The sequence below is a fragment of the Bacillus sp. JHAA genome, assembly GCF_036961585.1.
GTDB lineage: Bacteria > Bacillota > Bacilli > Bacillales > Bacillaceae > Bacillus > Bacillus velezensis.
The window spans coordinates 114584-345269 of sequence record NZ_JBAMDE010000005.1 but is presented as its reverse complement, the minus strand read 5'-3'; the positions used below and the strand labels follow the sequence as shown (position 1 = coordinate 345269).

Genomic DNA, 230686 nt, shown 5'->3' with positions numbered 1-230686 from the left:
ATTCTTTTACGATAGATAGCGATTGTGAGATTGAGCATACAGAAGAATTAAGCAGACAGATTGAGACTGAATTTTTACAGCCGCGGGCCAAAAGCGTCAGTGAATGCTGCTACAGGCTGAATCGCCGTTATGTGCCGTTTCTGAAGCAGGGTATGAATGTTTCGGCGGCGCCTGAGCTTTCCTATTCGTCTGATGATGTGCTGTTAATAACGGGCGGATCGCGCGGGATCGGCGCAATTGCGGCGGAGCATGCCGTTTCACGCGGCTGCAGGAAACTGGTCATCATGGGGCGGGAGCAGCTTCCCGATTCCTCAGAGTGGGCAGACATGAAAAAGGACGGCATTCTCCCGGAAAAAGCCGAGCGGATGCAGAGGTTAGCCGAGCGGGGCGCGGAGATCCGTTATTACAGCGTTTCTCTTACGGATCAAAAGGGGCTCCGGAAAATGACGGACAGCATCAGCGGCACGATGGGGCCGATTACCGGCGTTTTTCATTGCGCGGGCGCAATGGGAGAACACCCCGCTTTTTATAACAAAACCGAAACTGAAATCGAAAGCGTTTGCACACCGAAAGTAACAGGGCTTCGCGGTCTCTATGAAGCTGTTCAGAATGAGCCGCTGTCGTTTTTTATTTTGTTCTCATCCGTTTCGGGTCTGATCCCTTCGCTTGCTGCGGGGCAAAGTGACTACGCGATGGCTAATTCATTTATGGACTCTTTTGCAAATCATCAAGCAGGTAAAGGAAACGTGTTTGTTAAAGCCGTTCAATGGCCCGTCTGGAAAGAAACCGGCATGGCTGAAGGCCTGCCGGAAACACCTGCTTATCAAAAATCAGGACTTTCCAGGCTGTCTGCCGAAGACGGACTGAAGTTTTTAGATTACATCATCTTAAACGGACAAAGCTGCGGAATTCCTTGTGTTCCCGAAGACAGTGAGCCTGATTTTGGTGATCTTCTGAAGGTGAAGAAATCTGAAGCTCCCGTGAAAAAAAGCACTGCCGGTGACCAAAAGGTGAAGGATATGATTCGTCAATGGGTGCGCACCGTTTTCAGCGAAGAACTGAAAATGACGGATGAGCAGATAAAAGATGATATGCCGTTTGATGAATACGGGATTGACTCAATACTCTTTGCGGAATTGGTTCAATCATTGCAAAAACGGATCAGCATAAAGTTAACACCGTCCTTAATGCTTCAATATCAAACGATTACAGAAATGGTTGACTATTTCGCAGCGCATCATGAAGCCGATTTTGTGACAAAAGAAAATGGTTTCGTTCAAGACAGGGACGTAGAGCCTGATTTAATCGCTGACGCTGAAGAGAGAACATTCATGGAGCCGAAAGCGGATACTGAAGACGATATTGCCGTCGTCGGCATGTCCTGCCGTTTTCCGGGGGCGGGCGGAACGGATGCTTTTTGGGAGCTGCTGATGAAAGGAAACACCGCCATCCGGCCTGTCCCCGCAACGCGCTGGCATGCAACAGCAAATGCAAAGGATTATGCGGGGTGGATTGATGATATCGACATGTTTGATGCGGGCTTTTTCGGCATCTCTGAAAAAGACGCGGCAATTATGGACCCGCAGGCGCGGATCATATTAGAAGAAGCGGTTCATTCCGTTTATGATGCCGGGTACGGCCAAAAGGATTTATCGGGCCGGAAAGTCGGCGTGTACATCGGCGGCAGGGCGCAGCCTTCAGCCGGTATGGAACATATCCTGCAGGCGCCTAACCCGATTTTGGGGGCGGGGCAAAACTATTTAGCGGCCAACATTTCACGATTTTTGAATGTCACAGGGCCGAGCCTTGTCGTGGATACAGCATGTTCCTCAGGGCTGATCGGGCTGTCCTTTGCAAAAGACGCCCTTTTGGCCGGAAGGATTGACGCGGCCTTAGTCGGTTCGGTGAGTCTGCTCTTATCTCCGTCCGCGCACCGGTTATTCGGAGCGCGCCATATTTTAAATGAGAACGGCGTGTTTCATATATTCGACCGTGAATCAGCGGGAGAAGTGCTCGGAGAAGGAGCGGGGGCGGTTTTTATCAAACGATTGAGCGATGCGGTGCGGGACGGAGACCGTATTTACGGCGTCATAAAAGCCGTCTCGGTAAACAATGACGGCCGGACGCTCGGTCCCGGTTCACCGAATATAAGAGCGCAGAGAGACGCCGTTCAAACTGCGCTTGACATGGCGGAAAAGTCGCCCGAAGACATTGGATATATAGAAGTGAACGGAGGCGGTTCCCCAATCGTTGATTCGGTGGAAATCAAGGCGCTCTCAGATGTCTATCAGCTGAACCGGAAAACGCTTCTGCCCTGCCGGATCGGATCGGTGAAACCGAATGTGGGGCATTTGCTTCTGTCTTCAGGTCTTGCGGGCTTCATCCGATGTGTGCTGAGCGTCTATCATAAGCGGATTCCGCCTTTCTTATCAGCGCGTGAGCCATTTGAACATTATGACTTTGAAGCGTCGCGTATTCATTTTAATCGTGAACCCATTGATTGGCATTCAGAGAAGAAACCCCGCGTCGCAGCTCAGAGTTCATTTCCTGACGGCGGGACAAATGCTCATATCCTCGTTGAAGAATACAGAGGTGAAAGGCAGGGGGAACATCACCTGGCGCCTCAGCCGCCGGAATTCAGAAAAAAACACTACCCGCTTTTGGGCGGCTGGAACAGCACGGAGAATGAAGCGGAAAAAACAAGTAATGAAAAAACAGACATTGCGGATCTTTTAAAGAAATATGAGAAAAAAGCAGAGACAAGCACTGCACCTGCAGACTCGTTTTGGCAGGTGACAACGTGACGTTTTTAAAAGGGGACTAACCATGAAAAAAACAGTGAATCTGCGCCTGACGGCAGAACATCCCATTATGAAAAACCATCTTGTTCACGGAGAATCTGTCATGCCCGGTCTGGCCTATATTGATATGCTGTATCAGCTGGCAAAGCAAAGCCTTGATCTTTCATTCCGTTCCATCTGTCTGAAACGGGTGACCATTTATCATCCTTTATCAGTGAAGCGGTCAGAGCGGCTTGATGTGAGTGTCATATTCAGTAAAGAAAAGGAGTTCTGGACTGCCTCGATTTGCGGGGCGGATTCCGGGACGGTTTTCTTATCAGCGGAGGTGCATGAAGGGGTTTTCTCATCAGATAAGCGCCTTGACGCGGAAGAGAAAAAACAAGTTGCGCTTCCATCAGTCTCCTTGCATACGGTTTACGAAGGCGCGAGAAGCCGCGGACTGTTGCATGACGGGCTGATGAAGCCGGAGGGAGAGATCTATGCAAATGAAGAGGAATGTTTCCTTGATATTCGGCAGTCTGATTCATGCCAGGAAAATCTCCCCGGCGCTCTCTTTCATCCCGCGCTGATGGACGGTGCCGCCATGGCCTCCGGCGTATTGCAGACAGCTGCAGGCGCCGGTTTGTTTTTACCGATTTATTATGATTCGTTTAGTGCCGCTGAAACCGTTACGGAGCGCTGTTACGCGGTGATTTTGAAAAAATCCGGCACGCCTTCTGAAATGGTGAAAATGGATATTGACTTTTACAACCTCAGCGGTGCGCATATTGCTTCACTGCTCGGCCTGACAGCCAAAAAGGTGCGGACAGACCGGCAGCTGATACCAGGCGTTCAGCAGATGGAGGAAACCTTATACCGCATTTTCTCAACATACGTAGGCCGTCCTGTCACAAGAAATGATGCGCACACCGTATTTTTTGAATTAGGCCTTGAATCGTCACAGCTTCTGGCCATTATTAAAGACATCGAAGGGGCGTTTGATCTGCGGCTGAATCCGACTCTTTTATTTGAGTGCAGCAGCATATCCGAACTGCTTGAAGACATAAAAACAAAAGGAACAGGTGAATCTTCCGGCCTTGTCGCGGATGCAGCACCGGTCTCTGAAACGCAATCAGTCAGTCAGACATTTACTTTCTATGAACATGAAGCATTCCTTAAGGATCATCTGGTTTTCGGCAAACCGGCACTGATGGGTGTAGTGTATCCGTGTCTGGTGCTTGAAGCATCCGGAGCGTCTCATTCCGGCACGTATCCCGCCGAGCTGAAAGATATCCGCTTTACGGGCGGGCCCGTCACGCTGGAGCCGGGAGAGGCCGCACAGATTGACATTTCATTTGCGGCAGAAAAGAGTGCCGAACGCTTTACCGCAAGCTGCACTGTCTCCGGTAAAGAAAGCCGGAAGACGTGTGCCGAAGGAGAAATAAGCAGAGGTATAGAGGCACCCGTAAAAAAATCGTATGACGTTGAACAAATGAAGGCGCATGCACAAAAGGTAGCGCCGGATGTTATTTCCCGTCTGTACGATTCGGTTGCCGGCTTCACGATAGGCCCGATGCTGAAAACGGCAACGGCGGGATACAAAATGAGTGAGAGCTCCTTTTTATTGCAGCTGGACTTATCAGGAAAAAAAGAAAAAGGCGATCTGCGTCACTTTGCATTTGACCCGCTTATATTGAATTCTTGTTATATGTCGCTCGGTGAAGAAGAATTGCAGCTGAAAAAGCGGATTCACGTCCCGCTCATGATTGAGAGGCTGACGCTTTACGGACCAGTCATGTCTGATACCGCCTATGTGGTGAATACAATCAAACATAAAAAAGACGGGTTTCTCTCATTTGATGCCGCAGTCCTCAGTCATACCGGGGAACAGCTGGCGGAATTGAAAAACGCGTCTGTGAAAGAAGTGCTTCAGCCAAATCGGCTTGAAAATGCGTCTTTTGCCCCGTCCGGGAATCAAAACCGTCCGAAAACGAAAGGAAAACCGCTGGATATTGCCATTGTCGGGATTTCCGGCAAGTATCCGCAGGCCGATGATATCAATGCGTTTTGGGAAAATCTCAAACAAGGAAAGGATTGTATTACCGAAATTCCGAAAGACCGCTGGAAATGGGAACATTACTTTTCCGAGGACCGGACGGCGCCGGGAGCGATCTACAGCAAATGGGGCGGATTCATTGACGGGATCGCCGATTTTGATCCTGAGTTCTTTAAGATTTCCCCCCGTGAAGCGGAACACCTTGATCCTCAGGAACGGCTGTTTTTAATGCATGCGTGGATGGCCATGGAGGATGCGGGATATACGAGGACATCACCTGAACTTGGCCGTCAGGTAGGTGTGTATGCCGGTGTCATGTATCAGGAATACCCGCTATTCGCGGCTGAAGCGGGAGTGAAAGGACGGCATATCGGGCTCCCCGGCGGGATTTCATCCATTGCTAACCGTGTCTCCTATTTTTGTGATTTTCAAGGGCCGAGCATTTCGGTCGATACGATGTGTTCGGGTTCGCTGACTTCATTGTACATGGCGTGCCGGGATCTGCGGGATCATCGGATTCGCGCGGCGCTTGCCGGCGGAGTGAATCTCACCGTTCATCCTAACAAGTACTTCATGCTGAGCCAGGGGCAGTTCATCTCATCTAAAGGACACTGCGGGAGTTTCGGCGCCGGGGGTGACGGCTATATTCCGGCAGAAGGGGTCGGGGTGCTGCTTCTTAAACGTTTAGAAGACGCCGTACAAGACGGAGATCGTATTTACGGCGTCATTAAGGGAGCTGCCATTAATCACGGCGGAAGAGCGAGCGGTTACACCGTACCGAACCCCAAGGCGCAAAGCGAAGTCATTTCTCAAGCTTTACAGGAGGCGGGGGTATCTCCGGGCCAGATCAGCTATGTGGAAGCGCACGGGACAGGGACGAAATTAGGCGATCCGATTGAAATCCGGGCTTTAACCGATGCATTCGGTGATGTTCCTGAAACATGTCTCATCGGGTCTGTCAAATCAAATATCGGACATGGGGAATCTGCAGCGGGCATCGCCGCTGTCACAAAAGTGCTGCTGCAGATGAAGCACAAACAAATCGCCCCATCTTTGCATGCGGATGTTTTAAATCCGAATATCCAATTTGATGAAGGGCCGTTTTCCGTCTGCCGGGAATTAACAGATTGGAAACGGATTTCAGCAGACGGAGCAGAACAGCCGCTCAGGGCGGGGATCAGCAGCTTTGGTGCGGGCGGTTCTAACGCGCATATCATTATTGAAGAATATGAGGCTCCTGTCAAACAAGCAATCAGCAGCCAAGAGCCGGCTGTCATTCTGCTGTCTGCGAAAAATGGGGAGCGTCTGACAGAATATGCGGAGCGCCTCCTTGCTTTTCTTCAAAAGAAGCATACGGATAAGCCGGACTTATTTGATGTCGCATACACTTTACAAGCGGGGCGGGAAGCGATGGATGAGCGGCTGGCTCTCATTGCGGACTCTCTTAAGGAGCTGGAGGACAAGCTCAGATCGTACTTGGAAAATGAAAACGCACCGCATCTTTACAGGGGGCGGGCGAAGCGAAATCATGAGACAGTGGCTGTGTTTGAATCTGATGAAGATTTGCAGGAAGCCATGGTCAAATGGCTGAAAAAGAGAAAGTACGGTCATTTGCTGAACATGTGGGTGCAGGGAGTCGATGTGGACTGGAACTTGTTATATTCGGGACAAAAACCCCGGAGAATCAGCCTTCCCGCCTATCCGTTTGCAAAGGTCAGATGCTGGATTCAAGATGAAGCCGAGGCGGTTTCAAAACGGAATGACGGCAAAACGGTGATCCATCCGCTGCTTCATGAAAACACATCCGATCTGTGGGAGCTGAAATTCACCTCTGTTTTTACCGGACGGGAATTCTTTTTCACTGACCACACAGTCAATGGGGAGAAGGTGCTCCCGGGAGCCGCTGTGATCGAAATGGCCAGGGCGGCCGTTGAGCGTGCCGCATACGCTGTGGCGGACGGACGTATAGGACTGTATTTGAAAGATCTCATATGGATGAGGCCTGTCGTTCATAAGGGGACGGATGTAGAAGTCCATATCAGCCTTATCCTTAAGGGAAATGAAGACATTGAATTTACGATTTACAGCCTATCGGAAGAACCCGGGGGAGAACGGATTATATACAGTAAAGGCACCGCGGTATCAGGAGAGATAGCAGCGGTTCCGTCAGTTCACTTAGAGGGCTGGCTGTCCGGCTGCAGCCAATCGGTTATGACGTCTGATGAGGTTTATCAGGCTTTCCGGCATGCGGGTATGATATACGGGCCGAGCCATCAAGGAATTGATCAGCTGATGATCGGAGAGAGGGGTGCTGCAGCCCGGCTGTCGCTGCCGGAAACGGCAGACAGTACCGCCGATCAGTTTGTCATCCATCCGAGTCTTTTAGATGCCGCGTTTCAGGCGTCACTGGGTGCCGGTTCAGATACTGCCGGAGACACTCCGATGCTGCCGTTTTCCCTGCGGCAGGCAGAAATATTTCAGCCGACTCAGAAAACGATGTGGGCGCTTGTCCGCAAACAGAGCGATCGGTCAGATAATGGAGCGCTGACGCTGGATATTGATTTATGTGATGAAAACGGCGCTGTTTGTATGAGGTTAACAGGCTTCTCCTGCCGGGCTGTCCGGCAGACAAACCAAACCGAAAGCAAACGGCAGGAAGTTCAGACGGCGATGCTTGCCCCTATTTGGGATAAAACTTTCTTTTCTCTGGAAGAAAATCGAGCGGTTGATCAAGAACAAATGCTGATCATCGGAAAGCCGGGAAATACAATAAAGGCTGCGGCAAAAATGTGGCCCCGCGCCCATCTGGCGGAGACGCCGGATCATTCAAGCGAGCAAACATTACGTGAATTGACAGCCGGGTATCAGGATATCCGCCATTTCTTATGGATTGCGCCGGATCGTTTCGCACCCGCATCCGTCAGTCAGGAAATGCTTGATGAGCAGGAGAATGGGGTGATTCAATGTTTCCGTTTCATCAAAGCGCTGCTGTCACTCGGGTATGGAAACCGAAACATCAGCTTTACGGCGGTGACCCGGCAGACACAGTCCGTGTATCCGGGTGATCTGCCGCAGCCTGAGCATGCAGGCGTACACGGTTTGATCGGTTCATTGGCAAAAGAATATCCGAACTGGGACATCAGGCTGATTGATGCGGAAGAAGGCAGTGATTCGTCTGAGATGAAAAACATCTGGCGCCTTCCTCCAGATCCGGACGGAAATGCTGCCGCGTACCGTAACGGAGCTTGGCACAAGCAAAAAACAGTCCGGGTGCTGACAAGTTCCGCTCCGCGTATGTCGTACAGAGAAGGCGGCGTTTATGCTGTCATCGGCGGAGCGGGCGGCATCGGAGAAGCATGGAGCAAATACATGATCACCCGTTACAAGGCACGGATGATATGGATCGGCAGGCGGCCTAAGGATCAGGAGATTCAGAGCAAAATAGACAGGCTGGCGCTATCAGGCCCCGCGCCGCATTATATACAGGCTGATGCTCAAGATGCCGCAGCGCTTAAAGCGGCCGTCCGTTCCGTAAGAGAGCAATACGGCAATATAACGGGAGTCATCCATTCCGCGATAACGCTTGCCGACAAAAGTATGGCGAATATGGATGAAGCTTCTTTCAGAAACGCTTATTCAGCTAAGGTGAATACGAGCGTCCGAATGATCGAAGCTTTTAAGGGAGAACCGCTTGATTTTGTGCTGTTTTTCTCATCCGTTAATTCTTTCACAAAAAATGCCGGGCAAAGCAACTATGCGGCAGGGTGTACATTTCAAGACGCCTTTGCCCGCCATATCGCTTCCTTGCTTGATTGTGAAGTGAAAGTCATGAATTGGGGATATTGGGGCAGTCTGGGTGTTGTATCAGACCCGTCTTACAGAAAACGGATGGAGGCGTCAGGGATCGGTTCTATTGAACCCGATGAAGCAATGGAGGCGCTGGAAGTCTTACTATCAGAACCGTTCAGCCAAGCGGTATTCATCAAAGCTGCTCCGCACGGCTTAGCCGCGCTGACGGATCAAGATGCAATATCGGTTGTATCCGGCCCGAAGCCTTCATTTATGGAAAGCGTCAAGCGGCAAAATCCGGATCGGAATGACCGGCTTGAGACTTTAAAACGAGAAATGGAGTTGCGCATATGAACAGCCTTCTTTGCAAACTGCTCTTTTACCAATTACAGTCAATCGGGTTTTTCAGCGAGCCTGTCACCACACCTGCAGCATCCATGCGGAGCGCCGGCGTGATCGGCACATACGGCAGATGGCTGGAAGAAAGCTTGAATCTATTAAAAGAAAACGGATATATCGCGTATGACGGATACACGATCACTCTTCTCACGGATCAGCGCCCGGACGGCCGCACAGTCTGGAATGAGTGGAATGCCCATAAACGCCTGCTTCCCAATGGGGAGCTTGCGCAAGCTGAATTGGCCGAGGCGACGATAAAAGCGATGCCTTCCATTTTAAAAGGAGAACGTCCGGCTACGGATATCGTATTTCCCGATTCATCAATGCGGCTCGTTGAAGGTGTTTATAAGCATAATCCTGTCGCGGATTATTTTAATGAAGTGTTAGCAGATTCCGCGGCCGCTTACCTGAAAGCCTATCTTACAGAACACCCCGATGCCCGTATCAGGCTGATAGAAGTAGGGGCCGGGACGGGCGGAACGAGCGCCATGCTGTTTACAAAACTGAAACCATTTGCAAAACAGATTGCGGAATATTGTTATACGGACGTTTCTAAAGCTTTTTTAATGCATGCCGAACAGGAATACGGACCTGATGTGCCGTATTTGACAACAGCCTTGTTTAATGCGGAGGAGCCTTGCGAATCACAAAATATCAAAACGGGTGTTTACGATATTGTCATCGCCGCCAATGTGCTTCACGCCACAAGAAATATCGGTTTGACACTGCGCCGTCTGAAAGCGCTCCTGAAATACAACGGGATGATTTTGATAAACGAAATCAGCGATCGTTCTGTTTTTACCCATTTAACCTTCGGGCTGCTTGACGGCTGGTGGTCCTATGAGGATGCTGAGCTTCGGATTCCGGGAAGTCCCGGCTTATATCCAAAATCGTGGGAGCGTGTGCTGCATTCGGAAGGATACAGAGCGGTCTGCTTCCCTGCTGAAACGGCTCATGATTTAGGCCAGCAGATTATCGCAGCTGAGAGTGACGGACTCGTCCGGATGCAAGGGATCAGAGACGGCAGAAAGCCATACGCCGCCCCGGCCGAAGTTTTCCGAAAGCCCGCGCAGCCTGTTTCCCGCAGCCGCACGCCAGAGGAGCATCAAGCTGTTAAGGCTGATGGGGAATCGGTCGCTTCCCATGTCCGCTCAGTCATCAAAACAAGTATTGCCGATGTATTAAAAATGAAAGAAGAGGATATTCAGGAAGAACTGAATTTCTCTGAATACGGCATTGATTCCATTCTGGCCGTCAATGTGATTAACGAGATTAATAAGCGATTGAATCTTACACTGCAGACAACGATTTTATTTGATTACTATCATGTGAAACTGCTGACCCGTTATATCTCGGAAGAATACGAAACCATCATAGCCTCGTCTCTGAAGGCCGAAAGAGCGAAAATCCGCCCGGCGCTTCAGGAAGAACGGCCTGCTGAAAAACCTCTGCAGACGGAAAGAAAGGAAAACGGTTATCAGAAACCGAAACAAGAACGTATGCCGCCTTCTTTCGCAAAGTCCGATGACTCGGGAATGTTCCGGGTTGTGATTGACCGTCCGGGCGGCATTGAAGATCTGACGATTGCCCGCAGTGAAGTGCCCGAGACAAAAGATGACGAGGTTCAAATAGCCGTCCGCGCCTTTTCTTTAAACTTCGGAGACTTGCTTTGTGTCAGAGGGCTGTACCCGACGATGCCGCCTTATCCGTTCACACCGGGATTTGAAGCAAGCGGCGTCGTGATCAAGACAGGGAGGCATGTAACATCCGTCATTCCAGGTGATGAAGTGATTGTCGGCATGGGAGAGGAATTTGGATCTCAGGCGAATCTCATCACATGTAAAGAACATCAAGTCTATCATAAACCGGCCCGGCTGACCTTTGAAGAAGCATGCGCTCTTCCCACCGTGGCGGTGACAATGATAGACGCCTTCCGGAAAGCCGGACTTAAAAAAGGCGAAAAAATATTAATTCAGACCGCGACGGGAGGAACGGGGCTGATCGCGGTGCAAATGGCCCGGCATATCGGCGCGGAAATATATGCCACGGCCGGATCACAGAGAAAAATTGAGTATTTGCATTCGCTCGGGGTCCGCAATACCATTTGCTATTTAGAAGAAGATTTTGAAACGGAAATCATGCGAATGACCGGCGGCCGGGGGGTGGATGTTGTCATTAATACCCTGGCCGGTGATGCCTTGCAAAAAGGAATGAATTGCCTGGCGCCGGGCGGAAGATATATCGAAATTGCCATGACTGCGCTGAAATCCGCTAAATCAGTCGACTTGTCCGTCCTTCATAACAATCAATCGTTTCACAGCGTGGATTTGCGGAAGCTGTCCCTTCAAAATCCGGATCAGGTCAAGGACTATCAATTGGAACTGCAGCGGCTGGCGGAAGAGGGAGTCATTCAGCCTGTCATCTCAAAAATCTTTTCCTTTGAAGACATAAAAGAAGCGTATCACTGTCTGGATGACCGCGGAAATATCGGGAAAATCGTCATCAGCGTTTCTGAACCGTATCAAATGACGTACCGCCCCGAACAAAAGGATCCGGCCGATACAGTAAAATCAGCAGCTGTGTTACCTGAAAAAGAACCGATCGCGATTATCGGGATGAGCGGGCGGTTTGCTGAATCGGAGAATCTCCATGAGTTTTGGGAACACTTAGCCGCCGGACGGGATCTGATTAAAAAAGCAGACAGATGGGATATCTCTTACAGCCAATGCCAGTATGGCAGTTTTATAGAGGACATTGAATGTTTTGACCCCGTTTTCTTTCATATATCGGGACGTGAAGCGACCTATATGGACCCTCAGCAGAGGCTGTTTTTGGAAGAATCATGGAAAGCGCTTGAAGATGCGGGATATGCGGGAGACTCGGTAAGAGGCCGGGAATGCGGCGTGTATGCCGGCTCCTGCGGCGGAGATTACCAGGCCATTTTTAAACAGCAGGGGCCCGCGCAGGCGTTTTGGGGCAATCATAATTCCGTCACTCCGGCAAGGATCGCCTATCACCTTAATTTACAAGGGCCGGCGATCACTGTTGATACGGCATGTTCCAGTTCGCTGACAGCCATTCATTTGGCATGTCAGGGGCTCTGGACGAAAGAAACGGAAATGGCGGTGGCGGGCGGGGTTTTCATTCAATCCACTCCCGCTTTTTATCAGTCGTCAAATAAGGCGAATATGCTGTCACCGACCGGACGCTGCCATACGTTTGATCAAAGCGCGGACGGGTTCGTGCCTGGTGAAGGCGTGGGAGCGGTGGTGCTGAAACGTCTTAGCGACGCCGTTAGTGACGGAGATCATGTGTACGGCGTCATAAAAGGATCTGCAATGAATCAGGACGGCGCTACAAACGGAATCACCGCTCCAAGCGCGCTTTCTCAAGAACGATTGGAACGTCATGTCTATGATACTTTTCACATTGATCCGGAAACCATTCAAATGGTGGAAGCTCACGGAACGGGCACTGCACTGGGCGACCCGATCGAATTCGGCGCCTTAACGCGCGCTTTCCGCCGCTATACGGATAAAAAAGGATATTGCGCCATCGGCTCTGTGAAAACCAATCTCGGACATGCCGCTGCGGCCGCGGGGATGGCCGGACTGTTTAAAATCCTGCTGTCGCTGAAGCATCGGCAGATTCCGGCTTCCCTGCATTTTCATCAAGCCAATCAGCATATTCAATTTGCGGACAGCCCGTTTTTTGTGAATGAAAAGCTGATACCGTGGGAACGGAATCCGGATGCACCGCGCAGAGCCGCCATCAGTTCATTCGGATTCAGCGGAACAAATGCCCATCTTGTGATTGAAGAGGCGCCGCAAACCGTGCGCCGGTCGCCGGCAAAACCAGCCTGCCTCATTCCTTTATCTGCGCGGACGGAGCGTCAGCTGGAAATTCAGGCAGAACGCCTGCTGGATTCACTCAGCAAGAACAAAGACAGCGATCTGGGAAATATAAGTTATACGCTCCTGCTCGGCAGAAAGCATTTACATCACCGGTTTGCCTGTATCGTCAGCAGTGCGGACGAACTGAAGCGGGTATTATCGGAGTGGCTTGTAAAAAGAGAGCTTCCGGGTGTGTTTGTGTCCAATTTGAAGGATCAGAAGCCGGCAGAAGAAGCCGGAATGAAAACATTCGGAATGGAATGCATTGAACAGTGCCGCTCGGCGGCTTCGCCCGCACAGTACAGAGAAAACCTGGCACATATCGCTGACCTTTTTTGCAGAGGGTATGATCTTCCTTTTACACGGCTTTTTGACGGAGGACAATATTATAAAACGCCGCTGCCTGCCTACCCGTTTTTAAAAGAAAGGTATTGGGCGGCTGATGTAAACAGTTCTTTACCAGGACAGACCATGAAAAAGTCTGAAACGCAAACCGTTCTCCCGTCTTCGCCACAGCCTGAACATGAAGGGCTGATTTCTCTGAGTCCTTTAACTGAGATCGAAATGACAGCGTTTGAACCGGAGACATTGCAAAAGCCAATCGTGTTACAGCCTTTGGATTGTACTGTTTCTGTCCAGCAGCCAGAAAAAGCCGTTTCCGAAGACAATAGAACATTGCTTGAAGAATTGAGGATAAGCCTGGCAGATATTTTATTTTTGTCACCGGAAGATATTGATGCTGATGAGCCTTTCATCGACATGGGTCTTGACTCCATTATCGGGGTTGAATGGATACAAACAGTAAATAAAACGTACCACACTGAGATTACTGCCAATAAGGTGTATGAACACCCGACGCTTGAAGAGCTTGCGGAATATATAGCGGGACAAATAAAGAAACCCGAGTATGCTGAAGCGGAGGAAACAGCGGTACGTCCGCAAATCCCGGAAGCAGAAACTCCCCTTGCCGGCATCTCTGACGGCACTTTGCGCAAAGAGCTCAAAGAAAGCCTTGCGGACATCCTGTTTCTGAAGCCGGAAGATATTGATGAGCATGAGGCATTCATTGAGATGGGGCTGGATTCTATTATCGGTGTGGAATGGGTTCAGTCCATTAATAAAACCTATCAAGCGTCTATTACGGCAAATCTGGTCTATGAATATCCGACAATCGCAACATTAGCCGGGTATCTGACCGGTTCTGTCCAAAAAGACACCGAGGAAGTACATGGGGAACATACGAAACAAAACGATATATCAGAAGAGACAGATGATCAAGAACCGCCCGAGCTGATCTGTCTTAACCCGGGTGGAAAGGGAAGACCGATTTTCTGGTTTCATTCCGCGCTGGGGGCAGTGGAGCTGTACCAGCCTGTTGCCGAACGGACCGGGCGTCCTTTTTACGGAATTCAGGCAAGAGGGTGGATGACAGACCGGGAACCGATCCGCGGCATTAAAAACATGGCCGAATATTACGTTAAGCTCATACGTACCGTGCAGCCCCGGGGTCCTTACGATGTAGGCGGCTATTCATTAGGGGGCATGCTCGCTTATGAAGTCACCCGGCAATTGCAGCTGGCTGGAGAAACCGTTGAGTCAATCGTCATGCTCGACTCCTTTGACTCAGCGGGTGCGCGGGAAATAAACATTCCTGATGAATTATTTGATAAAAATATGATGCTGCAGACGGTGAACATGGCTTTATTTGCACCAATCTATCAACATCCGGAACGCATTTCTGAAACCTTGATTCATCGTGATGAACTGAATGCCGATCTTCATGAAGACATATTTTTAGAGCAATTAATCGCAAAAGCCAAACAGCGGGGGTTAACGAAGACGGACGCGTTGGTGAAAAATCTGATCAGGCAGAATATAAACGTTCAGGACGCTTACGAAATCACTGATTACGAACTCCTGCCGCTTCCGGATCCGAACGGGGTGACATGCTATTATTTCCGAAATAAAAACGGTATTTTCTTGGGTGAGCTTGATCCGTATTTTACGATCAGGGCTGATATTTTATCCGCTGATTTCGTCAACTATTGGAGCCAGTGGGAAGAGCATATGACAAACATCGCCATCATGGATGTGGCGGTATCCAACCATATGACGTTATTGGCAGAAGACAGCACAGCCGAAACGATTTCTGAATTTTGCGGCGTTTTATATTCGGCAGACGGAATGACAGAATACAGCTTTCTGCAGCTGCAGGAAAAGATACTGAATGTGCATGGTGAGATGCTGAAGCAGCCCGCCAAAACAAGACCGTAATTTCACATATCCGCCCGCCGGGTTACTCGTAAGCTTCGGCGGGTCATTTCAAATCTTGATCACATCTTGGAGGAATGAAAATGACCAGTTTAACAAAAATCAGACAGCAGCAGCCGTACAAGTGGTACCAAACGATGAGAGAAACCTCTCCCGTTCATTACAATGAAAAGGAAGATTGCTGGGAAATCTTCACCTATGATGAAGTGAAGCGGGTGATTTCTGACTACAGTCATTTTTCTTCCGATCATAAATACTTAAGTGCGGACAAACAGGAAAAAATGATTCGGCATATTAACAAAGACAGCCTTTTGAAAATGGACCCGCCTGAACACACCGTCTTCAGAAAATTGGTCAATCAGCCGTTCATGCCGAAATCGGTTGAGACTCTTGCACCGCGTATAGCCGCTATCGCTGATGACCTGCTTCAGGCCGTCCGTTCAAAAGACAGGATGGACATTATTGAAGATTACGCATTTCCGCTTCCGATTATCGTGATCGCAGAGCTTTTAGGATTTCCTCCGAAAGACAGAGATATCTTTAAAGGCTGGGTCGACCAAAGCCAGAATGTAAAAGATGAAAAGAAAATGAATGAAGTGCAAAAGCAGATGATCGGATACTTCATGCAGTTTATTTTACAGCGGAGAAAACAGCCGCAAAATGATTTAATCAGCCATTTAATTTCAGCTGATTTAGACGGAGAGCCGCTGTCAGACAAGCAATTAATCGGTTTTTGCGGCTTGTTGATCGTCGCGGGGCACGTAACGACGGAAAATGTGATCGGAAATTCATTTCTCAGTCTCAAGGAGTTCCCGCACATTCTGCCCCGGCTGCTTGAAAACAAGGCGCTCCTTCCTGACTTTATTGAGGAAGTCATCCGCCTCAGACCTTCCATTCAGCGGGTAACCCGCTACACCGCGGTTGAGAGCGAGATTGGCGGAAAAACGATTCCGGCCGGAGAAAAAGTGTATGCGTGGATTGGATCGGCGAACAGAGATGAAAAGAAGTTTGAAAATGCCGATCAAATTGACTTGGGACGAAAGCCGAATCAGCATCTGTCATTCGGTCAGGGCAGCCATTATTGTTTAGGAGCGCCGCTGGCCCGGCTTGAAGCGAAAATCGCGCTTTCCCACTTTTTTGAACAGGTGCCCGCATGGCGTTTTACTGAGGATCAAGAGCCGAATCTGGTTCCGAGCCCTGTATTTCACGGCGTTGACAGGCTGCTTGTTGAGTTTTGAGCGAAAAAATAAAAGAGGCTTCCACAGGAAGCCTCTTTACTCTGGGGGCTTGGAGAAATGAATGTAGGAATCGAAGCAATGAACGTGTTTGGCGGAACAGCGTATGTAGACGTCATGGAGCTTGCGGAACATCGGAACCTGGATAAAAAAAGGTTTGAGAACCTGCTGATGAAAGAAAAAGTGGTGGCGCTTCCGTTTGAAGATCCGATTACGTTCGCCGTAAATGCCGCAAAACCAATTATCGACTCTCTGTCAGAAGAGGAACGGAATCAGATTGAAATGGTCATCACCTGTACGGAATCCGGGATTGATTTTGGCAAATCCATCAGTACATACGTCCATGATTATTTGCAGCTGAAGCGGAATTGCCGGTTATTTGAGGTGAAACAGGCTTGCTATTCTTTAACGGCCGGATTTCAAATGGGCGTGAATTTCATCTTATCGCAAACATCGCCGGGAGCGAAAGCGCTCATCATCGGAACGGATATTTCCCGCTTTTTAGTGGCTGAAGGCGGTGACGCGTTGACGGAGGAATGGTCCTATGCCGAACCGAGTGCGGGGGCGGGAGCTGTGGCGCTTTTAGTCAGCAGCACCCCTCATGTCTTTTTGCTTGATCAAGGCGCAAGCGGGTATTACGGGTATGAAGTCATGGATACGTGCCGCCCGATCCCGGATAGTGAAGCGGGGGATGCTGATCTGTCGCTCATGTCTTATTTGGACTGCTGTGAAAAATCATTTCAGGAATACAGAAAGCGTGTAAGCGGGGCGGATTATAAGAATACATTTCAATACCTTTCTTTTCATACTCCGTTTGGCGGAATGGTAAAAGGAGCGCATCGGACGATGATGAGAAAATTGGCAAAGGCTAAGCCGCAAGACATTGAAGCGGATTTTCAGCAACGCGTGCTGCCTGGGATTCAATACTGTCAGCGCGTCGGCAACATCATGGGGGCCACCGTATTTTTATCTCTTGCCAGCACGATTGATAACGGCTCTTTTGAAACGCCGAAACGCGTCGGCTGTTTTTCATACGGTTCGGGCTGCTGCTCTGAATTTTACAGCGGTGTCGTTATGCCGCAAAGCCGTACGCGGCAGAATCAATTTCAGATCAGCCGGCATTTGGATGAACGCGTCCGTTTATCGATGGCTGATTACGACCGGCTGCTCCAAGACAGCGGTATCGTAAAATTCGGCACAAGAAATGCCGCGCCCGCAGCAGACATCCCGAATGCGCATCAAGGAAAAACGCGATTGGTGCTGACTGAAATAAAAGAGTTTCACAGAAAGTATGAATGGACGACCTAGTGTCAGAAACACTCAGAGCCGGAAAGGCTTGAGTATTTTTAAAGAAACGGAGAATAAACATGAATCCAATGATTGATGTACAGGAAACAGAACCGGGCATTGTGCAGGTCACAATGCAGGATACGGCCGGGAAAAACGGGCTGTCAGAAGAGTTTGTCAGAGAGCTGCACCGGGTATTCCAAGACATCAATGCCCATCCGTCCTATAAAACCGTCCTTCTGACGGGTTACGGAAATTATTTCTGCACGGGAGGAACGCAGGAGGGGCTTTTGACCATTCAGAGCGGAAAGCTCCAATTTACAGATTTAAAGCTTCACAGTCTTTTATTGGATTGCAGGATCCCTGTGATTTCCGCCATGCAGGGGCATGCGATCGGAGCCGGCTTTACGATCGGTCTGAGCTCGGATTTTGTGATTTTAAGCAGAGAGAGTTTTTATTCTTGTAATTATATGAAGTACGGATTTACACCGGGAATGGGCGCGACGTATATTGTGCCTGAAAAACTGGGAATTGTCCTCGGGGAAGAAATGCTGTTTACTGCCGCGAATTTCAGCGGCGCCGCTCTGGAAAAACGGGGAGTTCCGTTTGAAGTGCTGCCGAAAAAAGATGTCCTTCAAAGAGGCCGCGAATTGGCCCGGCTGCTGGCGGATAAACCAAGAGCCTCACTGGTTGCGCTGAAAACCAATGTGACCGCACGGATCAAACGAGAGCTGACAAAAGCGGTTGAGGAAGAGGTGAACATGCACGAAGCCACATTCCATCTTCCTGAAGTAAAAGAGAGAATCAGCCGCTTATACGGCAGTTAAACAGAATGAAAAAAGCATGGGAAGCCCCATGCTTTATCACTGGTCCGTCTTTTGCAGAACGGAGCCTGCGAATTGTTCTTTAATTTCGGCGCTCCGGGCTGCGGTTTCTGCGATGCAGTGCATGATGGCTTCTTCAAAGCGGCGCTCTTCTAATGCGCGAAGGCCTGCTTCAGTCGTGCCGCCCGGGCTTGTGATTTCCTTGCGCAGGCGTTCAGGCCGTTTGCTGCTTGTTCTAAGCATTTCCGTCGCCCCGGCCATGGTTTGTAAAATCAGCTCTTTTGCCGTTTCTTCCGGCAGGCCGGCTTGAAGGGCGGCCTTTTCCATTGCTTCGACATACCGGTACACATAGGCGGGACCGCTTCCGGCAATGGCTGTGACGGCATCAAGGTGTTTTTCTTCAAAGCGCGTCGCTTCTCCGATTGTTTCCAGAAGCTCTTTTGCCGTCCGGATTTCAGCTTCACTCGCCTCGGAGCTTGCGGAAAAACCGGTCGCCGATTGCTGAATGGCCGCGGATGTATTCGGCATCGCCCGGATGATGGTGAGCTTTCTGCCGAAATATTGCTGAATCGTGTGAATCGTCAGCCCTGCGATGACAGAAATCACAAGCTGATCTTTCACGTATTCGCGAATGTTCTCAATGCTTTCTGCCGCATCTTTCGGTTTAAAGGCGAGAACGATAATGTCGGTATTGCTGAAAAACTCTTCTTTATCCCGGCACGGTTTCACTCCGTACGTTTTTTGGAGCTCTTCAAGCCGGCTGTCATTTGACCGGTTTGTCATATATATATGTCCGGGGGCTGTCATCCCGCTTTGCAGCAGTCCGTTCACCATTGCTTCCGCCATTGATCCGGCCCCGATAAAACCGATTTTCTTCATATAAATCCTCCTTCTTCTCAAAACACAAAAAAACCTTCCCGTCAAAAAGGACGAAAAGGTTTCGCGGTACCACCTTACATTAGCACGAATCAGCCGTGCTCAGCTCAAATCCCGTAACGAGGGGATACGTTTAGGTTTTCCTAACCGCTCTGAGGGCAGGTTCTGTAAACAAGAGGGCCGCAATGTCTTTCAGCCGGGGACATTGCTCTCTGCTGCCGTTGTTTATATACTAGTTCCTCGTCATCGCGTTCCGTGTTTTCTAGTTTGTTGTTCATTATGCTATGCGCAAGAGCGGGATGTCAATCTTTTTTTCCGATATGCGGCAATAATGACACAGTGAAAAGAAAACGCTAAAATATGATTATTCAGGAATGAAAAGAACGAAGGAGCGTAAACATGGCAGCGAGAAAGATCATTCCGATACGTGTGCCGACTCCGTTTGCAGTCGGCGACGTTATCGTTTATTTAGTAAAAGATGAAGCCCTAACCCTTATTGATTGCGGCCCGAATACAAAGGAAGCGGCTGAATCGCTCTCATTTCAGCTTAAGGAACACGGGGTTTCTGCGGCGGATATAGAACAGGTGGTGCTCACTCATCATCACGCAGATCATTCAGGTCTGCTGCACCTTTTTTCCGATGATGCGGAAGTAATAGGGCACTCGCTGAATGACAGGTACATTACTCAGGACCAGTCGTATATCGCCCGGCAGGAGGACTTTTTTCTGTCGCTTATGACTGAAATGGGCGTTCCTCTGACGCCTGAAGACATACATAAAACAGTTAAGCTGTCATACTTATTTTCTGCAAACCGTCCGTTAACGAAAACAGTGAGGGAAGGCGGAAAAATTGACGGGCTTAACGGCTGGACGGTGCTCGAAATCCCGGGTCATGCCGCTTCTCACATTGCGCTCTACCATGAAAAAAGCGGTGAAATGTTCAGCGGCGATCTGCTTTTGTCCAACAGCTCCACCAATCCGATTCTGGAAGCTCCGGAAAAGGGGGGCGTGCGCGCGGCCCCGATGCTCGACTACTTGAACTCAATGAAGCGGCTGTATGACGTAAACCCGTCCTTTTTATATCCGGGACACGGCGATCTGCTGACAGACGTAAAGCCTGCTTTTGACAGGCGGCTTGAAAAACAGAGAAATCGGTCGGAATATGTGCTGCGCCTGTTGTCAGAGGAAACACTGACGGCTTTCCAGGTATGCCGTCGGCTGTTTCCGGCTGTGTATGAAAATGAATTGTTTTTAACGATGTCAGAAACGATCGGCCATCTTGACGTGCTGGCCGCCGAAGGGAAGGCTGTATCCTTTCAGTCGGGGAACACTCTGAAGTTTAAAGCTGTGAAGGGGTGAAGGAAATGAGCAGATTAACGGATAAGCGGATTTGGATCACCGGAGCATCCGGCGGACTCGGAGAACGGCTTGCATATTCTTGCGCGGCAGAAGGGGCTCATGTTTTTTTATCCGCCAGGCGGGAGGACCGCTTGCAGGAAGTGAAAAAGACGATTACCGCGCGCGGCGGACAGTGTGATGTCGTTCCGTTTGACGTCCGGTATGCAGAAGAGGCTGAAAACGTAAGGCGTTTGATCGGTCATGTTGACGTATTAATCAACAACGCCGGCTTCGGCATTTTTGAAACGGCCGCTGATTCATCTTTGGATGATATGAAGGCAATGTTTGAAGTCAACGTCTTCGGATTAATCGCCTGTACGAAGGCCTGTCTTCCTGTGATGCTTCATGCGAAAAGCGGCCATATTATCAATATCGCTTCACAGGCCGGCAAATTGGCGACGCCGAAATCAAGCCTTTATTCTGCAACGAAGCACGCCGTGTTAGGGTATTCCAATGCGCTGCGGCTTGAGCTGGCCGGTACGGGTGTAGCCGTGACAACGGTTAATCCCGGTCCGATCAAAACAGACTTCTTTACAATTGCAGATAAAGAGGGCGGTTATGTGAAAAGCGTCGGCAGATGGATGCTTGATGCCGACCATGTGGCAGAGCGCATTACATCCGTGATTCTGACGGATAAACGGGAAATGAATCTTCCGCGATGGATGAGCCTCGGGACGAAGCTGTATCAGCTTTTCCCATCGTTTACAGAAAAACTGGCCGGCCGCGCATTAAAGAAAAAGTAACAAGGGGGAAAAAGGAATGTCCGACCGGGATATACACAAGGCATTGATGGCAGAGCCTCTAGTCAGGCAAATGGCGGAGGCGCGTGAAGTATTTTGGATCAATCCGCATAAAACCGATGATCCAGTAAAGCATGGCGCTGAATGGAAAAAGGAGATTGCCGAAGCGGGAGAAAGGCTGCGCCGGTTTGCGCCTTATATCGCGTCGGCTTTTCCGGAGACGGAAGCGGAGGGAGGCCTCATTGAATCTCCGCTTGTCTTGGTTAATGAAATGAAAAAGCGTCTGGAACACAGCGCCGCTCAGGCTTTCCCCGGGCGTCTGCTTTTGAAATGCGACGACGAACTTCCGATTTCCGGTTCCATTAAAGCGCGCGGCGGGATTTACGAAGTGCTGAAGCATGCCGAAGATCTCGCGGTAAAAGCGGGAATGCTCTCAGCAGACGACGATTACAGCATATTGACTGAAGAACGGTTTACCGCTTTTTTCTCAAAATACTCTATAGCCGTCGGCTCTACGGGCAATTTAGGTCTGAGTATCGGCATAATCGGCGCGAAGCTCGGCTTTTGTGTGACCGTTCATATGTCCAGTGACGCAAAGCAGTGGAAAAAGGAGCTGCTCCGGGAAAAGGGGGTTCGCGTCATCGAATATGAAGCAGACTACAGTCTGGCTGTCAAAGAGGGGCGCATGCAGGCGAAGCAGGACCCTTATTGTTATTTTATTGATGACGAGCATTCCCGGGATCTGTTTTTGGGGTATGCCGTTGCGGGAAGCCGTGTGAAAAAGCAGCTCGATCAAATGAACATAAAGCCTGATGCAGATGAACCGCTTTTCGTTTATTTGCCATGCGGGGTCGGAGGAGGCCCGGGCGGCGTCGCGCTTGCGCTAAAGCTGATCTATGGCGAGCATGTCCATATTTTTTTCGGTGAGCCGACGCATTCACCGTGTATGCTGTTAGGACTGTTTTCCGGCTTGCATGACGGAATCAGCGTGCAGGATATCGGTCTTGATAATCAAACGGCCGCCGACGGACTCGCGGTGGGAAGGCCGTCCGGACTGGCCGGCCCTCTGATGGAACCTATACTCAGCGGCTGTTATACCGCCGATGACGGCACGCTTTTTTCGCTGCTTTATCAATTAAGGGCGGCCGAGAATAAGAGCCTTGAACCCTCTGCACTCGCCGGACTGGCCGGGGCCGTCAAGGTCGTTCAGACCGAAGCCGGAAACCGTTATATAAAAGAGCGGGGGCTTGAGATGGAAAATGCCGTGCACCTTGTGTGGAGCACCGGCGGAAGCATGGTTCCGGAGGAGGAAATGGAAGAGTACAGCCGGATCGGTTCCTCATTTTTGAAAAAAATGGGCAGACAGTGAAGCGGTTTTCCGTTACAATCTTTGTAAGCGTTTGTTTTTTTATCGGAAAGCCATACAGAGAGATTGGTGTGAATTGTGAAAAGTAAAGAATTGAACTTACATACATTGTATACGCAGCACAGCCGCGAGTCGTGGGCCGGATTCGGCGGCCATCTTTCCATTGCCGTTTCAGAGGAAGAAGCCAAGGCCGTAGAGGGGCTGAATGACTACCTGTCGGTGGAAGAAGTGGAAACGATTTACATTCCGCTTGTGCGCCTGCTCCATCTTCATGTCACGTCTGCCGCAAGACGGAATCAGCATGTCAATGTGTTTCTGAAGCATCCGCATTCAGCGAAAATCCCGTTTATCATCGGAATCGCGGGCAGCGTCGCCGTCGGCAAAAGCACGACGGCGAGAATTTTGCAAAAGCTTCTTTCCCGTCTGCCTGACAGGCCGAAGGTGAGCCTGGTGACAACCGACGGTTTCTTGTATCCGACGGCGGAATTAAAAAGGAAAAACCTTCTGTCCAGAAAGGGATTCCCGGAAAGCTACGACGTGAAAGCGCTGCTTGAATTTCTGAACGATATAAAGTCAGGGAAAGAGAGAGTGGAGGCGCCCGTATATTCCCATCTTACGTATGACAGGGAAGAGGGCGCCGTCGAGGTTGTCGAAGGTGCGGATATCGTTATTATCGAAGGAATCAATGTCCTGCAGTCGCCGACCTTAGAGGACGACAGGGAAGATCCGCGGATTTTTGTATCGGATTTCTTTGATTTTTCGATCTATGTGGATGCCGAAGAAAGCCGGATTTTCACGTGGTATTTGGAGCGTTTCCGCCTCTTAAGAGAAACCGCTTTTCAGGATCCGGCTTCTTATTTTCATAAATTTAAGGATTTGTCTGATGCAGAAGCGGATACCATGGCCGCCTCCATTTGGGAGAGCGTCAACCGTCCGAATCTGTATGAAAATATCCTGCCGACAAAATTCAGATCGGATTTGATTTTGAGAAAAGGTGATGGCCATAAAGTTGAAGAGGTGCTGGTAAGGCGGGTGTGATGTGAGGAGGAAGCGAATATTATGATGCATCATATTGAGTTGTATGTATCTGACTTGAAAGCCTCCGCCCGGTTTTGGGGATGGTTTTTAGGTGAGCTCGGTTATAGGGAATTTCAAAATTGGGACTCCGGCATCAGCTGGAAAAACGCAGGATTTTATGTTGTGCTTGTACAGACAGAGGAGCGTTTTTTAACACCGGAGTACCACAGATGCCGGGTCGGGCTGAACCATCTGGCTTTTCATGCTGCATCAAGAGAGCAGGTTGACGAGATGACAGAAAAGCTGCTTGCCAGAGGATGCCCCGTGCTTTACAGGGACCGCCATCCATATGCAGGCGGAAGCACGCATTACGCCGTATACACGGAGGACCCGGATCGGATAAAAGTGGAGCTCGTTGCGCCTGCTTCTGAATGAACTATAACTTTTCGTTTTTTTCTTCGCGCAGCGCGTCGAGTTTCTTTTCGATTCTGTCTAATTGTATGCGGCGCTTGTTCAAGCTTTTGAATACGTATATCACGGCAAACAGGAAAAATGCGGCTGCAATAAATGAAATCAATTGAAAAATGACATCACCGATGTTCATCTTTTTTACCTCCGTGTGCGGCGGGCTTCTTCAGCCCGCCGTTTTTTCATTTTGACCGATGTGAAGACATGGGGGATGAATCATTTCTCTCCTAGCTTTGTTTTTTTTCTGAGAATGAATAGTTTCTGCATGTGGCTTATGACCACTTTTGCGGCCGCATATCCCGGAATGGCCAGAAGCATCCCGGCAATTCCTGAGAATTTGCCGGCGGCAAGCAGAAGAAAAATAATGGTCAGCGGGTGAATGTCCAGCTTCCGTCCCATAATTTGCGGGGAAATCAGCTGGCTTTCAAGCTGCTGGACAATGACGACGACCGTAATCACCAGCACCGCCTCGGTCGGTGAATCGAACAATCCGACAATGACTCCGGGAAATGTGCCGATCCAAGGCCCGATAAACGGAATCAGGTTTGTCACCATGGCGAACGCGCCCAGAACGAGCGGATAATCGAGCCCGATTATAAAATAGCCGATTGTGACGAGAACGCCGACACAGAAACTGACGAGCAGCTGTCCTTGTATGTATGAACTGAGAGCTTCATCCATGTCCCGAAGGATTTGTTTTCCTTCTTTTTGATGTTTTTCCGGAAGAAGCCGCAGCAGTCGCCGGGGGGCTTTGTTTCCTTCTTTTAACATGTAATACAGCGCAAACGGAATAATGGCTGCGGTGATGGCGGCATTGGCAGCCGTACCGGCCAGGCTGCTGAGAGAATCAGCGATTGAACCGGAATAATTTGCGGCTTTGTCTGCTAATTTTTTAAAGGAATCCCCATGCTGAAGCCGGGAAAACCATTTGCTGTCCTGGAGATGCCCGATCCAATTTTCAGCTTTTGCGGAAAGCTCCGGAATATGATCTGTGAAGGCTGTAAACTGTTTTTGAACGGCAGGGCCCGCCGTATAAAGGAAGAGGACAAAAAGGCCGGCTGTTCCCGCATAAATCGCTAAAATCGCGATTCCTTCGGGCAACTTTAATTTCGCATGCAGCAGTCTGACGAGCGGGCGGCACAAATAATAAAGGACGCCCGATAATACAATGGGCGGAAATAAGGTTTTAACCGTAATCACAACAGGCTGGAACAAAAAGTCTATTAATGTTCCGAGATAAATGATGAGAAATAACAGAAGAACGGCATAGCCGATCCTGAAATAAGGCCCGACAGGCATATCCTGCACCACGCAATCTTTAAGGGTTTACTCTCGGACATTTCCCTTATCGCCCGGTGCATAAACGTCGTGTCAGGAAAACTGCCCCTGATTGGTGACGTAATCGTAGATAATATCTTCTACATGGGCATGGAGATCCTCATCGGGTTCTTCATTCCTTCTTTCTTCTAAAGCTTTTTTTAAACTCTGTTTTTCATAGGGGCTCAGCGGATCTGTCGACACATTCCGTCCATACTGGCGGAGGGCTTGTCCCAGCATTTTTTCTATAAATTGATCCATCATATATTCTCCTATTCTTGTCATTCATCTTTATTCTACTAAATATCATGTGATCCTCCCACTCTTCTATCATATTTTCTGTCGGACGATTTAGGCTTTTATTCCAGTTCAGCCGAGAGAATACGATGAAACGGCAGCGTTAACGCATCTTCATCGTTTATGATTTTTAAACGCTTTTCGTCATGCCTCACTTGTTTTACCCAGCCCCAAAACCGGCGGGGGCCGTGTGCTGAAGCGTAGGTGACCGAGATGGCCCTGTCTTCTTCAATCGACGCCGCAATGATGCGGTTCATGTCGTTCAGTTGCTCTTCGCTCAGTTCCGGAGGCCGGAATTCCCGTTCTTTTTGTTTTTTCGCAAGCAGCTGTTCCCGATGTTCGGGCAGCATCATCCGGCTTGATTCCCACATGACATTATACCCGGGTGTTAATTTGTTCGGATTCATGTATATCACCTCAAATTATTTGTAATGCCCGCCGATTTTTTCAGCCCGGTGAAAGGCTTGGCCGGCCTCTGTCAGTGAAGCGGCATGGAGGAGCGACGCAGGGCCGTACCGCTCATGAATATCATCCAATACTTTGCCGAGACTGATCTTTTTTTCCTGGGCATCGAACAGGCTCAGCTGAACATAATCACAAGGCTCCAGCTGGGAAAGGGAGACGCCGGCACTGCGGACGGGCTCACCGTTCCAATGCTCTTTGAAGAGCTTGACCGCCGCTTTAAAAATATCCATTCCGAAATTAGTCGGAGACACCAGCTTTCTCTGTCTGTGAAAACCTGAAGGGAATTCAAAATCAGCGCCTCTGATGCTGACCGAAACCGTATGGCCGATGTATTGTTTGAAACGGGCGCGGCGGGCCACTTCTTCGCTTAACTCCAGCAGCACGACTTTGATATCCTCAAAGCGGCTGTAGTCTCTCGGGAGGGTCATGTTATGGCCGATCGCTTTTTGCCGGCTGTGCGTGTTGACGGTGACCGGAGAGGGATCGATGCCGCGGGCTGTCCGCTGAAGCAATTCGCCGTTAATGCCCCAGCGTTTTTTCAGCAATTCGGCGGGGTGTCCGGCAAGCCCGCCGATTGTGCTGATGCCCATCCGTCTTAAATGATGCTCCATCCGTTTTCCGATGCCGAATAATTTTCCGACCGGCAGCGGCCACAGATCCTGCCTGATATTTGACATATCCAATCTGTGGATGCCGGATGCGTTTTTTTTGGCAAAATGGTCGCAAGCCATTTTCGCGAGCGTCTTATTCGGCCCGATGCCGACACGGGCATAAATGCCGAATTCACGCATAATCGCTTGCTGAATGCTTTTGGCAATTGTAAAAGGATCACCGAACAGCCGCCTGCTTCCGGTCACGTCGAGAAACTGCTCATCGATGGAGTAGGGTTCTACAAGATCGGTATACCGTTCAAACAGTTCGGTAATCATGACGGATACATCAATATACCGCTGCATCCGCGGACGGACAATAACGGCATCGGGACATTTGGCCTGCGCTTCCCACAGCCGTTCGGCATTTTTTACGCCGTATCGTTTGGCGAGCGGACAAGCCGCAAGCACGACGCCGCTGCGTCTTTCGGGATCTCCCGAGACAATCACGGGCCGGCTTTTGAGATGAGGCGCTTCCGCTTTTTCCACAGACGCATAAAACGATTGCATATCTACAAGAAGAATATCAGCCATAAAAAAACCTCCGGGAACATTTGTTCTGTTTTTCATTGTACCCGAACAATGATCACGTTTATACTGGTAAATCATTCCCCGGCTGGAAGACGTGCTGATTCGTTTGCTTGAAAAGAAATCATTTACAATTGCAAACAACCCACATATAATTTTTTATATTCCAATGAGAAGAGCTGACATTCATTTTGCCGGACGAAAAGGAGAGTCAATCGATAATGGATATTCGAACAATTACCTCTGAAGACTATGAAATGGTTACGTCTGTTTTGAATGAATGGTGGGGCGGCAGGCAGATGAAAGACAAACTGCCGCGCTTGTTTTTTGAACATTTTCAGGACACAAGCTTTATCACGTACGGGCCGGAGGGAATGACCGGTTTTTTAATCGGTTTTCAGTCACAATCAGACCCTGAGACAGCCTACATTCATTTTTCCGGTGTGCATCCGGATTTCAGAAAAATGCAAATTGGAAAACAGCTCTACGACCGATTTATGGAGACGGTGAAGAAAAGGGGTTGCACAAAAGTCAATTGCGTGACGGCGCCTGTCAATAAAGTATCAATCGCTTATCATACAAAATTAGGATTTGAAGCTGAAAAAGGAACCAAAACCGTAAACGGAATCCCTGTTTTTGCGAATTATGACGGTCCGGGAGAAGACCGGATTCTGTTTGTGAAATATATGTAGAGGGGGTTGAATATGGGTTTTTTAGCTGACACGCCCAAACCGCCCTATTATGCGGTCATTTTTTCATCAATAAAGGGAAAATATGATGAGGAATATGAACATACGGCAGAGCGCATGATGAATTTGGCAGGCGGACAGCCGGGCTTTTTAGGCGCGGAAAGCGTTCGGGAGGAAAACGGCTGCGGCATCACGGTTTCCTACTGGGACAGCCTGGAGGCGATTAAAAGGTGGAAAGATCATACTGACCACCAGGCGGCAAAACAAAAAGGAAAAACCGCCTGGTATGAAGCGTACGCGGTCCGCATTACGAAGACGGAGTCACAGCGGATGTTTGCGTCAAAAGGGGCGGAAGATTGATTACATTTTTACAGCATACACAAGAACAGACCGCGCGGGAAATTGCGGCGGTTCAGCGCTGCGCTTATCAAAAAGAAGCAGAGCTGATCGGCTTTTTCGGCATTCCCGCCCTGCATGAAACACCCGATGATATACAGCGGTCACGGGAGACGTTTGCCGGTTTCAAGGAAAAAGATCAGCTTGCAGGCGTCATTTCGTATGAAAAAAAGGGATATGACCTTGTCATATGCAGGCTGACGGTGCACCCGTCCGGCTTTCGGAAAGGAATCGGACGGGCGCTTCTTCAATTTGTGATAGATCAAAATCGGGACGCCCAAAAAATAGAGGCGGCTACCGCCAGCCAAAACGTTCCGGCAGTCTCTCTCTATTTAAAAACAGGTTTCACAGAAGCCGGACAGATAGAGACGCCGGAAGGGCTGACCCTCTCGTTTTTTCATCTTTATCCGAAGAGGAAAGCGGAAGTTGTTCCGTACAAGCCGGAATGGAAAGAAATATTTGAAAGAGAGAAGACGGACTTGATCCGAATCTTCGGCCCAGCACTTCATTCTGTCAGCCACATCGGCAGCACCTCTATCCCAGGGATGGCCGCCAAACCCGTCATCGATATACTGGCGGAGGTTAAAGATATTTCGGACGCTGACCGATTCAGTCCGCAACTGGAAGCACTCGGCTATGAGGCGAAAGGGGAAAACGGGATAGAGGGCCGGCGTTTCTTTCAAAAAGGCGGCAACAAGCGCACACACCACGTTCACATATACGAAACAGGCCATCCGGACGTGAAGCGTCATCTGCTGTTCCGGGATTACCTCACCGCAAAGCCTGAAAAAGCGGCTCAATACATGGAACTGAAACGGCACCTCGCTAAGACGTACCCATACGATATGGCAAAGTATAGTGAAGGGAAAAATGACTGGATCAAGGCGGCTGAACAAGAGGCAAAGGTCTGGGAGAGCGGGCTGCTGTAAAGAAAGCAGAAACAATGCATACAGCGGCTCGGTATGCTACAATGGCGAAAATGAAAAACGGAGGATCATCTATGCAAATACATGTGACGGATGCGGCGAAACACACACTTCAGCAGGCGATGGACGCCAACCCGGGGAAAAAAGCGCAGCTCCGCTATGACGCAGAAGGCTGCGGGTGCGCGGTGAGCGGCGTGCCGACCATCTGGCTGGCGGACGAATTAACGGGACAATGCGAAGCCATTGAAACCAACGGACTTCCGCTTTACATCCAGACCTCACAAAAAGTGTTTTTTGACGAGGAAATGACAATCGATTACAATGAAAAGGCAAAAACGCTCGTCTTAAAAAGCCCGGCAGAGATGCTGAGCCCGAGAATGAGCATATTAGTAAAGCAGGGAGAAACGGAAAGTGAATCAAAAGCTGAAAGCCATTAAACAGACGGCACAGCATAAAACGTGGGTATCCTTTCTGAACAACAACCACCCGTACAGTCTGCTGCACTGGTCCATCGGAGGCGCTGAATCCGTTCAGAAGGATGTCTGGCTGCTTCAAGATGAGATGACCTTCAAAGCGCAGGAGTTTACGACAATCGACCTCGCCATTGACTGGATCGGAGAAAATATGGACGGGATTACCGACGTTTTATGACGGGAAAGCGAAAGAACCAGCATACGTTCTTTCGCTTTTTTACGTTTGCGTCATGGTATCTAAAAAGGTTTGAACGGCTTTACGGTAGCTCTCCGGATTTTTGGTGTACGACATGGCATGCCCGCCCGATTCGGCCAGATAGAGCATCTTAGGGCCGCGTTTTCTGCGGTGCAGCAATTCGGAACAAGCGGAGGGTATATAATCATCTTCCTTACTGTGAATAAACAGCACGGGCTGCCGGATGCGGCTGATAACCGATAGAGGAGATACATCACGGATACGGTAGCCTTCTCTCATCCGCAAAAAGAAATCAGCCAAAGGCAGAAGCGGCCACGGAGGCAGCCGGAACTCCCGTTTCAGCCTGTAGGCGAGCTGATCGCGAAAGCTTGCGAACGGACAGTCCGCAATATAAAAATCAGCGCCGTTTTCATCCTGATGCCCGCCCGCGTATAATAAGGCCGTCACCGCCCCCATCGATTCCCCGTGGATGCCGATTTGACCGCCGTCTCCGGTTTTGTGTCTCACCCAATTCACGGCTTCTTCCAAATCATCTTTTTCAAAATAGCCGTAGCTCGTCGTTCTGCCGCCGCTTTTTCCGTGCCTGCGGTGGTCATATACGAGCACATTCCAGCCTAAATCTAAAAATAAATCCATGTATTTCAATGAATTGAACGAATTTACGGTAACGCCGTGACAAATAATCATGGTGTTTGCCGTATGATGCGGGGCGATGTAAAAGCCTTTGATCTCATACCCGTGGCGTGACAGGATGACGGCCTCTTCTTTTTCCATGGCCTGAAAGGAATCAAATCTATCATGCCCGTCCGCCGTTTCTTTTTTCATGATATCTTCATCCGTCTTTTTCTTCATAAACATAATCAGATTCGTAAAAGCGAATCCGGCAGCCAAAAAGACTGCGCAAGCCGAACCGAACACCGCCAGCCATTTTTTCACACAGGCACCCTCCTTTCATATGAAAAATCCTTCCTCCGGCTATTCAGGACCGTGAACGTTGCCGGCCTCCGGCGCTCCGTGGTACACTTGCTTCACCATATTCAGATACGGGGGGCGTAATGATGAAAAAGCAGCTGCCTAAAGAAAAACACAGCTTAAAAGACGATCTGGAGGAAGATCTGAAGGCCAGGCTTTTGCAAATGAAAAGTGAGCTGAAGGAAGAAGACGAGAAAAAACAGGCGCAGCAAAAGGCGGAACAAATCAGAAAACGAAAAGAAAAAGAAAAACATAAAAGCTTTGAAGAGCTGCTGAATGAAAGCAGTCTCGATTGGCACAAATATAAATAAACCGGCATCCGAAAAGGTGCCGGTTTTATTGTTTAAGAACGATGGGCTTCGTATACGTCCCGTTTTGTATGGTATTGCAGGGCTTTGATTTCCTGGCTGCTTAAACGCCTGGCCTCTGCAGCCGAACAGTTTTCTCTCAGCTGCTCAAGTGAGCTGGCTCCGGTGATGACAGAAGCGACGGCCGGCTGTGACAGCAAGTATTGAAGAGAAAGCTCCGTCATGCTCAAGTCAGGTGCGGCAGCGCTGATCGCTTTTTTGGTTTCTGCCAGTTCTGCAAAAGAATATGTTAAATAGCCGTTCTCTTTTACGCTTGCGGCCGCTTGATCAAGCGGTTTTTCCGTAAGAAGCCCTTTAGCGACAGGCCCTCTTGCGACTACGCTGATTCCGTTCTCCTCTAAAAGGGGAAGCCACTCCTCGGGACGCCGGTCCAGCAGGCTGTATTGCATCATAACGCTGGTGATATTTGATTTTTTCACATATTCTTTAATAACATTCGGACGAATCGAGGAAATGCCGTAATACCGGATGACACCTTCCTGTTTTAAGTCCTCAAATGCTTCGATCGTTTCGTCAATATGGTCTTCCATCGTGCCGCCATGCAGCTGATAAAGGTCGATATAGTCCGTTTTCAGCCGGCGCAGGCTGTTTTTGACCGCTTCTTTTATGTATCCTTTGGAAGCGTCCCAATGCCAGCCGTCTTTATCATCATTCCAGCGGTTTCCGGCTTTCGTGGCTAAAATGATGTCGTGCCTGCGGTTTTTGACGGCCTCCCCGACAATTTCCTCATTTCTGCCGAAATCATAAAGATCAGCGGTATCTAAATAATTGATTCCAAGCTCGATCGCTTCATCCAAAATAGACAGCGCTTTAGCTTTATCCGTGCCCAGCGACATACAGCCGAGCCCGATTTCGCTTATTTCTAAATCAGAATGTCCCAGTGTGCGTTTTCTCATCGTTTCGCTCCTTTTTATAGTCTTTTATTGACCGTAATATAAAGGCGCGAAGTTTTCAACTGTTAAGGCCCGGTGATCCAATCTCCGACATAGCGGAATGTCCGTCCGTATTCTTTCAGTTTAGCCCGCACTTCCCACGCCTTTCCGACCAATACGATACTCTTATCCTTCCGGTACACCTTCAATCGAAAAGCACCTCCCTCTCATGCATGTATGATAAAATATATGAGGCATAATAGAGAGACAGAACGGGAGATGACATGATGAAACATTTAGAAGAAAAAACACTTGCGAAAAAAAAGCTGTATGACGGGAAAGTCATAGATCTTTACTTAGAGGACGTAGAGCTCCCGAACGGAAAAACAAGCAAGCGGGAAATCGTCAAACATCCGGGAGCGGTGGCCGTACTTGCGGTAACCGAAGAAGGAAAAATCATTTTGGTGAACCAGTTCAGAAAGCCGCTGGAACGGACAATCGTTGAAATTCCGGCCGGGAAGCTTGAAAAGGGGGAAGAGCCGGAACATACGGCGTTAAGAGAGCTCGAGGAAGAAACGGGATATACGGCGGAAACCTTGACGAAAATCACCGCTTTTTATACATCACCCGGGTTTGCTGATGAAATCGTGCATCTCTTTCTTGCGGAAGGGCTTTCGCCGCTGGAAGAAAAACGAGAGCTGGATGAGGATGAATTTGTCGAAGTCATGCAGGTCACGCTTGAAGAGGCCGTGAAGCTGATTGAATCCCGCAGGGTGTATGACGCAAAAACGGCTTACGCGATTCAGTATCTCCAGCTGAAAGAAGCGCTGAAGGAAAAATGATGAAAACCATCTATGCGGATCTGCATATTCATATCGGCCGCACCTATACGGGAAAACCGGTCAAAATCACCGGGGCCAAAACGTTGACGCTGCACCGGATTTTAGAAGAAGCCAGTGAGGGGAAGGGAATTGAACTATTGGGCATCATCGACTGCCATTCCCCGGAAGTCATAGAAGAAATCGAGCGCGGAATTGATGAAGGCAGATACCGTGAGCTGAAAGAAGGCGGCATCCGGTATCGGAATACGACGCTTCTGTTGGGCAGTGAGCTTGAAATCTATGATCACACATGCCGCGGGCCGATTCACGTTCTCGTCTTTATGCCGTCTCTTGCCGAAATGAAGATGTTTTCTGAGTGGCTTGCAAAAAGGCTTAAAAATATCCATCTCAGTTCCCAGCGCATTTATGAAACCGGTTTGAATCTTCAAAGGAAAACAAAGGAATTGGGCGGGCTGTTTATTCCCGCCCATATGTTCACCCCGCATAAAAGCCTGTACGGAAAAGGGGTCAGATCTTCTTTGACAGAGGTTTTCGACCCGTCGCTCATTGACGCGGCGGAACTCGGGTTAAGCTGTGACACCGACATGGCTTCGCGGGTAACAGAACTTGATCCGTATACATTTTTAACAAATTCTGATGCGCATTCCTTAGGAAAAATCGGCAGAGAATATAATGAAATGCTTCTTAAAGAAGCGAATTTCACGGAATTTTCGCTGGCTTTAAAAGGGAAGGACGGAAGAAAAATCACGGCGAATTACGGGCTGAACCCGAAGCTCGGGAAGTATTACCGGACGGCTTGCGACCGCTGCGGCAGCCCGGTTGAAAAAGGAGCTTCCGCATGTCCGGAGTGCGGGGGGAAAACAATGACAAAAGGGGTCAGTGAACGGCTGGAGGAACTGAGCGGCCCGAAAAAAAGCCGCGTGCCGCGGCCGCCGTATATTCATCAAATCCCGCTGCAGTTCATTCCCGGGGTCGGGCCGAAAACGTTAGAAAAACTGAAGCGGGCTTTCGGGACGGAGATGGCGATTCTTCATCAGGCGCAAGAAGAGGAATTGGCGCGTGTCGTCCAGCCTAAAATAGCGGCTGTCATTCATAAAGCGCGCACCGGGCAGCTTGTCCTTGAGGCCGGGGGCGGAGGGACGTACGGCAGAATCAAGCCGTAAAAGCCGGTTTTTAACGGAGCTCCTCCTGCACCTTCTTTTTCGTGCGGACAAACGCAATCAATTCGATGATTTCATCCTGATTCAGCGGCTGTCCGTCAACGGTCAGTGTGCCGCGGCCTTGTGCGGCGTTTGTTAATTCGATGGTCTGGGCAAACGGCTCCGCCTTTTTTTCAGTGCGCCCGAGTAAATCGTCGCACGTCGTGTCAAACAGATCGGCAAGCGTGCCCAGCGCCTCGAATGACGGACGCCGGTATCCTGATTCATACCCGGCGTACGTGCTTTTGGCGATGCCGAGACGGTCAGCCGTATATTGAAGAGACCAATTTTTCTTTTTTCTCAGTTCAGTTAAACGATCTAAATTCATATTCAAAACCGCTCCTTTTCACTTGAGCAAATTATATCATATCGATATGCAAAAGTGTACGCGAATTGAATAATAATCACTTGATTAATTTCATTCGTCTGTCTATAATTTGATTAAAAGTATGCGAAAAGCGAATGCTTAACACATCTTGAGAAATGGATGAAGAGGTGCAGGGTATGAAAAAATTATTGCTGTTAACAACCGGAGGAACAATCGCCTCAGTCGAAGGAGAAAACGGGCTTGCACCCGGGGTGAAAGCAGACGAATTGTTAACCTACGTATCAAAACTTGATAACGATTACACGATGGAAACCCATTCGTTAATGAACATCGACAGCACAAATATGCAGCCTGAATACTGGGCCGAAATCGCAAATGCTGTCAAAGAAAAATATGACGCATATGACGGGTTCGTCATTACGCACGGAACAGACACAATGGCCTATACATCAGCGGCACTGTCTTATATGCTTCAGCATGCTGATAAACCGATCGTCATTACGGGTTCGCAAATCCCGATTACATTTCAAAAAACCGATGCCAAAAAAAATATCACGGACGCGATCCGCTTCGCATGTGAAGGGGTGGGCGGCGTATACGTCGTATTTGACGGCAGAGTCATTCAAGGCACACGCGCCATTAAATTAAGAACGAAAAGCTATGATGCATTTGAGAGCATTAACTATCCGTATATCGCGTTTATTACCGAAAACGGAATTGAATACAACAAACAAGTGCACATGCCAAAAGACGATGCTTTTACGGTCAATACTTCACTTTGCACGGACGTGTGCCTGCTCAAGCTACACCCGGGGCTGAAACCGGAAATGTTTGACGCATTAAAGGGCATGTACAAAGGAATCGTCATTGAAAGCTACGGCAGCGGCGGCGTGCCGTTTGAAGGAAGAGACATTCTCGCCAAAGTCAATGAAATGATTGAAAGCGGCATTGTCGTCGTCATTACGACACAATGTCTTGAAGAAGGAGAGGACATGAGCGTCTATGAAGTCGGCCGAAGAGTCAATCAAGATCTCATTATCCGCTCCAGAAATATGAACACGGAAGCCATCGTGCCGAAATTAATGTGGGCGCTCGGCCAGTCTCACAACTTGGCTGAAGTCAAAAACATTATGGAGACACCGATCGCAGACGACGTTGTACTGTAAAAACATGACTACCACAAAGAGAAAGTAGGGTTTTAGCATGACAAACGCGCAAAAAGAATATCGTCAGGAAAAAGATTTCCTCGGAGAAAAACAAATTGAAGCTGATGTGTATTACGGAATACAAACGCTGCGCGCGAAAGAAAACTTTCCGATTACCGGCTACCGCATCCACGAAGAAATGATTAATGCGCTCGCCATCGTCAAAAAAGCGGCGGCGCTTGCCAACATGGATGTAAAACGGCTGTATGAAGGAATCGGAAATGCGATTGTACAGGCCGCAGATGAAATTCTTGAGGGAAAATGGCATGACCAATTTATCGTCGATCCGATCCAAGGGGGAGCCGGAACGTCCATGAACATGAATGCCAACGAAGTAATCGGCAACAGGGCTCTTGAAATCATGGGGCATAAAAAAGGTGAATACATTCACCTCAGCCCGAACACACACGTCAACATGTCACAATCGACGAACGACGTGTTTCCGACGGCAATCCATATTTCAACCTTGAAACTTTTGGATAAGCTCCTTGATACGATGGCGCATATGCTCAGTGTCTTTAAAGATAAAGCGAAACAATTTGATTCTGTCATTAAAATGGGGCGCACACACCTTCAGGACGCTGTGCCGATCCGTCTCGGACAGGAATTTGAAGCATACAGCCGCGTGCTTGAGCGTGACATAAAGCGAATTAAACAATCCCGCCAGCATCTGTATGAAGTAAACATGGGGGCAACGGCCGTAGGTACGGGACTTAACGCCGATCCGCGCTACATAGAACAGGTTGTGAAGCACCTGGCTGACATCAGCGGACTGCCGCTTGTCGGCGCCGGCCATTTGGTTGACGCCACACAAAACACTGATGCGTATACGGAAGTTTCAGCCGCGTTGAAAGTATGCATGATGAACATGTCTAAAATCGCCAACGATCTGCGCTTAATGGCTTCGGGTCCGCGCGCGGGACTTGCGGAAATTTCACTGCCCGCCCGTCAGCCGGGATCATCCATTATGCCTGGGAAAGTCAACCCTGTAATGGCAGAGCTGATCAACCAAATCGCCTTCCAGGTCATCGGGAATGACAATACGATCTGCCTCGCTTCAGAAGCGGGCCAGCTGGAGCTTAACGTAATGGAGCCGGTACTCGTATTTAACCTGCTTCAATCCATCAGCATCATGAATAACGGGTTCCGTTCATTTACCGATCATTGTCTGGCGGGAATTGAAGCCAACGAAAAACGCCTGAAGCAATACGTGGAAAAAAGCGTCGGCGTCATTACAGCGGTCAATCCGCACCTCGGGTATGAAGCGGCTGCGCGAATTGCACGTGAAGCAATCATGACGGGGCAATCTGTAAGAGATCTTTGCCTTCAAAATGATGTACTGACAGAAGAAGAATTGGATATCATTTTGAATCCATATGAAATGACAAAACCGGGGATTGCCGGAAAAGATCTATTAGAAAAATAAATTTTAAAGCAATAACAGCCGCCTTTTCACGTTTTTTAGTGAATAGGCGGTTGCCATACAAAGGGATGAGGCAGTATAGTATAATTTGTTATATCATTTGATGAAAGCGTTTTAGCTTTTTTCTTCTAGGGGGATTTTCTTGTGAAAGAGGCCAGATTGCCAAATTTATTGGAAATTATTATCTTATTATTCGGGTTTTTAGCACTTGTCTTATCGTTCACAGTGTTTTTAGACCTGCCGATCCAGCTAGCTCTATTAATATCCTGGTTTTTCGCTATTATTCTCGGAGTCAGGCTGGGATATTCATATAAAGACTTGCAGGCTTCGATTGTCACCGGGATATCAAACGGTCTTGAAGCGGTATTGATTCTCGTTTCGGTCGGTGCGCTCATCGGGACATGGATTGCCGGCGGCGTTGTGCCGACGTTAATTTATTATGGTTTAGAGTTTATTAATCCTCATATTTTCCTTCTGGCCACACTGGTTATTTGTTCCGTTATGTCCGTTGCGACCGGAACGTCGTGGGGAACCGTGGGAACCGCAGGGATCGCCATGATTGCCATCGGGGAGGGAATGGGTATACCGCTTCCGATCGTAGCGGGAGCCGTTTTGTCCGGCGCTTACTTCGGAGACAAGCTTTCACCGCTGTCTGACAGTACGGTGCTTGCCTCCACGCTTTCTAAGGTGGATGTGCTGTCACACGTCAGAGCGATGATGTATCTGTCAATTCCGTCCTATATTATTACGGCCATTCTGTTTACCGTAACGGGATTTATATACGGCGGAAAAAATATTGATCTCGGCAAAGTGGAATTTTTAAAATCTTCATTGCAGAAAACGTTTGACATTCATATATGGATGCTCATTCCGGCTGTTGTCGTCGTTGTCCTTCTGATTTTGAAAAAGCCGTCTATGCCCGTTATCGTCATCGGTGCTTTGCTTGGCGCAATCTGGGCTTCCGTCTTTCAGGGAATGAATTTTGCCAGTGCCATCGCGACTGCTTATAATGGTTTTTCTATTAAAACGGACGTCGAATTTTTAAACGGCCTGTTAAACCGCGGAGGCATTACCGGTATGCTGGATACGTTAGTCGTTATCCTGTTCGGTCTCGGTTTTGGAGGAATTCTTGAGAAGCTCGGCGTATTAAAAGTGATTGTCTCAACTTTTGAGAAAAAGCTGACCACACCGGGAAATGTGACGCTTTCGACATTGATCGTCGCCCTTTTAGGAAACATTTTCGGCTGTGCGATGTACGTGTCATTGATTCTGACGCCGAAAATCATGGAGAACAGTTATGATAAACTGAAACTTGACAGAAGAGTTTTATCCCGGAACGCAGAGGTGGGCGGCACGCTTACTTCAGGGATGGTGCCGTGGTCTGATAACGGCATCTATATGGCCGGCATTCTCGGCGTATCCACATTTTCTTATCTGCCGTTCATGTGGCTCAGTTTTGTATCTATCGGACTGGCAATATTGTACGGGTACACGGGGAAATTCATTTGGTACACGAAAGAAAAATCCTTGCAATCTCAAAAATTGGGTTAGGAGGTTCATTTCATGATTACAAAGCATATGATTCGGACGTTAATGATTGAAACGCCGACTGTTCCCGGAAATCTCGGAAAAGTGGCAACCGCCATCGGAGTGATGGGCGGAGATATCGGGGAAGTTGAAACTGTTAAAGTCGGCCCGAACTACACAATGCGCAACATCACGGTGCAGGCCGAAAATGAAGAGCAGCTGCAGGAAATCATTCAAGCCATTGAAGCTCTCGGTGAAGGCATCCGGCTTCATACAGTCTCAGATGAAGTGCTCTCTGCTCATGAAGGCGGCAAAATTCAGATGAAAAGCAAAATGCCGATCCGGACACTGGCTGAGCTTGGGCGTGTTTATACGCCGGGTGTCGCCGATGTGTGCAGACTGATTGAAAACGAGCCTGAAAAAGCGTCCATCTATACGACAATCAGCAATTCTGTCGCCATTGTCACCGACGGAACGGCGATTCTCGGCCTCGGCAATATCGGCTCTGTCGCCGGAATGCCCGTAATGGAAGGGAAAGCCGCGCTTTTTGACCAGCTGGCGGGTATCAGCGGAATTCCGATTTTGCTCGATACCTCTGATCCGGAAGAAATCATTCGCACGGTAAAACATATTTCTCCGGGGTTCAGCGGAATTCTGCTTGAAGATATCGGTTCGCCCCACTGCTTTGACATTGAAGACCGCCTGAAAGAAGAACTGGACATTCCGGTTATGCACGATGACCAGCACGGCACGGCGGTCGTCACGCTCGCCGCCGCCATTTCCGCTTGTAAAAGCGCCGGTCTTGATTTAAAAGAAGCGAAGGTCGGTCAGATCGGTCTCGGCGCGGCAGGCGTCGCCATCTGCCGCATGTTTATGGCATACGGAGTCAAAGCGGTCTGCGGAACGGACAAGTCAGAAGACGCAATGAACCGCCTCGCTCAGTACGGAGGTCAGCCGCTTGGAAGCATCAAAGAATTAATGGACACGTGTGACATTGTGATCAGCACCACAGGAGTTCCGGGTCTCATTAAAAAAGAGGATGTCAGAAAAGGACACGTCATTCTGGCTTTATCTAATCCGAAGCCGGAGATTGAACCGGAAGAGGCATTACAAGCCGGAGCCGCTTATGCAGCTGACGGCCGTTCGGTCAATAATGTTCTCGGCTTCCCGGGGATTTTCCGCGGCGCGCTGAACGCCAAAAGCAAGAAAATCGACCATGAAATGCTTGTGGCGGCCGCAGAAGCCATCGCCTCTTGCACGAAACACGGCGATCTCGTGCCTCAGCCTTTGGATGCGGACGTGCATCAAGCCGTATCAGCAGCCGTAGAACGGGCCGCGGCAGGGAAATAAACAACTCTTACAGTACCGGACATGTGCCGGTGCTGTTTTTTTATCATGAATAGGAAGCGGAATTCTTAGGCAGGCTAACAGATAGCAAAAGACGGAATAAAGAGGTGTCGATGTGGATTATTTTCCGCTGATCCATACAAATATTTGGGATGCTGTGATCGGCGTGCCGGTCGTCTTATGTGTCACACAGCTGATCAAAGTGTTCTGCCGGGTTCCGGGCATATTCGTTCCCACGATTGCCCTTGCTGCCGGAAATGTTGTGTCTATCGTTTTCGGTCATCATGAACACGTGTATGCGGGGATTTTTATGGGTTTTTTTTACGGATACGCCGCAATGGGGAGCTATTCATCTGCCAAAACGTCTCTGCGCGCTTACCGGTCGAAACATGAGCCGTATTCATGAACACATCCGGATTTTTTTGTTATGATAAAGAAAAGGGAAAAAGGAGCGGTTGGCACATGGCGAAGAGCAAAACGAAAAAAATGCGGGAGCATCTCAAAAGAAACGGGATGCGTGACGCAGTCCTGTCAAGGGGGACGGCGCCGTCTTTCAGCACCCATGAAAGAGTGACGAAAACCAAAAAAGACAGGCTCGAAAGAATAAAGCATAAAAAAAGAAACCCCTATGATCACCGGAGTGATGACGGGGGTTCTTTTTTTATGCCCGAATCTCGCGCCTTTCTATGATTTCTCTGTCATGTTTTCTCTTTTCTTTCATACAATCTACTAAATCAAGTCAATAGATTAGCGGGAGGAAAGCGGTATGAGAAAACAATCGTACAAAGAACTGTTTTTTCGCCATGTAAAGGATCATCTGTCACTTTATATATTTGTGTTCGTCTTGTTTTTGATGGGGGTCATTTTCGGGGCGATCATCGTCAACAGCATGACCATCACGCAGAAAGAAGATTTGTATTACTATTTAAGCAAGTTTTTCGGACAGCTGTCTGACGGAAAACATGCCGGCGCTTCAGAAATGTTTTGGCAGGCCGTCTTTCATGATGTGAAATATTTGGGGCTGATGTGGATTCTCGGTATTTCCGTGATCGGTCTTCCGGTTATTTTCATTATGGTGTTCTTAAAAGGAATCGTCGTCGGCTTCACGGTCGGTTTTTTAGTGAATCAAATGGGGATGAACGGGTTTTTCCTGTCATTTATTTCGGTTCTGCCGCAAAACATCGTTCTCATTCCGGCGTATCTTACCATGGGGACATGCTCTATCGCTTTTTCACTGAAACTGATCCGGCAGCTGTTTGTCAAACGCAGCCTTCATGACGCGCCGATCCAATGGTTCGGACGTTACGCCTTCGTGCTGATTCTCATCGTTTTCTTCTCGGTCATCGCCTCGCTGCTCGAGGCGTACGTGTCTCCGCTGTTTATGGAAAAGCTGTCATCACGCATATTTTAGAATGATTATCACAAAATAATACTTTTATTTATCAGTTTATAATAATTATAGTTGGAACTCTGCGCGTATTTTGTTATAATGAGTCATGGAATGCGGCGTAGGAGGGAAAGACATGGAAAACCGTATTGATCGAATTAAAAAGCAGCTGCACTCGTCAAGCTACAAGCTTACGCCACAGCGGGAAGCAACGGTAAGAGTGCTGCTTGAAAACGAAGAAGACCATTTAAGCGCAGAAGATGTATACCTCCTCGTAAAAGAGAAATCTCCTGAAATTGGTCTCGCTACAGTATACCGTACATTAGAATTATTAACAGAATTAAAAGTCGTTGATAAAATTAACTTCGGGGACGGCGTATCCCGCTACGACCTTCGCAAAGAAGGCGCGGCTCACTTTCATCACCATTTGGTGTGCATGGAGTGCGGAGCCGTCGATGAAATTGAAGAAGATCTGCTTGAAGACGTTGAAGAAGTGATTGAACGTGATTGGAAATTTAAAATTAAAGATCATAGATTGACTTTTCACGGAATCTGCCACCGCTGCCGCGGGGATGAAACAGAGTAAAAGCCTACGAACCTTTTCTGCCAGGAAAGGGTTTTTTGCTGTTTTTATGTATAAAAGCCTTTGAAATTGGCATAAGGTGTACTAACAGCCGCCAAAAGAAAGGGTCGATCGAAAGATGGGCAGATTCCTAAAAACAGCCGCGGATACGATCAAAGTGTTTATTCTGTTCACAGGTTTTACCGCGCTGTTCTATTATGCTATGATATGGGTGAATTCAGAGTATGAAAACTATCATCGGTACGATAAACCGGAAGGCTCCGCCGTCAAAGTGGCCAAAACGGAACAAGAGGATAAAGACGGCTGGTTCGGCCGATTGATCTTTTTTTACCAAAACGGGGAGTAGATCAAGAGTGAAGGATCAAATTAAGGATTTCATCCATTATGTGAGGGTTGAAAGAGGGCTGTCCCAAAATACGATGATGTCCTATGAGCGTGATCTGAAAAGTTATTCTCTCTTCTTAACTGAAAGCCTTCAGATCACTTCATGGAATGATGTGACCCGTCTTCATATTATTCAATATTTAAAGCATATAAAGGACTCCGGGAAATCCGGCAAGACGTCTGCCAGGCATTTGGCGTCGATCCGGTCTTTTCATCAATTTCTGTTAAGGGAAAAAGCCGCGGATAAAGATCCTTCGGTACATATTGAAACACAAAAAACAGAGCGGACGCTTCCGAAAGTATTGGCGCTTCACGAAGTTGAGCGGTTATTGGACACGCCTAAGCTTGACAGCCCGTTCGGCCTTAGGGATAAAGCCATGCTTGAACTGCTGTACGCGACCGGCATCAGGGTCAGCGAGATGATCGAGCTGAAATTATCCGACGTCCATTTGACGATGGGATTCGTCCGCTGCTTCGGAAAAGGGCGGAAAGAGCGGATTGTGCCGATTGGTGAAGCCGCTTCTCATGCGATAGAAGCATACATTGAAAAAGCCAGAGGGAAATTATTAAAGAAAAACGTAACCGAAGCGCTTTTTCTGAATCATCACGGCAGGCAGATCAGCCGTCAGGGATTCTGGAAAAACCTAAAAAAAATCGCACTTGAAGCGGGGATTAAAAAAGAGCTGACACCGCACACGCTCCGGCACTCCTTTGCAACGCACCTGCTCGAAAACGGGGCGGATCTGCGCGCCGTGCAGGAGATGCTCGGACATGCCGATATTTCCACCACGCAAATTTATACGCATGTGACGAAAACAAGGCTGAAGGACGTGTACAAACAGTATCATCCGCGCGCTTAGGAGCCGCTGCCAGAGGGGCCGCGGCTTTTTTGCCGGATTGGCGGAATACAGAGAAGGTTCTAATTATTTGAATCGGCATTGTCAACAAGAATGTAAACGGTTTATACTTGAGTTGTCTGACCTCTGTAAGCTACAATGGACAGATGGAAGAAAAGGAGGCTTTTATGATGTCTGAATACAAATATAACCGGGTATTTTTGATCGTAATGGATTCTGTCGGAATCGGTGAAGCGCCGGACGCCGCCGATTTTAATGATATAGGCGCAAATACGCTCGGACACATCGCAGAGCACATGAACGGCTTACATATGCCCCATTTGGCGCAGCTCGGTCTCGGACTGATCGGAGACATTAAGGGCGTGGAAAAAACGGAGCACCCTCTTGCGTACTACGGAAAAATGCAGGAGGCGTCAAACGGGAAAGATACGATGACGGGGCACTGGGAGATTATGGGCCTCTACATTGAAAAACCGTTTAAAGTGTTCCCGGAAGGATTTCCGGATGAACTTCTTCAGGAACTTGAGCGGCGTTCAGGACGGAAAATCATCGGAAATAAGCCGGCTTCAGGCACGGCGATTCTGGACGAGCTCGGAAAAGAACATATGGAAACGGGTGCGCTGATCGTTTATACATCAGCAGATTCCGTACTGCAGATTGCGGCTCACGAAGATGTCGTTCCGCTTGACGAACTGTACAGCATCTGTGAAACGGCCAGAGAACTGACGCTTGATCCGAAATACATGGTCGGCCGGATTATCGCAAGACCGTTCGTCGGAGAACCGGGCAGCTTCAAACGCACGCCGAACCGTCATGATTATGCGCTCAAACCGTTCGGCCGCACGGTAATGAACGGAATGAAAGACAGCGGATTAGACGTCATTTCCATCGGCAAAATTTCTGATATTTATGACGGAGAAGGCATTACATCTTCCCGCCGCACGGTATCTAATATGGACGGCATGGACAAAGTGATTGAAACGCTCGGTGAAGAGTTTACGGGTCTGAGCTTTGCCAACCTCGTTGATTTTGACGCGCTGTACGGACACCGCCGCGATCCGGAAGGGTACGGAAAAGCGCTCGAGGAATTCGACGCGAGGCTTCCGGAAGTGTTTGAGAAAATGAAAGAAGACGATCTGCTTATCATCACTGCGGATCACGGCAATGATCCTGTTCATCACGGCACAGATCACACGAGGGAGTATGTGCCGCTTCTTGTGTACAGCAAAAAGCACAAACACACTGAACAGCTGCCGCTTGCGGATACATTTGCCGATATCGGCGCAACCATTGCGGATAATTTCAAAACGGAAAAGCCGGAATACGGAAAAAGCTTTTTATCAAGATTACAGTAGGGGGACTTTTTTTGAAACAAAAGATCGAACGTGCTGCTGCATTTATTAAAGAACACGTGAAAGAAACACCAAAGATCGGTCTGATTTTAGGGTCAGGGCTCGGCGTATTGGCCGATGAAATTGAAGGAGCTGTCAAGATTACATATGAAACGATCCCTGATTTTCCGGTCTCAACGGTAGAAGGCCATGCCGGCCAGCTTGTGATGGGAACGCTTGAAGGTGTGCAGGTCATCGCGATGCAGGGCCGCTTTCATTACTATGAAGGCTACTCAATGGATCAGGTCACATTTCCCGTCCGCGTGATGAAGGCGCTCGGCGTTGAATCTCTCGTCGTGACGAATGCAGCCGGCGGTATCAACACTGAATTCCGCGCCGGCGATCTGATGATTATTACAGACCACATCAACTTTACGGGCACCAACCCGTTAATCGGGCCGAACGAAGCTGAATTCGGACCGAGATTCCCGGACATGTCAGAAGCCTATGACAAAGAGCTGTCAGGCTTGGCTGAAAAAACGGCCGATGAGCTAGGCATTCCTGTTCAAAAAGGAGTGTATACAGCTGTTACGGGGCCGTCTTACGAAACGCCTGCTGAGGTTCGGTTTTTAAGAACGATGGGTTCTGACGCTGTCGGCATGTCGACTGTGCCGGAAGTCATCGTCGCCAACCACGCGGGGATGCGCGTGCTCGGCATCTCATGCATTTCCAACGCGGCGGCAGGTATTCTTGACCAGCCGTTATCCCATGAAGAAGTAATGGAAATGACGGAAAAAGTAAAAGGCGGCTTTTTGAAGCTTGTAAAAGCCGTAGTCGCACGATCTCAAAAATAAGTCAGCATAAGTCAGCTGTTTCTTCGGAAGCAGCTGTTTTTTTGTGCCCTCAACACGAAACATTTTCCAGATGAGGCGTATAAAACCACCGGATTTGGAAAAAATAAAAAGGATTATGAAATGGAGGGCTTTGGAGATGAAACGTCTTATATCCACTTTGTTGATTGGCATTTTATTAACGGCATCAGCACCGTCCGCTTTTGCAAAGCCGGACGGAAAACATACATCGGAGCTCGCTCATGAAGCCAAAAGCGCCGTGCTGATTGAACGCGATACGGGAAGCATTCTTTATAACAAGAACAGCCGGGAGCGTCTGGCGCCGGCAAGCATGACAAAAATCATGACCATGCTTTTAATCATGGAAGCGCTTGACAAAGGGAAAATAAAGATGGGCGATAAAGTCAGGACGAGTGAACATGCCGCGTCCATGGGCGGATCACAGATTTTCCTTGAACCCGGAGAAGAAATGACGGTAAAAGAAATGCTCAAAGGAATTGCGATAGCTTCCGGAAATGACGCATCTGTCGCAATGGCGGAGTATATTGCCGGTTCAGAAGAGGATTTCGTCAGCCGGATGAACAAAAAAGCAAAAGAATTGGGATTGAAAGATACCTCCTTCAAAAACCCGACGGGACTGCCTGAAAAAGACCATTACAGCTCTGCTTATGACATGGCGAAAATGGCGAAGGAATTATTAAAGTATGATAAAATCACTCAATTTACGGGAACGTATGAGGATTATTTAAGAGAAAATACAGACAAAAAGTTCTGGCTCGTCAATACAAACCGGCTGATCAAATTTTATCCGGGTGTAGACGGCGTGAAGACGGGCTTTACAGGCGAAGCGAAGTATTGTTTAACCGCCACCGCTAAAAAAGGAAATATGAGGGTCATTGCTGTTGTTTTCGGAGCCAGCACTCCGAAAGAAAGAAATGCCCAAGTGACCAAAATGCTTGATTACGCCTTCAGCCAGTTTAAAACACACCCGCTGTACAAACGGGCTCAAATCGTCGGAACGGTAAAAGTGAAAAAAGGAAAAAAGAAACTGATCAAGCTGACCACATCTGAGCCGATTTCTCTTCTGGCCAAAAAGGGAGAGAACATGGACAAAGTAAAAAAAGAAGTGAAAATCAACGGCAATGTAACGGCTCCGGTTAAAAAAGGAGAAGTGCTCGGCAGCCTCGTTCTGAAAAAAGACGGAAAGGTGCTCGTTGAAAGCCCGGTCACGGCAAAAGACGACATGGAAAAAGCGGGTTTTCTCACTTTTCTGAAGCGGACGATGGGAGATTGGACAAAATTTAAATAATCGTGGCGAACGGGCACTAGTTTTGTCATAGTGAAGGAATTGCTTTCCCGAAAATCGAAACACTCATTATCCGATCATATCAAGGAGGAATGAGCATGAGCCTTGGAATTGACTTTCATGTCAAAGAATCCGTGCTTTGTATTCGATTAACAGGTGAACTCGACCATCATACGGCAGAATCATTAAAACAAAAGGTTACTGAATCGCTGGAGGCTGACGGCATCCGTCACATCGTGCTGAACCTTGAAGATCTTACCTTCATGGACAGCTCCGGCCTCGGCGTGATTTTAGGGCGTTATAAACAAATTAAACAGCTCGGCGGAGAAATGGTCGTGTGCGCGATTTCGCCCGCGGTGAGACGTCTGTTTGACATGTCCGGCCTGTTTAAAATCATCAGGTTCGAACAATCAGAACAAAAAGCGCTTTTAACGTTGGGGGTGGCATCATGAAAAACGAGATGCATCTTGAATTTTCAGCCCTCAGTCAGAACGAATCGTTTGCGCGCGTAACAGTTGCTTCTTTTATCGCACAGCTCGACCCGACGATGGATGAGCTGACGGAAATCAAGACCGTCGTATCAGAAGCGGTAACAAACGCGATCATCCACGGCTATGAAGAAAACTGCGACGGAAAGGTGTACATCTCCGTTACGCTGGAGGATCATGTCGTCTATCTGACCATACGTGACGAAGGCCTCGGGATCACGGATCTTGAGGAAGCGCGCCAGCCGCTCTTTACGACAAAACCCGAGCTTGAGCGCTCCGGAATGGGCTTTACCATTATGGAAAACTTCATGGATGATGTCACGATTGATTCCTCGCCGGAGATGGGAACGACGATACGCTTAACAAAACACCTATCAAAAAGCAAAGCGCTTTGTAATTAAGGAGATTTGTTATGGATGTGGAGGTTAAGAAAAACACCAAAAACGCGCAGCTCAAGGACCATGAAGTCAAAGAATTAATCAAAAAGAGCCAAGAGGGCGACCAGCAGGCAAGAGACCTCCTCATAGAAAAAAACATGCGTCTTGTGTGGTCCGTCGTTCAAAGGTTCTTAAACAGAGGCTATGAGCCGGACGATCTGTTTCAGATCGGCTGTATCGGATTGTTAAAATCCGTTGATAAATTCGATTTGTCCTATGATGTCCGTTTTTCAACTTATGCCGTGCCGATGATTATCGGAGAAATCCAGCGCTTCATCCGCGATGACGGAACCGTCAAAGTATCAAGATCTTTAAAAGAGCTCGGCAATAAAATACGCCGGGCGAAAGATGAACTGTCAAAAACATACGGAAGAGTGCCGACCGTCCAGGAAATCGCGGACCATTTAGAAATTGATGCGGAGGATGTGGTGCTTGCGCAGGAAGCGGTGCGGGCGCCTTCATCCATTCATGAGACCGTGTATGAAAATGACGGGGACCCGATCACCCTGCTTGATCAGATCGCCGATCATTCAGAAGAGAAGTGGTTTGACAAAATCGCCCTCAAGGAAGCGATCAGTGATTTGGAAGAACGGGAAAAACTCATTGTCTATCTGAGATATTATAAAGATCAGACACAGTCGGAAGTAGCCGAACGGCTCGGGATTTCCCAAGTCCAGGTATCGAGGCTGGAGAAAAAAATATTAAAGCAGATTAAAGTGCAGATGGATCATACGGAAAGCTGACCTTTTACGGGCCGGCTTTTTTTATTTGTGCATCGGTGGTAATTTATGGTCTTTTGCCGCTGGTGAATGAGAACAAAAGTGAACCGCATACTACATATATAACCACCCGAAAGATGGTGATGCAAGATGGAAAGACGAATATTTCTCAGACTTCGCCACCGCGTGAAGGCTCATACCGGAGATATCATCACAATCGGCGACGCCGCGCAGATCGCGGGACAGCAAAAGCTGAAAAAAAAACTGTCGGCACTGCCGCTGTATAAGGTCACGAAAAAAGACAAAAATATCGTCGTGCTGGACATCATAAAAGTGCTGAAAACCATTCATACCGCTTTTCCCGCTCTTGATGTACAGACCGTCGGCGGCGCTGAAACGATAGTGGAAATCCATTACCAGAAAAAGCAGCTGTCAGCCGTTTTGTTCGTCGGTGTCTGGCTCCTGCTTTTTATCGGTTCATGTCTTGCCATTATGAATTTTCATGAAGATGTCAGTATGAGAGAAGTTCATATCGCCTTATATGAAATCATAACGGGCGAACGGAATGAATATCCGTATCTGCTTCAGATTCCGTACAGCATCGGCCTCGGTCTCGGTATGATCGTCTTTTTTAATCACATCTTCAAAAAACGCCTGAATGAAGAGCCAAGCCCGCTGGAAGTCGAGATGTTTAATTATCAGCTTGATCTCGATCATTATGTCGCAATGCACGAAAATGAAGAGACGATGAAAGATCTGCATGATCGTTAGCATTCTTTTCGTTATGTTTGTCGGGCTTGGCGGAGGGCTGACCGTGGGGGCAGGCTTTGTGGCTTTTTTAACCGTTATGGGAATCGTCCCCCGCCTTATGCAGCTGACAAAAACAATGCGCTTTGTACAGGCCTACGAAGGAGCTGTTATTTCAGGAGCTGTGTTCGGCGGCTGGGAAACCTTAAATATGAATCATTTTTTTTTATCTGAATGGCTGGCCGTTCCGGTCGGGCTTTTGGCCGGCATGTTTGTCGGCATGCTGGCCGCCGCGCTTACAGAAGTGCTGAATGTGCTTCCCATTCTTGCCAAACGGATCGGCTTCGGCAGCAAAATCATCATATTGCTGATGGCTATTGTGTTCGGCAAAATAGCCGGCTCTTTATTTCATTGGCTGTATTTTATCCATCATTCATAAGGAGGAACCGACATGACAAACTTAAAAGAAAATTACAAAACAAAAGTGAAAGACTATCAGCCGAAACCGCCATATGTTTGGAATTGCGTCAAAGCCTTTCTGATCGGCGGTTTGATCTGTCTGATCGGGCAGGCTCTTCAAGACTTTTACATCCACTTTTTTAATTTTAATGAAAAAACAGCGGGCAACCCGACGGCCGCCACTCTTATTTTAATTTCCGCCCTTTTGACCGGATTCGGCATTTATGACAGACTTGGGCAGTTTGCCGGAGCGGGTTCAGCCGTGCCGGTGACGGGTTTTGCAAACAGTATGACAAGCGCCGCTCTCGAACACAGAAGTGAAGGACTCGTGCTCGGGGTAGCGACAAACATGTTTAAATTGGCGGGAAACGTCATTGTATTCGGCGTCGTGGCAGCCTATATCGTAGGCCTGATACGGTTTGCTTGTGAAAAACTGTTTTCGTAGGAGGAGAAAAAATGAAATTGACCGGAAAGCAAACCTGGGTGTTTGAAAACCCGTTATTTGTAAATGCGGCGGGGACGGCAGCCGGACCGAAAGAAAAAGACGGCCCGCTCGGTTCGCTGTTTGATAAGACATACGATGAAATGCATTGCAATCAGAAAAACTGGGAAATGGCGGAACGTCAGTTAATGGAAGATGCCATCAACTCCGCTTTGCAAAAACAGAATTTGAAAAAGAGCGATATTGATTTGTTACTCGCGGGGGATCTTTTAAATCAAAATGTGACCGCCAACTACGTCGCCAGACATCTGAAAATTCCGTTCCTCTGTCTGTTCGGCGCCTGTTCGACATCAATGGAAACGATTGCCGTCGCATCCGCGCTCATTGACGGCGGTTTTGCGAACCGGGCGATCGCAGCCACGAGCAGCCATAACGCGACGGCAGAACGGCAATTCCGCAATCCGACGGAGTATGGCGGGCAAAAACCGGATACCGCCACTTCAACGGTCACGGGGGGCGGGGCGGTCATCATCAGCCAAAACCCTTCTGATATCAAGATTACAAGCGCAACAGTGGGAAAAGTAAGCGACCTCGGAATAACAGATCCGTTCGATATGGGGTCCGCCATGGCGCCCGCTGCCGCCGACACAATCAAACAGCACCTGCAGGACTTAAACCGCACGGCGGATGATTATGATCTGATTTTAACGGGAGACCTTTCAGGCGTCGGCTCGCCGATCGTGAAAGATTTGCTCAAAGAAGAAGGCTATCCCGTGGGAACGAAACACGATGACTGCGGTCTTCTCATCTATACGCCGGACCAGCAGGTGTTTGCGGGCGGAAGCGGCTGCGCCTGCTCTGCGCTTGTTACGTACACACATATTTTTAATCAATTAAAAGCGGGGACTCTAAACAGGGTACTCGTTGTCGCGACAGGAGCGCTTTTGAGTCCGACAATGATCCAGCAGAAGGAAACCATTCCGACCATCGCGCACGGTGTGGTATTTGAGCGGGCGGGAGGTGCATCATAAATGGAATATCTGTTGGCTTTTGTTTGCGGGGGAATCATTTGCATTATCGGTCAGCTGCTGCTTGACATTTTTAAACTGACACCCGCCCATGTGATGACAACTTTTGTCGTTATCGGCGCCTTGTTAGATGGGTTCGGAATTTATGACAAATTTATCGAATTCGCAGGCGCGGGCGCGACGGTTCCCATCGTCAGCTTCGGTCACAGCTTATTGCACGGCGCCATGCATCAAGCTCACGAGCATGGATTTATCGGGATCGCCATGGGGATTTTTGAACTTACTTCCGCCGGTATATCTTCAGCGATTTTATTCGCATTTCTTGTAGCCGTTATTTTTAAACCGAAAGGATAATGCCTGATGACGAAACGGAAGGTCATTCTTGTGACAGACGGGGACGTATACGCCGCCAAAACAATTGAATATGCCGCGGAAAAAGCAGGCGGACGGTGTATTTCCCAATCAAAGGGCAATCCGTCAACGAGAAGCGGCCCCGAACTTGTTCAGCTGATTAAAGCCGCGCCGAATGACCCGGTGTTTGTCATGTTTGACGATTCAGGCCTGCAAGGGGAAGGGCCGGGCGAAACGGCGCTGAAATATGTCGCCTCACATCAGGACATTGAAGTGCTGGGGGTGATTGCGGTCGCTTCTAAGACCCATCAGGCTGAATGGACGAAAGTCGATGTCTCCATTGACCGTGATGGAGAAGTGACGGAGTTTGGCGTCGATAAAACCGGAATGAGAGAAATGGACGAGCACAGAATGAACGGAGATACGGTGTATTGTCTGGATAAATTGGACGTTCCCCTCATTGTGGGCATCGGCGACATAGGTAAGATGGGAAGAAAAGATGACATATCCAAAGGCTCGCCGATCACGATGAAGGCGGTCGAATTCATTTTAGAAAGGAGCGAAAGCCATGCCGGAAAAACCGGAAAACATGATCAAGGTGTACCGGGATCCTAGAAAAAATGAACAATTTTTTAAAGACCGCGTCGGTATGGGAACGAGCTATGATGTCGGCGTCCGCAAAGTTCGAGTATTAGACCGGGAAGTCCAGATTTACTTTGTCAACGGATTAACCGATACTTTGTTTATCATTCATTTAATGGAACAGCTCGTCGACGTCAATAATTATGACGAGAATGCGGATGAAGCGATTGACGTTGTTGAAAACAGGCTTGTCAATCAGCAGGTTCAAAAAGTCAAAACGCTCGACGAAGCAACGGATCAAGTGCTTTCCGGACTTGTGGCGGTTATCGTTGAAGACGCGGGCTTCGCCTTTATCGTTGACGTCAGAAGTTATCCCGGACGCACACCTGAAGAACCGGATACGGAAAAGGTCGTCCGCGGGGCAAGAGACGGTTTTATTGAAAATATCGTCATTAATACAGCATTGATCAGAAGACGAATCAGGGACGAAAGGCTCCGCGTCAAAATTACGAAAGTCGGCGAGCGCTCTAAGACCGATCTTGCGATTGTGTATATAGAAGACATCGCGGACCCGGACCTTGTCAGCATCGTCGAAAACGAAGTGAATGCGATTGACATTGACGGATTGACGATGGCTGATAAAACGGTGGAGGAATTCATCGTCAAACAAGGCTACAATCCGTTTCCGATGGTCAGATACACAGAGCGGCCGGATGTGGCAGCCAATCACATTTTGGAAGGGCACGTCATCATCGTCGTCGATACGTCACCGAGCGTGATCATAACGCCGACAACGATATTTCACCATGTTCAGCATGCGGAAGAATACAGGCAGGCGCCTTCAGTGGGCACATTTTTAAGATGGATCAGGTTTTTCGGTATTATTGCTTCAACCGTTCTGCTTCCGATTTGGTTCCTCTTTGTTCTCGAACCGTCTCTTCTGCCTGAAAGATTGGATTTTATCGGTTTAAATAAAAATACGCACATCCCGATCATTCTGCAAATCTTTTTGGCCGATTTGGGGATTGAGTTTCTCAGGATGGCCGCGATCCATACGCCGACCGCTTTATCCACCGCCATGGGTCTGATTGCGGCGGTGCTGATCGGTCAAATCGCCATAGCGGTGGGGCTGTTTTCAGCAGAAGTGATTCTGTACGTATCGATCGCCGCCATCGGATCATTTACCACGCCGAGCTATGAGCTCAGCCTCGCCAATAAAATGATACGCCTCATCTTAATGGTGCTCGTGGCCATTTTCCAAGTGAAAGGCTTTGTGATAGGTTTTACATTGCTGCTGATCATAATGGCGAATATCCGCTCGTTTCACACGCCGTATTTATGGCCGTTTTTACCGTTTAACGGCAAGGCGTTGTGGCAGGTGCTCGTCCGGACGACAGTGCCGGGAGCCAAAGTCAGACCGAGCATTGTTCACCCGAAAGACCGTCAAAGACAGCCAAGCGGTTCATAATCGCATTGAAACCGACAGAAGATTATGATATTGTATGTCTTAACTTATACGGGACTTGTATAAGGACAGCTCAAAAGAAGCTGTCCTTTTCACCCATATGCGGATCAGAAAGAGGGAATGAGCATTGTTCTTACATGGCACAAGCAGACAAAACAAACTAGGTCATTTGGAAATCGGAGGTGTGGACGCGCTGTATTTAGCGGAGCATTACGGCACGCCTCTTTATGTTTACGATGTGGCTTTAATACGTGAGCGCGCTAAAAGCTTTAAACAGGCATTCATTGACGCGGATTTAAAGGCGCAGGTCGCGTACGCGAGCAAGGCGTTTTCTTCTGTTGCGATGATACAGCTCGCTGAGCAGGAGGGGCTCTCACTGGACGTTGTATCCGGCGGAGAGCTGTTTACGGCGGTTGCGGCTGGTTTTCCGGCTGACAGGATTCACTTTCACGGCAATAACAAAAGCGAAGAAGAGTTGAAAATGGCGCTCGATCATCAAATCGGCTGCATCGTCGTTGATAATTTTTATGAAATATCCTTACTTGCGGAACTGTGCCGCAAATCAGGGCGCACAATGGATGTGCTTCTGCGGATCACTCCGGGGGTAGAGGCGCATACGCATGATTATATTACAACGGGACAGGAAGATTCCAAATTCGGTTTTGATCTGCATAACGGGCAAATAGAAAAGGCGATTGAACAAGTATTACAGTCAGACCATATCCGCCTTCTCGGCGTTCACTGCCACATCGGATCGCAAATTTTTGATACGGCGGGCTTTGTGTTGGCCGCAGAAAAAATCTTCGCAAAACTGAATGAATGGAGAGAATCATTCGGCTTTGTCTCTGAAGTGCTGAATTTAGGGGGCGGCTTCGGCATCCGCTACACGGAGGAGGATGAACCCCTTCATCCCGCCGTTTATGTGGAAAAAATTATCGAAGCGGTAAAAGAAAACGCAGCGCTGCACGCTTTTGACATTCCGGAGATCTGGATTGAACCGGGACGCTCGCTCGTCGGAGACGCCGGAACGACGCTTTATACCATCGGTTCGCAAAAAGAAGTGCCCGGCACCCGTAAATATGCAGCGGTTGACGGGGGCATGAGCGATAATATCCGTCCTGCCCTGTATCAGGCGAAATATGAAGCCGTATCGGCAAACAGAATCGGAGAACACCACGATAAAACGGTATCCATTGCGGGTAAGTGCTGTGAAAGCGGTGATATGCTCATTTGGGATATAGATCTTCCGGAAGTGAAAGAAGGCGATCTTCTCGCCGTTTTCTGCACGGGAGCATACGGATACAGCATGGCTAACAACTACAACCGCATTCCGCGTCCCGCCGTCGTTTTTGTGGAAGACGGCGAAGCGCATCTTGTCATTAGAAGGGAAACTTATGAAGACATTGTAAAACTGGATCTGCCGTTTAAGACGGGGGTCAAACAATAAATAAAAAAGAGACCGGAACAATGGCGTCCGGTCTCTTTTTGCATTCAGCTGTTAGAACTTGATCCGCTGTCTCCTGTAAATACAGACACGATCGCATTCCAAATCGAAGCGAAGAAATCAATGACTTTTTGAACAAAGCTTTTGCCTTCATCGGATTGTATGAACTTCGTGATTTTGTCTTTTGCCTTGTCAAGCTGGCTGCCGACTTGGCCCCAATCAATCTTGGCATTTTTCATTTTATTAAACAATGAAACGAGCTGGTCTTTTTGAGCGTCAGTCAGTGTAATGTTAAGGTTTGAAGCCGCATCATCGACCTTTTTCTCGATTCCTTCTTTTGTATCGGGCACACCGTTTTTCGCGAAATCATCTTTAATGTTTGCGATGAGCGCGGAGGCGTTTTTATCCCCGATTTTATCCCCGAGATTTGAAGTGGTGACAAGCTCTTGGTTGGCGACCTGTTTTACATCTTCTGATATCGCTTTGTCTGATGAGACTTCATATGCCTTGATAATTCCCGTTAATGCTGCGGTGCCTGATACCTCAAACGGCGCCGTCACGTATACTTTCGCATCTTTCACTCCTGCTGTCATCAGGGCGTTTAAGTACATTTCATCCGTGATGGAATCGATATTATGGGTCTTAACGTCAAGCCCGGCCCCTTTCTTTGCCACCGTGATGGATGATGAAGAGATGGCTCTTGTGCCGATTTGGGCATTCGATATATATTTTCCCAGATATTCATGTTCTTCTTTATTCGTGACCGTCACTTTTGTCGCGTTATCAGGGACATTTAATTCGTCAAGCACTTTCTGACGGTTTTCGTTTGACAGATCCGCCCCCAGTGTGACGATGACATCTCCGACTGCGGCATCGGCCAGGCTGATTTTCGGTATTGTGCACAATACAACGGCCGCCGCCAGCAATCCAATCCACATTTTTTTCAAAGCGGTTAACCTCCTTCTTTTCACAAATGCCGTTTTGAAGCGGTTTGTGAGGGCCTGCGTGAAGCAGTTCCGATACATAGACGGCTGTGAAGCTGTTCTGGTTTCATTTTCTTTCTGCGGAAGCGGGGAGATTCGTTTTCCGGCTGAAGGTGTGGTATAATAGCCGCGAAAAGAAGAGCAGAGGCCTCTTCCTTCAAAAGAATATCAAAAAGAAAGCCGGCTTACAATTGAAATTCATATTGAAGAAGGCTTTGACAAAAAACAATACGGAAGTAGGAATGAGAATGAAAACTGGTTATATCGAAATGGAAAACGGCAGCAGAATCGAATTTGAACTTTATCCGAATGAAGCGCCTAATACAGTCGCTAACTTTGAAAACCTGGCGAATACGGGCTTTTATGACGGCGTTATTTTCCACCGCGTGATTCCGGGCTTTGTCAGCCAAGGCGGAGATCCGACTGGGACAGGCATGGGCGGAAGCGGAAAAACGATCAAATGTGAAACAGAAGGCAATCCGCATAAGCACGAAGCCGGTTCTTTATCGATGGCGCATGCCGGTAAAGACACGGGTTCAAGCCAATTCTTCATCGTACATGAGCCGCAGCCGCATTTAAACGGCGTTCATACTGTATTCGGAAAAGTGACAAGCGGTTTAGAGCATGCGAAAAACATGTCTAACGGAGACAAAATGAAAGAAATCCGTGTAGAAGGATAATGACGGAAAACCCGCCTTTTTCAGGCGGGTTTTTTTATGTATATGAAAATTCTCATGTGTAAATCATGAAAAAATACATATATGAATGATAGTAGTTCCTCTGGTATAGTGATAAAGACCGATTACAACAATGAAAAGAGGTAGAAACGTTGGTTCAATTGGCAACCGTTTTATTTGTCATTATCATTCTCGCACTTATAATTTGGTTCAGGGTGAAAAAGGGGAACAGGCCGATTAAAGGCGGCGGCTTCGGCATCATTCTCCCGCTTTTGATTATCGCCGTCATTTTTACATTCAGCATCAGCCAGCTCATGAATATCCCGGGAAAGCCGTTTCATTTTCCCGCTCTTTGGGAGCTCGCCATCGCCGGACTGTTAGGCGCGGTATTCGGTGTCATCATGCTGTCGCAAACCGCCTATGAAATCCGGGAAGACGGCTTTGTCTACTCCAAGCGGAATAAAAACTTTAAATATGTCATTATCGCGATTATTGCGATCCGTATCGTGCTCAGCCAATATTTCAAAAACATTGACGCGGCGGAATTCGCCGTTTTAACGATGGAACTTGCTTTTGTGTATTTGTGCATTTGGCGGATCGGAAGCTTCGTGAAATACCGTAAAATCAGCAGATCCGGCTTATAAAATGAAAAAAATGGATGAGGTGCGGGGCTTATTTGCCCTCTGTGCAGGGATTCATGGTAAAATAAAAACGACCATGGCTAATGGGAGGAAATCACTTGAAATCAGAAAAAGAAAAAACTTCTAAAAAAAGCGCCGTACTTGATTGGGCGAAAGCCATTATCATCGCTGTCGTTCTGGCACTGCTCATCCGAAACTTTTTATTTGCCCCTTATCTCGTTGATGGCGAATCAATGGATCCGACGCTGCATGACCGCGAGAGAATCTTTGTCAATATGACGGTCAAATACATAAGCGACTTCAAACGCGGCCAGATCGTCGTTCTGAACGGAGAAAACGAACACTATGTCAAGCGGATTATCGGACTTCCCGGCGACACGGTGCAAATGAAAAACGACCAGCTGTACATCAACGGCAAAAAAGTGTCCGAACCGTATTTAGCGGCAAATAAGCACAAGGCGAAGCAAGACGGCTATGACCGGCTGACAGAAGACTTCGGCCCGGTGAAGGTGCCGGACGACAAATATTTCGTCATGGGTGATAACCGCAGAGAATCTATGGACAGCCGCAACGGCCTCGGTCTTTTTACGAAAAAACAAATAGCGGGCACATCAAAATTCGTCTTCTTCCCGTTTAATGAAATTCGCAAGACGAAATAAACCGTACAGGCAGTTTTCTTCATGAGGAAAACTGCTTTTTTATATAAATTTATCTTTCCACCCTCAAAAACAGAACATAAATTCGTATATCTATTTAATAGATAGAAAGTTTTACAGATACATGAAACATCTTCCCTTTATGAAACGTTATATGAATAACTCACGCAGGGAAGAACGGTTTTCTATTCATGAAAAAAAGGAATATGACATAGTAATGAATAGATTGATACGGGCTGGAGGTAGAAAAATGGGAAGAATTAAAACAAAAGCAGCCATTTTACTTGTACTGCTGCTGTTATTAGCGGGCGGTTATATGGTCATAAACGATATTGAACTGAAAGACGTGCCGACTGCAATCGGACAAACCCTGTCCCAGGAAAAAGAAGAATATACAGTCAAAACATATAAAATTACGAAAATCGAAGGAACTGAGTACCACGGTACGGCAGAAAACGGCACAAAAATTATTTTTAACGGCGACAAGCTGAAGCAGGATCTCTCCGATGTGAAAAAGGGAGATAAGATTAAAGCGTATTTCAGCAAATCAAACCGGATTGACGGCTTATTGAAGGTCGTCAAAGTGAACGAATAAATAAAGGCGCCTTTTATGGGAAAAGGGCGCTTTTTATTTTTCTGAATAATTAGGTGCAAATTCATTGCGCCTGCCGCAAAGGATGTTATAATAGCGGATAAGGACAAAAAAATATTGATTGTATCCTTCGGGGCTGGGTGAAAATCCCGACCGGCGGTAATAAGGCGTTTTGCGCTTTACAGCCCGTGACCCGTATGCATCTGTATACGGTGGATTCAGTGAAAAGCTGAAGCCGACAGTGAAAGTCTGGATGGGAGAAGGATGAGAGAAGCTATGCAAAAAATAAACTTACTGTATAGTCTTATTTCCTATGGATTAAAACTGGCAAAGCCCCGAACTGTGTAAACATTCGGGGCTTTTTTGACGCCAAATTGCGTGGAAGAAGGGAGGGATAACGATGGAAGAATATTATATGAATACGGCAATAGAACTTGCCAGGCGCGGTGAAGGACAGACACAGTCCAATCCTCTTGTCGGCGCTGTCGTCGTCAAAAACGGACAGATCGTCGGAATGGGCGCCCATTTGCAATACGGAGAAGCGCATGCCGAGGTTCACGCGATTCATATGGCCGGCAGACACGCAAAAGGCGCCGATTTGTATGTGACGCTGGAGCCTTGCAGCCATTACGGAAAAACACCGCCATGCGCCGAACTGATAATAAAGTCGGGGATAAAAAGGGTGTTCATTGCTGTGAAAGATCCGAATCCGCTTGTAGCCGGAAAAGGCATCGGAATGCTGGAAGCAGCGGGCATCGAAGTGAAAACCGGACTTCTCAGGCAGCAGGCAGAAGAGCTGAATAAAATGTTTCTTCACTTCATGCGGACCGGACTTCCGTATGTCACCTTGAAAGCGGCCGCGAGCCTTGACGGGAAAACAGCGACTGAAACCGGTGACAGCAAATGGATTACATCAGAGGCGGCAAGGCTTGATGCCCAGCAATACAGGAAATCGCATCAAAGCATTCTTGTCGGAGCAGGCACAGTCAAAGCCGATAATCCGAGCCTGACCTGCAGGCTTCCTGATGCGGTGAAGCAGCCGGTCAGAGTGATTCTCGATACAAAGCTGACCATTCCTGAAACGGCAAATGTGCTCACTGACGGCGCTGCGCCGACATGGATATTTACGGCCAAAGGTGCAGACATGCAAAAGAAAGACCGGCTGACCGCACTCGGAATAAAAGTTATTCCGCTGGAAACAGACCGCATTCACGTCCCTGAGGTGCTCAGTATTCTCGCTGAAAACGGCATAATGTCCGTTTATGTGGAAGGCGGAGCATCCGTACACGGAAGTTTTGTCAAGGAAGGCTGTTTCCAAGAGCTTCATTTCTATTTCGCCCCTAAATTAATCGGAGGAACGCTTGCTCCCAGCTTGATCTCCGGTGAAGGTTTTCAATCAATGAAAGATGTCCCCCATTTACAATTCACACAAATCACCCAAATCGGGCCGGATATAAAACTGACGGCCATACCTAAAGATGGAAAGGATGGTGACGATGTTTACAGGAATCGTTGAAGAAACAGGCACGATCCAAGCAATCAAAAAGACAGGCCTTTCCATGGCATTAACCATCGCCGCTTCAAAAGTGACAAGTGATGTGAAGCTTGGCGACAGCATTGCGGTAAACGGCATCTGCCTGACCGTAACCGGATTTTCTGACAATCAATTTACGGTTGATGTCATGCCGGAAACAGTGAAAACCACTTCGCTGAACGGCTTGTCAAAAGGCAGTAAAGTAAACCTGGAAAGAGCGATGTCCGCCAACGGACGGTTCGGCGGCCACTTTGTATCAGGGCACGTGGACGGAACGGCGGAAATTACGCGGATCGAGAAAAAAAGCAACGCGGTCTATTACGATTTAAAACTTTCGCCGGAATTGACAAAAACGCTCGTATTGAAAGGTTCAATTACGGTAGACGGCGTGAGCCTGACGATTTTCGGTTTATCAGACGAAAGCGTGACGGTATCCATCATTCCGCATACCATCTCAGAAACGATTTTTCAGACGAAAACAGTCGGATCGACCGTAAATATTGAGTGTGACATGATCGGCAAATACTTATACCGCTTTTTGCACAAAACAGAACAAACGAAAAGCAATCAAACTATCACGGAAGCCTTTTTAAGCGAGAACGGCTTTTAGAAAGGAAGATCGATATGTTTCATCCGATAGAAGAGGCGTTAGAGGCGCTGAAAAAAGGTGAAGTCATCATTGTTGTCGATGATGAAGACAGAGAAAACGAAGGAGACTTCGTAGCGCTGGCTGAGCATGCCACGCCGGAAGTGGTGAATTTTATGGCGACCCATGGGAGAGGCCTGATCTGCACGCCGCTGTCTGAAGACATCGCCGGCCGGCTGGATCTTCACCCGATGGTCGATCATAATACGGACTCACATGAGACCGCGTTTACGGTCAGTATTGACCACAGGCTGACAAAAACGGGCATCAGCGCGCAGGAACGATCCTTTACCATTCAGGCGCTGTTGAACGAAGAATCTGTGTCTGACGATTTTCAGCGTCCGGGCCACATTTTCCCCTTAATCGCAAAAAAAGGAGGCGTCCTGAAGCGGGCCGGCCATACGGAAGCAGCCGTTGACCTTGCAAAAGCCTGCGGATCTCAGGGAGCGGGCGTCATTTGTGAAATTATGAATGAAGACGGCACAATGGCCAGAGTGCCGGAGTTAGCCGAAATCGCCGAACGCCACCAGCTGAAAATGATTACGATAAAAGACTTAATAGAGTACCGTTACAACATTACGACACTTGTGAACAGAGAAGTTGATATTACGCTGCCGACTGACTTCGGCACGTTTAGAGTTTACGGATATACAAACGAGGTTGACGGAAAAGAACACCTCGCCTTTGTCATGGGGGATGTCCCGTTTAACAGCGAACCCGTTCTTGTCAGAGTGCACTCAGAATGCCTGACGGGCGATGTGTTTGCATCCCATCGCTGTGATTGCGGACCTCAGCTTCATGCCGCGCTTGCGCAAATTGCTGAAGAAGGCCGCGGCGTTCTATTGTATTTGCGCCAGGAAGGCAGAGGAATCGGTTTAATCAATAAGCTGAAGGCGTACCGATTGCAGGAACAAGGGTACGACACGGTTGAAGCGAACGAAGCGCTCGGCTTTCTGCCTGATCTGCGCAACTACGGCATCGGCGCCCAGATTCTCCGCGACTTAGGGGTTCAGCATATGAAACTTTTAACCAATAACCCCCGGAAAATTGCCGGCCTCGAAGGATACGGTCTCAGCATTTCAGAACGGGTGCCGCTTCAAATGGAGGCGAGTGAGCATAACAAGCAATATTTACAGACCAAAATGAAAAAACTTGGACATCTGCTTCATTTCTAAAAACTAATCTCACAAAAAAGGATGGATAACATATGAATATCATACAAGGAAACCTAGTAGGAACAGGACTTAAAATCGGAATCGTCGTCGGCAGATTTAATGAATTTATTACGAGCAAGCTGTTAAGCGGAGCGGAAGACACGTTGCTTCGCCACGGTGTAGAATCAAACGACATTGACGTCGCTTGGGTGCCGGGAGCGTTTGAAATCCCGTTTGCGGCAAAGAAAATGGCGGAAACGAAAAAATACGATGCCGTCATTACGCTCGGCACGGTTATCAGAGGAGCGACAACGCATTATGACTATGTCTGCAATGAAGCGGCAAAAGGCATCGCCCAGGCGGGAACGGCGACGGGCGTCCCGGTTATCTTCGGCATCGTGACGACTGAAACCATTGAGCAGGCCATCGAACGAGCCGGAACAAAAGCCGGAAATAAGGGAGCGGATTGCGCAGTATCTGCCATTGAAATGGCAAATTTAAACCGTTCATTTGAATAATTTGTTGAAAAGCGTTTAAAACAGCGGTGAAAATGATATAATGTGAGGAAACGGATCGCCTTTATGTATCCGTTTGATAGGACATGAATGGACATTTTGGATATAGAGGGGTTTTTATGTTAATTCGTTATAAAAAATCGTTTGAAAAGATTGCGATGGGTCTTCTGTCATTTATGCCGAATGAAAAAGATCTCAAGCAGCTTCAGCAGACAATAAAGGACTATGAAACGGATACTGGCCGCCAGCTCTTTCTTTGGAAAGAGGATGAAGATATCGTCGGAGCGATCGGAGTCGAAAAAAAGGACTCAGAAGTTGAAATCCGGCATATCAGCGTGAATCCTTCTCACCGCCATCAAGGAATCGGAAAGCAAATGATGGACGCCTTAAAACGTCTGTTCAAAACGGAGGCACTCGTTCCGAATGAATTAACGCAAAGCTTTTTTGAACGCTGTCAACATCAAAAAGATCAGGATATCTCATATAATAACTGACAAATGCTCCCGGAATCTTCACGGTTTCGGGAGCTGTTTTGATATAGAAAAAGCAGGGCTGACCGTCAGCCTCTGCTTTTTTTTCTTCTCTCAATTTCCCGTTCGCGTTCCTTAATGACATCCGTCCTGTCCCGCAGGCGGTGTTTATGAATAAGAAAGGTATCTGATACGCCGTCTTGCCCCCATGTATAGCCCTTTCGGCGGCATTCGGCAAGACATGCTTCTTTCAGGGCTTCATCTGTAATCGGCAGCATAACACTTCTGTAAGGCAGGCCCGCTTCTATATCGTCTGACAGCGTTTCTATCAGCTCAATCAGCTTCGGGTGGCTGAGACCGAGAGAACAGACCGCCTGCTTTTCAGACCGGAGAATACGTAAGCTGTTGGCAATCAGCCGTTTCGCCCCGGCTTCATTTCCCCTGCGCTGGTGATACAGAGCGACGGCAAGCTGAATCAGGCCGACCCAATGAATGCTCCGCTTTTCAGCCGGGCTTTCTTTCCAATATTCCTCTAACAGTTCATGACACTCAAAATAATCTCTTGATGCGTGAAATTCGGCCAAAAAGCCGATATAAGCTTTAGGATACAAGCCGCTTCCTCCTTTTATGCTAAAACCAGTGTACCACAGCGCTATGAAAAGGAAAAAAGAGCGGCTTGGTGTCTGAAGCCTGAGGAACTAGCAGATGTAAGATGCTCCTACGACAACGAGCAAAATAAACAGAACGACAATTAATGCAAAACCTCCGCCGAAACAAGCTCCGCTCATGTGAAATCAGCCTCCCTTTGTTTCAAGTTTACACGGCTATCATATGTGCATCCGCCTTTAAAGGTATAGGCGTATATCTTCTTTTTCAGTATTTTCTAAATAACGGAGGACGTGTATAAAAGTATTGGACGAGAGCATTTCGGTGGATTATACTAAAGGGTAGCCAGTTTTTCCGGCAATGAGAGTGATATTGAAAATGGTGAGATAATGGTAGAATATCAAGTGAAAATTGATACGTTTGAAGGCCCATTGGACCTGCTGCTTCATCTGATTAACCGTCTTGAAATCGACATATACGACATACCCGTGGCAACCATTACTGAACAATATTTATTATATGTACATACAATGCAAGAGCTTGAACTTGATGTCGCCAGTGAATATCTGGTCATGGCGGCGACGCTTCTCAGCATTAAAAGCAGAATGCTGCTTCCGAAACAAGAGGAAGAGCTGTTTGAAGACGAAATGCTTGAAGAAGAAGACCCTCGGGACGAGCTGATTGAAAAGCTGATTGAGTATAGAAAGTATAAAACCGCTGCGAAGGATTTAAAAGAGCGGGAAGAAGAAAGACAAAAGTCATTTACAAAGCCGCCGAGTGATTTAAGTGAGTATGCAAAAGAAATCAAACAGACGGAGCAGAAGCTGTCGGTGACCGTTTATGACATGATCGGCGCGTTTCAAAAGGTGCTTCAGCGTAAAAAAATCACGCGGCCGAAAGAAACGACCATTACAAGGCAGGAAATACCGATTGAAGACAGAATGAACGAAATCGTAAAAAGCTTAAAAACGGCGGGGAGAAGATTAAACTTCACGGAGCTTTTTCCTTCTCGGCAAAAGGACCATCTCGTCGTGACGTTTTTAGCAGTCCTGGAACTGATGAAAAATCAGCAGATTATCATTGAACAGGAAGAAAACTTTTCAGATATATACATTACGGGGAGTGAATCCATTCATGGCGCTTGATATCGTGAATTGGAAAGCGATTGTGGAAGCCCTGCTGTATGCGGCGGGTGATGAAGGGCTGACCAAAAAGCAATTGGTGACGGTGCTTGAAATAGAAGAAGCGGAACTGGCCGGAATCATGGAAGAAGTGGCCGCTCAGTACAAGGAAGACGACAGAGGCATCGAGCTTACCGAATATGCGGATACGTATATGCTTGGAACGAAAAAAGAATTCGTGCCTTATTTGAAAAAACTAATCGAAGTGCCGTCAAAAGGGCTGTCACAGGCTTCTTTGGAAGTGCTGGCGATCGTTTCGTACAAGCAGCCGATCACACGGGCGGAAATTGAAGATATCCGGGGCGTGAAGTCTGAGCGGATTCTGCACAGCCTCGTGTCAAAAGCGCTGCTGTGTGAGGTGGGCCGCGCCGACGGTCCCGGCCGGGCGATTTTATACGGCACGACACCGGTATTTCTTGAACAATTCGGCTTAAAAACATTGGAGGAGCTCCCGCCGCTTCCTGAAAATGCGGAGGAAGACGTTCTCCAGGAGGAAGCCGATTTATTCTTTGAAAACTTCAACCAAACTTTTGAGGATATTAAATAATAATCGTTTTTCATCATACGATAGTAGGGAAAGGCCATTGATGAATGACGCAAATGACGACGTACAAGAGAGGAAGGAAACGGACGGAAATGGGAAATTCGATTGTGAGGGCCCATACTGAAGAAACTGGTGAATTTTTAGCCGAGGTTGTCACGATGGTCAGCAGCTATTTAAATCATACAACTTTGCCGGAGATGCGGGCTCAAGGAGAGGCGGATGAGGCATACTGCCGCGACGTGCTCAGTGTGCTGAGGAGGATGACCGTCTTTTGCGAAGGCGCCCAGGAAGCCTGCAGGCGGCTTTTAATGCAGGAGCCGTTTCATGAGGCGAGAGCGGAAAAAACGCTGTATAAAGTATATCATCAGTGCGTGGAAGAGTTTTTCATGCCGAAAAAGGATACATGGTACGAAAACAGCCGCGCCGCTTATACAGGCCAAAGCGCGATTGAATTCTACCAGCAAGTGCCGGACTCGCTGCGGAGCCTTCTGCTTTCGCTCAGCAGTGAATTTCTGCGCATGCGGGAAGAATTGGCGCAATATGAAGCATCAGGCTCAAATATGGCATCAGTCAGATAAAAACTCTTCCTTTTGGGAGAGTTTTTTTTATGTGAAAGTGATGCAATTGGTATTCATAAGTCATGGACATGCGCATAAACTTGTACAAACCCACAACAAGGACGTGAGCATTCATGCGCTTTCTCAAAAAAGCTGCCGTATTTCTTTTGACTTTTGTTATTCTTTTTTCCATTACAGACGGCAATACGGCACATGCCCAAATACATGTCAGCGCAAAAAGCGCGATTATAATCGACGGAGCATCTGGCAGGGTGTTATTCGCCAAGGATGAACATCATAAGCGGCGGATTGCAAGCATTACGAAAATCATGACGGCGGTGCTGGCGATTGAATCAGGAAAGATGGAAGAGACCGTGACGGTTTCCCCGAATGCCGTAAAAACGGAAGGCTCAGCCATTTATCTTCAGCCGGGACAAAAAGTAAAGCTGAAAGATCTCGTATACGGGCTTATGTTAAGGTCAGGAAATGACGCCGCTGCGGCAATAGCGGAATATGTCGGCGGAAGCCTTGACGGTTTTGTATTTATGATGAACAAAAAAGCCGAGCAAATCGGGATGGAAAATACAAAATTTCAAAATCCGCACGGGCTGGACGACCATGAAAATTTATATTCAACGGCGTATGACATGGCGCTTTTGACTAAATACGCGATGAAAATCAAGGAATACCGGACCGTTTCAGGCACAAAAGTGTATAAGGCGGAAACGATGGACCGGGTATGGAAAAATAAAAACAAGCTTCTGACCGGGCTCTACCGTTACAGCACAGGCGGAAAAACAGGTTACACAAAAATCGCGAAACGGACGCTCGTCTCGACGGCCTCAAAAGACGGAACGGATCTCATCGCGGTCACCATAAATGATCCGGATGATTGGGATGATCATATGAATATGTTTAATTATGTCTTTGAGCACTATAAAACCTATGTCGTCGCTAAAAAAGGCGGCATCCCGAAGCTGAAAAAGACGTTTTACGGAAAGCGCGCTTTTATTGCCCGGGATGTCAAATATTTGTTAAAAGAGGATGAAATCGACGATGTAAAAATCCGCACAACCTTAATAAAACCGAAAAAAGCCTGGAAAAAGGACGCCTCTCTCATTCCTGATGTCGTCGGCCGGATGACTGTTATGCATGATGGGAAAGTGATCGCCAAGATCCCCGTCTATTATGAAAATGAGCGCCATAAAAAACCGAAAAAGCATTTCATTGAGACGTTTACGAGCCTGTTTATGAGCGCGGCGGGCGGTTCGTCATGGTCAATTTAATCTGGGTATGTCTGACGGTAATCGGACTTGTCTTTGCGATGTTTAACGGTACCTTGCAGGATGTGAATGAAGCCGTTTTTAAAGGAGCGAAAGAAGCGGTTACGATCTCGTTCGGATTAATGAGCGTTCTCGTGTTCTGGCTCGGCCTGATGAAAATAGCCGAGCAGTCCGGCCTTTTGGATATATTCAGCAGAATGTGCCGCCCGTTTATTTCTAAGCTGTTTCCCGATATTCCCCCTGATCATCCGGCGATGGGATACATTTTATCAAATCTCATGGCAAACTTTTTCGGACTGGGAAATGCGGCGACACCGCTCGGCATTAAAGCCATGGAGCAGATGAAAAAGCTGAATGGAGGTAAGTCTGAGGCCAGCCGTTCCATGATTACCTTTTTGGCGGTAAATACTTCGAGTATTACATTGATACCGACAACCGTCATTGCCGTGCGCATGGCTTACTCGGCGAAATCACCGACCGATATCGTCGGGCCGACCATCTTAGCGACTTTAATTTCGGGAATCGGCGCGATTTTCATTGACCGCTACTTCTGGTACCGCCGCAAAAGAAAAGGGAGGTAAGCGAATGGAAATGGTGAATTGGCTGTCTTTAGCCATGATTCCGATTATTATCGCCGGTATATTGATATACGGCACGATCAAAAAAGTGCCGACGTATGAATCATTCGTTGAAGGCGGAAAAGAAGGAATTGAGATTGCGTTTTCCATCATTCCGTATTTGGTCGGGATGCTGGTGGCGATTACCGTATTCCGGACCTCGGGCGCGCTGGATTTTGTCATGGGGCTGTGCAAGCCTTTCTTTACAACGCTCGGCATTCCCGCAGAAGTCGTGCCGCTTGCTCTGATCCGCCCGATTTCGGGGACGGCGGCGCTCGGCATGACGACTGATCTGATCGCCGTGTACGGGCCTGATTCATTTATCGGCAGACTGGCCTCGGTCATGCAGGGATCGACTGACACGACGCTGTATGTCCTGACGGTGTATTTCGGGGCGGTCGGCATCAAAAAAATGGGGGATGCTTTAAAGGTTGGTCTTCTTGCTGATTTGATCGGGGTGGTTGCATCAATCATCATAGTTACGTTATTATTTGGAAGCGCCTGAAATCAGGCGCTTTTTATATATCAGAATAACTCTCCTTGAAAAAGCTTGTTTGTTCAAGGGGAAAAAAGTAAGATTATACTTGAGGTGAACGACATGGAAAGACTGCAAAAAGTTATTGCTCATGCCGGCGTGGCATCACGCAGAAAGGCAGAAGAGCTGATAAAAGAAGGAAAAGTAAAGGTGAATGGAAAAGTAATAACAGAGCTCGGCGTAAAAGTGACCGGTTCTGATCAGATTGAAGTAAACGGATTAAAGGTGGAGCGGGAAGAACCCGTGTACTTTCTGCTTTATAAACCGAGAGGAGTGATCTCAGCAGCTGATGACGACAAAGGGCGGAAAGTGGTGACCGACTTCTTCAAAGAAGTGCCGCAGCGCATTTATCCGATCGGCAGGCTTGATTATGATACGAGCGGACTTTTATTGCTGACAAATGACGGCGAGTTTGCCAACAAACTCATGCATCCGAAATACGAAATTGATAAGACGTACGTCGCCAAAGTGAAGGGGATTCCTTCCAAGGAACTTCTGAGAAAGCTTGAGCGCGGCATTCAGCTTGAAGAAGGCAAGACGGCGCCGGCCAGAGCGAAAATGCTTTCCCTGGACAAAAGAAAGCAGACGAGCATCATTCAGCTGACGATTCATGAAGGCCGGAACAGACAGGTCCGCCGCATGTTCGAGGCGATCGGTCATGACGTGCTGAAACTAAAACGTGAAGAATACGCATTTTTAGATTTAAGAGGCCTGCGCACAGGAGACGCAAGAGAATTGTCGCCGCATGAGGTGAAAAGGCTGCGGGCTTTAGCTGAACACGGTAAAAACGCTTTCTAATTTTCACATAACCTTCAAAAATTACAAAACGTGTTGATGATATAATTGAATGGATTTGCAGGCAGGGGAGGGGAGCAGTGTACAATGAACAAAAAACGGCGGCGTTTATTCATTCGGACCGGCATCCTTCTCATCTTACTCTGCGCGCTCGGATATACCATCTATAATGCCGTATACACAAACGGTGAGCGTATATCTGAGGGGTCCAAAGCCCCGAATTTCGCGCTGAAAGATACAGAGGGCAGACTCATAGAACTGAGTCAGTTAAAAGGAAAAGGTGTTTTTCTGAATTTCTGGGGAACGTGGTGTGAGCCGTGCAAGCAGGAATTTCCCTACATGGAGAATCAATACAAGCATTTTAAAGACCTCGGTGTCGAGGTGGTTGCGGTAAATGTCGGCGAATCAAAAATTGCAGTACATAATTTTATGAAAACATACGGCGTCAATTTCCCGGTTGCGCTCGATACTGACCGGCAAGTGCTGGACGCGTACGGCGTATCACCTATTCCGACGACATTTTTGATCAATCCCGACGGAAAAGTCGTGAAAGTGGTGACCGGCACGATGACAGAACGCATGGTTCATGACTATATGAATTTAATTAAGCCGGAGGCGTCTTCATGAAAAAGGTCAAATGTGAATGCGGGCACGTGAATCCAGCCGGGACGGTTTTGTGCGAGTCGTGCGGGAAGCCGCTTGATGATCAAAAATCGCCGCTTGCCGATATGCGGTACGACGGCAGCGCAAGGCGTTCGCAAACATATAACAAAACAATCGTAGATAAGGTATGGAACTTCTTTTCTTCCGTAAAAGTCGGAATATGGCTGATCGTCATTACTCTGGCGGCGTCTGCTTTCGGCACGGTTTTTCCGCAGGAAGCTTATCTGCCGCCGGGCGCCCAGCCGGATACATATTATGAACAGCAGTACGGCATAATCGGCCAAATGTATTATCTGTTGGGATTTCATCACCTGTACGGCTCATGGTGGTATATGCTCCTGATCGCATCTATTGGCATATCACTGGTCATCTGCAGCCTGGACCGGGTGATTCCTTTGTACAGGGCGCTGAAAAATCAAGGAGTTCGGCGGAATCCGGTCTTTTTGAAGAGGCAGCGTCTATACAGCCGGACAGAAACCGAGCTGAGCGGGGATGCGGCTGATAGCCTCAGAACACGATTGAAAAAAAAGCATTATAGAGTGCGAGAACAAGAGGGCAGCATTCTGGCGGAAAAAGGCCGTTTTTCAAGGTGGGGGCCCTACGTCAATCATATCGGCCTGATCATTTTTCTGATCGGAGCCATGCTGAGATTTGTACCCGGTATGTATGTCGATGAAACGCTCTGGGTCCGTGAAGGCGAAACCGCCCAGATCCCAGGTACTGACGGCAAATATTACTTAAAAAACAACCGGTTCACGATGCAGACATATAACAAAGACACTGAGAAAAAAGTATTCGCCGACGCCATTGACAGAGCCGGAAACGGCAAAGTCGCCAAATCCTTCACAACGGACGCGGTTTTGTACAAGAGGAAAGGCGACATTGTATTCGGTGAAAAGCCGAAGCTTAAAAGAGTCAAAGAAAACAATATCCGCGTCAATGAACCGCTGCGCTTTGACTCCTATTCTGTATATCAGGTGGACTATAAAGAAAACCAGCTCGATCAGATGGTATTTCAGCTGATCGACCAAAAAACAAAACAGTCATTCGGCAAACTGAAGATCAATCTTCTTGATCCCGACACGGACTATGATCTTGGTAACGGTTACAAAGTGCAGATCGCCAGTTATCTTCCTGATTTTTATTTTAACAAGGACGGAGAACCGAGCACGAAAACGAAGGTTCCTAACAATCCGGCTTTTGTCTTTAAAATCACGGCTCCTGACAAGCCGAAAGGGGAGAAAAGTTTTGTTGCGATTCAGCAGACTGTTGAAGGTTCCGAAAGTAACAAGTACAAATTAAAATTCGACCATGTGGAAACGAAAAACATTACAGGACTCACCGTCAGAAAAGATTTAACCTTATGGGTGCTTGCCGTCGGCGGCGCGATCTTTATGATCGGCGTCATTCAAGGAATGTACTGGCAGCACAGAAGGATCTGGATCAAAACAGGTGATCATGAAGTGCTTGTGGCGGGACATACGAACAAAAACTGGTTCGGTCTGAAAAAGGATATCGAATTTGTTCTTAGCGGGACCGGGATTCAAGAGCCGGCCGATCAAAAAGAATTGGCCAAAAATCAGGCCTAGTGAAAAAGGAGTGGTGTCATGGCGGAGCTGAGCGCAAATTTTCTTTATGCTGCCTTTTTGATTTATTTAATTGCCGTCCCGGTTTTCGGCGGCGCCATCCGGGGAACAAAAGGTGCTAAGGACGGTAAGGGCCGCTGGTCGGCTATCGGAATCACGTTAACCATTTTCGGATTTCTTTGTCATCTCGGCTACTTCATTGCGAGATGGTCGGCAAGCGGACATGCGCCTGTCAGCAATATGTTTGAATTTACGACGTCATTCGGCATGATGCTTGTTCTCGCTTTTATTATTATTTACTTTATTTACAGACTGCCTTCATTAGGCATGTTCACATTGTCTATCGCGCTTTTGCTTATCGCATATGCAAGCATGTTTCCGACAGACATTACGCCGCTTATTCCGTCACTGCAGAGCAATTGGCTGTACATTCACGTCACGACGGCGGCGCTCGGGCAGGCGATTCTTGCGATCAGTTTTGTAGCCGGCGTCATTTTCCTGTTAAAGCATGTCGACCAATCCAGACCGGGGAAAAAAACGTTCTGGCTTGAAGTCATCATGTTTATACTCGTGACGACCGTGGCATTTATTGCCGTCACGTCGGCATTCCGGCTGGCGGACTACAAAGCTGAATTTAATTGGGTGGATAAAAAAGAAGCCAAAAGCGTCATGATATATGATATGCCTGCGCTTGTCGGCCCGCATGAGGGAGAACTGCTTACGGAAGGCGCAATGAAGCCGCTTATTGAGCTTCCGGCCATTTTTTCAGGCAGAAAGGTCAATACGGTGATCTGGTCGTTTGGCGCAGGTCTCGTTTTATACGGTGCGCTCAGGCTGATATTCAGAAAGAGAATCAGCGCTCTTATCAGCCCGCTCGTCAAAAATGTGAATCTGGACTTGGTCGATGAAGTCGGCTACCGCGCTGTTTCCATCGGTTTTCCGGTATTCACACTCGGCGCGCTTGTGTTTGCGATGATTTGGGCGCAGCTTGCATGGACGCGTTTTTGGGGCTGGGACCCGAAGGAAGTATGGGCGCTGATCACCTTTTTATTTTACGCAGCGTATTTGCACTTGCGGCTGTCAAGAGGCTGGCATGGCGAAAAGTCCGCGTGGCTTGCCGTCATCGGCTTCGCCATTATTATGTTTAACTTGATTTTTGTGAATCTCGTGCTTGCCGGACTTCATTCGTACGCATAGATGCAAATAGCCGATACAGTTCTCAAGCTGCCGCACAGTTTGTTAAAATGAAAGTAACAGAAGGAAAGCAGGGGGAAAACGATGGATCAAACAAATGAAACTAAAATATTAGTAGTAGATGATGAAGCCAGAATTCGACGCCTTTTAAGAATGTACCTTGAACGGGAAAACTATGTGATTGAAGAAGCGGAAAACGGCGACGAGGCCATTAAAATGGGGCTGGCATCAGATTATGATCTGGTGCTCTTGGATTTAATGATGCCGGGAACGGACGGAATCGAAGTATGCCGGCAGCTCAGAGAAAAAAAAGCGACGCCGATTATCATGCTGACGGCAAAAGGGGAAGAAGCCAACCGCGTCCAGGGGTTTGAAGCGGGTACGGACGATTATATCGTCAAGCCTTTCAGTCCGAGAGAAGTGGTGCTTCGGGTAAAGGCGCTTTTAAGAAGGGCTTCCCAAACATCTTATCTGACAGCCAATACCCCGACAAAAAATGTGCTCGTCTTTTCGCATCTATCCATTGATCACGATGCTCACAGGGTGACTGCGGACGGCACGGAGGTGAGCCTGACGCCGAAGGAATATGAACTGCTGTACTTCCTGGCGAAAACACCGGACAAAGTGTACGACAGGGAAAAGCTTTTAAAAGAAGTGTGGCAGTATGAATTTTTCGGAGACCTCAGAACGGTGGACACCCATGTCAAACGGCTCCGTGAAAAATTAAATAAAGTGTCCCCGGGAGCGGCGAAAAAAATCGTCACCGTATGGGGAGTCGGATACAAATTTGAGGTAGGCGCTGAATGAAGTTTTGGAAAAGCGTAGTAGGAAAGCTTTGGTTTACCATTCTTTCACTCGTGTTAATTGTTTTATTTATTTTAACGGTGCTGCTTCTGGAATTTATAGAAAATTACCACGTTGAAGAAGCGGAAAAAGATTTAACGCAGCTTGCCGATAAAATTGCGGTCATAATAGAAAATCATGAAGACCAGCCGCTTGCCAGATCCATCACGTGGGAACTGGCGGACAATTTAACGAGCATCGCGATCATTCAGGATGATAAGCATGTCTGGTATTCGCCCAATGACGATAATCATTTATCCTCTATTACATTAGAGCAGATCAAACATGACCGGGATCTGCACAAGGCGCTGACAGACCGCAAAAAAGTAAGCAAACGCGCGGTCCCCAACAATGCCGGTTCGGATAACGAACGGCTGATCGTCGGAGTGCCGTATGAAAAAGACGGCAAAAAAGGCATGGTTTTTTTATCCCAATCGCTGCTTGCCGTCAAAGATACGACGAAACATACGACACGCTATATTTTTCTTGCGGCGGGCATTGCCATCGTCTTGACAACGTTTTTCGCGTTCTTTTTATCCAGCAGGGTGACATATCCCCTTCGGAAAATGCGGGAAGGCGCCCAAGACTTGGCGAAAGGAAAGTTTGATACAAAAATTCCGATTCTGACCCAAGATGAAATCGGGGAACTGGCCATTGCCTTTAATCAGATGGGACGGCAGCTCAATTTCCATATTAACGCGCTGAATCAGGAAAAAGAACAGCTGTCCAATATTTTAAGCAGTATGGCAGACGGGGTCATCACCATTAATATCGACGGCACCATTTTGGTGACCAACCCGCCGGCCGAACGTTTTCTGCAGGCATGGTATTATGAGCAGAACATGAACATTAAAGAAGGAGACAACCTTCCCCCTGAAGCAAAAGAGCTATTTCAAAATGCAGTGAACACGGAAAAAGAGCAAATGATTGAAATGACGCTTCAAGGAAGGTCATGGGTTTTATTGATGTCGCCTCTTTATGCGGAATCACACGTCCGCGGCGCCGTGGCCGTGCTCCGTGATATGACCGAAGAGCGCAGGCTGGATAAATTGCGTGAAGACTTCATTGCCAATGTCAGTCATGAGCTCAGAACCCCGATTTCTATGCTGCAGGGATACAGCGAAGCAATAGTGGACGACATTGCAAGCACCGAAGAGGAGAAAAAAGAAATCGCGCAAATCATTTATGATGAATCTCTTCGCATGGGCCGGCTCGTCAATGATTTGCTGGATTTGGCCAGAATGGAATCCGGACATACGGGCCTGCACTATGAAACGGTAAACCTGCATGAATTTCTGGAGAAGATCTCCCGCAAATTTTCCGGGGTAGCGAAGGAAAAAGGTGTTTCGCTCACAGAGGACATCTCAGTGTCTCAGCCGGAGTGTGTCTTTGATGAAGACAAAATGGAACAGGTGTTTACCAACCTTATAGATAATGCGCTGCGCCATACGGAGTCAGGCGGAAGCGTTCATATCGCGGCTCAGACCGTAAAAGACGGACTGAAAATCGATATCAAAGATTCCGGCTCGGGAATACCGGAAGAGGATCTGCCTTTTATTTTTGAACGTTTTTATAAAGCGGACAAAGCAAGAACAAGAGGCAGGGCGGGAACCGGACTCGGACTCGCCATCGTAAAAAATATCGTGGAAGCCCACGGCGGCTCAATTGCGGTTCACAGCAGCATCGACAAAGGGACGACGTTTACATTTTATATTCCGACAAAAGCGCAGGATGACGTCTGAAATTGACGAACAATCTTGTTCCATACGAAACACCCGCATGTTCTGCGGGTGTTTTTTATTTGTTTCTCCTTTAAAAATTTAAGAATATGTTAATATAAATTCCCTTCCAAATTCCAGTTTCTCGTAATATAGTTGTAATGTAACTTTTCAACGCATTTTTACGACAAAAAAGTGAACGGAGGGGTTTCCCATGGAAGAAACCTTTCAGATATTATATGATGCATACCATCAAGATTTATATCAATTTTTATTTTATATGGTAAAAGATAAGTCGCAGGCTGAAGATTTGACGCAGGAAGTGTATATCCGCGTCTTGAATTCCTATCATACATTTGAAGGAAGAAGCAGTGAAAAAACATGGCTGTTGTCCATCGCACGCCATGTGGCGATTGACTGGTTCCGCAAGCAGCAGACGATCAGACAGCGTATTATGGGTACGTTTGATTGGGATACACAAGATGTCAGAGATCAGCATTTGCTTCCGGACGAACTCGCCGTACAGCATGAAAACGTCCGGGAAATTTATACCGCGCTTGATCATTGCACCATTGATCAAAGAGCTGTTATTATCTTGAGATTTATTCAGGGATATTCCATTCAGGAAACAGCCGCCGCTCTCCGCTTCTCGGAAAGCAAAGTCAAAACGACCCAACACAGAGGGCTCAAAATACTTCGGAAACAGATGGAGCTTTTGAGGGAGGAGCTAATGGATGATGAAGTCATATTGGAACGAAGAAAGAGTAGAGGAGTTGTTAAGACAACTTCCGGCGGTTAGAGATCATCGTTCACCCGAGGCCATTTACCGGAATATTGAAACGGGTAAACCGTACAGGAAAAAACCGGCCCGAAGCTGGATCGGCCCCGCCGCAGCCGGCGTCTGCGCATTGTGCATCGCTCTGATTATATCTCCTCACCTGATGACAAACAAATCTTCCGGTGATCTTACCGCTGACAGCCGCCAGACAGAAAAAGCCAGTCAGTCAGCTTCTGTCAAGCCGCCGGATCAGAAGACGTTCGTCGTCTCAAACCAAAACAAAAACAATTACATTACTTTGGCATTTGCCGATTCAGAAACATCCGCCGTCATACCGGTCAGTTTTGAAAAAAAGAAGCCGGATGAATCGGTATCAGAGGCTTTATCCGAAGCGGAAGACCTAGAAGTGCCCGAATCCTTCCTGTCTGTGCCGAACCTTTTGGAAGGTGTGCAGGTAACGGCGGATAAGAAGGATTTGCTTGTGCAGGTAAACGGACGGCTTTCTATCGAATCAGCTGCCGATGCTGACTTATTGAAAAAGATGCTGAAAGAGACTTTGACATGGAGTCCTTACGAGCGGATTAAATTGAAAAAGGTTCAAAACGGAGCCGGACAGGATTTTTATAAATCTTACGGCATTTCCGCTGAGATGTCCGTACATAAACAGACAAACCGGGCGTATTTTTCTTACAGCGACAGTCTGGGACAAGAGTATCTCGTCCCGTCTGAACAAACCTATTATTCAGTATATCAGGCTATTGACGGGATGAAGACAACAGACGGAGGCTCACAGACTGCGAGCATTATAGAAGCAGATGCGATTGCATCGGTATCGGAAAGGGAAGACGGCGAGCAGCTGCGGATTCAATTGTCCGAAAAACATAAGGTTGAAGATTCGCTGGAAGGGATTTTAATGATCGAAGGACTTCTGTTAACTGCGAAGGAATTCGGTTATTCTGAGGTGCTGTTCACACATGCGCATACAAAGAAAATCGGTAATTATGATGTGACAAAACCTATCGCTGTGCCTGCCGCGCCTAATCCGCTTCCAAGCCATTAAACGTAATAAAACCCAAAACATATGAATGTTTTGGGTTTTTTGTTGATTACGGAAGGTCAATCAGTTTAACGGAAACAATATCCTGAATTGAAGTCAGCTCATTGACGACTTTATCATCTAAATGTTTATCAAAAGAAAGCATCATAATGGCTTCTCCGCCTTTTTCTTTACGGCCTACCTGCATGGTAGCGATATTGATATCGTTATCGCCGAGGATGCGTCCGACGCGTCCGATTACACCAGTCGTATCCTGGTGCTGGATATAAACGAGGTGGCCGGCAGGATTTAAGTCAATATTAAAGCCGTTCAGCTCAACGATTCGTTCACCGAAGTGAGGGATATACGTAGCCGTTAACGTAAATGTGCTCCGGTCTCCGGTTACTTTTACGCTGATGCAGTTATCATATCCTGATTCATTGGAGGAAATCTTCTCGCTGAAGCTGATTCCGCGTTCTTTTGCTACACCGCCGGCGTTCACTTCATTGACCGTTGAGTCTACACGCGGTTTTAAGAAACCGGACAGCAGGCTTTTTGTAATAAATGATGTTTCAAGTTTGGCGATGGTGCCTTCATATTGAATCGCAACATCTTTGACGGGTTCCTTCATACATTGTGACACGAGACTTCCGATTTTATCGGCAATTTGGTGATAAGGCTGGATTTTTTTGAATTCATCTTTCGTCATCGCAGGCAGGTTGATCGCTGACATGACAGGCAGACCTTTTGCAAACTGCAGCACTTCTTCAGAAACCTGTGCAGCGACATTCAGCTGTGCTTCTTTCGTTGAAGCGCCTAAGTGAGGTGTGGCGATCACCAGCGGATGGTCGGGAAGCTTTGATTCAACTGGCGGTTCCACTTCAAACACGTCAAGGGCAGCGCCTGCGACATGGCCGCTTTCCAGCGCTTCCAAAAGCGCCGCTTCATCAATAATGCCGCCTCTTGCGCAGTTGATAAGACGGACGCCTTTTTTCGTTTTGGCAATGGTTTCTCTGTTAAGCAGTCCTTTTGTTTCCTTTGTTAAAGGCGTGTGGACGGTAATGATATCCGCGCTTTCAAGCACTTCTTCGAATGTCCGGCTGTTTACGCCGATTTTGCCGGCTCTCTCTTCGGTTAAGAAAGGATCGAATACATGAACCGTCATACCGAACGCTCTGGCGCGCTGGGCAATCTCGCTTCCGATCCGGCCCAGACCGACAATGCCTAAAGTCTTTCCGTAGAGCTCCGCCCCGACAAAAGCCGTCCGGTTCCATTCTCTTGATTTTACTGAGATATTGGCTTGCGGAATGTGTCTCATTAATGAAGAAATCATCGCGAATGTATGCTCTGCCGTTGAAATGGTGTTTCCATTCGGCGCGTTTATCACGATAACCCCATGTTTTGTGGCCTCATCAATGTCGATGTTGTCTACGCCGACACCGGCTCTGCCGACGATTTTTAAAGAGGTCATTTTTTTATACAATTCTTCGGTTACTTTCGTGGCACTGCGGACTAACAGGGCATCAAAGGTATGTAATTCATCTTCTGCATCCGCGACGTTTTTTTGAACAATTTCTATAAAGTCTGATTCCATCAGCGGCTTTAAGCCGTCATTGCTCATCTTATCTGAGACCAAAACTCGAAACATTGTTAGATTTCCTCCTAGTTTAGCTGACTAAATATCTGATAATTTATCATATTCTCAATAGAGTGTCAATGTGTATTGACGCAGTAAAGGAGAAAAGGAAACCGCTGAATCAGCTTAAATTGGGCTTCCCCAATATTTTATTTAAATTTGAGCAGTTCTCTATACAATTGCAATTTGATCATATATAATGTGAATAAATTCATAAGATCAATCTTCGGGGCAGGGTGAAATTCCCTACCGGCGGTGATGAGCATCATGCTCTAAGCCCGCGAGCTGCTTCGGCGGCAGGATCCGGTGAGATTCCGGAGCCGACAGTATAGTCTGGATGGGAGAAGATGGAGGTTCAGCAGACGTTTTGATGCTTATATCAAACGTTTCTTTGCCAAGCCTTAGTAAGCTCCCGCTTTTTAACAAAAGCGGTTTTTTTATTGGGGCGCAAAAGAACCTTTCCTCTTTTCGAGAGATTTGATCGAAAAGGAGAGAGCATTGTGAAAGTAAAAAAATTAGTTGTCATCAGTATGCTTAGCAGTATTGCTTTTGTGCTTATGCTGTTAAATTTCCCGTTTCCGGGGCTGCCGGATTACTTGAAAATTGATTTCAGTGACGTTCCTGCAATTATCGCCATTTTGGTTTACGGGCCTGCGGCGGGGATTGCGGTTGAAGCGATTAAAAATATTCTGCAGTATATCATTCAAGGAAGCATGGCCGGCGTGCCTGTCGGGCAGGCAGCCAATTTTATCGCAGGAACGCTGTTTATTCTGCCGACGGCGTTTATGTTTAAAAAGCTCAAATCTGCTAAAGGACTTGCAGTGAGCCTGCTGGCCGGAACCGCAGCGATGACTGTATTGATGAGTATTTTGAACTATATTCTTATCCTGCCCGCGTATACTTGGTTTTTACATTCACCGGCACTGTCAAACAGCCAGTTAAAAACGGCGGTTGTCGCAGGAATCCTGCCGTTTAACATTGTAAAAGGCGTTATCATCACCATCGTCTTTACGTTCATCTTTACGAAGCTGAAACCTTGGATTGAACAAAAACGCAGCATCCAGACACAATAACCACTTCAAAGCGCCCGCTCTGTAAAACACAGACCGGGCGCTTTTTTGATTGTTTGATCACGCAAAAAAATAAGACTCCGGCCAATAACAGCCGGAGTCTTATTCAGGACGAAAAAGCTCCTCTCACGGGGAGGGCTTTTTTATTCGTATTTCAGCGGGTCGCCTTCGAACGGTTCATCCGCAACTTTGATTGAATCAGTAGGGCATCCTTCAAATGCGTCAATCATATCTTCTTCCAGAACTTCCGGAACTTCGACGACGCCTTTATTTTCGTCAAGCGTAACGAACGCAATGCCTTCATCATCATAATCATAAATGTCTGGTGCCGCAGCTCCGCAGGCGCCGCATGCAATACACGTATCTTTATCTACAATTGTGTACTTTGCCATGAATAAAACCTCCCAGATTGTTCGTGTTGGAACAAATGGTTTACCTTATATATTTTCAAATATAACACCTATTCCTCTTACTTATTGTAATGATGTTAGTGTCAAATTTCAACAGAAAAATGATTGAGAATGCTTATCACATAAGGGATTCTCTTTAGCACTTCCCCCTAAAAGATGACTTTAAACGTCAAATTTATATGAAAATCTGTTAAAATAAAAAGAACCAAAAAACGAAACTTGTCACAGAAGAAATGTAGGTGTGTTTAGATTGGCGATAAACTACTTTGATACCGTGGTTCTCGACTGTCTGGACAAAATAGACGGCGAACGGACTCCGAGTGCTGTGTTTCATTTATTAAAAGGAAAAAAGTCGTCTCAAACCATTCAGGATGCCGGCTTATTTCAGATCGCTAAATATTTCGGCATGGCTTCACATTGTGAACGCGGCGATATTGCGGCTTCTTTGCATAAACTCACCGAGAACTCATACATTACAGCCGGAAAAGAAGAGGGAACGTGGAAAGTGACTGCGCGCGGCGTTCAAAGGCTTGAACGGGCGTTTGCCGAGCGGCCTTGGCCGAAGCACTGCCACGGCGCGAATTATCAAACGCCTGCCGTTACCCTGTGGAGGCGGCTTTCCCTGCTCATTCAAGTCCTGTCAAACAAAGAGCATCAATGCAGTCAATATATCCCGGTTACAAACGATGTGCAGACGCTGAGATGGGTCAAACGGTTCATGCGGAAAAACAGAGATGCTAAAGAGCTTTCCGTCCAAATGCATGAGACGCTGTTTCACCTTCTGCAAGGCGTAAGTGAACGGCAGGCGCTTATTTTTGTCTATTCTTTAACTTCATTCAACAGAATCGGCAAAACGAATAAGCAGCTTGCTCTCCAGCTGAACGAAGATGAATGGTATGTGTCCGTCCAGTTTTGGGGAGCGGTACATTATGTTATTCAATCGCTTCCGCAATGTGCATATCCCGCTCTGCGTGAGCTGTTGTCCGATCTGCAGGCGGAAAGCGCGCTGACACAGTCTGCCAGAAAAACCTTTGAGCTGTTGGAAAAAGGGTTTCCGATTGAACGGATCGCCGCGGTCAGAAATTTAAAAACCGCCACAATCGAAGATCATATCGTAGAAATATCATTGCATCAGCCTGCATTTTTTATAGAACAGTATCTTTCTGAAGAGGAACAGCGTATGATAACGGCATTTGCAAAACAGCATCAAACGAATAAAATTAAACGGATTCGCGAAGGAATGCAGATGCGCTTCAGCTATTTTCAGATCAGGCTGGCGCTGGCAAAGACGGTGAATCAGCATGACTGAGCTGCATAAAGCTTTATCCAGGTATTTTGGTTTGCATTCCTTTAAAAAAGGGCAGGAAGAGATTATGACTAGCGTGCTCCAAAAAAAAGATACGATCGCCATGCTTCCGACCGGCGGGGGAAAATCATTATGCTATCAGCTCCCGGGTTACATGATGGACGGGCTGGTGCTGATTATTTCGCCGCTCCTTTCATTAATGGAAGATCAGGTGCAGCAGCTGAAAGCGAAAGGAGAAAAGCGGGTTGCTGCATTAAACAGCATGCTGAATTCCGCAGAGCGGCATTTTATCCTCAGCAACATCAGCCGTTATAAATTTCTCTATATGTCTCCTGAAGCCCTTTCTTCACCTTATGTGCTGAACCGTTTGAAAAATGTCTCGGTCAGTTTATTTGTTATTGATGAGGCTCATTGCATATCAGAATGGGGACATGATTTCAGGCCTGATTATTCGAAGCTCGGACCTTTCAGGCAGGCACTCGGAAAGCCGCCTGTATTGGCGCTGACCGCAACAGCGACAAAAGAAACGCTCAGAGACGTGACGGATGTGCTCGGACTTGAGCATGCGGTGCGTCATCTTTATTCAGTCAACCGGCCGAATATTCTCCTGGCGGCAGAACATTTGGCTGATAATGCCGAAAAAATAAGCAGGCTCACGGAGCTTGCCGAAAAGCTTGAAGGCCCGGGTATCATATATTGTCCGACCAGAAAATGGGCGGAAGAGCTTGCGGCTGAGCTGAACGAAAAAACGGGAAAGCGGACGGATTATTATCACGGCGGAATGGATACAGGCGACAGGATTTTAATCCAGCAGCAATTTATCCATAACCAGCTTGATTGCATCTGCTGCACCAATGCGTTCGGCATGGGTGTGGATAAGTCAGATATCCGCTTTGTCATTCACTTTTATCCTCCCCAAACGGCCGAGGCCTTTATGCAGGAAATCGGCAGAGCGGGACGCGACGGCAGCCCGAGTGTCAGTATTTTGCTGAGGGCGCCCGGCGATACCGAGCTTCAGCAGCAGATTATTCAGACAGAAAGCCTGTCTGATTATGACCTGGAAGGCATTCTGGCCGTCATACGGGATGCCGGTACGGGTGATGAACGAAAGCTTCGGGACGTTCTGATCAATAAGGGCGTCCAGGAAACACAGGCGCGAACGGCCGTCCATCTGTATCTGCAAGGAAAAACCACAAAAGAGCAACTGCAGGAAGAACTGACATACCGCGTGGAAAAGAAGCTGCGTAAAATGAATCGTTTTTCGGCGTTATTAGAGCGGAAAGAATGTATAAGAGAAGCGCTGCTGTCTTATTTTGATGAACCGTATGAGCCTGATGGTCAAACCGGACAATGCTGCAGCAGCTGCGGACTTGATCTGGCTCCGTACGAGCAAAAAGGAGAACGTAAAAATATGGAACGGTTTGAAGATTGGAAGCTGGAATTAGGCCGGATTTTCGGATCAGAGTCTGCGGGTGAGTTCAGCTGAGACGGCAAAGCGAATTGATCCGGCAGCTCTCAGACCGGGAGATTGTGATGCAGCTGTACGCCACCCAATTGCTCATATTGGCGGTTTCAGCTATTATCGGCTTTTTCTTTTTTACCGACATTCACGATTTTTTAAAGCTGTGGCATATACGTGACGATAATATCATATGGTACGGTGTAACTCTTGCCGTCCTTGTCATTTTTGCCGATCTGGCGGTGATGAAATGGTGTCCTTCGCATTTATATGATGACGGCGGCATTAATGTATTGCTTTTTAAGAACAGGCCGGTTCTGCACATTTTGTTTTTGACGCTTCTCATTTCGTTCAGCGAAGAGATTTTGTTCAGAGGCGTTCTGCAGACACATATCGGCTTATGGGCCGCCAGCTTCATTTTTACCGTGCTTCATTTCAGATACTTGGCGAAGTGGCTTCTGTTTATGATGGTTGCGGGCATCAGTCTTTTGCTGGGGCTTATCTATGAATGGACCGGCAATTTATTCGTTCCGGTTACAGCGCATTTTATTATTGATGCGGTATTTGCCTGTCAGATCCGTTTTCAATATGTTAGGAGGGGTTTGCATGACGGAAATGTCAAGAGTTGAAAGAAGAAAAGCTCAGCTGCGTGCCGAGCAGCAGGTTGCCGCGGCCGCGGATGAACAAATTGAATATCTTGAAGACAGCCTCCCGACAAGACAATCTGTAAAAGAGGAGCGTAAAAAAAAGGAAGAGCAGGTGAAGGAAAAAACCAAAACAAAAACGCCGCTGTTCACTTTTCTGACCGTCCTGTTCATTATCGTAACAATCGGTGTCTTTTTCGGTCTTCTTTATATGACGAACAGCAGCAGATTTGACCCGAAGGACTATGAAGATGTCTTTATAGACCACAGTGAAAGCGCGCCTGCCGTTATTCCGAAAGGCGCTCAGAAAGAAACGTCAGAAACCGCTCTTTTAGAACAACCGAAAAAAAAGTCTGACGACAAAGATAAGAAAGAAGCGGCTGCACCTGAAAAAACGAAAGAAAAACCAAGTGAAAAAACACCTAAAAAAACGGAAACGCCCTCAGAAAAACAAGTAAAGCCGACAGACACCGAATACGCGGAGACAAAACAGCAGTCTCCGCCGGCTGTCCGTGAAAAAGCGGCTCCGGCTGAGGCGAGTGATCAAGCCGGGACTGTCCCAAAAAAAGTGCGGACCGTACAGCATACTGTACAGCCGAAAGAAACGCTTTACCGCATTTCAATGAAATACTATAAAAGCCGGGCGGGTGAAGAAAAAATCCGCAGCTACAACGGATTAAACGGAAACGACGTGTACACCGGCCAGGTTCTGAACATTCCGCTGTCTGATTAAAATAAATGCATGTTTTCACCTCGTTTTTCATATAGTGTACCAATGAAAACGGACAAGGTGTGAAGCGCATGGATTCTTTATGGAAGCAATTAGACCGATTTGCTGACGGACCGACGAAACAAATGCTTCAGGCGCTGGTGAAACGGAAATTAAAATACGAAAATTATGCCGCACAATGCCGAAGATGGCAGTGGGCGTCCCTCGTTTGTTTTTCCCTGATGTGCATACTGCTGATGTTTAAAAGCTTTAATGCCCCCCAAGCCTCTCCGCAGCTGATTCTGCAGGAAATATTAGGCCATACGGTTTACTTGTGCTGGATTATGGCTTCCGCTTTTGCGTATTGCACTTCTTATTATTTCAAAAAAAAGGAAGAAAAAGCTGAGGGTGAATTTCATAAACTGAGATGTGAAATTATCCAAAAAAGCACGGATTTATGGCCCCAGCCTGAAAAATGGAGGGCGAGAGAATCTGTTTTTCACTTGATGAAACATCGGTATGATATCAATCTTTATTTTGAAAGCAAATAAAATGAGGCGTTTTCCGGAAAGGATAGAAACGTCTTTTTTTGTTTGTCCGTCTAATATAAGACAATGACAGAATGGAGAGTGCGTTTATGAAGCTTACAGCGGGAATTCTCGGCTCATTGGCGGGAGCGGCTGCGGTTATGGCGGCCGTTATGTACAAAACGGCAAACGGCAGCCATCTGAAAACACATACATTTACGCTTGATAAAATGAAGGGGATGAAGCCGCTCACCATCTTTTTTATATCTGACGTGCACCGCCGTTTAATTGATGAAAAGCTTCTCCGCGAAGCGGCAGGTTATAAGCCGGATGCCGTTTTGCTCGGCGGTGATATGGCGGAGGGCGGAGTTCCTTACGCCAGAATTGAAGAAAACATCAAACGTCTGACGGCTCTCGCGCCTGTCATGTATGTGTGGGGAAATAACGATTACGAGGTCAGCCAGCAAAAACTGCTCTCTCTTTTACGGGCATACAAAGTGATCCCACTGAGAAATGAATCGGTTCAGTTTGCTTATAAAGGGGAAACCGTTACGATCTGCGGCGTGGATGATATCAGGATGATGATGGATGATTACGATGCTGCAATCAGATATACGGATGCTGACAAAGTAAACCTCCTGCTTTGCCATAACCCGGACATCCATGAGCAGATGAGGGAGTCAGACGGGATTGACGCTGTGTTCAGCGGCCATACGCATGGCGGCCAAATCCGTTTCGGCCGGTTCGGGCCGTACGAATTGGGCGGGACGGGAACGGTAAAAAAAGCGCATTACCTGATCAGCAACGGCTACGGGACGACAAAAGTTCCGCTGAGGCTCGGGGCGAAACCGGAGACGCATATGATTACGCTGTGCGGACCGGATGAGCCGTCTTCCTGAAACAAACCCGGCCGCGGTGATAAAAAACGGCATTCTGCTTGTCTTCCCGCTGTACACGGTGTAAACTGATAACAAATTAAGAACCTATGACTCATTTATTCATATACTGTGTTATATGATTTGTGTGCAAGAAGAGGCAGGAGGGAACATTATGCGGCTTGAGCGTCTGAACTATAATAAGATTAAAATCTTTTTAACCCTCGACGATCTGACTGATCGGGGACTGACAAAAGAAGACCTCTGGAAGGACTCGTTTAAAGTCCACCAGTTATTTAAAGATATGATGAATGAAGCAAATACAGAGCTCGGCTTTGAAGCGAATGGTCCGATCGCGGTGGAAGTATATTCTCTTCAGGCACAAGGCATGGTTGTGATTGTAACGAAAAATCATGACGCGGACGCAGAAGATGACGAATATGACGATGATTATATCGAGATGCAGGTCAAACTTGACGAAAGCCCGGATATTATTTATCAGTTCCATTCGTTTGAAGATATCATTCAGCTTGCCGGAAGCCTTCACCGAATCGGGATTACCGGCGGCACCGTCTACCACTATGAGAACCAATACTATGTAAGCCTTGAAGACCTCGGCTCCCGTTCCGCCGAAGGCGTCATCGCGGTGCTGGCTGAATACGGACACCCGGCGACGATTACGATTTACAGGCTCCATGAGTACGGAAAACTCATCATGGACGGCAATGCTGTGGAGACCATCCAGAAACATTTTTCATAAAAAAGATTTGAAACGGCAGCTGTTTTCAGCGGCCGTCTTTTTTTAAGCGAAATAATGGAAAAATCATTGTCTTTCTTCTATGCACGGAGATATTGAAGGTGTATACTAGTCACTGAAAGGGAGCATGAGAGAAACAGAAGATTTTAGGAGGTTAACTCAAATGGCAGCCGATCGATTCACCGGTCATAATGAAGAAGACAAACATGATGTATTAAAATCAACCCAAACCGTAATACATAAAGCTCTGGAAAAATTGGGGTATCCAGAAGAAGTGTATGAACTGCTGAAAGAGCCGCTCAGATTATTAACGGTTAAAATTCCTGTTCGGATGGATGACGGGTCTGTGAAAATATTTACAGGCTATCGTGCGCAGCACAATGATTCCGTAGGTCCGACAAAAGGCGGCATTCGTTTTCACCCGAATGTAACTGAAAAAGAGGTGAAAGCACTTTCCATCTGGATGAGTTTAAAATGCGGAATTATTGATCTTCCTTATGGCGGTGGTAAAGGCGGAATTGTTTGTGATCCGAGAAATATGTCATTCAGAGAGCTTGAAAGACTGAGCAGGGGATATGTCAGAGCAATCAGTCAGATTGTCGGACCGACTAAAGACGTCCCGGCACCTGACGTATTTACAAACTCACAGATTATGGCTTGGATGATGGATGAATATTCAAGAATTGATGAATTTAACTCACCCGGCTTTATTACGGGAAAACCGCTTGTACTCGGCGGATCCCACGGCAGGGAATCAGCGACGGCAAAAGGCGTCACCATCTGCATAAAAGAAGCGGCCAAGAAAAAAGGTCTCGATATTCAGAACGCGCGCGTCGTCGTACAAGGTTTCGGAAACGCGGGCAGCTATCTGGCCAAGTTTATGCATGACGCCGGCGCGAAAGTTGTCGGAATTTCTGACGCGTACGGAGGCCTTTACGATCCGGACGGTCTTGATATTGATTACCTGCTTGACCGCAGAGACAGCTTCGGAACGGTGACGAAGCTTTTCAATGACACCATTACGAATCAGGAGCTGCTTGAGCTGGACTGTGATATACTTGTCCCGGCGGCGATCGAAAACCAAATTACAGAAGAGAACGCTGACCGCATCAAAGCGAAAATCGTTGTAGAAGCGGCAAACGGACCGACGACACTGGAAGGAACGAAAATCCTGACAGACAAAGGAACGCTGCTGGTTCCCGATGTTCTGGCGAGCGCCGGCGGTGTAACGGTTTCTTATTTCGAATGGGTTCAAAACAACCAAGGCTTCTACTGGAGTGAAGAAGAAGTCGAGGAAAAACTGGAAAATATGATGATAAAATCGTTTAATAATATTTATGAAATGTCCCAAAACCGCCGGATTGACATGAGGCTTGCGGCTTACATGGTCGGCGTGCGGAAAATGGCGGAGGCTTCGCGTTTCAGAGGCTGGATATAAACCAATCGTTTGCATAAACAAAAAAAATCTCCTATGATAATATAGGAGATTTTTTATATGAGTGGAAACTTATGATGGAAATGCCAATCGCAGGAGTTGAAGGACATGACAGAAGAAAAAGCAATTATAATAGGCGGAGGTCCTTGCGGATTATCGGCGGCTATACATCTGAAGCAAATTGGCGTGAACGCGCTTGTGATCGAAAAAGGGAATGTCGTAAACAGCATTTATAACTATCCGACCCACCAAACTTTTTTCAGTTCAAGTGAAAAATTGGAGATCGGCGATGTCGCCTTTATTACGGAAAACAGAAAACCGGTCCGCATACAGGCTCTCTCTTACTACAGAGAGGTTGTCAGAAGAAAAGAGCTGCGCGTAAACGCCTTTGAAACGGTGGAGCGCGTAACGAAACAGGAAGACGGCCGTTTTCTTGTAGAAACATCAAAAGACCGCTACCTCACTCCGTTTTGTATCATTGCGACAGGATATTATGATCATCCGAATTATATGAACATACCGGGTGAAGGGCTTCCTAAGGTATTTCATTACTTTAAAGAAGGCCATCCTTATTTTGATAAAGATGTTGCTGTGATCGGCGGGAAAAACTCAAGTGTGGACGCGGCTTTGGAACTGGTGAAGTCCGGTGCGCGCGTCACGGTGCTCTACAGAGGACATGAGTACTCCCCGAGCATCAAGCCGTGGATTCTGCCTGAGTTTGAGGCCCTCGTCAGAAACGGCACAATCCGGATGGAATTCGGCGCTTGTCTTGAAGAAGTGACGGAAGATGAAATCATTTTCCGCTCCGGCCGAAATGAGACGGTCCGGCTGAAAAACGATTTCGTATTTGCCATGACGGGATACCATCCCGATCACGGTTTCCTCGAAAAAATCGGTGTGCGGATTGATGCGGAATCAGGCCGGCCGTTTTTCCGGGAAGAAACGATGGAAACAAATGTTGACGGTGTTTTTATCGCCGGAGTCATTGCGGCTGGAAATAACGCCAACGAAATTTTTATCGAGAACGGCCGTTTTCACGGCGGCTTGATCGCAAATGAAATATCAAAACGGCTGGGTGCAGAGAGCATATGATCATTCATATGCTCTTTTTTAAAAAAATTGAAAGATGTAAAAATGTGAACAACATGGTACGATAGATATAGGAATATAAAGGAAAGAGGTTGCCTGATGTTTGCAATCATCTCTGCAGGAATTGCTCCCGGCATTGCGCTGTTAAGCTATTTTTATTTAAAAGATCAGTATGACAATGAACCCGTACATATGGTGCTGAGGTCTTTTTTTCTCGGGGTTGTCCTTGTGTTTCCGACCATGTTTATCCAATATGTTCTTGAAAAAGAGCATGTGGGGGGAGGAAGCTTTTTCGTTTCGTTTTTGTCTTCGGGATTTCTGGAAGAATCGGTGAAATGGTTCGTTCTGATGATCAGTGTGTATCCGCATGCTCATTTTGATGAGCATTATGACGGAATCGTTTACGGGGCCAGTGTGTCTTTAGGATTTGCCACGCTTGAAAATATTCTGTATCTATTTGGCCACGGCGTTGAGCATGCTTTCATCAGGGCGCTTCTGCCGGTCTCCTGCCATGCGCTGATCGGAGTGATTATGGGATTTTATCTCGGAAAAGCCCGCTTTTCGCAGAAAAAAGCCCGTGTCAAATGGCTTGTGATTTCGCTGGCCGTGCCTTCATGTCTGCACGGTTCTTACGATTTTATTCTTACCGCCCTCAATCATTGGGTATATTATATGCTGCCGTTTATGCTGTTTTTATGGTGGTTCGGGCTGCGAAAGGCAAAAAAAGCACGCTCCGTCAATATGATCCAAGTGTGAAGAAACCGCGCGTCGCGTGCGGTTTCTTTTTTATGCCTTGACAGGGGATAAGAAGGAAACGTGCATAAAAATAACCTCGTGACAGACAATACGGGTACACTTTAAATTTTGCAGTAGGAGGCTTGAAGAGATGAAGTGCAAAGGAGCCTTTATGGCATGTCTCATTCTATTTTCTTTCGCCGCCGCTTTCTTCGATCATCATGAAACGGTTCATGCGTTTTCAAATCAAGTGATTCAAAGAGGCGCGACGGGTGATGATGTTATAGAATTGCAGGCCCGTCTTCAATATAACGGATTTTATAACGGGAAAATCGATGGTGTTTACGGCTGGACCACATACTGGGCCGTGAGAAATTTTCAGGAGAAATTCGGCATGAAGCCGGTTGACGGCCTCGTCGGCGCGAAAACCAAACAGGTGCTGATTTCTAAATCAAAATATTACCGTGAATATGTAATGGAGCAGATCCAAAAAGGGAATACGTTCACTCATTATGGCAACGTCCCATTGGAAAACCAAACAAAACCGAGAGCCGGAACGCAGAAGCCGGCGGGAACGAATAAGCCTGCTCAAAAGCCGCAAAACAAAACAGGCGGTCAGTCAAATCAAAAGCAAAATACGACAGCGGCCAATATGCCTGGCGGTTTCTCAAACAACGACATCAATCTTCTGGCACAGGCTGTGTACGGGGAAGCACGCGGTGAGCCGTTTGAAGGGCAGGTTGCCATCGCCGCGGTTATTTTAAACCGTATTAAAAGCCCGTTATTTCCGAATACGGTGGCCGGCGTCATTTTCGAACCGCTCGCGTTTACCGCCGTTGCCGACGGCCAAATATATATGCAGCCGAATGAAAGAGCAAAAGAAGCGGTTCTTGATGCGATCAACGGCTGGGATCCTTCTGAAAACGCGATTTATTATTTCAATCCTGATACGGCGACAAGCAAATGGATTTGGGGACGTCCGCAGATAAAAAGAATCGGAAAACACATTTTCTGTGAGTAAAAGTACGCAAAATGAGGTGTTAACATGATTAGAGGAATCATTATCGCTGTTCTCGGTGTCGCGATCGCCGCAACCGGATACTGGGGATATAAAGAGCATCAGGAAAAAGATGCGGTCCTTCTGCATGCGGAAAATAATTATCAGAGGGCTTTTCATGAATTGACGTACCATGTTGATCAGCTTCACGACAAAATCGGGACGACGCTTGCAATGAACAGTAAAAAATCTCTGTCTCCGGCGCTCATTGATGTATGGAGAATTACATCTGAAGCACATAACAATGTGAGCCAGCTGCCGCTGACTCTCATGCCTTTTAATAAGACGGAGGAGTTTTTATCCAACATAGGAGATTTCAGCTATAAAACATCCGTCCGGGATTTAGATCAAAAACCGCTTGATAAGAAAGAATATACAACACTGAACAGCCTGTACAAACAGGCGGAGAACATTCAAAACCAGCTCCGCAGCGTTCAGCATCTCGTCATGAGCAAAAATTTACGGTGGATGGATGTTGAGATGGCGCTCGCCTCTGACAAAAAACAAAGCGATAATACGATCGTCGACAGCTTTAAAACAGTCGAAAAAAATGTAGGCGCTTTTTCTGAAGACAGCATCAGCCCCACATTTACGGGAGCAAATACAGAACGAAAAGGTTTTACGCATCTGAAAGGAAAACAAATTACGGAAAAAGAAGCGGTCAAAATCGCACAACGGTTTGCGCCTGATCATAATTATTCAATTAAAGTGGTCAAAAGCGGCAGGAAGACGAATCGGGACGTATACAGCATCCGCATGAAAGACGCGGACAACAAGTCTTTTATCTATATGGATATTACCCAAAAAGGCGGACATCCGGTCTATTTGATTCAAAAACGGGCCGTGAAGAAACAAAAGATCAGCCTCAATGAAGCATCTAACCGGGCCGTCGCGTTTTTAAAGAAAAATGGATATGAAACAAAAGGCCTCGAAATTGATGAAAGCGCGCAATATAATAACATCGGCGTCTTTTCTTTTATCCCCGTGGAGAAAAACGTCCGCATTTATCCGGAAGCCATCCGAATGAAAGTGGCGCTGGATGATGGTGAAGTCGTCGGTTTTTCCGCGCGTGATTACCTGGCGGCGCACCGCACGAGAACGATTCCGGCTCCCGCTTTGTCAGCTGATGAAGCGAAAGCGAAGCTGAATAAAAATGTTGAAGTGCGGGAGACGCGGCAGGCGCTGATCACGAATGAACTCGGTCAGGAAGTGCTTTGCTACGAAATGCTTGGGACGATCGGGAAAGACACGTATCAAATGTTCATTAATGCGGACGACGGAAAAGAGGAAAAAATAGAAAAGTTAAAAAGTGCAGAACCTATATATAAAGACCTATAAAAATAAAGGAGGAAAGGACTAAAAGTCTTTTCCTTTTTTTCGTTACATGCTTTAATAAAAGCATAAATAATGAAAGAGTGAAGGCCCATGATAGCTGTCGGAGATTATATTTGGATTGAATACATAGAGAACAATGAGCCCAAAAAAGCGAGGAGCAAAGCAGTAAGCGTTGAAAACGGCGAACTGCACATCTCATATCCTGTCGATCTGGATTCGGGACGGACGGTCTTTTTGCATAAAGGATTGGAAATAACAGCGGAATTTATGGGGAATGGCCACGTGCCGTATCAATTTAAAAAATAATCAAAGGAAAGAAAAAAGACCCCATCCCGATGATCGGATTGGACATCCCCCCTCAGGAGGAAATGAAGCGGATTCAAAGACGCCGATACGTCCGTGCAGACGCAGTATTGGATGTATCCGTCAAAATGGAAGCGGAAAAAACCGCTTTCCAAACGGTTTCCTCTAATATCAGCGCCGGCGGAATCGCTGTTGTGATGCCTGAGCATATTTCCGCGGAACCAGGTGAAAAGCTGTATGTCTCATTTTCTCTTCCCGGCAAGGAAAATACAGCCGATATTACGGCCGAGGCTGTTACCCAGCGGATTTTTTATGATGAAAAGGCGGATAAACAAAAAATGACGCTTGAATTTGCAGAAATCGATCCTGCATCACAGCAGCTTTTACTCCAATATTGTATGCGCGCGCAGCTTCAGCAGAGAAGAAACAGTCTGTCGGAATAAACAGCAGCGCACTTTTCCATACTAATCCTAATGGAGGTGCGCGTATATGAAAACGTTTGAACGTCTGCTGGTCAAATTGGTCTGCATTCAGCTTATCATTTTGGGCGCGGTGCAATTTTTGCTTCATTATCAGCCTATTGAACCTTATATTTCGAAAGCTGTGAAATATGAGGGAGTTGATAAAATGGAGAAAAAAGAATGGATTGAAACGGTAAAGCGGTAAATCAGCTCAATTTTTTCGCCCCTTTTCCGGCAGTTCATGATACAATCCATAGAGGAGTAAAGAGCAAGGAGAGAGATTATGGACAAGAAATTATCAATTGCGATCGACGGGCCGGCCGCTGCCGGAAAAAGCACCGTTGCTAAAATAGTGGCTGAGAAAAAATCATATGTGTACATTGATACAGGAGCGATGTATCGTGCCATTACATATACGGCGCTCAAGCAGAATGCCGATTTAACTGATGAAGCAGCGCTTACAGAGCTGCTGAAGCGTACGGAAATTGAGCTTGTATCCGCTCCGGAAGGACAAATCGTTCTGGTAAACGGAGAAGATGTGACAGAAGAAATCCGTAAAGACGAAGTCAGCAACCAAGTATCAATCGCCGCCAAGCATAAAGGCGTCAGAGAAGAAATGGTCAAAAGACAGCAGCAGCTCGGACAAAAAGGCGGTGTCGTCATGGACGGCCGTGATATCGGTACTCATGTGCTGCCTGATGCCGAAGTGAAAATTTTTCTGCTCGCGTCCGTAGAGGAAAGAGCGAAGCGCCGATATGAAGAGAATAAGAAAAAAGGCTATGACGTGAATTACGAGACGCTCATTGAAGAAATTTCCAGACGCGACAAACTCGATTCAGAGAGGGAAGTTTCCCCGCTGCGCAAAGCGGAAGACGCGATTGAAATCGATACGACGTCACTCAGCATTGCCGAAGTCGCAGGAAAAATTCTGGAGATCGTCGAACAGAAATCACGTTAACTTCGGGCGGAGCGCTTTATAATTTTTTTCGAAAGACAAGATGTTATTGCTTGACAAACCAGTCCATTTATTAGAAGTTAATACTAATAAAACTTTTTATTGATCATTCAAAATCTTTTTTGGATGATTCTTTAATACATATTCGGCTGAAAAGCGGACATTCACATGTTCAGCTTTCAAACCGTATTAATTAAGCTGTGTAGGTTTGGACCAAGGAGGTTATTCAAATGACAGAGGAAATGAATCAAATTGATGTTCAAGTGCCAGAGGTTGGAGATGTAGTAAAAGGGATTGTGACAAAGGTAGAGGACAAGCATGTAGATGTCGAAATTGTCAATGTCAAACAGTCCGGAATCATTCCAATCAGTGAATTATCAAGTCTTCATGTAGAGAAAGCATCGGATGTCGTAAAAGTTGACGACGAGCTTGACCTGAAAGTAACAAAAGTGGAAGACGATGCTTTGATTTTATCTAAACGTGCCGTTGATGCTGACCGCGCTTGGGAAGACCTTGAAAAAAAATTCGACACAAAAGAAGTGTTTGAAGCTGAAGTGAAAGATGTGGTGAAAGGCGGTCTCGTCGTTGATATCGGCGTTCGCGGCTTCATTCCCGCATCACTTGTCGAAGCTCATTTCGTCGAGGATTTCACTGACTATAAAGGGAAAACCCTCTCTCTTATCGTCGTTGAACTCGACCGTGATAAAAACCGGGTGATTCTGTCACACCGGGCTGTAGTGGAAAAAGAACAGACAGCCAAAAAACATGATTTTCTCCAAACGCTTGAGGTTGGAAGCGTGCTTGAAGGAAAAGTGCAGCGTCTGACTGATTTCGGCGCATTTGTCGACATCGGCGGAATTGACGGGCTTGTTCATATTTCGCAGCTGTCTCATTCACACGTCGAAAAACCGTCTGACGTGGTGGAAGAAGGTCAGGACGTAAAAGTGAAAGTACTGTCCGTAGACCGCGATAACGAGCGTATTTCTTTATCTATTAAAGAAACGCTGCCGGGACCTTGGAGCCAGGTCGGCGAAAAGGTAAAACAGGGAGATGTGCTTGAAGGAAAAGTGCAGCGCCTTGTAAGCTTCGGCGCCTTCGTTGAAATTCTTCCGGGCGTGGAAGGACTTGTGCACATTTCGCAAATTTCCAATAAACATATCGGAACGCCGCATGAAGTGCTTGAAGAAGGACAGACTGTTAAAGTGAAAGTGCTTGACGTGAACGAAAGCGAAGAGCGCATTTCCTTAAGCATGCGTGAGCTTGAAGAAGCGCCGAAAGCCGATCAGGAGGACTTCCGCCAATACCAGGCGAAAGAAGAGCCGAGCACCGGCTTCCAGCTTGGCGATTTAATCGGAGACAAGCTTAATAAATTAAAATAAATTGGTGATAAAACGTGACACGAGCAGAACGAAAAAGAGAACATATAAATCATGCGCTGTCTACCGGCCAAAACCGGGAAACGGGGCTTGATGATATTATGTTTGTTCATGTCAGCCTACCGAACCTAGCATTGGAAAAAGTGGATATATCAACGAAAATCGGCGGACTCACAAGCAGTTCGCCGATTTTTATCAATGCGATGACAGGCGGCGGCGGACAGCTTACATACGAAATTAACAGATCGCTGGCAAGAGCGGCGCGCAAAGCCGGCATGCCGCTGGCTGTCGGTTCGCAAATGTCAGCTTTAAAAGATCCCTCCGAACGGTGTTCTTATGAGATCGTCAGAAAAGAGAATCCGGACGGGCTGATATTTGCCAATTTAGGCAGCGAGGCGGATGCCGAGCAGGCGAAAAGAGCAGTTGATATGATTCAAGCAGATGCCCTCCAGATTCATTTAAATGTGATTCAGGAGATCGTCATGCCAGAGGGTGACAGAAGCTTTACTGGCGCTCTCTGCCGTATTGAGCGGATTGCGGCGGAAGCGGGAGTTCCCGTTTTTGTCAAAGAAGTCGGCTTCGGAATGAGCAGGGAATCGGCACGGCAGTTATTTGATGCTGGCGCAGCAGCAGTTGATGCCGGCGGATACGGCGGTACAAATTTCTCTAAGATCGAAAATATGCGCAGAGAGAAGGCGCTTCATTTTTTTAATACGTGGGGAATTTCCACTGCCGCAAGCTTAGCGGAAATCCACTCGCTCTCCGCTGATCAATCAATTATCGCATCCGGCGGGCTGCAAAGCGCCCTGGATGTCGCCAAATCGATTGCCCTCGGCGCTTCCGGCGCGGGAATGGCGGGCACTTTCCTGAAAGCTCTCACCTCTAAAGGAGAAGAGGGCCTGTTTGACGAGATGACGGCGCTTTTGCAAGAGCTGAAAATGATTATGACCGCCCTCGGATGCCAATCGGTTTCCCAATTGCAAAAGGCGCCTTTGGTCATAAAAGGTGACACACATCACTGGCTTTCTGAACGGGGGATTGACACGTCCTGTTTCAGCAGACGTTAAAAGGCATGCGAACCCGCATGCCTTTTTCTGTTTTTTACGATTTTCTTTTTCGGAATTCCCCGTTTTGCTCAAGGCTTGTCGCTCCTTTATGGTGAATCGAATCATCGCGATCAGATTCCACTCGTCGGGAGGCTTTCAGTTTTTTCTCCTGTCTGTCTTTTCCCATCCTTATCCGCTCCTTTCAGGCATAATTGGTTTAAAAAATGCGTTCCCGCTCCATACTGATCAGAGGAGGAGCGATTATGGAACCGTTTTATTATTACTGGTCAATGTGGTTTTTATGGATACTTGCGACTTTTATTTTTGCCAAAACGAAAAGCCGTTTTTACGTATCAGTCTTTATTTTGACTAATATGATGGCAAGCATACATCAGATTACGGCTTATTTTACGCTGAATGCGGCATATGTCATGTTTTTTGCTGCGGCATTTGTTTATGCGGGAAGCCTCGGCATGCATAAACGGCTCCGTAATATTGTGATTCATCTGACGGCGGCTGCGGCGTACGGCTTTATTTTTCTTTTTGCATTATATGATCCTGTTTGGTTTATCATAAAACCTGAATGGGCGGCGGTTATACTGCTTACCGTTATTACGCTTTCCGTTGAGGGGCGGTTCCCTGAGAGGCTTTGTCTTTTTGTTCTCGGCATGTGCCAGGGGGAGCTATTGTATGCTGCGGTCATCCGCAATATTGCGGGTGCGGCAGCCGTCGGGGATTATAAGTGGCTTTCAGGCTGTTCGGCGGGAGTGGTTCTTCTCGTCGGGCTGACTACATATGAACAGCTTGCGGCGCGCATCAGCCAAAAAAGCAAAAAGCAGGGCAAAGGAGCGACAAAAATGTCTTGAAAACAGACGGAGACTGTTACATGAATGCGAAACATTTTGAAGAATACATTGTGATCTCAGTGAAAACTGATATAATAAATGAGTTAAGCCCTTCTGTTTGAAGGGTTCTTTTCATAGCGAAGATGATTTTTAATAACCGGTTGAACAATTTTTTGTGAAAATGTAAGCGGCTGGATTGAAAGGAAGGGTACTATGGGTAAACCTGTCGTAGCCATTGTCGGAAGACCGAATGTGGGAAAATCCACAATCTTTAACCGGATTGCGGGTGAAAGAATTTCAATAGTAGAAGATACCCCCGGAGTGACGCGGGACCGGATATACAGTTCGGCGGAATGGCTGAATTATGATTTTAACCTGATTGATACGGGCGGAATTGATATCGGAGACGAACCGTTTCTGACACAGATCCGCCAGCAGGCTGAAATCGCCATGGACGAGGCTGATGTGATCATCTTTATGGTGAACGGCCGCGAAGGTGTGACGTCTGCGGATGAAGAAGTGGCAAAAATACTGTACCGGACGAAAAAACCGGTCGTATTAGCCGTTAATAAATTAGATAATACCGAAATGAGAGCGAACATCTATGACTTTTATGCGCTCGGCTTTGGAGAACCGTATCCGATTTCGGGCACACACGGTTTAGGATTGGGAGATTTGCTCGATGCTTGTGCCGAGCATTTTAAAAACATTCCGGAGACGAAGTACAGTGATGATGTCGTTCAATTCTGCCTGATCGGCCGCCCGAATGTCGGAAAATCATCCCTTGTCAATGCGATGCTCGGCGAAGAGCGGGTTATCGTGAGCAACGTAGCCGGAACGACTAGAGACGCTGTGGATACGGCGTTCACCTACAATCAGCAGGAATTTGTAATCGTTGACACGGCGGGAATGAGAAAAAAGGGTAAAGTATATGAAACAACAGAAAAATACAGTGTGCTTCGGGCGTTAAAAGCCATTGACCGCTCAGACGTCGTCGGCGTTGTGCTGAATGCAGAAGAAGGCATCCTTGAGCAGGACAAGCGGATCGCCGGATACGCCCATGAAGCCGGGAAAGCCGTCGTCATTATCGTAAACAAATGGGATGCCGTTGATAAAGACGAGCGCACGATGAAAGAATTTGAACAGAATATTCGGGAACATTTCCAATTTCTCGATTACGCGCCGGTGCTGTTTATGTCGGCACTGACTACAAAGCGGATTCATACACTCATGCCTGCGATTATTAAAGCGAGTGAAAACCACTCTCTCCGCGTGCAGACAAATGTCTTAAATGATGTCATTATGGATGCGGTCGCCATGAATCCGACTCCGACGCACAACGGCTCCCGTCTGAAAATTTACTATGCGACTCAAGTCGCTGTTAAGCCGCCGAGCTTCGTTGTTTTTGTCAACGATCCGGAACTGATGCATTTTTCTTATGAACGCTTTTTAGAAAACCGAATCCGGGACGCTTTCGGATTTGAAGGTACGCCAATTAAAATATTTGCAAGAGCAAGAAAATAAAAAGGTGTGATACAGAGATGAAAAAAGTGGCAATGCTTGGAGCGGGAAGCTGGGGCACTGCACTTTCTTTAGTGCTGGCTGATAACGGACATCAAGTCATGATGTGGGGACACCGTGCCGAATTGATCGATCAAATCAACGAACTGCATGAAAACAAAGATTACCTGCCGGGGGTGGAGCTATCAAGTTCTATCATCGGTACAGCTGATTTAAGCGAGGCTTTAAAAGGAGCTGACTTCATCATTGTGGCAGTTCCGACAAAAGCCATTCGGGAAGTGCTGAAAAAGGCTCTGCCGTACATCCCGAAACAATCGATTTTTGTTCATGTCAGCAAGGGAATTGAGCCGGATTCGCTTCTCCGCATTTCAGAATTAATGGAAGAGGAGCTGCCTGAGGAGTACAGAAAAGACATCGTCGTGCTTTCAGGGCCGAGCCACGCTGAGGAAGTCGGATTAAGACACCCGACGACTGTTACATCATCTTCAAAAAATATCAAGGCTGCAGAAGCGGTTCAGGATTTATTCATGAACCAGCATTTCCGCGTCTATACCAATCCGGATATGATCGGTGTTGAAATAGGGGGAGCGTTAAAGAATATCATCGCTCTTGCAGCGGGGATTACAGACGGATTGGGATACGGAGATAATGCAAAAGCGGCCTTAATCACCCGAGGTCTTGCTGAAATCGCCAGACTCGGCACAAAGATGGGCGGAAATCCGCTCACCTTTTCCGGCCTGACCGGCGTAGGCGATTTAATCGTGACGTGTACAAGCGTTCATTCCCGAAACTGGCGCGCCGGCAACCTGCTCGGCAAAGGATATAAGCTGGAAGCTGTCCTGGATAAGATGGGGATGGTTGTTGAAGGCGTGCGGACGACGAAAGCTGCGTATCAGCTGTCTCAAAAATACCAAGTGAAAATGCCGATCACAGAGGCGCTTCACCAAGTATTATTTAACGGGCAGAAGGTAGAAACGGCCGTAGAATCCTTAATGGCCAGAGTGAAAACCCATGAGATGGAAGACTTGGTCAACACATTCGAAAACCGGGTGAAGTGACAATAACATGCCGTCAGCATATTCTGAAGTGACGAAAGTCCAAAACGCAGAACTCTCCGGCTGAAATCGCTTAAAACATTTGCTGATTTAGGCAGAAGAGGATGCAGACGTATGCATCTGCGCATACTATAGCATCGAAGTCCAAGAGAGTGTATCTCAGACGTACAGGTGAATATAGTCAACTTGACTGAAGCAAAGTCCCCCTCTTTGCTTCAGTTTTTTTGTTTTTTCAATAGATGGAAAACCTGTTGATCTTTTCAACATTTGTATATTAAAATGAAATATAACGCTTACAATGATGGGACGGGGGGCACGAACGTGAGTGTGGCATTGATGAAAATGTGGTTTGCGCTTGGTGCTATGGGATTAATGTTTGTTGCGGTGGCCTCTATTTATGTCAGCAGGTACAAAGTGAAAAACAAACTGATAAAAGCAGCGGTTTCTTCACTTGCTTATGCCTGCATGGTCATCTCGGGATTGATCGTGTTAATGGTCGTTTTCAGCGGGCCTGTCAATGAATAAAGCAAAAAGGGGGCGCGGAATGCATAAGTTAAAAATGGCCGTCATAACGGCAATGGCGGTGCTCCTGCTGTCCGGCTGTCTGTACCCTGAAGCGGAAAAAACTGAAAATAAAGTATCTTACAAACATCAGCTTCAGCAGGTGCAAGCGGCAGTGGATGAATTTAAAAAGGCGAACGGCGGACTTCTGCCGATTCAGACAAAAGATATGAAAACACCGCTCTATCAAAAATATCCGATAGATTTTAAGCGGCTCGCGCCCAGATACATAGAGGAGCCGCCGGCCTCAGCTTATGAAAGCGGGGGAATGTACCAATACGTGCTTGTCGATGTGGAACATAAGCCGACCGTCAAGCTGGTCGATCTCCAAATGGCGGAAGCAATCCGCGACATGAAGCTGCGTGTCAAAATGTATCAGGAAAAGCATACATATCCTCCCTATGAGGACGCCGTTTCAAAAGGGCTTTTCACTTTAAATAAAAAAAAGCTCGGCATGAAAGACTCTCCTTCAGTCAAAAGTCCGGTTTCAGGCACGTCTCTGCCGCTTTTAATCGGCGCTGACGGAGAAATCTATGCCGACTATCGCGTCGATCTCGCCCGCTGCCTGAAGGAAAACAAAAAGAAAATCAAACCGGGCGCGGAAATTCAAGATATTTTATGGAAAGAGACTCCTTTCGTCCCGGCCTTTTCAGTCACATACACCGTAAATGAAAAACAGGAACCCGTTTTTTTAGAAAGTCAAACGAAACAGGAATGAACCTTTTTCCCGCGCATACAAATAGGGAGAAAGGTTTTTTTGATTTTGATAGAAAAGACTGCCTGAAAATTTTCTAAAGATGTCATATTGAAATAGGACAACGTCATACACATATAGTGTCCTGTATTTGATTGGAGAATGGTGAATGAAAAATGATAAGGATAGGAAGTCCGGGAGGGGATCACTTGGAAAAGGTCGATATTTTCAAGGATATCGCTGAACGAACAGGGGGCGATATATACTTAGGAGTCGTTGGCGCTGTCCGTACAGGGAAATCTACATTCATTAAAAAATTTATGGAGCTCGTGGTGCTCCCGAATATCAGCAATGAGGCCGATCGAGCGCGGGCGCAGGATGAGCTTCCGCAAAGCGCAGCAGGAAAAACGATAATGACCACAGAACCAAAATTTGTCCCGAATCAAGCCATGTCCGTTCATGTTGCGGAAGGACTGGATGTCAACATCCGTCTTGTGGATTGTGTGGGATATACGGTTCCCGGGGCGAAGGGATATGAGGATGAAAACGGCCCGAGAATGATCAATACACCTTGGTACGAAGAACCGATTCCCTTTCATGAGGCAGCGGAAATCGGTACGAGAAAAGTCATCCAGGAACACTCCACAATAGGGGTCGTCATTACGACAGACGGCTCAATCGGCGATATTGCGCGGGGCGATTACGTGGAAGCGGAAGAAAGAGTCATCGACGAGCTGAAGGAAGTCGGCAAACCGTTTATTATGGTCATCAACTCGGTAAAACCGTACCACCCGGAAACAGAAGCGCTCAGAGCTGAATTAAGCGCGAAATATGATATTCCCGTCCTCGCCATGAGTGTTGAAAGCATGCGGGAAACAGATGTGTTAAGCGTCCTCAGAGAAGCGCTTTACGAGTTCCCTGTGCTGGAAGTCAATGTCAACCTTCCGAGCTGGGTCATGGTGCTGAAAGAAAATCACTGGCTCAGAGAGAGCTACCAGGAATCAGTGAAAGAAACCGTAAAAGATATTAAACGCCTGCGCGATGTCGACCGGGTTGTCGGCCACTTCAGTGAATTTGAGTTTATTGAAAGCGCCGGTCTGGCCGGAATCGAACTTGGCCAGGGTGTCGCAGAAATTGATTTGTATGCGCCGGATCATTTATATGACCAGATTTTAAAAGAAGTTGTCGGTGTTGAAATCCGCGGGAAAGACCACCTGCTTGAATTAATGCAGGACTTCGCCCACGCGAAAAAAGAATATGATCAGGTATCAGATGCGCTGAAAATGGTGAAACAGACCGGCTACGGCATTGCCGCCCCGGCCTTAGCCGATATGAGCCTTGATGAACCGGAAATCATCAGACAGGGATCAAGGTTTGGAGTAAGGCTCAAAGCGGTCGCTCCGTCCATTCATATGATCAAAGTGGATGTGGAAAGTGAATTCGCGCCGATCATCGGGACGGAAAAACAAAGTGAAGAACTTGTCCGTTACTTAATGCAGGACTTTGAAGATGATCCGCTTTCTATCTGGAACTCCGATATTTTCGGCAGATCATTGAGCTCTATCGTAAGAGAAGGAATCTCCGCAAAACTGTCACTCATGCCGGAAAATGCGAGATATAAACTGAAAGAAACGCTGGAGAGAATTATTAACGAAGGCTCAGGCGGCCTGATCGCCATTATTTTGTAAGCTGAAGGACCTCTTCCTGAAACGGGGGGTCTTTTTTTATTCTTTTTAGATACTGGAAATCAATCAAGGATTAGGAGGAAAAAAGCAAAAAAAGGAATATTTGTTCGGTAAAACACGTGAAAACCTTGACGAGCAAGGGATTGAGGCTTTAAAATGCTTGATATGGCTTTTTATATGTGTTACTCTACATACAGAAAATCTTCACTTTGTTGGACAAACATTCCTCAAAGTGTCTGTTTTCTTTTGAAAAGCCGTTTACTTGTCTGTTCTTCCCTGCTTTGATTTTTTATCAGACAGGTTTAGAATCAGGCTGAACTGTGAAGAAATGATAATAAACTGCTGATTTGATACCCTTTTGGGAGGAGGTGAAAGGCATGAACAAGACAGAACTAATCAATGCGGTTGCTGAAGCAAGCGAATTGTCTAAAAAAGACGCTACAAAAGCAGTTGATTCTGTTTTTGATACGATTTTAGATGCACTTAAAAACGGTGATAAAATCCAACTGATCGGTTTCGGTAACTTTGAGGTGCGCGAGCGCTCTGCACGTAAAGGACGTAACCCGCAAACAGGTGAAGAAATCGAAATCCCTGCAAGCAAGGTACCTGCTTTCAAACCAGGTAAAGCTCTTAAAGACGCTGTTGCAGGAAAATAATTGTGAATATAGATCGTGTATGCATCTGATACATACACTTTGTTTCTTCACAGAAAAGCCCCTTGATAAAGGGGCTTTTCATATTTAAGCAGCCTCGGTCACCGGGCAGGACTTTCGTTTTGCTTTTGGCGCGGCAAATGTGCTAGAATCGAAATTAAATGTATTCAATGGTGGAGGACACAGACAATGAAAGAAGTTAATAAAGAACAGATTGAACAGGCGGTTCGCCAGATTTTAGAGGCGATTGGAGAAGACCCGGACCGGGAAGGGCTTTTAGATACGCCGAAACGCGTGGCAAAAATGTACGCGGAAGTATTCTCGGGATTAAATGAAGACCCGAAAGAACACTTTAAAACCGTTTTCGGAGAAGACCATGAGGAGCTTGTTCTTGTAAAAGATATCGCGTTTCATTCCATGTGTGAACATCACCTTGTTCCTTTTTACGGAAAAGCGCATATTGCCTACATTCCGCGCGGCGGCAAAGTGACGGGCCTGAGTAAATTGGCGCGGGCGGTGGAAGCCGTCTCAAAACGCCCGCAGCTGCAGGAGCGCATCACTTCAACGATTGCAGAAAGCATCGTGGAGACCTTAGATCCCCACGGCGTCATGGTTGTCGTCGAAGCTGAGCATATGTGCATGACGATGAGGGGCGTAAGAAAGCCGGGTGCAAAAACAGTGACTTCCGCTGTAAGAGGTATTTTTAAAGATGACGCAGCGGCGCGTTCCGAAGTGTTAGAACATATTAAACGTGCGGATTAATAATGATAGAGGGTGCAGATATGAATTCAAAGCATTCAAGTGATTTTGTCGTCATTAAAGCGGTCGAGGACGGCGTGAACGTCATCGGTTTAACGAGAGGAACGGATACGAAATTTCACCATTCCGAAAAACTGGACAAAGGCGAAGTGATTATCGCTCAGTTTACTGAGCATACCTCTGCCATCAAAGTGAGAGGCAACGCCCTCATCCAGACCGCTTACGGAGAAATGAACAGCGAAAAAAAATAAGCCGGCTGTTTCCCGCTTTTGCCAAATGCCCGCAAACGGCGGGAGAATACAGCCAATTTCTTTTTTTTATGCTATAATGATACCTGCGTATAATAATGACGAGTAAATCTCATACATATTAGAATAAATGTGAATTTGGGGACAAGGGTGATATTTTTGCAAGACATCTACGGAACTTTAGCGAATCTAAATATGAAATTAAAACAAAAGCTGTCTCATCCTTATTTAGCGAAACATATTTCTGCGCCTAAAATCGATGAGGATAAGCTTCTTCTTTTTCACGCTTTGTTTGAAGAGGCGGACATTAAGAACAACGACAGAGAAAATTACATAGTAACTGCGATGCTTGTCCAAAGCGCCCTTGATACCCACGATGAAGTGACAACAGCCAGAGCGTTAAAGCGAGACGAAAATAAAAACCGGCAGCTCACCGTGCTTGCCGGCGACTATTTCAGCGGACTGTATTATTCGCTTTTATCTGAAATGAAGGATATCTATATGATTCGGACGCTCGCTACGGCAATTAAAGAAATCAATGAGCATAAAATCCGTCTGTACGATCGGTCTGTCAATGACTTGAATCAATTGATCGAAAGCATGGCGATTGTGGAAGCGGCCCTGTTTCACAGAGTGTCAGACCACTTTAATCTTCCGCGCTGGAAAGAGCTGGCGAGTGATTTTTTTGTATATAAGCGGCTGATGAACGGCAATGCTATATTTCTCGATGTCATCGGCAATATTGTAAAGTCAGGGAAATCAAAGGCTGACATAATGGAAGATAGCTTCCGAAAGGCAAAGCAAAGCATTGAAACGCTGCTGCCGCTCAATTCACCAATTCAAAACCTAATGCTGAACCGGCTTAAAGCGATCAGCCAGGACAAAACATATCATCAGAAAGTGGAAGAAGGGTAATCAACATGCAGGAGTCAAAAGAACAGCGCGTACACGGCGTGTTTGAAAAAATCTATAAAAATTATGACCAAATGAACTCTGTTATCAGTTTTCAGCAGCATAAAAAATGGCGCGATAAAACGATGCAGATCATGAATGTAAAAGAAGGCGCAAAAGCGCTTGATGTCTGCTGCGGAACTGCTGACTGGACGATTGCCCTCGCAGAAGCGGCCGGAAAAAGCGGCGAAATCAAAGGACTGGATTTCAGCAAAAATATGCTGAGCATCGGTGAGAAAAAAGTGAAAGAGGGCGGTTACAGCCAAATTGAGCTTTTGCACGGAAATGCGATGGAGCTTCCTTTCGCTGATGATTCTTTTGATTTTGTCACCATCGGCTTCGGGCTGCGGAACGTTCCCGACTATCTGACCGTGCTGAAAGAAATGCGGCGGGTCGTCAAACCGGGCGGGCAGGTCGTATGTCTGGAAACATCCCAGCCGGAAATGTTCGGATTCAGACAGGCATATTTTCTTTATTTTAAATACATCATGCCTTTCTTCGGAAAAATGTTTGCGAAGAGCTATAAAGAATATTCTTGGCTTCAAGAATCGGCAAGAGAATTTCCCGGTATGAAAGAACTTGCCCGTCTGTTTGAAGAAGCGGGCCTGACGAATGTCAAATACCATTCGTTTACCGGCGGAGTGGCTGCTACGCATATCGGTTGGAAATGATGAATATACAGATGTTTGGGTGAATGATATGAAATTTAAAATGGCCTATTCTTTTTTAAATGACGATATTGATGTGATCGAAAGGGAGCTTGAGCAAACGGTGCGGTCAGACTATCCCTTGCTGAGTGAAGCCGGGCTCCACCTGCTCCAGGCGGGCGGCAAGCGGATCCGCCCTGTTTTCGTATTGCTTTCCGGCATGTTCGGCGACTATGACATTAATAAAATAAAATATGTTGCGGTGACGCTGGAAATGATTCATATGGCGTCCCTCGTGCATGACGACGTCATTGATGACGCCGAGCTGCGGAGGGGAAAACCGACCATCAAAGCCAAGTGGGACAACCGCATCGCCATGTATACCGGTGATTATATGCTTGCGGGCTCACTTGAGATGATGACGAGATTGGATGAGCCGAAAGCCCACCGGATCCTGTCCAAAACCATCGTAGAAGTATGCCTCGGAGAAATTGAACAGATCAGAGATAAATACAATATGGAACAAAACCTCAGAACCTATTTGCGCCGCATCAAACGGAAAACGGCTCTTCTCATTGCCGTCAGCTGCCAGCTCGGCGCCATCGCTTCGGGAGCTGATGAGAAGATTCACAAAGCATTATATTGGTTCGGTTATTACGTGGGCATGTCCTATCAGATTATTGACGACATTCTTGATTTCACTTCAACGGAAGAGGAACTGGGAAAACCGGTCGGAGGGGATCTGCTGCAAGGAAATGTCACTCTGCCCGTTTTGTACGCGCTCAGTCAGCCTGAATTGAAAAATCAGCTGAAATTAATTAACAGTGAAACAACACAGGAGCAGCTCGCCCCCATTATTGAAAATATTAAACGCACAGACGCGATTGAAAAATCAATAGCCGTCAGTGACAGGTACTTAAAAAAAGCGTTTGAAAAACTGAATACACTGCCGAGAGGACGTGCGCGCTCATCATTGGCCGCCATCGCCAAATATATCGGCAAACGGAAATTTTAAATTCCTTTTACGAACAAGATGTGAACATTCTCCGCCCTGGATTGATTAATTGTCAGAAAGATGTTACGATTTCGGTGTGCAACTTGAAAGCCTATACATAATGATGGGGTGGAGAATCTTATGGAAAAAACTTTTATCATGGTAAAACCGGACGGCGTACAGCGCCAGCTGATCGGAGAGATTTTATCCAGATTTGAGCGTAAGGGCTTACAATTGGCAGGAGCCAAGCTAATGCAAGTTTCAGAACAGATGGCTGAAACCCATTATGCTGAACATAAAGGGAAGCCGTTTTTCGGCGAGCTTGTGGAATTCATTACATCAGGACCCGTATTTGCAATGGTATGGGAAGGGGAAAATGTAGTAGAGATCACAAGACAGCTGATCGGAAAAACGAACCCGAAAGATGCACTGCCGGGCACAATCCGCGGTGACTACGGCATGTTTGTCGGCAAAAATATCATTCACGGTTCAGACTCCTTAGAAAGCGCTGAGCGGGAAATTCACATTTTCTTTAAACAGGAAGAGCTTGTACCGTATCAAAAATTAATGGCCGACTGGGTGTACTAAGCCGTCAGCCTTTCTTTTTCTCGTATTATGAAAAGGTTTACATCATTTATGAAAGACAGAGGCTGCGCTGCCCTGTCTTTTCGTTTCTCACAAATCAGCCCGCGGGCTGATTTTTTTATTGAAATCGTACAATTTCGACAGAAAACAGGCTATACTAGGACAAAAGACAGCGAGATTGGGAGAGAAGCAATGGAGCCTTACGACATTTTTATCACCAAGTGGAAACAAATAACCGGCGTTGATTTATCTTTATACAAAGAAGCACAGATGAAAAGGCGGCTGACGTCCCTTTATGAAAAGAAGGGGTTCAGAGATTTTCAGGAATTTGCCGCCGCTTTGGAAAAGGACAAGCTTTTATTAAATGAAACATTGGACAGAATGACGATCAATGTTTCTGAATTTTACCGAAATTATAAACGGTGGGAAGTTCTTGAAACTTCAATTCTTCCGTTAATAAAGCATAACAAACCGTTAAAAATATGGAGCGCGGCCTGTTCAACGGGAGAGGAACCTTATACTTTGGCGATGATTCTCAATCAGCAGACGGGACTGGCCGGATTTGAAATATTGGCGACAGATATTGATGAGAAGGCGCTGAGCAAAGCTAAGCGGGGCATCTATCAGGAACGCTCGCTGCAAGAGGTGCCGGCTTCAGTGAAAAGCCGTTATTTCACTAAGCAGGCTGACAACAGTTATCAAGTAAAACAAGAGATTCAAAAAAGCATCCGGTTTAAGCGGCACAACCTGCTTGCCGACAGCTATGAACAGGATTTTGATCTGATCGTCTGCCGCAACGTCTTTATTTATTTTACTGAAAAAGCAAAAGAAGAGCTGTATGTGAAAATGGCGGGCAGTCTGAAAAAGAACGGAATTCTGTTTGTCGGCAGTACAGAACAGATTTTCAGCCCGGAAAAATTCGGCCTTGAGAGCACTGATACATTTTTTTATCAAAAAAGATAGAAGACATTTAATGAAAACTTGTGGTATAGTTTTACTTAAAAGCGTTAATGCGATGAAGGGAGAAGAAAGAAATGAGATACTTAACAGCCGGAGAATCACACGGTCCGCAGCTGACGACAATTATAGAAGGTGTGCCTGCGGGGCTTTATATAACTGAAGAAGACATTAATTTTGAGCTTGCCAGACGTCAAAAAGGGCACGGCCGCGGACGCCGCATGCAGATTGAAACGGACAGAGCGAAGATCACAAGCGGCGTGCGGCATGCCCGGACACTCGGTTCACCGATCGCGCTCGTTGTAGAAAATAAAGACTGGACTCACTGGACAAAAATCATGGGCGCCGCACCGATTACAGAAGAAGAAGAAAGTGAAATGAAACGCCAGATTTCAAGACCGAGACCGGGACACGCAGATTTGAACGGTGCTATTAAGTATAATCACCGTGATATGAGAAATGTGTTAGAACGATCTTCCGCGCGTGAGACAACGGTTCGCGTGGCTGCCGGAGCCGTCGCTAAAAAGATTTTAGCTGAGCTTGGCATTAAAGTCGCCGGACATGTCCTGCAAATCGGCAGCGTAAAAGCAGAGAAAACCGATTACACATCCATTGAGGATCTCCAACGGGTAACGGAAGAATCACCGGTCAGATGCTACGATGAAGAAGCAGGCCGTCAAATGATGGCAGCCATTGATGAAGCGAAGGCAAACGGCGACTCGATCGGCGGAATCGTTGAAGTGATCGTCGAAGGCATGCCGGTCGGTGTCGGAAGCTATGTCCACTATGACCGTAAGCTGGACAGCAAGCTCGCTGCTGCCGTTCTGTCGATTAACGCGTTTAAAGGCGTAGAGTTCGGCATCGGTTTTGAAGCGGCCGGCAAAAACGGCAGTGAAGTTCATGATGAAATCGTATGGGATGAAGAGAAAGGCTATACACGCGCCACAAACAGGCTCGGAGGATTAGAAGGCGGTATGACGACGGGAATGCCGATTGTCGTCCGCGGCGTTATGAAACCGATCCCTACTTTGTACAAGCCGCTGAAAAGCGTCGACATTGAAACGAAAGAACCGTTTACAGCGAGCATTGAACGTTCAGACAGCTGCGCGGTTCCGGCAGCAAGTGTAGTGGCTGAAGCAGCAGTGGCCTGGGAAATCGCAAATGCCGTCGTAGAACAATTCGGGCTTGACCAGATCGACCGAATTAAAGAAAATGTTGAAAACATGAAAAAATTATCGAGGGAATTCTGATGAAAGAGCTTGAGGTTCGGACAGCTTCCTCCGCATATCCCGTGTATATCGGTGAAGGTATAAGGAAACAGGCCGCTGCCCTTTTGTCTTCACTGAACAGGCCGCTGACAAAGATCCTTCTCATCATCGATGCTGAAGTTGACCGGCTTTACGGTGATGAGATGTTCCGGCTTTTAAACGAAACATGGCCCGTGAAAAAAGTGATCGTTCCAAGCGGAGAAGAAGCGAAATCTCTAAAAGAGTATGAACGGATTCAAACGGAAGCGATCGCTTTCCATATGGACCGCTCCTCATGTATGATTGCCTTCGGAGGCGGCGTGACGGGTGATTTGGCCGGCTTTTGCGCAGCAACTTTTATGCGCGGAATTGATTTCATTCAAATGCCGACAACACTGCTTGCCCATGACAGCGCGGTCGGCGGCAAGGTGGCCGTCAATCATAAACTCGGAAAGAACTTAATCGGCGCGTTTTATCAGCCGAAAGCGGTGATTTACGATACGGAGCTACTGAAAACCCTGCCGGAACAAGAGCTGAGATCGGGCATGGCTGAAGTGATCAAACACGCGTTTATCGCCGATCATGCTTTTTTAGAAAAACTTCTCACGTTTGACACGTTGCAAGGACTGACAAGCGCTGAGCTGAATGAAATGATTTATAAAGGAATTTCAATCAAATCGGCCGTCGTGCGTGAGGACGAAAAGGAAGAGGGGGTAAGAGCTTTTCTGAATTTCGGCCATACGCTTGGCCATGCCGTTGAGGCGGAATACGGCTACGGACGGATTACACATGGAGATGCGGTCGCCCTCGGCATGCAGTTTGCCCTTTACGTGAGTGAACAGGTTGCACGTTGCAAGATGAACAGGAAAGAACTTACACAATGGCTGATTGGGCTCGGCTATCCGGGAAGCATCAGACAAGATATTGAAACGCCGGTTCTCTCCGCCCGGATGATGAATGATAAAAAAACGCGCGGAGGCATGACACAGTTTATCGTGTTAAAGGAATTAGGCGAAGCGCGGGACTGCATGCTTTCAAAAGATGAGCTCGAAAATTTGCTGAACAAATGGCGAATGGAGGAAACAGCATGATGATACGCGGCATTCGCGGAGCAACAACGGTGGAACAAGACACCGGACAAGAAATTTTAGAAAAAACACAGCAGCTGCTTGAAAAAATCATTGAACAAAATGGATGCAAGCCGGAAGACGTTGTACAGATCCTGTTATCCGCCACGCCTGATATCCATTCCGTATTTCCGGCAAAAGCGGTCCGCCGCCTTTCCGGGTGGCAATACGTCCCGGTGACGTGCATGCAGGAAATGGATGTCACCGGCGCTCTGCAAAAGTGTATCCGTGTCCTGATGACGGTTCAGACGGATACGCCTCAGGATGAAATCAAGCATGTCTATTTAGAAAAAGCCGTTGTGTTAAGGCCGGATTTATCATTGACAAAAAATACTGACATGTAATACGATAAACAAAGCTTAGAAATACACAAGAGTGTGTATAGAGCTGGTAAGTAAGACATTGAACAGTTGAGTTTAGAATAGGGTAGCAGAGAATGAGTTTAGCTGAGCTGAGATAAACACGTTTTTATTCTGCCCAAAAGAAGCCTTTCTTTTGGGTTTATTTCTTATACGCAAGACTCCTCTCACTCTTCATCTCATTCTCCTTACCGTAAGGAGGAGAATCATGAATTTACAATCGGATGTTTCTTTATTTTTAAAGGACAGTCTGACACACCGCACCATTCCAATCGCAGAGACTTTTACGGTCGACACGATCACACCCATTCAGATGGTTGAAAAACTGGACAGAAACATTACGTATCTTTTAGAAAGCAAGGATGAGTCGTCAAGCTGGTCGAGATACTCTTTTATCGGCCTTGATCCTTTTATCACGATTAAAGAGAGTCATAACACATTCACTGCCGCTGATCCAAATGGGCATACGCTGTTTGAAGCCGGAGAATTAAAAGCCGTGCTTGACTGGATGAATGAGAGCTTCCGCATTAAAACACCCGAGCTTGATATCCCATTTTCGGGAGGGGCGGTCGGTTATCTGAGCTATGACATGATTCCTTTGATTGAGCCTTCCGTGCCAAGCCACGCGAAAGTAACAGATTTCGAAAAATGCATGCTGTTTGTCTGCCGGAAAATCATCGCGTACGACCACGAAACGAAACAAGTGCATTTCATTCAATATGCGGAGCTTAACGGCCGGGAGACGGAGGAAGAAAAGCGGGCCGTTTTTAAAGAAAATTGCGCGGAGCTTCGTAAGCTTATCGGTATTTTGACAGAATCGAAAGATATGAAAGAGCCGTTTTTTTCTAAAGAAACGTTTGACACGCCAAGTTTTGCCGCTGTGACATCCAATTATACGAAAGAAGAGTTTATGGCCGGCGTTAATAAACTGAAAGAATATATAAAAGCGGGAGACATTTTTCAAGGGGTGCTTTCGCAAAAGTTTGACATTCCGGTATCCAGGCATTCATTTGAGCTGTACAGGGTGCTTCGCATCATCAATCCTTCACCCTATATGTACTATATCAAACTGCCTGACAGAGACATTGTCGGGAGTTCGCCTGAACGTCTGATCCGCGTGCATGACAGGCACCTGGAAATTCATCCGATTGCCGGAACGAGAAGAAGGGGCGCCGGAAAAGAAGAGGACGAACGCCTGAAAAAAGAGCTGATGAATGACGAAAAAGAAAAAGCTGAACATTACATGCTCGTCGATCTTGCGCGCAATGACATCGGCAGAGTTGCGGAGTACGGTTCCGTAGCCGTTCCGGAATTCACAAAGGTCGTTTCTTTTTCACATGTGATGCACATCATCTCTGTTGTAACCGGCCGTTTAAAGCAGGGCATCCATCCCGTTGACGCGCTGATGTCGGCATTCCCGGCAGGAACACTCACGGGCGCTCCGAAAATCCGCGCGATGCAGCTTTTAAATGAATTAGAACCGACTTCCAGAGAAACCTACGGCGGATGTATCGCTTATATCGGATTTGACGGGTCAATTGATTCGTGTATTACCATCCGCACCATGAGTGTCAAAAACGGTACGGCATCGGTGCAGGCGGGCGCGGGAATAGTCGCCGATTCCGTCCCGGAAGCCGAATATGAAGAAAGCTGTAACAAAGCGGGGGCGCTTTTAAAAACGATTCAAATCGCAGAAGACATCTTTTCTGGCGGGGAGGAGAAGACGGATGAACAAATTTCTGCAATCGTGCGTTAATGGCCGTACGCTGAAAACCGGAGAAGCCGAAAAGCTGATGGAAATGATGATGAACGGGGACATGTCGCAGTCTGAGATCGGCGGGATTTTATCGGTGTTAGCCCACCGAGGTGAAACGGCGGAGGAGCTTGCCGGATTTGTAAAAGTGATGCGGGCGCGGGCACAGACATCAGGTAGCTTGACGGATGTCGTTGATACGTGCGGAACAGGCGGAGACGGGATTTCTACGTTTAACATATCCACGGCAGCGGCAATTACAGCTTCTGCTGCCGGAGCTAAAGTTGCCAAGCACGGAAATCGCTCCGTTTCGTCTAAAAGCGGCAGCGCGGATGTGCTGGAAAAGCTGGGGGTTTCCATTCAAGCCACTCCAGACAGCGTCAAACGCAGCATTGAAATGAAACAAATGGGGTTTTTGTTTGCGCCGCTGTTTCATTCGTCAATGAAGCACGTCGCCGCCGCAAGAAAAGAGCTTGGCTTCCGAACCGTATTTAATCTGCTGGGCCCGCTCAGCAACCCGCTGCAGGTGAAGCGGCAGGTGATCGGCGTCTATTCATTTGATAAAGCGCGCCTGATGGCTAGCGCTCTGGAACAATTTGATGTCAGACACGTCATGCTTGTGTCGGCCCGTGACGGATTAGATGAATTGTCCATCTCAGCACCGACCGATATCATTGAACTGAAAAACGGTGAACGTCTGGAATATTCCGTTTCACCTGAACAATTCGGTTTTGCAGAAGGTTCACTAAAGGATATTCAAGTGAGTTCATCGGAAGAAAGCGCGCTCCTCATTCAGAATATTTTTGCAAATAAAGCTCCGTCATCCGCTCTGCATATTACCGCCTTAAATGCGGGCGCGGCCATTTATACGGCAGGTCTTGCAAACGATCTGAAAGAAGGAACGAAAACCGCCTTAGAAGCGATTCAAAACGGAGATGCCAAAAGGCAGCTCGAACGTCTGAAACAGAAAGAGGAAGAAATGTATGCTTGATCAAATCATTCAGCAGAAAAAAGAAGAAATCAAATCCATCGTGCTGCCGGAAACCTGTCAAATTGAACGGAGATCCTTTAAAAAAGCGCTCCAGAACCCGAACCGTTTTATCGGGCTGATTGCCGAAGTGAAAAAAGCTTCGCCGTCTAAAGGATTGATTAAAGAGCATTTTGTTCCGGAAACGATTGCGGCGGATTATGAAGCGGCTAAAGCCGACGCCCTTTCAGTTCTCACGGATACCCGTTTTTTTCAGGGGAGAAATCAATTTCTGACAGATGTTAAACAAACCGTGTCTCTTCCCGTGCTGAGAAAAGATTTTATTATTGATTCCCTTCAGGTGGAGGAATCGTTCAGGATCGGCGCCGATGCCATTTTGCTGATCGGGGAAGCGCTGGAACCTTCAGAGCTTCATGAGCTTTATCTGGAAGCCCGCGAGAAGGGCATGGACGTTCTCGTTGAAGTCCATGATGAAACTGTGCTTGAACGGATTTTACAAGTGTTTCAGCCGGACATTCTCGGCATAAACAACCGGGACTTAAAAACGTTCCGTACTTCTGTTTCGCAAACGGAAAAAATAGCGCAGCTTGTACCGGACGGCTGCCTGCTGGTCAGCGAAAGCGGCATCGGTTCTTTGGCTGACCTGCAATTCGTCAACAAGCACGGGGCGCAGGCTGTATTGGTCGGAGAATCCTTAATGAGAGAGGATTCGCAGCAAAAGGCGATCCGCGGACTGTTCGGGGAGTGATGATATGAAAAAGCCTGAGGTAAAGTACTGCGGGATACGATCGAAGCGTGATTACGAACTTGCGGCAGCTTCAGGAGCGGATTATCTGGGATTTGTTTTTGCCGCAAGCAAACGGAGAGTAACGCCGGATGAGGTCCGGAAATGGAAAGAGCAGGTCTGGACAGACAAGAAACATGTCGGAGTATTTGTAAATGAAACGATAGAAAACATCGCGCAAATCGCCTCTGATCTGGCACTTGACGCCATCCAGCTTCACGGTGATGAATCGCCTGAGGATGCCCGCCGCCTCCGTCCGCTTGTGCGCTCGGAAATATGGAAAGCGCTCCATCACGGGGAAGGGACGCTTCGTCAGATGGCTCAATTTGCACCTGCTGTCGACGGCTATGTCATTGATTCTTCAGTAAAAGGAATGAGAGGCGGCACGGGAATCGCGTTTTCATGGGCTCGTGTCCCCTTGTACCGAAATCAGGCTCAAAATGCAAGCAAGCGCTGTTTTATTGCGGGCGGCGTTAATCCTGAAACGATTACCGGCTTACTGAGATCGCGTCCGTGCGGTATAGATCTTGCCAGCGGAATTGAAAAAAACGGACAAAAGGATCAAACACTGATCCGGCTTTTAGAAGAAAGGATGAACCACTATGTATCCATATCCAAATGAAATCGGAAGATACGGCGAATTCGGCGGCAAATTTGTCCCTGAAACATTGATGCGGCCCCTTGAGGAAATCGAAACGGCTTTCAAAGAATTAAAGAATGATCCCGTTTTTCATGCCGAATATAAAAAGCTATTGTTTGATTACTCCGGAAGACCGACCGCATTAACGTTCGCAGACAGGGTGTCAGATTATTTGGGAGGGGCGAAAATCTATCTGAAAAGAGAAGATTTAAACCATACCGGCTCTCATAAAATTAACAATGCGTTAGGCCAGATTCTGCTTGCCAAAAAGATGGGCAAAACGAAAATCATCGCCGAAACCGGTGCGGGACAGCACGGTGTGGCTGCCGCGACAGCCGCCGCAAAATTCGGTTTTAAGTGTACAGTTTTTATGGGTGAAGAAGACGTTGCACGCCAGTCGTTGAACGTATTCCGGATGAAACTGCTCGGCGCGGAAGTGGTGCCGGTCACAAGCGGCAACGGCACGCTGAAAGATGCGACGAATGAGGCGATCAGGTATTGGGTCCAGCATTGTGAAGATCATTTCTACCTTATCGGTTCTGTAGTGGGGCCGCACCCGTATCCGTATATCGTTCGCGAATTTCAGAAAATCATCGGCGAGGAAGCGAAAGAACAGCTCCGCCGGGTTGAAGGAACGCTCCCGGACAAGGTTGTTGCATGTGTCGGCGGCGGAAGCAATGCGATGGGCATATTTCAGGCCTTTTTAGACGAAGATATTGAGCTGATCGGCGCCGAGGCTGCCGGAAAAGGAATTGATACGCCGCTGCATGCGGCAACGATCGCAAAAGGGACGCTCGGGGTGATTCACGGTTCAATGACCTATTTAATACAAGATGAATACGGGCAGATTATCGAACCGTATTCCATTTCAGCAGGCCTTGATTACCCGGGGATCGGCCCTGAGCACGCTTATCTGCATAAAAGCGGCCGTGTAACGTACGAAAGCGTGACAGACGATGAAGCGATTGCCGCGTTACGTCTGCTTTCTGAAACAGAAGGTATTCTTCCGGCTATTGAATCTGCCCACGCTCTGGCAAAAGCGTTTGAAATGGCAAAAGACATGGATAAAGACAAAATCATTCTCGTCAGTTTGTCGGGAAGAGGAGATAAAGATGTTCATACGCTGATGAATGTTTTGGAAAACGGGGTGGGGACACATGTTTAATCTGCGAGATTCTGAAAAATTATTTATCCCTTTTATTACGGCTGGCGATCCGCTTCCTGACATTTCTGTTGAGCTGGCAATATCATTGCAGAATGCAGGCGCCTCTGCCCTTGAAATCGGCGTTCCTTACACAGATCCGCTTGCGGACGGACCCGTCATACAACGGGCTTCAAAACGGGCTCTGGAAAACGGAATGAATATCGTAAAAGCAATTGAACTTGGCGGCAAAATGAAAAAAAACGGCGTTCATATTCCAATTATCCTCTTTACGTATTATAATCCTGTGTTACAATTAGAAAAAGAATACTTTTTCGCTTTACTGCGGGAAAACGACATAGACGGTCTGCTTGTACCCGACCTTCCATTAGAGGAAAGCGCCCTTTTGCAAATGACATGCAAAAAGGCGAACATCGCTTATATCTCTCTGGTTGCGCCGACAAGTGAAGACCGTTTGAAAATAATTACTGAACAGGCCTGCGGCTTTGTGTATTGTGTATCCTCTTTAGGAGTGACGGGCGTACGCAGCGAATTCGACCCGTCTGTATACTCTTTCATACGTAAGGTGAAAGAATTCAGCCCTGTTCCGGTGGCGGTCGGTTTTGGCATTTCAAACCGCAAACAGGTTGACGGGATGAATGAAATATCTGACGGTGTCGTTGTCGGCAGCGCGCTTGTCAAAAAAGTTGAAGAGCTTAAAACAAAGCTTGTGAATCCCGAAACAAGAGCTGATGCGCTTCTTGAATTTGAAGAATACGCAAAGACGTTCGGACGACTGTACAGTGTAAAATGAGGTGACTGGATTTGCAGATTAAAGAACAGCTGCGGCAGCTGAAACCGTATCAGCCGGGCAAACCAATAGAAGAAGTGAAAATGGAATACGGGCTTGAGAAAGTAGTAAAACTCGCTTCTAACGAAAATCCGTTCGGCTGTTCACAGGCCGCTAAAGATGCGCTGCATCAGGAGATTGAGCAGCTTGCGCTGTATCCCGACGGTTACAGTGCCGCTTTGAGAACACGGCTCAGTGAGCATCTGCAGGTCAGTGAATCTTCGATCATTTTCGGCAACGGCTCTGATGAGCTTGTGCAGATTATCTGCCGTTCTTTATTAAATGATCAGGCAAACACGATTACCGCCGCCCCGACTTTCCCGCAATACAGACACAATGCGGTGATTGAAGGCGCTGAGGTGCGCGAGGTTCCGCTCCGCAGTGACGGCGCTCATGATTTGGACCGGATGCTGGAAGCAATTGACGGCGAGACGAAAGTCATATGGGTATGCAACCCCAATAATCCGACGGGGACATATACTTCTGAGCAAGAGCTAATTGCCTTTTTAAACAGAGTTCCCGAGCATATACTCGTTGTACTTGATGAAGCTTACTACGAGTATGTTACGGCGGAAGATTACCCAGAAAGCATTCCGCTTTTAAAGCAATATCCGAATGTTATGATCCTCCGCACCTTCTCTAAAGCGTACGGACTTGCCGCGCTGCGCGTCGGATACGGCATTGCGGACGAAGCACTGATCCGCCAGATTGAACCGGCGAGAGAGCCGTTCAATACGAGCAGAATCGGTCAGGCTTCGGCACTGGCAGCGCTTGATGACCAGACATTTATTCAGGAATGCGTCGAGAAAAATAAAGCAGGCCTTAAGCAGTATTATGATTTTGCAGAAACTCACGGATTAACTTGTTATCCTTCACAAACCAACTTTGTGCTCATTGATTTTAACCGCCCGGCGGATGAACTGTTCCAAGCCCTGTTGGAAAAAGGATATATCGTCCGCTCAGGACAGGCGCTCGGATTTCCGACAGCGTTAAGGATTACGGTCGGTACGAAAGAGCAGAATGAGGAAATTCTCACAATTTTAGCTGAAATATTATAAGAGGTGATCAGGCATCACCTCTTTGCTCTATTAAAATAGTTGAAAAAGGAAATGAGTGAAATGAAGGATACTATATTGCTTGCGGGGATCGGGCTGATTGGCGGATCGATCGCATTGGCCATCAAAAAGGAGCATCCGCATAAACGGATTATCGGTATGGATATTTCGGAAGAACAGCTCACTGCCGCGCTGAAGCTCGGAATTATTGACGAGCGGGCCGGCTCATTTACGGAAGGGGCGCAGCAAGCGTCTGTTGTCATTATCGCCACGCCTGTCGCCCAAACGCTGAAAATGCTCGATGTGCTGGCCGCATCAGACATCACCCATGAACTCCTGATTACGGATGTGGGCAGCACGAAACAGAAAGTCGTCAGCTACGCCGACAAAGTGCTTCCGGCTCACTATCAATTTGTCGGCGGCCATCCGATGGCGGGATCTCATAAATCCGGGGCCGCTGCCGCGAAAGAATTTTTATTCGAAAATGCGTTTTATATTTTAACACCCGGAAAATCAACTTCTAAAGAGTCAGTAACGCATCTGAAGGAACTTTTGAAAGCGGCAAACGCCCACTTTGTGGAGATGACCCCCGAGGAGCATGACGGCGTAACGAGCGTCATCAGCCATTTCCCTCATATCGTTGCTGCAAGCCTCGTACATCAGGCTCATCATGCTGAAGAAGATTATCCGTTTTTGAAACGTTTCGCAGCCGGCGGTTTTCGGGACATCACCAGGATCGCCTCAAGCAGCCCGGCGATGTGGAGGGACATACTTCTTCATAACAAAGATAAACTGCTTGACCGCTTCAAAGAATGGAAACGGGAGATTGACACGATCGAGTCTTATGTAGAAAATGAAGATGCGGACAGCCTGTTCGGATATTTTAAAAAAGCGAAAGATTATCGCGACGGTCTGCCGCTCCGTCAAAAAGGAGCGATCCCGTCCTTTTATGACCTTTATGTCGATGTTCCCGATCATCCGGGGGTCATTTCGGAAATTACGGCGATATTGGCAGAAGAAAAAATCAGTATCACCAACATCCGCATTATCGAAACAAGAGAAGATATTAACGGAATTCTCAGAATCAGTTTCCAGACTGATGATGACCGGAAGCGTGCGGAAACCTGCATTCAATCCCGCGCCAAATATGACACATTTTACGCTGACTGAGGTGGAAAACATTGAAAAGAGAAAAAGTGACGTCTTTAAACGGTGAAATTCATATTCCGGGGGATAAATCCATCTCCCACCGTTCTGTTATGTTCGGAGCGCTTGCGGAAGGAACCACAACGGTAAAAAACTTTTTGCCCGGAGCCGATTGTCTGAGCACCATTGCCTGCTTCAGAAAAATGGGTGTCTCCATTGAACAAAACGGAAGTGATGTAACGATATACGGGAAGGGCATTGACGCACTTTGTGAGCCTGACAGCCTTCTTGATGTCGGAAATTCCGGCACGACCATCCGCCTGATGCTCGGCATTTTAGCCGGACGCCCATTTCACAGTACGGTAGCGGGCGACGAAAGTATTGCAAAGCGCCCGATGAAGAGGGTGACGGAGCCTTTAAAACAGATGGGAGCCGCGATTGACGGAAGAGCGGACGGAGGATTTACGCCTTTATCCGTAAGAGGCGGACAATTGAAAGGCATTGATTACGTCTCCCCTGTTGCAAGCGCGCAGATCAAATCCGCCGTGCTGCTTGCCGGATTGCAGGCTGAAGGAACGACGACCGTCACTGAGCCTCATAAATCAAGAGACCATACGGAACGGATGCTGAACGCTTTTGGCGCCGAGCTTGCGGAAACGGAGACGAGCGCCTCCGTAACGGGCGGTCAGAAGCTTCGGGGGGCTGATATTTTCGTGCCCGGCGATATTTCTTCAGCAGCCTTTTTCCTCGCGGCAGGCGCTGTCGTTCCCGGGAGCCGGATTGTGCTGAAAAACGTCGGCCTGAACCCGACACGCACGGGAATGATTGATGTCTTAAAGCAAATGGGGGCTTCACTTGAAGTGATTCCTTCAGAAGCGGACAGCGCAGAGCCTTACGGAGACCTGGTTATTGAAACTTCAGATCTGAAAGCGGCAGAAATCGGCGGAGAAATCATTCCCCGTTTAATTGACGAGATCCCGATTATCGCCCTTTTGGCAACGCAGGCTGAAGGCACAACTGTCATTAAAGACGCTGCGGAGCTGAAGGTGAAGGAAACGAACCGGATCGACACCGTCGTATCAGAGCTCCGGAAAATCGGCGCAGACATTGAACCGACTGAAGACGGCATGAAAATACACGGCAAAAAAACGCTTGCGGGCGGAGCCGATGTGTCAAGCCACGGTGACCACCGCATCGGCATGATGCTCGGTGTCGCTTCATGCCTGACAGAAGAGCCGATTGACATCCGTGATACTGAGGCAATCCATGTCTCATATCCGACATTTTTTGAGCATTTAGATCAATTAGCCAAAAAAGCCTGAAGAGATTCTTCGGGCTTTTTTCTTCATGTGTCATAAAACTTTGGGCTTTGACATAGCTTGTCTTAAACAGAAAATAACAGAAAGGGGGAATGCGTTTTCGTTACAGAAACAGCCGGAACAAATTGCGCTGTTTGCGTATAAAGATGCCGTCCCCTTTTTTGCCGTTTTCCTCTTAAGCATTTTCTGATAAACTATAATGCCGGGTGAAGCATCTTATTTGCGGGCAGGCCCTGTCTGAATTATGATAAGAATAACCCGAATAAAAACCCTTTTCATTGGTTGATGAGGTATAGGAAAAGAAAGGACCGGTCTGATTTGAATACATTGATCCAAGAAGCCATAAAATTAGTTGAAGCAGGTGAAACCGAAAAGGGACTCAAAGTGCTTTCAAAAGCTGAAACGCAGCTTCATGACGAAGACAAAGCCATTGCAGCCCAGCTCTACTATGAATGGGGAAACGCCGAAAAAGCGTTAGCGCTGATCAGTGATCTGCATGACCTTTATCCGGATGAGTCTGAGCTGACGAATTTTTACGCCGAATTGTTAATAGATATTGATGAAGAAGAAAAAGCTCTAGAGGTGCTGGAGACGATTTCTCCGGAAGACCCGTCTTACGCGGAAAGCCTTCTTTTAATGGCTGATCTGTATCAGATGCAGGGCTTATTTGAAGTAAGTGAGCAAAAGCTGTTACAGGCGAAAGCGATGTTACAAGATGAACCTGTTATTGATTTCGCTCTGGGGGAATTATACTTCACTCAGGGATCATACGCAAAAGCCGTTCCTTACTATGAAGAGACGGCAAAAGAACGGCACGAAATCGGCGGCGTAAATGTTCATCAGAGGCTGGCTGAGTCATTGAGCGCGGCGGGTGAATTTGAGGAAGCGATTTCATGGTATGAAAAAGCGGCGGCAGAACATACAGAACCGAATACGATTTTCGGGTACGGGTTCACAGCCTATCAGGCGGGAATGGTCAAAACAGCCATCAAGCAGCTGTCTGATTTAAAAGGGCTTGATCCTTCCTATTCATCGCTTTATATGCCGCTTGCAAAAAGCTACGAGGCAGAAGGCATGTATGAAGATGCATTAAAAACCGCTAAAGAAGGTATTACTTACGATGAATACAATAAAGAGCTTTTTCTCTATGCGGCGAAAATGGCGTTAAAGCTCGGCAACGAAGAGGAAGGCAAAAAGCTTCTTCAGGAAGCGCTGGCGCTCGATCCGGGTTACGTGGAAGCGCTCCATACGCTTTTAGCCGTCTATCATAAAGAAGAAAGCTTTGAAGAGATTATTGATCTGATTCAGGAAGTCCGCGGCTACGGAGAAGAAGATCCGAAATACAATTGGTATTTGGCGGGTGCTTATACAGGCCTTGAGCAATACGCTAAAGCGAAAAAAAGCTTCGAAGCTGCGTATCTCCATTATCAGGATGATCGGGATTTCTTATATGAATACGCTCACTTCTTATTGGAAGAGGGTCTCCAGAAAGAAGCGCTGCCGCTTTTAAAACAAGTGCTTTCAATGGATGGAACAAACGAAGAGCTTGAAGAAACAATCTTACGGATAGAGGATGAATTTTTAAGATAAGCAGGATTTTGGACCATGCTTGCTGAATGTATAAGTGATGTCAGATTATACGATCGATAGAGGAGGGAATTACATGCAGACCCCTGTTTCTGTCAATGAAAAAAAGGATTTTATCCGTTGGTTTTTAAATCATTATCAGCTTAAACGCCGGGAGTGCGTCTGGATTTTAAATTATTTAATGAGTCATGATTCATTAATGGAAAAAGTCCATTTTGTAGAACAAGCCGAATTTTGCCCGCGAGGCATTATCATGTCTACTCATTGCGTTGATGAGGTGCCGTTTAGGTTTTACAAAGAAAATGTCATGACTACGGACGCGGAAAAATCTTTTCACGACATCCGGTTAAATAAACAGCAGGATTTATTTATCCAGCTGAATTTCCGTTCGGCCTACAGCTCACCGGAATATGCCGCTGTTCTTGAATCAAATCCGCATCTGCCGAAAGACCTGTTTGAAAATAAACAGGATCAGGGGATGGCCGAAAAAATATTAGAACATGCCATTTCCACTTTCCAGCGGGAAAAGCTGCTTAAAGATATCGACGAGGCGCTGGACCGCCACGACAAAGAAACATTTGAAAAGCTTTCCCGCCAATTGAATCAGCTCACATAAATGACAGCCTTGCAGAATATGCAAGGCTTGTTGCGTAAAGAGGAGGAACGAGACATGAGATGGAGGGCCGCTGATGCCGATGCCTATTTACAATCTGCGGATTACATTGATACCGCTGTCATTCCGTTAATTTCCATAACATCTTCAGGAGGCTTAAAAGAGGCCGTTGAACAGGGGGAAAGCACCCAATTGCTTTCTGAAGAGCTTGAGCGCCAATTGAAGGGACGGGTATATTTATTCCCCTCTTATACATATGTTGATATAGACCAATCACAAATCGCCCTGCTTCAAAAACTCAAAGACGAGGTGATGACCAACTTTCGGCACGTCTTGTTCCTGACGGCAGACGAAAAATGGAAGGATTCTGAAATAGGTTCTGATGTCATATACATACCTGCCGTTCCGTTTGAACATATGAAAGACTCTTTAAAGAGAAAAATTGCGGATGACAAGTGCGGAGAAATTTTGAACGTTTTGTTACAGAAGTGGAACAATTCTTAAAAAACACCAGGCATCCCGCAAAACACCCGTTTTGCCTCTGTTGACCTTGCTGAAAGATTCATATATTATGAGGGTGTCAAATCTCAGAATTATTTTCTATTTTAGTTAATTTTTGGTCAATCTTTAGGGGGGGAAGAGATGGGCGGAAAACAAGATATATCAAGAAGACAATTTTTAAACTATGCGCTCACCGGCGTGGGGGGATTTATGGCCGCCAGTGCGCTTATGCCCATGGTCCGTTTTGCGCTGGACCCGGTATTAAAACCGACGGGAGATCAAAAAATGGTGCAGGTTGTCAGTGTGGATGAGCTGACGAAGGAGCCGAAGCGGTTTGACTTTAAAATTCATCAAGTCGACGCCTGGTACGAATCGGAAGAATCCAGGTCAGCCTGGGTTTACAAGCATGGGGATGAAATTATAGCGCTTTCTCCGATCTGTAAGCATTTGGGCTGCACCGTAAACTGGAACAATGATCCTAAAAATCCGAACAAGTTCTTTTGTCCCTGCCATTACGGGCTGTATGAAAAAGACGGCACGAACGTTCCGGGCACGCCGCCGCTCGCGCCTCTTGACCGTTATGAGCAAAAAGTAAAGGACGGCTTTTTGTATCTTGGAAAAGCAAAGCCTAGGGGGGAAGGGTGACATGCTGAACAAAATTTATGACTGGGTGGATGAACGTCTCGATATTACGCCGATGTGGCGGGATATCGCCGACCATGAAGTGCCGGAACATGTAAATCCCGCTCACCATTTCTCGGCTTTTGTCTATTGTTTCGGCGGTTTGACGTTTTTTGTAACCGTTATCCAAGTGTTGTCCGGGATGTTTTTAACGATGTATTATGTGCCGGATATAAAAAACGCGTGGGAATCTGTGTATTATTTGCAGAATGAAGTCGCTTTCGGGCAGATTGTAAGGGGTATGCACCATTGGGGTGCAAGTTTAGTCATTGTGATGATGTTTTTACATACGCTGCGGGTTTTCTTTCAGGGAGCTTATAAAAAGCCTCGGGAATTGAACTGGATCGTCGGTGTTCTGATCTTTTTTGTGATGCTCGGTCTCGGTTTTACAGGGTATCTGCTTCCATGGGATATGAAGGCGCTGTTTGCGACAAAGGTAGGTCTTCAGATTGCGGAGGCGACGCCATTGATCGGAGCGCAGGTGAAAACTCTTCTTGCCGGCCACCACGATATTGTCGGCGCCCAAACGCTGACGAGATTTTTTGCGATTCACGTATTTTTTCTCCCTGCCGCTTTGTTTGCGCTCATGGGCGCCCACTTTGTCATGATCCGCAAGCAGGGAATTTCAGGACCGCTTTAATACAAATCTGATATAAAAGGGAGGGGATGACATGCACCGGGGGAAAGGAATGAAGTTTGTAGGAGATTCAAGGATACCGGCTGAAAAAAAACCGAATATACCGAAAGACTATTCAGAGTATCCTGGAAAGACAGAGGCGTTTTGGCCGAACTTCCTGCTGAAAGAATGGATGGTCGGGGCCGTTTTCCTCGTCGGATTTCTCGTTTTAACGATTGTGCACGAGCCGCCTTTGGAACGGGTGGCGGACCCGACGGATACAGGGTATATTCCGCTGCCTGATTGGTATTTTCTATTTTTATACCAGCTATTAAAATATGAATATGCCGCAGGGAGCTACACCGTTATCGGCGCGATGATTATACCGGGTCTTGCCTTCGGGTCGCTGCTTTTGGCTCCGTTTCTCGACAGGGGGTCTGAAAGAAGGCCGTGGAAGCGTCCGGTTGCGGTCGGCATGATGCTTTTGGCGCTTTGCGCTACGGTCTTTTTAACGTGGCAGTCAGTCGCGACGCATGACTGGGCGAAGGCGGAGGAGCAAGGGAAAATCAAAAAAGAAGCCGCCATTGATACTGAATCAGACGGTTATAAGGTATTTAAAGAACAAGGCTGTATTTCCTGTCACGGGGATAATCTTCAAGGCGGAAGCGCCGGTCCGTCCCTGGTCGATAACGGGCTGAGCCCGGAAGAAATTAAAAAAATCGCCGTCAAAGGGAAAGGGCAGATGCCAGCCGGTATTTTTAAAGGGAATGACAAACAGCTTGATCAGCTGGCGAAGTTCATTTCTGAAACGACAGCGAAATAACGTATTGTGAAGTAGACAATAGCAGGATATACTTTTATGAAAAGAGCTGACCGGATGTCAGCTTTTTTTGCATGATACATACTTTTTACGGACTGAGAGTTGATGGTATGAGGTGGATTTCTTATCTTTTAGGGTTGCGCGGCATGCTTCTGCTTGTTCTTGCCGTTAATTTTATCGGTACGGTGTACGGCTATTATTGGTATGTGCCTCAGCTTGCAGACACGCCGTTCCGATTTCTGATATTTGTGCCTGACAGCCCGACGGCGACGTTTTTCTTCCTGTTCGTGCTTCTGGCATTTCTCATGGGAAGAAACGCGCCGCTGTTTGAAGCGCTGGCTCTTGTAACCCTTGTAAAATACGGGATGTGGGCGGTCGGAATGAATGTCTTTGTGCTGGTCAAAATGGGGCAGATGCCTTGGGAAGGGTACATGCTGATTGCTTCACATTTTGCCATGGCCGTTCAAGGCGTTTTATACAGCCCGTATTTTCGGTTCCGGTTATGGCATCTTGCCGTTGCCGCTGTTTGGACGCTTCATAATGATGTCATTGATTATCTTTTCGGCATGATGCCCCGCTACTCAATGCTCAATGACTATATGCAAGAGATCGGCTATGCTACATTCTGGCTGAGCATATTTTCACTCGGCCTTGCATACTATTTGGTGATTTCTAAAAGACGGGTAAAGCTTGACTTACACTGATAGAATCTTGGTCTAACCTTGTCCCGCTCCTCATATTCTGTAAAGAGAAGGAGTGGGAGGGACCTCTATGAAACGAAAGCTGACGATCTGTCTTTTACTTGCTCTTATGTGTTTCATCACAACTGCCAAAGCTGAAGATGAGGGCGGTCTCAAGGAACTGAACGACCTTTCGGATACCGTTTTCCAAATGACGCGGCATTCGCAGTATGATGAGGCTCTGCAAGTGCTTGGCTACTTTAAGAAAAAAATGACACACGTAAACTCACTGAGCGGCGCCGAAGTCAGGCAGGTGACTCTGGGTTTCAATGATTTAGTGCGCGTTCTGAAACAGGCAGACGCCTCAGATACCGAAAAAATCCGGGCAGCCGCCCAGTTCAGGTTGGTAATGGATGCGATGGAAGACCACTCCGATCCGCTGTGGGGTTCGCTTGAAAGACCGATTATGGCGACATTCAGCGCCTTAAAAGAAGATGTCAGCGGAAACGGAAGTGAAAATTTCAATGAAAAGTGGAATGAATTTATATCATTATATGATTTAATTTATCCCAGCCTGACAATGGATGTGTCGGCCGGCCAGCTTGATACGGTGGCGAAACATATCGAGGTGATTGAGCAGGACGGGTTTCAGCAGATGACAAAAGGAACAAAGCTTGAGCGTCTGACGCTCCTGCAGCAGGATTTAAAGCGGGTTTTTGACAAGGTGGAGCGGGATGACGCTGACCCTTCGCTGCTCTGGGTCATTCTGACAACAGGCGGTATCATTATTACTGCGCTGACATATGTCGGCTACCGAAAATACAGAGCGGAAAAAAAGAAAGAGAAAAAGCGTGAGTATCCTAAGTCTAAATAAACACAAATTGCTGTAAAGGAGCTAAGGCAGTGAAAAAACTCATCCAGCAATTGGCTTCAAAACACCTTCCGCAGCCGATCAGAGGCAGAAAAGGGGCGACTGACGAAGGACCGCGAAACCTCGCGCGTGACTTTCAGAATCCTGACATGCTCGTTCCGCCTTCAACGGATGCAGGAACGGTTCAAAACTTGAAATTCTCATTTTCTGATACGCATATGAGGCTTGAAGACGGCGGATGGTCCAGAGAGGTGACGGTCAGGGAACTGCCGGTATCCAAAAACATCGCGGCGGTGAACATGAGGCTGAAGCCGGGAGCTGTGCGGGAGCTTCATTGGCATAAAGAAGCCGAATGGGGATATGTGATTAACGGAGGAGTCCGTTTAACTGCGGTCGATCAAAATGGAAGGAATTTTATTGACAACGTAAGTGAAGGGGACCTGTGGTATTTTCCTTCCGGCATTCCTCATTCCATTCAAGGATTAGAGCAGGGCAGTGAGTTTTTGCTCGTCTTTGATGACGGCTCTTTTTCAGAAAACAGCACCTTTTCAGTAACGGACTGGTTTGCCCATACCCCGCGCAGCGTGCTGGAGGCGAACTTCGGTGTTCCCGGATATGACTTGGCCTACATTCACAAGAAAGAGCGTTACATGTTCCAGCTGGAACCGCCTCCCCCGATTGAAAAGGCAGCAGTTTCTTCCCCGGAAGGCACCGTTTTGGAGCCGTTCAGCTACAAGCTTTCCCGGCAGGAGCCCCTTGTTACCAGCGGGGGAAGAGTAAAGATTGTCGATTCAAAAACGTTTAAGGTGTCAAAAACGATTGCCGCAGCTCTCGTGGAAGTCGAACCCGGAGGCATGAGAGAATTGCATTGGCATCCGAATACGGACGAGTGGCAGTATTATCTTTCAGGAGAAGCGAAAATGACGGTGTTTGCGGCGGAGGGAAGAGCGCGGACATTTAACTATCAAGCAGGTGACGTAGGATATGTTCCTTTTGCAATGGGACATTATGTTCAGAATACCGGTGACACCGTGCTTCGCTTTCTGGAAATTTTCAAAAGCGACCGTTTTGAAGATGTCTCTTTAAACCAATGGCTGGCACTGACGCCGCAGCGCTTCGTCGAGCAGACGCTCAATGTCAGTCCGGAATTCGCCCGCCGATTAAAAAAGAAAAAATCACCGGTTGTCAAATGGAAACACAAACAGTAAAGGCGGCAAAAGCCGCCTTTTTATTATCGTCTGATCGGATTTTTATTTTCATCAAGCGTAAATCCTTCGCCGAGCACATCATGAACGTCGCTTACTGCAACAAAGGCGTGCGGGTCAACGGAAGTGATGACGCTTTTCAAAAGCACAATTTCGTTTTTCGGAACGACGCAGTAAAGAACGTCCCTGTCTTCTTTTGTATATGATCCCTGTCCTTTTAAAACAGTGACGCCGCGCTCCATCTCTTCAATGATTTTTTGCTGGATCAAATCGTTTTTCGAAGAAATAATCGTTGCCCCTTTTGCGGCATAGCCGCCTTCCTGGATAAAATCAATCAATCTCGCAGCGACAAAAACGGCTACAAGCGTGTACATCGCTTCCTTGTAAGAAAGATACGTAAACAAAGAAAGCAAAATGACACAGGCGTCAAAGGCAAACATCGTCCGGCCCATCGGGATTCCGAAAAATTTGTTGATCAGCCTGGCGATGATATCGACCCCGCCCGTCGTGCCGCCGTATTTAAAAATAATGCCGAGACCCGCGCCGATAAATACACCGGCGAATAAGGCGGCCAGCGCTAAATCATGCGACAGCGGCATATGAATTTCGTAGCGCTGAAAAACACTCAGAAAAACGGAAAGAGAGACGGTGCCGATCAGGGTATAGACAAACATCGTCCGGCCGAGCATACGCCAGCCGATGAAAAAGATAGGAATGTTCAATACCAGGTTGGAAATAGAAGGGCTGATGTGGAATAACGCATATAAAAGCAGCGTAATGCCGGTAAATCCGCCTTCCGCCAAATTGTTCTGCATATTAAAGTGAACCAGTCCGAATGAAAAAACAGCGGCGCCGATTAAAATAAAGCAAATGTTTTTGATTCTGATTTCTCCAAGCATTGCATCAAACCCCTTTTCCTTCCATAAGATTGCGTAAATATTATAGTGGATACAAAAGAAAACAGCAAACTGCCGTTTTTAACATTTGTCAAATGTACTTGAATTAGCTAACATGGAAGAGATGACAGGAGGTATTCGCACAGTGAGTGACAAAACGATGAAAGACTTACAAGCTGAGGTCGATGAATATATCGGCCAATTCAAAGAAGGCTATTTCAGCCCGCTTGCCATGATGGCCCGTCTCACGGAAGAACTGGGCGAACTTGCAAGAGAAGTCAACCATTATTATGGGGAAAAGCCGAAGAAAACGACGGAAAATGAGAAAAGCATGGAAGAGGAAATGGGCGATGTGCTGTTCGTCCTGATCTGCCTCGCCAACTCCCTTGATATTTCATTGGTGGAAGCTCATAACCGCGTCATGCATAAATTTAATACACGTGATAAAGACCGCTGGACTAGAAAAGAAGAAGGAAAGTAGGAGAAACCATGTCAAATGAAACCATTAAAGTCGTCATTGCAGGACCGAGAGGCAGAATGGGCCAGGAGGCCGTAAAACTTGCCGTCCGCACGCCTCATTTTGAGCTTGTCGGCGCTATTGACCATACATACGATCAGCAAACATTGCGGGAAGTGATGTCAGCTGATTCAGACGCTCTTATTTATACGGATATCCGCGCATGTTTCCAAGAAACAAAACCGGATGTGCTGATCGATTTGACAACGCCTGAAATCGGCAAAAAACATACGAAAGCCGCTCTTGAACACGGCGTCCGCCCCGTTGTGGGAACGACCGGATTTTCTGAAGCGGATTTAGAGGAGCTTCAAGCCTTGACTGAAGAAAAAGGAATCGGCGCCATCATCGCTCCGAACTTTGCATTGGGCGCGGTGCTGATGATGAAGTTCTCACAAATGGCCGCCAACTATTTTGAAGATGTAGAAATCATTGAACTTCATCATGATCAAAAGCTGGATGCCCCGAGCGGAACGGCGCTGAAAACAGCGGAAATGATCTCAAGCGTCCGTACAGAAAAGCAGCAGGGCCATCCTGATGAAAAAGAAATTCTGCCGGGCGCCCGCGGTGCTGAATTAAACGGCATCCGCCTTCACAGCGTGCGTCTGCCGGGCCTTATCGCCCACCAGGAAGTCATGTTCGGCATGGACGGCCAGACGCTGAAACTGCGCCATGACTCCTATAACCGGGCTTCCTTTATGTCAGGAGTGAAGCTGTCAGTGGAGCAAGTGATGAAAATCGACCAGCTTGTATACGGACTCGAAAATATTATCGACTGAATCGGCAAGGGGGAGAACATCAAATGAAAATCGCTTTGATTGCTCACGATAAAAAAAAGCAGGATATGGTTCAGTTTACGACCGCATATAAAGATATACTGAGCCATCATGAGTTATACGCGACAGGTACGACAGGCCTGAAAATCCAGGAAGCGACCGGATTGTCTGTTGAACGTTTTCAATCCGGCCCGCTCGGCGGGGATCAGCAAATCGGCGCATTGATTGCGGCAAATGCCCTGGATCTCGTCATTTTTCTGCGCGATCCGTTAACTGCGCAGCCTCATGAACCGGATGTCTCGGCGCTGATCCGGCTGTGTGACGTATACGCGATCCCGCTCGCCACAAATATGGGGACAGCGGAAATCCTCGTCCGGACGCTGGACGGCGGGGCATTTGATTTCCGCAATCTTGTGCGCGGAGGAGAGCCGAATGTCTGAACACGTTGATATTCTGGCGTTCGGCGCCCATAGTGATGATGTCGAGATCGGTATGGGCGGCACGATCGCAAAATTTACGGCTCAAGGAAAAACCGCGGTGATATGCGATTTGACCGAGGCCGAACTATCATCCAACGGAACGGTAGGGATAAGAAAAGAAGAAGCGGCAAAGGCGGCCCGAATTCTCGGCGTAAAAGAGAGAATCCAGCTTACGCTTCCCGACCGCGGGCTTTTGAAAAGTGAGGACGGCATCCGCCGGATTGTCAGTGTCATCAGAGCCTGCCGGCCGAAAACCGTTTTCATGCCTTATCCGAAAGACCGCCATCCTGACCACGGCAATGCGGCGGCTTTGGTCGAAGAAGCGGTGTTCTCGGCGGGAATTCATAAATACAGAGATCACCAGGAACTGCCGGCTCATAAGGCTCAGCGCGTATACTATTATATGATCAACGGGTTTCACCGTCCGGACTTTGTAATCGACATAACGGAAACCATCGATCTGAAAAAAGAAAGCCTGCACGCCTATCAAAGCCAGTTTATTCCTACGGCGCAGTCAGTGAACACACCGCTGACCAACGGTTATATCGAAATGGTGGAAGCGCGGGAAAAACTGTATGGCAAAGAAGCCGGGACGGGGTATGCCGAAGGCTTCTTTTCAAAACAGCTTCCCGTTTTGAATGATGATGTTTTTGGGGGCGGACAATGAGACCATTAAAAATAGGGATTACATGCTACCCGAGTGTCGGAGGCTCGGGTATTATTGCGACGGAACTCGGCAAGCTGCTTGCGGAAAAAGGGCACCAGGTTCATTTCATCACATCAAGCATCCCGTTCAGATTAAATACATATCATCCGAATATTCATTTTCATGAGGTGGAAGTCAACCAATACGCGGTATTTAAATATCCGCCTTATGACCTTGCGCTGGCGAGTAAAATTGCCGAGGTTGCCGCGAGGGAAAATCTTGACATCATTCACGCGCATTATGCGCTGCCGCATGCGGTATGCGCTTATCTCGCCAAACAGATGCTCAAGCGTGACATCGGCATCGTGACGACGCTTCACGGTACGGACATCACCGTTTTAGGATACGATCCGTCATTAAAAGATTTAATCCGTTTTGCCATCGAAGCGTCCGACAGAGTGACGGCGGTATCAACCGCGCTTGCCGGAGAAACATATGACTTAATCAAGCCGGATAAAAAAATTGAGACCATCTACAACTTTATTGATGAACGTGTTTATCTTAAGAAAAATACAGAGAGTATAAAAGAGAAACATGGCATTTTGCCGGATGAAAAAGTCGTCATCCATGTCTCGAACTTCAGAAAGGTAAAACGTGTTAAAGATGTCATCCGCGTTTTCCGTAATATCGCAGCCAACACAAAGGCGAAGCTCCTGCTTGTCGGCGACGGGCCGGAAAAGTGCGTCGCTTGGCAGCTAGTCGAAAAATACGGTCTGCAGGATCAAGTGCTGCTCCTCGGAAATCAGGACAGGGTGGAAGAGCTGTATTCCATCAGCGATCTTAAGCTTCTTCTGTCTGAAAAAGAAAGTTTCGGACTCGTACTTCTGGAGGCGATGGCCTGCGGCGTGCCGTGCATCGGAACAAATATCGGCGGAATACCGGAAGTGATTAAAGATCAAGTAAGCGGTTTTCTGGTGGAAGTCGGCGATATTCAGGCGGCATCTGAAAAAGCGCTTGCCGTTTTAGAAGATAAACAGCTCAGCAAACGATTGACTGATCATGCGCTGAAAATGGTGGAGACCGCCTTTTCTTCGCAAAGAATCGTCAGTCAGTATGAACGGATTTATGACGAATTGGCAGGACCGGAGTGATCTTATGGAACAGGAATTTGTCAAAGCCCTCCCCATCCTTCATCACCTGATGAAGGCGGGCCATCAGGCGTACTTTGTCGGGGGAGCCGTCAGAGACAGCTATATGAAACGAAAAATAGGTGATGTGGACATCGCAACCAGCGCTTCGCCGAATGAGGTGGAGCGTCTCTTTAAGCGGACTGTCGATGTAGGAAAAGAGCACGGCACCGTCATCGTCCTGTGGGAAGATGAAACCTATGAAGTCACCACTTTTCGTGCCGAATCAGAATATAAGGACTACCGGCGCCCTGAAGCTGTGCGGTTCATTACTTCTTTATCAGAAGACTTAAAGCGGAGAGACTTAACGATTAACGCGATGGCGATGTCTGCCGAAGGAGAGCTGCTTGATTATTTCGGAGGCGCACATGATATCGGACAAAAGCTGATCCGTACGGTGGGTAATCCTGAAGACCGTTTTCGGGAAGACGCTCTGCGGATGATGAGAGCCGTCCGCTTTATGAGTCAGCTCGGCTTTCTGTTAGAAAAAGAAACAAGAGAGGCCGTCATAAAAGACAGGGAGCTTTTGGCACATGTATCAGTAGAACGAAAGACCGTCGAGTTTGAAAAGCTGCTGCAGGGCGCTTTCTCACAGGAAGCAATTCAAACGATGGTGCAGACAGGTCTGATACAAGAGCTGCCCGGCCTTTCCGGTTATGAGCAGCAAATGCTGGAAGCAAGCGGATTTCCGTTTTCTTCTTTAGATGCACGCGAAGAACGCTGGGCAGCGCTGTTATTGTTTCTCGGTCTTTGTCCGAAAAGCGCCGAGGCGTTTTTAAAACAATGGAAACTGCCGGGAAAAGTCATAAAAAAAGCGGTGCAGATCATAAGCGTTTATCCGGCGCAGCTGGAAGCGGAAGCGATGTACCGGGCGGGAGAGGCGCTGTTTTCAGCCGTTAAAATCGGGATGCTGAAAAAGCATAAGACGATTGATGAACAAAAGCTGAAAGAGGTTCAGAGCCTGTATGAGCAGCTGCCGATCAAAAGCCTTCGAGACCTCGACATTTCAGGTGCTGATCTGATGGAGCTCAGAAACCGCCGCGCGGGTAAATGGGTGGCCGAAGAACTTCGCCGGATCGAAGAAGCGGTATTGGCAGGGAAGCTCCCTAACCGAAAACATGACATAAAGGAGTGGCTCGCATCATGGGATCAACATTAAGAACCCGATTAATTGATTTGTTTTCTGAGGCGGGTGACGGCTTTATCTCCGGGCAGAAAATAAGTGACGCGCTCGGCTGCTCGAGAACCGCCGTTTGGAAACATATAGAGGAACTCCGCAAAGAGGGCTATGAGGTTGAGGCGGTCAGACGAAAAGGGTACAGGCTCATTAAAAAACCGGGGAAACTCAGTGAATCCGAAATCCGTTTCGGGCTGAAAACAGAGGTTTTGGGCAAACAGCTTCATTACCGGGACGTCCTGCCGTCCACCCAAAAAACCGCTCATGAACTTGCCAATGACGGCGCGCCGGAAGGGACGCTCGTAGTCGCCGATAAACAAACGGCAGGCAGAGGAAGAATGGCCAGAGTATGGCATTCACAGGAGGGAAACGGGATTTGGATGAGCCTCATTCTGAGACCCGACGTTCCTTTGCAAAAAACGCCGCAGCTCACCCTGTTATCTGCCGTTGCGATCGTACAGGCCATCGAGGCTTTTACAGGTGTACAGCCCGCCATTAAATGGCCGAATGATTTAATGATTCACGGCAAAAAAGCCGTCGGGATTTTAACTGAGCTGCAGGCAGAAGAAGACCGTGTCCGTTCGGTTATTCTCGGGATCGGGATCAACGTGAACCAGCAGGAAACCGATTTTCCCGGCGAGCTTCAGGACATTGCGACGAGCCTGAGCATGGAAGCCGGCGAAAAAATTGACAGAGCGGGTCTGATACAAGAGATTCTGCTGACTTTTGAAAAACGCTATCAGGATTACTTGAACCACGGCTTTACACCGATCAAGCTGCTATGGGAAAGCTATGCGGTCGGACTGGGGAACGAGCTCAGAGCGAGAACGCTGCAAGGGACGTTTTACGGGAAATCGCTCGGCATTGATGATGAGGGAGTTCTTCTCTTGGAAACGAGAGATGGTATAAAGAAGATCTATTCTGCCGATATTGAGCTCAATTAATCTTAGTTGGTACAAGCCTCGTGAATTTGGTATACTTCCTATGGGCAGTATCATAATGAACTGCACCCGATCAGCAGAACAGAGATTACGAAAAGTCTGCCTTGATCCAAAAAAGGACTGGGACAGAGGGATGACATTCGCCGAACGTTAAACAAGTGGGAATCCTTCTTATTTTACAGAAGGCTTTTTTGCTTGCGAAGAATTGGCGGCTCATCTCCTCACCGTTTAGAGGAGGAGAAACAGAATGAAAACAAAACTGGATTTTATGAAAATGAAGGAAAACGGAGAGCCGATCGTGATGCTGACCGCTTACGATTATCCGCAGGCAAAGCTTGCGGAACAGGCGGGAGTCGACATGATTTTAGTCGGGGATTCGCTCGGAATGGTCGTGCTCGGACTCGATTCAACAGTCGGCGTAACGGTCAGTGACATGATTCACCATACAAAAGCGGTAAAACGCGGTGCGAAAAATACGTTTATCGTAACTGACATGCCGTTTATGTCTTACCACCTTTCAAAAGAGGATACATTGAAAAACGCCGCGGCCATTATTCAGGAAAGCGGCGCGGACGCGTTAAAGCTGGAAGGCGGAGACGGCGTTTTCGAATCCATCCGCGCGCTGACTCTCGGCGGAATTCCCGTCGTCAGCCATTTAGGCCTCACACCGCAGTCTGTCGGCGTATTAGGCGGATATAAAGTACAGGGAAAAGATGAGCAAAGCGCGAAAAAGCTCATTGAAGACAGCATCAAATGCGAGCAGGCGGGAGCGATGATGCTCGTGCTTGAATGCGTGCCTGCTGAACTGACTGCTAAAATAAAAGAAGAAGTATCCATTCCCGTCATCGGAATCGGAGCCGGTTCAAAAGCGGACGGCCAAGTCCTTGTCTATCATGACGTCGTCGGCCACGGCGTGGACAGAACACCGAAGTTCGTGAAGCAATACGCCAAAATCGACGGCACGATTGAGTCGGCCCTCAGCTGTTATGTCCGTGATGTGAAAGAACGGGTTTTCCCGGAAGAAAAGCATTCCTTTCAGATAAACCAAACTGTGCTGCAAGGCTTGTACGGAGGAAAGTAAGCGATGAAACAACTGACAGAAACTCAACAGCTGAAAGAATTGATTGCACAATACCGCTCAGAAGGCCGGACGATCGGATTCGTCCCGACAATGGGTTTTCTTCATGAAGGACATCTGACGCTGGTTGAAAAAGCAAGCAAAGAAAACGATATTGTCGTGATGAGCATCTTTGTCAATCCGACTCAATTCGGACCGGGCGAGGATTACGAAGCATATCCGCGAGATTTAAAGCGCGATGCCCGGCTTGCAGAACAGGCGGGGGCAGATGTTTTGTTTACGCCGTCTCCAAGTGATATGTACAAAGGCGAGCAAAATGTTGCCGTGCAAGTGAAAAGGAGAACTGACGTGTTGTGCGGCGCCTCCCGCGTCGGCCATTTTGACGGAGTGGCCACTGTGCTGACGAAGTTTTTCAATCTCGTTAAACCGACCCGCGCCTACTTCGGCCTGAAAGATGCCCAGCAGGCAGCGGTTGTGGACGGATTGATTGAGGATTTCTTTATGGATATCGAATTGGTTGCAGTGGACACGGTCAGAGAAGAAGACGGACTTGCCAAAAGCTCTCGCAACGTCTATCTGACTGAGCAGGAACGCAAAGAAGCGCCGATGATCTATAAAGCATTGCAGCAAGGTGCCGAACGGATCAGAGACGGTGAAAGAAATCCGGAAACCGTTATAAAAACCGTCACCGATATCATCGAAAACACAAGCGGCGTCATTGATTATGCCGAACTGTACGCTTATCCGGAGCTGACTCCGCTTAAAACATTAAACGGCAAGGTCATTCTGGCCTGTGCCGTCCAATTTTCTAAAGCCAGACTGATTGATAATATCATTATTGATATTGATGAATGGGAGAGATCATAATATGTACCGCACTATGATGGCAGGAAAACTGCACCGCGCTACCGTGACGGAAGCCAATTTAAACTATGTCGGCAGCATTACGATTGATGAAGATCTTTTAGATGCAGTCGGAATGCTCGCTAATGAAAAAGTTCAGATTGTGAATAATAATAACGGAGCGAGACTTGAAACGTATATTATTCCCGGTAAGCGGGGGAGCGGCGTCATCTGTTTAAACGGAGCAGCCGCCCGTCTCGTCCAAGAAGGAGATAAAGTCATTATTATTTCTTATCAAATGATGTCTGATCAGGAAGTAAAAAGCCATCAGCCGAAGGTGGCCGTTCTGGATGATCAGAATAAAATCGAGCAGATGCTGGGTCAGGAGCCGGCACACACGATTTTGTAAAAGAGCCCCCTTCATGGGGGTTTTCTTTTAAGATTTAGGGGCAAAAGCTGTTTTTCCGCTCCATTTCTCAACAAAACGTGTTACACTTTTCTCGTATGCAAGAATTGAGGTGTCCATTTTAATGAACAAACAACGGTTCGTTGTCATAGATGTCGAAACAACAGGAAATTCGCCGAAAAAGGGCGATAAAATCATTCAAATCGCAGCGGTTGTCATTGAAAATGGACAAATAACTGAGCGGTTTTCAAAATATATCAATCCGAATCAGGCCATCCCGCCGTTTATTGAACAGCTGACCGGAATTTCGTCCGGAATGGTTGAAAATGAACTGCCGTTTGAAGCGGTCGCGGAGGAGATTTTTCATCTGCTTGACGGCGCGTATTTTGTTGCCCACAATATTCATTTCGACCTCGGATTTGTCCGGCATGAACTGAGCGAAGCGGGCTATGAGCTGCCGGATTGTGAAGTGCTTGATACGGTTGAGCTTTCACGTATTGTTTTCCCGGGGTTTGAAGGATATAAGCTCGGTGAGTTGTGCGCGGAGCTGAATATTGTTCATGACCGACCTCACCGCGCAGACAGCGATGCGGAGGTTACGGGACTGGTCTTTTTAGACATTTTACATAAACTGAAACATTTGCCTTTACCGACATTAAAGCAGCTTAGAAGGCTTTCACAGCATTTTATCAGCGATTTGACGCTGCTTTTGGATTCTTTTATACATGAAAGCAGGCCGGCGGAAGAAAAGAGCTGCATTCCATACGCCTCTTTTTCAATTAAAGAGCCCGATCACATTCCGGTTTCCCGTCCGGTGAATGCGGCCATTGACCTTGAAAAGTGGAACGAAGAAAAAGAACAGATCTTATCCGATATCATCCCCCGCTATGAAAAGCGGAAAGGGCAGCTTTCGATGATGGATGAAGTGCTAGGCGCCTTCCGCAATCGGGAGCATGCGCTGATTGAAGCGGCACCCGGCATCGGAAAAACGATCGGTTATCTCGTTCCGGCTGTTTTATTTGCCAAAGCGGAGCAAACTCCCGTGATTATCAGCACGTACTCTACTCTTCTGCAGCAGCAGATCATGTCTAAAGATCTTCCGCTTTTGGAGCGTATGTTTCCTTGGCCGGTCAAAGCCGCTATTTTAAAAGGGAAATCACATTATCTGTGCCTGCCTAAGTTTGAACATATTCTGCATGAGGAAGATGACAACTATGATGCGGTTTTGACGAAAGCGCAGCTTCTCGTCTGGCTGACGGAGACTGAAACGGGCGACGCCGCTGAGCTGAATCTTCCATCAGGCGGCAGATTGCTGTGGGAGCGCATGGCTTACGATGAGAATTCTTTTTTTAAAAAAGGGAAGGACTCGGCTGCCGGGTTTTATGAACGGGCTAAAGAAAAGGCGCAGGCCGCAGATCTGATTATCACAAACCATGCTTTGCTGTTTTCAGATCAAAGCAGTGAAACGAAAAAACTGCCTGCTAGCGGAACGGTCATCATTGATGAAGCGCATCATTTCGAACGCGCTGCCAGCGAGCACCTGGGGAAGAGAGCTTCATACATCGGACTGCACACAAAGCTCAGCCGAATCGGAACCTTAAAGGAACACGGACTGTTAAAGCGGATGAGAAAACTGTTTTATACGTATGAACTGCCGGCGGAAAGTTTTTTTGACGCCGATGAGTGGATGAAGCATATTCAATCGGAAAGCGACGCATTTTTCAGTTCAGTGCATTCTTTTGTCAAACGAAGAAAACCTAAAGACGATTCGAACCGTCTCGTCTATAGTCTCAATCATAAAAGCCAGGATAAAGGGTTTCACATGATAACGGACGGAGCGGAGCGGCTTTGTGCGATGCTGGATCAGCTGCTTGACATGTTTTCAGTACAAGAGAAACTGTTACATCAAAAGCTTGATCAGATGAAAAGCGGAGCGGCTTTTTTAGCGGCCGAATATGTAAAGTGTATCAGGGGGCTGAAAGAATATCGCGATACGTTCAGCAGGCTGCTGTTTGAAAATGATGAGAAAGAAGCCGTTTGGGTTGAAATTGACGCGAAGGGCGCAAAAAATGCCGTCAGCATCTATGCGCAGCCTTTGGAGCCCGGTGAAATGCTGGCAGACCAGTTTTTCGCCCGCAAAAAAAGCGTTGTGCTCACATCAGCGACCTTAATGGTGGAGCATTCTTTTCAATTTATGATTGAAAGGCTCGGACTTGCGGATTTTTATCCGCGCACCAAAAGCATCCCGTCTCCTTTTTCTTACGATGATCAGATGAACGTCATCATTCCGAAAGAGATGAAATCCGTTAAATATGACGGAGAGCGGGAAGTCATTGAGCATATTGCCAAGTATGCAGAAATCATGTCAAAGGGAAAACAGCCGAAGATCCTTGTCCTGTTTACGTCTCATGATATGCTGAAAAAAGTGTATCAGGAACTGAAACTCAGTATGGAGATATCAGGCATTCAGCTTCTCGCCCAAGGTATTTCGGGCGGGAGTCCCGGTAAATTAATGAAAACCTTTAAAACGGCAAGCCGGGCGATTTTACTCGGGACAAATCATTTCTGGGAAGGCGTTGATTTTCCGGGGGATGAATTGTCAACCGTCATGATCGCAAGACTTCCTTTCAGGGCGCCTGACAATCCGCTTCATGCCGCAAAATGCGAATTTGCCAAGAAGCAGGGGAAAAATCCGTTTCAGACGATTTCCCTGCCTGAGGCCGTGTTAACGTTCAGACAGGGGGTCGGGCGCCTTCTCCGTACGGCGGGAGACAAGGGAACAATCGTTCTTTTAGATCAGCGTGTAAAGACGGCGGGATACGGACGGCTGTTTCTTGAAGCGCTCCCGACTTCATCCCTTTTGGAGCTGACGGATGCCGAACTCGGGGCTTATGTCAGCCAAACGGAATAAAAGCCGCATAATCGCGGCTTTCGTGGTGTGGGATGAGGAATTGTTTTTATAGTAAAAGCGGGTTCATGCCGCCTTGTGATTTTATTATGCCGCGGGCGCATCCCGTTATGACTAACAAAATTTGTTCGACCGATGGAGGGTATAAAAATGGAAAGCAAAATTGAAATTCTGTCAACGATTAATGTGGAGCATTCAGATGATTTATATAAAATCGTCGATACATTAAACCGGACTTTGAAACGGGACAATCTGATGTTCGGGCTTGCGCTCGACGAAGAAAATCAAAATGAAGCGGTCTTCACCATTTATCGCACATAGGTGAAAAAGATGAGAAAAAAAGCATTAATATTTACAGCCGTATTTGGTATTATTTTTTTAGCAGTTCTTTTATTTTCGGCCAGCATTTTTAAATCTGCAATGGCCCAAAAAGAAGAAGGCCACGAAACAGCTGCCGCAGCCGCTAAAGAAAAAACGGATTTGACAGATGCTGAGAAAGTGGAGACCTTTGTCGGCAAACAGAAATATTATGTTGTTACCGGAACGGATAAACATGGAAAAGATATGTATGTATGGGTTCCGGCCGACAAAAAAGCAAAAATTCTCTCAAAAAAAGCCAGTGACGGCATTTCAAGCGGCAAGGCTGCCAAGATCGTCCGGGACGAAGGGCTTGTTTCCAAGCTGAATGGCGTTCACCCGGCGAGAGAAAACAATGTTCCGTTATGGGAAGTGACCTATATCAACAAAAGCGGGCAGTATAGCTTTAGTTATGTGGACTTTACAAGCGGCAAGATTCTCAAAAACATCACACCGTGAGACGTATTAGGGGGAGTTCAAGTTGAAATTGGCAAAAAGAGTATCCGCATTAACACCGTCTGCAACACTTGCAATTACTGCAAAAGCGAAAGAGCTGAAAGCAGAAGGCCATGATGTCATCGGCCTCGGAGCAGGAGAACCGGATTTTAATACGCCTCAGCACATTATAGATGCCGCGGTGCGTTCCATGAATGAAGGCCATACGAAATATACGCCTTCAGGCGGTCTGCCGGCGCTGAAAGACAGTATCGCAAAAAAATTCAAAAACGACCAGGGGATTGAATATAAGCCGTCAGAAATCATTGTCTGCACCGGAGCGAAACACGCTCTGTATACATTATTTCAGGTTATTCTTGATGAAGGGGACGAAGTGATTATACCGACTCCTTACTGGGTCAGCTACCCTGAGCAGGTGAAACTGGCAGGGGGGCGTCCCGTCTATGCAGAAGGGCTGGAATCCAATCAGTTTAAAATTTCACCGGAGCAGCTGAAGCAGGCTATCACCGAGAAAACAAAAGCGCTCATTATCAATTCACCGAGCAACCCGACAGGTGTTATGTATACGAAAGAAGAGCTTGCGGAACTCGGAAAAGTGTGTCTGGAGCATGGCATTCTGATCGTTTCCGACGAGATTTATGAGAAGCTTACATACGGAGGAAAAAAACACGTCTCAATCGCACAGCTTTCAGATGAATTGAAAGAGCAGACGATCATCATTAACGGCGTGTCGAAATCTCACAGCATGACGGGCTGGAGGATCGGCTATGCGGCGGGTTCGGAGACGATTATTAAAGCGATGACGAGCCTTGCGAGCCACAGCACATCAAATCCGACGTCTATCGCTCAATACGGCGCTATTGCGGCCTATAACGGTCCGGCTGAGCCGCTGGAAGAGATGAGACAGGCATTTGAGCACAGACTGAACACCATTTACGCTCAGCTCAGTGAGATTCCCGGATTCACCTGTGTCAAACCTGAAGGGGCGTTTTACTTGTTCCCTAACGCCAAAGCGGCCGCAGAAAACTGTGGATTCAAAGATGTCGATGAATACGTCAAGGCGCTTCTGGAAGAAGAAAAAGTCGCCATCGTGCCGGGCTCGGGTTTCGGTTCACCGGACAACGTCCGCTTATCTTACGCAACGTCACTCGATCTTTTAGAAGAAGCGGTCGAAAGAATCCGCCGCTTCACGGAAAAACACAGCTGATTCTGAAAAAGCGGCTTTTAAAGCCGCTTTTCACTTGCATTGACCCCGTTAGAGTAGAACGGGTATAATAAAGTGATGAAAAAAGAGATTCAGGCAGATTCCTGAATGTCTTTCTTGTTCTGGAGGGAAAGAGTTTGAAAACAACAATCAACCAAGTGTATAAACACACAGGCGAGGAAGTAACGATTGGAGCTTGGGTCGCTAATAAACGCTCAAGCGGTAAAATCGCATTTTTACAGCTGAGAGACGGTACCGGCTTCATTCAGGGAGTTGTCGTCAAAGCTGAAGTAGAAGAAGACATCTTCCAAATCGCAAAATCAGTGACGCAGGAAACGTCACTTTATGTAAAAGGAATTGTGAAAGAGGACGAGCGTTCACCGCTTGGCTATGAGCTTGCTGTTACATCCATTGAAGTCATTCACGAAGCGACTGATTATCCGATTACGCCTAAAGAGCACGGTACGGAATTTTTAATGGATCACAGACATTTATGGCTCCGTTCGAAACGCCAGCACGCAATTATGAAAATCCGCAACGAAATCATCCGTGCGACTTATGAATTTTTCAACAAAGAAGGCTTCGTGAAAGTTGATCCGCCGATTTTGACGGGAAGCGCTCCGGAAGGCACGACTGAGCTGTTCGCGACGAAATATTTTGATGAAGACGCCTTCTTGTCTCAAAGCGGCCAGCTGTATATGGAAGCAGCTGCAATGGCGCTCGGAAAAGTATTCTCTTTCGGACCGACGTTCAGAGCGGAAAAATCGAAAACGAAACGCCATCTCATCGAATTCTGGATGATTGAGCCTGAAATGGCATTTGTTGAATTTCAAGAAAACCTTGAAGTTCAGGAGAATTATGTTGCATACATCGTACAAAGTGTGCTGGAACATTGTAAGATCGAGCTGAACACATTAGGTAGAGACACATCGAAGCTTGAACAAATCAAAGCGCCATTCCCGCGCATTACGTACGATAAAGCGATCGAATTCCTGAAAGAAAAAGGCTTTGACGATATTGAGTGGGGAGATGACTTCGGTGCGCCGCATGAAACAGCGATCGCAGAAAGCTATGACAAACCGGTGTTTATCACTCATTACCCGACGTCATTAAAACCGTTTTATATGCAGCCTGCCAAAGATCGTGACGATGTCGTGTTATGTGCCGACTTAATCGCTCCGGAAGGCTACGGGGAAATCATCGGCGGTTCAGAACGCGTTCATGATATGGATTTATTGGAAGAAAGATTAAAAGAACACGGTCTGGATTCAGATGCTTACAAATGGTATGCTGAACTCAGACAATACGGTTCTGTTCCGCACTCCGGCTTCGGCCTCGGACTTGAGCGGACAGTGGCTTGGATCAGCGGAGCGCCTCACGTGCGTGAAACGATTCCGTTCCCGAGACTTCTGAACCGTCTGTATCCGTAATAGTTTTAAAAAACGAAGTCTCCTGCAAGGGAGACTTTTTCTAAGTAAAGGGGAAAGCTCCCGGAGATAACCTTTTACAGTAAGAGGTGTAAGGATGAAAAAACAGCAATTTATAGATATGCAGGAACTCGGCATTTCAAGCATTCCCAACCTGCTGCTGACACATTACCGGCAGCTCGGGCTGAATGAAACCGAATTGATCCTGCTTTTGAAGATTAAAATGCATTTGGAAAAGGGCTCTTATTTTCCGACGCCGTTTGAACTTCAGTCAGGCATGTCCATCTCTGCTGAAGAATGTACAAGCTGCCTGAGAATGTTTATTCAAAAAGGTTTTCTGTTTATTGAAGAATGTGAAGACCATAACGGCATAAAGTTTGAAAAATATTCTCTGCAGCCGTTATGGGCGAAGCTGTATGATTACATGCAGCATTCACAAAACGAAACGCAGGAAAGAACGTCAGAAAGAGAACAAAAAAGCCTGTATACCATCTTTGAAGAAGAGTTTGGAAGACCGCTGTCGCCGCTTGAATGCGAGACGCTGGCCATATGGCAGGACCAGGATCAGCATGATGCGATTCTGATTAAACACGCCTTAAAAGAAGCCGTTTTATCGGGGAAACTCAGTTTTCGCTATATTGACCGGATTTTATTTGAATGGAAAAAGAACGGCTTCAAAACGGTTGAGCAGGCAAAGGCGCACAGCCAAAAATTCCGGCGTGTTCAAACAAAACAAAATGATCCGCAAAAAGAGTATACGAGGCAGGTGCCTTTTTACAATTGGCTGGAACAATAACATGAGAAGGGGAGAAACGTGTTAAATTTAAAGCAAATTGAATATTGTCTTGAAAAAATCGGCGATATGTTTCCGCACGCAGAATGTGAACTTGTCCATTCAAATCCTTTCGAATTGGTTGTGGCAGTCGCATTATCCGCGCAATGTACGGATGCTCTCGTCAACAGAGTGACAAAAACGCTATTTCAAAAATATAAACGGCCCGAAGATTATCTTGCCGTATCGCTGGAAGAACTCCAGCAAGATATTAAATCAATCGGCCTGTACCGTAATAAAGCCAAAAATATTCAAAAGCTGAGCAAAATGATCATCGAAGAGTACGGCGGAGAAGTGCCGAAAGACCGGGATGAGCTTGTGAATCTGCCGGGTGTCGGACGGAAAACGGCAAATGTGGTCGTGTCTGTTGCTTTCGGCGTACCTGCGATCGCAGTAGACACTCATGTGGAGCGGGTCTCTAAACGGCTCGGTATCTGCCGCTGGAAGGACTCTGTTTTGGAAGTAGAGAAAACATTAATGAAAAAAGTGCCGAAAGAGGATTGGTCTGTTACGCATCACAGATTAATATTTTTCGGCAGGTATCATTGTAAAGCGCAATCTCCCCGCTGTGCGGAATGTCCTTTGCTTCCGCTATGCAGAGAAGGGCAGAAGCGTGACAAAAAAGGGCTGGTGAAACGGTGACGGCGATTGACATTCTGGCAGGCTATGAAACATACCTGCGCAGCCTTACGGACTTGGAAAGCCTCGAGATCAAAACGGCGCTGCGCCGCCATCCGCTGTATATGGATTTCAGCGGTCAGCCAACCGTGCAGCCATGGAGGGAAAGGGGCGAATATGTCCCGTTTCTGTTTCAGATTTGGAATGAAACGAAAGAAACGCTGCTTCCCGTTTTTCAAACAAGAAAATCGAGATGTGATCAAAATGACATGCTGAAGGGAATTGCCTGTCTGATTGCCGCTTTTCACTGGACGGCAGGGGAGCGGGTTACATCACTCGACTGGACTGTGCTTGAAACAAAGCATTTTCCCGCCGAACCGATCAATTGGGCGGAGCGAATGGCGTTTATTTTAACGAAACCGACTCAATTTCACTCGTTTATTCAGCTGGATGAATTGATGACGGAGATGAAGAAACAATATCATAAATATGAAGCCATGAACAAAGGTTAAAAACCTCCTTTTCTCATAAGGAGGTTTTTTTGTATGAAAAAAATCCTTCACCTGTTTGAGGTGAAGGATTTCGTCCGCTAATGAGCGGAATTTGACTGGATGGTTGACGAATTGGACTGCCCGTTGATATTTGAAGATGAGTCTTTGTTTTTGTCCGTTTGACCGCTGTCGGGTTTATTTGAGCCGTCTGAACCGGAATCGGAATCATTATCAGAGCTGTTATCTTGCTGTCCGTTGTTATCGGTCCCGTTACCGGGCTGATTTTGATTGTTGTTATCTGTTTGATCCTTATCGGATTGATCCTGATTTTTATCCGGGTCATCAGTTGGTGTTTGATCCGATCCGTCAGACGTATCTGTTTGATTGTCATCTGTGTTTGAATCATCGGTTTGCGTCTTGTCTTTGTCTTTATCTTCATCAGACTTCTGTTCATCGTCAGTCGCTTTATCTTTATCCGCATCGTCTTCTTCATCTTTCGGGACTTTGAAAGATGCTGATGCCGTATCGCTTTTTCCGTCATCGTTTTCCGCTGTCACCTGGAAGCTGTATGTGGAGCCTGGTGTGACATCTGAGACGACGGCTTCTTTTGCTGAACTGTTTTGAATGTCACTGTAGCTTCCGCCGTCAACGGATTGTTTGACATTGAATGTTGCATCACCGTCATAATTCCAGCTTAAAGTTAATGATTTTTTATCTTTGTCGTATTTCACTTGCAATCCTGTCGGTTTATCGGCTTTTTCTTTCGTGTACGTTTTAGAAACGGCAGTTGGCTGCGTTCCTTTCACGAAGTACTCCGTCACTTTTTTATCATCCGGCGTATTCGGTCCGGCTAAAGCGGCAGGATTCGAGCCTTTCTCAACTGTTTCTTTGACGACGCTGTCAGGCTGCTTGAAGCTTCCTTTACCGTCATCAACGTATGAGATCAGCTTTTGGAAAATCCGTTTTGCGACTTGCTGGTCAGCAGAAGACAGTGATTTCTTGCCTGCTTTGTTGCCAGACTCAACTCCGGTCCAAACCGCCGCTGTATATTGAGGGGTGTATCCGACAAACCATGAGTCTGGGACTCCGCCCGGAGCAATGTTATATTTTTGAATGTCCTCTTTAGTAAAGTTGGTCGTACCCGTTTTACCGGCGACTTCCACGTTCGGCACCTGAGCCAGTTTACCTGTTCCTGATTCGACAGCTGATTTGAGCATATCGGTAATCATAAACGCTGTGTAGTCGCTCATAGCACTTTTCGGTTTCGGTGTTAAATCAAGCTTAGTGCCGTCATTAAATTCAATCGATGTGACCGCGTGCGGTTCGTTGTACGTTCCGTTATTTCCGAACGCACTGTAGGCGCCTGCCATGGTCATAGTAGATACACCGCGGTTACCCTCACCAAATCCCCCGATAGAGTAGGGTTCATATACTTGATCTTTGTTTAATCCCAATCCTAAGTCGTTTGCGAAGTCGACGGCATTATCTTTTCCTGCTGCTTGGTATGCTTTTAAAGCAGGAATATTACGTGAGTCTGCGAGGGCCTCTCGCATAGATATCTGACCTCTGTATTTATTGTCCCAATCATGAATCGGTGTGCCGTCAGAGTACGTATAAGCCGAATCATCAATCTGCTCATACGTCGACCATTTTTTATTTTCAATGACCGGCCCGTAATCAAGAATTGGTTTTATCGTTGAACCAGGCTGGGTTTTACCTTGTGTTGCATAATTGAATCCCCCGGTAGTTCTGTTCCGTCCTGCTCCGATAGCGCGGATTTCTCCGTTTGTCGTATCAAGGAGAGTGACGCCGCCCTGCATGCCTTCCGAAAAGCCGGCTGTATCTCCGTTCATCAATTGATCAAGATAATCTTGTGCTTTCGTATCAAGAGTCGTGTAAATTTTCAATCCGTCAGTTGAAATATCGACGTCTTTCTTTTCTTTTGTCTCAATTTCTTTCATAACTTCTTCAACAAAAGCGCTGTATTTATTTGTGTCCTTTTTATCGTATTCCTTTTGGCTGACGACGCCTTCATCTTTCATGGACACTTTCTTTGCTTTTTGGTAGTCAGAATTTGAAATGAATCCTTGTTTTTCCATTAAGCTGAGAACAATGTTTCGGCGTTTTTCGGAAGCCTTCGGATTTTTAACCGGGTTATATCCGGTCGGGCTTTGCGGCATTCCGGCAAGCGTCGCCGCCTGTTCAACCGTAAGCTTGCTCAAATCTTTTACGCCGAAGAATTCTTCAGCCGCTTTACCGACGCCATAGGCACGCGGTGAGAAATAAATTCTGTTTAAATACATTTCTAAGATTTCATCTTTAGAATAATGGCGCTCCAGCTGCAGTGAAAGCCACACTTCCTGTGCTTTCCGTTTAATCGTTTTCTGATGGGTCAAAAGCGAGTTTTTCACAACCTGCTGGGTGATTGTGCTTCCTCCCTCTGAACCGAATCCATCCGTAAAGTTGGCGACCAAGGCGCCTCCGATCCGGATCGGGTCTATACCGTGGTGCTTATAAAAACGGGCGTCTTCAGTTGCGATAAATGCTTCTTTCACAACATCGGGTATATCCTTAATCGGGACGTAGGTTCGTTTTTCACCGCCCACTTCCGCGATTTCTTTGCCGTTTTTATCGTAAATCGTTGAAGAGTAAGGCGTTTTCAGCTTGGCTTCGTCCAAAGACGGCGCGCCGGAAACCAAAACGGCAAATGCCGCCGCTCCGCCGACTATGCCAAGGACAAACAGAATAACCAAGGACAGCACAATCTTTTTGAATAAACCGCCTTTACGCTGTTTCTTGCCTTTTTTCGGTGAAGAGGGCTTAGTGCTTTTCGTCTGCCTTGCCTTACGGCGTTCTTCACGGCTCGTAAATTGATCTGACATAACATCTCAACCTTTCGTTTATCAACCTTTCGCTCAGTCTACTGTTCCTGCGAAAAATAAAGCTGTTCAATAATACTAATATAATCAATTCTCGGTGAGTATCCAAGGGAAATCGGAAAGGAAGCATCTTCTAATTCGTCTTTGCGAATTGATTTTCTGCCATTGTTCTCCTTTCTCTCCCAAAAGACAAACAGCTTGTCGGCTTCGAGGAAATAAACCTTTCCGAAAGCGGATATAATAACAAAACAAATGCCGTCTTGTCTGACCACCTGCTTCATATGCTCAATTTGATGATCATGAAAATTCTGCAGGGGAAATGCCGTTTTGTTTTTTGTTTCTTTTGCCTCAAAATCAATGTAGCGCCCTTTATAAATGCCGTTGTAGTCAGTTGTGGAAGACTGTTTAAAATAAGCTTCCTTAATGACTGCGGCGCTTCTTTTCGGATAGTGGACGTTTACAATCTGGACGGGTGTCGGCTTTTTGTGAATGACAGCAATTTGGTTAGCCAGATAATACTTATTCGTTTCATTCAGGTCGTCTTCGAGGGTCATGCCGCGATTACTGTATGAATGAGACCGTTTCTGGCTGTTTTGGGATGAAACCGTTTTGTTCGGCTGAAAAGTTTTTCCATTCGGGTACCGAATCACTTTTTCCATCCTCCTTATCAAACTAATAGTGACGGAAGTGAATGAACGTGCATAAACGACAGACCGTAACCGCCATTCTTCGCCTGATCGAAAAAGAGACGAAAATAAAAAATGCCGATAATATTTCCCGGACGAATGCCTATAAAGCATATTATGACCGCCATCCTGAGATCAAGTGGCCGCTTTTGGCATCGTTTGTGTCCCGCAATGCGGGCTGGTCGATGACTGATTTAAGAGGCGTCCTTTATCAGGAGGGCCTTGACAGCAGTCAGAAAAACTGGTTTTTCCTTTCGTATGAAAGGGCGAATTGGCTGATTTTTTCTGATGCCTATCCTCAGCTTCTGGTCTACCAGTGGTCAAAACAAATCGGCGAACCTCTTTTCCGTCATCTTCCTTATTTCCGCGTCTCGGCTTTTATGCAGGAAGAATGGTTCCGCTTTTGGCGTGACGGAGATACGGAACGGCTCATGTATGCTCTTATTATAAATGAACAAAACACTATCCAAGCACCTATTATACAAAATCCTTCGTTTAAAAAGAATGTTTTTGGCACGATTCCTTTTTATTTAAGTGATTGGTTTCACTTTAATACGGTGATATTCCCTTCATTTGACGGACATTTATACGGAATTTCCGTCAAACGGTTTTCAAAAACCGAAGAGAGAATTACGCTCGGAAAACAGCTGGCCCGCCTACTGTTCAGCCCTGATCTTCACGCTTCTTTTTACCGTTTTCTTGATACCGTTCCTCATACCGGTTCACGCTTTGATATGGAGAAAATGATCGGCATCAAAAAAAGAACATCACCGATGCTGAGGACAACCTATCCCATTGTTGCCCATCCATTAGACGGCGAAAGGGCGGATTGGTTTCAAAAAAGGTTAAGAAAAGGGGCTTTCTTACAGGAGAAAATGCCGAAACAGCTTGAACTGACGGACTGGTACTTCCAGAAAAGACGGGAGCTCCATGCGCTCTTCGCGGTTAAAGAGTGGCTGAAGAAATGAAAAAGCCCGAAACCACCGTTCGCTGGGGTTTCGGGCTGCTGATGTGTTACGTGGAAGGGCGGTTTGGGCCGCCTAATTTTTTATCAAGCGTATCAGTCGTTTTTGCTTCGGTTTTTTGCTGTTTACCTGCATTTTTCGGTCTCGTTTTCATACGGCACCTCCTCAACTGTATCGTTTGCATTAACGTGCCGGTTCATACAAAGTTTGCGGCACTTTTTTGTCGAAAGGCACGCCTTTTAGGATAATCTCTGTTTGTTTGCCGAACTGCTTCTAGTTTTGTCATGTGCAGAGGAGAGCGGTATGAAAACGAGAATTATATTCTAAAGAGACGCAAGTGATAAAAGGGAGGAACATGAATGTCTGTTTACACGAGCAAGGCTGATATTCTCCGTCTGCTTTCTGATATTGAAATCCGGATTTCTGCTGCTGAAAAGACGCTTACCCAAGCAGTCAGATCCTGTCAGGCGGAAGCTGAAGAAATCAGACAGGAGAAACTTTCCCGCCTTGAGGAAGAGGCGCGGGAGCTTCATGTTTGTATTGATGACCTGTTTTTGACTGACCGGCGCAAAAAGGATTTGCCGAGAGCCTGCCGGATCAGCTGATTTTATGCAAAAACTTTGGTACCATATGTACTGAGGTGAGTCCGTTTGCAGACACAGTCGTTATTGGAGCTGACAGAACAAATGATAGAGGCGGTTCTGGAAGCCGAAAAAAGGTATCAGGATGGAAAAGAGTCAGGCCGTTCATATGATTTTTTTGAGATTATTAAACCCGATGTTGAAAAAAGAGACCGGCTTTGCGCGCTTTGGACAGAAGCAGCGCTTGCGTTTATTCAGGAAAACCGTCCGAAATACGTTCATCACGCACAAATTCAGGCCGTTACAGAAAATTTCGGAGAGCTGATGCTCCAATCATATGTTCATCATATTCATAAAAAAAGATACAGGGATTTAACTGAATCTGTTTTATATACGCTTCGTATATTAAGGGATGAAATTGAAAAAGAAGGCAGCTGAAAACGGCTGCCTTCTTTTATATAAAGGGGTCGGGTATGTTATTCATACGCCGGGTTTTCTGCTCCACTTGCTTCGAGAACCTTCATACTGTTTCGAAATTCGGTTGCGGTGAGATGGCCTTGAATATAGAGGAATTTTGCAAAGTCCATCAGTTTATCTGCACAATCTGTTTCATATTTTTTCACTTCAGCAAAACGCTTTCTTAAGTATGATACGTTCATAATGGTGCATCCCCTCTCATGTATGTTGAGATTATGGTAACATAACGATTCGACTTTTTTCTGTTTTTAAAAAATTAAGACTTTCGACAGCATTTGACAAAAATCAGAATCACCGAAAGCACATAACCACGGCGGAATTCATACATATATAGCAGAAACTTAGTGAGAGACAAGGGGGAATGTCATATGCAATGGAGAGCAGAGCCATATCAAAATATGTACCAGCAGCCGGCGGGATATTTCTACCCGCAGCAGATACAGCCATTACAGCAGCCGTATCCGCAGCAGATACAGCCATTGCAGCAGCCGCCATATCATCAGCAAGGGCAGTACCCGCAGCAATTTTATCCGAATCAGGAATACGGTCATGTGCAGCAGCCGTTTGCTCCCTCTCCTCCTCAGGCAGCCATGCCCGGGGGGCAGCCGGGGTTTGTGAATCCTTACCCCGTTCCCAGACCGAATCAGCAGCAGTCTTCCCAATTCTCAGGCATACTCTCCCAGTTTAAAAAAACGAACGGACAGTTTGACTTTAATAAAATGATAGATACAACGGGGCAGATGGTAAGCGCCGTAAATCAGGTCGGATCGCTGGTGAAAGGCTTCACCAGTATCTTCAAATAAAAAGCATGAATGATATCCATCATTCATGCTTATTTTTTAGGGAAAAAGAGGGTAAGCGTCTGTTCATTCCAGGATGTTTCCATATCTTCTTCACTCACCTTATACGGGAGGACAACGGTTCTTGTCATGCTTGAAGACACATGGGATGAATGAGCCTGTTTATGATCGTAGCGGATTGTAACGTGAAGGTAGCACCCCTTCGTTTCCACCAGCATATCACCGTCACGGAACGTCTCGGGAACGCCGATATCAACCGCGAGGCCCGTCGGCTCTTCTCTGACGTCAATCGTCACTTGCGCTTCAGTAAAAGCCGAATTGACAAGGTGCTGAAAACCCTGCATCAATTCTGCGAAGGGACCTGAGTGAAAAAATTGGTCCATCGCATGGCTGATGATGTCCTCATTTCTTTGCGGATCAAGTTTATCGTTTTGTGATTGATCCATATGACCACCGCCTTTTTACAAACAGACTATGCGATGTTATGCCGTATGGTTAAGAATTGAAGGAAAAAAGAAAGTATGGTTAAATAGTGGAGAATAAACTGGTAACGGATTCACATTTAGGAAGGGGAGCACAACACATTGCTGAAAAAATTATTCGGATTGGGAGACAGCCGGAAAAAGCCGGCCGAGGAAGTGATCTTTTCTCCGGCTGACGGAGCGGTGATGGATTTGGCTTCAGTGCCGGATCCCGTATTTTCACAAAAAATGATGGGGGACGGGATCGCCGTCGAGCCTGCAAACGGAGACATTGTTTCACCGGTTGAGGGAGAAGTGATTCAGCTGTTCCATACAAAACATGCTGTCGGCATCCGCACCCTTTCCGGAGCGGAACTTTTGATACATGTCGGTTTGGATACCGTCAATATGAACGGTGAAGGCTTTGAAGCGCATGTAAAAGAAGGAGACAAAGTGAAAACAGGCGATCTGCTTTTAACATGCCGGCTGGATTTAATAAAAGAAAAAGCAAGCAGCACCGTCATCCCTATGGTGATTATGAATGGCGATGCCGCAGAACCTTTGCAATTTGCAGGCGCAAATGAAGCGAAAAAAGGACAAACAGAGCTTTTTACGATAAAAATGAAGTAGGCAGGGGCTGATTCCCTGCTTTTTTTCTTGTGCAGGATTTTCATCTAGCCAGGCAAACAAATATTCGGTAAACTGTACCTCATAAAGAGGTGTGAACGATGAAGAAAAAATCATTGAGCGAACTGATTCAGGAATTAAAAAATCATGAAAATATTGTGCATTGGCATGAAGAGGAACCGCGGGAGGCGAAAACCATGCCGATGCCGGAGCAAGTAGATCGGAAAATTCGGGCGGCTCTCGAAAAGAGGGGGATCGAGCGGCTCTTTACACATCAATACTCCGCTTTTCAGACGGTTCAAAACGGAGAAAGCATTGTGGCTGTCACACCGACGGCCTCCGGAAAAACACTGTGCTATAATCTTCCGGTTCTTCAGTCTATCGCGGAAGATGCCTCAAGCCGCGCGCTTTATTTATTTCCGACAAAGGCGCTCGCGCAGGATCAAAAAAGCGAGCTGAACGAAATCATAGACGAGACGGGCATGGACATTAAAAGCTTTACCTATGACGGAGATACGTCTCCGGCCATCAGGCAGAAAGTCAGAAAGGCCGGGCATATTGTGATCACAAACCCTGATATGCTTCATTCAGCCATTCTTCCCCACCATACAAAATGGGTGAGTCTGTTTGAAAACCTGAAATATATTGTCATTGATGAATTACATACGTACCGCGGCGTATTCGGCAGCCATGTGGCGAACGTCATCCGCCGTTTAATGAGAATCTGCGCTTTTTACGGAAGCACGCCGTCATTTATCTGTACATCCGCCACAATCGCCAATCCGAGGGAATTGGCGGAGCAGCTGACGGGAAAATCAGTGCGCCTGATTGACGATAACGGCGCCCCGGCCGGAAGAAAGCACTTTGCTTTTTACAATCCTCCGATTGTAAATAAACCGCTGCATATTCGAAAAAGCGCCACCGTGGAAGTGAACGAACTTGCCAAAACTTTTTTAAAAAATAAGATCCAGACGATTGTTTTTGCCAGAAGCCGTGTCCGGGTTGAAATTATTTTAAGCCACATTCAGGAGATCGTAAAAAAAGAAATCGGGTCGAAGTCTGTCAGAGGCTATCGCGGCGGATATCTTCCGAAAGAAAGAAGAGAAATAGAGCGGGGGTTAAGAGACGGAAGCATTCTCGGCGTTGTCAGCACAAACGCGCTGGAGCTCGGCGTTGATATCGGCCAGCTTCAGGTCTGCGTGATGACGGGGTACCCGGGCAGTGTCGCGAGCGCATGGCAGCAGGCGGGCCGGGCCGGGCGGCGGCAGGGAGAGGCGCTTATCGTGATGGTGGCAAACTCTGATCCGATTGACCAATATATTGTGCGCCATCCTGATTATTTCTTTAAACGCTCGCCTGAATCTGCAAGGATTAATCCCGATAATCTCATTATACTGGTCGATCACCTGAAATGCGCCGCGTATGAGCTGCCTTTCAGAGCCGATGAAACATTCGGAGAAAATGATGCAAGAGATATTCTCGAGTATTTAGAAGAAGAAGGGGTGCTTCACGAAAACCGCGAACGCTATCACTGGGCGAGCGAATCTTTTCCCGCCTCCAACATCAGTCTCCGTTCGGCGTCACAGGAAAACGTGGTCATCGTTGACCGGTCAGAGACGGCTGATGTAAAAATCATCGGAGAAATGGACCGCTTCAGCGCGATGACGCTTCTTCATGATGAAGCGATTTATCTTCATGAAGGGGTGCAGTACCAGGTTGAAAAGCTTGATTGGGATCATAAAAAAGCGTACGTGCGAAAGGTCGATGTCGAATATTATACAGATGCCAATTTAGCGGTGCAGCTGAAAGTGCTGGACATTGACAGAACGGACAGCAGAAAGAAAACAGCCTTACATTTCGGCGATGTAACCGTGAACGCACTTCCGACAATATTTAAAAAAATTAAAATGACGACATTTGAAAATATAGGATCAGGGCCGATTCATCTTCCAGAAGAAGAACTGCATACCAGTGCTGCCTGGCTTGAATTGAAAGAGACGGATTCGGAGATCGGCGAAAAAACGCTTGAACAGCTGCTTTTAGGCATTGCCCACGTCCTGCAGCATATCGTGCCTGTATACGTCATGTGCGACCGAAATGACGTGCATGTCGTGCCGCAAATCAAAGCCGCACATACCGGACTTCCGACAATCTTTCTGTATGATCATTATCCGGGCGGAATCGGACTTGCTGATGAAGTATATAAGCGATTTGATGAAATCAATGAAGGGGCTGAGCGCCTGATCAGACAATGTCCATGTCAAGACGGATGTCCTTCCTGCATCGGCTCCGAAATAGAAGGAATAGATGCAAAGAAAGCGATACTCCGGCTCTTGAATTACGTGTAAAAGAAAAGGGGGACGAAAGATGTCCTTGAAAAATAAATTAAAGCGGATGAAAAACCACCTGAATGTGCCGGAAGCTGAAAAAAAGCCGGCATCTTCACAACTTTCGGTCCCGGATATTCAAGTCCCATTTAGAGAAGAATGGGAGGCATTCGGAGTGAAGCCTTTCTTTTTTGAGGATGAATACTGTCTTATCCGCGAAACCGTCTATCCGCTTTCGCACCGCCACGGACGGTACAGCTTCAGTGAACTTGATGACGTCATGGCATTATGGAATAAAGGCGGATTGACACATACTTTATCAGCAGAAGGATACGAAAAAAGCCAGCTGTTCTTCTTTGATACTGAAACGACCGGCCTCGGCGGCGGGGCCGGCAATATGATCTTTTTGCTCGGTCATGCAAGAGTGTATGAAGACCGTGTCGCGGTTAAACAGCATCTGCTTCCTAAACCGGGAAACGAGACGGCTCTTTACAAAAGCTTTTTAAGTGAGGTTGACATTACGTCTCTTGTTACGTATAACGGAAAAGCCTTTGACTGGCCGCAGGTAAAAACTAGGCATACATTGCTGCGGGACAGGCTTCCGAAGCTTCCTGACTTCGGTCACTTTGATCTTCTGCACGGGGCGAGACGGCTTTGGAAACATAAATTAGAGCGTGTATCGCTTTCGGCGGTTGAAAATGAAGAGCTTGCTTTTAAAAGGGACGAAGACACCCCTGGTTATTTGGCGCCGATGCTGTATTTTCAATTTTTAAAGGCGGAGGATCCGGCTCTTTTAAAGGGAGTGCTCTCGCATAATGAACAAGATGTGCTTTCCCTCATCGCTCTTTACATCCATATGTCAAAAAAGATTTTTGCATCTTCTGATCAGACGTCAGAACGTCAGGAAGCATACGCCATGGCGAAATGGTTTATCGCTCATAAAGAAACCGATCGGGCTGTTTCACAGCTGGAAGCGCTGCAAGGCAAAGCCTTTGAAGATTCGGATCGGGCCCTTTTTGACTTAGCAATGCTTTATAAAAAACAAAACCGCAGGCAAGACGCCGTGCCCCTTTGGGAGAAACTGACGGGCTCTGCTCTTCACATATGCAGACACCAATCAGCGGTAGAGCTGGCGATCTATTTTGAGCATCACGCAAAAGATTACAAAAAAGCTCTGCAGGTCGCGCAGCAGGCGGCAGAAGACGGGGAAATATCGGAAAAAGAAGCCGAGAAGCTCCATGTGAGAATTGCCCGGCTCAAGAGGAAATATTCCTCTTGAAATATTGCCCGGGAAAGCGCAAAAGCCGAGCTGTTTCGCCAAAAATATTTTTTTCTGAATCCGCATCGATTTTGTTGTAGAATGGTGCCGCATCTTGTAAAATAGCGTTAGTTATTTATAGGGGAGAGTTGGTATGTATAAAGGTGTTTTTTACTTGTTCTTTGTCGTGGTTTTTTTGATTGCGTTTGTATTTTCGAATTTTAAAGACAGTTTGCTGACGCACTTTTAAATTGGGTGATTGAATTAGAACATGCACCCTCTTTTCTTCATAACCTAACAGTGTAATAAAAGTTAATGGAGAGGGGATTTAGCATGTTTCATCATCATTGTTGCAGACCAAACGTGATGCCGCCGATTGTCCATCCGACTCATTGCTGTGAACACCATTGTTTTTCTAACACAGTTGTGCCGCATATTCATCCGCAACATACAACTAACGTAAATCACCACAACTTTGAGCACGTTCATTACTATCCGCACACTTTTTCAAATGTTGACCCGACAACTCACCAGCATTTTCAGTGCGGAAGCCCTTGCTGCGATCATTAGTATTGAACGCTTAAGCAAGATCGGTTAGGATATCAGCAAATCAAAATGGGGCCCGATGGGGAGCCCCATTTTTTAAGCAGGTGATCAATTGAAAGTATTAGCCGTAACAGGATACAAGCCGTTTGAACTCGGGATTTTTAAACAGGATGACCGGGCCCTTGTTTATATAAAAAAGGCGATAGAAACCAGACTCAGAAGCTTTATTGACGAAGGCTTGGAATGGATTCTCATATCCGGACAGCTGGGGACTGAGCTTTGGGCGGCAGAAACGGCGTACGATCTCAGAGAAGAGTATCCGGAATTAAAGGTTGCCGTTATCACGCCTTTCTACGGCCAAGAAGAAAAGTGGAAGGAACCGAATAAAGAAATGTATGAAGCGGTGCTTGCTCAGGCAGATTATGAGGAGAGCCTGACGCATCGGCCGTACGAAAGTCCGCTCCAATTCCGGCAGAAAAACGCGTTCTTTATTGAAAAGTCAGATGCGCTTTTGCTTTTATATGATCCTGAAATGGAAGGATCGCCGAAATATATGCTGCAGCAGGCAGAAAAACGCCGTGAAACAGACGGATATCCGATTTATTCGATCACGATGGATGATCTCCGTGCCGCCGTTGAAGAAGAAGATTTCTTTACATAACACGTCAGAGAATATTTGACAACGGGACGTGTTTCTGAATAAAATATAACATGATGATTCACGATATGAGGTGAAAAAGATGCTTGCTGATAAAGTAAAGCTTTCTGCGAAAGACATTTTGGAAAAAGAATTTAAAACAGGCGTTAGAGGTTACAGACAAGAAGACGTTGACAAATTTTTAGATATGATTATTAAGGATTATGAAACCTTTCATCAAGAAATTGAAGAACTGCAGCAAGAAAATCTGCAGCTGAAAAAACAGCTTGAAGAAGCAAGCAAAAAACAGCCGGTGCAGTCCAATACGACCAACTTTGACATTCTGAAAAGGCTGTCCAACCTTGAGAAACATGTATTCGGAAGCAAACTTTATGACGAATAGGGCAGATGCACTTGTCAAATGAGACAAGTTGCTTTATAATGAACAAGTGTTCTTAACGTTCGGGTAATCGCTGCAGATCTTTGAATCTGTAGAGGAAAGTCCATGCTCGCACGGTGCTGAGATGCCCGTAGTGTTCGTGCCTAGCGAAGAAATAAGCTAGGGCAGCCTTGATAGGCTGACGGCAGGAAAAAAGCCTACGTCTCCGGATATGGCTGAGTATCCTTGAAAGTGCCACAGTGACGAAGTCTCATCAGAAATGGTGAGAGTGGAACGCGGTAAACCCCTCGAGCGAGAAACCCAAATTTTGGTAGGGGAACCTTCTTGAAGGAATTGAACAGATAGAAGGACAGAATGCTTTCTGTAGATAGATGATTGCCGCCTGAGTACGAGGTGATGAGCCGATTGCAGTACGACGGAACAAAACATGGCTTACAGAACGTTAAACATTATTGATATGACAAATTAGAGCTCTCCTTTAAAGGGGAGCTTTTATCTTGAATGAAACGAAAGCTTAAAAGAGACAGGGTGATACGATGAAGAAGTACACACTAATAGCGACAGCGCCGATGGGAATTGAAGCGATCGTCGCCAAAGAAGTGCGTGATTTAGGTTATGAATGCAAAGTAGACAACGGAAAAGTCATTTTTGAAGGAGATGCGCTTGCGATCTGCCGCGCTAACTTATGGCTGCGGACGGCTGACCGCATCAAAGTACAGGTCGCCGAGTTTCAGGCGAAAACGTTTGATGAGCTGTTTGAAAAAACAAAAGCGATTGACTGGCGCGCGTACATTCCGGAAAACGCAAAGTTCCCCGTTATCGGAAAGTCCGTGAAATCAGTGCTTGCCAGTGTGCCTGACTGCCAGCGGATCGTCAAAAAGGCGATAGCGGAAAAGCTGAAACTGCAATCAGGAAAACAAAATGAATGGATTGAAGAAACGGGCCCCGAGTATAAGGTGGAGATTTCCCTTTTAAAAGATAAAGCCGTACTTACACTGGATTCATCAGGAACAGGCCTTCACAAACGGGGATACAGGGTTGATCAGGGAGGAGCTCCGATTAAAGAGACGCTCGCTGCCGCGTTAATTCAGTTAACCAACTGGACGCCTGACCGTCCGTTCGTCGATCCGTTCTGCGGTTCCGGCACGATCGCCATTGAAGCCGCTTTAATCGGACAAAACATTGCTCCCGGTTTTAACCGTGATTTTGTTTCAGAAGACTGGGAATGGATCGGAAAAGAACTGTGGGACAAGGCGCGTCTTGAAGTGGAAGAAAAGGCGAACTATGATCAGCCGTTGCAGATCTTTGCCAGTGACGTAGATCACCGGATGGTAAACATCGCCAAAGAAAACGCAGAAGAAGCGGGACTTGGTGACCTGATCGAATGCAAGCAAATGCGGGTGCAGGATTTTACGACGAAGCTCGAATACGGCGTAATCGTCGGAAACCCTCCGTACGGCGAACGGCTCGGCGAAAAAAGGGAAGTCGAGCAGATGTATAAAGAAATGGGCCGGGCATTTGAATCTCTTGATACATGGTCTGTCTACATGTTAACGTCAAATGAACAATTTGAAGAGGTCTACGGAAGAAAAGCAACCAAAAAACGGAAGCTCTTTAACGGTTTTATCAAAACGGATTATTATCAGTATTGGGCTAAAGTGCGGCCGCAGCGGAAAAAGCCGCAACAAAGAGAAGACGCCTGAAACAGCGTCTTCTCCGGCATCTTTACGTTTTATTCTGCCATTACCAGCGGTGCGCTTTTGCGTTGCTCCGTAAAATAATGTTGGTCTGGGACATTTCGGTGTGGCCGTTCACTTGCGATTTAGAGCGTTTCGGCCGCGTCCAATTGTGATGAAACAATTCAGAATGCTGATCTAATCGATCTTTATAACTCATGTAACCATCACTCCCGGATAGAATAATTTTGTGAAGATGGATATTCGATCGAATATCTGTTGTAGTTTGTGCAGGTCAGGTGCGGATCATTCAGAATGGCATGTATAGAAAGTGAAGCATCGGCATAGAATGATGATTATTTCTATTTGAGAGGTGATCTATTTTATGCTGAACAGCGAGCACTTCAGTAAAATACAAAAGGCGTTAGACGCAACTGCTTTCCGGCTGGAGGAAGCCGGAGCGGAGTTCGGTCCTTCCGCCATGACACACGCACAGGAAGAACTTGAAAATGCGGTAAAACATACACATTCAACAGACCATCCGTTCCTATGTACACATATCATTAACCGGAAATGATAATGGCAAAAACTTGGCGAGGCCAAGTTTTTTTGTTGTATTGAAAAGGGTTAAATGATATTATAGATGGTCTGAATGCCGAATAGTTAGGGGTTGGAGTTGGGTGACAACATCACGTTTGCCTTTTGCTTTAACAAAAGAAAAGAATTTTTACGAAGAATTGAACAATTGGATTGGTGACGTGTTTTACGATATCCTTCCCGAGAAAGGCTTTGACCTTCGGGATGAGCAGGTATTTATGGCGTTTCAGCTTGAACGGGCATTTAAAGAGAAAAAAGTCATGTTCGCTGAGGCAGGAGTCGGTACGGGGAAAACGCTGGTGTATCTGCTGTTTGCCATCAGCTATGCCAGATATACGGGTAAACCGGCCATTATCGCATGCGCCGATGAAACGTTAATTGAACAGCTTGTCAAAAAAGAAGGCGACATTTCCAAGCTGACAGAACATTTGGATCTGCAGATTGATACACGGCTGTCCAAATCCCATGAGCAGTATCTGTGTCTGAAAAAGCTTGAGAAAACGATGCAGCGTTCTGATGATGAAAAGTGGCTGGATCTTTATGAGTCGCTGCCTTCATTCGTACACGAATCACAAGCGATGCAGCGCTTTTATCCGTACGGCGACCGCAAACAGTACGCTGATTTGACGAATGAAGAGTGGGCAGGCGTCAGCTATGATTCCTTCCAAGATTGTTTAACTTGTGATATGAGACATAGATGCGGTTTAACACTTTCGAGAGATCATTACAGAAAATCAACGGATCTGATTGTTTGCTCCCATGATTTCTACATGGAGCATGTATGGACGGAAGAATCACGCAAAAGGGAAGGACAGCTGCCGCTTTTGCCGGATCACAGCGCCGTCGTGTTTGATGAAGGACATCTGCTGGAATTCGCCGCGCAAAAAGCGTTAACGTATCGCGTGAAGCAGTCGACGCTTGAGCTGTTTTTAGAGCGTCTGCTTCAAAATGACATCAGAGAGGAATTCGCCGAACTGATTGAAGATGCCCTTGCCGCAAACGATGAGTTTTTCTATGTGCTGTCAGAGGAATCGAAGGAAATCGCCGGCTCTCACCGATTGGACATCCAAAACGACCAGCGTGTTAAGCGTGCGGCTGACGAACTGTGCCGTCTGCTCGATAAAATCGGCGAGGCGCTCGTATTTGAATCGGAAATGTATACGATCGATAAGTACGAGCTGTCAGTCGTAGAAGAATACGTCGAACAAATGGCATATTCGCTGTCGCTGTATCAAAAGGATGCCATCAGCTGGCTTGAAACGCGGGATACAGACTCAACGTTTGTCGTTATGCCGAGAACAGTAGCCGAAGTTTTGGGAGAAAAGGTCTTTTCTAAAAAGATCCCTTATATTTTCTCATCGGCCACTCTTTCTGAGGGCGGTTCATTTGATTATATCGCTGACAGCCTTGGAATCCGTGATCCTTTATCATTCACCGTTGAATCTCCGTACGATTACGAGGAGCAAATGTCTGTTGCGCTTCACGGTGATATGACGTCTGAGCAGAAAACAGCCGAAACGATTGAAACCATTAAGAAGAATGAAGGACGCACCCTCGTTCTTTTCCCTTCCTTTGAAGACATGAAGGAATTTAAAGAACAGGCTGCCGCGTGGGAGCTGCCGTATCCGATATACTACGAAGGTGATGAAGAGATCAGCAGTCTGGTCGAAAAATTCCAGCGGGATGAAGAATCCGTGCTTTGTTCCGTCCACTTATGGGAAGGTCTTGACATTCCCGGTGACTCGCTCCGGAATGTGACCATTTGGGCATTGCCGTATCCGCCTCATGATCCCGTGTTTACCGCAAAGCGGAACGGAGCGAAAAAAGATCCGTTTGAGGAAGTTGATCTTCCGTACATGCTCTTGAGAGTCCGGCAGGGAATCGGCCGCCTCATCCGTTCTAATCAGGACAGCGGAACCATATCCATTTATGCGGGCGGAGAAAGTGAACGGGTCTTGGCCGAAGTCAAAAAGATCTTGCCTGTTACACCGAAAATCGTATAAAAACAAAAGCTGCAGGATTCTTATCCTGCGGCTTTTTTAAATCCGGGAAGTTGACTTTATCACGGCATTCCATTAGCCTGTAATTGATAGTGAAAAGGGAGGGGAACGGATATGGATTTACATACATATGAAAAAGAGTTTTTTGATCTGTTAAAAAGAGTATCCCACTATGTCGAAGCCATTGCACTTATGCATTGGGACTTAAGAACGGGAGCCCCAAAAAAAGGCTCTGATGACCGGGCGGAAAGCATCGGACAGCTGTCGGCTGACGTTTTTCAAATCCAGACATCCGACCGGATGAAAGAGCTGATCGACATCCTTCTCGCGCATGCAGAAGAGCTCTCTGAAGATACAGTGAAAGCGGCGGAACTTGCGAAAAAAGATTATGATCATAATAAAAAAATTCCTGAAGATGAGTATAAAGAATATGTCATTTTAACATCGAAAGCTGAAACGGCTTGGGAGGATGCAAAGGCTGCCTCTGATTTTTCTATGTTTGCTCCGTACCTTGAGAAGCTGATTGATTTTAATAAGCGGTTTATTTCGTATTGGGGCTATGAAGATCATCCATACAACGCATTGCTCGATATTTTCGAACCGGGTGTTACGGTAAAGGTGCTGGATCAGCTGTTTTCTGAATTGAAGGAAGCGATTATTCCGCTTATCAAAAAAGTGACGGAATCCGGCAATAAACCGGACACTTCCTTTATAACGAAAACGTTTTCGAAAGAACAACAAAGAGACCTCTCCTTGTATTTCTTAAAAGAGTTCGGGTATGATTTTGACGGCGGCCGCCTGGACGAGACGGTGCATCCGTTTGCGACGACAATCAACCGGGGCGATGTGCGGGTGACGACCAGATATGACGAAAACGATTTCCGCACGGCGATTTTCGGAACGATTCATGAATGCGGGCATGCGATCTACGAGCAGAATATTGACGAAGCGTTGAGCGGAACGAACTTATCTGACGGTGCATCCATGGGAATTCATGAATCCCAATCGTTATTTTATGAAAACTTTATCGCCAGAAATCAACATTTCTGGACCGCCTATTATGAAAAAATGGTTGAGGCTTCGCCTGATCAATTTCAAGATGTGAAAAGAGAAGATTTTGTACGCGCTGTCAACGAGGCGAAACCGACATTTATCCGAATTGAAGCCGATGAGCTGACATATCCCCTTCATATTATTATCCGTTATGAAATTGAAAAAGCGATTTTCAGCAATGAAGTGACAGTGGAAGAACTGCCTGCATTGTGGAATCAAAAATATCATGATTATTTAGGCATTACGCCGCCATCTGACGCAAAAGGCATTTTGCAGGACGTACATTGGGCGGGCGGCGATTTCGGCTATTTCCCTTCCTATGCGCTCGGATATATGTATGCGGCACAGCTGAAGCATACCATGCTTGACGATCTGCCTGAATTTGACCAATTAATAGAACGGGGCGATTTTGAGCCGATCAAACAATGGCTGACAGAAAAGGTTCATCAGCACGGAAGACGCAAAATGCCGCTTGACATCATAAAAGATGCAACGGGAGAAGAGCTGAACGTTCAATATCTCATTGAGTATCTCGTCGGCAAATATTCAAATTTATATTTATAAACGAAACGCCCGGCATACACCGGGTGTTTTTCTAAAAATTCTAAAAACACGAATAATCGAAAATCAATTCTTTGTAAAAGTTCGGAAATATTCAAATTTCACTATGCAAAAGAAGTGTATCTTGTTATAATTTGATTAATATCATACGAACACTCATATAATCGCGTGGATATGGCACGCAAGTTTCTACCGGTCACCGTAAATGTCCGACTATGAGTGAGCAATGGAACGGCTTTATTCGGCCGTTGCGTGTAGATCATTCGGCATTGCTTGCTCTTTTTTTGGAGAGCGGGCAATGCTTTTTTTATTTTTTATAAGCGGGGGTAATCATTGTGGAAGCATTAAAACGAAAAATAGCAGAAGACGGAATTGTTCTTTCTGATCAAGTGCTGAAAGTGGATTCTTTTTTAAACCATCAAATTGATCCAGTTCTCATGCAGCAGATCGGCCGGGAATTTGCGCGCCGTTTTGAAAAAGACGAGATAACCAAAATCGTCACAATTGAATCTTCGGGCATTGCCCCTGCGGTGATGGCCGGCCTTGAACTCGGCGTTCCTGTCATCTTTGCGAGAAAAAGGAAGTCTCTCACATTAACGGATGATCTGCTGACGGCATCCGTCTATTCTTTTACGAAAAAAACAGAAAGTCAGATTGCTGTCTCCGGAAATCATCTGTCGAAAGATGACCGCGTGTTAATCATTGACGACTTTTTAGCGAACGGACAGGCGGCAGAAGGACTTTTATCCATCGTAAAACAAGCAGGCGCAGCGGTTTGCGGGATCGGAATCGTCATTGAAAAGTCATTTCAGCCGGGAAGAGATGAGCTGGTGAAAAAAGGATGCCGGGTCGAATCACTGGCGAGAATCCAATCGCTTGAAGACGGAAAAGTGACATTTGTACAGGAGGTCCGTTCATGAAAAACGGCTATGCCAAAACACTTTCACTCGGTATCCAGCACGTGCTTGCCATGTATGCCGGCGCCGTCGTCGTTCCCTTAATTGTAGGAGCGGCATTGGGACTGAACGCAGAACAGCTGACATATCTCGTATCAATTGACATTTTTATGTGCGGGGCGGCTACGCTGCTTCAAGTATGGAGGAATAAATGTTTCGGCATCGGCTTGCCCGTTGTGCTCGGCTGTACGTTCACCGCGGTAGCGCCGATTATTTCCATCGGTAAGGAGTACGGGATTTCAGCCATTTACGGGAGCATTTTGGCATCGGGTCTGCTTGTCATTCTGCTGTCGTTTTTCTTCGGCAAGCTCGTATCCTTTTTCCCGCCTGTCGTAACCGGATCTGTCGTGACGATTATCGGGATGACCTTAATGCCGGTCGCGATGAATCATATTGCCGGCGGGGAAGGCAGCAAGGATTTCGGTGATCCGGCTAACCTTGCCCTCGGATTTACGGTGCTCGTCATCATCGTGCTGCTTTATCGGTTTACAAAAGGATTTTTGAAATCCATTTCGATTTTAATCGGCATTGTCATCGGGACGGCCATCGCATATTTTATGGGAAAAGTGCAATTTGACAATGTGGCGAATGCTGACGCAATTCAAATGATTAAACCGTTTTACTTCGGGATGCCGACATTTCATGCGGCACCGATTATTACGATGTCCATCGTTGCCATTGTCAGCCTTGTTGAGTCAACCGGCGTCTATTTCGCTCTCGGTGACCTGACAAACCGGCGCCTGTCTGAACGTGATTTAGCAAAAGGCTACCGCGCGGAAGGCCTGGCGGTATTCATCAGCGGCATTTTTAATGCTTTTCCGTACACGGCTTATTCCCAAAACGTCGGCCTCGTGCAGCTGACAGGAATTAAGAAAAACGCGGTTATCGGTGTCACGGGCGCACTTTTAATGCTCTTCGGCCTTTTTCCGAAAATCGCAGCCTTCACGACCATCATCCCGTCTTCGGTACTGGGAGGCGCGATGGTGGCCATGTTCGGCATGGTCATTTCCTACGGCATTAAAATGCTCAGTCAAATTGACTTTAAAAAGCAGGAAAACCTTCTGATCGTCGCGTGTTCGGTCGGATTGGGACTCGGTGTAACCGTCGTTCCCGATATGTTTAAGCACCTGCCGTCTTACTTAAATCTGCTGACCACAAACGGAATCGTCGCCGGAAGCTTTACCGCCGTCCTTTTGAACATTATTTATAATATGATTCCTAAAACGAAAAAAACCCTTGATGTGACAAGGGTTCAAGAGGGTTAGTCATCCGTTTTCTTTAAAATAACATCTTATTTTATCCAGATCGAGGATGCTTCCGAAAGTTGCTGAACTTTTTGCGAGGCATTCTCTTTTTTTATTAGTTTCATTGTTTGAAAAGAAACAAATTGAGTGATGAGGCATCCGCCTTATTTCGCCGAAAAACCGTCCCGGACTATATGTACGTGAACGAGTATCTTGTGCACGAATTCTTACAAAAGAGAGTAAAAGAAGGGAAAGCCCCTTCTTTTAATTAATCCATCCTTCAAAAGTTGCGCGATAGAACCCTTCGATTATCTCTACTTTCTTAAGGTAATATGTAACACCATTCTTAACAGTTGTATTTGGGATATCCCATCTATGAAGGTAATCCATTGTAAAAGAATCTCTGGTCGCTTGTGTCGAAATTTTTGTTTGAGTTGAGTCGCTATTTGTATGACCAGGGCTAGATGCAAAAGCAGGGGCAGCGGAAACGAGTAAAGCGAGAGACAAGGCAGAACCAGTTAAAACTTTTTTTAATTTCATTTTGAACACTCCTTTGTTTTTTAATACATTTGTATTATTACATACAATATAAAAATAACCAAGGGTTTTTTTGTTAATATTTTGCGAGCGTGAATGTAGTTAGGGGCAATCTTTTCATTCACTGTTGCGGCTTATTTCAGGATATTGATAAGTATATAGAGAAAAAGAGTTGAATATTGCTGGCCTCTGGTGATCTGCAGCTTTTGAGTGAGTGCTAGCTTTAGATATTTCAATGCTTTTCCAACGGGGAAGGTGCGATATGAAATTTAACACTGAAACAATTGTACAAAAGTAAAATCTTTATTTAAAATGTTATAAATACGGATTTTCAATATAGGAGGTTATCTGATGGCAGAAAAGAAAAAAGCTTTAATCATTGTGGATGTACAAAAAGTCTTTGATGATAAAAAGTGGGGAGAACGAAATAACGTAAAGGCGGAAGAAAATATCAGCAAAATACTGAAATTATGGAGAGAAAAAGGATGGACAGTCATATACATACAACATACTTCTGATAAACCTGGTTCTTTATTTTATCCAAAAAATGAGGGGGTTGCTATAAAGGAAATCGTTAAACCTATGGAAAAAGAAGTCATTATAACCAAAAAAGTAAACAGCAGCTTTATTGGGACTAATCTAGAAGAGCTTTTAAAAGCAAATGATATAACAACTGTCGTAATCACTGGCTTGACTACGCCGCACTGTGTTTCAACAACCACAAGGATGAGCGGTAATTTAGGATTTGATACATATCTGATTTCAGATGCAACAGCAGCCTTCGGAATGAGAGATCAAAATGATACATATTATGATGCAGAGACTATTCACAATATATCTCTGGCAACATTGCATGATGAATTCGCCACAATATTAACGACTGATCAATTAATCAATGATTTTATAAAAACAAACTGATTAACATTATGGCTAAGGCCGGCGGTAGAGATAGGCGGCTGAAATTCAGGCTCATACAAGGACCTCGTCGGAAAATACGGGGGTTGCCGACTTTTTTCATCGTCGCAATATCGATTGAAAAAAGGCATCTGCTTCAGATGCTTTTTTTGTTTCTTGTAAACCGGTTTCGGTAAAAAATGATTGGCGGTTAACGGTCTGATTCGGCATCGGTTTTGAATAACAAAAGGCTTTACTAATCAGCGAATTATTCAAGATTTTTTGGCTTGTGCTGAGTCTGGTGTTTTTTGATTTCCTTGAATATATTGGCTTGATCATCTTTTTGAGGCTGAGGCTCTTTGTTAAGACATTTTGGATCGATCACATTTTTAAGGTCTTTGATGGTTAAAGGCTTACAGTCATCTTTTAATTCGTAACCTAATTGTCCATTAGCTTCTAAAGTGGCATATTTAATTGTGTTTATGTTTGAAATGCCAAGAAGTCTTAAACGCATTTCGAGTTGATCTGCTGTCAGTCTCAGCTTCTTTAAGTTTTCTATATTGAGTTGGCCGTCTTCTATAACGAATTTAGATTTTCCAGTTAAAAAAGATTCAATCCAGTTTACTTTTACTTGAAACCATTCCATCAAAATCAAAGCGCTAAAAAGGATAGACGCAGCGATTAATGTTTTCAATAAACTGGTTTCTAAAATGGGGTGAACGATAATCGTACCGATTGAAATCATCACCATTGTCTGTGCAATGGTCATTTGTGCAATGGATTTTCTCCCTGAAATTCTCAGTAAGATCATTCCGAATGCAATTATAATTAATTCTTCCCAAGCAAATCTCATGTTATCACCCTGGATTGTGTTTTATCAAAAATAAAAGAGCAAGTAAGAGGTTTTATGTGTACTTGCTCACGAAAAATTATTGCCCTTACATTTAATTTTATTCATTTTAGGTGTTTTCCTAACTGGAGAAACTATTCTGCGAGGGTGAATTCATTTCGGAATCTCCAATACAAGAGGCGGCGGTGAATATTGGTGGCTGAAAAGCACACCAAGGAGTATAAGGAGTGCGTAAGGCATGAAATAGAAGAACCTTGCCAAGAAATACGAGTTGTCAATTAACACAATTAAGTCATAGGAAAAGCGGCATGGTTGGGAACAAAAAAGGATGCATACTGAGACATTCTGCTAAAATGCATTGAGGAACAACGGTCTGCTGCTGAGACAGAGCTTGAAATACGGTTGCTTAGGATCGCCGCACAACGCTCTTCGCTGATCGTGTTTTTTAGGAGGTTAGTAGGGAAAACAACTATGAAAAAAGGGATGAGAGAAAAATCTCTTATCCCTTAGATAATCTTAAAACCAACCTTGGTATTCACCAGTCCATGTACCATCACTGTTCTGCTTGGCATCTTTTAAATAGTATTTAACTCCAGCAAATACTGTTACATTAAGAAGTTCTCCACGTGTATTAGCATTGATGTATATAGTTTTTAACACTGCCTGAGGAGCTGCAGTTTTATGACTCCCGCCATCTGCAGTCGGGCTTGCTGCAAAAGCAGGAGCAGCAGAAACAAGTAAAGCAAGTGATAGAGCTGAACCGGTTAAAACTTTTTTAAATTTCATTTAAAACACTCCCTTTTTTTATTTGATACAACTGTATTATATAACTGTATGTAAAATTTGTCCATATAAACTTATGTTAACTTTTTGTGAATATAAGAAAGTATTTTCCCCCATGAGTTTTATTAACTCGTACCATCTTATTTTAAGCCTCCAGAGTAAGGCATCATCATATGACGTCAAAACTGTTGTATGATACTAGGGAAATCATTTTTAGTCGAAATGAGGAGTTGCATGACATTTACGGAACGGGCGGTAGCCATTATCAAACAGATTCCTGAAGGAAAAGTGATGACGTATGGTCAAATTGCCGATCTTGCGGGAAGTCCGCGGGGAGCGAGGCAGGTTGTGAGGATTCTTCACTCCATGAGTAAAAAGCATCGTCTTCCTTGGCACAGGGTCATCAATGCAAAGGGCGAAATCGGATTGAGAGACGAAGAGATGTTTTCTGTACAGAAGCTGTCTCTTGAAGCTGAGGGGGTAGCGGTCACGTCAGACGGACGGATCGATCTCAATTTATACGTCCATGATCCGAATATGTAAAAAAACCTGCCGTATATCGGCAGGTTTTTCAGTTATATGCTTTGAGCCGGCCAGAAAGGTTTTGCCGGATATAAGGCCATTCCTCCCGAAGGATGGAGTAGTAGGCGGTATCTCTGAGGCCGCCGTCGACAGCCGGAATGTGTGCGCGGCGGATCCCTTCAAATTGGGCTCCGATCCGCAAAATCGCAGTCCGTGAGCGCTGGTTGCGAACGTCGGTTTTCAGCGTCACCCTGACAGCTTGCCACACGTCAAACGCATGAGTCAGCATCAGAAGTTTACATTCCGTATTGACACCAGTCCGCTGCACGGCAGAGGCATACCATGTGCTGCCAATCTCACACACTTCCGGAGCTGCGTCCGCCGGCCGCGTAAACACTTCCGCATCCATAAACCGCGTGCTTCCGACGATTCGGTCTGTTTCAAGACTCCGTACTGCAAAAGGCAATGCAAGTCTTTTTTCATAATCGGAAAGCGCGCGCTCAATATAACGCTTTGTTTCTTCGATTCCGTCAGGGACATGGGTGTAAGCGTAAGTCGTCCTATTTTCTGAAGCAGCGTCACAAAGTGCCTGAGTGTGATCAATCGTCATCGGCTCTAACTGAACGAGTGACCCTCTAAGAATGACAGGTGTCAGCATCCCAATCACAACCTTTTTTTATGAATGGATCAAGTATAGTCGAACGGTTTCTTATTCAAAAGGGCCAATTTCCTATTAAAATGGCATGTCAGTGAAATCCTCGATTCAAACTTATGCATACATTCAGGAAAAAAGCGGGAACCTTTATGTAAAGAGGTGATGGGCATGGCATATGTGTTATCTGTCGGAACGAGCATTCCGAAGTATCATGTCTCGCAAGAAACGGCGGCGGATTTTGCGAGAGGGATGTTTGCCGATTCATTTAAGGATATTGACCGGCTGTTAAAAGCCTTTCAAAACGGCGAAATTGAATCAAGGCAGTTTGTCCGGCCGATTGAATGGTATAAAACGGCACGGTGTTTTTCAGAAAAAAACCGGCTGTATACGGAAGAAACCGTTAAGCACAGTGCGGATGCGGCACTTGATTGTTTAACAAACCCGGATTGTTTAACAAATCCCTTTCCATATGAAAAAGTCGATGCGATCTTTTTTATTTCCAGCACCGGGCTTTCAACACCCAGCATTGAAGCGAAAGTGATGAATCAGCTACCGTTTTCTGCGAAAACAAAACGGATACCGATCTGGGGCTTAGGATGCGCGGGCGGAGCGGCCGGCCTGTCCAGGGCGTACGAATACTGCCGCGCGTATCCTGAAGCATACGTGCTTGTCATCGCGGCTGAACTTTGCAGTTTAACGTTTCAGCCGAACGACAAGTCAAAAAGCAACTTAATCGGAACTTCCCTGTTTGCGGACGGAATTGCCGCAGTACTAATCGGAGGAGAAAAGGCGAACCGAAACGATGTCAAACAGCCGCTTCTTCCGCGGATATTCGCCACTCAATCGGTGATGATGCCGGATGCGGAAGGTGTGATGGGCTGGGAATTCACCGACAGCGGTTTTCAAGTCATCTTTTCAAGAGACATTCCCACCCTGGTTTCACAGTGGCTGAAGGACAATGTTGATGAATTTTTATTTGAATATGGTGTCAGTCCTCACGACATTAAAACCTTTCTTGCCCATCCAGGCGGGAAAAAGGTCATTGACGCCTATTTAACGAGTCTTTCAATGGACACCGGTCAGCTTGCGGCATCTCGGAAGGTGCTGCAAAAACACGGGAACATGTCTTCCGCAACTATTTTTCATGTGATAAAAGAACAGTTGCTCCACGGACGGCAGAAAGAAAACGAGAAAGGGCTGATCGGCGCTCTCGGGCCGGGATTTTCGTCTGAGCTTTTGCTGTTCAGCTGGGACAAGGGGGCTTCTTAATGTTTTGGCTGTTTATCATGCTGCTTGCGGCCCAGCGGATTGCGGAGATGATCGTGGCCCGGCGCAATGAGCAAAAGGTGAAAAAGCTAGGCGCAGTCGAATACGGAGAAGGACATTATCCCTTTCTCGTCCTAATGCACGTGCTCTTTTTTGTCTCTCTTACAGCTGAGGTGGCGGCGTTTCAAAAAACGCTTTCTCCAAGGTGGGCCGCCATTATATGTATCATTTTATTTGTACAGGGGATCAGGTATTGGGCGCTATTATCATTAGGGCGGTATTGGAATACGAAAATCCTTGTCGTGCCGGATGCGGAGCTTGTCAGAAAGGGGCCGTACAGGTGGATGAAGCACCCGAACTACGCGGTCGTCATCTTAGAATTTATTTTTCTGCCGCTGTTATACGGAGCGTATTGGACACTGTTTCTCTTTTCGATTCTCAATGCCTGCATGCTCACTGTGAGGATTCGCGCCGAAGAGAAAGCGCTAGAAGAAAACACCGCAAAATAGAGATTGAAAATCATTCTCACTCATGATAAGATATAAATATGAAAATGATTCTCATTCAAGGTGGTGCCGAAAATGACAATGTTATTTTTATTTGCAGCCGTTTGTACATACAGTGTTTTAATTGGTTTCGTATTGAAAAAAGTTTCGAATAAATCGATGTCTTCTTAAACATCTGCGGTTTTTCCTGCCGCGGGTGTTTTTTCTTTATCAGCTGCCGATATCGGCGGCTTTTTTGCGTTTCCTGAAGAAAAGTGAGCCATTCTTGTGTAAAATGGGGGAGAGGTTTTTTTCAGAGCTTTCTAAAAATGAAAAACGTCATTTGATGCGACAGACACAAAGGGGTAAAGACACATGACAGAAGAAGAACGCCATAACAGGGAGATTTTCAGCAGAACGGGTGCCTTATACGCACAATTTTTGGATCATCAGGATGAAAAACGGGCCGATCAGCTCGCGGCCATTATGAAAAAAGCGGCTGATGAAGAGGTTTATATCGCGTTTACCGGGCATTATTCGGCCGGAAAGTCCTCTTTATTAAACACATTGCTCGGTGAAGACATACTGCCGACAAGCCCGATTCCCACAAGCGCCAACCTCGTTGTCATCCGGCACGGTGAAGATAAAGTCGTGCTTCATACGACGGACGGGGCTTATGCAGAAATTAAAGGAAGTTACGATAAAGAACAAGTGCAGCAATTCTGTAAAGACGGTGAGCAAATTGAAACGGTGGAAGTCTATGCCGGCTTTAAGGAGTCAGAGCCTTATGCGGCCTACATTGACACACCGGGAATTGATTCGACGGACGAAGCGCATTTTTTATCTGCCGCTTCGGTTCTCCATCAGGCTGACGCTTTATTTTACGTCGTTCATTATAATCACGTCCATTCAGAAGAAAATATGCTGTTTCTCAGCTCCATCAAAGACCGTATTCCGAATTTATTTCTGATCGTCAACCAAATTGACAGACATGATGAAACTGAAACGAAGTTTGAAGAGTACCGCAGGCAGGTGGAAGACATGCTTGAAGGCGCGGGAATACCGAAAGAATCGCTTTTCTTTACGTCTGTCACTGAGCCTGACCATCCTTTAAACGGCATGGAACAGCTGAAAAAACATCTGCAGAAGCTGAAACAGCAGGCAAAAACAAATTTATGGTCCTTAACGGAGAGAAAAGTTGCACACTTAGTCAAAGAGCATACAGAGTTGCTCGTAAAAGATGATAAAAACGGCAGCGGAGAGCAGTTTGACAAACAAGAAGCACTTGTCCGTTCTGTTGAAGATGAGCTTAAAAAAGCCGTTCAACAGGCTGAAACAGCAGAGAAAGACATCAGAAAAGACGTGCAGAACATACTGCAAAACGCTAATCTGACACCCTTTGAGATGAGGGAGCTTGCATCTGCTTATATTGAATCACAGCAGCCCTCATTTAAAACCGGATTATTCTTTTCAAAAGCGAAAACAGCTTCGGAAAAAGAAAGAAGGCGTGCTGAATTTTTTGCCGATATTAAAAAAAGAACGGAAGGGGAAGCGGATTGGCATATTATCGACACATTTACGAAAGCGGCCAAGCGGTATGAAGCGGATTCGGACGAACTGATCAAGAAAATCCAGGCGTACCGCACACCGCTTTCTGATGATATCACCGCTCAGGCCCTTAAGCAGGGAGCGGCCTTTTCATCTGAATATGTATTAACTTATACGAAAGACCTCGCTGAAATGATCAGAAGGGAAGCCAAAAGACAGACAGCGGAACTCATTGAGGAGCTGACCGCTTATGTTCAGACAAAAAACGGACCGCTCATTGAGAACTTGAAAAACCGGCTCGAAAAAGAAAAGAAAATAAGGGATGAGCTCGCGCAATCGGCAAAAGAAGAACGCAATGCCTTGGAAAAAGCAGCCCGCGTCCGCGCTTTGTGGGAAGAAGAATTAACCTGTGATACGGGAAGCGGCGACTGGTATACGCGAAAAAAACGCCTTGCAAAAGCGCCCGTCCAAAAGAAACCAAAAGAGGCTGTACAGCATGAAGTAAGCAAGCCCGAAAAAAATGCGATGAAGGAACTTCCTATAAAAGAGCAGACTGATCGGTTCTATGAGCTTGCCGGGATTCTTGAATCCTCAAGCATTTTAGGAAAACAGGCAGAAGCCTTTCGAAGCAGGATTGAGCGGCTTGAAAACCGCCAGTTTACCTTGGCGTTATTCGGCGGATTCAGTTCCGGTAAATCATCATTTGCAAATGCGCTTGTCGGTGAATACGTGCTTCCGTCATCACCGACGCCCACAACGGCTACGATCAACAAAATAACGAAACCGCAAGACGGCAAACCGCATAAATCTGCGGAGATCGTTTTTAAAACGGAGGAGGAGCTGGACGCTGAAATGCTTCAGCTGACTGAGCTGAAAGATGCTGATGTAAAGGGGCGTTCACTGAAAGAGAGATGGAATTATGCCATTAAAAAGGGAAAAGTTCCGGATGAACTCATCCCGGTGATTCAGACGATGCTGCAGGCGTTTGATGCGTATGAAGAACAGATCCGTCAAAGGCTGACACTGACGGTGCCGGTTGAAGATTTAAAACCGTACGCAGCCGAAGAAAAAACGGCCTGCTGCGTAAAAGAAGTCACCGTGTATTATGATTCGCCTCTCACGCAAAAAGGCATCACCATTGTTGATACGCCAGGAGCAAGCAGTATAAACAAGCGCCATACGGAGCTTGCCTTTCAATATATAAAAGATGCTGACGCGTTCTTTTATATGACGTACTATCAGCATTCTTTTTCAAAAGGAGACAGGTCTTTTCTGAAGAAACTCGGCCTCGTCAAAGAATCATTCGGCATGGATAAAATGTTTTTTGTCATTAACGCCGCCGATCTGGCCAAAACCGAAAGCGAGCTGGAAACCGTCAAAGACTATGTCCGCTCAGAACTCTCAAAAGAGGGAATTAACCGGCCGAAATTATATCATGTCTCAAGTAAAGAAGAGCTTGCGGGTAAAAAAGAAGCTTTTTATAACAGGTTCTCTGATGTAAGAACCGGGCTTGAGCACTTTATTGAGGAAGATGTAATGAGGGCCAGCTGCGCCCAGCTGAAAACAGAAGCGGACAAATTGTGCGATATGGTGGAACAGCTTCACGAATCTCTTCACCAGTCGGCAGAAGAAAAAGAGAAAAAGAAACAGCGTCTGGAGTCTTCCTATGAAAAAGCTCTCGCTGACATTTCAAAGCGCCGTACGTCTGAGGTCATCATTCGAAAAGTGATGAAAGATACGGAAGAACAGCTCTATCACATTAAACACCGCCTGACGTTTTATGCGAATGATATGCTGAAAACCACCTTCCATCCGGGTCTTCAAAACGGTGATTGGAAACAAAATATATCAGCGGCGCTGAATGAAGCGCTCAAGGAATTCCGTTTTGAATATATTCAAGAGCTGAAAACGCTCGATATCCGGATGACCGGTTTTATTGAGCGCCATATGACTGAGGAATGGATGGAAAACTGTCAGAAGAAGCTTATGGAAGACGGAGATTTCTCCATTTATGTGAGCGGTGAAAACGAATTTGCCGTTCAGCTGAAAGAGGTCGCTCCGGTCATTGACGTCTCGGCATTCTCACATCACGTAAAGGAAGTTAAATCACCGAAGCAGTTTTTTGAACAGAACGGAAAAGCAGCGTTTGTAGAAGGGCTCAGGCTGAGCCTGCAAAAAGTGACAGAAAAGTGGCTTGAGCAGGAGAAAGAAAGCCTTTCAGAGCGATATGCTGAGCAGGTGCGCCGTCTGCAAGAAGACATGGCGGATAAAAGCCTTTCCCAGATCCGCGAGCAGCGGGACACTTATTTACAAGGTCTTGCGGAAAATACGAGTGCAAGGGAAATTGAACACCTTTACGAAGCCGAAAAAGCATGGAAAAAGAAAGATGAAATGCTGAAAATTTAAAAATCCGCTTGGCGGGCAGATTACAGTCGTGGTAGACTAAAATGAAAAAAAGCGAGATGAAACCTTTTATGTCAGAAGTCCATAAAGCAATTTCAGCACATTCCGCAAAACAGCATCAGCACGTCAAAACATTTGTACAGCTTGATTATGAGCGTGAACAGGCCATTGAAGAAGCCATTGTAAAATGCAGACAGAATAAACCGTTCACGACAGATGCCATCAATGGCATCACCGCAAAAATGAACCAGCTGGCGAAAAAGGGCATCGTGCCGCAAAGACGATTCGTAAGTGAAGAGATGGTGAAAGAATTCGTCAGCAGACAGTAATGGATGAACCTGCCGCGTGTGTCATCAGCGCTTGCTGTACATACTATCCGTATCTTCTCTAAAGGGGGATATGACCATGGGCAGAACAAAACTGGGAAACAGAAATGCTCAGCAGAATAACAATGCCAAAAAGAAAAACGGCTTCGGACAGAAATTTGATTCTTATGCCGGCCGTGAAGCTGAAAAGCTGATGGCAAGCAATAAAAGACACGGTGAATAACGTGACGGCAGCATCTTCCAAATGGGGGGATGCTGTTTTTTTACCGCCTTCTTTGGTAAAATAGGAACATTGAATAAAAAGGAGTTTCGATATATGAATAATAAATTACTGCTCGTTGACGGCATGGCGCTTTTGTTCCGCTCGTTTTTCGCGACGGCCGTTCATCGCAATTTTATGATAAATGAAAACGGAATTCCCACAAACGGCGTCAACGGTTTTTTAAAGCATCTTATTACGGCGGTTGATACGTTTCAGCCCACACATGTCGTCTGCTGCTGGGATATGGGAAGCAAAACGTACCGCAATGATTTGTTTCAAGATTATAAGGCCAACAGAAGTGAACCGCCGCTAGAGCTGATTCCGCAATTTGATCTAGCGAAAGAAGCAGCGCGAGAGCTCGGTTTTTTAAACATCGGCATAAAAGGCTATGAGGCGGATGACTGTATCGGTACGCTTTCTGCCCTATTTTCCGGGGAAGCGGAAATTACGATTGTAACGGGTGATAAAGATCTGCTTCAATTGCTGAATCATCAAGTTCGAGTAGCGCTGCTGCAAAAGGGTATCGGCAATTATAAGGTATATACAGATGAGATATTTAGAGAAGAAACGGGAGTTCCGCCAAAAGCGCTGATTGACATTAAGGCGCTGATGGGAGACACGAGCGATAACTATCCCGGCGTTAAAGGGATCGGGGAAAAAACGGCGTACAAGCTGATCCGTGAATACCAAAACATAGACCGGTTATTAGAAAGCCTCGCTCTCTTGCCGAAGGGCCAGCAAACGAAAATTCAGCAAAGCTTGAAAGAATTGGAGCTGTCAAGGCAGCTTGCTGAAATACATTGCGAGGTGCCGTTAGTCTGTACGCTTGAAGAAGCGCTTTTTTCATTAAAGATGGAAGAGGCGGCATTAATGCTCAGACGTCATCAGATAAAAGGAATTGAAAGGATGCTCGAAAAGCTGAACGCCAGAGAGATCAGCTGATCCCTCTAGCGTTTTGTATTGCTTTTTTTTGCGTTGTTTTCAAGGGCTGATTTCGGGTCTTTATGCGCATTTCCTTCCATATTTCCCTGAGGATTCACGCCCCCAGTCAGCCGGCCTTTATTTTCCTTTCTCATAGCTGTTCACCTCATTTGTAGGATGAACAGTGAGACGCAATTTCATTCCGGTTATTTATTCAGCCGAATCGCTTTTTTTGCGAGCTGATCGGCTGTTTGGTTTTGTCTGCCGGGAATCCACTTAATGAAAAACAATGGAAATTCGGCCTTTAAGCGGATGATTTCGTCAACAAACGGCTGGAAAGCCTTGTTTTTAACCGCTTCAAGATCTGCGGCCCGCTCCACGATATCCGAATCCGTCCGGAATGACACGGACTCAAATCCGCGGGCGGCACACAGCTTCATTCCTTCAATTAAAGCGAGAAATTCAGCTTCCTGATTTGAATGGTCGCCGATCGGAATTGAGAAAGATTCTGTTTCCCCGTCATGTTTAATAAAAATACCGATACCGGACGGGCCCGGGTTTCCGGCGCTTGCACCGTCTACATAAATTTCAGCGGGCATCATCCGTCACTCTCCATTCGGTGTCATTCGTTTTGCCGCATACGCATAAGGGACAGAAATGAGTGATACCGCAAATTTAATCAGGTAAGTTGAAATGAAGATGCTGAACCATACTCCCGCGGAATAAACGCCGATAAAGGCCACGGCAGTGAAGATAAATGTATCCAGCAGCTGGCTGAGCGCCGTGCTTCCGCTGTTTCTGAGCCAAAGAAGCCTGTCTGAAGGAAAGATTCTCCGTATGGCTGAATATACATAAACATCTATCGTTTGGCTGAAAATAAAAGCCAAGAGGCTTCCGAGCGCAACACGCGGCAGAAAACCGAAAATCGTCTCAAGGGCAGGCTGTGCGATATCTGACGCAGCCGGTTTATATAAAAGAGCCCCCTGCATGGCGCATGTCAAAGCGAGCAGAGTGGAAAACCCGAGCCAGACGGCTTTGCGCGCTTCCCTGGGACCGTATTTTTCATTCAGCACATCCGTTGCGAAGAAAACGGTGCCGTACATGATATTTCCCAGTGTCGCCGTAAGCCCGAACAGTTCGACTGTTTTGACAACCTGCAAGTTGGCGCACACCGTGGCGAAACCGATCCATACGAATAGGCCCGTTTTGCCAAATCCTTTATAAAACAGAAGAACAATGATAAAATGAATGACCGCAAATAAGATCCATAACACATCGTTAAACAAAACCTGCTGACTTCCTTTCAATTTGAGAATGGTTTGATTATAGCACACGCCCGTCAACTAATGAATGGTAAGGTGATTTCAATGAATCTTAAGCCGTATATCGAAATAGAAGCAAAAGGAACAGGCCCTGTCGCGTTTTTTTCCGAAGATTGGCTGACCGTTCCGAAAGCGCGCATGCTTGCAAGAGAAGTCAGCCGCTTTCCTTATATAAAAGACATTTATTTTGAGGATGAAAAAGGCGCGAGCTGGACGCTTAAAGAATTAGAAAAGCTTACTGAAGAGCTTGCGCACGAACCTGACGACATTACAGTGTATTTCGACGGCGGCTTTGACAAAACAAGCGGACGCGCCGGACTCGGAATTGTCGTGTATTATTCTATCGGCGGCAAGCGATACCGCATACGGAAAAACAAAAGCTTAACGCTTCAGACGAACAATGAGGCGGAATATGCCGCTTTATACGAAGCGCTTAAGGAAGTGCAGGAACTTGGCGCAAGCAGAAATTCAATCACGATAAGAGGGGATTCCCTCGTCGTTTTACATCAGCTTGACGGCAGCTGGCCGTGTTATGATGAAACGCAAAACGAATGGCTGGATAAAATTGAAGCGCTGCTCAAATCCTTAAAGCTGACACCGACATATGAAGCCGTAAACCGAAAGGAAAATCAAGAAGCGGATGACCTTGCCAGAAAAATTCTCTCGGACCGGCAGATTGAAAGCCGTATAACATTAGAAGGTAACGGAGATGACTGATATTGGATAAAAAAAGCATTTATAAAGAATTGACAGAGCTTCAGGATGAATATTGCAAAGACTGTTTCGTAAAAAAGCATTTTCGCAAAGAGTTTGGAAAAACGCACGCTCATTCTTTCTGCATCAACCAATGCACGGTGGGGGAGAAGCTGAAAGCCTACGGCAAGGTGCTGGCAAATCAATAAAAAATAAAACCGCAGTTTCTGCGGTTTTATTTTTCGAATTCATCGAGCTGATGCTGACAATCGTCGAGAAGCATTCGCTGCTTTTGCAGAAAATCCTGGTCGAGAGCTTGCAGTTCACTGGATTGTGACATCGTTCTGGCATCCTGAATCGCCTGGTAAGCAGATTCCACCAAAGTTGAATTTTGGCCCCGGGTTGCCGCTCCCGTTGTTTTCTGGGCCGTTTCTACCGCTAATTCAAGCTGGCGTTTATCCGTCAGTCCGTTTGGAAAAAATTCAGAGTCCATTAAAAAACACCTCCGCAAATAGTTTGGAGATTTTTTTTAGAAATATGTACGGAAAATAGAAAAAAATATAGAAAATAAGCCGATATAACTATTGAACCTGATTAATTAGGGCTTATTTACTATTATTCAGGGTATCTTGGGAGAGAAGGGAAAAACCAGCCGTGAATGATAAAGATTTAAAAACAATCCTTCAGCAGACATTTAAAGAAATATACGGTGATTTGGGAAGTTTAGCGGAAATGGCGAAAAAAGGAATGCCGTCAATGGAGAAACAAATTGAAGAAATCGAGCAGCGCTGCAAGCAGAATCTTGTCGCAATTGAGATTCAGACGGCAATCAAATAGGAGAGGCATACGCCTCTCCTCTATTTGTGTCATCTGATCAACATGTATTGAGTTTAGAGTTTTACAACATTAGAAGCTTGAGGTCCACGATTACCTTCGACAATTTCAAAAGAAACTTCTTGTCCTTCTTCTAATGATTTGTATCCGTCTCCTTCGATAGCAGTGAAGTGAACAAATACGTCGTCTCCGCCTTCAACTTCGATGAAGCCGAATCCTTTTTCGTTATTGAACCATTTTACTTTACCGTTTTGCATATTGCTTAATTCCTCCTAGTACTGTAGCACCTTCGTGCTAAAAAAAATTTTGTCATCATTCAACCGTACGTATGTTTACGTTGTTAAATGATGGTTCAACTATACACCATATGGGAGCGGGCGTCAAGCGGCCGCTCTCTATTTTTCATCTTTATTTTTCCAGTGCCAAAGCTTATCCGGAAAAAAACAAAAAGCACACGAATCGTTCGTGTGCTTTTCTTTTACGATAATGCCATATCCGCCTTCCCGGCCATCATTTCAGATTCTTTTATAATGTCCTGCAAAATGACCTCAGAAGAGTTGGGGAGGTGAAGGCTTTTAATATTGTCCTTCATCCGGTTCAGCTTCTCCTCATCCGCAAGAAGGGAGGTGACAGACTCTAAAATTTCTTCGTGGCGGTTGACCACAACAGCCGCACCGCGATCTTCAAAGAAAATGGCGTTTTCTTTTTCCTGCCCGGGAACCGGTTTGTACAAAATAACGGGTACTCCGATCGCCGTCGCTTCCGTCAGTGTGATGCCGCCCGGTTTCGTGATCATGCAGTCCGTAATACGGAACAGCTCGTCAATTCTTTCTACATAGCCCAGAACTTTCAGCCGGTCGGCATTGTCACCTTCCAAGCTACTGAGGGATTCTTTCAGCGAGCTGTTTTTGCCGCATACCACCACAACCTGCACCTGATCGTCATGAACGAGATTTTCGCACAGTTCTTTTACGTTTTTCAGCACACCATGCGCTCCCGCCATAATAAGAAGAACTTTTTTGTCGGGAGAGAGATTGTATTTTTTATAAATCGGCTCTTTCGGCATTGATTCCTCGAATTGAGGCCTGATGGGAATGCCCGTGATCTTTACGTTGTTCGGGTGAGTGCCGATTTCAATCAGTTTTTCCTTCACGTAATCTGTGGCGACATAATATTTATCAACATTTTCATGAACCCAGATTTTGTGAAGGCAGAAATCGGTCATAACGTTGAACGTCGGGATCACTTTTCCGGTTCTCCGTCTGTATTCCGGTACGACAATCATCGGAAATGTATTGATAATAATGTCCGGCTTATGCTCTTCGACGAGCTGGCCTAAACGTTTATTTCCCATTTTAAAATAAATATTGAATTTGCGTTTATTATAGATTTTGTCAACTCCGTAATAAAACAAACGATAAAACTGTTTCCCGATTGAGAAGCTTTTTAAATAAAGGTATTGAGTAACCTCTGAAACAATCGGATTTGACTCTTGATACAAATTGGAAACCGTCACATCTAAGCCGAGACGCAGACACTGTTCGTAGAGCGTTTTGGCCACTTGAACATGCCCGTTTCCGTAATTTGCAGTCAAAATTAATACTTTTTTATTGGTATTCAAGTAAATTCACCTCAATGTAATCAACAACAAGCAAGCTTCATGCATCGTAAGGAGTTATTGTCTATAGATAAACATAACACAAGTGCATCATTTTATAATAAGCGCGGCAACATATTTAAACTAAATTTAATTGATATGTTCCATTATTTTAAAGTTTTGTTATACGCATACTGAATCAAGAGTATTTTATCATATTTTTGTCACCGTATCACTCAAAACAAAAATTAATCCCATTCATACGGGGTTTCCTGATATACGTAATAATTCAGCCAATTCATAAACAATAACGTTGCATGAGCTTTCCAGCGGTTAACAGGTTCTTTCCCGCCGGGCGCAAAATAGTGCTTAGGAGCTTCTACGTTTGAAAGATTTCTCTCTATGTCTCTCTCATACTCCTGAAGTAGCGTATCGGTATCGTATTCCGGATGACCCGTTAAGAAAATCTGTTTTTCGTCTTTTGAAACGATTAAACAGACCCCCGCTTCCTCTGAAACGCTGAGCACATCCAGATCCGAAGCCGATTGCAGCTGCTCCGTATTAATATCTGTATGCCGTGAGTGGGGCACATAGTATAGCTCGTCAAATCCTCTTACCAATCTCTCATGTTTTTTAAGAACGGTATGCTCAAACACACCGAAGATTTTTTTCGGCAGCTCCACTTTCTCAATGCCGTAATGATAGTATAAACCGGCTTGAGCGCCCCAGCAGATATGGAGGGTTGAAGTGACATTCGTTTTGCTCCATTCCATGATTTCCTTCAATTCTTCCCAGTAAGAAACATCTTCAAACGGCAGGTGCTCAATCGGAGCCCCGGTAATAATCATTCCGTCAAACCGTTTGTGGCGGATGCTGGAAAAATCCGTATAAAACTCATCCAGATGCTGCCTTGCCGTATTTTTTGGAGTATGTGTGCTCGGAATTAAGAACGTAAAGTGAACTTGTAAAGGTGAATTCCCAAGCATCCTGAGGAGCTGGGTTTCCGTTTGGATTTTTTTCGGCATCAGATTTAAAATCACGATCTTCTGCGGCCGGATATCCTGATGAAAAGCCCGGCTTTCATCCATTACAAAGATGTGTTCACTTTCAAGCACCTGCTTAGCGGGCAGGTGATTTGGTATATTAATAGGCAACATGCCACCTCCGTTATTCCCCGTTAATTTTCTTCATTATAGAAATTTTTAAGCCATTTTTCAATCCATCCCGGCGTAATAAACCGCATTTAACGCATAATGACAGGGATAAAAGCGGCAAATGGGCATAAATTCGGAGCGGCTCTTTATTATGACGGGTAAAGAGCCGTTTGGTTCCTCGAATAAAACGTTTTCCGTTAAGTGGAAGGAAAAAGCGGTTGCCGTTTGTTTTGCAGTGTAAAACAGGTAAAATAAATGAAGAATGTAAAAAGGAGGGCCGCAGATGACAATTTACGATATAAACGTACGGACCATAACAGGCGAAGACATGACGCTATCGGCTTACAGAGGCAAGGTGATGATCATTGTGAATACAGCAAGCAAATGCGGGTTCACATCCCAGCTCAAGCAGCTTCAGGAGCTCTATGATACATATCGGGAGGAAGGTCTTGAAATATTGGGATTTCCCTGCAACCAATTCATGAACCAAGAACCTGGAAACGAAGCGGAAATTCAAGAGTTCTGTGTGAAAAACTACGGAGTCACATTCCCGATGTTTGCGAAAGTTGATGTCAATGGAGCAGACGCTCATCCTCTCTTCACATATCTGACGGAGCAGGCGAAGGGGATGCTCGGCACAAAAGCGGTCAAATGGAATTTCACTAAGTTTATCGTGGACCGAAACGGTGAAGTCACCGGGCGTTTTTCACCGAACGTCAACCCAAAAGAGCTTGAAGATACGGTGCAGAGGCTTTTGGCCCGATAAGAGGTGATACGGTGAACGAAAAAGAGCAGCTGGAAAGCGTCAGGAATTGGGTCAGAGACAAGCTTATCAATGAACGAACGGGCCATGACTGGCTTCATATTTCCCGGGTCGCAACACTTTCTGTTTATATGGCAAAAGAAGAAGGCGCCGACTTATTTATCACTGAGACGGCCGCGCTGGTTCATGATCTGATTGACGCCAAGCTCGAAAAAAGCGAAAGGCTGACGGCGGGCGAAGTGACAGAACGGCTGGCTGCTTTCAACATCGCGGCTGACTCCATTCAGGAGATCACGGATATTATCACGAGAATGTCATTCAGACACAGGGAACTGCTGATAAAGCGGCCGCTTTCATTGGAGGGGAAAGTTGTTCAGGATGCAGACATGCTTGATGCGATCGGCGCAGCGGGCATCGGCAGGGCTTTTATGTTTGCCGGGGCGAAGGGTCATCCGATGTACGGAACTCAAACAAGTGTGCTGGCCCATATAGAGGATAAATTAATCAAGCTTAAAGGCTTAATGAATACAAAAGCGGGGGCCGGTTTAGCAGAGGAGCGGCATCAATTTCTTTTACAGTTCGCCGCCCGTATCCAAAAAGAGGCCGGCATTTGCAAAAGCTAAGCGGTGCAATAGAACGCTTGTGCCGACTATGTTAGAATAAGTGTCAGATTGCGCATAGGAGGACCAATATGAAGATTAAATCAATAGAACCGACGCCGAGTCCGAACACGATGAAAGTGATTTTGACTGAAGAGCTTCCGGCAGGGAAAAGCAACAATTACAAGCCCGATCAGGCAGATGATGCTCCGGTTGTCGTACGTGATATTTTAAACATTGAAGGAGTAAAGGGCGTTTATCACGTTGCCGATTTCCTGGCTGTGGAGAGAAACGCACGTTTTGACTGGAAGGAAATTCTGCCTCAGGTCCGTTCCGCCTTCGGAATGGAACATACGGAGCAGTCAGAGAGCCGTTCTGAACAGGAATCGTTCGGTGAAGTGAAAGTTTTCGTACAAATGTTCAGCGGAATCCCGATGCAGGTCAAATTGACGGACGGCGAACGTGAAGAGCGCTTCGGCCTTCCGGAACGTTTCCAAGAAGCCATTTTAAAGCTGCGTTCCGAAGCTTCAAATGTTGTATTTGAGCGGACTTGGAAAGAACAAGGCGTGCGCTTCGGAGATTTTACCGAAATCGGACACGATGTCACAGAAGAGCTTCAGGCCGCCTACAGTGATGAGCGGCTCAAACGCCTGACAGAAGCAGCCGCACAGCAAAAGGGTGAGGCCAGACCTGCAGTGCAGCGGAAAGCTTATAAAGTGACACTGGACATGCTTGATGATGAAGACTGGAAACAGCGCTATGCCCATCTTGAGCAAATGGATCCGGATGAAGACGATTTACCAGTATTGGAAAAGGCGCTGCATGATCCGAAGACTTCGATCAGAAGACAAGCCGTCGTTTATTTGGGAATGATCGAAAAGCCGTCTGTGCTTCCGCTGTTATACAAAGCGCTTGAAGACAAAACGGTGACGGTCAGAAGGACGGCGGGTGACTGTCTGTCGGATCTCGGCGATGAGAGCGCCATCCCGGCCATGATAAAATCGCTCAGTGACTCAAGTAAGCTCGTGCGCTGGCGCGCGGCCATGTTTTTATATGAAGTCGGCAATAAAAGCGCGCTGGAAGCATTAAAAGCGGCGGAAGACGATCCGGAATTCGAAGTCAGCCTGCAAGTCAAAATGGCGATTGAACGGATTGAGCACGGAGAAGAGGCGAAAGGTTCAGTCTGGAAACAGATGACTGAAAGCAGAAAAAAAGAACAGTTATAACAAAAAGGTGCGCCATGCACCTTTTTTATTTGAATTCACTTTTTATAAAAATTATTTAGAATATTGTTGAAAAATGATTCAAAACTCTATATAGTAAGTACAATATTAATTGTTGGAGGGTTTTTATCGAAATACAGAAAGAATAGAAAAGCGAGACAGGGCAAAGACACTGTAAAATTTGCAGAACGCGCCCTAGAATAAACTGAAAATTTTAAAAATAGTGCACAGTCTAAAAACAGTAGGGGGATCACCATGGCAGAATTACGCAGCAACATGATCACACAGGGAATTGACAGAGCGCCGCACCGCAGCCTTCTTCGCGCTGCCGGCGTAAAAGAAGAGGACTTCGGCAAGCCGTTTATCGCGGTCTGTAATTCATACATCGATATCGTTCCCGGGCATGTTCACCTGCAGGAATTTGGAAAAATCGTAAAAGAAGCAATCAGGGAAGCGGGCGGTGTGCCTTTTGAATTTAACACGATCGGAGTAGATGACGGAATCGCAATGGGGCATATCGGCATGAGATATTCGCTGCCGAGCCGCGAAATCATTGCCGATTCAGTTGAAACGGTCGTCTCGGCGCACTGGTTTGACGGAATGGTCTGCATTCCGAACTGCGACAAAATTACGCCGGGAATGCTGATGGCGGCTATGCGGATTAATATTCCGACCATTTTTGTCAGCGGGGGGCCGATGGCAGCCGGCCGCACAAGCGACGGCCGCAAAATTTCGCTTTCTTCAGTATTTGAAGGCGTCGGCGCATATCAAGCCGGGAAAATCGGTGAAAGCGACCTGCAGGAGCTGGAACAGTTCGGCTGCCCGACGTGCGGATCTTGTTCGGGCATGTTTACGGCAAACTCCATGAACTGTCTGTCTGAAGCGCTCGGTCTGGCGCTTCCGGGCAACGGAACAATTCTTGCAACTTCACCGGAAAGAAAAGAGTTTGTGAGAAAATCAGCGGCCCAATTGATGGAGACCATCAAAAAAGACATTAAGCCGCGCGATATCGTCACCGAAAAAGCGATTGACAACGCATTTGCGTTAGACATGGCTCTCGGCGGCTCAACCAACACAGTGCTACATACGCTTGCGCTTGCCAATGAAGCTGGGGTTGAGTACTCTTTAGAACGCATTAACGAAGTGGCTGAACGAGTGCCTCACTTATCGAAATTGGCGCCGGCCTCGGACGTCTTCATTGAAGATCTGCACGAAGCGGGCGGAGTCTCGGCGGCCCTTAATGAATTAGCGAAAAAAGAAGGGGCGCTTCATCTTGACGCGCTGACTGTAACAGGCCGCACACTCGGAGAAACAATTGCGGGTCATGAAGTAAAGGATTATGACGTGATTCATCCGCTTGACAATCCGTTTACCGAAAAAGGCGGTTTGGCCGTCCTGTTTGGGAATCTGGCTCCGGACGGCGCCATTATCAAAACAGGCGGCGTACAGGACGGGATTACAAGACATGAAGGTCCCGCTGTCGTCTTTGATTCCCAGGATGCCGCGCTTGAAGGCATTATAAACCGCAAAGTAAAAGAAGGAGATGTTGTCATTATCCGTTATGAAGGGCCAAAGGGCGGCCCGGGCATGCCGGAGATGCTCGCTCCGACGTCTCAGATTGTCGGAATGGGGCTTGGCCCGAAAGTGGCGCTTATTACAGACGGCCGTTTTTCAGGAGCGTCCCGGGGCCTTTCAATCGGGCACGTATCGCCTGAAGCGGCTGAAGGCGGCCCGCTCGCATTCGTAGAAAACGGTGACCATGTCATCGTTGACATAGAAAAACGGATTTTGGACGTACAAGTGCCTGAAGAAGAATGGGAAAAACGCAAGGCCGAATGGAAAGGCTTCGAGCCGAAAGTAAAAACAGGATATCTGGCCCGGTATTCCAAACTCGTAACAAGCGCCAATACGGGCGGAATCATGAAAATATAAAACAGAGGCCTGAACAATTGAATTCCGGCCCCCTCTATAGTATCCTTGACTTCATATAAGGATTTTAGAGGGGGCTTTTTTATGTCAATGGCTTATGAAGAATATATGCGCCAGCTGGTCGTGCCGATGCGCCGTGAGCTGACGGGTGCGGGTTTTCAGGAATTAACGACTGCTGAAGAAGTAGAAAGCTTTATGGAACAGGCAGAGGGCACGACATTGGTCGTTGTCAACTCCGTGTGCGGCTGTGCAGCAGGTCTTGCCCGTCCGGCTGCGACTCAGGCTGTTTTACAGCATGAAAAAGCGCCTGATCATACGGTTACCGTATTTGCCGGTCAAGATAAAGACGCAACTGCAAAAATGCGTGAATATTTTACGGGGCAGGAACCTTCCTCGCCTTCAATGGCGCTGTTAAAAGGGAAAGAGGTCGTTCATTTTATTCCCCGCCACGAAATCGAAGGGCATGACATGGAGGAAATTATGAAAAATCTGACGGATGCCTTCGATGCGCACTGCTGAAATGCCCGAATTCCGGGCATTTTCTTTTTGGAGAAAAAGATGATCACAACGAGTTACAGACCAAGCGAATATACGATACACACAGCGCAGTCGCTCAGTGTCAAGCTGGGTGACACTTACTGCAGCCGCAATAAACAGCCCATTGAAAAAATGCTGGAACGAGCGGCTAGCGATCTTTTAGTCATCGGAAAGGAACGGTTCGAACTTTACACGAAGCAAGGGGAGAAGTTCTTTTTTCACCCGAATACAGCGATGTTCCGCGCAAAGCGGTTTTTGAGAGGGGAAGCCGAGCCGTTGTTAAAAGCAGCCGGATTACGCGAAGGGGATTCCTTTTTAGATTGTACGCTCGGCCTGGCATCCGATGCGATTTTGGCAAGCCTGGCAGTCGGAAAAAGCGGACAAGTCATCGGCCTGGAGAAAAACAAGCTTGTCTCATTGCTTGTTGAAACAGGACTTCAAACGTGGGAAACCGGAATGGAGCAGCTCCAAACCGCCATGAAACGCATTCAGGTCAAACATGCCGACTGCGCCGATTATTTGCGGGAGCTTCCTGATTCATCGGTAGATGTCATTTATTTTGACCCGATGTTTCACGAACCTGTTGAAACGTCAGACGGCATTGCACCGCTCCGCGCGCTGGCAGAAGAGGGTTTTAACGAAGAGTGCATCACGCAAGCCGTCCGGGCGGCGAAAAAATGCGTAGTGCTTAAAGACCATTGGAAAAGCCCGCGGTTTGAACGATACGGCTTCAAGGTGCTGAAAAGAAAGACGGCGCTTTTCCACTTCGGTGTCATCCATGTAAGCTCATGATATCATGGGCTTCTTTTTCGTTAATCAGTGATTTCCATAACGACAAAATAAAGCAGCGTGAGAAGTGATACTGTCGCAAATAAAGCGTTAATCATCTCATCCCCTCCTTTTTCTCCTTCTTATTGTAAGCGGTTTATCCGCTCGGTCACAGTTACCAATTTCCCATATTGCATGATAATACGCTGCCGGACATGACGCCGCGCTTTCATCTATGCTAAAATAAAGGAAAAGAGGACAATAAAACAGAGGGGAACAATCTGTCATGAAATTGTGGATGAAAAAGACCCTTGTGGTTCTGTTTACCATTGTAACGTTCGGACTCGTGTCTCCTCCGGCTGCTTTGATGACAGACAAGCCTTCAGGACAGTCGAGCAGTCTTGAGCAGAATGATTACACCGCTTTTTATGATGAACACGCCCTGCCGGGAGAAGAGAAGGCAGGGCGGGAGCCTGAATTACTGTTTCAATCGTATCAGCAGCAGCTTCTCGGTGATGCTGAAAATCAATCATTTTTAAAATTCGGCAGCAAAATCTCTCCGGTCATTGAAGATGATTACAGAAGTGAAATTCTGCCGAAAATCGAAGATGTGATCACAGGACATTTAGCCAAGTTTCAAGATGATGAAGCGTATCAGGATGTGGTTATTTCCAGCAAACCGTCGGCCGGAAAAACCGAAAAAATTTTTCATGTGTATAACAGGCTGACGGGTGAAGATCTTTTAAGGTTCCACGTCCGCCGGGATCATCCCCCGCAAGACGGCTACTGGTTTAATTTTCATTACCATACCGCTGAAGACGGATTTCAGTCACATCATGAGCTCGGCAGCATTTACTGGGACCGCAATACGCCGCCTGACTGGATGAGCGTGTAATAGCGAGAAGAAATAAAAAAATCATTTCTGAGAAATTTTGCAGAAATGATTTTTTATTGTGTTACACTACTAAAAGACTACTTTAAAAGGATGAAAAAAATGAAACAATATAAAGATTTGTGCCGTCATGTGTTAGAAAACGGAGAAAAAAAAGGAGACCGTACGGGAACGGGTACGATCAGCACGTTCGGCTACCAAATGCGGTTTAACCTTCAGGAAGGTTTCCCGATGCTTACGACGAAAAAGCTCCATTTTAAATCCATCGCGCATGAGCTGCTATGGTTTTTAAAAGGAGATACGAATGTCCGCTACCTTCAGGAAAACGGAGTCCGCATCTGGAACGAATGGGCAGATGAAAACGGAGAACTCGGACCGGTTTACGGTTCTCAATGGCGTTCATGGCGCGGAGCGGACGGCGAGACCATTGATCAAATCTCCCGGCTGATTCATGACATCAAGACAAACCCGAATTCCAGACGTTTAATCGTCAGCGCTTGGAATGTCGGCGAAATTGATCATATGGCGCTTCCGCCTTGCCACTGCCTGTTTCAGTTTTATGTCGCGGACGGAAAACTGTCGTGTCAGCTTTATCAGCGCTCAGCGGATGTCTTTCTCGGCGTGCCGTTTAATATTGCGTCTTATGCGCTTTTAACATTGATGATCGCGCATGTGACGGGACTTGAACCGGGTGAGTTTGTTCATACATTCGGAGACGTCCACATTTACCAAAACCATGTGGAGCAGGTGAATCTGCAGCTGACAAGGGATGTCCGTCCGCTGCCGAAACTGCGGTTTGCGCGAAATGTTGATTCTATTTTTGATTTTACGTTTGAAGACTTTATCATTGAGGATTATGACCCGCATCCGCACATAAAAGGAGCTGTCAGCGTATGATTTCGTTTATTTTTGCGATGGATGAAAACCGGCTGATCGGAAAAGATAACGATCTGCCTTGGCACCTTCCCGATGATCTCGCATATTTCAAAAAAGTGACGACGGGCCACACCATTGTAATGGGGCGGAAAACGTTTGAATCAATCGGACGCCCGCTTCCGAATCGGCGTAACATCGTTGTAACCTCACGGGACGAATCTTTATTCCCGGGCTGTATTACCGCCGACTCGGCTGAGGAAGTGCTCAAGCTGATCCCGGCCGATGAAGAATGCTTTGTGATCGGCGGCGCCCAGCTGTACAGTGCGCTCTTTCCTTATGCGGACAGACTCTACATGACAAAAATTCACCATGTCTTTGAAGGAGACCGTTTTTTTCCGGAATTTAATGAAGCTGAATGGGAATTGACATCCCGCAAACAGGGAGTAAAAGATGAAAAAAACCCTTACGATTATGAGTACTTTGTATACGAGAAAAAGAATTGAGTTTAAGCAGGGGGACAAGAATTGATTCGTTACGGCTGCCTTGTGATGTACGTTGTATTTATGTTCATGAAAAATATTCAGGAATATATCAATCAAAAAGAGCTTGACCCGCGGCTTTCTTTTCAAAAACAGATGAGGCTGGTGTATGAGCGGCCGAAAGTCTTTATGAGAGGCTGCATTGACGTGTCGGGATCGGCAATCGGCATTCATCATGATCAGCCGATACCGGACGGCCCCGTATTGTATGTGCATCCCAGATTGCGCCCGGCTGATCTTCTGCTGCTTGCGGGACATCTTGAAGAGCCAGCTGGTTTTATCGCTGGCGAGAAAGCTTTCCGGATGCCGTTTCTCGGAAATTGGCTGCGGCTGATGGGTGTCATTTGTGACGGGGACAGCCGGGATGCCATGTTTCAGGAGGCGGAAGTCCGTCTGCAAAAAGGGCAAAGTCTGATTCTGTCCGAAGACGGCAAAATCAATCCGGAGGAACTGGCCCTTCGTTTCGATCTCCCGATTGTGCCTGTCAGCACTTCGGGAACAGACCGGCTGCTGCGGGGCAGATTACTGAAACGGCTGAAACCGGCTGACATTGAATTACATATAAAGCCCGCTTATTATCCGGCCGGTCAGAAACGGCTCCGTGCATAAAAAAAGCACAGTCTCTATAGAGAGGCTGTGCTTTTTTATTTCAGATAAAGGGGACTTTGACGCAATAAAATAAAATACAGAAAAACATCGAGGCGCTGCCGCCTAAAACAAAACTGTGCCAAATGGCGTGATGATACGGAACCTTTCTCCAAATATAAAATATTGTGCCGGCGGAATACAATAAGCCGCCGAAAAGAAGAAGGCCGAAACCGGGGCCTGACAGCGAAGCGTACAGCGGTTTAATGGCGACGATGATCAGCCAGCCCATCATTAAATAGACAAGCGTTGAAAAAATGATAAACCGCTTCACGAAAAAGATTTTAAACACGATGCCTCCGATGGCAAGCGACCAAACAATAATTAAAAGGGTCAGACCGAGCGCCCCTTTAAGGGGTCCTAATAAAAATGGCGTATATGTTCCGGCTATTAATACGTATATCGCGGAATGATCCACAATCTCAAGAATGTCTTTCGTTTTTTTATGCTGAATGCTGTGCAAAAGAGTCGAGCTGAGATACAGCAGCAGCATTGAAGCGCCGAAGATTGAAAAGCTGACGATGTCTGTCGGCGAGCCGTATTTCACCGCGAAGATAATGAGAAAAATAAGCGCCGGAATCGACAGCAATACACCGATTCCGTGTGTGACGGCATTTGCGATTTCTTCTTTTATTGTGAACAATCAAATGTCCTCCTTTTTAAAGGATTTGTTTTTGCAGTGACTGCAAAAAGCTCAACCCTTCTAATGTAATTTTTGTTCCAGCGCGTCCTCGGCCTTTTGTCACATAGTTCATCTTTTCTAAGTAATCAAGCCTGTTTCTGACCTGCTGGGGCGATAATGTCATTGTGCTGTTTTCGCTTAATTCGGATATGCTCCGTCTGCTGGCGGATTCGCCTTTTGTATTTAAGTCTTTAATTGATTCCAAAATAAACAAAAACTCTTCTTTCTCCATCAATGTCAGCCGTTTTTCTTTTTTCTTAGCTGTTTTCGCTTTCTGGCTGTTTTTGATATACAGCGGGACATCATCGGGATAAATCGTGCTGCCGGATGCTGCCGCGGCCATATAGTACGCCGCATTTTGAAGTTCTCTGATGTTGCCGTTAAAGGTGTGCCGCTCAAACAGCGGATAAACGGACGGATCGATATGAACATGCTGCCCCGTGGCTGTCAGCATATGCTGCAGAAGAAGCGGTATATCGCTTTTTCGTTCAGATAAAGCAGGGAGCGGAAGGCATAACACGTGAAGCCTGTAAAATAAATCTTGGCTGAACGTATTTTCTGCGCCGGTATCACCAAGATCCGCCGTGCTGCTTGCAATGATGCGGGCAGAAAGCCCGGCATCCAGCTCGGAAAGAAGGCGGGCCTGTACCGAGAGCGGCATGTCTCCGATTTCATATAAGAATAATGTTCCGCGGCGGGCCCTGTTTAATGCGCCTTCAGCGCCGAACAGTTCATATTCGAGCCGCTCTTCGCTTTGGCTGCAGTGAACGGTAATAAATAGTTCGCTGTTTCTGCGGGATTTATGATGGATCGCTCTGGCCATTTGTTTTTTTCCGGTTCCGACTTCACCCGTTATGAAGACTGGCAAATCAGATAAGGCAAATTGCGAGGCCAATCGTTTCGCTTCTGAAAAGGTGTGATGTTCGCCGGCCAGCTGATAAAAAGGATCAGTTTGTTCAATTACACTCATGAATTGGCTCCTTTTGGTTCTAATTGGTTTAAGTATAACACGTTTGTGCGATCGAAAATATCTTTTTCTCTTGTATCGGTTCATTTAATTTTATTTACAAAATTAAAATAATTGTCTTATTATTTGAATATTCATGTTATAATGGCATATTAAATAGGGATTTAAATAAGAAAGGACTCTGTAAATGAAACCGTTGCTTAAAGAAGACTCTCTCATCCAGGTAAAAGACATTTTAAAAGCGCACCAAAATGTAAAGGACGTTGTGATACATACGCCTTTGCAGAGGAATGACAGACTTTCTGAGAGGTATGGCTGCAACATCTATTTGAAAAGGGAAGACCTGCAGGTGGTCAGATCATTTAAGCTCAGAGGGGCTTATAATAAAATGAGGCAGCTCTCAAAAGAGCAGACTGAAAACGGAATTGTATGCGCAAGTGCGGGAAACCATGCGCAGGGGGTTGCGTTTTCATGCAAACACCTCGGCATTCACGGCAAGATTTTTATGCCGTCAACCACACCGAGACAGAAAGTATCCCAAGTGGAATTGTTCGGAAAAGAATTTGTTGAAATCATATTGACGGGTGACACTTTCGATGATGCGTATAAGAGTTCTGCAGAATGCTGTGAAAAAGAAAACCGCACGTTTATTCATCCGTTTGACGATCCCGATGTCATGGCCGGACAGGGAACGGCTGCCATCGAAATTTTAAATGACATTGACGTTGAACCGCATTTTCTTTTTGCAAGCGTAGGGGGAGGAGGACTCCTGTCCGGGCTCGGCACGTACATGAAAAACATCTCGCCGGATACAAAAATCATAGCGGTAGAGCCGAAGGGCGCAGCCTCCTATTTTGAATCGAAAAAAGCCGGACAAGTGGTTGAACTTGAGAAAATTGATAAATTTGTCGATGGGGCGGCTGTAAAAAAAATCGGCGCCGAAACCTTTCAAACGCTCGAAACCGTCGTCGATGACGTTGTGCTTGTCCCGGAAGGAAAAGTGTGCAGCACGATTCTCGAATTATATAATCAATGCGCCATCGTAGCGGAGCCGGCGGGGGCATTGTCCGTGTCAGCACTTGATTTGTATAAGGAAGAGATTAGAGGGAAAAACGTCATCTGCATGGTCAGCGGAGGGAATAACGACATCGGCAGAATGCAGGAGATGAAGGAGCGCTCCATGATTTATGAGGGGCTGCAGCATTATTTTATCGTTAATTTCCCGCAAAGGGCGGGAGCGCTTCGCGAATACCTAGATGAAGTGCTTGGGCCTGATGATGACATCACCCGGTTTGAATACACGAAAAAAAATAACAAAAGCAGCGGCCCCGCATTGGTCGGCATTGAGCTTAAGCATCGGGAAGATTACGGCGCGCTCATTGCCCGGATGAATCAAAAAGGATTTCATTACGTAGAGGTGAATAAAGATCAGGATCTGTTCCACCTGTTAATCTGACTTTTTTTAGAACGACGCGCAAAATGACAGACACGCTTTCTCAGATTGTATATAATAAAAAGAAAACAATCGAAAAAGAAGGATTGATATCTTGTTACTCAAAAGCCTAGAGTTCAAACGACAGGACGGGATTCAGGTAAAAGTGACAGAAATACCGGTTGTCACGGAAGGTGAACATTATTTTTTTCAAATTCATCAGCACCTTGAGCTTTATTTGAGAGAGGTTTTTGCTTCACAAAGTGTGAGAACAGTGTATTCATTCCGACAATATGTCAAGCGCCGTATGAAGTGGAAAGATTACGAGGCCGTTTTCAACCAAGAGATTTTAAAACATAACGCATAACGGTGCATATTCCTTAGCGCCTTCCTTTTGATAAGGGAGGGTGCGGGAATTTTTTTATGATGAATGCTGTAAGCGTTTTATCCATGGGGGGGAATGGAAATGAAAAAAATGAAAATCTTCGCTGCCGTCTTTTGTTTGCTGCTCTTGTGCGCCTGCGGGGGGAAAACGATAAAAGACCCGCTGAACTATCAGATTGAACCGTTTTCATATCAAAACCAAGATGGAAAAACAGTGTCACTGAAAAGCCTGAAGGGGCATGTCTGGATTGCCGACTTTATGTTTACAAATTGTAATACGGTCTGTCCGCCGATGACGGCCCACATGACCGAACTGCAAAAAAAACTGAAGGCTGAGAACCTGGACGTGCGGATTGTGTCGTTCAGTGTAGATCCTGAAAAGGATACGCCGAAACAGCTGAAAGCATTTGCTTCCAAATATCCGCTTTCGCTTCGCAACTGGGATTTTCTGACCGGTTACAGCCAAAAGGACATTGAAGATTTTGCGCTGAACAGCTTTAAAGCAATCGTCAAAAAGCCGGAGGGAGAGGACCAGGTCATACATAAAACCTCTTTTTATTTAGTCGGACCTGACGGGAAGGTGCTTAAAGATTATGACGGCGTGCAGAAAGTTCCGTATGATGACATCCTCTCAGATGTCAGAGCGGCTGAGGAGCTCAAGTAAACTGGCAGATTAGACATTTTCAAATCTGAAAAAACATGTTACACTTTCCACTAGTAGACGGGGAAGGAGCAACCAGATTGAAGCTGCGAATGTTCTCATTGATCGCCGGACTGGCCTTGCTTTTATCAGCTTGTTCTGTCCAGCGCACCGGTTCTGACGCTGAAGAACCGAAAACGAAAGATCATATTGTCATAGCTGCGGTCGGTGATTCATTGACTGAAGGAGTAGGAGATCCTGACGGTTCAGGATACGTCGGCAGGGCAGCGGAGTCTCTTAAGAAAAAGGGACATGTGAAAACGGTAGATATTAAAAATTATGCGGTGCAGGGTGACAAAACGTCGGACCTGCTGGAAAAGCTTGATAATAAAAAAGTTCAGAAATCATTAAAGAGCGCCGACTATATCTTTTTTACCATCGGCGGCAATGACTTAATGAAGGTGCTCCGCCAGAATATGATGCAGCTGACGGTTCAGCCGTTCCAAAAGGAAGAGAAACCTTTTGAAAAACGATTCAAGGCGATCGTTTCAAAAATCCGCAAATATAATGAAAACGCAGAGCTGGTGTATGTCAGCATGTATAATCCATTCACGTTTACGCTGCCTGAATTAAAAGAAATTAATGGGGTTGTAACGGATTGGAACAAGATCGCCGCAAAAGAGCTGGAAAAAGATCCCCACGCCGCTGCGGTGAATGTTGAAGACTTGTTCAGTCAAAAAAGCGGAAGCAGACGGATTTCAAAGGATGATGATTTTCATCCGAACGCAAAAGGATATGCACTCATCGCCGATCGATTGTACGGCATCATTGAAAAACAAGGGTTACCAGCAGAATAGGGTGAAATGATGAAAAAATGGAAATCGCTGTTTTTTGTTCTTCTCGCACTCAATGTGATTGCCGCAGCGGTAATTGTGACATTATTGGTTATGCCGGGAGAGCAGGCGAAAATACAAGATCAGACAAAAAGTGAGTACGGCTTTCATATCACGAGCTCGAAAGAATCTCTTGCCAGGTTTGTGAATGCGTACTTAAAAGAGAAGGCATCGAATCAGCTTGACTACAAAGTGGACATCAATAACGATGTGCACGTGGCAGGTAAAATCAAAGCATTCTCAACCTCCATTAACGCGGTCGTCACATTTGAACCGTCCGTACAGGAGAACGGAGATGTGATGTTGAAAGTGACGAAGTTTTCCTTAGGCGAATTAAGCCTGCCGATCAGCTTTGTGTTGAATTATATGGACAGCTTTTATGAACTCCCGTCATTTGTGCACGTTCATTCCGGGGATAAAAGCATCGAGATCCGTCTGTCGGAAATGCCTTTAGACAACGGCATGTATGTAAAAGCGGATAAAATCAATCTCGACACGGATGAAATTGAATTTTCCTATTATCATCCGAAACAATAAGTTTTCATAAAAAAAACACAGATCCTTTCAGGGATTTGTGTTTTTTCGTGTCAGCGTTTTTTGTCCAGCTTGCTGAACAGTTTGATTAACGTTGCGAGCTCTTCATCAGAGTAGCAGTCAAACCGTTTAAAAAAGTATTCTGTTTTTTTCTGGTTGAAATGATCGACAATTTTCTCCCCGGCTTCCGTAATATGGATTCTGATAATTCGCCTGTCCTCTTTAGAACGGATGCGGGTGATCCATTCCTTTTCTACTAAAGCGTCGGTCACTGCGGTAATATGGCTTGCGGAGACCTCAAGAATGGGGGCGAATTCCGTTACTTTTTTAGGCCCTTGTTCACTGAGAATCCGCAAAATGGTGAATTCGTTCCTGGACAGCTCTTTATCTAGAATTTCATTAACTTCATTTCTGATTTGTTTAAACACTTTTCGAAGCAAAGCTTCCATATCATACATCATTTGTGTCCTTACTTTCAAATCATGAACCTCCAATATGTAGTCAGCGTGGCATTCGTTTAGCTTCCCCTGAAAGCAGAATTATTTTTATTCTGTTTATACATGCTATAATATAATAATACCACGTATGAACAAAGGAGGGCACCCGTATGTCAGAAAAAAAAGAAATCGCCACATTTGCAGGCGGCTGTTTTTGGTGCATGGTGAAGCCGTTTGACGAACAGCCCGGGATTGAAAAGGTGGTGTCCGGCTATACAGGAGGTCATACTGAGAATCCGACTTACGAAGAAGTGTGCAGTGAAACGACCGGACACAGAGAAGCCGTTCAAATCACATTTCAACCTGACATTTATCCGTATGAAAAGCTTGTCGAGCTGTTTTGGCAGCAGATCGACCCGACTGATGCAGGCGGCCAGTTTGCAGACCGCGGAAGTTCATATCGGGCGGCGATATATTACCATAATGATGAACAAAAACAAATCGCTGAAGCCTCAAAAAAACAGCTTGAAGAAAGCGGCATATTTAAAAAGCCGATCGTGACAGACATCTTGAAGGCTGAGCCTTTTTATGAAGCGGAAGGCTATCATCAGCACTTTTATAAGAAAAATCCTGATCACTACGGGCGCTACCGTGTAGGTTCCGGACGTCAAGGCTTTCTTGATGAGCATTGGAGGGACAGATAAGATGGCTTTTAATAAGGAAGAAAAAATCAAATCATTAAACCGCATGCAATATGAAGTCACACAAAATAACGGAACGGAGCCGCCGTTTCAAAATGAATTCTGGGATCACAAAGAAGAGGGGCTGTATGTTGATATCGTATCGGGAAAGCCCTTGTTTACTTCTCTGGATAAATTCGATTCTCATTGCGGCTGGCCCAGTTTTACAAAACCGATTGAGGAAGAAGAGGTTGACGAAAAACTGGACACAAGCCACGGGATGATCCGGACGGAAGTGAGAAGCAAAACAGCTGATTCCCACTTAGGCCACGTATTTAATGACGGTCCGGGGCCAAGCGGGCTCCGTTATTGCATTAACTCTGCGGCACTCCGGTTTATTCCGAAAGACAAGCTGAAGGAAGAGGGCTATGAAGCCTGCCTGCATTTATTTGAAAAATAGAGCTCAGCAATGAGGCCTGCCTATCAGACAGGCCTTTTTTCTATGTTTTTTTTTCTTCATGTAATCGTTCAATAATCTTTACGATTGTGTCTTTTGTGATGAGCGGCGCCTGATCGGATTGATATCTGGGGAGATTGACCTTCCGAAATTCCGGATGTTTGGCGGGGTCGGGCAATATCGCGTAAAGATTGCCCCATTCATATAAAGATTCCGTCTCATGAGGAGAGGTCAGTTCTTCATGAAGCTTCTCACCAGGGCGTTTTCCTACTTCAATAGCGGCGGGGCGAGGCAGTCCGTGCCGGAACGCATATTCTTCAAATCCGTGAAGCAGTTCTTCAAGCCTCAGGGACTCCATTTTAAAAATAAATGTTTCTCCGCCCTTTGTAATCGCCGCAGATTGCAGGGTGAGCGTTGCGGCATCATCAATCGACATAAAAAACCTCGTCATGTTTTTATCCGTAATGGTGAGCGGGCCGCCTGCCATCAACTGCTCAAATAAAATAGGAATAACAGAACCGCGTGAACCGAGCACATTGCCGAAGCGGACCGAACAAAACACCGTACCGCGGTTTTGAACATGATGATTCGCCTGATGAAACAGCTTTTCGGACAACAGCTTCGTAGCTCCCATTGTGTTTACCGGGGAAACGGCTTTATCGGTTTTTTAAGATATTTACTGTATTTTGAGGGACTATCAGTGACGGTGAGGTCGATAACGAAAAATTAAACCTTAGGATAGGGATAATTTCAAACTGAGCCGGAATTGGCCCTTTTCTTTTTTGTGTCATCGTAACGATAACTTCTTTGAAGATCATTCTTAATAGCGCGTTCTTTTTCTCTGTGCTTGATTCAATGTGATATTGATCAATTATCCTATTTATGTTGTTTCTGACTGTATTACTGTCTATTTCTGATTGCGCTTCTTGAGTTCCATTGAGCTCATGCTTGGCAATCTGGAGTTCTTTAAATTCTTCATCTAAAACAGCTTTTCTTTTCAAAAAAAGTTCATCAGTGTAAATGCCGCTCTCATATTTCTCGAAGATAAAATTCTCTTTGTTTTTTAACTCTTGTTCTTTTTGTGATAGATGTTCAGACATTTGCTTTTTTGTTTTCACATTACTATTTACGTCTTCGTATTTAGAAATCATTGAAGTGATATGTTTTGTTAAAATCTTATTATCTAAGTTGCTTAAAGAAGAGAGGTAATCCAAAATGGCATTTTCAACATCGTTATATCTTACATAAGTGCATTTATTCTTTTTGCAAGTGAGTGATTTAACGTGATACACACTTTCCGTGCCGTTTTTGTTTTCTCGCGTTCTCCTAGTTTCGTATTTAGATAATGGTTCACCGCACTTAGAACAAGTGCATACGCCTGCCAATTCACTTAATTCCAATGCATTTTTATTAGGCAGCAGGGGGACTTTGTTTGCAATTTTATCTTGTGATTGTTGAAATTGTTCTTGATCTATTATAGGGGCATGTGCATCCGATACTACAATTTGTTCCTTTTCAGGTCTAATTGTTCGTTTACCGTCTTTTGTTTTTTCCCTAACCTTATATTTAACAGTTCCGATATACGCTTCGTTTTGCAGAATTGCTTTAATTGTGTATTGATTCCAGCGCTTTTTTCCTGATGGAGTCGGTATTTGTAATTTTGTTAAGTGAGAAGCAATCGCTGTATAACTATAATCTTTTCCATTCAACCCATTTAAAAAGATGTTAAAGATGAATTGAACGACTTTTGCTTTTTCTTCGACTGGGACTAGTTTGGATGTTTTTTTGTTTAACCGGTATCCATAAGGCGCTAGTCCGGAAATCCATTTCCCTTGTGCCGCATATGTGTATTTAGCGCCTGTCATACGCTCTCTGGTCATTTCAAATTCTTCTCTGGCCATAAACAATTCAAAACGAATCTGACGCATGTCTGCAGGGTTTCGAGGGTCATAAACTTTATATGGTGTAATGATAATCAATCGCTTGCTTTGAAGAAGGTTAACAATTTGTCCCGCATCACTGTAGCTCCCGCGGCTGAGTCTTGTTATTTCTTTAACAGCAATTGCCTGGTACTTGCCTTCCTCGAGGTCTTTAAGACATTCTTTAAAAACAGGGCGGCCCTCAATGCTTTCCCCAGACCCGATTTCCATTTTTAATTCATAGGGGATTTCAATCGACTTCAGTATTTTATTCATGAGTTCTTTTTGTTCTGTTAGAGTATCTTCGCCTGTTCTTTTTTCTCGCTCCATATCCTGACGAGAGCGTCTAAGATAACCCAAAATATTTGTAATGTTGTAAGAATGAACGATGTTTTTTAACTCCAAAAAAACAGCACCTCCTCTTTATTGTATTTACTGTAAAAACAGTAGTATTCGTACAATATTCTGTCTGACATTGAACACGAAAATAACGTAATATATTGTAAGGATTGTATTGTTTGAATATTGATCTATTCTAATCGTATTCATTTTTTAATTAAACGCCGACTGTAATTAACAGGGTTTTTATTTTGTTCATTTAATCCTCATATGGCAGCGCTTATGAGCAACTATAACTTGAACACTAAATAAAATAATGGTTTTATCCATAAACAAAGAACTTAAAACGATGGGGGAAATATCAAAGGAGCTTAATATTCCAGACTGGGGTATTCTGAATCTTTTTTTAAGGCGAAAAAAGTGGACAAGCTTTCTTATCCTGAATTGTCAAAGAGGAGGAGAGCAAAGGACTTTGATCTGTTATACGATCTGCATTTCAACAAAAAAATGAGTCTAAAAGAAATTGGCCGGAAATATGGTTATTCACCTCCCTACATCCGTCAAGTTTTTAAGGATCAAGGAATTGAGCACTTGGCGTTTAAAAATCAGAATAAGAATTAAGGAAATTAACGGATACGTTAATTCTAAAAACATCTAAGACTGTTTTTGAGAACAGTCTTTTTTATGTAGTAAAAATATCTTAAATTGTGAATGAATATTTGATCACCGTAGTGATTTCTGAACAGTTTCAAATGCAGGACTTCCTTGCCTTTTTTAAACTAATATTATAAAAACAGGAAAAAATATTAGTATTTTATGGTATTGTGGTCAATGTGTTGAACAATAAAATTAGGGATAAAGGAGAGTTTAAATAAAATTCTTTTGATGGTGCTTGCAGCCGTTATAGCCATCCCTACTGTTGGAGCTTCGGCCTCAGAAGTGCAAAAAGCAAGTGTTTCTAAACAGGACGTGCAATTTACTTATAATCCTACCGAGCTTCAAAAACTAGCTAAAGAATACTCAGTCCCACCAGTTAAAGAAAAAGGCATTTTAAATGCTGCTGAAGAATTAAAAGGTCTCGAAAATGGTAACTCACAAGATCAAATGAGTACTATGGGAGCTAAAAGCGCCGCAGCTAAAGAAGCGATTAAGGTTATTAGAGGACTAGCGAATAATGCTTGGGCAAAAGACATTTTAGGTACAATGTTTGGAAAGTCCACGGTAAACAAGATTATTAAAAACACAAACAAAATTTGTAAGGTTCTCGAAGATATAACCGGAGCTCCTAAAGAGGTTGCTGCTATGGCAAGAAAACAAATCCCGCCAGCTATTAAAGGTGCAGTTGGCGCAGGAGTTGCTGAAACAATTGGCATGGCAGTAGAATATATCATCCTTGCTGCAGATTATCTTGTTCTTTAAATACTAAAATTAAAGGTGATAACATGACTGGAAATCGTTTTGTAGACTGGTGTAACGAAAATAACTTAAATTCTAAAGATGAAACTTTTCTCGTCCAGTTGTCAGGTGCATTTTGTAATTATGAAAATGATAAAGCGAAAGAAATGAATAAACAACTATTCATTAACCGATACGGTGAAGAGCTTGGAATTAGCTCCATTAAAGGAGATAATCGATCAGAATATGAAGAAATTATTCGTACTTATGAAAAGAATAATTACAAGCAGAACGAAATTAATATAGATGAACTGCTTCAGGTATTATTTGAGACAGAGATGATGTTATCTTTAAAAGAAAAGTTTTGATAAAATCCTAATTGATGTATCATAGGGGTTTAATCAGCCACTATAGGCCACAGAGTCCCTCACACGCTCAGTGGTTTTGAATGTATCCAAATAAAAAAAGAAGCCTCAGAGGACTTCAAAATAATTAATTCTTCTCACATGCAAAGTTGTCATTATCCCGATCCATCTTAGATGTATAAGCAGGGTGAGTGCTTGGTACTCCATGCGGATATTTCTTTCTCAGCTCTGTGCAGTTTGCAAAGTGTTCTGTTCCTCCAGCAGAAGGGGAGGCTTGTGCAGAGTTAGAAGAGCTGCTTGATGCTGAACCGCTTGAGTTCGATTTATGTGTCTCGGATTGGTGTGTTGCAACTGACTTTTGAGCCGGCTTAGATACACTTACTGATTTCTTCGGTTTCGTTACGCAGCCATTAAATCCTTTATCAGTCGCATATCCATTCTTACTCCAAATCTTCAAGTCTTTATCTTTCGCAGCTTGCTCATCTTTCTTATACGTGTCTAAATACTTCGTGTTTGGCTCATATACATAAGCTACTCGTGCTAATCCTTCTTTAAGCAGTGTTTCTTGTACTGATTTGCCATCTGCATAAACGTAAGCTAACAGTCTTCCATACTTATCTCTGCGGTCACCTTTATCAAATTCAAGCTGTAGCTTACCGCTATTGACCAATTCTTTATTTCGCTTAGATGAATCCTCACCATGTGGCTGAACACAAGAATTTGGTTTCTTCGTCTCAGGTGTATCAATAAGCAAGTAGCAGACTGTGTCTACATTTCCGTTGTAGTTAACTTTAATTGTGTAACCATCAACTGCTCTATCTAATTTAACATCGACCAATTCTTTTTTGTCTTTTTTCTTAGATTTGTCAGCAGTTTTTTCTTTAGCAGCTTCCTTTTGTTCTGTTTTCTTTTCTACATCCGTAGACGCTTGTGACGTTTCTTTTTCTGTGCTTACTTTTTCAGAATCATTTGAGCTGCAGGCTGCCAATGATAAGCTCAAAGTGAATTCTGAACCCAGTAAAGTTTTAACATACCCCAACAAAACTTAAACAGAGATGTGATTATATTTTGGGAAAATTAAATTTAGAAACAATAATTAGATACAGGATTATAATTATTGATGGTTTACCGATATAATTAGAGAACAAACATTCTAAAAGGGGGAATGAAGTTGAAGAAAGTATTATTGGGTTTTTAAAGTCGGAAAATCAAATGGAACTTAATTAAGTGTTTGTACCTTCGGATATATTAGAGGTTTGTTATTCAATAAAAGGGTAATTAAAATTCAAATAATAGGTGGAGTAAAATTGTCCAGTAAAGGGATATGGGAGGAGCAAGTATGGGACAAAAAAATAGACAGCACTATGTTCCGAAATTTTATTTGAGAATTTTTCTGAAACTGACAAATCAATTAGCACATTTAATATCATGAATTCATTATACATTCAAAATGCTTCGATTAAAGATATGTGCCAAAGAAACAATTTCTACGGTGACGACAAAGTAGTTGAGGATTTTTTAGATAAAGAGATTGAAAGAAAAGCCGCGAGAATTTTAAAGAAAATTATAGACACGAACAGTATCATACACTTTGTTAATGAAATAGAAGATTATGAACATCTACTTACTTTTTTATTAGTTAGTGAGGGAAGAAATTTAAGGAGTGCTGACTCAGCAGAAAATGCAGCTGATAAACTGATTAAAACAATGATTAAGGGACACCCTAATTTTAAAGAAGTAGATTTAGAACAATTTGAAATCAAGATAAATCAACCTGCTAATAATATTATAGGTATTGCTTTAGAAAGTTCCCCGCTAATTTATGATTTGGAACCTATCTTGATATTACAGAAAACATCAAGACAGTTCATAACATCAGATAATCCATTAGTTCGTTACAACTCATTTTATATTGGAAGGAATTATTATGGAAGGGGCTTTGGCCTTGTTACTAGAGGGCTACAGTTGTTCCTCCCAATATCTCCCCAGCACTGTTTACTCTTTTACGATAGTGTAGCATATGATATTCCAGGGGAAGAAAATGGTATTCTAACATTAAAAAGAGCCCGAGAAATAGATTATTTAAATGAGCTGTTCTATTTAAATTCTTATAATAATACTTTCTTTAATCAGAGAATAAAAGAAGACTATATTAGAAAAATTCATAATAAAAATAGGAATACTTCCAAAATTAATGAACTAGATAAAGAAGTTAAATTTTACCATTCATCAGAGGATAATAACCAAATAATAAGTCTCTCACACAATAGAGTTACCAAAAAAATTAATCTTCCGTGGATTACTGATTCTAGATTTGCAAAAAGCTTAGTTCTTCCTCGACATATGGGAGGGTTACAAAGAATGGAATCACCAATTATCAGAGAATATATGAAGAATACTAGAGCTAATTTTGAAAATCAACGATAAAGATATCTTTGGTCATAATTATTTTTAATTTCACGGACGAATTCCCTTTTTCGTCATCAAGATTAACACTACATTCTTACTTAACAATTTATTTCAAAATTAAAAATCCATTTCCAATCAAATAACGATGTATTTCTTGAGCCTAACTATGGGGGAGGGGAGAAAAGCGCAGTAAGGATAGAGTTAGGATAGAGTTTCCTTCTGGCTCTACGGATAGGATAGTAATTAAAACAGCAAATAACACTTACATTTTGTTCACCACAAGTGCTGCTTCAATTATGAATAAAATTGTTACTGATTAACAAATTCGTATCCTCAGTAATTATTCTGAGGAGTATGGGGGTGTTTTTATTGACTAACTTTGTCCATAAGACTATCAATGGTTTGAAAAGTCTTTTAGATGAAAAAGGGGCTATTAAATTGTTTTGTTCTGAGGGATATATTATAGAGAGCCTTGTGACTTTTTCTCCAAACAAAGCGTCTCTTAGTGAAATCCAAAACTTTCAGTCGAATCATAAATTCACTCTTCCTGATGATTACCTGAAGTTTATTTCTCAGCATAATGGTGCGAAAATTTTCGAAATTCTTTCAGAGGGTGAGAATATTGGAAGAGGACTTCATCTATTTAGCCTTGAAGAAATAGAAGAAGAACTAAAATACGAGCTTTTGTTTGAAGGTATCAATGGAATACCTGTTGGCTACCTGTTGGAAGAATGTCATTTAATGATCGACAAGGATAGAGTGAATCAAGGTGATCCTAATTATCTATTTATATTTGAAAGTGGTTCAGAATATAATCCATTAAATTTAAACTTTGAAATATTTTTAGACCGATATATTATGTCGAACGGGGATGCTTTTTGGGACTGGAAATACTATACAGCTGAAAATTATTACAGGACGAGATAAAACTGTGTATGACAGTCGGAACGGACTGTCTTTTTCTGTTAATCAAATAATAAAGCTATGGTAAAATTTAGATGAAATAAGTGGGAAGGAGACAGATATGAAGGTATTTGAAGCATCCTCGTTAATCTCAGCAGCGGAAAAGCGAGCAAAAGAATATGATCAGATTAGAGAACAATTTATCAATCTCAGAAAAGCTTTTCAGGGAATGGCTGACTTAGATGACAGTGAGTTTTCAGGTAAAGGTGCTGATAACATCAAAGCATTCTTCCAAGATCATGCAGGTGTTACTGACAGCTGGCTTGATCTAATAGATATGAAGATTGCGTTTCTTAACAGTATTTCTGGAAAAGTATCTGATGCGGGATTAGCCGATTCGTTTGTGGAAGAGTCATTTTTAGAACATGAGTTGATTCATGCGAAGAATAAATCAAAAGCCATCATGCAAGAGCAGCGGAATGAAATGAGGGATATTCTTAACGAGATAAGCGATATTGTCCCTATGCAGGTTTTTTCAACAGAGGGTGTCGATCAAAAGCTGGAATCAGCAGACAAAAAACGGGACGATACCATACATAAACTCGGCAAGCTTGATCACGATCTAACGAAAGAATACGCCGAAACAGAAGCGAACGAACAGTTCATCCAGGCCGACTTTCAGCAGCTCCAAAATGCAACAGGCCAAGGAAAAAACGCCACTCCGCTTCACTATAACGCCAAGGCGTACAGAGAAAGTGACATACATAAGAAAAAAGGCGAGATTGCAAGACATTCAGACGCTTACCTGACAATTAAAAAGGAAGAAGCGAAAGAGCGGAAAATCAAGGATCTTAAGAAAAAGCTCGCTGATGGAGTAACTGATCCTGATGAATACTTGGAGATTGCTAAGAAGATCGGCTATGAAAACCTTGAACCTTCCCAGCAACAGTATGTGACGCAGCTTGAACAAGCAAAACAGCTGGAAGAAGCCGGAGAAGTAACTTGGGATATTTTAAAAGGAGCCGGCGTCGGTCTTTATGATGTCGGGAAAGACACGGTAACAGGTTTATGGCAGCTGATCAGCAAGCCTGATGAAGTTGTTGAAGGTATCATAGGGGCAGTTGCTCATCCAATTAACACGTATAATGCCATTTCAACAGCTATTGAGGAATCGTATCAAAAAGATATGGTAAATGGAGATGCGTATTCCAGATCAAGATGGGTGACATATGCGGTCGGTTCAGCAGCTGTGGCTGTCGTCGGAACGAAAGGCGCGGGAGCCGTTAACAAAGCTGATGCGGCGGGGAAGGTCATAAACAAGGCAGGACAGGCAGGGAAGAAAATTAAAGATGTTAAGATTGCAGATTTGCTTCCTTATAACTCTAAGTATGATCTTGCCTTGGCCGATAACGTACCATACAATGTGGTTGACAGCCAAAACCTTAAAAATGAACTTTTGACCAATGCAAAGAAAATCCCGGATGGAACGAGAAAGCCATTTACTGGTCAGAAAGTAAAAGTCCCTTGGTTAAATAAAGAGAAGTATGAGGCCTATGAAATAGATGGCAAAGTAAAAACAAAAGGGAAAATTAGAGATGTAAGCCGTAGGGTATATACAATGAAAGATATTGATCTTAATCAAAAAAATCGTAAAGGCCTTACGAATCTTCAACTAATGAAAAATGGTAATGCTCCTTATGCAAAAGATGGAACCCAAATTAATTTGCATCATTTGATCCAAGAAGAGCCTGGTACTATGCTGGAGATACCTGAAAGCTGGCATAATAAGTACAGTGATGTTTTGCATGGATTAAAAGGGAATGGACAGAGTTTTAGAAATGATCCAGTACTTGATAAACAATATAAAAGTTTCAGAAGAAGGTATTGGAGATGGAGAGCTCAGCAATTTGAGAACCAAGAATAAGAGGTGAAAGTTTAATGGATTATTCGAAAATAAAAACTTTCTTTGATGAAAATAAAGAAAATTCAATTCTCACGGGGGGAGTCACTGAAGACCAGATTAGAGAAATAGAAGAGCATCTCAATGTAACTCTTCCAGACAGCTATAAATGGTTTTTAACTGAGTATGGTTCAGGGGGAGCATACGGGACTATGATACTCGGTTATGACTCTCACGGTGCTGAAGTTGTCGAACAGACCAATGAATATAAAAAGTATTATAACCTTTCTGATGGTCTCGTAGTTATCGAATATGTAGATGAATTTTCTTATTGTCTTGATACTAACAAGATGAAAAATGGTGAATGCCCCGTCATTCTTTGGGATAACCAAGAGGGATATGGTAAACAAGTTAGTAGCACATTCCTAGAGTTTTTAATAGAGGAACTAGAAGAAGCGAAAGACGACTGGATTGAGGATGAAGACTGGGACGCTTAAGCAAAAGTATTACACTTGTGTGATCTATAAAAAATGGTTTTATCCAATAAATAAATTTTTTGTAAATAATTCCAATGGTTTCGTTTAATCTGTTATAATCAAACTGTAAAATATAAACTGGTTATAGTGTATTTCTTTAATAAGAAATGCATAAAATAAAAGAGTATGGTGTTGATCACACCCCGTCAAAAGGCTTACTCGATGCGGTTTCTTAGTAGACCCATCCCTTCAGGTTCTGAGGCTTAAGGGAGGTCTATTTTTATTTATATACGTCAACAGGGCGATTATAAACGACCCGAATGCAAGCATTAACATTAATGCCTGAAATGTTGACATAAGCATCACCCCCTTTCTATAGGGGGGAGCAAGACTCCCTTAAGTAAGCATACTTAATGTACAGGAATCATTTATATGTCGTTAAAAACCCATTCAGTTACTAAAACGAAAAGAACCATGTTAGAATCAGGTTCTTTTTTTGTATTTAAGTTAAATATCTCGCTGGAATTACCGATAAATAACATGTGGAATAATACCAATGGGGTTAAAGAATTGAAAAATGTACTTAGTTTAGTAACAATTACACTTCTTGCTGTTACAACGATGTTTTCCATTCACACATCGAGAGCAAAAGCAGTTGAAGCAGTACCGCTTTACAGTCTTTAGATTCTTTCCGTCACATCAGATGGCAACAAATTTGCTTGGGAATCCATTACAAGCAGCAAACCAAATGCAACAAATGTTTTGAAAGGTGACAAGCTGCATATTAAGGTTCGCTTTATGGGCTATACAAATTCAACCGTCATTAAAGCAGTGGATGGGAGAAATTTGTTATACAAAGGTGAAGCGAACATATACAAATATGACCCTATACTTGGACAAAACAAAGTTGTGATAGAAATTCCAATGAACGAACTTCCTTCAAATGAGATTCAAGTTGAAGGTCTTGGGAAAAACATGAAAATCATTTATAGCAACGTTGTAAAATTCGAGAGAGGGTGAATGTTATGGAAGGTCTAAATAACTCTTACAATATCACGAAAGATCCGAAGTTTTTAGCGTTTTGCAGTTTAGCGACAGAAGGCGCAGGAATTAGTTCGAATCAGCAATGTTCAATTGGTTTTACTGAATTCAAAGAAGCGCTGGAGAATGGCAAAGTAGTTGATAATAAAAACCTTAAAAGCAGTTCAGAGTTAAATCACCAGTTTGATTACTGGAAGTCCAGAATAACTGGGGGACGAGCTGTAACTGAAACTGATAATCAAGTGCTGGATATCATCAAACAAGCATACAATCTCGGAATGGTTACGAAAGATAATATGCTTTTGAGAAATCAAGCAATTAACGCGTATAAAACATCTATTTAATTTAAAATCAAAGCCCCTTATCGTACAGGAAGGGGCTTTTTGCTTTGCACCTATTCTTTATGTTTAATCTAAAACCATAAAGTCCTGCACTTTTGTTTCTTCTTCAGGCAAATCAAATTCATTAAGTTTCTTTTTAGTACGGATATCAAAAATCCCCATATAGCCACCAATGCCTTTTTTGTTTTCCTCTTGTGAAATCACATAAAGTTTTTGATCTTTAAACTTTGCATTCATATATGGAAATTGTAAATCGAATTTTTCAAAAGAAAAATCTTGACCGTACTCAAGTAAGCAGGTGTATCGGGATTTGTTAATATATGTAACGTAAAATTTGTTGCTTTTTTTGTCGTAATATACAGTGTCCGCTTGTTCAAGATCATCAGGATATTTTATGAATTTTGATTTCCAGGATCCTTTTTCGATTACAGTTAGTTCATTTTCTGAGCTAGCCACAACATATTTTTCAGAGTGATCAAATACATCTCCATAGGAAGCTAATCCAATCGTTTTTATAATTTCTTCTTTTTTTCTATCAATGACGTACATAGACATTCCTTGAATGATGTAAATATACCTCTTATCGCTTCCTCCCATGGTTACGAGGGTAGGCAAAGTCAGGCTATATTTTTTATTGAACTTTTTATCATTTACTTTCAGTTCATTTCCATTGGTGTCGACATTATAGGCTTTTACGATAACATCCTCTCCTTGATACCAAAAAGCAAATGGATTGGACAATTGATGTTCCTTAATGGTGTTGTTATTTAATGTGTAATAATATGGTTCATGTTCAGCTAACAAGACGATATCGTCTGAAGAAGGTTTTTTTTGGATATATGGGTATATCCGGTACCTTAAAGTATCGTTTATTGAATTTTTCTCCTTGGGATGTGGATATGAGTACGCTTTTCTTGATGAGTGGATTTGAATAGATAAAAAAGATTTTATCCTCGGTTGGATTAATTTTAGAAGTACTTACAGAGTGTTCACCTTTATTTATAAAGAATGCATTGATCAACAATATAACTATTGCACCAATTAGAACTCCTGAAATCCCATATAAAACATAAGACTTTTTCATATAACGCTCCTTATCTTTTATATAAAATAAAAAGACACTTGCAGAATAAATCTGCAAGTAAATTAAATGATTAGGAGCAGACAGTTTTTGATGAGCGGTCAATATCCAGATGTGACAAGTGCTTCTCCATTACTGTTTAGGTCTGTTCCTTTTGTGTTTTTGTATGCTTGCCACACAAGTTTAGAGCAATACTATTTATTTGTGCTTTTTTGGTTGCAGCTACTGAATAAGGCTTACCTGTTTTACTACTAGCATATGTCTGAGCCTTTACCTTATCATAGATATCTGCGCCCTTATGCTTTTGAATCGCTTACTCCAGTTGTTCTGATAATTCCTTACCCTTTTCCAGCCCATGCTTCCATAATTTTGTTATGGACTGGATAAGAAATAAATACGGATCTAAAAGCGATCTTACGAGCTGTTTCTTATACACCTGGAGGCACAGCTTTGCATAGAGCAGGTTTGACAGGTGATCACAAATCATAAAATAAAAAGCCCACTCATATGAGTAGGGCTAAATTAATTTTTAACCTCCGACTGGCCTTTCAGCTACCTGGATGTTAGATGGTGAATCTGTACTCAATTGCGTTAAAGCTACCCCACTTAAAATTACAGTTAAAATAGATACGCAAAGCACAATTTTTTTCATAAGATTCCCTCCACCTGATTCATTTTCTGTTCAGCCCAAATTTTTTCATTGAAAAAGCTTGTTGCTTCTTCAAAAGCACCTATTGATTCAAACCTTTTTGCAGCTATGTAGGACAATTCATCTACACTTTCAAGGTCATTTTGTTGTTTTAAAAACTCAATATAACGGATGCAATTATTGAAGTTGTTTTTTAATTCACCACAATATAGGTTGTATAGGATGCTAATTTTGGCTTCGTATATCTTATTCTCCATTAATATGAGTCTTTCCTGTGCTTTATTGTAAAAATTAATGGCTTTCATTTTTTCGTCAATTTTAAATAGTTCCTTAATCATCATGAATAAAGAATTTATATAATAATTTGAATTCATCCAAGATTCATTTCCAATAGCTTTTTCGAGAGATTTAATGCACTTATCAGGTTTGTCCCAATCAGAATACACGATACTAAGGTTGTGATATAACTGAGCTTCCAAATATTCATCCTTTGTTTCTTGTGCAATGTCTATTGCTTCTAAATAATATGTTTCTGACTCTTCAAACCGTTTCATATCGGAATAGTTTGCAGCCGCAATCATTGTTGAAGTTGCCAGTTTGCATTTATAATCAGGGTGTCGCTTATATATTGCAATTGCATTCTTGATGTAGTGTTGTGCCACAATGCTTTGTTTAACAAGAGTGTATAAGTAGGAGACCTTGGAGTAGAATTCAGCTGCTTCAATTTCATCCGGAATTTCTGCAAGCTTTTTCTCCGCTAATCCATATAAGTTAATTGCTCGATCATAATTTTTGTTGTATGCCTCGTACATTGCTTCGAATAAATAAAAGTTATATTCCAATTTATCGTTCGTTCTTTTTATGAAATTTTCATTCTCTTCAGTGAAATAAGTGTGCTTTTGTAAAGGCTCTCCGCGTGAAGAGTGTAGCAACATTTTGTGTCTTTCTTCTAATAAACTGTAATATGCAAGAACTTCTTGATCCTCTTCCATATCATCGAACAGGCTTTTAATCTCTGAGTAATATTTTATTGACTCATGTACCTTTTGTTTCTTTATAGCAATGTACCAATCATTCAGTGTAGTAGCAACAACTTCTGAAGCGATCTTGCTCATCCAAACCCCTCTTTCTGAAAATTTCAAAAATCCTTTGGGGATAATCATAACATAGTCATTGAAAAAATTGTAAAAGGATGTAGAGATTTTGGGATTTTCTAATTTGAAAAAACGAAAAAAATACCCTCCTCGTTAGAGAAGGGTACGTGATCAGTTTGCTGTTGCTTTTAGTAAGGCAAGCCATTCATCTAATGTTCCTGAGAAACCTTGTTGAACGGCTAATTCATATGCTGATTTTCCATCTTTACCAGCAGCACCAGTAGCTCCTTTAACCCCGGTTGCACCTGTAGCTCCAGTATCGCCTTTTTCACCTTTTAATGAAGCTAACCATTCCTCTACAGTTCCTGAAAAACCATTGTCCACTGCAATATCATAAGCAGACTTCCCAGTGACAATTGAGACATTAACAATCGGATTGAAGAAACTCATTTATGCGCGCCCCCAAAAAGTTATATGTTATTCCTGACTCAGAAATCTTGAAGCTTGTGATAGGTGATTCATGAGCTTCCATTTGAAAGCCTTGTCCAGCTCTTAAATTGATAGGATCGCCACCATTGATTGATACGTGGCATTCCTGATCATTTGAAAAGCTGAACTTATAGAAAGAATATTTAATCGTCCATGTCTCAGGAGGAGAAGGGATCACTTCATGGTTAGATTCTGACTTCTCAAGCATTGGGCTCCCGATATATCCAGATCCTATTTGCATGATCAATAATCATTAATTAAAAATGAAAAAAAGAGGAGATAAACTCCCCGAGCTATTTAGGCGGTGGTCTCCCTAAGATAGATATCACTGCTGAATATTATGTGATTGCGTATGCCAAAGCTTTCGGAGACAGACCGATAATTTCAAGCTGTGATGGCAAAAGTTTTGAGGGGGAAACTTGTTGGATCGTTGATCATCACATTTTAATGGCTTTAAATTAAGATAAAACAGCAGTTTAATTAGATTTTCAAAACGATTCTTTATCATCGCAAAGAAAAAATGTAAAATTCACCTATAGGCTTGAGTTGCCAATGACATTTAGACGTCCGACTGCTTGGGGGGAGAGATTTGAAAAATAAACTTGAAAAATTGCTTCTTGAAAAGGGTGTATTTGAATTTCATATTAAGGAAATGAAGGAAACCGCAAATATAAGTGAGTATCCATATGAATTGTATTATGATAAAGTCGGAAAGAGCGAAAAACTATATCGGGATGTTCCGTTAAAAAAAATTAAGGGTTTAGGGTTCAGGGGAACCAGTGGTGTGTCTTGGTTTGATCACGCATGTTATAACGGTACAGATAATATTGACATCGGCCGATGTGAAAAAGCTTTTGAATACTTGAAAAAACAAAGCCTAGAAGAATTCCACACTTATTATCAACACTCACCAGTGAAATTGATTCATTATGAAGATGACGACTTTTATGCTGTTTACGGTGATGGAACACACCGTACAATTTGGGCCAAGATAACAGGAGCTCCAACAATTTATGCTCAAGTAACTAGAGCAAGAAAGAATCCTTCCTTATATAAATCATACTTAAGATTTAAAGAATTAGAATCACAGATTAATAAGTATTTTGAGGAGAATGACCTTAGCTGGGGAGTTAAAAATACTCGATACTATTCAGAAATCCTTTACAAAGGTATGCCCGTAGCACTCTATTCTATAGATCCGCCTTACTCATTTAAACGATCTTCCTACAGTCTCAACGATCAAAAGTTGGACACTTGGAATAAGCAATTAAATGAATTTATGATTGAGTTTGAAGAAAGTTTTCGCTATAGAAAAATCTTTCGCAATGTTATGAAGATTACGCCCGGAAAATTAGAGCACAAACTTTTTTCTTTTATTGAAAAGATAAGTGAAAGTTGGTCTGCAGCAAATGGAAAGGCAAGAATTATAAAACAAGGATTCGATATGCATTGTATCGATAAAAAAATCATTTAAGTTACTTTAAAATATGTACAACAGCATGAGGGATGACGAAGAAACTAAAGGAGAAGTGATGAAAAAGTTAATAATTTTATGTTTGGGTATTATCGGGGTATTTCTTATAGTTCAGTGTAGTAAATTTAACAACAATACAGAAGTTTATGTGGATACTCAATTAGAGGAAAATCACGATGATGAAAATGAAAGAAAAAGTTATTATGACAATGATTCAAGTCAAGAAAGTGAAGCGCTTAATGACAAATATTTAAGCCGAGAAGAGAATAAGGAATATGACATTTACGCATATGATTTAACAACCAGGGAAATTCAATCACGTAATGGACAAGACGAATATGTTTATAGAGGCAACGTGATCTCTAGTAGTCAAGCCGAAAGCTATGGTTATCACACAACACCAATTACTAAGGAAGTAGCTAAAACAATTAAATTTTGGAGGAACGATGTAGATTTTGTTCCTAAAAAGGGTGAGATTGTTCTGGTTAAATTTCCTAAGGGTAATTATAAAACCTATATTGATATTGAGCTTATGTATAAGCCAACTGGAGATTGGAATTGGTGAACAAAACATCAACGGGAATCGGGCTGCCTACATAAGAACAGCCCTTGCAGTTAGCTCGCAATCCTTGCTTTGACTGGTTTGTTTTTCTTGATATTACGTAATTTAAGAGCGGGTTTTTCCACTATTCTGTACGAAAGAAATGCGGATGCAGCAGTAACAGCAATTAGGGCTATGATCAGCGGGTAATCAGACAATGTTTTATTAATTCCAGTGTATAAGAAGATGTTGATGATCACCATGTGCCATATGAAAATCCCCATACTGATATCATCTAACCGGTTCAGCTGCCACAATATCTTCGGCCCATTGTAACCGAACCAGACGATTGCATAGCTTAGGGGGACGAACCATGAAAAGTTCCATAATGTGCTGTTTATTGAGCTGAGATGTAGAGATGTAGAAGGTCAAATTTAAAGAATAAAAATAAAATTATTGAAGATAAGAATAAAACAATATGCCGCGGTGACTTACTCCATGCCTTTGCCCAGAAGATGCCCAAGGTGAAATAAAACATCTGCGGCAAAAAAGAATGTAAGTATAGGCTGCCGATTACATTACCTGGCAAGAACTTCAAAGCCACGAAAGAAATCAGCACACTAAAAGCGGAAACAGCAAAAGAACAAAGAATCATTTTTTTGAATCCGAAGCATTTATAAAACCAATAAATTGCGGGTAACACCAGGTAAAAGCTAATCTGAACAGGAATTGTCCAAAGTGAATCGTTAAGGCGACCTGTGCCAATGTGATGGAATATGTCAGGGAAGTATTGAGGGTATAACACAAAATTGCTAAGAAGCCATGACCAGTACTCTTTAGTAGTGAATACTGTTAATGAAAGAGCTCCTAGAACAATTAACAGGATGGTGAGGCAATAGTATAGGTGTAAATTGCGGGTGCGATCCTGATAATTCGGCTCCAATAAAAATCCGTTACATTATTTCCTTTAAGCTTGTATCTCTCATAAGAAGTGAAAAGAAAAAATGCGCTTAGAAAAAAGAAGATCGATATGCCGGTGTGAAATATTGCTTTACTCCCTGGAGTATAGCCAAAGACAGAAATGTTTAGATCTCTTGTAGCATGACCAATCAACACACAAAGAGCAGCAAAAAGCCTGACAAGAAAGAAACAATTAGAGTGTTTTACATTCATTAAAAGAACCTCTTTCCTATACCATATGTCGAATAAGCAGTAAGGTTACCTATAAGCAGTGATGATTATATCATAAAAATGGAAGATTTGTTCTTGAAAATGAACTAAAATAAATATTTTTGTTCTCAATAAGATGTATTTGTGTGATATAGGGAGGTGTAGATACTTATAAATACACGTAGATATTCATAGATACATGTATATCTAGCTATATCATGAAGAATACAGATAAATCACGAAGCTTCTGCCTGTTCTTTCACCTTTATTTCAAATATAGTATAATTTGGAAAAGGGGGAGAGGGAATGAAAAAGCTAATCTTTTTGGTTGTGATTTGCATTGCATTGGTTTTATATTGAGTTTTAACACACCAAGTGCTGAGGCGAAGCTTACATTAGACTACAAAAATGTGAATTTTCACATGAGTGAGGATTCAGAGAGTTTTTCAATGGCAGATTATTTTGATCGGAATTATGATCGCACTTGGTTCTTCTACAAATTCACAATTAGCAATGCAGAAGGGTGTACTCTAAATATGAAAATCAGTAGGATAACTCTTGCTGGCTGGGTATTTCCACGTAGTGAGAAACAGTTTGTAGGGAACTATGCCGACTATACTGCTACAGATCGAGTAGAGGGAGATGCTAATCGTAATCATATGTTAGAGATTACAAAAAATCCAGGCTGCGGAGATGTGTGGATTAAAGGTATTTATGGGTTTGAACATGAAGATTCATTTGATTGGTAAGCTTAATACATTGTCAAGGTATATCCTTGACCTTTTTTATGGATATAATGATAATTTAAAGTGATCATACATAATGAATGCGAGGTAGTAATATTGATTAAATCAAATTTAAAGCCAATATTAGACGAAAGGAATATCAGTATTCGAAAGCTGTCCAATGATATTAATCATGGTTTTAACACAGTCAGGAAGCTGTATCATGACGAAATGGAGCGATACCCAAGGGATCTGTTGGATAAAGTCTGTACATATTTAGACATTGAATTGCATGAGCTGTTGATTTACAAAAAAGATATTGATCACTTAAAGTGATCATGGTATACTAAAGTTACAAGAACAGTAAATACTTTCAAATTTTCTGAGTCCACATAAAATCGTACTTTTAACCAGATATAAGACATCTAGGACATTGTGTTCCAAGGATTCAATAAAGTTTGTTATGGAAAGGGCATGATGAATGAATGACGATGGTGATAACAGTAATTTCAGATAATAGCATAATTATGACTGCTGATAAAAGAGTAACCAAATCTAACGGTTTTGGTCAAGGATTTGAGGTAGTTTCTGATGATTACAGGAAGATTAAGATTATAAAGGATAAGTACATTGTTTCTTTTGCTGGAAGAGCAGATATAGCAAAAAAAGCATTTGAATACATTGATGCGAAAATAGATGGAATAAACAATTATATTGATCCTCTAATATTTTTCAAAGAGGCATTTAAGAATGGAAAAACATTTTTTGAAACAAGTTATCCTGACATACCCCCAATTTCGGTGTTTTTCCTCGGATATATAAATCAAAATCAGCCGAAATTATACTCTTTTTCTTCAGATGATGACTACATTGGAGTCGAAAGAGAGGCGGCTATAAAGATGCACTCCAACAATCCGGATCAAGAGGACTTGCTTACAGATGAAACAGTAAATTTTATAGGGAGTGAAATAGCCAAACAACCACTTTATTATCAATTCCCTCAAAACCTTTCTAAACTTTATTCTAAAGCAATAAAAAGAGTTGACAATATAATGATCGGTAATTCAACTTACTCTGTTGTATTATCTTCTGCGGGGGTTGAAGAATATAATCATTAAACGTTATTTTCAATAGTCTTTCAATCCATATAAAACTACGATTTTGGGGAGAGTCATAAGTAAAATGAATTATAACCTAATTAGACTAGTTAAAGATTTAATCAGATTAAAGAGAGAAGGTGACTTTTGGGACTTCAAAGAAAAGTGGCATTCTTTTAATGAACTTTTAATTCACGATATTTTATGCTTCTCTAATACTGTTCATGATCGAGACTGTTTTATTATAGTCGGTGTTAAAGATGATGGTGAAGTAGTTGGTCTTGGTGAGCACGAAAGAAAAAAACAAGCTGATTTGATCAATATGGTTAACAGCTTTCCTTTTTCCGGGGAAACCCCAAACATTAAACTTGAACATATTGAGATAGAAGGAAAAGCATTGGACATATTAATTATATTAAATTCTTATTCAGTTCCATTTATTCTCTCCAAAAGGGGAAAAAGTTATAAAAAAATTAAACAAGGCATTGTTTACAGCAGATTTGGTGATACAAATACACCAATTGATCAAGGGGCAAGTTTCTCTACTATAGAGTCTTTATGGAAAAAGAGGTTTGGCTTGAACAAGACAGTAATTGAAAGAGTATCATTTCTGCTAAATAACTCGAATGATTGGGTTGAAAATGAAGTGGGTTTTTATCACCTCTATAATCCCGAATATTCATTGGAATATGGCGACTATGAAAGTGGAGATCCTGCATTTTATTCATACTGTATGGATAATGAGCACACAAGTTATCAAAAGATTAAATTAAAATTTAATGGAACTATATTAGAGGGATACAATACAGCAATTTTGGATGCTGGTCGTTTTAGAGTAGTCACTCCTAAATGGGGTTTTATTGTTTTTGATATAAATGAAAAGTTTAGTTTTAGATATTATATTCATAATGAAAACGATTATAAATTGAATGACCTTTTACTTAATGAAGAAAATTATGAGGGAATAATAGCACGAAGGAATTTCTTTGAAGTAATCTTAGTATTCAATTCTGAAGCAGAAAAAGAAGATTTTGCTGATTATGTTCAAGTCAATCAAAATCAATTCCTGTCTAAATTTAAAGATAAGGAAGATGCCTACTACTCAACAGACAACGAGGTTAAAAAGAGCCAAATTATAACAGGGAAAGTCCTTAGGGAAATGTTATATGGCTTTAGAGAGGGGAAAAAATAAAATTTAATAAAAGAAGTGTTTTATAAAGAAGTTTGAAACTTTTCCCATCCTCATTCGTAATTAAAAGAAAATTTAATGGAGGTAAGTAACTACAATGGGGAGAGGAAGATCAATTCAAAAAGCACATATAGAGGTAAATGGAACTTTAAAATCGATTTATGCAAGAGATGTTACAAAAATAATGAAGGATAGAAGCCAAGTTTTTTATTGTCCAAATACAAATTGCAACGCTAAATTAAGTCATAATAAGGGGTGTGGTAAGAACCCTAAACCATATTTCTTTTTGCGGAGACTACCAAACGGTAAGCCAAACAACCATATAAATGGTTGTAGTTATCTAATTCCTGATGAATATGTGGATGTATTTGAAGTAAATGAAAAAAGGACAAAATACAATGAGGTAAAGTGGGTTGTGCCACTAGAAGAAGAGCAAACCTATTTTAATAATAGCGGGTCTTATAATACAGAAATTTCCAATCGCGCCACTGTAACTGTAAATAAATCAATAAAGGAAATTACTAAACCATATATTCAAAAGCTTATTAGTGTGAGATCTTTCTTTACTTTGAAAAAAGAACTTGCTGCATATGATAAGGAGATTCAAAGAAAGATATATGGAGAATTGCAAGATCAGTGTGTTCTTTACTTGATACAGGATCGAGGAAAATTAAGTAATGATATTGAAAATAAAAAACTTGGTCATGCTTTTTATTTGTTAGGTTATCTATGGATGTCAGAGTGGAGACATCTTAAATTGGCTAACCCTTATTTTCTTTTAAGAGATGCAAACAAAGACATTATAAAATGTTATATCGGGAAAAAAACTGTGAAAAGTGATGTTGGGAGTATAACCTGGGAATTAAAAAAACAAATTGAAGCAGGCACTTCTGAAAAAAGATCTGTTCTTGTTGGTGTTAAAGCAACTGCGATTGGAAAGGAGACTATCGAAACTTTTGATGGTGAAGCAGTTGTTCCTACTATTAAAATTTATGAAATAGACACAGAGTTTTACTGAAAAGAGCATTAAACTAAATGCTCTTTTTCATACCACATCGCCGACATTCACGCAAGAATATACCGCTTTTTACAGAGCTTTTGAACAAAGTATAATTGCAATTGTCGCAGCGTCCATATTTAACATCGGGGTACTCCTTATAATCATATACAACTGTTACATCGTAGCCATTAGTCTCAAAATCTTTCTCTTTCATTTATTTCACCTACACAAAGTATTTAACACTACTATAATACCAGACGATGTATATAAGGAGGGCTTTAATTTGATTGGAATAGCATATTTCTTAATACTCTGGCTTGGTGTTGGCTTTCTAACGGGATTTAAGGCCTTATTTGTTGATCAGGTTTATGATGAAGAGTTTAAGCAGGAACTGATTGATTCATTTCCACCAGGTATGGAGCAAAATATGATTGAACTGTTCTTTAAGAATAAAATAAATATCATGGTGTTTTACATATTAATTGGGTTGCTGCCACTGGCCATAAAAATTGCTGGTCTGCTGAAGAGGAGTTAGCTATGCCGGTTATCGATACCTTTTTATTATTTAATTTGAAAATAATAATTACTATTACTTCAAGTCATTTAAATTAAAAGGCAGTGGTTATATAGTATCTAAGGGGGTCATGGCGCTTCTAAGTTTACTACAATGTCAGAAGCTTTAGTGATCTCAAACGGGCTACATACAGAGTTTAAAGCCACTTCTGCCATAAGACAAATTGAAGTTATTACTAGGTGAGGAGTGTCCAGGTGTACTGGAGTGAATGGGCCGCAATCCTGGAAGACCTTTATCAGCATCGATTTGAGTATGTTGAATGGAAGAGACTTTAACCAGATATAAGGAGATAGCAGATGGAAAAAATAATCAAATGATGATAGAGTAAGGCATAGGAAAAATTAACTAACCAAAAGTGAGGGGTATACAATGGGGTTTAAATTTAGAAAAAGTGTCAAAATTGCTCCAGGAGTTAAACTGAACATTAACTCAAAAAGTGTCGGCATCAGTGCCGGTGTTAAAGGGGCACGTATATCAACAAACACTAAAGGTAGAACCACAACCACTGTAGGAATTCCAGGTACGGGTATTTCTTATAGTAATACCGTGAATTCTAAAAGGTCTAAAAATAAAACAATATCTTCAGATCAGGCAAGAGTTCAAGCTACTTCATTCCCAAACCCTATTCAGGAAGTCTATAGTTCCTTGAGCAAAAAATATAAAAAACCATCGAAAGATCTTCAAAAAATATTTAGTCATGCAGCCAATCGAATAAATCAAGATCAAATAGTGACTTTCGTTAGAGGGAATCTAAATGGTTTCATGGGAAATGCCGGCGTTCTTTTTGCAATGCCAGATAGGTTATTGCATTATGGTGATAAATATGCAAAGTACGAGATTGTGGAATTTGATTATAATCTGATTGATCTTGTAAAAGTTAAAAGTGGGCTAACGGGTTATAAACTAATCTTTGATTATGCCGGGAAAGAAATTTCAGTTTCAACAATTGATGAAGGAAGCATTGACGAAATGTTCACCTATCTTCAAGAAAAGATAGCAGAGCAGTCAAATCAAAATATGAATGATGTGTCTTTTTCAAGCTCAAATATCCCTGAACAAATTAGACAATTTGCTGAGCTTAGGGATCAAGGAATAATAACCGAAGAAGAGTTCGCGAAGAAAAAAGAGCAACTGCTTGATATTAACTAATGAATTTTTAAGTGAACTTAGACTTTAAAGTAAAGTAGGTATATATTCAATGGATGAAATAAAGCAAATAGGCTACCAAGATTTTTTTGATGTAATAAAAAACGAAAAATTTGATGTGGGTTCATTTAAAGAGTTTGTCAATTCCTTATACGGGGAGACAAATTTTCTTGATTATAAGGAGAAGATAATTGAAGAATTTAAATTAGCAAAGCTTCTCCTTGCAATGGCGAATTCAGGTGGAGGAATGATTGTTTTTGGTATTGAAGATAAAGAATATAAGCCAGTTGGGCTACAATTAGATGACAACTTTGATAAAACAGTTTTTGAGAAGAAATTGAGGAATTATGTACCTGATGAGCTTAAGTTTTTTTCTCAACTTTTAAAATACTCCGACGAAGATGTTTACGGTGATTTGAAAGGAAAAGCTTTTTTGGTTGTATACATTCCAAAGCAATTGAGATACATTCCATTCTTAGCAAAGAAAGAAACAACAGGAATCAAAGTAAACAGAATTTATGTAAGAAGAAACACGTCTGTTGAAGAGGCAAACAGCCATGAAATAGAGGAAATGGTCAAAAAACGAGTTCATAGTACGTATCACGATCTTTCATCGTTAACTTTGAATGAGCATATAGAACAATTGAGATGTTTATATGGGAATATTAATAAATATAACAACAAAAGTTATGCTTTTACATCTCTCGCACAAACATTTGCAGCACAGCTTTACACTAATAGAAAAAATCCACATTATCCGGCTGAATCTTTTGATAAGTTTATAGCAACAATGATTGATAAAAAGAAAAGAAGAATTGAAGGTATTTTGGAAGTAGCAGAGCAATTAAATTTTTGGAGAAATTAGTACAAAAAATTGAGGGGACAAGAGAGTGCCGTAGTCTTGTCTCCTTAAAATACGAATTTAATTAGAGGGATCTGAATTTTTCTTAGGGGAGAAGACTTATGGATTTACTTAATTGGACTTACATTATATCTACAATTATAGGAGCTGCTGGGTTCATAAGTTTAGCAACTACGTTTACAATTTAGAAGGGTATAACGAGAAAGGATAGAAAAAGATGGTCTCTTTCTTTGTTGAAAAGCCTTATCAAGAAGGGGACATTGTACGTGTGCCGAGGAGCCATGACGGATATACTGGAGAACCTGAAGCTATTAAATCCGATAAAACTGCCAGAAAAGATCAAAGACCGATTTAATCTAGAGAAATAACAACGACCTGTATTAAAGGAATGATGAAATTGAACAAAGAGAATATCAGTCGGAACTTTATTCCGATCAGGTCAAAGGTCGGAACACTCTTCCGAACCTAGTGCGCTGCTGTCCACTCTATATATTGTATATAGTGTATCTCCTTAGAGCAAACGAACAAATTGCCTTTTGGATCAAAACAGACATTTCCTTTTGCTGGGTGAAGAATCGTTCAGTCTACAAAAATGCAGAGTGAGACCAAGGTGAGCGATACCTAAATTTTCGAAGTCGCGTTTTTCGAACTAACTCAATTTGATTTTAGTCAATGAAACGGTTCTTTTGCATACCCTCAAGGTGAAGGTATGTTGATTTGTACACTACTTTAATTATGTCGGCAATGATGGAGTCTTGTTTTGTTACTCCATAACAAATTGTTCAGCGGGTCTTTTCGTGTCACCATGGAGTCACACAAACGTTTTAAACTACTTAGAAACAACAAATATCAATCAGGAAACTAAATCCCGAAGTTTGATATGACAAGGGTTTGGGCAATTATTTAGGATTGTTAAAGATTAGTCAGAATACGTGTCTCGTCCTGACAGGGTAGAGGTCGCTGGTTCGAGCTCAGTCGGAATCATCTACGGCGGTTAGAGGCGTTATATCAACGTTTCTAGCCGTTTTTTATTGCGTTGACTTAGTCGATGACTTAGGCGTATTAAGGCACAGGGTAGCCGTGAGCCGTTACCGTGTTTGAACGTTTCTTATTCTATTAAACTGGAATAGGAGGCGTTCTTTTTTTATGGATGATGTTCGGAAGGGGAAACCGATTAAACGAATATGCAGGCGTAAACTTCGTGATCTTGGTAACTTTGACGGAATATTTCAAACGTTCATCACGATAAGAACAGCCGACTCCTACGGCTATTGATCGAGATACAATACGGCACTACAAAATAACTATATGCGCGATGATTGGGTGCAATTTAAGGGGAACGTTTATATATCGGATGAGGAAAAGAAGCGAGATCTATCAGATAGCACGATAAATACGCGCTTAAAAACACTGCGAGTAATGTATAACACCTTGGAGAGCGAAGGACTTATTCAGTAATTTATCTTTTATGGACAATGGATTGAGTAAAAATAACTATAGGAATAGCATTAACTCTCCTATACTATGGTGAAATTTAGACTGTTGAGTGTCAGAAAAAGGAGAATGATATGAAGGTGTTTGAAGCGAAGTCATTACTTTCTGAAGTGGATAAAAGAACCAAAGAGTACAAGGAACTAAGAACGCAATTTATCACTCTCAGGAAAGCCTATCAGGGAATGGCTGACTTAGATGACAGTGAGTTTTCAGGCAAAGGTGCTGACAACATTAAAGCTTTTTTTCAAGATCACGCCGGTGTCACAGACAGTTGGCTTGATCTGATCGATATGAAAATTGCTTTTCTCACAAGCCTTCCCGGCAAAGTCGAAGACGCAGGTCTTTCCGAATCTCATGTAGAAGAATCATTTCTGGAGCATGAACTCACCCACGCCCTCAGTAAATCAAAGGCAATTATGGAGGAGCAGAAAAAGGATATGCGCTCCATCTTGGATGAGATCGATGACATTATCTCGCTCGAATTGTTTTCAACCGAAAGCACAGAGCAGAAGCTGTCTTCAGCTGATAAAAAAAGAAGCGAAACCATACATAAGCTCGGAAAGCTTGATCATGATCTAACGAAAGAATACGCAGAAACCGAGGCAAACGAACATTTCATTCAGGCAGATTTTCAGCAGCTCCAAAACGCTACAGGAAAAGGGAAAAACGCCACTCCGCTTCACTATAACGCCAAGGCGTACAGGGAAAGCGACATACATAAGAAAAAAGGCGAGATTGCAAGACACTCAGACACATATTTAACGTTTAAGAAGGAAGAAGCAAAAGAGCGGGAAATCAAGGATCTGAAGAAAAAGCTCGCTGACGGTGTGACCGATCCGGATGAATATTTGGAAATTGCGAAGAAGATCGGCTATGAAAACTTTGAACCTTCTCAGCAGCAATATGTCATTCAGCTTGAACAAGCAAAACAGCTGGAAGAAGCCGGAGAAGTGACCTGGGATATTTTAAAAGGAGACGGCGTTGGTTTATATGATGTCGGGAAAGACACGGTAACCGGTCTATGGGACTTCATAACCGATCCGGGAGAAACCTTGTCAGCACTGGGGAATGCAGTACTTCATCCTGTTAAAACATATGATGCTGTTGCAGAGGCAATTGAAGAGTCGTATCAAAAAGATATGGTAAATGGAGATGCGTATTCCCGATCAAGATGGGTGACATATGCAATTGGTTCAGCAGCTGTGGCTGTCGTCGGAGGCGCAGGAGCCGTTAACAAAGCTGATGCGGCGGGGAAAGTCATAAACAAGGCAGGACAGGCAGGGAAGAAAATTAAAGACGTTAAACTTCCAGAACTGCTTCCTTATAACTCTAAATATGATCTTGCTCTGGCAGGTGACGTACCATACAATGTGGTTGACAGCCAAAACCTTAAAAATCAACTATTAACTAATGCGAAGAAATTAGATGAGAGTAGAAAGCCGTTTACAGGTAAGGAATTAACTCTCCCTTGGCTAAATAAAGAGAAGTATGGCGCCTTTGAAGTTAAAGGGAAGGTAAAAGCTTCGGGTAAAACTAAAGATGTAAGTCGAAGAGTATACACGTTGAAAGATATTGATATAAACAAAGTTGATGCTGAAAGCGGAAAAACAAATTTACAACTTATGAAAAAAGGTGACGCTCCTTTTGCTAATGATGGCACAAAAATCAACTTACATCATGTAATTCAAGAAGAGCCAGGAACGATGGTGGAAATTCCAGCTTCTGTTCATCAAAATAATAAAAAAGTTCTCCATGGATTGAAAAAAGGTGGGGAAAGTTTTAGAAATGACAGGGAGTTGCGGAATCAGTATAAAAGCTTCCAACGAAGATATTGGAAATGGAGAGCGAGCCAATTTGAGAAAGGAGAAATGTAACAATGACTTATCATGAAATTGAAGAATTTATTAAAGAAAACGCTGAAGATGATGATTTTACAGGCGGAATAAGTGAAGAAAAAATCAAAGAGATACAAAATCGTTTAAATGTAAAACTTCCCGAGAGTTATAAGTGGTTTTTAAATAAATATGGCTCCGGTGGAATTTACGGGGTAAATATACTAGGCCATGGGAAAGTTTCTGCAAGGGTTGTTACAGTTACTGAGGAATATAGAACTTATTATAATTTAAGTGACGGTATTATCGTTATAGAAGATGTAGATGAATTCTCTTATTGCCTTGATACAAACAAAATGGAAAACGACGAATGTCCTGTAATAGTTTGGGCAAATGAAGCCGGTTATGGTGACAAGGTTGCAGATAACTTTCTGCAATTTTTCTTGGAAGAGCTTGAAGAAGCAAAAGAAAATTGGGAAGAGGACGAAGATTGGGACGATTAACTTGGTAAATCCTCTGAAACGCTGATGAGAACATTCGATGATTTAGCGCCATGCCACGAGATTAATAAATAATTTATGAATGAATAAAAGGAATAAAGTTTACCTTGAACAGCGAGGAGAATAGTGAAAATGTATGAAGAATATAGTAAGCAATCTTTACCGTCAAGAAAGTATAGGGAGTTGTTAAAAAGCGCAATCTGTGTTTTCAACTCTAACAATGCATTTATCATTGAAAATATACTTAAAAATGATGTGGAAAACAGGTTTAATTGGCAAGAATTAATTGACTATACTTCTGGTCAACTTAGTCAACCAATAAAGGAAACTATAACTAAGTTTTCAGGTGCAAAAATTACTTCGTGTTTTTCTGAAATCATTGAAATGAGAAATAGAATTATTCATAGCTTTCGAATAACCGATGGTGATGGTAAACAGACTTTAGCAACTAAACATAAGCATGGAAAACAGTTTATTATTACAGAGGATTACCTTTATCATTTTATTAAAAAGAACGAAGAGTTAAGTGATCTCCTTCATGAATTTAGAGGCCATTAGTTCTATCATGGAAAAGGGCGAGCGTCTTTTTCAAACCACTCCACACATTAAATCAGAGTTAGGCCTAAAAAGATTGTGAAGGGTTACTTAAACTATCGGGTGCATTAGTTATACAACAACCAATATCTGTTGTTCTAAAATCCTGTTCATCTATTAGGCCTACGATTTCTGTTGAAGAAGCAAATAGAGTTGAGTCTTGGGTAAATGAGGATTTTGAAAAAGGGGCAGACTTGCTTTGTGGTGGAAAAAGAGAGGGATCATTTTATTATCCAACAGGTTTTGAGTGCATACCTCACGACTGTCGGCTTGCTACTAAGTGAAGTTTTTGGCCCTGTTGTTTCAATTGAAGATCTTGAAAACGCTATTTCAAAATCTAATGATGTATCCTATGGTTTACAAGTTGGAATCTTTACTCAGAATATAAATGCGGCTTTTAAAGCTATAAATTAATTGGATGTTGGTTGAGTCATGGTAAACCATGGTTCTGATTATCGGATAGACGCTATGCCTTTTGGTGGGGGGAGGGATCGGGCTTAGGATGGGAAGGAATAAAATATTCTATCAGGAGATGACTGAACAAAGCAGTATGCTTTAATATTTCAAACAAAGGGTAAACCTTTAGAGTTCCGAATTAGTCTCTTAATTGTATTTGAAATGAGGAAGGCCCTGTTATTTCTTGAGTTAGAGGAGTAAACATTTGTTTATTCCTCTTTTTGAGCAGAAATAAATACAGATCAAAAGCGATCTTTTATACACCTGGAGCACAACATTGCATAGAGCAGGTTTAACAGGTGAACACAGAGCATAAAAAAACACCCCCTTATATGGGAGTGCCAAAACATTATGCGGTTTGCCCTCGGCGTTCCGCTGAGAAGTCATTATGGTGATCAAGCGCGATGTGGATACTGGCTGTATGGCCTCTTCGGGCTTCTTTAAAAACTTTGTGGCCGTCAAGAAGATAATGTCCAACAAGCCCAAGTAAGATAACTAAAAAGATAAAAGCCGATGCAAATTTAAATTTCATAAAGACAATCCCCTCTCTGAATTTGTTTTCGGGCATAAAGCACTTTCTCATAAAAGGCTGTAGCTACTTTATGGTCTTCATTTACATTATAATACATTGCTGCATCAGTCGCTAGGTCTTCCACATCTGAAAGCATAGCTTTTGATTCTAAGTAATCTAAGATTTTAAAAAGTCGTTCTTTGTCATTCTCAACGAATAAACCCATAAGAAAATCAAACATTTTTCCTAATACGTCATCGTTCAACTCCTTTGATAGCGTGAGACCTTGTTTACAAACCTGTTTTCCATCAATCGTGTTGAACAATTTAAAGTGCGTTTTTGCCAACATTAAAAGTATGTCAAGCAGTCGGCTAGAATTGTGAAGAGAATTAGTTTGATAAATTGACACGCCTTCTTTAAAATACTCCAATGCCTTCTCCATATGTCCTGTTGTAAATGAGCATAAACCGAGATTGTACAAAGAAGAACCTATTAACCGTGGCATATCAATTTCTTGTGCTTGTTTTAATGCATTCATGAAATGCGGTATTGCTTTTTCTGGATACTCCATGTCTAAATAATTCAGACCGATGACGAATGAACATTGGATTACTCTTATTGAGTACATTTCGTGTGCTTTGTAGGTTTCTATTGCTTGAACGATATGATGCATAGACATGTGGGTTTGCTTCATGTGATAGTACACTTCAGCAACTTTATAGTGAAATTCAGCTCGCTCTATTTCATCGGGGACAATAGATATCTTCTTTTCAGCTCGGTTGTAAAAACTTATTGCTTTAAGATATTCGTACTGTTCAAATTCATACATCCCATGAAAAAAGTTAAAATAATATTCAAGAATTCCTTTTAGATCGCTTTGTTTACTTTCGATCTCTTCTGATAAGTCTGAAATTTTAGGTCGTTCTTCATTCATGGTTTTTGGTTCAAGATAATCAAGCATTAATTGATGTCGAAAACACATGAGCGAATAGTACAACAATAAATCTTGATCTTCTTCCATAAGCTCTATTTCTTGCTTCACTTCTTCCTTCAAGATTTCTGCATCTGCAACACTGAATAACCTTATGTATTTGTACCATTCATTGATTTTTAAGCCAACTTTTGAAGAAGAGATCAATTGCTCCAAAAAAATCACCCTCCTAGCATTTCGTCTGATTATGTAATATTTTATCATAATGTAATATGTTGGGAAGGGTGTTTTTTCTTAATTTCTCAATTCGGTATGGAATGCGATAGAATCCTCCTTGTTAGAGAAGGGTACGGGATCAGTTTGCTGTTGCTTTTAGTAAGGCAAGCCATTCATCTAATGTTCCTGAGAAACCTTGTTGAACGCTAATTCATATGCTGATTTTCCATCTTTACCGGCAGCACCAGTAGCTCCAGTACTGCCTTTTTCACCTTTTAATGAAGCTAACCATTCAAAAGTGATGAATATTCAAGGCGGGAGTAAGGGGAATTAACAAAAAAATGTGAGGGAATGTAGATGAAACGATTTATCTTGGTTATACCGTTATTGGCTGCTGTTATTGCCTCTCCAACTCAAATGAAAGCAAGTCCAATGCCTTGTAGTGCAGTACTCGAACCGGTAAATCAAAAACTGAAAAATGCGAAGGGTGCGGCACTAATCTATAAGTGCAGTTATACCCGCCAAGTGCTGCAAGAACGAATATGAGTATTCTTGCTGTCCACCTTCCTCAGCCATCTTCTTATGGAAGCTACGACGGTTATGAAGGATTTGCCTCCAAAACAGGGGAGATCAGTTGGCGATTTAAACTATATCCGACTCCCGAGGAAAA

251 protein-coding genes, 1 other RNA gene, 12 pseudogenes and 3 riboswitches (2 of these 267 cut by a window edge) are annotated in these 230686 nt (G+C 45.2%); of the genes and pseudogenes, 213 read left to right on the top strand and 51 right to left on the bottom strand.

Going from position 1 to position 230686, the window contains the following annotated elements; all coding sequences use genetic code 11:
- The 6 genes from V7728_RS14375 to V7728_RS14350 form a co-directional block, all read left to right on the top strand.
- Nucleotides 1–2804 carry the end of a type I polyketide synthase gene (locus tag V7728_RS14375; protein WP_099566886.1) on the top strand. The gene continues 4915 nt to the left of window position 1, outside the view, so 2804 of the gene's 7719 nt are visible here — the last part of the coding sequence; its start codon lies off the left edge, out of view; it ends in the stop codon at nt 2802–2804.
- Between the two features lie 22 nt (nt 2805–2826).
- Complete coding sequence (locus tag V7728_RS14370) at nt 2827–8979, top strand: type I polyketide synthase (protein ID WP_099566885.1); 6153 nt, start codon at nt 2827–2829, stop codon at nt 8977–8979.
- Nucleotides 8976–15191 (top strand): beta-ketoacyl synthase N-terminal-like domain-containing protein, encoded by a 6216-nt coding sequence (locus tag V7728_RS14365; protein WP_099566884.1) that lies wholly within the window; start codon nt 8976–8978, stop codon nt 15189–15191. The genes V7728_RS14370 and V7728_RS14365 overlap by 4 nt, the downstream gene beginning before the upstream one ends.
- A gap of 80 nt (nt 15192–15271) precedes the next feature.
- Nucleotides 15272–16426, top strand: a complete 1155-nt coding sequence (locus tag V7728_RS14360) for a cytochrome P450 (RefSeq protein ID WP_043020819.1) — start codon at nt 15272–15274, stop codon at nt 16424–16426.
- A gap of 57 nt (nt 16427–16483) precedes the next feature.
- Nucleotides 16484–17731, top strand: coding sequence for a hydroxymethylglutaryl-CoA synthase family protein (locus V7728_RS14355; protein ID WP_007409381.1), 1248 nt, complete (start codon nt 16484–16486; stop codon nt 17729–17731).
- A gap of 59 nt (nt 17732–17790) precedes the next feature.
- The gene (locus V7728_RS14350; RefSeq protein ID WP_015240152.1) at nt 17791–18537 is read left to right on the top strand and encodes a polyketide synthase; all 747 of its coding nucleotides are present in this window, start codon (nt 17791–17793) and stop codon (nt 18535–18537) included.
- A gap of 36 nt (nt 18538–18573) precedes the next feature.
- On the opposite strand, the gene proC is transcribed toward V7728_RS14350, so the two are convergent.
- Nucleotides 18574–19413, bottom strand: coding sequence for a pyrroline-5-carboxylate reductase (proC, locus tag V7728_RS14345; RefSeq protein ID WP_012117916.1), 840 nt, complete (start codon nt 19411–19413; stop codon nt 18574–18576).
- 396 nt (nt 19414–19809) lie between these two features.
- Here proC and V7728_RS14340 point away from each other — a divergent pair, with 396 nt between their 5' ends.
- From V7728_RS14340 to V7728_RS14320, 5 genes are all read left to right on the top strand, one after another.
- Entirely contained in the window at nt 19810–20769 is a 960-nt protein-coding gene (locus tag V7728_RS14340; protein ID WP_069007651.1) for an MBL fold metallo-hydrolase, read from the top strand.
- A gap of 5 nt (nt 20770–20774) precedes the next feature.
- Complete coding sequence (locus V7728_RS14335; RefSeq protein WP_015240149.1) at nt 20775–21551, top strand: SDR family NAD(P)-dependent oxidoreductase; 777 nt, start codon at nt 20775–20777, stop codon at nt 21549–21551.
- Nucleotides 21552–21567: 16 nt separating this feature from the next.
- The gene (gene dsdA, locus V7728_RS14330) at nt 21568–22917 is read left to right on the top strand and encodes a D-serine ammonia-lyase (protein WP_061582092.1); all 1350 of its coding nucleotides are present in this window, start codon (nt 21568–21570) and stop codon (nt 22915–22917) included.
- Between the two features lie 75 nt (nt 22918–22992).
- Nucleotides 22993–23952 (top strand): type I pantothenate kinase, encoded by a 960-nt coding sequence (gene coaA / locus V7728_RS14325; RefSeq protein WP_003153290.1) that lies wholly within the window; start codon nt 22993–22995, stop codon nt 23950–23952.
- Nucleotides 23953–23976: 24 nt separating this feature from the next.
- Nucleotides 23977–24366: a VOC family protein gene (locus tag V7728_RS14320; protein ID WP_029973629.1), complete on the top strand. Its 390-nt coding sequence runs from the start codon at nt 23977–23979 to the stop codon at nt 24364–24366.
- A gap of 1 nt (nt 24367) precedes the next feature.
- On the opposite strand, the gene V7728_RS14315 is transcribed toward V7728_RS14320, so the two are convergent.
- The 5 genes from V7728_RS14315 to V7728_RS14295 form a co-directional block, all read right to left on the bottom strand.
- Nucleotides 24368–24535 (bottom strand): DUF4083 domain-containing protein, encoded by a 168-nt coding sequence (locus V7728_RS14315; protein ID WP_085342164.1) that lies wholly within the window; start codon nt 24533–24535, stop codon nt 24368–24370.
- 80 nt (nt 24536–24615) lie between these two features.
- A complete protein-coding gene (locus V7728_RS14310) occupies nt 24616–25698 on the bottom strand; it encodes an AI-2E family transporter (RefSeq protein WP_082998885.1) in 1083 nt (360 codons plus the stop codon).
- Between the two features lie 72 nt (nt 25699–25770).
- The gene (locus V7728_RS14305; RefSeq protein ID WP_003153294.1) at nt 25771–25977 is read right to left on the bottom strand and encodes a YqzH family protein; all 207 of its coding nucleotides are present in this window, start codon (nt 25975–25977) and stop codon (nt 25771–25773) included.
- Between the two features lie 98 nt (nt 25978–26075).
- Complete coding sequence (locus tag V7728_RS14300; protein WP_039063279.1) at nt 26076–26420, bottom strand: YolD-like family protein; 345 nt, start codon at nt 26418–26420, stop codon at nt 26076–26078.
- A gap of 15 nt (nt 26421–26435) precedes the next feature.
- Nucleotides 26436–27662, bottom strand: a complete 1227-nt coding sequence (locus V7728_RS14295) for a DNA polymerase IV (RefSeq protein WP_082998700.1) — start codon at nt 27660–27662, stop codon at nt 26436–26438.
- A gap of 215 nt (nt 27663–27877) precedes the next feature.
- Here V7728_RS14295 and V7728_RS14290 point away from each other — a divergent pair, with 215 nt between their 5' ends.
- The 5 genes and pseudogenes from V7728_RS14290 to V7728_RS14270 all read left to right on the top strand — a co-directional run bounded on the left by V7728_RS14290 (nt 27878) and on the right by V7728_RS14270 (nt 30318).
- Nucleotides 27878–28348 carry a GNAT family N-acetyltransferase gene (locus V7728_RS14290; protein WP_012117908.1) on the top strand — a complete coding sequence of 157 codons (471 nt, stop codon included), beginning with the start codon at nt 27878–27880 and terminating at the stop codon, nt 28346–28348.
- Between the two features lie 12 nt (nt 28349–28360).
- Nucleotides 28361–28705 carry an antibiotic biosynthesis monooxygenase family protein gene (locus tag V7728_RS14285; protein ID WP_015240143.1) on the top strand — a complete coding sequence of 115 codons (345 nt, stop codon included), beginning with the start codon at nt 28361–28363 and terminating at the stop codon, nt 28703–28705.
- Nucleotides 28702–29667, top strand: a pseudogene (locus V7728_RS14280) (GNAT family N-acetyltransferase); the annotation flags it as partial. The gene V7728_RS14285 and the pseudogene V7728_RS14280, both read left to right, overlap by 4 nt.
- A gap of 74 nt (nt 29668–29741) precedes the next feature.
- The gene (locus tag V7728_RS14275; RefSeq protein ID WP_014305346.1) at nt 29742–30104 is read left to right on the top strand and encodes an iron-sulfur cluster biosynthesis family protein; all 363 of its coding nucleotides are present in this window, start codon (nt 29742–29744) and stop codon (nt 30102–30104) included.
- A complete protein-coding gene (locus tag V7728_RS14270) occupies nt 30079–30318 on the top strand; it encodes a DUF2552 family protein (protein WP_003153307.1) in 240 nt (79 codons plus the stop codon). The genes V7728_RS14275 and V7728_RS14270 overlap by 26 nt, the downstream gene beginning before the upstream one ends.
- 39 nt (nt 30319–30357) lie before the next feature.
- On the opposite strand, the gene V7728_RS14265 is transcribed toward V7728_RS14270, so the two are convergent.
- Nucleotides 30358–31272: an alpha/beta hydrolase gene (locus tag V7728_RS14265; protein ID WP_015240141.1), complete on the bottom strand. Its 915-nt coding sequence runs from the start codon at nt 31270–31272 to the stop codon at nt 30358–30360.
- A 122-nt stretch (nt 31273–31394) separates the two neighbouring features.
- Here V7728_RS14265 and V7728_RS14260 point away from each other — a divergent pair, with 122 nt between their 5' ends.
- Complete coding sequence (locus tag V7728_RS14260; protein ID WP_007409396.1) at nt 31395–31619, top strand: YqkE family protein; 225 nt, start codon at nt 31395–31397, stop codon at nt 31617–31619.
- Nucleotides 31620–31651: 32 nt separating this feature from the next.
- Here V7728_RS14260 and V7728_RS14255 read toward each other — a convergent pair whose 3' ends face one another.
- Nucleotides 31652–32572 carry an aldo/keto reductase gene (locus tag V7728_RS14255; protein ID WP_007409397.1) on the bottom strand — a complete coding sequence of 307 codons (921 nt, stop codon included), beginning with the start codon at nt 32570–32572 and terminating at the stop codon, nt 31652–31654.
- Between the two features lie 62 nt (nt 32573–32634).
- Entirely contained in the window at nt 32635–32757 is a 123-nt protein-coding gene (gene mciZ / locus V7728_RS14250) for a Z-ring formation inhibitor MciZ (RefSeq protein ID WP_003153315.1), read from the bottom strand.
- Nucleotides 32758–32835: 78 nt separating this feature from the next.
- Here mciZ and V7728_RS14245 point away from each other — a divergent pair, with 78 nt between their 5' ends.
- Together V7728_RS14245 and V7728_RS14240 are read left to right on the top strand one after the other, a co-directional pair.
- Nucleotides 32836–33390, top strand: a complete 555-nt coding sequence (locus V7728_RS14245; protein WP_003153317.1) for an NUDIX hydrolase — start codon at nt 32836–32838, stop codon at nt 33388–33390.
- The gene (locus V7728_RS14240) at nt 33390–34553 is read left to right on the top strand and encodes a TIGR00375 family protein (protein ID WP_099566883.1); all 1164 of its coding nucleotides are present in this window, start codon (nt 33390–33392) and stop codon (nt 34551–34553) included. Before V7728_RS14245 ends, V7728_RS14240 begins: the two co-directional genes overlap by 1 nt.
- Nucleotides 34554–34563: 10 nt before the next feature.
- On the opposite strand, the gene V7728_RS14235 is transcribed toward V7728_RS14240, so the two are convergent.
- The gene (locus V7728_RS14235; protein WP_007409399.1) at nt 34564–34917 is read right to left on the bottom strand and encodes a helix-turn-helix domain-containing protein; all 354 of its coding nucleotides are present in this window, start codon (nt 34915–34917) and stop codon (nt 34564–34566) included.
- A 176-nt stretch (nt 34918–35093) separates the two neighbouring features.
- Between V7728_RS14235 and V7728_RS14230 the strand changes: the two genes are divergently transcribed.
- From V7728_RS14230 to lysA, 24 genes are all read left to right on the top strand, one after another.
- Nucleotides 35094–36083, top strand: coding sequence for a type I asparaginase (locus tag V7728_RS14230; RefSeq protein ID WP_003153321.1), 990 nt, complete (start codon nt 35094–35096; stop codon nt 36081–36083).
- 37 nt (nt 36084–36120) lie between these two features.
- Nucleotides 36121–37548, top strand: coding sequence for an aspartate ammonia-lyase (gene aspA, locus V7728_RS14225; protein WP_003153322.1), 1428 nt, complete (start codon nt 36121–36123; stop codon nt 37546–37548).
- A 141-nt stretch (nt 37549–37689) separates the two neighbouring features.
- Nucleotides 37690–39096: a Na+/H+ antiporter NhaC gene (nhaC, locus tag V7728_RS14220; protein ID WP_025284952.1), complete on the top strand. Its 1407-nt coding sequence runs from the start codon at nt 37690–37692 to the stop codon at nt 39094–39096.
- Between the two features lie 12 nt (nt 39097–39108).
- The gene (locus tag V7728_RS14215) at nt 39109–40422 is read left to right on the top strand and encodes an NAD-dependent malic enzyme (RefSeq protein ID WP_007409402.1); all 1314 of its coding nucleotides are present in this window, start codon (nt 39109–39111) and stop codon (nt 40420–40422) included.
- Between the two features lie 112 nt (nt 40423–40534).
- Nucleotides 40535–40825, top strand: coding sequence for a hypothetical protein (locus tag V7728_RS14210; protein WP_003153325.1), 291 nt, complete (start codon nt 40535–40537; stop codon nt 40823–40825).
- Between the two features lie 56 nt (nt 40826–40881).
- Nucleotides 40882–41109 (top strand): hypothetical protein, encoded by a 228-nt coding sequence (locus tag V7728_RS14205; protein WP_012117898.1) that lies wholly within the window; start codon nt 40882–40884, stop codon nt 41107–41109.
- Between the two features lie 76 nt (nt 41110–41185).
- A complete protein-coding gene (gene spoIIM / locus V7728_RS14200; RefSeq protein ID WP_059368499.1) occupies nt 41186–41830 on the top strand; it encodes a stage II sporulation protein M in 645 nt (214 codons plus the stop codon).
- A gap of 112 nt (nt 41831–41942) precedes the next feature.
- On the top strand, nt 41943–42392 hold the full coding sequence (gene fur, locus V7728_RS14195) for a ferric iron uptake transcriptional regulator (protein WP_003153330.1): 450 nt from the start codon (nt 41943–41945) through the stop codon (nt 42390–42392).
- A gap of 115 nt (nt 42393–42507) precedes the next feature.
- A complete protein-coding gene (locus V7728_RS14190; protein ID WP_015240136.1) occupies nt 42508–42735 on the top strand; it encodes a YqzK family protein in 228 nt (75 codons plus the stop codon).
- Nucleotides 42736–42742: 7 nt separating this feature from the next.
- Entirely contained in the window at nt 42743–43633 is an 891-nt protein-coding gene (gene xerD, locus V7728_RS14185; RefSeq protein ID WP_007612347.1) for a site-specific tyrosine recombinase XerD, read from the top strand.
- 167 nt (nt 43634–43800) lie between these two features.
- Entirely contained in the window at nt 43801–44985 is a 1185-nt protein-coding gene (gene deoB, locus V7728_RS14180; protein WP_033574745.1) for a phosphopentomutase, read from the top strand.
- Between the two features lie 11 nt (nt 44986–44996).
- On the top strand, nt 44997–45815 hold the full coding sequence (locus tag V7728_RS14175) for a purine-nucleoside phosphorylase (RefSeq protein WP_099566882.1): 819 nt from the start codon (nt 44997–44999) through the stop codon (nt 45813–45815).
- A gap of 136 nt (nt 45816–45951) precedes the next feature.
- Nucleotides 45952–47121, top strand: coding sequence for a D-alanyl-D-alanine carboxypeptidase family protein (locus V7728_RS14170; protein WP_099566881.1), 1170 nt, complete (start codon nt 45952–45954; stop codon nt 47119–47121).
- A 95-nt stretch (nt 47122–47216) separates the two neighbouring features.
- The gene (gene spoIIAA, locus V7728_RS14165; protein WP_007409411.1) at nt 47217–47570 is read left to right on the top strand and encodes an anti-sigma F factor antagonist; all 354 of its coding nucleotides are present in this window, start codon (nt 47217–47219) and stop codon (nt 47568–47570) included.
- The gene (gene spoIIAB, locus V7728_RS14160; RefSeq protein WP_003153347.1) at nt 47567–48007 is read left to right on the top strand and encodes an anti-sigma F factor; all 441 of its coding nucleotides are present in this window, start codon (nt 47567–47569) and stop codon (nt 48005–48007) included. Before spoIIAA ends, spoIIAB begins: the two co-directional genes overlap by 4 nt.
- Before the next feature lie 11 nt (nt 48008–48018).
- The gene (gene sigF / locus V7728_RS14155) at nt 48019–48786 is read left to right on the top strand and encodes an RNA polymerase sporulation sigma factor SigF (RefSeq protein WP_015240133.1); all 768 of its coding nucleotides are present in this window, start codon (nt 48019–48021) and stop codon (nt 48784–48786) included.
- A gap of 126 nt (nt 48787–48912) precedes the next feature.
- On the top strand, nt 48913–49533 hold the full coding sequence (locus V7728_RS14150; protein ID WP_007409412.1) for a stage V sporulation protein AA: 621 nt from the start codon (nt 48913–48915) through the stop codon (nt 49531–49533).
- The gene (locus tag V7728_RS14145) at nt 49523–49948 is read left to right on the top strand and encodes a stage V sporulation protein AB (protein ID WP_014418289.1); all 426 of its coding nucleotides are present in this window, start codon (nt 49523–49525) and stop codon (nt 49946–49948) included. The genes V7728_RS14150 and V7728_RS14145 overlap by 11 nt, the downstream gene beginning before the upstream one ends.
- Before the next feature lie 12 nt (nt 49949–49960).
- Nucleotides 49961–50413, top strand: a complete 453-nt coding sequence (gene spoVAC / locus V7728_RS14140) for a stage V sporulation protein AC (RefSeq protein WP_003153353.1) — start codon at nt 49961–49963, stop codon at nt 50411–50413.
- Nucleotides 50414–50424: 11 nt separating this feature from the next.
- On the top strand, nt 50425–51441 hold the full coding sequence (gene spoVAD / locus V7728_RS14135) for a stage V sporulation protein AD (RefSeq protein ID WP_015240132.1): 1017 nt from the start codon (nt 50425–50427) through the stop codon (nt 51439–51441).
- On the top strand, nt 51442–51792 hold the full coding sequence (gene spoVAE, locus V7728_RS14130) for a stage V sporulation protein AE (protein WP_007409415.1): 351 nt from the start codon (nt 51442–51444) through the stop codon (nt 51790–51792).
- Between the two features lie 3 nt (nt 51793–51795).
- Nucleotides 51796–52404 carry a stage V sporulation protein AE gene (locus V7728_RS14125; protein WP_025284950.1) on the top strand — a complete coding sequence of 203 codons (609 nt, stop codon included), beginning with the start codon at nt 51796–51798 and terminating at the stop codon, nt 52402–52404.
- Nucleotides 52358–53839 (top strand): spore germination protein, encoded by a 1482-nt coding sequence (locus V7728_RS14120; protein WP_007409417.1) that lies wholly within the window; start codon nt 52358–52360, stop codon nt 53837–53839. The genes V7728_RS14125 and V7728_RS14120 overlap by 47 nt, the downstream gene beginning before the upstream one ends.
- 124 nt (nt 53840–53963) lie before the next feature.
- A complete protein-coding gene (gene lysA, locus V7728_RS14115; RefSeq protein WP_012117893.1) occupies nt 53964–55283 on the top strand; it encodes a diaminopimelate decarboxylase in 1320 nt (439 codons plus the stop codon).
- A gap of 44 nt (nt 55284–55327) precedes the next feature.
- Here the strand turns inward: lysA and V7728_RS14110 are convergent, their stop codons facing one another.
- A complete protein-coding gene (locus V7728_RS14110) occupies nt 55328–56227 on the bottom strand; it encodes a DUF1002 domain-containing protein (protein WP_032870110.1) in 900 nt (299 codons plus the stop codon).
- 284 nt (nt 56228–56511) lie between these two features.
- On the opposite strand from V7728_RS14110, the gene V7728_RS14105 reads away from it, so the two are divergent.
- The 9 genes from V7728_RS14105 to ribT all read left to right on the top strand — a co-directional run bounded on the left by V7728_RS14105 (nt 56512) and on the right by ribT (nt 63172).
- Nucleotides 56512–56943 (top strand): peptidylprolyl isomerase, encoded by a 432-nt coding sequence (locus tag V7728_RS14105; RefSeq protein ID WP_003153363.1) that lies wholly within the window; start codon nt 56512–56514, stop codon nt 56941–56943.
- Nucleotides 56944–57092: 149 nt separating this feature from the next.
- Nucleotides 57093–57584 (top strand): CcdC protein domain-containing protein, encoded by a 492-nt coding sequence (locus tag V7728_RS14100; protein WP_015240128.1) that lies wholly within the window; start codon nt 57093–57095, stop codon nt 57582–57584.
- A gap of 80 nt (nt 57585–57664) precedes the next feature.
- Complete coding sequence (gene lepB, locus V7728_RS14095) at nt 57665–58240, top strand: signal peptidase I (RefSeq protein WP_038456219.1); 576 nt, start codon at nt 57665–57667, stop codon at nt 58238–58240.
- Between the two features lie 247 nt (nt 58241–58487).
- Nucleotides 58488–58832, top strand: coding sequence for a hypothetical protein (locus V7728_RS14090; protein WP_007409423.1), 345 nt, complete (start codon nt 58488–58490; stop codon nt 58830–58832).
- Nucleotides 58833–58951: 119 nt separating this feature from the next.
- Nucleotides 58952–59098: riboswitch (FMN riboswitch) on the top strand.
- Nucleotides 59099–59229: 131 nt separating this feature from the next.
- Nucleotides 59230–60345, top strand: a complete 1116-nt coding sequence (ribD, locus tag V7728_RS14085; protein ID WP_076425398.1) for a bifunctional diaminohydroxyphosphoribosylaminopyrimidine deaminase/5-amino-6-(5-phosphoribosylamino)uracil reductase RibD — start codon at nt 59230–59232, stop codon at nt 60343–60345.
- A complete protein-coding gene (gene ribE, locus V7728_RS14080; protein WP_099566880.1) occupies nt 60326–60973 on the top strand; it encodes a riboflavin synthase in 648 nt (215 codons plus the stop codon). The genes ribD and ribE overlap by 20 nt, the downstream gene beginning before the upstream one ends.
- 14 nt (nt 60974–60987) lie before the next feature.
- Nucleotides 60988–62184 (top strand): bifunctional 3,4-dihydroxy-2-butanone-4-phosphate synthase/GTP cyclohydrolase II, encoded by a 1197-nt coding sequence (locus V7728_RS14075; protein WP_003153371.1) that lies wholly within the window; start codon nt 60988–60990, stop codon nt 62182–62184.
- 32 nt (nt 62185–62216) lie between these two features.
- A complete protein-coding gene (gene ribH / locus V7728_RS14070) occupies nt 62217–62681 on the top strand; it encodes a 6,7-dimethyl-8-ribityllumazine synthase (protein WP_003153372.1) in 465 nt (154 codons plus the stop codon).
- 116 nt (nt 62682–62797) lie between these two features.
- Nucleotides 62798–63172: a GNAT family N-acetyltransferase RibT gene (gene ribT / locus V7728_RS14065; RefSeq protein WP_003153373.1), complete on the top strand. Its 375-nt coding sequence runs from the start codon at nt 62798–62800 to the stop codon at nt 63170–63172.
- Between the two features lie 65 nt (nt 63173–63237).
- Here the strand turns inward: ribT and V7728_RS14060 are convergent, their stop codons facing one another.
- Together V7728_RS14060 and V7728_RS14055 are read right to left on the bottom strand one after the other, a co-directional pair.
- Nucleotides 63238–63759 carry a DUF309 domain-containing protein gene (locus tag V7728_RS14060; protein ID WP_003153375.1) on the bottom strand — a complete coding sequence of 174 codons (522 nt, stop codon included), beginning with the start codon at nt 63757–63759 and terminating at the stop codon, nt 63238–63240.
- A gap of 87 nt (nt 63760–63846) precedes the next feature.
- Nucleotides 63847–63936 carry a YjcZ family sporulation protein gene (locus V7728_RS14055; protein ID WP_003153376.1) on the bottom strand — a complete coding sequence of 30 codons (90 nt, stop codon included), beginning with the start codon at nt 63934–63936 and terminating at the stop codon, nt 63847–63849.
- A 207-nt stretch (nt 63937–64143) separates the two neighbouring features.
- On the opposite strand from V7728_RS14055, the gene V7728_RS14050 reads away from it, so the two are divergent.
- The 14 genes from V7728_RS14050 (at nt 64144) to V7728_RS13985 (ending at nt 77108) form a co-directional block, all read left to right on the top strand.
- Nucleotides 64144–64899, top strand: a complete 756-nt coding sequence (locus tag V7728_RS14050; RefSeq protein ID WP_099566878.1) for a segregation/condensation protein A — start codon at nt 64144–64146, stop codon at nt 64897–64899.
- Complete coding sequence (gene scpB, locus V7728_RS14045; RefSeq protein WP_007409428.1) at nt 64889–65482, top strand: SMC-Scp complex subunit ScpB; 594 nt, start codon at nt 64889–64891, stop codon at nt 65480–65482. Before V7728_RS14050 ends, scpB begins: the two co-directional genes overlap by 11 nt.
- An 89-nt stretch (nt 65483–65571) precedes the next feature.
- The gene (locus tag V7728_RS14040) at nt 65572–66057 is read left to right on the top strand and encodes a DUF3907 family protein (protein ID WP_015240120.1); all 486 of its coding nucleotides are present in this window, start codon (nt 65572–65574) and stop codon (nt 66055–66057) included.
- Nucleotides 66058–66170: 113 nt separating this feature from the next.
- Nucleotides 66171–67322 (top strand): D-alanyl-D-alanine carboxypeptidase family protein, encoded by a 1152-nt coding sequence (locus V7728_RS14035; protein WP_012117887.1) that lies wholly within the window; start codon nt 66171–66173, stop codon nt 67320–67322.
- Nucleotides 67310–67900, top strand: coding sequence for a nucleoside recognition domain-containing protein (locus V7728_RS14030; protein WP_003153385.1), 591 nt, complete (start codon nt 67310–67312; stop codon nt 67898–67900). Before V7728_RS14035 ends, V7728_RS14030 begins: the two co-directional genes overlap by 13 nt.
- A gap of 4 nt (nt 67901–67904) precedes the next feature.
- Entirely contained in the window at nt 67905–68441 is a 537-nt protein-coding gene (locus tag V7728_RS14025; protein WP_099566877.1) for a spore maturation protein, read from the top strand.
- A gap of 93 nt (nt 68442–68534) precedes the next feature.
- Nucleotides 68535–69269: a 23S rRNA pseudouridine(2605) synthase RluB gene (gene rluB, locus V7728_RS14020; RefSeq protein WP_007612296.1), complete on the top strand. Its 735-nt coding sequence runs from the start codon at nt 68535–68537 to the stop codon at nt 69267–69269.
- 84 nt (nt 69270–69353) lie between these two features.
- On the top strand, nt 69354–69893 hold the full coding sequence (gene resA / locus V7728_RS14015) for a thiol-disulfide oxidoreductase ResA (protein ID WP_003153391.1): 540 nt from the start codon (nt 69354–69356) through the stop codon (nt 69891–69893).
- The gene (resB, locus tag V7728_RS14010; RefSeq protein WP_099566876.1) at nt 69890–71518 is read left to right on the top strand and encodes a cytochrome c biogenesis protein ResB; all 1629 of its coding nucleotides are present in this window, start codon (nt 69890–69892) and stop codon (nt 71516–71518) included. Before resA ends, resB begins: the two co-directional genes overlap by 4 nt.
- An 18-nt stretch (nt 71519–71536) precedes the next feature.
- Nucleotides 71537–72712, top strand: coding sequence for a c-type cytochrome biogenesis protein CcsB (ccsB, locus tag V7728_RS14005; protein ID WP_007409434.1), 1176 nt, complete (start codon nt 71537–71539; stop codon nt 72710–72712).
- 81 nt (nt 72713–72793) lie between these two features.
- Nucleotides 72794–73516, top strand: a complete 723-nt coding sequence (resD, locus tag V7728_RS14000; RefSeq protein ID WP_003153397.1) for a DNA-binding response regulator ResD — start codon at nt 72794–72796, stop codon at nt 73514–73516.
- Nucleotides 73513–75294 (top strand): ATP-binding protein, encoded by a 1782-nt coding sequence (locus tag V7728_RS13995; RefSeq protein ID WP_025284944.1) that lies wholly within the window; start codon nt 73513–73515, stop codon nt 75292–75294. Before resD ends, V7728_RS13995 begins: the two co-directional genes overlap by 4 nt.
- Nucleotides 75295–75484: 190 nt before the next feature.
- Nucleotides 75485–76069 (top strand): RNA polymerase sigma factor SigX, encoded by a 585-nt coding sequence (gene sigX / locus V7728_RS13990; protein ID WP_003153399.1) that lies wholly within the window; start codon nt 75485–75487, stop codon nt 76067–76069.
- Nucleotides 76044–77108, top strand: coding sequence for a sugar dehydratase (locus V7728_RS13985; RefSeq protein WP_099566875.1), 1065 nt, complete (start codon nt 76044–76046; stop codon nt 77106–77108). Before sigX ends, V7728_RS13985 begins: the two co-directional genes overlap by 26 nt.
- 46 nt (nt 77109–77154) lie before the next feature.
- Here the strand turns inward: V7728_RS13985 and serA are convergent, their stop codons facing one another.
- On the bottom strand, nt 77155–78732 hold the full coding sequence (gene serA / locus V7728_RS13980) for a phosphoglycerate dehydrogenase (RefSeq protein ID WP_099566874.1): 1578 nt from the start codon (nt 78730–78732) through the stop codon (nt 77155–77157).
- A gap of 206 nt (nt 78733–78938) precedes the next feature.
- Nucleotides 78939–79073: riboswitch (FMN riboswitch) on the top strand.
- A gap of 147 nt (nt 79074–79220) precedes the next feature.
- Here serA and V7728_RS13975 point away from each other — a divergent pair.
- Nucleotides 79221–79793, top strand: a complete 573-nt coding sequence (locus tag V7728_RS13975) for an ECF transporter S component (protein WP_015240114.1) — start codon at nt 79221–79223, stop codon at nt 79791–79793.
- A gap of 140 nt (nt 79794–79933) precedes the next feature.
- Here the strand turns inward: V7728_RS13975 and V7728_RS13970 are convergent, their stop codons facing one another.
- The gene (locus V7728_RS13970; RefSeq protein WP_003153403.1) at nt 79934–80182 is read right to left on the bottom strand and encodes a ferredoxin; all 249 of its coding nucleotides are present in this window, start codon (nt 80180–80182) and stop codon (nt 79934–79936) included.
- A gap of 268 nt (nt 80183–80450) precedes the next feature.
- On the opposite strand from V7728_RS13970, the gene V7728_RS13965 reads away from it, so the two are divergent.
- The 17 genes and pseudogenes from V7728_RS13965 to fni all read left to right on the top strand — a co-directional run bounded on the left by V7728_RS13965 (nt 80451) and on the right by fni (nt 96290).
- Nucleotides 80451–81509 (top strand): helix-turn-helix domain-containing protein, encoded by a 1059-nt coding sequence (locus V7728_RS13965; protein ID WP_032870103.1) that lies wholly within the window; start codon nt 80451–80453, stop codon nt 81507–81509.
- On the top strand, nt 81502–82992 hold the full coding sequence (locus V7728_RS13960) for a RecQ family ATP-dependent DNA helicase (RefSeq protein WP_094031812.1): 1491 nt from the start codon (nt 81502–81504) through the stop codon (nt 82990–82992). Before V7728_RS13965 ends, V7728_RS13960 begins: the two co-directional genes overlap by 8 nt.
- A gap of 14 nt (nt 82993–83006) precedes the next feature.
- Nucleotides 83007–83594, top strand: coding sequence for a CPBP family intramembrane glutamic endopeptidase (locus tag V7728_RS13955; protein ID WP_015240111.1), 588 nt, complete (start codon nt 83007–83009; stop codon nt 83592–83594).
- Nucleotides 83572–84342 (top strand): LysM peptidoglycan-binding domain-containing protein, encoded by a 771-nt coding sequence (locus V7728_RS13950; RefSeq protein ID WP_007409442.1) that lies wholly within the window; start codon nt 83572–83574, stop codon nt 84340–84342. Before V7728_RS13955 ends, V7728_RS13950 begins: the two co-directional genes overlap by 23 nt.
- A 68-nt stretch (nt 84343–84410) precedes the next feature.
- Nucleotides 84411–84869, top strand: a complete 459-nt coding sequence (locus tag V7728_RS13945) for a YpbF family protein (protein WP_007409443.1) — start codon at nt 84411–84413, stop codon at nt 84867–84869.
- Nucleotides 84870–84955: 86 nt separating this feature from the next.
- The gene (locus tag V7728_RS13940) at nt 84956–85744 is read left to right on the top strand and encodes a metallophosphoesterase (protein WP_025284937.1); all 789 of its coding nucleotides are present in this window, start codon (nt 84956–84958) and stop codon (nt 85742–85744) included.
- 151 nt (nt 85745–85895) lie between these two features.
- Nucleotides 85896–86480, top strand: coding sequence for a genetic competence negative regulator (locus tag V7728_RS13935; protein WP_003153412.1), 585 nt, complete (start codon nt 85896–85898; stop codon nt 86478–86480).
- Between the two features lie 160 nt (nt 86481–86640).
- Nucleotides 86641–87915, top strand: a complete 1275-nt coding sequence (gene gudB / locus V7728_RS13930; RefSeq protein ID WP_003153413.1) for an NAD-specific glutamate dehydrogenase — start codon at nt 86641–86643, stop codon at nt 87913–87915.
- Between the two features lie 105 nt (nt 87916–88020).
- Nucleotides 88021–89004: a YpdA family putative bacillithiol disulfide reductase gene (locus V7728_RS13925; protein WP_012117874.1), complete on the top strand. Its 984-nt coding sequence runs from the start codon at nt 88021–88023 to the stop codon at nt 89002–89004.
- Nucleotides 89005–89100: 96 nt separating this feature from the next.
- On the top strand, nt 89101–89757 hold the full coding sequence (gene prsW / locus V7728_RS13920; RefSeq protein ID WP_003153415.1) for a glutamic-type intramembrane protease PrsW: 657 nt from the start codon (nt 89101–89103) through the stop codon (nt 89755–89757).
- Between the two features lie 130 nt (nt 89758–89887).
- Complete coding sequence (gene sleB / locus V7728_RS13915) at nt 89888–90757, top strand: spore cortex-lytic enzyme (protein WP_025284936.1); 870 nt, start codon at nt 89888–89890, stop codon at nt 90755–90757.
- Between the two features lie 24 nt (nt 90758–90781).
- Nucleotides 90782–92131: a germination protein YpeB gene (gene ypeB / locus V7728_RS13910; protein WP_007409448.1), complete on the top strand. Its 1350-nt coding sequence runs from the start codon at nt 90782–90784 to the stop codon at nt 92129–92131.
- A gap of 87 nt (nt 92132–92218) precedes the next feature.
- Nucleotides 92219–92874, top strand: a pseudogene (locus V7728_RS13905) (flagellar brake protein).
- Nucleotides 92875–92920: 46 nt separating this feature from the next.
- Nucleotides 92921–93097, top strand: a complete 177-nt coding sequence (locus tag V7728_RS13900; protein WP_003153420.1) for a YpfB family protein — start codon at nt 92921–92923, stop codon at nt 93095–93097.
- Nucleotides 93098–93175: 78 nt separating this feature from the next.
- Entirely contained in the window at nt 93176–93850 is a 675-nt protein-coding gene (gene cmk / locus V7728_RS13895) for a (d)CMP kinase (protein WP_015240110.1), read from the top strand.
- 227 nt (nt 93851–94077) lie between these two features.
- Entirely contained in the window at nt 94078–95226 is a 1149-nt protein-coding gene (gene rpsA / locus V7728_RS13890; RefSeq protein WP_007612259.1) for a 30S ribosomal protein S1, read from the top strand.
- A gap of 14 nt (nt 95227–95240) precedes the next feature.
- Nucleotides 95241–96290 carry a type 2 isopentenyl-diphosphate Delta-isomerase gene (gene fni, locus V7728_RS13885; RefSeq protein ID WP_099566873.1) on the top strand — a complete coding sequence of 350 codons (1050 nt, stop codon included), beginning with the start codon at nt 95241–95243 and terminating at the stop codon, nt 96288–96290.
- Nucleotides 96291–96324: 34 nt separating this feature from the next.
- Here the strand turns inward: fni and V7728_RS13880 are convergent, their stop codons facing one another.
- On the bottom strand, nt 96325–96456 hold the full coding sequence (locus V7728_RS13880; protein WP_003153429.1) for a YpzI family protein: 132 nt from the start codon (nt 96454–96456) through the stop codon (nt 96325–96327).
- A gap of 76 nt (nt 96457–96532) precedes the next feature.
- On the opposite strand from V7728_RS13880, the gene V7728_RS13875 reads away from it, so the two are divergent.
- From V7728_RS13875 to V7728_RS13705, 35 genes are all read left to right on the top strand, one after another.
- On the top strand, nt 96533–97135 hold the full coding sequence (locus V7728_RS13875) for a YphA family membrane protein (protein WP_007409452.1): 603 nt from the start codon (nt 96533–96535) through the stop codon (nt 97133–97135).
- Between the two features lie 192 nt (nt 97136–97327).
- Nucleotides 97328–98638 carry a ribosome biogenesis GTPase Der gene (gene der, locus V7728_RS13870; protein WP_003153433.1) on the top strand — a complete coding sequence of 437 codons (1311 nt, stop codon included), beginning with the start codon at nt 97328–97330 and terminating at the stop codon, nt 98636–98638.
- Nucleotides 98639–98655: 17 nt separating this feature from the next.
- A complete protein-coding gene (locus V7728_RS13865; RefSeq protein WP_003153434.1) occupies nt 98656–99693 on the top strand; it encodes an NAD(P)H-dependent glycerol-3-phosphate dehydrogenase in 1038 nt (345 codons plus the stop codon).
- Nucleotides 99694–100011: 318 nt separating this feature from the next.
- Nucleotides 100012–100215, top strand: a complete 204-nt coding sequence (locus tag V7728_RS13860; protein ID WP_003153435.1) for a DUF2768 domain-containing protein — start codon at nt 100012–100014, stop codon at nt 100213–100215.
- Nucleotides 100216–100234: 19 nt separating this feature from the next.
- Nucleotides 100235–100969, top strand: coding sequence for a hypothetical protein (locus V7728_RS13855; RefSeq protein WP_012117868.1), 735 nt, complete (start codon nt 100235–100237; stop codon nt 100967–100969).
- A 185-nt stretch (nt 100970–101154) separates the two neighbouring features.
- Nucleotides 101155–102633, top strand: coding sequence for a stage IV sporulation protein A (gene spoIVA / locus V7728_RS13850; protein ID WP_007409454.1), 1479 nt, complete (start codon nt 101155–101157; stop codon nt 102631–102633).
- Nucleotides 102634–103007: 374 nt separating this feature from the next.
- Complete coding sequence (gene hbs / locus V7728_RS13845; RefSeq protein ID WP_003153447.1) at nt 103008–103286, top strand: non-specific DNA-binding protein Hbs; 279 nt, start codon at nt 103008–103010, stop codon at nt 103284–103286.
- A gap of 186 nt (nt 103287–103472) precedes the next feature.
- The gene (folE, locus tag V7728_RS13840) at nt 103473–104045 is read left to right on the top strand and encodes a GTP cyclohydrolase I FolE (protein WP_003153448.1); all 573 of its coding nucleotides are present in this window, start codon (nt 103473–103475) and stop codon (nt 104043–104045) included.
- Nucleotides 104046–104065: 20 nt separating this feature from the next.
- Nucleotides 104066–104293 carry a trp RNA-binding attenuation protein MtrB gene (mtrB, locus tag V7728_RS13835; protein WP_003153449.1) on the top strand — a complete coding sequence of 76 codons (228 nt, stop codon included), beginning with the start codon at nt 104066–104068 and terminating at the stop codon, nt 104291–104293.
- Between the two features lie 156 nt (nt 104294–104449).
- The gene (gene hepS, locus V7728_RS13830; protein ID WP_015240105.1) at nt 104450–105205 is read left to right on the top strand and encodes a heptaprenyl diphosphate synthase component 1; all 756 of its coding nucleotides are present in this window, start codon (nt 104450–104452) and stop codon (nt 105203–105205) included.
- Between the two features lie 5 nt (nt 105206–105210).
- Complete coding sequence (menG, locus tag V7728_RS13825; RefSeq protein ID WP_003153453.1) at nt 105211–105912, top strand: demethylmenaquinone methyltransferase; 702 nt, start codon at nt 105211–105213, stop codon at nt 105910–105912.
- 28 nt (nt 105913–105940) lie between these two features.
- Nucleotides 105941–106903 (top strand): heptaprenyl diphosphate synthase component II, encoded by a 963-nt coding sequence (hepT, locus tag V7728_RS13820; RefSeq protein WP_082998683.1) that lies wholly within the window; start codon nt 105941–105943, stop codon nt 106901–106903.
- A gap of 120 nt (nt 106904–107023) precedes the next feature.
- Nucleotides 107024–107470, top strand: a complete 447-nt coding sequence (ndk, locus tag V7728_RS13815) for a nucleoside-diphosphate kinase (RefSeq protein ID WP_012117865.1) — start codon at nt 107024–107026, stop codon at nt 107468–107470.
- A 189-nt stretch (nt 107471–107659) separates the two neighbouring features.
- On the top strand, nt 107660–108430 hold the full coding sequence (locus tag V7728_RS13810) for a protein-glutamate O-methyltransferase (RefSeq protein WP_082998682.1): 771 nt from the start codon (nt 107660–107662) through the stop codon (nt 108428–108430).
- Nucleotides 108431–108501: 71 nt separating this feature from the next.
- The gene (gene aroC, locus V7728_RS13805; protein ID WP_082998681.1) at nt 108502–109674 is read left to right on the top strand and encodes a chorismate synthase; all 1173 of its coding nucleotides are present in this window, start codon (nt 108502–108504) and stop codon (nt 109672–109674) included.
- Nucleotides 109674–110762, top strand: coding sequence for a 3-dehydroquinate synthase (gene aroB / locus V7728_RS13800; RefSeq protein WP_082998680.1), 1089 nt, complete (start codon nt 109674–109676; stop codon nt 110760–110762). The genes aroC and aroB overlap by 1 nt, the downstream gene beginning before the upstream one ends.
- Nucleotides 110759–111142 carry a chorismate mutase gene (aroH, locus tag V7728_RS13795; RefSeq protein WP_082998679.1) on the top strand — a complete coding sequence of 128 codons (384 nt, stop codon included), beginning with the start codon at nt 110759–110761 and terminating at the stop codon, nt 111140–111142. The genes aroB and aroH overlap by 4 nt, the downstream gene beginning before the upstream one ends.
- Nucleotides 111143–111365: 223 nt before the next feature.
- Entirely contained in the window at nt 111366–112913 is a 1548-nt protein-coding gene (gene trpE, locus V7728_RS13790; RefSeq protein ID WP_052827607.1) for an anthranilate synthase component I, read from the top strand.
- Nucleotides 112885–113901 carry an anthranilate phosphoribosyltransferase gene (gene trpD / locus V7728_RS13785; RefSeq protein ID WP_099566871.1) on the top strand — a complete coding sequence of 339 codons (1017 nt, stop codon included), beginning with the start codon at nt 112885–112887 and terminating at the stop codon, nt 113899–113901. Before trpE ends, trpD begins: the two co-directional genes overlap by 29 nt.
- Nucleotides 113894–114646, top strand: coding sequence for an indole-3-glycerol phosphate synthase TrpC (gene trpC / locus V7728_RS13780; RefSeq protein WP_012117859.1), 753 nt, complete (start codon nt 113894–113896; stop codon nt 114644–114646). Before trpD ends, trpC begins: the two co-directional genes overlap by 8 nt.
- Before the next feature lie 4 nt (nt 114647–114650).
- A complete protein-coding gene (locus V7728_RS13775) occupies nt 114651–115304 on the top strand; it encodes a phosphoribosylanthranilate isomerase (RefSeq protein ID WP_094031805.1) in 654 nt (217 codons plus the stop codon).
- Entirely contained in the window at nt 115285–116487 is a 1203-nt protein-coding gene (gene trpB / locus V7728_RS13770) for a tryptophan synthase subunit beta (protein ID WP_025284928.1), read from the top strand. Before V7728_RS13775 ends, trpB begins: the two co-directional genes overlap by 20 nt.
- The gene (gene trpA / locus V7728_RS13765) at nt 116480–117277 is read left to right on the top strand and encodes a tryptophan synthase subunit alpha (protein WP_099566870.1); all 798 of its coding nucleotides are present in this window, start codon (nt 116480–116482) and stop codon (nt 117275–117277) included. Before trpB ends, trpA begins: the two co-directional genes overlap by 8 nt.
- An 11-nt stretch (nt 117278–117288) precedes the next feature.
- Nucleotides 117289–118371, top strand: a complete 1083-nt coding sequence (gene hisC, locus V7728_RS13760; protein ID WP_043021738.1) for a histidinol-phosphate transaminase — start codon at nt 117289–117291, stop codon at nt 118369–118371.
- Nucleotides 118372–118422: 51 nt separating this feature from the next.
- Complete coding sequence (locus V7728_RS13755) at nt 118423–119538, top strand: prephenate dehydrogenase (protein ID WP_076425430.1); 1116 nt, start codon at nt 118423–118425, stop codon at nt 119536–119538.
- An 11-nt stretch (nt 119539–119549) separates the two neighbouring features.
- Nucleotides 119550–120836, top strand: coding sequence for a 3-phosphoshikimate 1-carboxyvinyltransferase (gene aroA, locus V7728_RS13750; protein ID WP_064107560.1), 1287 nt, complete (start codon nt 119550–119552; stop codon nt 120834–120836).
- Nucleotides 120837–121151: 315 nt separating this feature from the next.
- Entirely contained in the window at nt 121152–122423 is a 1272-nt protein-coding gene (locus V7728_RS13745) for a tetratricopeptide repeat protein (protein WP_099566869.1), read from the top strand.
- 73 nt (nt 122424–122496) lie between these two features.
- The gene (locus tag V7728_RS13740) at nt 122497–123036 is read left to right on the top strand and encodes a ReoY family proteolytic degradation factor (RefSeq protein ID WP_003153482.1); all 540 of its coding nucleotides are present in this window, start codon (nt 122497–122499) and stop codon (nt 123034–123036) included.
- Nucleotides 123037–123090: 54 nt separating this feature from the next.
- Nucleotides 123091–123537, top strand: coding sequence for a YpiF family protein (locus V7728_RS13735; protein ID WP_012117852.1), 447 nt, complete (start codon nt 123091–123093; stop codon nt 123535–123537).
- A gap of 138 nt (nt 123538–123675) precedes the next feature.
- The gene (locus V7728_RS13730; RefSeq protein WP_003153484.1) at nt 123676–124179 is read left to right on the top strand and encodes a ubiquinol-cytochrome c reductase iron-sulfur subunit; all 504 of its coding nucleotides are present in this window, start codon (nt 123676–123678) and stop codon (nt 124177–124179) included.
- Nucleotide 124180: 1 nt separating this feature from the next.
- Nucleotides 124181–124855: a menaquinol-cytochrome c reductase cytochrome b subunit gene (gene qcrB / locus V7728_RS13725; protein WP_003153485.1), complete on the top strand. Its 675-nt coding sequence runs from the start codon at nt 124181–124183 to the stop codon at nt 124853–124855.
- Between the two features lie 31 nt (nt 124856–124886).
- The gene (locus V7728_RS13720) at nt 124887–125654 is read left to right on the top strand and encodes a menaquinol-cytochrome c reductase cytochrome b/c subunit (RefSeq protein WP_007409471.1); all 768 of its coding nucleotides are present in this window, start codon (nt 124887–124889) and stop codon (nt 125652–125654) included.
- 107 nt (nt 125655–125761) lie between these two features.
- Nucleotides 125762–126355 (top strand): DUF1405 domain-containing protein, encoded by a 594-nt coding sequence (locus tag V7728_RS13715; RefSeq protein ID WP_189318601.1) that lies wholly within the window; start codon nt 125762–125764, stop codon nt 126353–126355.
- A gap of 67 nt (nt 126356–126422) precedes the next feature.
- Complete coding sequence (ypjB, locus tag V7728_RS13710; protein WP_007612217.1) at nt 126423–127205, top strand: sporulation protein YpjB; 783 nt, start codon at nt 126423–126425, stop codon at nt 127203–127205.
- Nucleotides 127206–127234: 29 nt separating this feature from the next.
- Complete coding sequence (locus V7728_RS13705; protein WP_099566868.1) at nt 127235–128410, top strand: oxalate decarboxylase family bicupin; 1176 nt, start codon at nt 127235–127237, stop codon at nt 128408–128410.
- A 23-nt stretch (nt 128411–128433) separates the two neighbouring features.
- Here V7728_RS13705 and V7728_RS13700 read toward each other — a convergent pair whose 3' ends face one another.
- Nucleotides 128434–129306 carry a YitT family protein gene (locus V7728_RS13700; protein ID WP_003153493.1) on the bottom strand — a complete coding sequence of 291 codons (873 nt, stop codon included), beginning with the start codon at nt 129304–129306 and terminating at the stop codon, nt 128434–128436.
- A 142-nt stretch (nt 129307–129448) separates the two neighbouring features.
- Between V7728_RS13700 and V7728_RS13695 the strand changes: the two genes are divergently transcribed.
- The 18 genes from V7728_RS13695 to V7728_RS13610 all read left to right on the top strand — a co-directional run bounded on the left by V7728_RS13695 (nt 129449) and on the right by V7728_RS13610 (nt 145664).
- Entirely contained in the window at nt 129449–129784 is a 336-nt protein-coding gene (locus V7728_RS13695) for a nucleotide pyrophosphohydrolase (protein ID WP_059368456.1), read from the top strand.
- Between the two features lie 8 nt (nt 129785–129792).
- A complete protein-coding gene (dapB, locus tag V7728_RS13690; protein ID WP_003153497.1) occupies nt 129793–130596 on the top strand; it encodes a 4-hydroxy-tetrahydrodipicolinate reductase in 804 nt (267 codons plus the stop codon).
- 23 nt (nt 130597–130619) lie between these two features.
- A complete protein-coding gene (gene mgsA / locus V7728_RS13685; RefSeq protein ID WP_003153499.1) occupies nt 130620–131033 on the top strand; it encodes a methylglyoxal synthase in 414 nt (137 codons plus the stop codon).
- Complete coding sequence (gene bshB1, locus V7728_RS13680; protein WP_059368454.1) at nt 131026–131739, top strand: bacillithiol biosynthesis deacetylase BshB1; 714 nt, start codon at nt 131026–131028, stop codon at nt 131737–131739. Before mgsA ends, bshB1 begins: the two co-directional genes overlap by 8 nt.
- Nucleotides 131736–132869: an N-acetyl-alpha-D-glucosaminyl L-malate synthase BshA gene (bshA, locus tag V7728_RS13675; RefSeq protein ID WP_085342144.1), complete on the top strand. Its 1134-nt coding sequence runs from the start codon at nt 131736–131738 to the stop codon at nt 132867–132869. Before bshB1 ends, bshA begins: the two co-directional genes overlap by 4 nt.
- A 4-nt stretch (nt 132870–132873) precedes the next feature.
- Nucleotides 132874–134064, top strand: a complete 1191-nt coding sequence (locus V7728_RS13670; RefSeq protein WP_059368453.1) for a CCA tRNA nucleotidyltransferase — start codon at nt 132874–132876, stop codon at nt 134062–134064.
- Nucleotides 134049–135026, top strand: coding sequence for a biotin--[acetyl-CoA-carboxylase] ligase (locus V7728_RS13665; RefSeq protein WP_082998668.1), 978 nt, complete (start codon nt 134049–134051; stop codon nt 135024–135026). Before V7728_RS13670 ends, V7728_RS13665 begins: the two co-directional genes overlap by 16 nt.
- Nucleotides 135027–135270: 244 nt before the next feature.
- Nucleotides 135271–136104: a 3-methyl-2-oxobutanoate hydroxymethyltransferase gene (panB, locus tag V7728_RS13660; RefSeq protein ID WP_082998667.1), complete on the top strand. Its 834-nt coding sequence runs from the start codon at nt 135271–135273 to the stop codon at nt 136102–136104.
- 3 nt (nt 136105–136107) lie between these two features.
- Entirely contained in the window at nt 136108–136968 is an 861-nt protein-coding gene (gene panC / locus V7728_RS13655) for a pantoate--beta-alanine ligase (protein ID WP_069007169.1), read from the top strand.
- Nucleotide 136969: 1 nt separating this feature from the next.
- Nucleotides 136970–137353 (top strand): aspartate 1-decarboxylase, encoded by a 384-nt coding sequence (panD, locus tag V7728_RS13650; protein WP_082998666.1) that lies wholly within the window; start codon nt 136970–136972, stop codon nt 137351–137353.
- Between the two features lie 121 nt (nt 137354–137474).
- On the top strand, nt 137475–140261 hold the full coding sequence (gene dinG / locus V7728_RS13645) for an ATP-dependent DNA helicase DinG (protein WP_082998665.1): 2787 nt from the start codon (nt 137475–137477) through the stop codon (nt 140259–140261).
- Between the two features lie 147 nt (nt 140262–140408).
- Nucleotides 140409–140579, top strand: a complete 171-nt coding sequence (locus V7728_RS13640; RefSeq protein ID WP_003153512.1) for a YpmA family protein — start codon at nt 140409–140411, stop codon at nt 140577–140579.
- Between the two features lie 9 nt (nt 140580–140588).
- The gene (tseB, locus tag V7728_RS13635; RefSeq protein WP_007409483.1) at nt 140589–141074 is read left to right on the top strand and encodes a cell wall elongation/penicillin-binding protein regulator TseB; all 486 of its coding nucleotides are present in this window, start codon (nt 140589–140591) and stop codon (nt 141072–141074) included.
- 22 nt (nt 141075–141096) lie between these two features.
- Nucleotides 141097–142278: a pyridoxal phosphate-dependent aminotransferase gene (locus tag V7728_RS13630; protein WP_007612190.1), complete on the top strand. Its 1182-nt coding sequence runs from the start codon at nt 141097–141099 to the stop codon at nt 142276–142278.
- A gap of 134 nt (nt 142279–142412) precedes the next feature.
- Nucleotides 142413–143705, top strand: a complete 1293-nt coding sequence (asnS, locus tag V7728_RS13625) for an asparagine--tRNA ligase (protein WP_060562796.1) — start codon at nt 142413–142415, stop codon at nt 143703–143705.
- A gap of 94 nt (nt 143706–143799) precedes the next feature.
- Nucleotides 143800–144498, top strand: coding sequence for a DNA replication protein DnaD (dnaD, locus tag V7728_RS13620; RefSeq protein WP_003153516.1), 699 nt, complete (start codon nt 143800–143802; stop codon nt 144496–144498).
- An 18-nt stretch (nt 144499–144516) separates the two neighbouring features.
- Nucleotides 144517–145176 (top strand): endonuclease III, encoded by a 660-nt coding sequence (gene nth / locus V7728_RS13615; RefSeq protein ID WP_007612187.1) that lies wholly within the window; start codon nt 144517–144519, stop codon nt 145174–145176.
- The gene (locus tag V7728_RS13610) at nt 145173–145664 is read left to right on the top strand and encodes a YpoC family protein (protein WP_064107563.1); all 492 of its coding nucleotides are present in this window, start codon (nt 145173–145175) and stop codon (nt 145662–145664) included. Before nth ends, V7728_RS13610 begins: the two co-directional genes overlap by 4 nt.
- 77 nt (nt 145665–145741) lie before the next feature.
- Here the strand turns inward: V7728_RS13610 and V7728_RS13605 are convergent, their stop codons facing one another.
- A complete protein-coding gene (locus V7728_RS13605) occupies nt 145742–148525 on the bottom strand; it encodes a PBP1A family penicillin-binding protein (RefSeq protein ID WP_015240084.1) in 2784 nt (927 codons plus the stop codon).
- A gap of 38 nt (nt 148526–148563) precedes the next feature.
- Entirely contained in the window at nt 148564–149172 is a 609-nt protein-coding gene (gene recU / locus V7728_RS13600; RefSeq protein WP_012117837.1) for a Holliday junction resolvase RecU, read from the bottom strand.
- Nucleotides 149173–149213: 41 nt separating this feature from the next.
- On the opposite strand from recU, the gene V7728_RS13595 reads away from it, so the two are divergent.
- Entirely contained in the window at nt 149214–150176 is a 963-nt protein-coding gene (locus tag V7728_RS13595; protein WP_014305287.1) for a DUF2515 domain-containing protein, read from the top strand.
- A gap of 46 nt (nt 150177–150222) precedes the next feature.
- Here V7728_RS13595 and sspM read toward each other — a convergent pair whose 3' ends face one another.
- Nucleotides 150223–150327: an acid-soluble spore protein SspM gene (gene sspM, locus V7728_RS13590; RefSeq protein ID WP_003153525.1), complete on the bottom strand. Its 105-nt coding sequence runs from the start codon at nt 150325–150327 to the stop codon at nt 150223–150225.
- A 205-nt stretch (nt 150328–150532) separates the two neighbouring features.
- Here sspM and V7728_RS13585 point away from each other — a divergent pair, with 205 nt between their 5' ends.
- Entirely contained in the window at nt 150533–150778 is a 246-nt protein-coding gene (locus V7728_RS13585) for a DUF5446 family protein (protein WP_039063257.1), read from the top strand.
- Nucleotides 150779–150823: 45 nt separating this feature from the next.
- Nucleotides 150824–151192 (top strand): YppE family protein, encoded by a 369-nt coding sequence (locus V7728_RS13580; protein ID WP_007409492.1) that lies wholly within the window; start codon nt 150824–150826, stop codon nt 151190–151192.
- A gap of 38 nt (nt 151193–151230) precedes the next feature.
- Here the strand turns inward: V7728_RS13580 and V7728_RS13575 are convergent, their stop codons facing one another.
- Nucleotides 151231–151413, bottom strand: coding sequence for a YppF family protein (locus V7728_RS13575; RefSeq protein ID WP_003153532.1), 183 nt, complete (start codon nt 151411–151413; stop codon nt 151231–151233).
- A gap of 186 nt (nt 151414–151599) precedes the next feature.
- On the opposite strand from V7728_RS13575, the gene V7728_RS13570 reads away from it, so the two are divergent.
- A complete protein-coding gene (locus tag V7728_RS13570; RefSeq protein WP_025284916.1) occupies nt 151600–152034 on the top strand; it encodes a YppG family protein in 435 nt (144 codons plus the stop codon).
- 29 nt (nt 152035–152063) lie between these two features.
- On the opposite strand, the gene V7728_RS13565 is transcribed toward V7728_RS13570, so the two are convergent.
- On the bottom strand, nt 152064–152477 hold the full coding sequence (locus V7728_RS13565; RefSeq protein ID WP_007612169.1) for an Hsp20/alpha crystallin family protein: 414 nt from the start codon (nt 152475–152477) through the stop codon (nt 152064–152066).
- A gap of 138 nt (nt 152478–152615) precedes the next feature.
- Here V7728_RS13565 and V7728_RS13560 point away from each other — a divergent pair, with 138 nt between their 5' ends.
- From V7728_RS13560 to V7728_RS13520, 9 genes and pseudogenes are all read left to right on the top strand, one after another.
- Nucleotides 152616–153122, top strand: coding sequence for a PTS sugar transporter subunit IIA (locus tag V7728_RS13560; RefSeq protein ID WP_012117833.1), 507 nt, complete (start codon nt 152616–152618; stop codon nt 153120–153122).
- A gap of 98 nt (nt 153123–153220) precedes the next feature.
- Nucleotides 153221–155467, top strand: coding sequence for a DEAD/DEAH box helicase (locus V7728_RS13555; protein WP_043021751.1), 2247 nt, complete (start codon nt 153221–153223; stop codon nt 155465–155467).
- 19 nt (nt 155468–155486) lie between these two features.
- A complete protein-coding gene (locus tag V7728_RS13550; RefSeq protein WP_059368445.1) occupies nt 155487–156725 on the top strand; it encodes a ribonuclease H-like domain-containing protein in 1239 nt (412 codons plus the stop codon).
- Nucleotides 156726–156846: 121 nt separating this feature from the next.
- A pseudogene (locus V7728_RS13545) lies at nt 156847–156954 on the top strand (hypothetical protein); the annotation flags it as partial.
- A gap of 83 nt (nt 156955–157037) precedes the next feature.
- Complete coding sequence (gene cotD / locus V7728_RS13540; RefSeq protein ID WP_003153539.1) at nt 157038–157274, top strand: spore coat protein CotD; 237 nt, start codon at nt 157038–157040, stop codon at nt 157272–157274.
- Between the two features lie 88 nt (nt 157275–157362).
- Nucleotides 157363–157911: a DUF1273 domain-containing protein gene (locus tag V7728_RS13535; protein ID WP_007409499.1), complete on the top strand. Its 549-nt coding sequence runs from the start codon at nt 157363–157365 to the stop codon at nt 157909–157911.
- A 79-nt stretch (nt 157912–157990) separates the two neighbouring features.
- Nucleotides 157991–158290, top strand: a complete 300-nt coding sequence (gene gpsB, locus V7728_RS13530; RefSeq protein ID WP_003153541.1) for a cell division regulator GpsB — start codon at nt 157991–157993, stop codon at nt 158288–158290.
- A gap of 55 nt (nt 158291–158345) precedes the next feature.
- An RNA gene (gene rnpB, locus V7728_RS13525) (RNase P RNA component class B) lies at nt 158346–158727 on the top strand.
- A 96-nt stretch (nt 158728–158823) separates the two neighbouring features.
- On the top strand, nt 158824–159990 hold the full coding sequence (locus V7728_RS13520) for a THUMP domain-containing class I SAM-dependent RNA methyltransferase (protein WP_015417697.1): 1167 nt from the start codon (nt 158824–158826) through the stop codon (nt 159988–159990).
- 40 nt (nt 159991–160030) lie between these two features.
- Here the strand turns inward: V7728_RS13520 and V7728_RS13515 are convergent, their stop codons facing one another.
- The gene (locus V7728_RS13515) at nt 160031–160183 is read right to left on the bottom strand and encodes a YpzG family protein (protein WP_003153548.1); all 153 of its coding nucleotides are present in this window, start codon (nt 160181–160183) and stop codon (nt 160031–160033) included.
- Nucleotides 160184–160348: 165 nt separating this feature from the next.
- Between V7728_RS13515 and V7728_RS13510 the strand changes: the two genes are divergently transcribed.
- The 5 genes from V7728_RS13510 to pbuX all read left to right on the top strand — a co-directional run bounded on the left by V7728_RS13510 (nt 160349) and on the right by pbuX (nt 166395).
- The gene (locus tag V7728_RS13510; RefSeq protein ID WP_003153550.1) at nt 160349–160540 is read left to right on the top strand and encodes a hypothetical protein; all 192 of its coding nucleotides are present in this window, start codon (nt 160349–160351) and stop codon (nt 160538–160540) included.
- A gap of 103 nt (nt 160541–160643) precedes the next feature.
- A complete protein-coding gene (locus V7728_RS13505; RefSeq protein ID WP_012117827.1) occupies nt 160644–162563 on the top strand; it encodes an ATP-dependent DNA helicase in 1920 nt (639 codons plus the stop codon).
- A gap of 111 nt (nt 162564–162674) precedes the next feature.
- The gene (locus V7728_RS13500; protein WP_052827583.1) at nt 162675–164177 is read left to right on the top strand and encodes a carboxypeptidase M32; all 1503 of its coding nucleotides are present in this window, start codon (nt 162675–162677) and stop codon (nt 164175–164177) included.
- Between the two features lie 133 nt (nt 164178–164310).
- Nucleotides 164311–164410: riboswitch (purine riboswitch) on the top strand.
- 99 nt (nt 164411–164509) lie between these two features.
- Entirely contained in the window at nt 164510–165094 is a 585-nt protein-coding gene (gene xpt / locus V7728_RS13495) for a xanthine phosphoribosyltransferase (protein WP_015240076.1), read from the top strand.
- The gene (gene pbuX, locus V7728_RS13490; RefSeq protein WP_077392177.1) at nt 165091–166395 is read left to right on the top strand and encodes a xanthine permease PbuX; all 1305 of its coding nucleotides are present in this window, start codon (nt 165091–165093) and stop codon (nt 166393–166395) included. Before xpt ends, pbuX begins: the two co-directional genes overlap by 4 nt.
- Before the next feature lie 243 nt (nt 166396–166638).
- On the opposite strand, the gene V7728_RS13485 is transcribed toward pbuX, so the two are convergent.
- On the bottom strand, nt 166639–166914 hold the full coding sequence (locus V7728_RS13485) for a hypothetical protein (RefSeq protein WP_099566867.1): 276 nt from the start codon (nt 166912–166914) through the stop codon (nt 166639–166641).
- Nucleotides 166915–167262: 348 nt separating this feature from the next.
- Between V7728_RS13485 and V7728_RS13480 the strand changes: the two genes are divergently transcribed.
- Nucleotides 167263–167829 (top strand): cysteine hydrolase family protein, encoded by a 567-nt coding sequence (locus V7728_RS13480; RefSeq protein WP_099566866.1) that lies wholly within the window; start codon nt 167263–167265, stop codon nt 167827–167829.
- 244 nt (nt 167830–168073) lie between these two features.
- On the opposite strand, the gene V7728_RS13475 is transcribed toward V7728_RS13480, so the two are convergent.
- Both V7728_RS13475 and V7728_RS13470 read right to left on the bottom strand, forming a co-directional pair.
- Nucleotides 168074–168658 carry a DUF421 domain-containing protein gene (locus V7728_RS13475; RefSeq protein WP_025284908.1) on the bottom strand — a complete coding sequence of 195 codons (585 nt, stop codon included), beginning with the start codon at nt 168656–168658 and terminating at the stop codon, nt 168074–168076.
- A 513-nt stretch (nt 168659–169171) separates the two neighbouring features.
- Nucleotides 169172–169441 (bottom strand): hypothetical protein, encoded by a 270-nt coding sequence (locus V7728_RS13470; RefSeq protein WP_007409508.1) that lies wholly within the window; start codon nt 169439–169441, stop codon nt 169172–169174.
- A gap of 231 nt (nt 169442–169672) precedes the next feature.
- On the opposite strand from V7728_RS13470, the gene V7728_RS13465 reads away from it, so the two are divergent.
- Nucleotides 169673–169981, top strand: coding sequence for an MGMT family protein (locus V7728_RS13465; RefSeq protein ID WP_007612133.1), 309 nt, complete (start codon nt 169673–169675; stop codon nt 169979–169981).
- A gap of 28 nt (nt 169982–170009) precedes the next feature.
- Here V7728_RS13465 and V7728_RS13460 read toward each other — a convergent pair whose 3' ends face one another.
- Nucleotides 170010–170618, bottom strand: a complete 609-nt coding sequence (locus V7728_RS13460) for a GNAT family N-acetyltransferase (protein WP_015240071.1) — start codon at nt 170616–170618, stop codon at nt 170010–170012.
- Nucleotides 170619–170783: 165 nt separating this feature from the next.
- Here V7728_RS13460 and V7728_RS13455 point away from each other — a divergent pair, with 165 nt between their 5' ends.
- The 7 genes from V7728_RS13455 to V7728_RS13425 all read left to right on the top strand — a co-directional run bounded on the left by V7728_RS13455 (nt 170784) and on the right by V7728_RS13425 (nt 177847).
- Nucleotides 170784–171884 carry a type III polyketide synthase gene (locus tag V7728_RS13455; protein ID WP_076425345.1) on the top strand — a complete coding sequence of 367 codons (1101 nt, stop codon included), beginning with the start codon at nt 170784–170786 and terminating at the stop codon, nt 171882–171884.
- On the top strand, nt 171884–172390 hold the full coding sequence (locus V7728_RS13450) for an isoprenylcysteine carboxyl methyltransferase family protein (RefSeq protein WP_060562806.1): 507 nt from the start codon (nt 171884–171886) through the stop codon (nt 172388–172390). The genes V7728_RS13455 and V7728_RS13450 overlap by 1 nt, the downstream gene beginning before the upstream one ends.
- A gap of 72 nt (nt 172391–172462) precedes the next feature.
- Nucleotides 172463–172558, top strand: a complete 96-nt coding sequence (gene fbpC / locus V7728_RS13445; RefSeq protein WP_025284905.1) for a Fur-regulated basic protein FbpC — start codon at nt 172463–172465, stop codon at nt 172556–172558.
- A 183-nt stretch (nt 172559–172741) separates the two neighbouring features.
- Complete coding sequence (locus V7728_RS13440; RefSeq protein WP_099566865.1) at nt 172742–176320, top strand: dynamin family protein; 3579 nt, start codon at nt 172742–172744, stop codon at nt 176318–176320.
- 68 nt (nt 176321–176388) lie between these two features.
- Nucleotides 176389–176646: a YpbS family protein gene (locus tag V7728_RS13435; protein ID WP_012117818.1), complete on the top strand. Its 258-nt coding sequence runs from the start codon at nt 176389–176391 to the stop codon at nt 176644–176646.
- Nucleotides 176647–176722: 76 nt separating this feature from the next.
- Nucleotides 176723–176866 carry a hypothetical protein gene (locus V7728_RS13430; RefSeq protein WP_003153570.1) on the top strand — a complete coding sequence of 48 codons (144 nt, stop codon included), beginning with the start codon at nt 176723–176725 and terminating at the stop codon, nt 176864–176866.
- A 93-nt stretch (nt 176867–176959) separates the two neighbouring features.
- Nucleotides 176960–177847 (top strand): 5'-3' exonuclease, encoded by an 888-nt coding sequence (locus V7728_RS13425; RefSeq protein WP_025284902.1) that lies wholly within the window; start codon nt 176960–176962, stop codon nt 177845–177847.
- A gap of 5 nt (nt 177848–177852) precedes the next feature.
- On the opposite strand, the gene sspL is transcribed toward V7728_RS13425, so the two are convergent.
- From sspL to V7728_RS13410, 3 genes are read right to left on the bottom strand one after another with little or no spacing between them, the layout of a single operon-like run.
- A complete protein-coding gene (gene sspL / locus V7728_RS13420; RefSeq protein ID WP_003153575.1) occupies nt 177853–177981 on the bottom strand; it encodes a small, acid-soluble spore protein L in 129 nt (42 codons plus the stop codon).
- A gap of 51 nt (nt 177982–178032) precedes the next feature.
- Entirely contained in the window at nt 178033–178425 is a 393-nt protein-coding gene (locus V7728_RS13415; protein WP_015240064.1) for a reverse transcriptase-like protein, read from the bottom strand.
- 6 nt (nt 178426–178431) lie between these two features.
- Complete coding sequence (locus V7728_RS13410; RefSeq protein WP_012117815.1) at nt 178432–179112, bottom strand: queuosine precursor transporter; 681 nt, start codon at nt 179110–179112, stop codon at nt 178432–178434.
- A gap of 81 nt (nt 179113–179193) precedes the next feature.
- Here V7728_RS13410 and V7728_RS13405 point away from each other — a divergent pair, with 81 nt between their 5' ends.
- Together V7728_RS13405 and V7728_RS13400 are read left to right on the top strand one after the other, a co-directional pair.
- A complete protein-coding gene (locus tag V7728_RS13405; RefSeq protein ID WP_099566864.1) occupies nt 179194–179865 on the top strand; it encodes a ribonuclease H family protein in 672 nt (223 codons plus the stop codon).
- Between the two features lie 2 nt (nt 179866–179867).
- Nucleotides 179868–180050, top strand: coding sequence for a zinc-finger domain-containing protein (locus tag V7728_RS13400; RefSeq protein WP_040238014.1), 183 nt, complete (start codon nt 179868–179870; stop codon nt 180048–180050).
- A 26-nt stretch (nt 180051–180076) separates the two neighbouring features.
- On the opposite strand, the gene V7728_RS13395 is transcribed toward V7728_RS13400, so the two are convergent.
- Entirely contained in the window at nt 180077–180334 is a 258-nt protein-coding gene (locus tag V7728_RS13395) for a DUF2564 family protein (RefSeq protein ID WP_007409519.1), read from the bottom strand.
- Nucleotides 180335–180495: 161 nt separating this feature from the next.
- Between V7728_RS13395 and V7728_RS13390 the strand changes: the two genes are divergently transcribed.
- Nucleotides 180496–180678, top strand: coding sequence for a hypothetical protein (locus V7728_RS13390; protein WP_012117812.1), 183 nt, complete (start codon nt 180496–180498; stop codon nt 180676–180678).
- 53 nt (nt 180679–180731) lie between these two features.
- On the opposite strand, the gene cspD is transcribed toward V7728_RS13390, so the two are convergent.
- The 4 genes and pseudogenes from cspD to metA all read right to left on the bottom strand — a co-directional run bounded on the left by cspD (nt 180732) and on the right by metA (nt 183426).
- Nucleotides 180732–180932, bottom strand: a complete 201-nt coding sequence (cspD, locus tag V7728_RS13385; protein ID WP_003230776.1) for a cold-shock protein CspD — start codon at nt 180930–180932, stop codon at nt 180732–180734.
- Nucleotides 180933–180947: 15 nt separating this feature from the next.
- Nucleotides 180948–181059: pseudogene (locus tag V7728_RS13380) on the bottom strand (hypothetical protein); the annotation flags it as partial.
- 94 nt (nt 181060–181153) lie between these two features.
- A complete protein-coding gene (locus V7728_RS13375; RefSeq protein ID WP_007409520.1) occupies nt 181154–182296 on the bottom strand; it encodes a diglucosyl diacylglycerol synthase in 1143 nt (380 codons plus the stop codon).
- A 224-nt stretch (nt 182297–182520) separates the two neighbouring features.
- Nucleotides 182521–183426 carry a homoserine O-acetyltransferase MetA gene (gene metA, locus V7728_RS13370; protein WP_003153608.1) on the bottom strand — a complete coding sequence of 302 codons (906 nt, stop codon included), beginning with the start codon at nt 183424–183426 and terminating at the stop codon, nt 182521–182523.
- 283 nt (nt 183427–183709) lie between these two features.
- Here metA and V7728_RS13365 point away from each other — a divergent pair, with 283 nt between their 5' ends.
- From V7728_RS13365 to V7728_RS13320, 10 genes are all read left to right on the top strand, one after another.
- Complete coding sequence (locus V7728_RS13365) at nt 183710–184192, top strand: glutathione peroxidase (RefSeq protein WP_007409521.1); 483 nt, start codon at nt 183710–183712, stop codon at nt 184190–184192.
- An 11-nt stretch (nt 184193–184203) separates the two neighbouring features.
- Nucleotides 184204–184812 carry an HD domain-containing protein gene (locus V7728_RS13360; protein ID WP_099566863.1) on the top strand — a complete coding sequence of 203 codons (609 nt, stop codon included), beginning with the start codon at nt 184204–184206 and terminating at the stop codon, nt 184810–184812.
- A gap of 68 nt (nt 184813–184880) precedes the next feature.
- Nucleotides 184881–186014 carry a conserved virulence factor C family protein gene (locus V7728_RS13355; RefSeq protein WP_335371367.1) on the top strand — a complete coding sequence of 378 codons (1134 nt, stop codon included), beginning with the start codon at nt 184881–184883 and terminating at the stop codon, nt 186012–186014.
- Nucleotides 186015–186266: 252 nt separating this feature from the next.
- Entirely contained in the window at nt 186267–187943 is a 1677-nt protein-coding gene (gene ilvD, locus V7728_RS13350) for a dihydroxy-acid dehydratase (protein WP_099566861.1), read from the top strand.
- 81 nt (nt 187944–188024) lie between these two features.
- Complete coding sequence (locus tag V7728_RS13345; RefSeq protein WP_003153619.1) at nt 188025–188459, top strand: BrxA/BrxB family bacilliredoxin; 435 nt, start codon at nt 188025–188027, stop codon at nt 188457–188459.
- A 39-nt stretch (nt 188460–188498) separates the two neighbouring features.
- Nucleotides 188499–189269 carry a class I SAM-dependent methyltransferase gene (locus tag V7728_RS13340; RefSeq protein ID WP_032870018.1) on the top strand — a complete coding sequence of 257 codons (771 nt, stop codon included), beginning with the start codon at nt 188499–188501 and terminating at the stop codon, nt 189267–189269.
- Nucleotides 189270–189531: 262 nt separating this feature from the next.
- Entirely contained in the window at nt 189532–190140 is a 609-nt protein-coding gene (locus tag V7728_RS13335) for a YpjP family protein (RefSeq protein WP_007409526.1), read from the top strand.
- 99 nt (nt 190141–190239) lie between these two features.
- Nucleotides 190240–191034, top strand: coding sequence for a thymidylate synthase (locus tag V7728_RS13330; RefSeq protein ID WP_025284896.1), 795 nt, complete (start codon nt 190240–190242; stop codon nt 191032–191034).
- Entirely contained in the window at nt 191031–191516 is a 486-nt protein-coding gene (locus tag V7728_RS13325) for a dihydrofolate reductase (RefSeq protein WP_032870014.1), read from the top strand. The genes V7728_RS13330 and V7728_RS13325 overlap by 4 nt, the downstream gene beginning before the upstream one ends.
- A 21-nt stretch (nt 191517–191537) precedes the next feature.
- Nucleotides 191538–192161: a lysophospholipid acyltransferase family protein gene (locus V7728_RS13320; RefSeq protein WP_099566860.1), complete on the top strand. Its 624-nt coding sequence runs from the start codon at nt 191538–191540 to the stop codon at nt 192159–192161.
- A gap of 40 nt (nt 192162–192201) precedes the next feature.
- Here V7728_RS13320 and trhA read toward each other — a convergent pair whose 3' ends face one another.
- Both trhA and V7728_RS13310 read right to left on the bottom strand, forming a co-directional pair.
- Nucleotides 192202–192840, bottom strand: a complete 639-nt coding sequence (trhA, locus tag V7728_RS13315; RefSeq protein ID WP_007409529.1) for a PAQR family membrane homeostasis protein TrhA — start codon at nt 192838–192840, stop codon at nt 192202–192204.
- Nucleotides 192841–192856: 16 nt separating this feature from the next.
- Complete coding sequence (locus tag V7728_RS13310; protein ID WP_099566859.1) at nt 192857–193849, bottom strand: sigma-54-dependent transcriptional regulator; 993 nt, start codon at nt 193847–193849, stop codon at nt 192857–192859.
- A 184-nt stretch (nt 193850–194033) separates the two neighbouring features.
- Between V7728_RS13310 and ilvA the strand changes: the two genes are divergently transcribed.
- From ilvA to V7728_RS13285, 5 genes are all read left to right on the top strand, one after another.
- Nucleotides 194034–195302, top strand: coding sequence for a threonine ammonia-lyase IlvA (ilvA, locus tag V7728_RS13305; RefSeq protein ID WP_025284892.1), 1269 nt, complete (start codon nt 194034–194036; stop codon nt 195300–195302).
- Nucleotides 195303–195393: 91 nt separating this feature from the next.
- A complete protein-coding gene (locus V7728_RS13300; protein WP_007409532.1) occupies nt 195394–195645 on the top strand; it encodes a DUF2535 family protein in 252 nt (83 codons plus the stop codon).
- A gap of 99 nt (nt 195646–195744) precedes the next feature.
- Nucleotides 195745–196326: an SCO family protein gene (locus V7728_RS13295; RefSeq protein ID WP_099566858.1), complete on the top strand. Its 582-nt coding sequence runs from the start codon at nt 195745–195747 to the stop codon at nt 196324–196326.
- A gap of 77 nt (nt 196327–196403) precedes the next feature.
- Nucleotides 196404–197159, top strand: a complete 756-nt coding sequence (locus tag V7728_RS13290; RefSeq protein ID WP_003153635.1) for an SGNH/GDSL hydrolase family protein — start codon at nt 196404–196406, stop codon at nt 197157–197159.
- Between the two features lie 9 nt (nt 197160–197168).
- Nucleotides 197169–197732, top strand: coding sequence for a YpmS family protein (locus V7728_RS13285; protein ID WP_007409535.1), 564 nt, complete (start codon nt 197169–197171; stop codon nt 197730–197732).
- A gap of 50 nt (nt 197733–197782) precedes the next feature.
- Here the strand turns inward: V7728_RS13285 and V7728_RS13280 are convergent, their stop codons facing one another.
- Entirely contained in the window at nt 197783–198208 is a 426-nt protein-coding gene (locus tag V7728_RS13280) for a MarR family transcriptional regulator (protein ID WP_003153639.1), read from the bottom strand.
- A 128-nt stretch (nt 198209–198336) separates the two neighbouring features.
- Here V7728_RS13280 and msrA point away from each other — a divergent pair, with 128 nt between their 5' ends.
- Nucleotides 198337–198870, top strand: coding sequence for a peptide-methionine (S)-S-oxide reductase MsrA (gene msrA / locus V7728_RS13275; RefSeq protein ID WP_003153641.1), 534 nt, complete (start codon nt 198337–198339; stop codon nt 198868–198870).
- 1 nt (nt 198871) lies between these two features.
- Nucleotides 198872–199306, top strand: a complete 435-nt coding sequence (msrB, locus tag V7728_RS13270; protein WP_007409536.1) for a peptide-methionine (R)-S-oxide reductase MsrB — start codon at nt 198872–198874, stop codon at nt 199304–199306.
- Between the two features lie 40 nt (nt 199307–199346).
- On the opposite strand, the pseudogene V7728_RS13265 reads toward msrB, so the two are convergent.
- Nucleotides 199347–199967: pseudogene (locus V7728_RS13265) on the bottom strand (polysaccharide biosynthesis protein); the annotation flags it as partial.
- Nucleotides 199943–201627, bottom strand: a pseudogene (locus V7728_RS13260) (recombinase family protein). The pseudogenes V7728_RS13265 and V7728_RS13260, both read right to left, overlap by 25 nt.
- An 819-nt stretch (nt 201628–202446) precedes the next feature.
- Here V7728_RS13260 and V7728_RS13255 point away from each other — a divergent pair.
- Nucleotides 202447–202980 (top strand): hypothetical protein, encoded by a 534-nt coding sequence (locus tag V7728_RS13255; protein WP_099566855.1) that lies wholly within the window; start codon nt 202447–202449, stop codon nt 202978–202980.
- A gap of 23 nt (nt 202981–203003) precedes the next feature.
- Nucleotides 203004–203324, top strand: a complete 321-nt coding sequence (locus V7728_RS13250) for a hypothetical protein (protein WP_060562820.1) — start codon at nt 203004–203006, stop codon at nt 203322–203324.
- 124 nt (nt 203325–203448) lie between these two features.
- On the opposite strand, the gene V7728_RS13245 is transcribed toward V7728_RS13250, so the two are convergent.
- Nucleotides 203449–204360 carry a thermonuclease family protein gene (locus tag V7728_RS13245; protein WP_099566854.1) on the bottom strand — a complete coding sequence of 304 codons (912 nt, stop codon included), beginning with the start codon at nt 204358–204360 and terminating at the stop codon, nt 203449–203451.
- Nucleotides 204361–204749: 389 nt separating this feature from the next.
- Here V7728_RS13245 and V7728_RS13240 point away from each other — a divergent pair, with 389 nt between their 5' ends.
- The 5 genes and pseudogenes from V7728_RS13240 to V7728_RS13220 all read left to right on the top strand — a co-directional run bounded on the left by V7728_RS13240 (nt 204750) and on the right by V7728_RS13220 (nt 209030).
- A complete protein-coding gene (locus tag V7728_RS13240) occupies nt 204750–205748 on the top strand; it encodes a DUF4238 domain-containing protein (protein WP_253612905.1) in 999 nt (332 codons plus the stop codon).
- A 90-nt stretch (nt 205749–205838) separates the two neighbouring features.
- Nucleotides 205839–206050: pseudogene (locus V7728_RS13235) on the top strand (SunI/YnzG family protein).
- A 49-nt stretch (nt 206051–206099) separates the two neighbouring features.
- Entirely contained in the window at nt 206100–206657 is a 558-nt protein-coding gene (locus V7728_RS13230; protein WP_080130311.1) for an SMI1/KNR4 family protein, read from the top strand.
- Between the two features lie 97 nt (nt 206658–206754).
- A complete protein-coding gene (locus V7728_RS13225; protein ID WP_098081512.1) occupies nt 206755–208557 on the top strand; it encodes a T7SS effector LXG polymorphic toxin in 1803 nt (600 codons plus the stop codon).
- A 14-nt stretch (nt 208558–208571) separates the two neighbouring features.
- Nucleotides 208572–209030: an SMI1/KNR4 family protein gene (locus tag V7728_RS13220; protein ID WP_080130246.1), complete on the top strand. Its 459-nt coding sequence runs from the start codon at nt 208572–208574 to the stop codon at nt 209028–209030.
- Between the two features lie 228 nt (nt 209031–209258).
- On the opposite strand, the gene V7728_RS13215 is transcribed toward V7728_RS13220, so the two are convergent.
- Nucleotides 209259–209372, bottom strand: a complete 114-nt coding sequence (locus V7728_RS13215) for a putative holin-like toxin (RefSeq protein ID WP_079891058.1) — start codon at nt 209370–209372, stop codon at nt 209259–209261.
- Nucleotides 209373–209441: 69 nt separating this feature from the next.
- On the opposite strand from V7728_RS13215, the gene V7728_RS13210 reads away from it, so the two are divergent.
- Genes V7728_RS13210 through V7728_RS13200 form a run of 3 tightly spaced genes read left to right on the top strand, consistent with a single transcriptional unit; the run spans nt 209442 to nt 210394 of the window.
- Nucleotides 209442–209693: a hypothetical protein gene (locus tag V7728_RS13210; protein ID WP_080130245.1), complete on the top strand. Its 252-nt coding sequence runs from the start codon at nt 209442–209444 to the stop codon at nt 209691–209693.
- Nucleotides 209694–210029, top strand: coding sequence for a DUF4879 domain-containing protein (locus V7728_RS13205; RefSeq protein ID WP_223252807.1), 336 nt, complete (start codon nt 209694–209696; stop codon nt 210027–210029).
- Between the two features lie 5 nt (nt 210030–210034).
- Nucleotides 210035–210394 (top strand): hypothetical protein, encoded by a 360-nt coding sequence (locus V7728_RS13200; RefSeq protein ID WP_045926142.1) that lies wholly within the window; start codon nt 210035–210037, stop codon nt 210392–210394.
- A gap of 63 nt (nt 210395–210457) precedes the next feature.
- Here V7728_RS13200 and V7728_RS13195 read toward each other — a convergent pair.
- Nucleotides 210458–211475 (bottom strand): annotated as a pseudogene (locus V7728_RS13195) (hypothetical protein).
- Between the two features lie 365 nt (nt 211476–211840).
- Between V7728_RS13195 and V7728_RS13190 the strand changes: the two are divergent.
- A pseudogene (locus tag V7728_RS13190) lies at nt 211841–211961 on the top strand (DNA polymerase); the annotation flags it as partial.
- Nucleotides 211962–212001: 40 nt separating this feature from the next.
- Here V7728_RS13190 and phrK read toward each other — a convergent pair.
- From phrK to V7728_RS13175, 3 genes are all read right to left on the bottom strand, one after another.
- Nucleotides 212002–212124 (bottom strand): phosphatase RapK inhibitor PhrK, encoded by a 123-nt coding sequence (phrK, locus tag V7728_RS13185; RefSeq protein WP_016936664.1) that lies wholly within the window; start codon nt 212122–212124, stop codon nt 212002–212004.
- On the bottom strand, nt 212121–213236 hold the full coding sequence (locus tag V7728_RS13180; RefSeq protein WP_064115743.1) for a Rap family tetratricopeptide repeat protein: 1116 nt from the start codon (nt 213234–213236) through the stop codon (nt 212121–212123). The genes phrK and V7728_RS13180 overlap by 4 nt, the downstream gene beginning before the upstream one ends.
- Nucleotides 213237–213386: 150 nt before the next feature.
- Nucleotides 213387–213665 (bottom strand): hypothetical protein, encoded by a 279-nt coding sequence (locus tag V7728_RS13175; RefSeq protein ID WP_080130242.1) that lies wholly within the window; start codon nt 213663–213665, stop codon nt 213387–213389.
- Between the two features lie 628 nt (nt 213666–214293).
- On the opposite strand from V7728_RS13175, the gene V7728_RS13170 reads away from it, so the two are divergent.
- Nucleotides 214294–215178 (top strand): NADH dehydrogenase, encoded by an 885-nt coding sequence (locus V7728_RS13170; RefSeq protein ID WP_076425323.1) that lies wholly within the window; start codon nt 214294–214296, stop codon nt 215176–215178.
- Nucleotides 215179–215236: 58 nt separating this feature from the next.
- Entirely contained in the window at nt 215237–215743 is a 507-nt protein-coding gene (locus V7728_RS13165) for a hypothetical protein (protein WP_232515833.1), read from the top strand.
- Between the two features lie 373 nt (nt 215744–216116).
- Here V7728_RS13165 and V7728_RS13160 read toward each other — a convergent pair whose 3' ends face one another.
- Both V7728_RS13160 and V7728_RS13155 read right to left on the bottom strand, forming a co-directional pair.
- Nucleotides 216117–216662, bottom strand: a complete 546-nt coding sequence (locus V7728_RS13160) for an acyltransferase family protein (protein ID WP_326132867.1) — start codon at nt 216660–216662, stop codon at nt 216117–216119.
- Nucleotides 216596–216892 carry an acyltransferase family protein gene (locus V7728_RS13155; RefSeq protein WP_223252744.1) on the bottom strand — a complete coding sequence of 99 codons (297 nt, stop codon included), beginning with the start codon at nt 216890–216892 and terminating at the stop codon, nt 216596–216598. Before V7728_RS13155 ends, V7728_RS13160 begins: the two co-directional genes overlap by 67 nt.
- 215 nt (nt 216893–217107) lie before the next feature.
- Here V7728_RS13155 and V7728_RS13150 point away from each other — a divergent pair, with 215 nt between their 5' ends.
- The 5 genes from V7728_RS13150 (at nt 217108) to V7728_RS13130 (ending at nt 220918) form a co-directional block, all read left to right on the top strand.
- On the top strand, nt 217108–217638 hold the full coding sequence (locus tag V7728_RS13150; RefSeq protein ID WP_223252743.1) for a hypothetical protein: 531 nt from the start codon (nt 217108–217110) through the stop codon (nt 217636–217638).
- A 93-nt stretch (nt 217639–217731) separates the two neighbouring features.
- Nucleotides 217732–217950 carry a helix-turn-helix domain-containing protein gene (locus V7728_RS13145; RefSeq protein WP_076425319.1) on the top strand — a complete coding sequence of 73 codons (219 nt, stop codon included), beginning with the start codon at nt 217732–217734 and terminating at the stop codon, nt 217948–217950.
- A gap of 155 nt (nt 217951–218105) precedes the next feature.
- The gene (locus tag V7728_RS13140; RefSeq protein WP_157773904.1) at nt 218106–218732 is read left to right on the top strand and encodes a hypothetical protein; all 627 of its coding nucleotides are present in this window, start codon (nt 218106–218108) and stop codon (nt 218730–218732) included.
- 64 nt (nt 218733–218796) lie between these two features.
- Nucleotides 218797–219903, top strand: coding sequence for an AlbA family DNA-binding domain-containing protein (locus V7728_RS13135; protein WP_076425315.1), 1107 nt, complete (start codon nt 218797–218799; stop codon nt 219901–219903).
- Nucleotides 219904–219997: 94 nt separating this feature from the next.
- Nucleotides 219998–220918 carry a hypothetical protein gene (locus V7728_RS13130; RefSeq protein WP_076425313.1) on the top strand — a complete coding sequence of 307 codons (921 nt, stop codon included), beginning with the start codon at nt 219998–220000 and terminating at the stop codon, nt 220916–220918.
- Between the two features lie 13 nt (nt 220919–220931).
- Here V7728_RS13130 and V7728_RS13125 read toward each other — a convergent pair whose 3' ends face one another.
- Entirely contained in the window at nt 220932–221114 is a 183-nt protein-coding gene (locus tag V7728_RS13125; RefSeq protein ID WP_076425311.1) for a hypothetical protein, read from the bottom strand.
- Between the two features lie 69 nt (nt 221115–221183).
- Here V7728_RS13125 and V7728_RS13120 point away from each other — a divergent pair, with 69 nt between their 5' ends.
- From V7728_RS13120 to V7728_RS13080, 10 genes and pseudogenes are all read left to right on the top strand, one after another.
- Complete coding sequence (locus V7728_RS13120) at nt 221184–221435, top strand: hypothetical protein (protein WP_021493954.1); 252 nt, start codon at nt 221184–221186, stop codon at nt 221433–221435.
- Between the two features lie 239 nt (nt 221436–221674).
- Nucleotides 221675–221749 (top strand): annotated as a pseudogene (locus tag V7728_RS13115) (hypothetical protein); the annotation flags it as partial.
- Nucleotides 221750–221843: 94 nt separating this feature from the next.
- Nucleotides 221844–222623 (top strand): DUF4236 domain-containing protein, encoded by a 780-nt coding sequence (locus V7728_RS13110; RefSeq protein ID WP_099566853.1) that lies wholly within the window; start codon nt 221844–221846, stop codon nt 222621–222623.
- Nucleotides 222624–222672: 49 nt separating this feature from the next.
- Nucleotides 222673–223485, top strand: coding sequence for an AlbA family DNA-binding domain-containing protein (locus tag V7728_RS13105; protein ID WP_076425307.1), 813 nt, complete (start codon nt 222673–222675; stop codon nt 223483–223485).
- 163 nt (nt 223486–223648) lie between these two features.
- Nucleotides 223649–223850 (top strand): annotated as a pseudogene (locus V7728_RS13100) (DUF1093 domain-containing protein); the annotation flags it as partial.
- 1200 nt (nt 223851–225050) lie between these two features.
- The gene (locus tag V7728_RS13095) at nt 225051–226850 is read left to right on the top strand and encodes a T7SS effector LXG polymorphic toxin (RefSeq protein ID WP_099566852.1); all 1800 of its coding nucleotides are present in this window, start codon (nt 225051–225053) and stop codon (nt 226848–226850) included.
- A gap of 2 nt (nt 226851–226852) precedes the next feature.
- Nucleotides 226853–227311, top strand: coding sequence for an SMI1/KNR4 family protein (locus V7728_RS13090; protein WP_041482154.1), 459 nt, complete (start codon nt 226853–226855; stop codon nt 227309–227311).
- A 129-nt stretch (nt 227312–227440) separates the two neighbouring features.
- Nucleotides 227441–227866 carry a selenium binding protein gene (locus V7728_RS13085; protein ID WP_076425305.1) on the top strand — a complete coding sequence of 142 codons (426 nt, stop codon included), beginning with the start codon at nt 227441–227443 and terminating at the stop codon, nt 227864–227866.
- Nucleotides 227867–227976: 110 nt separating this feature from the next.
- Complete coding sequence (locus V7728_RS20525) at nt 227977–228186, top strand: aldehyde dehydrogenase family protein (protein WP_353752944.1); 210 nt, start codon at nt 227977–227979, stop codon at nt 228184–228186.
- A complete protein-coding gene (locus tag V7728_RS13080) occupies nt 228104–228316 on the top strand; it encodes an aldehyde dehydrogenase family protein (RefSeq protein WP_157773903.1) in 213 nt (70 codons plus the stop codon). Before V7728_RS20525 ends, V7728_RS13080 begins: the two co-directional genes overlap by 83 nt.
- Nucleotides 228317–228707: 391 nt before the next feature.
- On the opposite strand, the gene V7728_RS13075 is transcribed toward V7728_RS13080, so the two are convergent.
- Both V7728_RS13075 and V7728_RS13070 read right to left on the bottom strand, forming a co-directional pair.
- Nucleotides 228708–228890 (bottom strand): hypothetical protein, encoded by a 183-nt coding sequence (locus tag V7728_RS13075; RefSeq protein ID WP_003153655.1) that lies wholly within the window; start codon nt 228888–228890, stop codon nt 228708–228710.
- On the bottom strand, nt 228880–230016 hold the full coding sequence (locus tag V7728_RS13070) for a Rap family tetratricopeptide repeat protein (RefSeq protein ID WP_076425302.1): 1137 nt from the start codon (nt 230014–230016) through the stop codon (nt 228880–228882). The genes V7728_RS13075 and V7728_RS13070 overlap by 11 nt, the downstream gene beginning before the upstream one ends.
- Nucleotides 230017–230373: 357 nt before the next feature.
- Between V7728_RS13070 and V7728_RS13065 the strand changes: the two are divergent.
- Nucleotides 230374–230686: pseudogene (locus V7728_RS13065) on the top strand (hypothetical protein); it runs 143 nt beyond the window's last position.

Bases quoted from the DNA above. Each gene is read 5' to 3' on its own strand.
- V7728_RS13515 (WP_003153548.1), bottom strand. From the start codon at position 160,183: ATGAGTTATAAAGATCGATTAGATCAGCATTCTGAATTGTTTCATCAC.
- spoVAC (WP_003153353.1), top strand. From the start codon at position 49,961: ATGACAAACTTAAAAGAAAATTACAAAACAAAAGTGAAAGACTATCAG.
- phrK (WP_016936664.1), bottom strand. From the start codon at position 212,124: ATGAAAAAAATTGTGCTTTGCGTATCTATTTTAACTGTAATTTTAAGT.
- V7728_RS13335 (WP_007409526.1), top strand. From the start codon at position 189,532: ATGAAATTGTGGATGAAAAAGACCCTTGTGGTTCTGTTTACCATTGTA.
- V7728_RS14050 (WP_099566878.1), top strand. From the start codon at position 64,144: ATGGTAGAATATCAAGTGAAAATTGATACGTTTGAAGGCCCATTGGAC.
- V7728_RS14340 (WP_069007651.1), top strand. From the start codon at position 19,810: ATGGCAGCGAGAAAGATCATTCCGATACGTGTGCCGACTCCGTTTGCA.
- panD (WP_082998666.1), top strand. From the start codon at position 136,970: ATGTACCGCACTATGATGGCAGGAAAACTGCACCGCGCTACCGTGACG.
- trpE (WP_052827607.1), top strand. From the start codon at position 111,366: ATGAATTTACAATCGGATGTTTCTTTATTTTTAAAGGACAGTCTGACA.
- V7728_RS13210 (WP_080130245.1), top strand. From the start codon at position 209,442: ATGTCGTTAAAAACCCATTCAGTTACTAAAACGAAAAGAACCATGTTA.
- V7728_RS13130 (WP_076425313.1), top strand. From the start codon at position 219,998: ATGGGGAGAGGAAGATCAATTCAAAAAGCACATATAGAGGTAAATGGA.
- scpB (WP_007409428.1), top strand. From the start codon at position 64,889: ATGGCGCTTGATATCGTGAATTGGAAAGCGATTGTGGAAGCCCTGCTG.
- dapB (WP_003153497.1), top strand. From the start codon at position 129,793: ATGTCAAATGAAACCATTAAAGTCGTCATTGCAGGACCGAGAGGCAGA.
- ribD (WP_076425398.1), top strand. From the start codon at position 59,230: ATGGAAGAATATTATATGAATACGGCAATAGAACTTGCCAGGCGCGGT.
- menG (WP_003153453.1), top strand. From the start codon at position 105,211: ATGCAGGAGTCAAAAGAACAGCGCGTACACGGCGTGTTTGAAAAAATC.
- ribH (WP_003153372.1), top strand. From the start codon at position 62,217: ATGAATATCATACAAGGAAACCTAGTAGGAACAGGACTTAAAATCGGA.
- V7728_RS13775 (WP_094031805.1), top strand. From the start codon at position 114,651: ATGAAAAAGCCTGAGGTAAAGTACTGCGGGATACGATCGAAGCGTGAT.
- V7728_RS13500 (WP_052827583.1), top strand. From the start codon at position 162,675: ATGGATTTACATACATATGAAAAAGAGTTTTTTGATCTGTTAAAAAGA.
- V7728_RS13435 (WP_012117818.1), top strand. From the start codon at position 176,389: ATGTCAGAAGTCCATAAAGCAATTTCAGCACATTCCGCAAAACAGCAT.
- V7728_RS14235 (WP_007409399.1), bottom strand. From the start codon at position 34,917: ATGAATTTAGATCGTTTAACTGAACTGAGAAAAAAGAAAAATTGGTCT.
- V7728_RS13880 (WP_003153429.1), bottom strand. From the start codon at position 96,456: ATGGGAAAAGACAGACAGGAGAAAAAACTGAAAGCCTCCCGACGAGTG.
- cotD (WP_003153539.1), top strand. From the start codon at position 157,038: ATGTTTCATCATCATTGTTGCAGACCAAACGTGATGCCGCCGATTGTC.
- V7728_RS14305 (WP_003153294.1), bottom strand. From the start codon at position 25,977: ATGGATCAATTTATAGAAAAAATGCTGGGACAAGCCCTCCGCCAGTAT.
- V7728_RS13200 (WP_045926142.1), top strand. From the start codon at position 210,035: ATGGAAGGTCTAAATAACTCTTACAATATCACGAAAGATCCGAAGTTT.
- ilvA (WP_025284892.1), top strand. From the start codon at position 194,034: ATGAAACCGTTGCTTAAAGAAGACTCTCTCATCCAGGTAAAAGACATT.
- V7728_RS13855 (WP_012117868.1), top strand. From the start codon at position 100,235: ATGCATAAGTTAAAAATGGCCGTCATAACGGCAATGGCGGTGCTCCTG.
- V7728_RS13640 (WP_003153512.1), top strand. From the start codon at position 140,409: ATGGAAAGCAAAATTGAAATTCTGTCAACGATTAATGTGGAGCATTCA.
- V7728_RS13455 (WP_076425345.1), top strand. From the start codon at position 170,784: ATGGCATATGTGTTATCTGTCGGAACGAGCATTCCGAAGTATCATGTC.
- mgsA (WP_003153499.1), top strand. From the start codon at position 130,620: ATGAAAATCGCTTTGATTGCTCACGATAAAAAAAAGCAGGATATGGTT.
- V7728_RS14035 (WP_012117887.1), top strand. From the start codon at position 66,171: ATGCGCTTTCTCAAAAAAGCTGCCGTATTTCTTTTGACTTTTGTTATT.
- V7728_RS13150 (WP_223252743.1), top strand. From the start codon at position 217,108: ATGAAGAATACAGATAAATCACGAAGCTTCTGCCTGTTCTTTCACCTT.
- prsW (WP_003153415.1), top strand. From the start codon at position 89,101: ATGTTTGCAATCATCTCTGCAGGAATTGCTCCCGGCATTGCGCTGTTA.
- V7728_RS13925 (WP_012117874.1), top strand. From the start codon at position 88,021: ATGACAGAAGAAAAAGCAATTATAATAGGCGGAGGTCCTTGCGGATTA.
- V7728_RS13355 (WP_335371367.1), top strand. From the start codon at position 184,881: ATGAAGATTAAATCAATAGAACCGACGCCGAGTCCGAACACGATGAAA.
- V7728_RS13095 (WP_099566852.1), top strand. From the start codon at position 225,051: ATGAAGGTGTTTGAAGCGAAGTCATTACTTTCTGAAGTGGATAAAAGA.
- ribE (WP_099566880.1), top strand. From the start codon at position 60,326: ATGTTTACAGGAATCGTTGAAGAAACAGGCACGATCCAAGCAATCAAA.
- V7728_RS13670 (WP_059368453.1), top strand. From the start codon at position 132,874: ATGGAACAGGAATTTGTCAAAGCCCTCCCCATCCTTCATCACCTGATG.
- V7728_RS13875 (WP_007409452.1), top strand. From the start codon at position 96,533: ATGGAACCGTTTTATTATTACTGGTCAATGTGGTTTTTATGGATACTT.
- V7728_RS13575 (WP_003153532.1), bottom strand. From the start codon at position 151,413: ATGAACGTATCATACTTAAGAAAGCGTTTTGCTGAAGTGAAAAAATAT.
- V7728_RS13720 (WP_007409471.1), top strand. From the start codon at position 124,887: ATGCACCGGGGGAAAGGAATGAAGTTTGTAGGAGATTCAAGGATACCG.
- serA (WP_099566874.1), bottom strand. From the start codon at position 78,732: ATGTTTCGAGTTTTGGTCTCAGATAAGATGAGCAATGACGGCTTAAAG.
- hbs (WP_003153447.1), top strand. From the start codon at position 103,008: ATGAACAAGACAGAACTAATCAATGCGGTTGCTGAAGCAAGCGAATTG.
- der (WP_003153433.1), top strand. From the start codon at position 97,328: ATGGGTAAACCTGTCGTAGCCATTGTCGGAAGACCGAATGTGGGAAAA.
- V7728_RS13605 (WP_015240084.1), bottom strand. From the start codon at position 148,525: ATGTCAGATCAATTTACGAGCCGTGAAGAACGCCGTAAGGCAAGGCAG.
- V7728_RS13470 (WP_007409508.1), bottom strand. From the start codon at position 169,441: ATGAAATTTAAAAAAGTTTTAACCGGTTCAGCTCTATCACTTGCTTTA.
- dsdA (WP_061582092.1), top strand. From the start codon at position 21,568: ATGTCCGACCGGGATATACACAAGGCATTGATGGCAGAGCCTCTAGTC.
- ilvD (WP_099566861.1), top strand. From the start codon at position 186,267: ATGGCAGAATTACGCAGCAACATGATCACACAGGGAATTGACAGAGCG.
- V7728_RS13125 (WP_076425311.1), bottom strand. From the start codon at position 221,114: ATGAAAGAGAAAGATTTTGAGACTAATGGCTACGATGTAACAGTTGTA.
- V7728_RS13715 (WP_189318601.1), top strand. From the start codon at position 125,762: ATGAGGTGGATTTCTTATCTTTTAGGGTTGCGCGGCATGCTTCTGCTT.
- spoIIAB (WP_003153347.1), top strand. From the start codon at position 47,567: ATGAAAAACGAGATGCATCTTGAATTTTCAGCCCTCAGTCAGAACGAA.
- V7728_RS14040 (WP_015240120.1), top strand. From the start codon at position 65,572: ATGGGAAATTCGATTGTGAGGGCCCATACTGAAGAAACTGGTGAATTT.
- V7728_RS13460 (WP_015240071.1), bottom strand. From the start codon at position 170,618: ATGCTGACACCTGTCATTCTTAGAGGGTCACTCGTTCAGTTAGAGCCG.
- V7728_RS13510 (WP_003153550.1), top strand. From the start codon at position 160,349: ATGCTGAACAGCGAGCACTTCAGTAAAATACAAAAGGCGTTAGACGCA.
- V7728_RS14365 (WP_099566884.1), top strand. From the start codon at position 8,976: ATGAACAGCCTTCTTTGCAAACTGCTCTTTTACCAATTACAGTCAATC.
- fur (WP_003153330.1), top strand. From the start codon at position 41,943: ATGGAAAACCGTATTGATCGAATTAAAAAGCAGCTGCACTCGTCAAGC.
- V7728_RS13950 (WP_007409442.1), top strand. From the start codon at position 83,572: ATGACGGAAATGTCAAGAGTTGAAAGAAGAAAAGCTCAGCTGCGTGCC.
- V7728_RS14120 (WP_007409417.1), top strand. From the start codon at position 52,358: ATGCCGGAAAAACCGGAAAACATGATCAAGGTGTACCGGGATCCTAGA.
- V7728_RS13520 (WP_015417697.1), top strand. From the start codon at position 158,824: ATGAAGAAGTACACACTAATAGCGACAGCGCCGATGGGAATTGAAGCG.
- V7728_RS14145 (WP_014418289.1), top strand. From the start codon at position 49,523: ATGATCGTTAGCATTCTTTTCGTTATGTTTGTCGGGCTTGGCGGAGGG.
- V7728_RS13255 (WP_099566855.1), top strand. From the start codon at position 202,447: ATGGTGCTTGCAGCCGTTATAGCCATCCCTACTGTTGGAGCTTCGGCC.
- aroC (WP_082998681.1), top strand. From the start codon at position 108,502: ATGAGATACTTAACAGCCGGAGAATCACACGGTCCGCAGCTGACGACA.
- rluB (WP_007612296.1), top strand. From the start codon at position 68,535: ATGGAAAGACTGCAAAAAGTTATTGCTCATGCCGGCGTGGCATCACGC.
- V7728_RS14215 (WP_007409402.1), top strand. From the start codon at position 39,109: ATGATTACAAAGCATATGATTCGGACGTTAATGATTGAAACGCCGACT.
- V7728_RS14370 (WP_099566885.1), top strand. From the start codon at position 2,827: ATGAAAAAAACAGTGAATCTGCGCCTGACGGCAGAACATCCCATTATG.
- V7728_RS14055 (WP_003153376.1), bottom strand. From the start codon at position 63,936: ATGAGCGGAGCTTGTTTCGGCGGAGGTTTTGCATTAATTGTCGTTCTG.
- V7728_RS14025 (WP_099566877.1), top strand. From the start codon at position 67,905: ATGGAAATGGTGAATTGGCTGTCTTTAGCCATGATTCCGATTATTATC.
- V7728_RS14275 (WP_014305346.1), top strand. From the start codon at position 29,742: ATGCAAATACATGTGACGGATGCGGCGAAACACACACTTCAGCAGGCG.
- V7728_RS14170 (WP_099566881.1), top strand. From the start codon at position 45,952: ATGAAACGTCTTATATCCACTTTGTTGATTGGCATTTTATTAACGGCA.
- V7728_RS14260 (WP_007409396.1), top strand. From the start codon at position 31,395: ATGAAAAAGCAGCTGCCTAAAGAAAAACACAGCTTAAAAGACGATCTG.
- tseB (WP_007409483.1), top strand. From the start codon at position 140,589: ATGAGAAAAAAAGCATTAATATTTACAGCCGTATTTGGTATTATTTTT.
- V7728_RS13935 (WP_003153412.1), top strand. From the start codon at position 85,896: ATGCGGCTTGAGCGTCTGAACTATAATAAGATTAAAATCTTTTTAACC.
- pbuX (WP_077392177.1), top strand. From the start codon at position 165,091: ATGAAAAACGGCTATGCCAAAACACTTTCACTCGGTATCCAGCACGTG.
- sspM (WP_003153525.1), bottom strand. From the start codon at position 150,327: ATGAAAACGAGACCGAAAAATGCAGGTAAACAGCAAAAAACCGAAGCA.
- mtrB (WP_003153449.1), top strand. From the start codon at position 104,066: ATGAATTCAAAGCATTCAAGTGATTTTGTCGTCATTAAAGCGGTCGAG.
- V7728_RS14255 (WP_007409397.1), bottom strand. From the start codon at position 32,572: ATGAGAAAACGCACACTGGGACATTCTGATTTAGAAATAAGCGAAATC.
- V7728_RS13310 (WP_099566859.1), bottom strand. From the start codon at position 193,849: ATGAGTGTAATTGAACAAACTGATCCTTTTTATCAGCTGGCCGGCGAA.
- V7728_RS14335 (WP_015240149.1), top strand. From the start codon at position 20,775: ATGAGCAGATTAACGGATAAGCGGATTTGGATCACCGGAGCATCCGGC.
- V7728_RS13665 (WP_082998668.1), top strand. From the start codon at position 134,049: ATGGGATCAACATTAAGAACCCGATTAATTGATTTGTTTTCTGAGGCG.
- V7728_RS14205 (WP_012117898.1), top strand. From the start codon at position 40,882: ATGGCGAAGAGCAAAACGAAAAAAATGCGGGAGCATCTCAAAAGAAAC.
- V7728_RS13900 (WP_003153420.1), top strand. From the start codon at position 92,921: ATGAAAACGTTTGAACGTCTGCTGGTCAAATTGGTCTGCATTCAGCTT.
- ypjB (WP_007612217.1), top strand. From the start codon at position 126,423: ATGAAACGAAAGCTGACGATCTGTCTTTTACTTGCTCTTATGTGTTTC.
- ribT (WP_003153373.1), top strand. From the start codon at position 62,798: ATGTTAATTCGTTATAAAAAATCGTTTGAAAAGATTGCGATGGGTCTT.
- V7728_RS14240 (WP_099566883.1), top strand. From the start codon at position 33,390: ATGAAAACCATCTATGCGGATCTGCATATTCATATCGGCCGCACCTAT.
- V7728_RS13155 (WP_223252744.1), bottom strand. From the start codon at position 216,892: ATGAATGTAAAACACTCTAATTGTTTCTTTCTTGTCAGGCTTTTTGCT.
- trpA (WP_099566870.1), top strand. From the start codon at position 116,480: ATGTTTAATCTGCGAGATTCTGAAAAATTATTTATCCCTTTTATTACG.
- resA (WP_003153391.1), top strand. From the start codon at position 69,354: ATGAACAAAAAACGGCGGCGTTTATTCATTCGGACCGGCATCCTTCTC.
- V7728_RS13135 (WP_076425315.1), top strand. From the start codon at position 218,797: ATGAATTATAACCTAATTAGACTAGTTAAAGATTTAATCAGATTAAAG.
- V7728_RS13415 (WP_015240064.1), bottom strand. From the start codon at position 178,425: ATGCCCGCTGAAATTTATGTAGACGGTGCAAGCGCCGGAAACCCGGGC.
- V7728_RS14230 (WP_003153321.1), top strand. From the start codon at position 35,094: ATGAAAAAATTATTGCTGTTAACAACCGGAGGAACAATCGCCTCAGTC.
- V7728_RS13345 (WP_003153619.1), top strand. From the start codon at position 188,025: ATGTCAATGGCTTATGAAGAATATATGCGCCAGCTGGTCGTGCCGATG.
- V7728_RS13395 (WP_007409519.1), bottom strand. From the start codon at position 180,334: ATGGACTCTGAATTTTTTCCAAACGGACTGACGGATAAACGCCAGCTT.
- V7728_RS13425 (WP_025284902.1), top strand. From the start codon at position 176,960: ATGAATAATAAATTACTGCTCGTTGACGGCATGGCGCTTTTGTTCCGC.
- V7728_RS13430 (WP_003153570.1), top strand. From the start codon at position 176,723: ATGGGCAGAACAAAACTGGGAAACAGAAATGCTCAGCAGAATAACAAT.
- V7728_RS14320 (WP_029973629.1), top strand. From the start codon at position 23,977: ATGCATCATATTGAGTTGTATGTATCTGACTTGAAAGCCTCCGCCCGG.
- V7728_RS13240 (WP_253612905.1), top strand. From the start codon at position 204,750: ATGAATTCATTATACATTCAAAATGCTTCGATTAAAGATATGTGCCAA.
- V7728_RS13165 (WP_232515833.1), top strand. From the start codon at position 215,237: ATGAAAAAGTTAATAATTTTATGTTTGGGTATTATCGGGGTATTTCTT.
- V7728_RS14075 (WP_003153371.1), top strand. From the start codon at position 60,988: ATGTTTCATCCGATAGAAGAGGCGTTAGAGGCGCTGAAAAAAGGTGAA.
- sspL (WP_003153575.1), bottom strand. From the start codon at position 177,981: ATGAGAAAGGAAAATAAAGGCCGGCTGACTGGGGGCGTGAATCCTCAG.
- lepB (WP_038456219.1), top strand. From the start codon at position 57,665: ATGGGAGGAAATCACTTGAAATCAGAAAAAGAAAAAACTTCTAAAAAA.
- V7728_RS14355 (WP_007409381.1), top strand. From the start codon at position 16,484: ATGAATGTAGGAATCGAAGCAATGAACGTGTTTGGCGGAACAGCGTAT.
- V7728_RS13140 (WP_157773904.1), top strand. From the start codon at position 218,106: ATGGTGATAACAGTAATTTCAGATAATAGCATAATTATGACTGCTGAT.
- hepT (WP_082998683.1), top strand. From the start codon at position 105,941: ATGAAATTTAAAATGGCCTATTCTTTTTTAAATGACGATATTGATGTG.
- sigF (WP_015240133.1), top strand. From the start codon at position 48,019: ATGGATGTGGAGGTTAAGAAAAACACCAAAAACGCGCAGCTCAAGGAC.
- V7728_RS13110 (WP_099566853.1), top strand. From the start codon at position 221,844: ATGGGGTTTAAATTTAGAAAAAGTGTCAAAATTGCTCCAGGAGTTAAA.
- ccsB (WP_007409434.1), top strand. From the start codon at position 71,537: ATGGCGGAGCTGAGCGCAAATTTTCTTTATGCTGCCTTTTTGATTTAT.
- V7728_RS13960 (WP_094031812.1), top strand. From the start codon at position 81,502: ATGACTGAGCTGCATAAAGCTTTATCCAGGTATTTTGGTTTGCATTCC.
- bshB1 (WP_059368454.1), top strand. From the start codon at position 131,026: ATGTCTGAACACGTTGATATTCTGGCGTTCGGCGCCCATAGTGATGAT.
- V7728_RS14310 (WP_082998885.1), bottom strand. From the start codon at position 25,698: ATGCCTGTCGGGCCTTATTTCAGGATCGGCTATGCCGTTCTTCTGTTA.
- gpsB (WP_003153541.1), top strand. From the start codon at position 157,991: ATGCTTGCTGATAAAGTAAAGCTTTCTGCGAAAGACATTTTGGAAAAA.
- V7728_RS13365 (WP_007409521.1), top strand. From the start codon at position 183,710: ATGACAATTTACGATATAAACGTACGGACCATAACAGGCGAAGACATG.
- V7728_RS13225 (WP_098081512.1), top strand. From the start codon at position 206,755: ATGAAGGTATTTGAAGCATCCTCGTTAATCTCAGCAGCGGAAAAGCGA.
- V7728_RS13250 (WP_060562820.1), top strand. From the start codon at position 203,004: ATGACTGGAAATCGTTTTGTAGACTGGTGTAACGAAAATAACTTAAAT.
- V7728_RS13755 (WP_076425430.1), top strand. From the start codon at position 118,423: ATGAGTGAAATGAAGGATACTATATTGCTTGCGGGGATCGGGCTGATT.
- V7728_RS13440 (WP_099566865.1), top strand. From the start codon at position 172,742: ATGACAGAAGAAGAACGCCATAACAGGGAGATTTTCAGCAGAACGGGT.
- sleB (WP_025284936.1), top strand. From the start codon at position 89,888: ATGAAGTGCAAAGGAGCCTTTATGGCATGTCTCATTCTATTTTCTTTC.
- aroH (WP_082998679.1), top strand. From the start codon at position 110,759: ATGATGATACGCGGCATTCGCGGAGCAACAACGGTGGAACAAGACACC.
- ypeB (WP_007409448.1), top strand. From the start codon at position 90,782: ATGATTAGAGGAATCATTATCGCTGTTCTCGGTGTCGCGATCGCCGCA.
- V7728_RS13570 (WP_025284916.1), top strand. From the start codon at position 151,600: ATGCAATGGAGAGCAGAGCCATATCAAAATATGTACCAGCAGCCGGCG.
- V7728_RS13330 (WP_025284896.1), top strand. From the start codon at position 190,240: ATGAAACAATATAAAGATTTGTGCCGTCATGTGTTAGAAAACGGAGAA.
- V7728_RS13730 (WP_003153484.1), top strand. From the start codon at position 123,676: ATGGGCGGAAAACAAGATATATCAAGAAGACAATTTTTAAACTATGCG.
- V7728_RS13090 (WP_041482154.1), top strand. From the start codon at position 226,853: ATGACTTATCATGAAATTGAAGAATTTATTAAAGAAAACGCTGAAGAT.
- panB (WP_082998667.1), top strand. From the start codon at position 135,271: ATGAAAACAAAACTGGATTTTATGAAAATGAAGGAAAACGGAGAGCCG.
- V7728_RS13945 (WP_007409443.1), top strand. From the start codon at position 84,411: ATGGATTCTTTATGGAAGCAATTAGACCGATTTGCTGACGGACCGACG.
- V7728_RS13105 (WP_076425307.1), top strand. From the start codon at position 222,673: ATGGATGAAATAAAGCAAATAGGCTACCAAGATTTTTTTGATGTAATA.
- V7728_RS13480 (WP_099566866.1), top strand. From the start codon at position 167,263: ATGGCAGAAAAGAAAAAAGCTTTAATCATTGTGGATGTACAAAAAGTC.
- V7728_RS14245 (WP_003153317.1), top strand. From the start codon at position 32,836: ATGAAACATTTAGAAGAAAAAACACTTGCGAAAAAAAAGCTGTATGAC.
- rpsA (WP_007612259.1), top strand. From the start codon at position 94,078: ATGACAGAGGAAATGAATCAAATTGATGTTCAAGTGCCAGAGGTTGGA.
- V7728_RS13075 (WP_003153655.1), bottom strand. From the start codon at position 228,890: ATGAAATTTAAATTTGCATCGGCTTTTATCTTTTTAGTTATCTTACTT.
- V7728_RS13465 (WP_007612133.1), top strand. From the start codon at position 169,673: ATGACATTTACGGAACGGGCGGTAGCCATTATCAAACAGATTCCTGAA.
- V7728_RS14190 (WP_015240136.1), top strand. From the start codon at position 42,508: ATGGGCAGATTCCTAAAAACAGCCGCGGATACGATCAAAGTGTTTATT.
- V7728_RS14105 (WP_003153363.1), top strand. From the start codon at position 56,512: ATGAAAACTGGTTATATCGAAATGGAAAACGGCAGCAGAATCGAATTT.
- V7728_RS13340 (WP_032870018.1), top strand. From the start codon at position 188,499: ATGATCACAACGAGTTACAGACCAAGCGAATATACGATACACACAGCG.
- V7728_RS13550 (WP_059368445.1), top strand. From the start codon at position 155,487: ATGTCCTTGAAAAATAAATTAAAGCGGATGAAAAACCACCTGAATGTG.
- V7728_RS14315 (WP_085342164.1), bottom strand. From the start codon at position 24,535: ATGAACATCGGTGATGTCATTTTTCAATTGATTTCATTTATTGCAGCC.
- V7728_RS13740 (WP_003153482.1), top strand. From the start codon at position 122,497: ATGCAGACCCCTGTTTCTGTCAATGAAAAAAAGGATTTTATCCGTTGG.
- V7728_RS14290 (WP_012117908.1), top strand. From the start codon at position 27,878: ATGGATATTCGAACAATTACCTCTGAAGACTATGAAATGGTTACGTCT.
- V7728_RS13295 (WP_099566858.1), top strand. From the start codon at position 195,745: ATGAAAAAAATGAAAATCTTCGCTGCCGTCTTTTGTTTGCTGCTCTTG.
- V7728_RS13215 (WP_079891058.1), bottom strand. From the start codon at position 209,372: ATGCTTATGTCAACATTTCAGGCATTAATGTTAATGCTTGCATTCGGG.
- V7728_RS13475 (WP_025284908.1), bottom strand. From the start codon at position 168,658: ATGAGATTTGCTTGGGAAGAATTAATTATAATTGCATTCGGAATGATC.
- cmk (WP_015240110.1), top strand. From the start codon at position 93,176: ATGGACAAGAAATTATCAATTGCGATCGACGGGCCGGCCGCTGCCGGA.
- V7728_RS13810 (WP_082998682.1), top strand. From the start codon at position 107,660: ATGGAGCCTTACGACATTTTTATCACCAAGTGGAAACAAATAACCGGC.
- spoVAD (WP_015240132.1), top strand. From the start codon at position 50,425: ATGAAATTGACCGGAAAGCAAACCTGGGTGTTTGAAAACCCGTTATTT.
- V7728_RS14350 (WP_015240152.1), top strand. From the start codon at position 17,791: ATGAATCCAATGATTGATGTACAGGAAACAGAACCGGGCATTGTGCAG.
- spoVAE (WP_007409415.1), top strand. From the start codon at position 51,442: ATGGAATATCTGTTGGCTTTTGTTTGCGGGGGAATCATTTGCATTATC.
- V7728_RS13450 (WP_060562806.1), top strand. From the start codon at position 171,884: ATGTTTTGGCTGTTTATCATGCTGCTTGCGGCCCAGCGGATTGCGGAG.
- V7728_RS13735 (WP_012117852.1), top strand. From the start codon at position 123,091: ATGAGATGGAGGGCCGCTGATGCCGATGCCTATTTACAATCTGCGGAT.
- V7728_RS14300 (WP_039063279.1), bottom strand. From the start codon at position 26,420: ATGAATCCGAACAAATTAACACCCGGGTATAATGTCATGTGGGAATCA.
- V7728_RS13700 (WP_003153493.1), bottom strand. From the start codon at position 129,306: ATGCTTGGAGAAATCAGAATCAAAAACATTTGCTTTATTTTAATCGGC.
- sigX (WP_003153399.1), top strand. From the start codon at position 75,485: ATGGAAGAAACCTTTCAGATATTATATGATGCATACCATCAAGATTTA.
- qcrB (WP_003153485.1), top strand. From the start codon at position 124,181: ATGCTGAACAAAATTTATGACTGGGTGGATGAACGTCTCGATATTACG.
- ndk (WP_012117865.1), top strand. From the start codon at position 107,024: ATGGAAAAAACTTTTATCATGGTAAAACCGGACGGCGTACAGCGCCAG.
- folE (WP_003153448.1), top strand. From the start codon at position 103,473: ATGAAAGAAGTTAATAAAGAACAGATTGAACAGGCGGTTCGCCAGATT.
- resD (WP_003153397.1), top strand. From the start codon at position 72,794: ATGGATCAAACAAATGAAACTAAAATATTAGTAGTAGATGATGAAGCC.
- aroB (WP_082998680.1), top strand. From the start codon at position 109,674: ATGAAAGAGCTTGAGGTTCGGACAGCTTCCTCCGCATATCCCGTGTAT.
- V7728_RS13565 (WP_007612169.1), bottom strand. From the start codon at position 152,477: ATGGATCAATCACAAAACGATAAACTTGATCCGCAAAGAAATGAGGAC.
- gudB (WP_003153413.1), top strand. From the start codon at position 86,641: ATGGCAGCCGATCGATTCACCGGTCATAATGAAGAAGACAAACATGAT.
- V7728_RS14150 (WP_007409412.1), top strand. From the start codon at position 48,913: ATGGAAAGACGAATATTTCTCAGACTTCGCCACCGCGTGAAGGCTCAT.
- V7728_RS13995 (WP_025284944.1), top strand. From the start codon at position 73,513: ATGAAGTTTTGGAAAAGCGTAGTAGGAAAGCTTTGGTTTACCATTCTT.
- V7728_RS14360 (WP_043020819.1), top strand. From the start codon at position 15,272: ATGACCAGTTTAACAAAAATCAGACAGCAGCAGCCGTACAAGTGGTAC.
- V7728_RS14285 (WP_015240143.1), top strand. From the start codon at position 28,361: ATGGGTTTTTTAGCTGACACGCCCAAACCGCCCTATTATGCGGTCATT.
- trpD (WP_099566871.1), top strand. From the start codon at position 112,885: ATGAACAAATTTCTGCAATCGTGCGTTAATGGCCGTACGCTGAAAACC.
- dinG (WP_082998665.1), top strand. From the start codon at position 137,475: ATGAACAAACAACGGTTCGTTGTCATAGATGTCGAAACAACAGGAAAT.
- spoIIAA (WP_007409411.1), top strand. From the start codon at position 47,217: ATGAGCCTTGGAATTGACTTTCATGTCAAAGAATCCGTGCTTTGTATT.
- V7728_RS13555 (WP_043021751.1), top strand. From the start codon at position 153,221: ATGAAGAAAAAATCATTGAGCGAACTGATTCAGGAATTAAAAAATCAT.
- msrB (WP_007409536.1), top strand. From the start codon at position 198,872: ATGGCTTTTAATAAGGAAGAAAAAATCAAATCATTAAACCGCATGCAA.
- spoIIM (WP_059368499.1), top strand. From the start codon at position 41,186: ATGAGAAAACAATCGTACAAAGAACTGTTTTTTCGCCATGTAAAGGAT.
- V7728_RS13940 (WP_025284937.1), top strand. From the start codon at position 84,956: ATGAAGCTTACAGCGGGAATTCTCGGCTCATTGGCGGGAGCGGCTGCG.
- proC (WP_012117916.1), bottom strand. From the start codon at position 19,413: ATGAAGAAAATCGGTTTTATCGGGGCCGGATCAATGGCGGAAGCAATG.
- V7728_RS13175 (WP_080130242.1), bottom strand. From the start codon at position 213,665: ATGAGTTTCTTCAATCCGATTGTTAATGTCTCAATTGTCACTGGGAAG.
- V7728_RS13180 (WP_064115743.1), bottom strand. From the start codon at position 213,236: ATGAGCAAGATCGCTTCAGAAGTTGTTGCTACTACACTGAATGATTGG.
- cspD (WP_003230776.1), bottom strand. From the start codon at position 180,932: ATGCAAAACGGTAAAGTAAAATGGTTCAATAACGAAAAAGGATTCGGC.
- V7728_RS14030 (WP_003153385.1), top strand. From the start codon at position 67,310: ATGGTCAATTTAATCTGGGTATGTCTGACGGTAATCGGACTTGTCTTT.
- V7728_RS13405 (WP_099566864.1), top strand. From the start codon at position 179,194: ATGAATCTTAAGCCGTATATCGAAATAGAAGCAAAAGGAACAGGCCCT.
- trpC (WP_012117859.1), top strand. From the start codon at position 113,894: ATGCTTGATCAAATCATTCAGCAGAAAAAAGAAGAAATCAAATCCATC.
- bshA (WP_085342144.1), top strand. From the start codon at position 131,736: ATGAGACCATTAAAAATAGGGATTACATGCTACCCGAGTGTCGGAGGC.
- V7728_RS13220 (WP_080130246.1), top strand. From the start codon at position 208,572: ATGGATTATTCGAAAATAAAAACTTTCTTTGATGAAAATAAAGAAAAT.
- resB (WP_099566876.1), top strand. From the start codon at position 69,890: ATGAAAAAGGTCAAATGTGAATGCGGGCACGTGAATCCAGCCGGGACG.
- aspA (WP_003153322.1), top strand. From the start codon at position 36,121: ATGACAAACGCGCAAAAAGAATATCGTCAGGAAAAAGATTTCCTCGGA.
- V7728_RS13595 (WP_014305287.1), top strand. From the start codon at position 149,214: ATGAACGTGCATAAACGACAGACCGTAACCGCCATTCTTCGCCTGATC.
- V7728_RS13485 (WP_099566867.1), bottom strand. From the start codon at position 166,914: ATGAAATTAAAAAAAGTTTTAACTGGTTCTGCCTTGTCTCTCGCTTTA.
- V7728_RS13285 (WP_007409535.1), top strand. From the start codon at position 197,169: ATGAAAAAATGGAAATCGCTGTTTTTTGTTCTTCTCGCACTCAATGTG.
- V7728_RS13585 (WP_039063257.1), top strand. From the start codon at position 150,533: ATGTCTGTTTACACGAGCAAGGCTGATATTCTCCGTCTGCTTTCTGAT.
- msrA (WP_003153641.1), top strand. From the start codon at position 198,337: ATGTCAGAAAAAAAAGAAATCGCCACATTTGCAGGCGGCTGTTTTTGG.
- panC (WP_069007169.1), top strand. From the start codon at position 136,108: ATGAAACAACTGACAGAAACTCAACAGCTGAAAGAATTGATTGCACAA.
- fbpC (WP_025284905.1), top strand. From the start codon at position 172,463: ATGACAATGTTATTTTTATTTGCAGCCGTTTGTACATACAGTGTTTTA.
- V7728_RS14090 (WP_007409423.1), top strand. From the start codon at position 58,488: ATGGGAAGAATTAAAACAAAAGCAGCCATTTTACTTGTACTGCTGCTG.
- V7728_RS13865 (WP_003153434.1), top strand. From the start codon at position 98,656: ATGAAAAAAGTGGCAATGCTTGGAGCGGGAAGCTGGGGCACTGCACTT.
- V7728_RS14295 (WP_082998700.1), bottom strand. From the start codon at position 27,662: ATGGCTGATATTCTTCTTGTAGATATGCAATCGTTTTATGCGTCTGTG.
- V7728_RS13970 (WP_003153403.1), bottom strand. From the start codon at position 80,182: ATGGCAAAGTACACAATTGTAGATAAAGATACGTGTATTGCATGCGGC.
- trpB (WP_025284928.1), top strand. From the start codon at position 115,285: ATGTATCCATATCCAAATGAAATCGGAAGATACGGCGAATTCGGCGGC.
- V7728_RS13325 (WP_032870014.1), top strand. From the start codon at position 191,031: ATGATTTCGTTTATTTTTGCGATGGATGAAAACCGGCTGATCGGAAAA.
- deoB (WP_033574745.1), top strand. From the start codon at position 43,801: ATGTCTGAATACAAATATAACCGGGTATTTTTGATCGTAATGGATTCT.
- dnaD (WP_003153516.1), top strand. From the start codon at position 143,800: ATGAAAAAACAGCAATTTATAGATATGCAGGAACTCGGCATTTCAAGC.
- V7728_RS13085 (WP_076425305.1), top strand. From the start codon at position 227,441: ATGTATGAAGAATATAGTAAGCAATCTTTACCGTCAAGAAAGTATAGG.